213 protein-coding genes, 2 tRNA genes and 1 other RNA gene (2 of these 216 running past the window's edge) are annotated in these 223124 nt (G+C 69.2%); 87 read left to right on the top strand and 129 right to left on the bottom strand.

Going from position 1 to position 223124, the window contains the following annotated elements; all coding sequences use genetic code 11:
- Together RA210_RS01805 and RA210_RS01800 are read left to right on the top strand one after the other, a co-directional pair.
- Window positions 1–1711, top strand: the 3' portion of a protein-coding gene (locus tag RA210_RS01805) for an LTA synthase family protein (RefSeq protein ID WP_201485191.1). The gene continues 272 nt to the left of window position 1, outside the view; 1711 of the gene's 1983 nt are visible here — the last part of the coding sequence; the start codon falls outside the window, past its left edge; it ends in the stop codon at window positions 1709–1711.
- A complete protein-coding gene (locus RA210_RS01800; RefSeq protein ID WP_136488191.1) occupies window positions 1708–2451 on the top strand; it encodes a phosphatase PAP2 family protein in 744 nt (247 codons plus the stop codon). Before RA210_RS01805 ends, RA210_RS01800 begins: the two co-directional genes overlap by 4 nt.
- Before the next feature lie 68 nt (window positions 2452–2519).
- Here the strand turns inward: RA210_RS01800 and groL are convergent, their stop codons facing one another.
- The 3 genes from groL to RA210_RS01785 all read right to left on the bottom strand — a co-directional run bounded on the left by groL (window position 2520) and on the right by RA210_RS01785 (window position 5139).
- On the bottom strand, window positions 2520–4160 hold the full coding sequence (groL, locus tag RA210_RS01795; RefSeq protein ID WP_136488192.1) for a chaperonin GroEL: 1641 nt from the start codon (window positions 4158–4160) through the stop codon (window positions 2520–2522).
- A gap of 53 nt (window positions 4161–4213) precedes the next feature.
- Entirely contained in the window at window positions 4214–4507 is a 294-nt protein-coding gene (locus RA210_RS01790) for a co-chaperone GroES (RefSeq protein ID WP_201485190.1), read from the bottom strand.
- Window positions 4508–4698: 191 nt separating this feature from the next.
- Window positions 4699–5139, bottom strand: a complete 441-nt coding sequence (locus RA210_RS01785) for an FxsA family protein (protein WP_136488193.1) — start codon at window positions 5137–5139, stop codon at window positions 4699–4701.
- Window positions 5140–5420: 281 nt separating this feature from the next.
- On the opposite strand from RA210_RS01785, the gene RA210_RS01780 reads away from it, so the two are divergent.
- Window positions 5421–6179, top strand: coding sequence for an SDR family oxidoreductase (locus RA210_RS01780; RefSeq protein ID WP_136488194.1), 759 nt, complete (start codon window positions 5421–5423; stop codon window positions 6177–6179).
- Window positions 6180–6215: 36 nt separating this feature from the next.
- Here RA210_RS01780 and RA210_RS01775 read toward each other — a convergent pair whose 3' ends face one another.
- Window positions 6216–7220: a DUF481 domain-containing protein gene (locus tag RA210_RS01775; RefSeq protein WP_201485189.1), complete on the bottom strand. Its 1005-nt coding sequence runs from the start codon at window positions 7218–7220 to the stop codon at window positions 6216–6218.
- A gap of 146 nt (window positions 7221–7366) precedes the next feature.
- Here RA210_RS01775 and RA210_RS01770 point away from each other — a divergent pair, with 146 nt between their 5' ends.
- Together RA210_RS01770 and RA210_RS01765 are read left to right on the top strand one after the other, a co-directional pair.
- Window positions 7367–7699: an MGMT family protein gene (locus RA210_RS01770; RefSeq protein WP_201485188.1), complete on the top strand. Its 333-nt coding sequence runs from the start codon at window positions 7367–7369 to the stop codon at window positions 7697–7699.
- A gap of 37 nt (window positions 7700–7736) precedes the next feature.
- Window positions 7737–9281, top strand: a complete 1545-nt coding sequence (locus tag RA210_RS01765) for an AmpG family muropeptide MFS transporter (RefSeq protein ID WP_201485187.1) — start codon at window positions 7737–7739, stop codon at window positions 9279–9281.
- A 69-nt stretch (window positions 9282–9350) separates the two neighbouring features.
- On the opposite strand, the gene RA210_RS01760 is transcribed toward RA210_RS01765, so the two are convergent.
- Window positions 9351–9830 carry a YajQ family cyclic di-GMP-binding protein gene (locus tag RA210_RS01760; RefSeq protein ID WP_136488198.1) on the bottom strand — a complete coding sequence of 160 codons (480 nt, stop codon included), beginning with the start codon at window positions 9828–9830 and terminating at the stop codon, window positions 9351–9353.
- Window positions 9831–9973: 143 nt separating this feature from the next.
- On the opposite strand from RA210_RS01760, the gene RA210_RS21665 reads away from it, so the two are divergent.
- From RA210_RS21665 to RA210_RS01745, 4 genes are read left to right on the top strand one after another with little or no spacing between them, the layout of a single operon-like run.
- Entirely contained in the window at window positions 9974–10942 is a 969-nt protein-coding gene (locus RA210_RS21665; protein ID WP_136488199.1) for a response regulator, read from the top strand.
- Entirely contained in the window at window positions 10939–11856 is a 918-nt protein-coding gene (locus tag RA210_RS01755; RefSeq protein ID WP_236574587.1) for a putative 2-dehydropantoate 2-reductase, read from the top strand. The genes RA210_RS21665 and RA210_RS01755 overlap by 4 nt, the downstream gene beginning before the upstream one ends.
- 49 nt (window positions 11857–11905) lie before the next feature.
- Window positions 11906–12484 carry a cob(I)yrinic acid a,c-diamide adenosyltransferase gene (locus RA210_RS01750; RefSeq protein ID WP_136488201.1) on the top strand — a complete coding sequence of 193 codons (579 nt, stop codon included), beginning with the start codon at window positions 11906–11908 and terminating at the stop codon, window positions 12482–12484.
- Window positions 12481–12705, top strand: a complete 225-nt coding sequence (locus RA210_RS01745) for a DUF3820 family protein (RefSeq protein ID WP_201485185.1) — start codon at window positions 12481–12483, stop codon at window positions 12703–12705. The genes RA210_RS01750 and RA210_RS01745 overlap by 4 nt, the downstream gene beginning before the upstream one ends.
- Window positions 12706–12824: 119 nt before the next feature.
- Here RA210_RS01745 and RA210_RS01740 read toward each other — a convergent pair whose 3' ends face one another.
- From RA210_RS01740 to RA210_RS01725, 4 genes are all read right to left on the bottom strand, one after another.
- Complete coding sequence (locus RA210_RS01740; protein ID WP_201485184.1) at window positions 12825–13766, bottom strand: Nudix family hydrolase; 942 nt, start codon at window positions 13764–13766, stop codon at window positions 12825–12827.
- Between the two features lie 52 nt (window positions 13767–13818).
- On the bottom strand, window positions 13819–15036 hold the full coding sequence (gene argJ, locus RA210_RS01735) for a bifunctional glutamate N-acetyltransferase/amino-acid acetyltransferase ArgJ (protein ID WP_201485183.1): 1218 nt from the start codon (window positions 15034–15036) through the stop codon (window positions 13819–13821).
- Between the two features lie 107 nt (window positions 15037–15143).
- Window positions 15144–17882 (bottom strand): preprotein translocase subunit SecA, encoded by a 2739-nt coding sequence (gene secA / locus RA210_RS01730; RefSeq protein ID WP_201485182.1) that lies wholly within the window; start codon window positions 17880–17882, stop codon window positions 15144–15146.
- Window positions 17883–17997: 115 nt separating this feature from the next.
- Window positions 17998–18924 (bottom strand): M23 family metallopeptidase, encoded by a 927-nt coding sequence (locus RA210_RS01725; protein ID WP_201485181.1) that lies wholly within the window; start codon window positions 18922–18924, stop codon window positions 17998–18000.
- Window positions 18925–18998: 74 nt separating this feature from the next.
- Here RA210_RS01725 and RA210_RS01720 point away from each other — a divergent pair, with 74 nt between their 5' ends.
- Window positions 18999–19454, top strand: a complete 456-nt coding sequence (locus RA210_RS01720; protein ID WP_201485180.1) for a DUF721 domain-containing protein — start codon at window positions 18999–19001, stop codon at window positions 19452–19454.
- A 73-nt stretch (window positions 19455–19527) separates the two neighbouring features.
- On the opposite strand, the gene lpxC is transcribed toward RA210_RS01720, so the two are convergent.
- From lpxC to rsmI, 18 genes are all read right to left on the bottom strand, one after another.
- Entirely contained in the window at window positions 19528–20439 is a 912-nt protein-coding gene (gene lpxC, locus RA210_RS01715) for a UDP-3-O-acyl-N-acetylglucosamine deacetylase (RefSeq protein ID WP_136488208.1), read from the bottom strand.
- A gap of 111 nt (window positions 20440–20550) precedes the next feature.
- Window positions 20551–21720, bottom strand: a complete 1170-nt coding sequence (gene ftsZ, locus RA210_RS01710; RefSeq protein WP_201485179.1) for a cell division protein FtsZ — start codon at window positions 21718–21720, stop codon at window positions 20551–20553.
- Between the two features lie 56 nt (window positions 21721–21776).
- Window positions 21777–23021: a cell division protein FtsA gene (ftsA, locus tag RA210_RS01705; protein ID WP_136488210.1), complete on the bottom strand. Its 1245-nt coding sequence runs from the start codon at window positions 23019–23021 to the stop codon at window positions 21777–21779.
- 20 nt (window positions 23022–23041) lie between these two features.
- Window positions 23042–23902 (bottom strand): cell division protein FtsQ/DivIB, encoded by an 861-nt coding sequence (locus RA210_RS01700; RefSeq protein WP_136488211.1) that lies wholly within the window; start codon window positions 23900–23902, stop codon window positions 23042–23044.
- A 4-nt stretch (window positions 23903–23906) separates the two neighbouring features.
- Window positions 23907–24848, bottom strand: coding sequence for a D-alanine--D-alanine ligase (locus RA210_RS01695; RefSeq protein ID WP_201485178.1), 942 nt, complete (start codon window positions 24846–24848; stop codon window positions 23907–23909).
- Window positions 24845–26296 (bottom strand): UDP-N-acetylmuramate--L-alanine ligase, encoded by a 1452-nt coding sequence (murC, locus tag RA210_RS01690; RefSeq protein WP_136488213.1) that lies wholly within the window; start codon window positions 26294–26296, stop codon window positions 24845–24847. Before murC ends, RA210_RS01695 begins: the two co-directional genes overlap by 4 nt.
- On the bottom strand, window positions 26289–27359 hold the full coding sequence (gene murG, locus RA210_RS01685; RefSeq protein WP_136488214.1) for an undecaprenyldiphospho-muramoylpentapeptide beta-N-acetylglucosaminyltransferase: 1071 nt from the start codon (window positions 27357–27359) through the stop codon (window positions 26289–26291). The genes murC and murG overlap by 8 nt, the downstream gene beginning before the upstream one ends.
- Window positions 27349–28563: a putative lipid II flippase FtsW gene (gene ftsW / locus RA210_RS01680; protein WP_136488215.1), complete on the bottom strand. Its 1215-nt coding sequence runs from the start codon at window positions 28561–28563 to the stop codon at window positions 27349–27351. The genes murG and ftsW overlap by 11 nt, the downstream gene beginning before the upstream one ends.
- Entirely contained in the window at window positions 28563–29924 is a 1362-nt protein-coding gene (murD, locus tag RA210_RS01675) for a UDP-N-acetylmuramoyl-L-alanine--D-glutamate ligase (protein ID WP_201485177.1), read from the bottom strand. The genes ftsW and murD overlap by 1 nt, the downstream gene beginning before the upstream one ends.
- Window positions 29925–29929: 5 nt before the next feature.
- Window positions 29930–31012, bottom strand: a complete 1083-nt coding sequence (gene mraY, locus RA210_RS01670) for a phospho-N-acetylmuramoyl-pentapeptide-transferase (protein ID WP_136488217.1) — start codon at window positions 31010–31012, stop codon at window positions 29930–29932.
- Window positions 31013–32389: a UDP-N-acetylmuramoyl-tripeptide--D-alanyl-D-alanine ligase gene (locus RA210_RS01665; protein WP_201485176.1), complete on the bottom strand. Its 1377-nt coding sequence runs from the start codon at window positions 32387–32389 to the stop codon at window positions 31013–31015. It lies immediately after the preceding gene.
- Window positions 32382–33848 carry a UDP-N-acetylmuramoyl-L-alanyl-D-glutamate--2,6-diaminopimelate ligase gene (locus RA210_RS01660; protein WP_201485175.1) on the bottom strand — a complete coding sequence of 489 codons (1467 nt, stop codon included), beginning with the start codon at window positions 33846–33848 and terminating at the stop codon, window positions 32382–32384. The genes RA210_RS01665 and RA210_RS01660 overlap by 8 nt, the downstream gene beginning before the upstream one ends.
- The gene (locus tag RA210_RS01655) at window positions 33848–35584 is read right to left on the bottom strand and encodes a peptidoglycan D,D-transpeptidase FtsI family protein (RefSeq protein ID WP_201485174.1); all 1737 of its coding nucleotides are present in this window, start codon (window positions 35582–35584) and stop codon (window positions 33848–33850) included. Before RA210_RS01655 ends, RA210_RS01660 begins: the two co-directional genes overlap by 1 nt.
- Window positions 35581–35874, bottom strand: coding sequence for a cell division protein FtsL (gene ftsL / locus RA210_RS01650; RefSeq protein WP_136488221.1), 294 nt, complete (start codon window positions 35872–35874; stop codon window positions 35581–35583). Before ftsL ends, RA210_RS01655 begins: the two co-directional genes overlap by 4 nt.
- On the bottom strand, window positions 35871–36815 hold the full coding sequence (rsmH, locus tag RA210_RS01645) for a 16S rRNA (cytosine(1402)-N(4))-methyltransferase RsmH (RefSeq protein ID WP_201485173.1): 945 nt from the start codon (window positions 36813–36815) through the stop codon (window positions 35871–35873). Before rsmH ends, ftsL begins: the two co-directional genes overlap by 4 nt.
- Window position 36816: 1 nt before the next feature.
- Complete coding sequence (mraZ, locus tag RA210_RS01640; protein WP_201485172.1) at window positions 36817–37272, bottom strand: division/cell wall cluster transcriptional repressor MraZ; 456 nt, start codon at window positions 37270–37272, stop codon at window positions 36817–36819.
- A gap of 319 nt (window positions 37273–37591) precedes the next feature.
- An RNA gene (rnpB, locus tag RA210_RS01635) (RNase P RNA component class A) lies at window positions 37592–37939 on the bottom strand.
- A 40-nt stretch (window positions 37940–37979) separates the two neighbouring features.
- Window positions 37980–38867 (bottom strand): 16S rRNA (cytidine(1402)-2'-O)-methyltransferase, encoded by an 888-nt coding sequence (gene rsmI / locus RA210_RS01630; protein WP_201485171.1) that lies wholly within the window; start codon window positions 38865–38867, stop codon window positions 37980–37982.
- A gap of 89 nt (window positions 38868–38956) precedes the next feature.
- Between rsmI and RA210_RS01625 the strand changes: the two genes are divergently transcribed.
- From RA210_RS01625 to RA210_RS01610, 4 genes are read left to right on the top strand one after another with little or no spacing between them, the layout of a single operon-like run.
- Window positions 38957–40765 (top strand): penicillin-binding protein activator, encoded by a 1809-nt coding sequence (locus tag RA210_RS01625; RefSeq protein WP_201485170.1) that lies wholly within the window; start codon window positions 38957–38959, stop codon window positions 40763–40765.
- Window positions 40762–41133: a YraN family protein gene (locus tag RA210_RS01620; protein WP_136488226.1), complete on the top strand. Its 372-nt coding sequence runs from the start codon at window positions 40762–40764 to the stop codon at window positions 41131–41133. Before RA210_RS01625 ends, RA210_RS01620 begins: the two co-directional genes overlap by 4 nt.
- A gap of 25 nt (window positions 41134–41158) precedes the next feature.
- Complete coding sequence (locus tag RA210_RS01615; RefSeq protein WP_136488227.1) at window positions 41159–41752, top strand: phosphoheptose isomerase; 594 nt, start codon at window positions 41159–41161, stop codon at window positions 41750–41752.
- The gene (locus RA210_RS01610; protein ID WP_136488228.1) at window positions 41749–42282 is read left to right on the top strand and encodes a BON domain-containing protein; all 534 of its coding nucleotides are present in this window, start codon (window positions 41749–41751) and stop codon (window positions 42280–42282) included. The genes RA210_RS01615 and RA210_RS01610 overlap by 4 nt, the downstream gene beginning before the upstream one ends.
- A gap of 60 nt (window positions 42283–42342) precedes the next feature.
- On the opposite strand, the gene RA210_RS01605 is transcribed toward RA210_RS01610, so the two are convergent.
- The 11 genes from RA210_RS01605 to RA210_RS01555 all read right to left on the bottom strand — a co-directional run bounded on the left by RA210_RS01605 (window position 42343) and on the right by RA210_RS01555 (window position 49380).
- Window positions 42343–42744 (bottom strand): ClpXP protease specificity-enhancing factor, encoded by a 402-nt coding sequence (locus tag RA210_RS01605; protein WP_136488229.1) that lies wholly within the window; start codon window positions 42742–42744, stop codon window positions 42343–42345.
- A gap of 11 nt (window positions 42745–42755) precedes the next feature.
- Window positions 42756–43373, bottom strand: a complete 618-nt coding sequence (locus RA210_RS01600; protein WP_136488230.1) for a glutathione S-transferase N-terminal domain-containing protein — start codon at window positions 43371–43373, stop codon at window positions 42756–42758.
- Between the two features lie 86 nt (window positions 43374–43459).
- A complete protein-coding gene (locus RA210_RS01595; RefSeq protein ID WP_136488231.1) occupies window positions 43460–44242 on the bottom strand; it encodes a cytochrome c1 in 783 nt (260 codons plus the stop codon).
- Window positions 44242–45453, bottom strand: coding sequence for a cytochrome b (locus RA210_RS01590; protein ID WP_136488232.1), 1212 nt, complete (start codon window positions 45451–45453; stop codon window positions 44242–44244). The genes RA210_RS01595 and RA210_RS01590 overlap by 1 nt, the downstream gene beginning before the upstream one ends.
- Window positions 45453–46046, bottom strand: a complete 594-nt coding sequence (gene petA / locus RA210_RS01585) for a ubiquinol-cytochrome c reductase iron-sulfur subunit (RefSeq protein ID WP_136488233.1) — start codon at window positions 46044–46046, stop codon at window positions 45453–45455. Before petA ends, RA210_RS01590 begins: the two co-directional genes overlap by 1 nt.
- Before the next feature lie 250 nt (window positions 46047–46296).
- A complete protein-coding gene (rpsI, locus tag RA210_RS01580; RefSeq protein ID WP_136488234.1) occupies window positions 46297–46689 on the bottom strand; it encodes a 30S ribosomal protein S9 in 393 nt (130 codons plus the stop codon).
- A 15-nt stretch (window positions 46690–46704) separates the two neighbouring features.
- On the bottom strand, window positions 46705–47133 hold the full coding sequence (gene rplM / locus RA210_RS01575; protein ID WP_090211330.1) for a 50S ribosomal protein L13: 429 nt from the start codon (window positions 47131–47133) through the stop codon (window positions 46705–46707).
- A gap of 246 nt (window positions 47134–47379) precedes the next feature.
- Window positions 47380–48201 carry a M48 family metallopeptidase gene (locus RA210_RS01570; RefSeq protein ID WP_136488235.1) on the bottom strand — a complete coding sequence of 274 codons (822 nt, stop codon included), beginning with the start codon at window positions 48199–48201 and terminating at the stop codon, window positions 47380–47382.
- 76 nt (window positions 48202–48277) lie between these two features.
- Window positions 48278–48892 carry an SOS response-associated peptidase gene (locus RA210_RS01565; protein WP_201485169.1) on the bottom strand — a complete coding sequence of 205 codons (615 nt, stop codon included), beginning with the start codon at window positions 48890–48892 and terminating at the stop codon, window positions 48278–48280.
- Between the two features lie 30 nt (window positions 48893–48922).
- Window positions 48923–49198, bottom strand: a complete 276-nt coding sequence (locus tag RA210_RS01560; RefSeq protein ID WP_136488237.1) for a putative signal transducing protein — start codon at window positions 49196–49198, stop codon at window positions 48923–48925.
- The gene (locus RA210_RS01555; RefSeq protein ID WP_136488238.1) at window positions 49198–49380 is read right to left on the bottom strand and encodes a CPXCG motif-containing cysteine-rich protein; all 183 of its coding nucleotides are present in this window, start codon (window positions 49378–49380) and stop codon (window positions 49198–49200) included. Before RA210_RS01555 ends, RA210_RS01560 begins: the two co-directional genes overlap by 1 nt.
- A 94-nt stretch (window positions 49381–49474) precedes the next feature.
- Here RA210_RS01555 and RA210_RS01550 point away from each other — a divergent pair, with 94 nt between their 5' ends.
- A complete protein-coding gene (locus RA210_RS01550; RefSeq protein ID WP_201485168.1) occupies window positions 49475–50635 on the top strand; it encodes a 1-acyl-sn-glycerol-3-phosphate acyltransferase in 1161 nt (386 codons plus the stop codon).
- A gap of 36 nt (window positions 50636–50671) precedes the next feature.
- Here RA210_RS01550 and RA210_RS01545 read toward each other — a convergent pair whose 3' ends face one another.
- The 5 genes from RA210_RS01545 to RA210_RS01525 all read right to left on the bottom strand — a co-directional run bounded on the left by RA210_RS01545 (window position 50672) and on the right by RA210_RS01525 (window position 55131).
- Window positions 50672–50971 carry a hypothetical protein gene (locus RA210_RS01545; RefSeq protein ID WP_136488240.1) on the bottom strand — a complete coding sequence of 100 codons (300 nt, stop codon included), beginning with the start codon at window positions 50969–50971 and terminating at the stop codon, window positions 50672–50674.
- 191 nt (window positions 50972–51162) lie between these two features.
- The gene (locus RA210_RS01540) at window positions 51163–51750 is read right to left on the bottom strand and encodes a YajG family lipoprotein (RefSeq protein WP_136488241.1); all 588 of its coding nucleotides are present in this window, start codon (window positions 51748–51750) and stop codon (window positions 51163–51165) included.
- A gap of 101 nt (window positions 51751–51851) precedes the next feature.
- A complete protein-coding gene (gene zapE / locus RA210_RS01535; RefSeq protein WP_136488242.1) occupies window positions 51852–52949 on the bottom strand; it encodes a cell division protein ZapE in 1098 nt (365 codons plus the stop codon).
- Window positions 52950–53125: 176 nt separating this feature from the next.
- A complete protein-coding gene (locus RA210_RS01530) occupies window positions 53126–54472 on the bottom strand; it encodes a tryptophan--tRNA ligase (RefSeq protein ID WP_201485167.1) in 1347 nt (448 codons plus the stop codon).
- Between the two features lie 23 nt (window positions 54473–54495).
- Window positions 54496–55131 (bottom strand): alpha/beta hydrolase, encoded by a 636-nt coding sequence (locus RA210_RS01525; protein ID WP_136488244.1) that lies wholly within the window; start codon window positions 55129–55131, stop codon window positions 54496–54498.
- Between the two features lie 115 nt (window positions 55132–55246).
- Here RA210_RS01525 and RA210_RS01520 point away from each other — a divergent pair, with 115 nt between their 5' ends.
- The gene (locus tag RA210_RS01520; RefSeq protein ID WP_136488245.1) at window positions 55247–55672 is read left to right on the top strand and encodes a YhcB family protein; all 426 of its coding nucleotides are present in this window, start codon (window positions 55247–55249) and stop codon (window positions 55670–55672) included.
- Window positions 55673–55778: 106 nt separating this feature from the next.
- Here the strand turns inward: RA210_RS01520 and cysN are convergent, their stop codons facing one another.
- From cysN to RA210_RS01505, 3 genes are all read right to left on the bottom strand, one after another.
- Window positions 55779–57680 (bottom strand): sulfate adenylyltransferase subunit CysN, encoded by a 1902-nt coding sequence (gene cysN / locus RA210_RS01515; protein ID WP_201485166.1) that lies wholly within the window; start codon window positions 57678–57680, stop codon window positions 55779–55781.
- A gap of 12 nt (window positions 57681–57692) precedes the next feature.
- The gene (gene cysD / locus RA210_RS01510; protein ID WP_201485165.1) at window positions 57693–58610 is read right to left on the bottom strand and encodes a sulfate adenylyltransferase subunit CysD; all 918 of its coding nucleotides are present in this window, start codon (window positions 58608–58610) and stop codon (window positions 57693–57695) included.
- Between the two features lie 128 nt (window positions 58611–58738).
- Window positions 58739–59497 (bottom strand): Nif3-like dinuclear metal center hexameric protein, encoded by a 759-nt coding sequence (locus RA210_RS01505; protein WP_201485164.1) that lies wholly within the window; start codon window positions 59495–59497, stop codon window positions 58739–58741.
- 106 nt (window positions 59498–59603) lie between these two features.
- Between RA210_RS01505 and algW the strand changes: the two genes are divergently transcribed.
- Window positions 59604–60743, top strand: a complete 1140-nt coding sequence (gene algW, locus RA210_RS01500) for a Do family serine endopeptidase AlgW (protein WP_201485163.1) — start codon at window positions 59604–59606, stop codon at window positions 60741–60743.
- A 56-nt stretch (window positions 60744–60799) separates the two neighbouring features.
- On the opposite strand, the gene hisC is transcribed toward algW, so the two are convergent.
- The 10 genes from hisC to RA210_RS01450 all read right to left on the bottom strand — a co-directional run bounded on the left by hisC (window position 60800) and on the right by RA210_RS01450 (window position 68735).
- A complete protein-coding gene (hisC, locus tag RA210_RS01495) occupies window positions 60800–61858 on the bottom strand; it encodes a histidinol-phosphate transaminase (RefSeq protein WP_136488250.1) in 1059 nt (352 codons plus the stop codon).
- A gap of 112 nt (window positions 61859–61970) precedes the next feature.
- Complete coding sequence (gene hisD, locus RA210_RS01490; protein ID WP_201485162.1) at window positions 61971–63278, bottom strand: histidinol dehydrogenase; 1308 nt, start codon at window positions 63276–63278, stop codon at window positions 61971–61973.
- Window positions 63279–63438: 160 nt separating this feature from the next.
- Window positions 63439–64074, bottom strand: coding sequence for an ATP phosphoribosyltransferase (gene hisG, locus RA210_RS01485; RefSeq protein WP_136488252.1), 636 nt, complete (start codon window positions 64072–64074; stop codon window positions 63439–63441).
- A gap of 9 nt (window positions 64075–64083) precedes the next feature.
- Window positions 64084–65349 (bottom strand): UDP-N-acetylglucosamine 1-carboxyvinyltransferase, encoded by a 1266-nt coding sequence (gene murA, locus RA210_RS01480; RefSeq protein WP_136488253.1) that lies wholly within the window; start codon window positions 65347–65349, stop codon window positions 64084–64086.
- A gap of 21 nt (window positions 65350–65370) precedes the next feature.
- Window positions 65371–65610, bottom strand: a complete 240-nt coding sequence (locus tag RA210_RS01475) for a BolA family protein (RefSeq protein ID WP_136488254.1) — start codon at window positions 65608–65610, stop codon at window positions 65371–65373.
- Between the two features lie 83 nt (window positions 65611–65693).
- Window positions 65694–66002: an STAS domain-containing protein gene (locus RA210_RS01470; protein ID WP_256658931.1), complete on the bottom strand. Its 309-nt coding sequence runs from the start codon at window positions 66000–66002 to the stop codon at window positions 65694–65696.
- Window positions 65999–66643, bottom strand: coding sequence for an MlaC/ttg2D family ABC transporter substrate-binding protein (locus tag RA210_RS01465; protein WP_201485161.1), 645 nt, complete (start codon window positions 66641–66643; stop codon window positions 65999–66001). Before RA210_RS01465 ends, RA210_RS01470 begins: the two co-directional genes overlap by 4 nt.
- Before the next feature lie 12 nt (window positions 66644–66655).
- A complete protein-coding gene (gene mlaD / locus RA210_RS01460; protein WP_201485160.1) occupies window positions 66656–67129 on the bottom strand; it encodes an outer membrane lipid asymmetry maintenance protein MlaD in 474 nt (157 codons plus the stop codon).
- Window positions 67129–67926 (bottom strand): lipid asymmetry maintenance ABC transporter permease subunit MlaE, encoded by a 798-nt coding sequence (mlaE, locus tag RA210_RS01455; protein WP_201485159.1) that lies wholly within the window; start codon window positions 67924–67926, stop codon window positions 67129–67131. Before mlaE ends, mlaD begins: the two co-directional genes overlap by 1 nt.
- Window positions 67926–68735 (bottom strand): ATP-binding cassette domain-containing protein, encoded by an 810-nt coding sequence (locus tag RA210_RS01450; protein ID WP_136488258.1) that lies wholly within the window; start codon window positions 68733–68735, stop codon window positions 67926–67928. The genes mlaE and RA210_RS01450 overlap by 1 nt, the downstream gene beginning before the upstream one ends.
- 205 nt (window positions 68736–68940) lie before the next feature.
- Between RA210_RS01450 and RA210_RS01445 the strand changes: the two genes are divergently transcribed.
- The 10 genes from RA210_RS01445 (at window position 68941) to RA210_RS01400 (ending at window position 75964) form a co-directional block, all read left to right on the top strand.
- Window positions 68941–69915: a KpsF/GutQ family sugar-phosphate isomerase gene (locus tag RA210_RS01445; protein WP_201485158.1), complete on the top strand. Its 975-nt coding sequence runs from the start codon at window positions 68941–68943 to the stop codon at window positions 69913–69915.
- A complete protein-coding gene (locus RA210_RS01440) occupies window positions 69915–70439 on the top strand; it encodes a KdsC family phosphatase (RefSeq protein WP_136488260.1) in 525 nt (174 codons plus the stop codon). Before RA210_RS01445 ends, RA210_RS01440 begins: the two co-directional genes overlap by 1 nt.
- 10 nt (window positions 70440–70449) lie before the next feature.
- Window positions 70450–71019 (top strand): LPS export ABC transporter periplasmic protein LptC, encoded by a 570-nt coding sequence (gene lptC, locus RA210_RS01435; RefSeq protein ID WP_136488261.1) that lies wholly within the window; start codon window positions 70450–70452, stop codon window positions 71017–71019.
- The gene (gene lptA, locus RA210_RS01430) at window positions 71006–71551 is read left to right on the top strand and encodes a lipopolysaccharide transport periplasmic protein LptA (protein WP_136488262.1); all 546 of its coding nucleotides are present in this window, start codon (window positions 71006–71008) and stop codon (window positions 71549–71551) included. The genes lptC and lptA overlap by 14 nt, the downstream gene beginning before the upstream one ends.
- Window positions 71548–72273, top strand: a complete 726-nt coding sequence (gene lptB, locus RA210_RS01425) for an LPS export ABC transporter ATP-binding protein (RefSeq protein ID WP_136488263.1) — start codon at window positions 71548–71550, stop codon at window positions 72271–72273. The genes lptA and lptB overlap by 4 nt, the downstream gene beginning before the upstream one ends.
- Window positions 72274–72467: 194 nt before the next feature.
- Entirely contained in the window at window positions 72468–73958 is a 1491-nt protein-coding gene (locus RA210_RS01420) for an RNA polymerase factor sigma-54 (RefSeq protein WP_136488264.1), read from the top strand.
- Window positions 73959–74027: 69 nt separating this feature from the next.
- Complete coding sequence (gene hpf / locus RA210_RS01415; protein WP_136488265.1) at window positions 74028–74336, top strand: ribosome hibernation-promoting factor, HPF/YfiA family; 309 nt, start codon at window positions 74028–74030, stop codon at window positions 74334–74336.
- 10 nt (window positions 74337–74346) lie between these two features.
- On the top strand, window positions 74347–74811 hold the full coding sequence (ptsN, locus tag RA210_RS01410) for a PTS IIA-like nitrogen regulatory protein PtsN (protein ID WP_136488266.1): 465 nt from the start codon (window positions 74347–74349) through the stop codon (window positions 74809–74811).
- Between the two features lie 3 nt (window positions 74812–74814).
- The gene (rapZ, locus tag RA210_RS01405; protein WP_136488267.1) at window positions 74815–75672 is read left to right on the top strand and encodes an RNase adapter RapZ; all 858 of its coding nucleotides are present in this window, start codon (window positions 74815–74817) and stop codon (window positions 75670–75672) included.
- Window positions 75673–75691: 19 nt separating this feature from the next.
- Window positions 75692–75964, top strand: a complete 273-nt coding sequence (locus RA210_RS01400) for an HPr family phosphocarrier protein (protein WP_201485157.1) — start codon at window positions 75692–75694, stop codon at window positions 75962–75964.
- A gap of 54 nt (window positions 75965–76018) precedes the next feature.
- Here the strand turns inward: RA210_RS01400 and pmbA are convergent, their stop codons facing one another.
- Complete coding sequence (pmbA, locus tag RA210_RS01395) at window positions 76019–77368, bottom strand: metalloprotease PmbA (RefSeq protein WP_201485156.1); 1350 nt, start codon at window positions 77366–77368, stop codon at window positions 76019–76021.
- A gap of 95 nt (window positions 77369–77463) precedes the next feature.
- Between pmbA and yjgA the strand changes: the two genes are divergently transcribed.
- Window positions 77464–77985, top strand: a complete 522-nt coding sequence (gene yjgA / locus RA210_RS01390; RefSeq protein WP_136488270.1) for a ribosome biogenesis factor YjgA — start codon at window positions 77464–77466, stop codon at window positions 77983–77985.
- Window positions 77986–78085: 100 nt separating this feature from the next.
- Here yjgA and tldD read toward each other — a convergent pair whose 3' ends face one another.
- The 8 genes from tldD to mreB form a co-directional block, all read right to left on the bottom strand.
- Window positions 78086–79525: a metalloprotease TldD gene (tldD, locus tag RA210_RS01385; protein WP_201485155.1), complete on the bottom strand. Its 1440-nt coding sequence runs from the start codon at window positions 79523–79525 to the stop codon at window positions 78086–78088.
- On the bottom strand, window positions 79522–80376 hold the full coding sequence (locus RA210_RS01380) for a carbon-nitrogen hydrolase family protein (protein ID WP_136488272.1): 855 nt from the start codon (window positions 80374–80376) through the stop codon (window positions 79522–79524). The genes tldD and RA210_RS01380 overlap by 4 nt, the downstream gene beginning before the upstream one ends.
- A 46-nt stretch (window positions 80377–80422) precedes the next feature.
- Window positions 80423–84259 carry a YhdP family protein gene (locus RA210_RS01375; RefSeq protein WP_201485154.1) on the bottom strand — a complete coding sequence of 1279 codons (3837 nt, stop codon included), beginning with the start codon at window positions 84257–84259 and terminating at the stop codon, window positions 80423–80425.
- 14 nt (window positions 84260–84273) lie between these two features.
- Entirely contained in the window at window positions 84274–85731 is a 1458-nt protein-coding gene (rng, locus tag RA210_RS01370; protein WP_136488274.1) for a ribonuclease G, read from the bottom strand.
- A gap of 43 nt (window positions 85732–85774) precedes the next feature.
- Complete coding sequence (locus RA210_RS01365; RefSeq protein WP_136488275.1) at window positions 85775–86365, bottom strand: Maf family protein; 591 nt, start codon at window positions 86363–86365, stop codon at window positions 85775–85777.
- Window positions 86366–86410: 45 nt separating this feature from the next.
- Entirely contained in the window at window positions 86411–86902 is a 492-nt protein-coding gene (gene mreD / locus RA210_RS01360; protein ID WP_136488276.1) for a rod shape-determining protein MreD, read from the bottom strand.
- Window positions 86902–87912, bottom strand: coding sequence for a rod shape-determining protein MreC (gene mreC, locus RA210_RS01355; RefSeq protein WP_201485269.1), 1011 nt, complete (start codon window positions 87910–87912; stop codon window positions 86902–86904). Before mreC ends, mreD begins: the two co-directional genes overlap by 1 nt.
- Before the next feature lie 84 nt (window positions 87913–87996).
- Window positions 87997–89034 (bottom strand): rod shape-determining protein MreB, encoded by a 1038-nt coding sequence (mreB, locus tag RA210_RS01350; protein ID WP_136491813.1) that lies wholly within the window; start codon window positions 89032–89034, stop codon window positions 87997–87999.
- Between the two features lie 209 nt (window positions 89035–89243).
- On the opposite strand from mreB, the gene gatC reads away from it, so the two are divergent.
- The 5 genes from gatC to RA210_RS01325 all read left to right on the top strand — a co-directional run bounded on the left by gatC (window position 89244) and on the right by RA210_RS01325 (window position 94128).
- Window positions 89244–89531, top strand: a complete 288-nt coding sequence (gatC, locus tag RA210_RS01345; RefSeq protein WP_136491812.1) for an Asp-tRNA(Asn)/Glu-tRNA(Gln) amidotransferase subunit GatC — start codon at window positions 89244–89246, stop codon at window positions 89529–89531.
- On the top strand, window positions 89528–90982 hold the full coding sequence (gatA, locus tag RA210_RS01340) for an Asp-tRNA(Asn)/Glu-tRNA(Gln) amidotransferase subunit GatA (RefSeq protein ID WP_201485153.1): 1455 nt from the start codon (window positions 89528–89530) through the stop codon (window positions 90980–90982). Before gatC ends, gatA begins: the two co-directional genes overlap by 4 nt.
- 11 nt (window positions 90983–90993) lie before the next feature.
- Entirely contained in the window at window positions 90994–92442 is a 1449-nt protein-coding gene (gene gatB / locus RA210_RS01335) for an Asp-tRNA(Asn)/Glu-tRNA(Gln) amidotransferase subunit GatB (protein WP_136489878.1), read from the top strand.
- 111 nt (window positions 92443–92553) lie between these two features.
- Complete coding sequence (locus RA210_RS01330) at window positions 92554–92943, top strand: septal ring lytic transglycosylase RlpA family protein (protein WP_136489879.1); 390 nt, start codon at window positions 92554–92556, stop codon at window positions 92941–92943.
- A 99-nt stretch (window positions 92944–93042) separates the two neighbouring features.
- Window positions 93043–94128 (top strand): calcium/sodium antiporter, encoded by a 1086-nt coding sequence (locus tag RA210_RS01325; protein WP_136489880.1) that lies wholly within the window; start codon window positions 93043–93045, stop codon window positions 94126–94128.
- Between the two features lies 1 nt (window position 94129).
- Here the strand turns inward: RA210_RS01325 and RA210_RS01320 are convergent, their stop codons facing one another.
- From RA210_RS01320 to RA210_RS01310, 3 genes are all read right to left on the bottom strand, one after another.
- Window positions 94130–95071: an AEC family transporter gene (locus RA210_RS01320; RefSeq protein WP_136489881.1), complete on the bottom strand. Its 942-nt coding sequence runs from the start codon at window positions 95069–95071 to the stop codon at window positions 94130–94132.
- Between the two features lie 85 nt (window positions 95072–95156).
- Window positions 95157–95717: a response regulator transcription factor gene (locus RA210_RS01315; protein ID WP_201485152.1), complete on the bottom strand. Its 561-nt coding sequence runs from the start codon at window positions 95715–95717 to the stop codon at window positions 95157–95159.
- Window positions 95718–95747: 30 nt separating this feature from the next.
- Window positions 95748–97013: an ATP-binding protein gene (locus RA210_RS01310; protein WP_136489883.1), complete on the bottom strand. Its 1266-nt coding sequence runs from the start codon at window positions 97011–97013 to the stop codon at window positions 95748–95750.
- Between the two features lie 154 nt (window positions 97014–97167).
- On the opposite strand from RA210_RS01310, the gene RA210_RS01305 reads away from it, so the two are divergent.
- Window positions 97168–97878: an SIMPL domain-containing protein gene (locus tag RA210_RS01305; RefSeq protein WP_136489884.1), complete on the top strand. Its 711-nt coding sequence runs from the start codon at window positions 97168–97170 to the stop codon at window positions 97876–97878.
- Between the two features lie 65 nt (window positions 97879–97943).
- Here RA210_RS01305 and RA210_RS01300 read toward each other — a convergent pair whose 3' ends face one another.
- Complete coding sequence (locus RA210_RS01300; RefSeq protein ID WP_201485151.1) at window positions 97944–99335, bottom strand: PhoH family protein; 1392 nt, start codon at window positions 99333–99335, stop codon at window positions 97944–97946.
- A 258-nt stretch (window positions 99336–99593) separates the two neighbouring features.
- Here RA210_RS01300 and yaaA point away from each other — a divergent pair, with 258 nt between their 5' ends.
- Entirely contained in the window at window positions 99594–100373 is a 780-nt protein-coding gene (gene yaaA, locus RA210_RS01295; RefSeq protein WP_201485150.1) for a peroxide stress protein YaaA, read from the top strand.
- 19 nt (window positions 100374–100392) lie between these two features.
- On the top strand, window positions 100393–100854 hold the full coding sequence (locus RA210_RS01290) for a multidrug transporter (RefSeq protein ID WP_201485149.1): 462 nt from the start codon (window positions 100393–100395) through the stop codon (window positions 100852–100854).
- A gap of 22 nt (window positions 100855–100876) precedes the next feature.
- On the opposite strand, the gene RA210_RS01285 is transcribed toward RA210_RS01290, so the two are convergent.
- The 9 genes from RA210_RS01285 to RA210_RS01245 all read right to left on the bottom strand — a co-directional run bounded on the left by RA210_RS01285 (window position 100877) and on the right by RA210_RS01245 (window position 105711).
- Window positions 100877–101209, bottom strand: a complete 333-nt coding sequence (locus RA210_RS01285) for a type II toxin-antitoxin system HicB family antitoxin (RefSeq protein ID WP_136489888.1) — start codon at window positions 101207–101209, stop codon at window positions 100877–100879.
- Window positions 101206–101460 carry a type II toxin-antitoxin system HicA family toxin gene (locus tag RA210_RS01280; protein WP_136489889.1) on the bottom strand — a complete coding sequence of 85 codons (255 nt, stop codon included), beginning with the start codon at window positions 101458–101460 and terminating at the stop codon, window positions 101206–101208. Before RA210_RS01280 ends, RA210_RS01285 begins: the two co-directional genes overlap by 4 nt.
- Window positions 101461–101520: 60 nt before the next feature.
- Window positions 101521–102003, bottom strand: coding sequence for a phosphate-starvation-inducible protein PsiE (locus RA210_RS01275; RefSeq protein ID WP_136489890.1), 483 nt, complete (start codon window positions 102001–102003; stop codon window positions 101521–101523).
- Window positions 102004–102090: 87 nt separating this feature from the next.
- Window positions 102091–102999, bottom strand: a complete 909-nt coding sequence (locus RA210_RS01270; RefSeq protein WP_201485148.1) for an ABC transporter ATP-binding protein — start codon at window positions 102997–102999, stop codon at window positions 102091–102093.
- Entirely contained in the window at window positions 102996–103835 is an 840-nt protein-coding gene (locus tag RA210_RS01265; protein ID WP_136489892.1) for a hypothetical protein, read from the bottom strand. The genes RA210_RS01270 and RA210_RS01265 overlap by 4 nt, the downstream gene beginning before the upstream one ends.
- A gap of 2 nt (window positions 103836–103837) precedes the next feature.
- Window positions 103838–104542 (bottom strand): hypothetical protein, encoded by a 705-nt coding sequence (locus tag RA210_RS01260; RefSeq protein ID WP_236574586.1) that lies wholly within the window; start codon window positions 104540–104542, stop codon window positions 103838–103840.
- 196 nt (window positions 104543–104738) lie between these two features.
- Entirely contained in the window at window positions 104739–104918 is a 180-nt protein-coding gene (locus RA210_RS21960; protein WP_136489893.1) for a prepilin-type N-terminal cleavage/methylation domain-containing protein, read from the bottom strand.
- Between the two features lie 109 nt (window positions 104919–105027).
- A complete protein-coding gene (locus RA210_RS01250; RefSeq protein WP_201485147.1) occupies window positions 105028–105489 on the bottom strand; it encodes a hypothetical protein in 462 nt (153 codons plus the stop codon).
- 30 nt (window positions 105490–105519) lie between these two features.
- Complete coding sequence (locus tag RA210_RS01245; protein ID WP_136489895.1) at window positions 105520–105711, bottom strand: type IV pilin protein; 192 nt, start codon at window positions 105709–105711, stop codon at window positions 105520–105522.
- 230 nt (window positions 105712–105941) lie between these two features.
- Between RA210_RS01245 and pilB the strand changes: the two genes are divergently transcribed.
- From pilB to RA210_RS01190, 11 genes are all read left to right on the top strand, one after another.
- Window positions 105942–107642, top strand: coding sequence for a type IV-A pilus assembly ATPase PilB (gene pilB / locus RA210_RS01240; protein WP_136489896.1), 1701 nt, complete (start codon window positions 105942–105944; stop codon window positions 107640–107642).
- Between the two features lie 2 nt (window positions 107643–107644).
- The gene (locus RA210_RS01235; protein WP_201485146.1) at window positions 107645–108874 is read left to right on the top strand and encodes a type II secretion system F family protein; all 1230 of its coding nucleotides are present in this window, start codon (window positions 107645–107647) and stop codon (window positions 108872–108874) included.
- A 3-nt stretch (window positions 108875–108877) separates the two neighbouring features.
- Complete coding sequence (locus tag RA210_RS01230; RefSeq protein WP_201485145.1) at window positions 108878–109747, top strand: prepilin peptidase; 870 nt, start codon at window positions 108878–108880, stop codon at window positions 109745–109747.
- 197 nt (window positions 109748–109944) lie between these two features.
- Window positions 109945–110553 (top strand): dephospho-CoA kinase, encoded by a 609-nt coding sequence (coaE, locus tag RA210_RS01225; protein ID WP_201485144.1) that lies wholly within the window; start codon window positions 109945–109947, stop codon window positions 110551–110553.
- Window positions 110553–110753, top strand: a complete 201-nt coding sequence (gene yacG, locus RA210_RS01220; RefSeq protein WP_201485143.1) for a DNA gyrase inhibitor YacG — start codon at window positions 110553–110555, stop codon at window positions 110751–110753. Before coaE ends, yacG begins: the two co-directional genes overlap by 1 nt.
- A gap of 5 nt (window positions 110754–110758) precedes the next feature.
- On the top strand, window positions 110759–111064 hold the full coding sequence (locus RA210_RS01215) for a MazG-like family protein (RefSeq protein WP_136489927.1): 306 nt from the start codon (window positions 110759–110761) through the stop codon (window positions 111062–111064).
- On the top strand, window positions 111061–111828 hold the full coding sequence (locus RA210_RS01210; protein WP_201485142.1) for a methyltransferase domain-containing protein: 768 nt from the start codon (window positions 111061–111063) through the stop codon (window positions 111826–111828). The genes RA210_RS01215 and RA210_RS01210 overlap by 4 nt, the downstream gene beginning before the upstream one ends.
- Window positions 111829–111981: 153 nt before the next feature.
- A complete protein-coding gene (locus tag RA210_RS01205; RefSeq protein ID WP_201485141.1) occupies window positions 111982–112569 on the top strand; it encodes a DUF4136 domain-containing protein in 588 nt (195 codons plus the stop codon).
- A gap of 74 nt (window positions 112570–112643) precedes the next feature.
- Window positions 112644–113210 carry a DUF4136 domain-containing protein gene (locus RA210_RS01200; protein WP_201485140.1) on the top strand — a complete coding sequence of 189 codons (567 nt, stop codon included), beginning with the start codon at window positions 112644–112646 and terminating at the stop codon, window positions 113208–113210.
- A gap of 3 nt (window positions 113211–113213) precedes the next feature.
- Entirely contained in the window at window positions 113214–113576 is a 363-nt protein-coding gene (locus tag RA210_RS01195) for a DsrE family protein (protein ID WP_201485139.1), read from the top strand.
- A gap of 25 nt (window positions 113577–113601) precedes the next feature.
- Window positions 113602–114081 carry a glycine cleavage system protein H gene (locus RA210_RS01190; protein ID WP_201485138.1) on the top strand — a complete coding sequence of 160 codons (480 nt, stop codon included), beginning with the start codon at window positions 113602–113604 and terminating at the stop codon, window positions 114079–114081.
- Window positions 114082–114093: 12 nt separating this feature from the next.
- Here the strand turns inward: RA210_RS01190 and RA210_RS01185 are convergent.
- The 7 genes from RA210_RS01185 to fdnG form a co-directional block, all read right to left on the bottom strand.
- Window positions 114094–114189: transfer RNA gene (locus RA210_RS01185), tRNA-Sec, on the bottom strand.
- Window positions 114190–114231: 42 nt separating this feature from the next.
- Window positions 114232–116154, bottom strand: coding sequence for a selenocysteine-specific translation elongation factor (gene selB, locus RA210_RS01180; protein ID WP_201485137.1), 1923 nt, complete (start codon window positions 116152–116154; stop codon window positions 114232–114234).
- On the bottom strand, window positions 116151–117557 hold the full coding sequence (gene selA / locus RA210_RS01175) for an L-seryl-tRNA(Sec) selenium transferase (RefSeq protein ID WP_201485136.1): 1407 nt from the start codon (window positions 117555–117557) through the stop codon (window positions 116151–116153). The genes selB and selA overlap by 4 nt, the downstream gene beginning before the upstream one ends.
- Complete coding sequence (fdhE, locus tag RA210_RS01170) at window positions 117554–118477, bottom strand: formate dehydrogenase accessory protein FdhE (protein ID WP_201485135.1); 924 nt, start codon at window positions 118475–118477, stop codon at window positions 117554–117556. Before fdhE ends, selA begins: the two co-directional genes overlap by 4 nt.
- 237 nt (window positions 118478–118714) lie before the next feature.
- Window positions 118715–119332, bottom strand: a complete 618-nt coding sequence (locus RA210_RS01165; protein ID WP_136489922.1) for a formate dehydrogenase subunit gamma — start codon at window positions 119330–119332, stop codon at window positions 118715–118717.
- Between the two features lie 95 nt (window positions 119333–119427).
- Window positions 119428–120354: a formate dehydrogenase subunit beta gene (gene fdxH / locus RA210_RS01160; RefSeq protein ID WP_136489923.1), complete on the bottom strand. Its 927-nt coding sequence runs from the start codon at window positions 120352–120354 to the stop codon at window positions 119428–119430.
- A 1-nt stretch (window position 120355) separates the two neighbouring features.
- Window positions 120356–123427 carry a formate dehydrogenase-N subunit alpha gene (gene fdnG, locus RA210_RS01155; protein ID WP_201485134.1) on the bottom strand — a complete coding sequence of 1024 codons (3072 nt, stop codon included), beginning with the start codon at window positions 123425–123427 and terminating at the stop codon, window positions 120356–120358.
- Between the two features lie 132 nt (window positions 123428–123559).
- Between fdnG and RA210_RS01150 the strand changes: the two genes are divergently transcribed.
- Window positions 123560–124012, top strand: a complete 453-nt coding sequence (locus RA210_RS01150; protein ID WP_201485133.1) for a DMT family transporter — start codon at window positions 123560–123562, stop codon at window positions 124010–124012.
- Between the two features lie 14 nt (window positions 124013–124026).
- Here RA210_RS01150 and pbpC read toward each other — a convergent pair whose 3' ends face one another.
- Both pbpC and RA210_RS01140 read right to left on the bottom strand, forming a co-directional pair.
- Window positions 124027–126318 (bottom strand): peptidoglycan glycosyltransferase PbpC, encoded by a 2292-nt coding sequence (pbpC, locus tag RA210_RS01145; RefSeq protein WP_201485132.1) that lies wholly within the window; start codon window positions 126316–126318, stop codon window positions 124027–124029.
- Between the two features lie 44 nt (window positions 126319–126362).
- A complete protein-coding gene (locus tag RA210_RS01140) occupies window positions 126363–131258 on the bottom strand; it encodes an alpha-2-macroglobulin family protein (RefSeq protein ID WP_201485131.1) in 4896 nt (1631 codons plus the stop codon).
- A 128-nt stretch (window positions 131259–131386) separates the two neighbouring features.
- Between RA210_RS01140 and RA210_RS01135 the strand changes: the two genes are divergently transcribed.
- Both RA210_RS01135 and RA210_RS01130 read left to right on the top strand, forming a co-directional pair.
- A complete protein-coding gene (locus RA210_RS01135) occupies window positions 131387–132730 on the top strand; it encodes an MATE family efflux transporter (RefSeq protein ID WP_136491487.1) in 1344 nt (447 codons plus the stop codon).
- Between the two features lie 46 nt (window positions 132731–132776).
- Entirely contained in the window at window positions 132777–134021 is a 1245-nt protein-coding gene (locus RA210_RS01130; RefSeq protein ID WP_442963358.1) for a TIGR03862 family flavoprotein, read from the top strand.
- A gap of 203 nt (window positions 134022–134224) precedes the next feature.
- On the opposite strand, the gene der is transcribed toward RA210_RS01130, so the two are convergent.
- From der to trmJ, 19 genes are all read right to left on the bottom strand, one after another.
- Window positions 134225–135709 carry a ribosome biogenesis GTPase Der gene (gene der, locus RA210_RS01125; protein ID WP_136491489.1) on the bottom strand — a complete coding sequence of 495 codons (1485 nt, stop codon included), beginning with the start codon at window positions 135707–135709 and terminating at the stop codon, window positions 134225–134227.
- Between the two features lie 98 nt (window positions 135710–135807).
- Window positions 135808–136950, bottom strand: coding sequence for an outer membrane protein assembly factor BamB (gene bamB / locus RA210_RS01120; RefSeq protein ID WP_136491490.1), 1143 nt, complete (start codon window positions 136948–136950; stop codon window positions 135808–135810).
- The gene (locus tag RA210_RS01115) at window positions 136950–137594 is read right to left on the bottom strand and encodes a YfgM family protein (protein ID WP_136491491.1); all 645 of its coding nucleotides are present in this window, start codon (window positions 137592–137594) and stop codon (window positions 136950–136952) included. The genes bamB and RA210_RS01115 overlap by 1 nt, the downstream gene beginning before the upstream one ends.
- Before the next feature lie 28 nt (window positions 137595–137622).
- Window positions 137623–138912 carry a histidine--tRNA ligase gene (gene hisS, locus RA210_RS01110; protein WP_136491492.1) on the bottom strand — a complete coding sequence of 430 codons (1290 nt, stop codon included), beginning with the start codon at window positions 138910–138912 and terminating at the stop codon, window positions 137623–137625.
- Window positions 138913–138921: 9 nt separating this feature from the next.
- The gene (ispG, locus tag RA210_RS01105) at window positions 138922–140031 is read right to left on the bottom strand and encodes a flavodoxin-dependent (E)-4-hydroxy-3-methylbut-2-enyl-diphosphate synthase (RefSeq protein ID WP_136491493.1); all 1110 of its coding nucleotides are present in this window, start codon (window positions 140029–140031) and stop codon (window positions 138922–138924) included.
- 1 nt (window position 140032) lies between these two features.
- Window positions 140033–141118 carry a helix-turn-helix domain-containing protein gene (locus RA210_RS01100; protein ID WP_201485129.1) on the bottom strand — a complete coding sequence of 362 codons (1086 nt, stop codon included), beginning with the start codon at window positions 141116–141118 and terminating at the stop codon, window positions 140033–140035.
- Complete coding sequence (pilW, locus tag RA210_RS01095; RefSeq protein ID WP_136490941.1) at window positions 141115–141876, bottom strand: type IV pilus biogenesis/stability protein PilW; 762 nt, start codon at window positions 141874–141876, stop codon at window positions 141115–141117. Before pilW ends, RA210_RS01100 begins: the two co-directional genes overlap by 4 nt.
- Window positions 141877–141894: 18 nt before the next feature.
- Complete coding sequence (gene rlmN, locus RA210_RS01090) at window positions 141895–143043, bottom strand: 23S rRNA (adenine(2503)-C(2))-methyltransferase RlmN (protein WP_136490938.1); 1149 nt, start codon at window positions 143041–143043, stop codon at window positions 141895–141897.
- Between the two features lie 24 nt (window positions 143044–143067).
- Window positions 143068–143499 carry a nucleoside-diphosphate kinase gene (ndk, locus tag RA210_RS01085; protein WP_136490937.1) on the bottom strand — a complete coding sequence of 144 codons (432 nt, stop codon included), beginning with the start codon at window positions 143497–143499 and terminating at the stop codon, window positions 143068–143070.
- A gap of 214 nt (window positions 143500–143713) precedes the next feature.
- Entirely contained in the window at window positions 143714–143914 is a 201-nt protein-coding gene (gene iscX / locus RA210_RS01080) for a Fe-S cluster assembly protein IscX (protein ID WP_136490936.1), read from the bottom strand.
- Window positions 143915–143929: 15 nt separating this feature from the next.
- Window positions 143930–144268, bottom strand: coding sequence for an ISC system 2Fe-2S type ferredoxin (gene fdx / locus RA210_RS01075; protein WP_136490935.1), 339 nt, complete (start codon window positions 144266–144268; stop codon window positions 143930–143932).
- 3 nt (window positions 144269–144271) lie between these two features.
- On the bottom strand, window positions 144272–146131 hold the full coding sequence (gene hscA / locus RA210_RS01070; RefSeq protein WP_136490934.1) for a Fe-S protein assembly chaperone HscA: 1860 nt from the start codon (window positions 146129–146131) through the stop codon (window positions 144272–144274).
- Between the two features lie 42 nt (window positions 146132–146173).
- Entirely contained in the window at window positions 146174–146692 is a 519-nt protein-coding gene (hscB, locus tag RA210_RS01065; protein WP_201485128.1) for a co-chaperone HscB, read from the bottom strand.
- A gap of 8 nt (window positions 146693–146700) precedes the next feature.
- Window positions 146701–147024: an iron-sulfur cluster assembly protein IscA gene (gene iscA / locus RA210_RS01060; RefSeq protein ID WP_136490932.1), complete on the bottom strand. Its 324-nt coding sequence runs from the start codon at window positions 147022–147024 to the stop codon at window positions 146701–146703.
- An 11-nt stretch (window positions 147025–147035) separates the two neighbouring features.
- The gene (gene iscU, locus RA210_RS01055; RefSeq protein ID WP_136490931.1) at window positions 147036–147422 is read right to left on the bottom strand and encodes a Fe-S cluster assembly scaffold IscU; all 387 of its coding nucleotides are present in this window, start codon (window positions 147420–147422) and stop codon (window positions 147036–147038) included.
- Window positions 147423–147452: 30 nt separating this feature from the next.
- Window positions 147453–148667, bottom strand: coding sequence for an IscS subfamily cysteine desulfurase (locus tag RA210_RS01050; protein ID WP_136490930.1), 1215 nt, complete (start codon window positions 148665–148667; stop codon window positions 147453–147455).
- Window positions 148668–148700: 33 nt separating this feature from the next.
- Window positions 148701–149201, bottom strand: coding sequence for a Fe-S cluster assembly transcriptional regulator IscR (iscR, locus tag RA210_RS01045; RefSeq protein ID WP_201485127.1), 501 nt, complete (start codon window positions 149199–149201; stop codon window positions 148701–148703).
- A gap of 148 nt (window positions 149202–149349) precedes the next feature.
- The gene (cysE, locus tag RA210_RS01040; RefSeq protein ID WP_201485126.1) at window positions 149350–150159 is read right to left on the bottom strand and encodes a serine O-acetyltransferase; all 810 of its coding nucleotides are present in this window, start codon (window positions 150157–150159) and stop codon (window positions 149350–149352) included.
- Window positions 150159–150932, bottom strand: a complete 774-nt coding sequence (trmJ, locus tag RA210_RS01035; protein WP_201485125.1) for a tRNA (cytosine(32)/uridine(32)-2'-O)-methyltransferase TrmJ — start codon at window positions 150930–150932, stop codon at window positions 150159–150161. Before trmJ ends, cysE begins: the two co-directional genes overlap by 1 nt.
- Before the next feature lie 135 nt (window positions 150933–151067).
- Between trmJ and suhB the strand changes: the two genes are divergently transcribed.
- Window positions 151068–151883: a type III secretion system regulator SuhB gene (suhB, locus tag RA210_RS01030; RefSeq protein WP_136490926.1), complete on the top strand. Its 816-nt coding sequence runs from the start codon at window positions 151068–151070 to the stop codon at window positions 151881–151883.
- Between the two features lie 110 nt (window positions 151884–151993).
- Here the strand turns inward: suhB and secF are convergent, their stop codons facing one another.
- From secF to queA, 5 genes are all read right to left on the bottom strand, one after another.
- Window positions 151994–152905, bottom strand: coding sequence for a protein translocase subunit SecF (gene secF / locus RA210_RS01025; protein ID WP_201485124.1), 912 nt, complete (start codon window positions 152903–152905; stop codon window positions 151994–151996).
- An 11-nt stretch (window positions 152906–152916) separates the two neighbouring features.
- On the bottom strand, window positions 152917–154779 hold the full coding sequence (secD, locus tag RA210_RS01020) for a protein translocase subunit SecD (protein ID WP_201485123.1): 1863 nt from the start codon (window positions 154777–154779) through the stop codon (window positions 152917–152919).
- Window positions 154780–154842: 63 nt separating this feature from the next.
- On the bottom strand, window positions 154843–155181 hold the full coding sequence (gene yajC / locus RA210_RS01015) for a preprotein translocase subunit YajC (protein WP_136490923.1): 339 nt from the start codon (window positions 155179–155181) through the stop codon (window positions 154843–154845).
- Window positions 155182–155219: 38 nt separating this feature from the next.
- The gene (gene tgt, locus RA210_RS01010) at window positions 155220–156335 is read right to left on the bottom strand and encodes a tRNA guanosine(34) transglycosylase Tgt (RefSeq protein WP_136490940.1); all 1116 of its coding nucleotides are present in this window, start codon (window positions 156333–156335) and stop codon (window positions 155220–155222) included.
- Window positions 156336–156340: 5 nt separating this feature from the next.
- A complete protein-coding gene (queA, locus tag RA210_RS01005; RefSeq protein WP_201485122.1) occupies window positions 156341–157396 on the bottom strand; it encodes a tRNA preQ1(34) S-adenosylmethionine ribosyltransferase-isomerase QueA in 1056 nt (351 codons plus the stop codon).
- A gap of 273 nt (window positions 157397–157669) precedes the next feature.
- Between queA and RA210_RS01000 the strand changes: the two genes are divergently transcribed.
- The 5 genes from RA210_RS01000 (at window position 157670) to RA210_RS00980 (ending at window position 163318) form a co-directional block, all read left to right on the top strand.
- A complete protein-coding gene (locus tag RA210_RS01000; RefSeq protein WP_201485121.1) occupies window positions 157670–158857 on the top strand; it encodes an acetate kinase in 1188 nt (395 codons plus the stop codon).
- A gap of 140 nt (window positions 158858–158997) precedes the next feature.
- The gene (gene pta, locus RA210_RS00995; RefSeq protein WP_136490920.1) at window positions 158998–161127 is read left to right on the top strand and encodes a phosphate acetyltransferase; all 2130 of its coding nucleotides are present in this window, start codon (window positions 158998–159000) and stop codon (window positions 161125–161127) included.
- A gap of 82 nt (window positions 161128–161209) precedes the next feature.
- Window positions 161210–161296: transfer RNA gene (locus tag RA210_RS00990), tRNA-Leu, on the top strand.
- 64 nt (window positions 161297–161360) lie between these two features.
- Window positions 161361–161855 (top strand): RDD family protein, encoded by a 495-nt coding sequence (locus RA210_RS00985; RefSeq protein ID WP_136490919.1) that lies wholly within the window; start codon window positions 161361–161363, stop codon window positions 161853–161855.
- Between the two features lie 71 nt (window positions 161856–161926).
- Window positions 161927–163318, top strand: a complete 1392-nt coding sequence (locus tag RA210_RS00980) for a hypothetical protein (protein WP_201485120.1) — start codon at window positions 161927–161929, stop codon at window positions 163316–163318.
- 43 nt (window positions 163319–163361) lie between these two features.
- On the opposite strand, the gene lptG is transcribed toward RA210_RS00980, so the two are convergent.
- Both lptG and lptF read right to left on the bottom strand, forming a co-directional pair.
- The gene (gene lptG / locus RA210_RS00975) at window positions 163362–164423 is read right to left on the bottom strand and encodes an LPS export ABC transporter permease LptG (protein ID WP_136490672.1); all 1062 of its coding nucleotides are present in this window, start codon (window positions 164421–164423) and stop codon (window positions 163362–163364) included.
- Window positions 164420–165538 (bottom strand): LPS export ABC transporter permease LptF, encoded by a 1119-nt coding sequence (lptF, locus tag RA210_RS00970; RefSeq protein WP_136490673.1) that lies wholly within the window; start codon window positions 165536–165538, stop codon window positions 164420–164422. The genes lptG and lptF overlap by 4 nt, the downstream gene beginning before the upstream one ends.
- 149 nt (window positions 165539–165687) lie before the next feature.
- Here lptF and RA210_RS00965 point away from each other — a divergent pair, with 149 nt between their 5' ends.
- The 14 genes from RA210_RS00965 to RA210_RS00900 all read left to right on the top strand — a co-directional run bounded on the left by RA210_RS00965 (window position 165688) and on the right by RA210_RS00900 (window position 180670).
- Window positions 165688–167178, top strand: coding sequence for a leucyl aminopeptidase (locus tag RA210_RS00965; protein ID WP_136490674.1), 1491 nt, complete (start codon window positions 165688–165690; stop codon window positions 167176–167178).
- 44 nt (window positions 167179–167222) lie between these two features.
- Window positions 167223–167642: a DNA polymerase III subunit chi gene (locus tag RA210_RS00960; protein ID WP_201485119.1), complete on the top strand. Its 420-nt coding sequence runs from the start codon at window positions 167223–167225 to the stop codon at window positions 167640–167642.
- 14 nt (window positions 167643–167656) lie between these two features.
- Complete coding sequence (locus RA210_RS00955) at window positions 167657–168085, top strand: DNA polymerase III subunit chi (RefSeq protein WP_201485118.1); 429 nt, start codon at window positions 167657–167659, stop codon at window positions 168083–168085.
- A gap of 219 nt (window positions 168086–168304) precedes the next feature.
- Window positions 168305–171136 carry a valine--tRNA ligase gene (locus RA210_RS00950; RefSeq protein ID WP_201485117.1) on the top strand — a complete coding sequence of 944 codons (2832 nt, stop codon included), beginning with the start codon at window positions 168305–168307 and terminating at the stop codon, window positions 171134–171136.
- Window positions 171137–171304: 168 nt separating this feature from the next.
- Window positions 171305–172663: a sodium:proton antiporter NhaD gene (gene nhaD / locus RA210_RS00945; protein WP_201485116.1), complete on the top strand. Its 1359-nt coding sequence runs from the start codon at window positions 171305–171307 to the stop codon at window positions 172661–172663.
- An 11-nt stretch (window positions 172664–172674) separates the two neighbouring features.
- A complete protein-coding gene (locus RA210_RS00940; RefSeq protein ID WP_201485115.1) occupies window positions 172675–172971 on the top strand; it encodes a winged helix-turn-helix domain-containing protein in 297 nt (98 codons plus the stop codon).
- A gap of 2 nt (window positions 172972–172973) precedes the next feature.
- Window positions 172974–174803, top strand: a complete 1830-nt coding sequence (locus RA210_RS00935) for an SLC13 family permease (RefSeq protein ID WP_201485268.1) — start codon at window positions 172974–172976, stop codon at window positions 174801–174803.
- 72 nt (window positions 174804–174875) lie between these two features.
- The gene (locus RA210_RS00930; RefSeq protein ID WP_201485114.1) at window positions 174876–175319 is read left to right on the top strand and encodes an NfeD family protein; all 444 of its coding nucleotides are present in this window, start codon (window positions 174876–174878) and stop codon (window positions 175317–175319) included.
- 25 nt (window positions 175320–175344) lie between these two features.
- Window positions 175345–176205: an SPFH domain-containing protein gene (locus tag RA210_RS00925; RefSeq protein WP_201485113.1), complete on the top strand. Its 861-nt coding sequence runs from the start codon at window positions 175345–175347 to the stop codon at window positions 176203–176205.
- A gap of 145 nt (window positions 176206–176350) precedes the next feature.
- Complete coding sequence (gene rlmF / locus RA210_RS00920; protein ID WP_442963352.1) at window positions 176351–177388, top strand: 23S rRNA (adenine(1618)-N(6))-methyltransferase; 1038 nt, start codon at window positions 176351–176353, stop codon at window positions 177386–177388.
- Window positions 177389–177391: 3 nt separating this feature from the next.
- Entirely contained in the window at window positions 177392–177979 is a 588-nt protein-coding gene (locus RA210_RS00915) for an IMPACT family protein (protein ID WP_201485112.1), read from the top strand.
- A gap of 30 nt (window positions 177980–178009) precedes the next feature.
- Window positions 178010–179263 (top strand): L-methionine/branched-chain amino acid transporter, encoded by a 1254-nt coding sequence (yjeH, locus tag RA210_RS00910; protein ID WP_201485111.1) that lies wholly within the window; start codon window positions 178010–178012, stop codon window positions 179261–179263.
- 152 nt (window positions 179264–179415) lie between these two features.
- The gene (locus RA210_RS00905) at window positions 179416–179961 is read left to right on the top strand and encodes a PQQ-dependent catabolism-associated CXXCW motif protein (RefSeq protein WP_201485110.1); all 546 of its coding nucleotides are present in this window, start codon (window positions 179416–179418) and stop codon (window positions 179959–179961) included.
- Window positions 179962–180004: 43 nt separating this feature from the next.
- Window positions 180005–180670: a response regulator transcription factor gene (locus RA210_RS00900; RefSeq protein WP_201485109.1), complete on the top strand. Its 666-nt coding sequence runs from the start codon at window positions 180005–180007 to the stop codon at window positions 180668–180670.
- Between the two features lie 92 nt (window positions 180671–180762).
- Here the strand turns inward: RA210_RS00900 and RA210_RS00895 are convergent, their stop codons facing one another.
- The 5 genes from RA210_RS00895 to RA210_RS00875 form a co-directional block, all read right to left on the bottom strand.
- Entirely contained in the window at window positions 180763–181293 is a 531-nt protein-coding gene (locus tag RA210_RS00895) for an REP-associated tyrosine transposase (RefSeq protein ID WP_201485108.1), read from the bottom strand.
- 211 nt (window positions 181294–181504) lie between these two features.
- Window positions 181505–182158 (bottom strand): hypothetical protein, encoded by a 654-nt coding sequence (locus RA210_RS00890; protein ID WP_201485107.1) that lies wholly within the window; start codon window positions 182156–182158, stop codon window positions 181505–181507.
- A 102-nt stretch (window positions 182159–182260) separates the two neighbouring features.
- On the bottom strand, window positions 182261–184900 hold the full coding sequence (gene nahK / locus RA210_RS00885) for a hybrid sensor histidine kinase/response regulator NahK/ErcS' (protein ID WP_136490688.1): 2640 nt from the start codon (window positions 184898–184900) through the stop codon (window positions 182261–182263).
- On the bottom strand, window positions 184830–185993 hold the full coding sequence (gene nosP / locus RA210_RS00880; RefSeq protein ID WP_178084079.1) for a nitric oxide-sensing protein NosP: 1164 nt from the start codon (window positions 185991–185993) through the stop codon (window positions 184830–184832). The genes nahK and nosP overlap by 71 nt, the downstream gene beginning before the upstream one ends.
- Window positions 185994–186224: 231 nt before the next feature.
- Window positions 186225–187397: a porin gene (locus RA210_RS00875; RefSeq protein ID WP_136490689.1), complete on the bottom strand. Its 1173-nt coding sequence runs from the start codon at window positions 187395–187397 to the stop codon at window positions 186225–186227.
- A gap of 324 nt (window positions 187398–187721) precedes the next feature.
- Here RA210_RS00875 and RA210_RS00870 point away from each other — a divergent pair, with 324 nt between their 5' ends.
- The gene (locus tag RA210_RS00870) at window positions 187722–188669 is read left to right on the top strand and encodes an AEC family transporter (RefSeq protein WP_201485106.1); all 948 of its coding nucleotides are present in this window, start codon (window positions 187722–187724) and stop codon (window positions 188667–188669) included.
- On the opposite strand, the gene pqqF is transcribed toward RA210_RS00870, so the two are convergent.
- The 6 genes from pqqF to RA210_RS00840 all read right to left on the bottom strand — a co-directional run bounded on the left by pqqF (window position 188659) and on the right by RA210_RS00840 (window position 197088).
- Window positions 188659–191163, bottom strand: coding sequence for a pyrroloquinoline quinone biosynthesis protein PqqF (gene pqqF, locus RA210_RS00865; RefSeq protein ID WP_201485105.1), 2505 nt, complete (start codon window positions 191161–191163; stop codon window positions 188659–188661). The genes RA210_RS00870 and pqqF overlap by 11 nt on opposite strands.
- 169 nt (window positions 191164–191332) lie before the next feature.
- A complete protein-coding gene (locus tag RA210_RS00860) occupies window positions 191333–192037 on the bottom strand; it encodes an OmpA family protein (protein ID WP_136490519.1) in 705 nt (234 codons plus the stop codon).
- A 95-nt stretch (window positions 192038–192132) separates the two neighbouring features.
- On the bottom strand, window positions 192133–192774 hold the full coding sequence (locus RA210_RS00855; protein ID WP_201485104.1) for an MBL fold metallo-hydrolase: 642 nt from the start codon (window positions 192772–192774) through the stop codon (window positions 192133–192135).
- Between the two features lie 170 nt (window positions 192775–192944).
- A complete protein-coding gene (locus tag RA210_RS00850; RefSeq protein WP_201485103.1) occupies window positions 192945–194804 on the bottom strand; it encodes an Lnb N-terminal periplasmic domain-containing protein in 1860 nt (619 codons plus the stop codon).
- Window positions 194805–194888: 84 nt separating this feature from the next.
- Window positions 194889–195377 carry a DUF3015 domain-containing protein gene (locus tag RA210_RS00845; protein WP_201485102.1) on the bottom strand — a complete coding sequence of 163 codons (489 nt, stop codon included), beginning with the start codon at window positions 195375–195377 and terminating at the stop codon, window positions 194889–194891.
- Window positions 195378–195498: 121 nt separating this feature from the next.
- Window positions 195499–197088: a DUF1302 domain-containing protein gene (locus RA210_RS00840; RefSeq protein ID WP_442963351.1), complete on the bottom strand. Its 1590-nt coding sequence runs from the start codon at window positions 197086–197088 to the stop codon at window positions 195499–195501.
- 167 nt (window positions 197089–197255) lie between these two features.
- Between RA210_RS00840 and RA210_RS00835 the strand changes: the two genes are divergently transcribed.
- The 5 genes from RA210_RS00835 (at window position 197256) to dauA (ending at window position 203319) form a co-directional block, all read left to right on the top strand.
- Window positions 197256–198434, top strand: coding sequence for an acetyl-CoA C-acyltransferase (locus tag RA210_RS00835; RefSeq protein WP_201485100.1), 1179 nt, complete (start codon window positions 197256–197258; stop codon window positions 198432–198434).
- A 112-nt stretch (window positions 198435–198546) separates the two neighbouring features.
- Window positions 198547–199503, top strand: coding sequence for a 2-hydroxyacid dehydrogenase (locus RA210_RS00830; protein ID WP_201485099.1), 957 nt, complete (start codon window positions 198547–198549; stop codon window positions 199501–199503).
- A 63-nt stretch (window positions 199504–199566) separates the two neighbouring features.
- A complete protein-coding gene (locus RA210_RS00825) occupies window positions 199567–200565 on the top strand; it encodes a class I SAM-dependent methyltransferase (RefSeq protein WP_201485098.1) in 999 nt (332 codons plus the stop codon).
- 328 nt (window positions 200566–200893) lie between these two features.
- Window positions 200894–201481 carry a TMEM165/GDT1 family protein gene (locus tag RA210_RS00820; protein ID WP_201485266.1) on the top strand — a complete coding sequence of 196 codons (588 nt, stop codon included), beginning with the start codon at window positions 200894–200896 and terminating at the stop codon, window positions 201479–201481.
- Window positions 201482–201579: 98 nt separating this feature from the next.
- On the top strand, window positions 201580–203319 hold the full coding sequence (dauA, locus tag RA210_RS00815; protein WP_201485097.1) for a C4-dicarboxylic acid transporter DauA: 1740 nt from the start codon (window positions 201580–201582) through the stop codon (window positions 203317–203319).
- 110 nt (window positions 203320–203429) lie between these two features.
- Here dauA and RA210_RS00810 read toward each other — a convergent pair whose 3' ends face one another.
- On the bottom strand, window positions 203430–203987 hold the full coding sequence (locus tag RA210_RS00810; RefSeq protein ID WP_136490510.1) for a hypoxanthine-guanine phosphoribosyltransferase: 558 nt from the start codon (window positions 203985–203987) through the stop codon (window positions 203430–203432).
- Window positions 203988–204153: 166 nt separating this feature from the next.
- Between RA210_RS00810 and upp the strand changes: the two genes are divergently transcribed.
- The 4 genes from upp to RA210_RS00790 all read left to right on the top strand — a co-directional run bounded on the left by upp (window position 204154) and on the right by RA210_RS00790 (window position 209617).
- Window positions 204154–204792, top strand: coding sequence for a uracil phosphoribosyltransferase (upp, locus tag RA210_RS00805; RefSeq protein ID WP_201485096.1), 639 nt, complete (start codon window positions 204154–204156; stop codon window positions 204790–204792).
- A gap of 79 nt (window positions 204793–204871) precedes the next feature.
- On the top strand, window positions 204872–205588 hold the full coding sequence (locus RA210_RS00800) for a VC0807 family protein (RefSeq protein ID WP_178084073.1): 717 nt from the start codon (window positions 204872–204874) through the stop codon (window positions 205586–205588).
- 74 nt (window positions 205589–205662) lie between these two features.
- Window positions 205663–206928, top strand: coding sequence for an Hsp70 family protein (locus RA210_RS00795; RefSeq protein WP_136490507.1), 1266 nt, complete (start codon window positions 205663–205665; stop codon window positions 206926–206928).
- A gap of 190 nt (window positions 206929–207118) precedes the next feature.
- Complete coding sequence (locus tag RA210_RS00790; RefSeq protein WP_201485095.1) at window positions 207119–209617, top strand: cache domain-containing protein; 2499 nt, start codon at window positions 207119–207121, stop codon at window positions 209615–209617.
- On the opposite strand, the gene orn is transcribed toward RA210_RS00790, so the two are convergent.
- Entirely contained in the window at window positions 209604–210146 is a 543-nt protein-coding gene (gene orn, locus RA210_RS00785; RefSeq protein WP_201485094.1) for an oligoribonuclease, read from the bottom strand. The two genes, RA210_RS00790 and orn, sit on opposite strands and share 14 nt — an antisense overlap.
- Window positions 210147–210251: 105 nt before the next feature.
- Between orn and rsgA the strand changes: the two genes are divergently transcribed.
- The 6 genes from rsgA (at window position 210252) to RA210_RS00755 (ending at window position 219236) form a co-directional block, all read left to right on the top strand.
- Window positions 210252–211283, top strand: a complete 1032-nt coding sequence (rsgA, locus tag RA210_RS00780) for a small ribosomal subunit biogenesis GTPase RsgA (protein ID WP_136490504.1) — start codon at window positions 210252–210254, stop codon at window positions 211281–211283.
- 229 nt (window positions 211284–211512) lie between these two features.
- A complete protein-coding gene (locus tag RA210_RS00775; protein WP_236574584.1) occupies window positions 211513–213363 on the top strand; it encodes an AAA family ATPase in 1851 nt (616 codons plus the stop codon).
- Window positions 213364–213479: 116 nt separating this feature from the next.
- On the top strand, window positions 213480–214295 hold the full coding sequence (locus RA210_RS00770; RefSeq protein ID WP_201485093.1) for a rhodanese-like domain-containing protein: 816 nt from the start codon (window positions 213480–213482) through the stop codon (window positions 214293–214295).
- 10 nt (window positions 214296–214305) lie between these two features.
- Window positions 214306–215169 (top strand): archaetidylserine decarboxylase, encoded by an 864-nt coding sequence (gene asd / locus RA210_RS00765; RefSeq protein WP_201485092.1) that lies wholly within the window; start codon window positions 214306–214308, stop codon window positions 215167–215169.
- Window positions 215170–215310: 141 nt separating this feature from the next.
- Window positions 215311–217104, top strand: a complete 1794-nt coding sequence (locus RA210_RS00760) for a molecular chaperone (RefSeq protein ID WP_201485091.1) — start codon at window positions 215311–215313, stop codon at window positions 217102–217104.
- A gap of 62 nt (window positions 217105–217166) precedes the next feature.
- Window positions 217167–219236, top strand: a complete 2070-nt coding sequence (locus tag RA210_RS00755; RefSeq protein WP_136490500.1) for an EAL domain-containing response regulator — start codon at window positions 217167–217169, stop codon at window positions 219234–219236.
- Between the two features lie 61 nt (window positions 219237–219297).
- On the opposite strand, the gene serB is transcribed toward RA210_RS00755, so the two are convergent.
- On the bottom strand, window positions 219298–220512 hold the full coding sequence (gene serB / locus RA210_RS00750) for a phosphoserine phosphatase SerB (protein ID WP_136490499.1): 1215 nt from the start codon (window positions 220510–220512) through the stop codon (window positions 219298–219300).
- A gap of 130 nt (window positions 220513–220642) precedes the next feature.
- Between serB and RA210_RS00745 the strand changes: the two genes are divergently transcribed.
- Window positions 220643–222121 carry a histidine kinase gene (locus RA210_RS00745; RefSeq protein ID WP_201485090.1) on the top strand — a complete coding sequence of 493 codons (1479 nt, stop codon included), beginning with the start codon at window positions 220643–220645 and terminating at the stop codon, window positions 222119–222121.
- 76 nt (window positions 222122–222197) lie between these two features.
- On the opposite strand, the gene RA210_RS00740 is transcribed toward RA210_RS00745, so the two are convergent.
- Entirely contained in the window at window positions 222198–222899 is a 702-nt protein-coding gene (locus tag RA210_RS00740; protein ID WP_201485089.1) for a PqiC family protein, read from the bottom strand.
- 7 nt (window positions 222900–222906) lie between these two features.
- A protein-coding gene (locus tag RA210_RS00735) for an MlaD family protein (RefSeq protein ID WP_201485088.1) crosses the window boundary here: on the bottom strand, window positions 222907–223124 show its 3' end. Its footprint extends 730 nt past the window's final position; the window shows 218 of its 948 coding nt (coding positions 731–948); the start codon falls outside the window, past its right edge; it ends in the stop codon at window positions 222907–222909.

Raw genomic sequence — 223124 nt, 5'->3', positions numbered from 1 at the left:
GCTGTTCGCCGTCAGCCTGTTCGCCATGCTGTTCGGCGCGCTGGCCGAATGGCTGTTCTGGGACGAGTTCGGCGTGCGCTTCAACTTCATCGCCGTCGACTACCTGGTGTACTCGGAGGAAGTGCTGCACAACATCCTCGAGTCCTATCCGGTGTTCCGCCTGCTCGGTGCCATCGCCGTCCTCGCCATCGGCCTGACCATCGCCCTGCGACCGTGCCTGCGCCGCGCGCTGGACGCTGAAATGCCGCCATTGCCCCGCCGCCTGGCCGCCTTCGCCCTGCTCGTCGCCTGCAGCGGCCTGGGTTTCGCGCTGCTCGACCAGCAGTCCCCGCGCGGCCTGGGCGGCAATGCCTACCAGCGCGAACTGGCGAGCAACGGCCCGTACCAGTTCTTCGCCGCCTTCCGCAACAACGAGCTGGACTACCCGCAGTTCTACCCGACCCTGGGCATGGACAAGGTGGCCGGCATCCTGCGCGAGGAGCTGCAGGCGCCCAACGCCCGCTTCCACGCCGGCGAACCGCTGAATATCCGCCGGCAGATCGACAACCCCGGCCCGCCGGCCCGGCTCAACGTGGTGCTGGTCACCATCGAGAGCCTGTCGGCCAGGTACCTCGGCAGCTTCGGCGACAGCCGCGGCCTGACCCCCAATCTCGACGCCCTGCGCCGGGAAAGCCTGACCTTCAGCAACTTCTACGCCACCGGCACCCGCACCGACCGCGGCCTGGAAGCCATCACCCTGTCGGTGCCGCCGACCCCGGGGCGCTCCATCGTCAAGCGCATCGGTCGCGAGAGCGGCTACGCCAGCCTCGGCCAGCAGCTCAAGGCCCACGGCTACGACAGCGTGTTCGTCTACGGCGGACGCGGCTACTTCGACAACATGAACGCCTTTTTCGGCGGCAACGGCTACCGCATCGTCGACCAGAGCAGCGTGCCCGACAGCGAGATCCACTTCGCCAACGCCTGGGGCATGGCCGACGAGGATCTCTACGCCCAGGCGATGAAGATCGCCGACGCCGACCATGCCGCCGGCAAGCCGTTCCTGCTGCAGCTGATGACCACCTCCAACCACCGCCCCTATACCTATCCGGACGGGCGCATCGACATCACTTCCGGCGACGGCCGCGAGGGGGCGGTGAAATACACCGACTGGGCCATCGGCGACTTCCTCGCCAAGGCGCGGCAGAAACCCTGGTTCGACGACACGCTGTTCGTCTTCGTCGCCGACCACTGCGCCGGCAGCGCCGGCAAGGAAGACCTGCCGGTGGCCAACTACCACATCCCGCTGTTCATCCACGCGCCCAAGTGGATCCAGCCGCGCGAGGACGGCCAGTTGGCCAGCCAGGTCGATCTGGCGCCGACCCTGCTCGGCCTGCTCGGCCTGGACTACCAGTCGACCTTCTTCGGCCGCGACCTGCGCGTGCCGGCCAGCAACCCGCCGCGCGTGCTGATCGGCAACTACCAGCACCTCGGCCTGTTCGACGGTACCGACCTGGCGATCCTCAGCCCGCCGAAGCAGATGCGCCGCCACGACGACGCGCTCGGCGCCAGCCGTGAAAACGCAGCCGCGCTCGACGATCCGCTGATCGAGCGCGACATCGCCTACTACCAGGCCGCCAGCTACGCTTTCCGCCACGGCCTGCTGACCTGGAACGGCCAGTTGCCGCCGGCGGAGTTCGGCCTGGGACAGCACACCGAGAGCGCGCGCCGATGAACCACTCGACTCCGGGCGCCTCGCGCCCGCTGCGCATCGGGCTGGCCCTCGTCCTGCCCGCGACGCTGATCGCCCTGCTCCTGCTGGTCGAGCCGACCCGGCTCGACTTCGCCATCTCCGACCTGTTCTACCGGCCGGGCGTCGGCTTCGCCGGCAAGCACAGCTACTGGCTGGAGAACGTCCTCCACGACCGCGCCAAGCAGGGGGTGATCCTCATCGGCGTGCTGGCCATCGCCGGCCTGCTGGCCAGCTGGCTGCACCGGCCGTGGGCCGCCTGGCGGCGGCCGCTCGGCTATGTGGTGCTGGCCATGGCGCTGTCCACCGCCATCGTCAGCCCGGTGAAGACCCTCACCGGCGTGCATTGCCCCTGGGATCTGACCCGCTACGGCGGCGCGGAAACCTACACGCCGCTGCTCGCCGAGCGCGCCCCGGTGGTCGACAGCCCCGGCCGCTGCTGGCCGGGCGGCCACGCCAGCAGCGGCTTCACCCTGTTCGCCCTGTACTTCGTCCTGCGCGACCGCCGGCCACGCCTGGCCCGCGCCGCCCTGCTGTTCGCCCTGGGACTGGGTTCGCTGTTCTCCGTCGGCCGGGTCATGCAGGGCGCGCACTTCCTGTCGCACAACCTGTGGACCGCGCTGTTCGACTGGATGATCTGCCTGGGCTGCTATCGCCTGCTGCTCTACCGTCCGGCAGCGGCGCTGCAGCCGGCTCCCCCGTTCGAGACGGCGCCCCGGCGCTGACTCACGGGCAATAAAAAACCCCGCGCCAGAGGCGCGGGGTTTTCGTTACGGGCGGAAGGCCGGTCGGCTTACATCATGCCGCCCATGCCACCCATGCCGCCCATGTCCGGCATGGCCGGAGCGGCCTTGTCTTCCGGAATGTCGGCGACCATGGCTTCGGTGGTGACCATCAGGCCGGCGATGGAGGCAGCCGACTGCAGGGCAGTACGGGTCACCTTGGCCGGGTCGAGGATGCCCATCTCGATCATGTCGCCGTACACGCCGGTGGCGGCGTTGTAGCCGAAGTTGCCGCTACCCTGCTTGACCTTGTCGACCACCACGCTCGGCTCGTCGCCGGCATTGGCGACGATCTGGCGCAGCGGCGCCTCGACGGCGCGACGCAGCAGGGCGATACCGACGTTCTGGTCTTCGTTGTCGCCCTTCAGGCCTTCGATGGCCTGCAGGGAACGCACCAGGGCGACGCCGCCGCCAGGCACCACGCCTTCTTCCACGGCAGCGCGGGTGGCGTGCAGGGCGTCTTCGACGCGGGCCTTCTTCTCTTTCATCTCGACTTCGGTGGCAGCGCCGACCTTGATCACGGCAACACCGCCGGCCAGCTTGGCCAGGCGCTCTTGCAGCTTCTCGCGGTCGTAGTCGGAGGTGGTTTCCTCGACCTGCTTGCGGATCTGCGCCACGCGGGCTTCGATGTCGGCCTGGGCGCCGGCACCGTCGATGATGGTGGTGTTTTCCTTGTTCAGGACCACGCGCTTGGCGTTGCCCAGGTGCTCCAGACCGGCGCCTTCCAGCGACAGGCCGACTTCCTCGGAGATCACGGTGCCGCCGGTCAGGATGGCGATGTCCTGCAGCATGGCCTTGCGGCGATCGCCGAAGCCCGGAGCCTTGACGGCGGCGACCTTGACGATGCCGCGCATGTTGTTGACCACCAGGGTGGCCAGGGCTTCGCCCTCGACGTCCTCGGCGACGATCAGCAGCGGACGGCCGGCCTTGGCGACGGCTTCCAGCACCGGCAGCATTTCGCGGATGTTGGAGATCTTCTTGTCGACCAGCAGCAGCAGCGGGTTTTCCAGCTCGGCGGACATGGTGTCCGGCTTGTTGACGAAGTACGGCGACAGGTAGCCGCGGTCGAACTGCATGCCCTCGACGACCGACAGCTCGTTCTCCAGGCCCGAGCCTTCCTCGACGGTGATCACGCCTTCCTTGCCGACCTTGTCCATGGCTTCGGCGATGATGTTGCCGATGGACTCGTCGGAGTTGGCGGAGATGGTGCCGACCTGGGCGATGGCCTTGGTGTCGGTGCACGGCTTGGCCAGGTCCTTCAGCTGGGCGACGATGGCGATGGTCGCCTTGTCGATGCCGCGCTTCAGGTCCATCGGGTTCATGCCGGCGGCGACGGCCTTCAGGCCCTCGTTGACGATGGCCTGGGCCAGCACGGTGGCGGTGGTGGTGCCGTCACCGGCCTGGTCGTTGGCCTTGGAGGCCACGTCCTTGACCAACTGGGCGCCCATGTTCTCGAACTTGTCCTTCAGCTCGATTTCCTTGGCCACGGACACGCCGTCCTTGGTGATCAGCGGAGCGCCGAAGCTCTTGTCCAGCACCACGTTGCGGCCTTTCGGGCCGAGGGTGGCCTTGACGGCGTCGGCCAGGATGTTCACGCCGACCAGCATCTTCTTGCGAGCGGAATCGCCGAATTTGACTTCTTTAGCAGCCATGTTCTTCTAAACCTCGGATGGAATTCAGGAAATGCGCGAAAAGCGGCGGGAAATCAGTCTTCCAGGACGGCGAGGATTTCGTTCTCGCCCATCACCAGCAGGTCTTCGCCGTCGACCTTGACGGTGTTGCTGCCCGAGTACGGGCCGAACACCACCTTGTCGCCGACCTTGACGGCCAGCGGGCGCACTTCGCCGTTGTCCAGAACGCGACCGGCGCCGACAGCGACGACTTCACCGCGATTCGGTTTCTCGGCAGCGGAACCCGGCAGGACGATGCCGCCTGCGGTCTTGGTTTCTTCTTCGCTGCGACGAATCACGACGCGGTCATGCAGAGGACGAAGCTTCATTGTCGATCTCTCCTAACAGGTTGTTTCCAGCTGCCGGTGAAGTTCACCGGCGGGTTGGTAGATTCCGGCGTTGCCGGGAGCGACGCGCGGGGCACGTCGCGAAAGTCTGGGCGGTGATTGCTCGGCAATCCTGCGCTGACCGCTAGATGAGGGCCGGCCAGGGCATTTCAAGGGGCAGGACAAAAAAAATTTCAGTCGTCGTGGCGCTGCCACTCGCCCTCGATGACCTGCGGGCGCGACTGGGCTGGCTCGTGCGCCGCCTGGCCGGCCTGCGGGCGACGGCGGGCGGCGCTGCGCAGCAGACGCTGGCGCAGCGCGTGGCGGGTGAACGGCAGCAGGCAGAGGATGCCGAGAACGTCGCTGATCAAGCCGGGCAGCAGCAGCAGGAAGCCGCCGAGGGCCAGCAGCAGGCCGTCGAGCATCTCCTGCTCCGGCGCCTCGCCGGCGAGCAGGCGGGCTCGGGCGCGCCAGGCGGTGGCCGGTCCGGCGATGCGCAGCAGGAAGCCACCGGCCAGGGCGCTGGCGACCACCAGCAGCAGGGTGGCCAGCACGCCGATGTGGCTGCCGACCGCGATCAGCACGGCCAGCTCGAGCAGTGGGAAGAGGATGAAGGCGGACAGCAGTAGGCGCATCGAATCGGTTTTCCGGAACGGGCGGGACAGCCCAATGTGACACGAGATGGCGCCCGCGTCAGGCGAATTCAAGCCCGCCGCCCGCCACCCGTCGACCGAAACGCATCCGGACGCGCACCGCCACCGAGAAAATTCTTGACTATCAAGCCCGCCGATGCTGCACTGCAAAAGACGCTCAGGGAATGAATCCTCGCAGAGAATCCGTCGCAACGGACAGGGGCTCCGGAACCTCCGCAGCCACCGGCGAGGCCAACAAACAATACAAGCAGGGGGATTCCCTCATGCAACTCAAAGACAAGGTCATCATCATCACCGGCGGCGGCCAGGGCCTCGGCCGGGCCATGGCCGAATACCTTTCCTGCCGCGGTGCAAAACTGGCATTGGTCGACCTCAACCCGGAAAAACTGGACCAGGCAGTGAGCGCCTGCCAGGCCAACGGTGTCGAGGCGCGCGCCTATGTGTGCAACGTCGCCGACGAGGCGCAGGTCGAGGGCATGGTGCAGCAGGTGGCCGCCGACTTCGGCGCCATCCACGGACTGATCAACAACGCCGGCATCCTGCGCGACGGCATGCTGCTCAAGGTCAGGGACGGCGTCATCGAGAAGCTGCCGCTGGCACAGTGGCAGGCAGTGCTCGACGTCAACCTGACCGGACCCTTCCTGTGCACCCGCGAGGTGGCGGCGAAGATGATCGAACTCAAGTGCGCAGGTGCCATCGTCAACATCTCCTCGGTGTCGCGCGCCGGCAACATGGGGCAGAGCAACTATTCCGCGGCCAAGGCCGGGGTGGCCTCGCTGACCGTGGTGTGGGCCAAGGAGCTGGCGCGCCACGGCATCCGCGTCGGCGCCATCGCCCCCGGCTTCATCGGCACCGAGATGGTCGCCAGCATGAAGCCCGAGGCCCTGGAGCGCATGACCTCGGCGATCCCGCTCCGGCGTCTGGGCCAGCCCGAGGAGATCGCCCAGGCTGCCGCCTTCATCTTCGAGAGCGACTACTTCACCGGTCGCGTGCTCGAGCTGGACGGCGGCATCCGCCTGTAAGGCCGACAGCGGCAGGCGGACGCTCCGGCGTCCGCCCTACCAGCCGACGCCGAAACCGAGGCTGTAGGTCGCCTCGTCGACGTCGCCCTGCTCGCCGCGCAGCTGGTCCCACTCGCCCTTGAGGTGCAGCGAGGCCCAGCTGTTGAGCTTGTAGCGCAGCCCCAGGTCGCTCTCCAGCTTGTAGTCGATGGCGTCGACGAAGGGCGCGCCCAGCTCGCCATGGCTGAACAGCTCGAAGCGCTTGCCCAGCAGGAAGCGGTTGTAGTCCCACTTGAAGCCCAGCGCGTAGAGGTGTTCCTTGCCGCCGGCGGCGAAGGCCAGGTCGTGGCGGTTGAGCAGCGACACCAGCGAGAAGGCGCCCAGCTCGTTGTCCCAGAACTGGTAGCCGGGACCGCTGCCCAGGGTGCGCTGGATCGCCACCTCCTCGATGCGGTCGCGCTCGTACTCGAACTTGCCCTGCCAGAACCAGTGCTCGTCGAGGAAGCGGTCGAGGGCGTACTCGGCGCCGACGCTGTCCTCGGTCTCCACCTCGTCCTTCGACTCGCGGTCGTAGCTGGCGCTGAGATTGTGCCGCCAGTCGCCGTGACGGGCCTTGGTGCGCAGATCGACGTCGAACTCCTCGACATCCTTCTCGGCCCGCTCGTACTCGACGGCGAAGTCCGCGCTGCCGCTCCACACCCAGTCCTCCACCAGCGGCCGCGGCGGCAGGATCTGCTGCACCGCAGCGAGTTCGACGCTGCGCGCCGCACCGTTGACCAGCTCGACCCGGCCATCGGCGGCGCGACGCAGGCCGCGGGCGTGCTCGCCCTCGCCGTCGTCCAGCTTGACCAGCAGGGCCTGGTCGCTTTCCAGGCTGGCCACCTGCCGCCAGTCCAGAGTCACGCTGCCGGCATAGTCGGTCTTGAGCAGCAGCTTGCCGCCATCGAACAGCTGGATCCGCCCGCTCAGGCGGTCGCCGTTCTTCAGCCAGACGGTATCGGCCAGGGCCGGAGTGACCAGCAGGGACAGGATGACGGACAGCAGCAGGATCGGCAGGCGCATGGGAACGAGGGTCGACGAGCGGAAAGCGCGCCATTATCCGGAGCCGTGGCTGGCGGGCAAGCCACGGCCGTCGTACGGTAGCGGACGCTGCAGGCGGACCGGACCGGGAGTATGCTCCATGCCTTCGCCCCCACCGAGAACCGCCCATGCCTGTCCCTGCCGACCCGCGTCGCGCCGCGCTGTACGCCGTGCTGGCCCAGGTGCCGCCCGGACGGGTGGTCAGCTACGGCCAGCTCGCCGCCCTGGCCGGCCTGGGCCGCGCGGCCCGCTGGGTGGGCCGCTGCCTCGCCCAGCTGCCGCAGGACAGCGCCCTGCCCTGGCACCGGGTGGTGGCTGCCGGCGGACGCCTGAGCCTGCCGGCCGGCTCGCCCGCCGGCGACGAGCAGCGCCGCCGTCTCGCCGCCGAAGGCGTGGTGCTGCTCGGCGAACGCCTCGACATCCGTCGCCACGGCTGGCATCCCGCTGGCCAGAGCGGTTAGAGTGCAGGTTTTGCCCCGGATCTCCATGCAGCGCTCCATGCCCCGTCGAACCTGGCGCGAAGCCTTCGCCACCTATGCCAGCCCCTCCGCCCTGGCGCTCCTGCTGCTCGGCTTCGCCGCCGGCCTGCCGATGGTGCTGGTGTTCTCCACCCTGTCGGTATGGCTGCGCGAGGCCGGCGTGGCGCGCGAGACCATCGGCTACGCCAGCCTGATCGGCCTGGCCTACGCCTTCAAGTGGGTGTGGTCGCCGCTGCTCGACCAGTGGCGCCTGCCGCTGCTCGGCCGCCTCGGCCGGCGCCGCTCCTGGCTGGCGCTGTCGCAGCTGATGGTGGCCGTCGGTCTGGCCGGCATGGCGCTGTTCGACCCACAGACCCACCTGGCCTGGCTGATCGCCGTCGCCGTGCTGGTGGCCTTCGCTTCCGCCACCCTGGACATCGCCCTCGACGCCTACCGCCTGGAGATCGCCGAGGATACCCAGCAGGCCGCGCTGGCGGCCTGCTACACCACCGGCTACCGGGTGGCCATGCTGCTGGCCACCGCCGGCGCGCTGTTCGTCGCCGAGGGCTTCGGCTCGACCGGCGGCAACTACCTGTACCCGGCCTGGGCCAGCACCTACCTACTGTTCGCCCTGCTGATGCTGCCCGGCCTGCTCACCACCCTGTGGATGCGCGAGCCGCCGCTGCCGGCACCGCTGCAGCAGGCGGCCAGCCGCTACGGCCTGAGCCACCAGCTGATCTCGGTGCTGGTGCTGATCGTGCTGCTGATCTCGGTGCCGGCGATGTTCACCCAGCTCTACCACAGCGGCGTGGACGGAGTGTTCAGCAGCCAGGTGACCCTGCTCGACCTGCTGCTCGACGACCGCGCCTTCCTGCGCTTCACCCTGTACACCGTGCTCACCCTGCTGTGCCTGTCGCCGTTCGGCCGCCGCGGCCTGGCGCCGGTGCTCACCCCGATCAGCGACTTCATCCACCGCTACCGCTGGCAGGCGCTGGTCCTCCTCGGCCTGATCGCCACCTACCGCATGTCGGACACCGTCATGGGCGTGATGGCCAACGTGTTCTACGTCGACCTCGGCTTCAGCAAGGACCAGATCGCCAGCGTCAGCAAGCTGTTCGGCTTGGTGATGACCCTGCTCGGTGCCGGTGTCGGCGGCGTGCTGATCGCCCGCTTCGGCATCCTGCCGATCCTGTTCGTCGGCGGCCTGGCCTCGGCGGCGACCAACCTGCTGTTCGCCCTGCTCTCCGGCATGGGCCCCAACCTCGAGATGCTGATGCTGACCATCTCGGTGGACAACTTCAGCGGCGGCCTGGCCACCGCGGCCTTCGTCGCCTACCTGTCGAGCCTGACCAACCTGCAGTTCTCCGCCACCCAGTACGCGCTGCTCAGCTCGATCATGCTGCTGCTGCCGCGCCTGATGGGCGGCTACTCCGGGGTGCTGGTCGAGAAGCTCGGCTACGCCGACTTCTTCCTGGTCACCGCGCTGATCGGCATCCCCACCCTGCTGCTGATCGGCCTGCAGTGGGGCCGCGAGCGCCGCCAGCCGGCCACCGCCTCCGCCGGCGAGCCGCCGCAGGGCTCCTGACCGGCAGAAACGCCAAGGGCCAGCCCTGCGGCTGGCCCTCGGACAACGGACGACCGGAAGCGCGGCCGATCAGTCGCGGAAGTTGTTGAACTGCAGCGGCATGCCCAGCTCCTGGGTGCGCAGCAGGGCGATGGCCTCCTGCAGGTCGTCGCGCTTCTTGCCGGTGACGCGCACCTGCTCGCCCTGGATGGCGGCCTGGACCTTGAGCTTGGCATCCTTGATCAGCGCGACTATCTTCTTGGCCAGCTCCTTGTCGATGCCTTCGCGCATGGTCACTTCCTGCTTGACCACCTTGCCGGACGCATAGGGATCCTTGTACTCCAGGCACTGGATGTCGATCTTGCGCTTGACCAGCGCCAGCTTGAGGATCTCGATCATCTGCTCAAGCATGAACTCGGCCTCGGCGGTCAGGGTGACCGTCTTTTCCTTGAACTCGAAACTGCCCTTGCCGCGCAGGTCGTAGCGGCGATCCAGCTCCTTGATGGCATTGTCGACGGCGTTGGTGACTTCGTGCTTGTCCAGCTCGGACACGATGTCGAACGAGGGCATGGTTACTCTCCGATGAACGGCGCGACCGGGTTCACGGATGCGTCGCGCCTGGCTTGACGTAAAAAATGAAGGGTCATTATAACTGAGCTCCCGTTCGGTGCCGCTCGCAAGCACCGCCCCGACGATCAGCCGAGCCCCAGGCCATGCCCAATCCCAATCTCAGCATCATGGTGGTGGACGATGCCCGGTTTTCCAGCGCCCTGATCTGCCGCGTACTGCAGCAGGCAGGCTATCGCGACATCCGCATCGCCGGCAGCGCCCGCGAGGCCCTCGAAGCGCTCCAGCAACGGCCGGCCAACGTGCTGCTGGTGGACTGGATGATGCCGGAGATGGACGGCCTGCAGATGACCGCACAGGTCCGCCAGCTCGACGAGTCCGGCGAGCACTACACCTACGTCATCCTGCTCACCGGCAGCGACGCCAAGAACATCCTCGGCGCCGCCTTCGGCCGCGGCGTCGACGACTTCGTCAGCAAGTCCACGGTCAGCGAGCAGCTGCTGCCGCGGGTTCTGGCCGCCGAACGCCTGTGCGCCACCCTGCAGCGCCTGCTGCAGGAAAAGCGCCAGCTGGCGCACAACCTCAGCCATCTGGAACAGCGCAACGTGATCGACCCGCTGACCGGCCTAGGCAACCAGCGCTTCCTGCAGCAGCACCTCGGCAGCGCCCTGCGCCAGCTCGAGTCGCGCGGTGGTGCGCTGTGCTACCTGCTGATCGGCCTGGAGAATCCCGGCAACGGCCACGGCGAGGGCCTGCAGCGCGAGCTGCTCTATCACGTCGCCCGCCGTCTGCAGCAGATGCTGCGCCCGCTCGACGCGGTGGCACGCCTCGACGACCGCCACTTCGCCGTGGTCGCCATGGTCGACGACCTGCGCGAATGCGGCCACGGCAGCTTCCGCCGGCTGCACGAGGGACTCAACCGCAAGGCGCTGAAGACCAGCGAGGGCTTCATCACTCCGCAGGCCACCATCGCCATGATCGGCGTCGAAAGCCGCGACTGCCCGGTAGGCGTCGAACAACTGATGCGCCAGGCCGCGGCGCAGCTGGAGGAGGCCCGCGGCAGCGGGCGCATCGCCTGCAGCCGCCTGCAGCGCTCGGCCGCCGCCAGCCCGTGACCAGCACCTGGCATGTGCTCGGCAGCGGCAGCCTCGGCGGCCTGTGGGCGGCCCGCCTCGCCGCGGCCGGCCTGCCGGTCGAGCTGCTGCTGCGCGATCGCCAGCGGCTCGCCGAGTACCGGGCAGCCGGCGGCCTGACCTTCGAGCGTGACGGCCACTGCCGGCAGCTCGCCCTGCCGGCGCAACCCCTCGACGAACCCGCGCCGATCCGCCGCCTGCTGCTGGCCAGCAAGGCCTATGACGCAGCCGCGGCTGCGCGCGCCCTGCGCCCGCGCCTGGCTCCCGGCGCCGAAGTGATCCTGCTGCAGAACGGCCTGGGCAGCCAGGACGCTGTCGCGGCGCTGCTGCCGCAGGCACGCTGCATCTTCGCCTCCAGCACCGAAGGCGCCTTCCGCCGCCGCGACTTCCATGTGGTGTTCGCCGGCAGCGGGCATACCTGGCTCGGCACGGCGCCGCCCACGCCATCCCCCGGCTGGCTGGGAGAACTGGCCCAGGCCGGCATCCCGGCCAGCTGGAGCGACGACATCCTCGCCCGCCTGTGGCGCAAGCTGGCGCTGAACTGCGCGATCAATCCGCTGACCGTGCTGCACGACTGCCGCAACGGCGGTCTGCAGGCGCATGCCGTGGAAGTGGCCGCGCTGTGCCGCGAACTGGTCGAGCTGCTGACCGCTTGCGGCCAGGCCGCCGCGGCCGATGGCCTGCAGACCGAGGTGGAGCGGGTGATTGCCGCCACCGCCGCCAACTACTCGTCGATGTACCAGGACGTCGCTGCCGGGCGGCGCACCGAGATCGCCTACCTGCTCGGCCACGCCTGTCGCGAAGCGCAGCGCCGCGGGCTCGAGCTGCCGCGACTGGAAGATCTCGCCCGCCGCCTGCGCGCCCATCTGGCCGCGCGCGGATTGCCGCAGGACTGACGGCCCGCTACCCTGCCGGCTCGCGCTTGCAGCCAACAGGACCATCAGCATGGGCTACCGTCTGTCGAAGATCTACACCCGCACCGGCGATGCCGGCGAGACCGGCCTGGCCGACGGCCGCCGGGTGACCAAGGACCATCCGCGCATCGAGGCCATGGGCGAGGTCGATACCCTCAACAGCCAGCTCGGCCTGCTGCTCGCCGAACTGGCCGAGCAGGCAGCCCTGCGGCCCGGGCTGGCGGAAGTCATCGAAACTCTGGCGCCCTGCCAGCACCGCCTGTTCGACCTCGGCGGCGAGCTGGCGATGCCCGAGTACCAGGCGCTGAATGTCGCGGAAGTGGCGCGCCTGGAGCAGGCCATCGACGCCTGGAACACCGAGGTCGGGCCGCTGGAGAACTTCATCCTGCCCGGCGGCTCGCGCCTGGTGGCCCAGGCCCATGTCTGCCGCAGTTTCGCGCGCAGCGCCGAGCGTCGCTGCCAGCACCTCAACGCGGTGGAGCCGCTGCGCGGCGAGTGCCTGGCCTATCTCAACCGCCTGTCCGACCTGCTGTTCGTCGGCGCGCGGCTGATCGCCCGCCGCCAGCAGGTCGACGAGGTGCTCTGGCAGGCGGCGGAGCGCGACGCGTGAAGCCCGAGGACCTGTTGCTGCTGGTCAGTCGGCCGATGCCGTTCGGCAAGTACCAGGGACGGCTGATCAGCGAGCTGCCCGGCCACTATCTGGCCTGGTTCGCCCGCGAGGGCTTCCCGCGCGGCGAACTGGGCCGCCTGCTGGCGCTGATGCACGAGATCGACCACAACGGCCTGCGCGCCCTGCTGGAGCCGCTGCGCCGGCCAATACAGCAGCCGTAGGGCAGGAAAACCGCACAGCGGCTTTCTACCGACGCACCTCGTCAGCGGGCCGCACGGTGGGCAATCGCTGCGCGAGTTGCCCTACCGCAACCGCCCGACATGGCTGCCGGCTCCGCCACTCAATCCGGCCAGAACGCGCGGATGCCGGCCACGCCCTGGGCGCCGGCCTGCCAGGCCCGCGCCTGCTCGCCCGGGCCGACCCCGCCGAGCAGGTACACCGGCTGGTTGAAGCCGCGGATCAGCTCGGCGGCCGAATCCCAGCCCAGCGGCGCGGCCTCGGGATGGGTCTGCGTCGCCTGCACGGGCGACAGGGTGACGAAGTCGACACCCATCTGCGCCGCCAGCGCCAGCTCCTCGGCATCGTGGCAGGATGCCGCCAGCCAGCGCTCGCGGGGGAACGGCCGGCCGTTGGCCGCGTACTTGCGCAGCTGCGCGGCGGTCAGGTGCCAGCCGGCGGCGGGGAAGTCGCCCAGCCACTCCAGCGGCCCCTTGAGCATCAGCTGCGCCTTGCCGGCGCACAGACCCTGGATGTCGGTGGCCAGGTCGCGGTACTCGGGGCTGTACATGTTCGGCGCGCGCAGCTGCAGCAGGCGGATGCCGTCGGCCAGCGCCCGGCGCACGCCACGCAGCAGCTCGGCGGGCTCCAGGTCGTCGGGCGTGATCAGGTAGTGTGCCGGCAGACGCGCGGCGGCGACGATCGGCCGGTTGGCTTCGGGAAACTCGTAGTCGGGCAGCTCACGCGGCGCCACCCAGGCCAGCGGCTGGCCCTCGCGGCCATGCGGCTCGCCAGTGAAGGCGCCGACCTCGTGGACGTCGAGCAGCACCGCCAGGTCGGGATAGTCGTGACGCACCTGGATCAGCGGGCGCGAGGCGATCACGTCGATGCCCAGCTCCTCATGCAGCTCGCGCGCCAGCGCGACCTCCACCGCCTCGCCGGCCTCGACCTTGCCGCCGGGGAACTCCCACAGGCCGCCCTGATGCTTGTGTTCGGGACGCCGGGCGATCAGCACCCGGCCGTCGGTGCCGCGGATCACCGCCGCGGCCACGTGCAGTCGTTTCATCTCGGAATGGCTCCGCGCAGCGCGCCGCCGGCCGGCGGCGCGCTCCTGCAGGTCAGGAACGGTACTCGGCGTTGATGCGCACGTACTCGTGGGACAGGTCGGTGGTCCAGATGGTCTCGCTGCAGTCGCCGCGGCCCAGCTCGATGCGGATGCCGATTTCCTCCTGCTTCATCACCGCCGCGCCCTGCTCCTCGGTGTAGGTGGCGGCACGGCCGCCCTTGCTGGCGATGCACACCTCGCCGAGGAACACGTCGATCAGGCTGACGTCGAGGTTGGGCACGCCGGCGTAGCCGACCGCGGCGAGGATGCGCCCCCAGTTGGGGTCGGAGGCGAACAGCGCGGTCTTGATCAGCGGCGAGTGGGCCACGGCGTAGGCCACGTCCAGGCACTCCTGGTGGTTGGCGCCGCCGTTGACCTGCACGGTGACGAACTTGGTGGCACCCTCGCCGTCGCGGACGATCGCCTGGGCGACTTCCATGAACACCTCGAACACCGCCTGCTTGAGCTTGGCGTACAGCTCGCCGCTCTTCTCGGTGATTTCCGGCAGGGCAGCCTGGCCGGTGGCGATCAGCATGCAGCAGTCGTTGGTGGAGGTGTCGCCGTCGATGGTGATGCGGTTGAACGACTTGTTGGCCGCATCGCGTACCAGGTCCTGCAACACGTCGTGGGCGACCCTGGCGTCGGTGGCGATGTAGCCGAGCATGGTGGCCATGTTCGGGCGGATCATGCCGGCGCCCTTGCTGATGCCGGTGACGGTGACGGTGACGCCGTCGTGCTGGAACTGGCGGCTGGCGCCCTTGGGCAGGGTGTCGGTGGTCATGATGCCTTCGGCAGCCTGCGCCCAGTGGTCGACGCTGAGGTCGGCCAGCGCAGCCTCCAGGGCGGCCTCGATCTTCTCCACCGGCAGCGGCTCGCCGATCACCCCGGTGGAGAACGGCAGCACGGCGCTCTCGCTCACCCCGGCCAGTTCGGCCAGCTTGGCGCAGGCGCGGCGGGCGCGCACCAGGCCGTCCGGGCCGGTGCCGGCGTTGGCGTTGCCGGTGTTGGTCAGCAGGTAGCGCACCTCGCCCGCCAGGCGCTCGCGGGTGATCAGCACCGGCGCGGCGCAGAAGGCGTTGGTGGTGGTCACGCCGGCGATGGTCGAGCCCTCGGCGCAGCGCATCACCACCACGTCCTTGCGGCCGGGGCGCTTGATGCCGGCCGAGGCGATGCCGAGTTCGAAACCGGGAACCGGGTGCAGGGTGGGCAGGGGGCCAAGACCGACAGCCATGGGACAGACTCCTTGAGATGCGCGCGGCGCGTAATGAAGAGGGGACACAGTATCAAAAACGCCGCGAGCGGCAAGGCCGGTCGCGGCGCGGGCACGGCGTCAGCCGATCAGCTGATCTGGCCGTGGCAGTGCTTGTACTTCTTGCCGGAGCCGCACGGGCACGGCTCGTTGCGGCCGACCTTGGGCTCCTGACGCACGGCCACCGCCACCTGGGCCGCCTCGCCTTCCTCGTCGGCGGTCTCCAGCGGCTGGTCGAGCGCCGGCGCGGCGGCGTGCTGGAACTGCATGCGCGCGGCCAGGGCCTCGGCCTCGCGGCGCAGGCGCTCCTCTTCCTCGGCCGGGTCCTCGCGGCGCACCTGCACGTGGCAGAGCACACGGATGGCGTCGCGCTTGATGCTTTCCAGCAGCTCCTGGAACAGGGCGAAGGACTCGCGCTTGTACTCCTGCTTGGGGTTCTTCTGTGCGTAGCCGCGCAGGTGGATACCGTGGCGCAGGTGATCCATGGTGGACAGGTGCTCCTTCCACAGGTCGTCCAGCACGCGCAGGAGGATCTGCTTCTCAAAGCTGCGCAGCGCCTCGGCGCCGGCCAGCTCTTCCTTCTCCTCGTAGGCCTTGACCAGCTCGGCGAGGATGCGCTCGCGCAGGGTTTCCTCGTACAGCTTGTCGTCCTCGTCGAGCCACTGCTGCACCGGCAGGTGCAGGCCGAAGTCGGCCTGCAGGGCGGCCTCCAGCCCGGCGATGTCCCACTGCTCGGGCAGCGACTGCGGCGGGATATGGGCATCGATGGTGCGGGCGAGCACTTCCGCGCGGAACTCGGCGATGGTCTCGCCGACGTTCTCGGCGGCCAGCAGGCTGTTGCGCATGTGGTAGATCACCTTGCGCTGCTCGTTGGCCACGTCGTCGAACTCGAGCAGCTGCTTGCGGATGTCGAAGTTGCGTCCCTCGACCTTGCGCTGCGCCTTCTCGATGGCGTTGGTGACCATGCGGTGCTCGATGGCCTCGCCCGACTGCATGCCGAGGGCCTTCATGAAGTTCTTCACCCGGTCGGAGGCAAAGATGCGCATCAGGTTGTCTTCCAGCGACAGGTAGAAGCGGCTGGAGCCCGGGTCGCCCTGGCGGCCGGCGCGGCCGCGCAGCTGGTTGTCGATGCGCCGCGACTCGTGGCGCTCGGAGGCGATCACGTGCAGGCCACCGGCCTCGATGACCTGCTGGTGGCGCTTCTGCCACTCGGCCTTGATCTTCGCCACCTGCTCGTCGCTGGGGTTCTCCAGCGCGGCGATCTCCACCTCCCAGTTGCCGCCGAGCAGGATGTCGGTACCGCGGCCGGCCATGTTGGTGGCGATGGTCACCGCGCCGGGGCGACCGGCCTGGGCGATGATCTCGGCCTCCTTGTCGTGGTACTTGGCATTGAGCACTTTGTGCTCGATGCCGGCCTTGACCAGCAGCTGGGAGACGTACTCGGAACTCTCGATCGAGGCGGTGCCGACCAGCACCGGACGGCCTTCGGCCTGGCACTGCTTGATGTCCTCGATGACCGCCGCGTACTTCTCCTCCTGGGTCAGGTAGACCAGGTCGTTGAAGTCCTTGCGCGCGATCGGCTTGTTGGTCGGGATCACCACCACGTCGAGGCCGTAGATCTGCCGGAACTCGAAGGCCTCGGTGTCGGCGGTGCCGGTCATGCCGGCCAGCTTGCCGTACAGGCGGAAGTAGTTCTGGAAGGTGGTCGAGGCCAGGGTCTGGCTCTCGGCCTGGATCTGCACCCCCTCCTTGGCCTCGATGGCCTGGTGCAGGCCCTCGGACAGGCGCCGGCCCGGCATGGTGCGCCCGGTGTGCTCGTCGATCAGCAGGATCTGGTTGTCCTGCACGATGTATTCGACGTTGCGGTGGAACAGCGTGTGCGCGCGCAACGCCGCATGGACGTGGGTCAGCAGGCTGAGGTTGTGCGCCGAGTACAGGCTCTCGCCCTCGGCCAGCAGGCCGGCCTGGCTGAGCATGTCCTCGATGAACTGGTGGCCCTGCTCGGTGAGTTCGACCTGGCGGGCCTTCTCGTCGATGCTGTAGTGGCCCTCCTCCTGCACCTCGCCGTCTTCCGAGTTCAGCTGACGCTTGAGCCGCGGAATCAGCTGGTTCATCTGCAGGTACAGGCGCGAGCTGTCCTCGGCCGGACCGGAGATGATCAGCGGAGTACGCGCCTCGTCGATGAGGATGGAGTCCACCTCGTCGACCACGGCGAAGTTCAGCTCGCGCTGGAACTTGTCCTCCAGACTGAAGGCCATGTTGTCGCGCAGGTAGTCGAAGCCGAACTCGTTGTTGGTGCCGTAGGTGATGTCGGCGGCATAGGCCGCGCGCTTGTCGGTCGGATCCTGGAACGGGCTGACCACCCCCACCGACAGGCCGAGGAACTCGTACAGCGGGCGCATCCAGTTGGCGTCGCGGCGGGCCAGGTAATCGTTGACCGTGACCACGTGCACGCCCTTGCCGGCCAGGGCGTTGAGGTACACCGCCAGGGTGCCCACCAGGGTCTTGCCCTCGCCGGTACGCATCTCGGCGATCTTGCCCTCGTGCAGGGTCATGCCGCCGATCAGCTGCACGTCGAAATGCCGCATGCCCATCACCCGCTTGCCGGCCTCGCGGGCCACCGCGAAGGCTTCCGGCAACAGCTTGTCGAGACTCTCGCCCTGGGCGAAACGCGCCTTGAACTCTTCGGTCTTGCCCCTGAGCTGCTCGTCGGACAGCGCGACCATCTGCTCTTCCAGGACGTTGATCGCCTGGACAGCCTTGGTCATGCGCTTGACTTCACGCTCGTTCTTGCTTCCAAAGAGTTTTCTCAACAAAGGCGCAAACATAGGGGGAGGGTCTTCCATCTGTGGAAATGGAGGGCACCCCAGCGGAGCGCCCAGTGCCGTCTGCACGGCAGCGAAGGAGGCATTCTACCCGGAAATGCCCGCATGAAAAGTCGCCTCATTCATCACTGGCGGCACGGGCGATGTAGGTCTCGGGATTGACCTGGCGACCGTTCTTCTTGACCTCGAAGTGCAGGTGCGGGCCGGTGGAACGCCCGCTGCTGCCGACCAGGGCGATGGCCTGGCCACGCTGCACCAGGTCACCGACCTGCACCAGATTGCGCTGATTGTGGCCGTACAGGGTGGTATAGCCGTCGGCATGACTGACCTCGACGGTCCAGCCGTAGCCCGACTTGCGACCGGACCAGGTGACCACCCCGGTGGCCACCGCAACTATCTCGGTACCGCGCTTGGCGGCGAAATCCACGCCCTTGTGCTGGCGGGCACGCCCATGGAAGGGGTCGCGGCGCAGCCCGAACGGCGAGGACTGGTAGCCGCTGGCCACCGGCAGCCCGGCGACCTGGCGCGCATCGTCGAGGCGGCGCTCGGCGAGCAACTGCTCGAGCACCTCCAGCTGCTGCTCGCGCCCGTCGATGCGGGCGGCCAGGGCGTCGAGGCTGCCGAGCACGTCGCTGCCGGAGAAGGTCTCGGCGTCCAGCGGCTCGTCCGGCCCGCCCTGCCCTACCGGCTGGGAGAAGTCGAACTCGTCGGCGTCGAGCTTGGCCAGCTCGGCCAGACGTTCGCCCAGCGCATCCAGGCGAGTCAGGCGGGCCTGCAGCTCGGCGAGGTGCACGCCGAGCGCGTCCAGCTGGCGCTGGGCGACGGCGCGCGCCTCGATCAGCTCCTCGGGTTGCACACCGCTCGTCGCGGCGACCGACTCGTCGGGAACCGCGACGGGGACCTCGGGTCTGATCCAGGCGCCGAGTACCATTCCGGTAGCCAGGGTGCAGCCGAGCAGGAGAGTGGCCAGCAGCAAGCCGCGGCGGGGAGTGAGGGTGAGTGCGCGCGCCGCACCGTGGCGACGGCTCATGAAAATGATATGCATGGAACATCCCGCAAGAAGAATCGGCGCGGCCGTTCTGCTACGATGGCCGCTCGGTTGTTTCCAGGCGTCCTGCCATGACTTTTCGCCCCCTGCCGGCTCGAGCGCCCGCGACCCTGCTGCGCGGAACCAAGACGCTCAAGAACCTGTTCGGCGAGGCGCAGCGCCTCGCCCACCTGCAGCAACTGGTGGAAAGCCAGCTGCAGCCGGCGGCCCGCGCGCACTGCAAGGTCGCCTCCTGGCGCGAGGACTGCCTGCTGCTGATCGTCACCGACGGCCAGTGGGCCACCCACCTGCGCTACCAGCAGAAACGCCTGCTGCGTCAGCTGCGGGGCCTCAGGGAGTTCGCGAACTTAGCGAAAATCCATTTCAAGGTGCAACCGGCACCGGCCGAAAGGCGTGTCACCGGTCGAAATCCCACCCTGTCCGCCAATGCCGCGGACACCCTGCGCGCCGCCGCCAGCGGCATCGAGGATCCACGCCTGCGCGCCGCCCTCGAGCGCCTGGCCAGCCACACGACCCCGCACGACTGAGCCCACCGCAAAAGGCGCGGACGAAAAAAAGGCCACCGCAGGGGTGGCCTCAAGAGAAAGGGAGGGTCTTGCCTCAGACGGCAGCTGCCGGGCGCATGTAGGAGATCGGCGCGGTGCTGGCATCCTCGAAGGTCACCACTTCCCAGGCATCCCGCTCGGCGAGCAGGGTGCGCAGGAGACGGTTGTTCAGGGCGTGGCCGGACTTGTGCCCGCGGAACTCGCCGATCAGGCTGGTGCCGAGCAGGTACAGGTCGCCGATGGCGTCCAGGATCTTGTGCTTGACGAACTCGTCCTCGTAGCGCAGGCCGTCTTCGTTGAGCACGCGAAACTCGTCGACCACGATGGCGTTGTCGACGCTGCCGCCGAGCGCCAGGTTCTGCGAACGCAGGAACTCGATGTCGCGCATGAAGCCGAAGGTGCGCGCACGGCTGACTTCCTTGACGAACGAGGTACTGGAGAAGTCGACGCAGGCGGTCTGCGTACGGCCGCGGAACACCGGATGGTCGAAGTCGATCTCGAAGCTCACCTTGAAGCCATCGAACGGCAGGAAGGTGGCGCTCTTGCCGTCTTCCTCCACGGTCACCGGCCGCTTGATGCGGATGAACTTCTTCGCCGCCTCCTGTTCCTGCAGTCCGGCGGACTGGATCAGGAACACGAAGGGACCGGCACTGCCATCCATGATCGGCACTTCCGGCGCCGACAGCTCGATGTAGGCGTTGTCGATACCCAGGCCAGCCATGGCCGAGAGCAGGTGCTCAACCGTATCCACCTTGACGTCACCCTTGACCAGCGTGGTCGACAGGGTGGTATCACCGACGTTCTCGGCCCGGGCCGGAATTTCCACCATCGGGTCGAGATCGGTGCGACAGAACACGATCCCGGTATCCACCGGAGCCGGCTTCAGGGTGAGGTAGACCTTCTCCCCCGAATGCAGGCCGACGCCGGTGGCGCGGATGATGTTCTTCAAAGTGCGTTGTCTGATCATGGCTTTGGCCGTATCTGCACAAGTTGTGAACTGTTCTCAGCAATGGCAGGCATGATAGCAGAGCCCGCCCTTACTGAACACCAATCACGGCTATGCCGCTGATATAGCGCGTCAATCGGCCTGGCGACGCAGGAACGCCGGAATATCCAGGTAATCCAGATCCTCCTGGGTGGCGATCTTCGGCGCGGGCGCGGCACCGCCGGCGGTCGGGCGCGGTTCGCGCATCACGGTCGGGCGCTCGAGATCGCGGTAATTGACCGAGGCGGCCTGGGGCGCAGGAGCGGCGACCGGCGTGTTGTCGACCACCTTGGTCGGCTTCTCCATGCGCGCGCCGAGGCCGGTGGCGACCACGGTGACATGCAGCTCGTCGCGCATCTCCGGATCGATCACCGCACCGATCTTCACGGTGGCGTGCTCGGAGGTGAACTGCTCGATGATGCTGCCCACCTCGGTGTACTCGCCCAGCGACAGGTCGAGGCCGGCGGTGATGTTGACCAGGATGCCGCGGGCGCCCTGCAGGTTGATGTCCTCCAGCAGCGGGTTGCGGATCGCCGCCTCGGCCGCCTCGCGGGCACGGTTCGGGCCGCTGGCGTGGCCGGTGCCCATCATCGCCATGCCCATTTCGCTCATCACGGTGCGCACGTCGGCGAAGTCGACGTTCATCAGGCCCGGGCGCTGCATGATGTCGGAGATGCCGCGCACGGCGCCGGCCAGCACGTCGTCGGCCTTGGCGAAGGCGGACAGCAGGCTGGCATCCTTGCCGAGGATGGTCAGCAGCTTCTCGTTGGGGATGGTGATCAGCGAGTCGACATGCTCGGACAGGGCACGGATGCCCTCGTCGGCGATCTGCATGCGGCGACGGCCCTCGAAGGGGAACGGGCGGGTGACCACGGCCACGGTGAGGATGCCCATCTCCTTCGCCACTTCGGCGATGATCGGCGCTGCACCGGTGCCGGTGCCGCCGCCCATGCCGGTGGTGATGAACACCATGTTGGCGCCTTCCAGCACCTCGGCGATGCGCTCGCGGTCTTCCAGCGCAGCCTGGCGGCCGACGTCCGGATTGGTGCCGGCGCCCAGGCCCTTGGTGACGTTCATGCCCAGCTGCAGGATGGTCTTGGCGTCGACCTTCTTCAGCGCCTGGGCGTCGGTGTTGGCACAGATGAAATCGATGTCGTCGATGTTGCAGCGCAGCATGTGGTTGACCGCATTGCCGCCACCGCCGCCGACGCCGATGACCTTGATTACCGCGTTCGATTGAACGTTATCGACCATTTCAAACATTTTCCCTCTCCTTTCCCTTTTCTGCCCAAACAGTTGCCGTCTCGCGCGGCCGTCTGTCAGAAGTTGCCCTGTACCCAGCGCTTGAAGCGCACGAATACCGGCGGTTTGCTCTCTTCACTGCTGCTGCCCGGGCCGACATAGCTCGGAGTCCCCTGCTTGCGCAGGCCGTACAGCAGCAGCCCGACCCCGGTCGCATAGGCCGGGTTGCGCACGACATCCTCGAGGCCCTTGACGCCTTGCGGCAGGCCCAGGCGTACCGGCATGTGGAATACCTCTTCGGCCAGCTCGACGGCACCTTCCATCTTGGCGGTGCCGCCGGTGAGGACGATCCCGGCCGGGAGCAGGTCGGCGTAGCCGCTGCGGCGCAGCTCGCCCTGCACCAGGCAGAACAGTTCCTCGTAGCGCGGCTCGACCACCTCGGCCAGCGCCTGGCGCGACAGCTCGCGCGGCGGCCGCTCGCCGACGCTGGGAACCTTGATGGTCTGCCCGGCGCCGGCCAGCTTGGCCAGGGCGCAGGCGTAGCGAATCTTGATTTCTTCAGCATACTGAGTCGGCGTACGCAGGGCCATGGCGATATCGTTGGTCACCTGGTCGCCGGCGATCGGGATGACAGCCGTGTGACGGATCGCACCTTCGGTGAAGATGGCGATGTCGGTGGTGCCGCCACCGATGTCCACCAGGCACACGCCCAGCTCCTTCTCGTCGTCGGTCAGCACCGAGTCGGAGGAAGCCAGCTGTTCGAGGATGATGTCATCCACCTCGAGGCCGCAGCGGCGCACGCACTTCTCGATGTTCTGCGCCGCGTTGACCGCGCAGGTGACCACGTGCACCTTGGCCTCCAGACGCACGCCGGACATGCCCAGCGGTTCGCGCACGCCATCCTGATGGTCGATGGCGTAGTCCTGGGCCAGGGTGTGCAGCACCCGCTGGTCGGCGGGAATGGCCACCGCCTGGGCGGCATCCAGCACCCGCTCGATGTCGGCCGGGCTCACCTCGCGGTCGCGGATGGCGACTATGCCGTGGGAGTTCAGGCTGCGGATGTGGCTGCCGGCCACCCCGACGAAGGCCGAGTGGATGCGGCAGCCTGCCATCTGCTGCGCCTCGTCGATGGCGTGCTGGATGGCCTGTACGGTGGACTCGATGTTGACCACCACCCCCTTCTTCAGCCCCCGCGACGGATGGGTACCGACGCCGACGATTTCCAGCTGGCCATCGGCCGCCACCTCGCCGACCAGCGCCACCACCTTGGAGGTGCCGATATCCAGACCGACGATCATCTTGCCGCTCTGCGCGCTTGCCATGATCCAGTTCTCTCCTCAAGTCACTGCAGGGCCCCGGCGCTGTCGCCGGGGACCGGCGCCGCCGGCATCTCGCGCCACGCCACGGCCAGGCCGTTGGGATAGCGCAGATCGACGCGCGCAATGTTCGCGTTGTGTTCTTTCAGGGCCTTTTCGTAGACGCTGACGAAACGGCGCATTTTTTCCACCACATGGTCGCGGCCGAGCAGCAGCTCCAGCCCCTGTCCGGTGGTGAGGTACCAGCTGCCGCGCTCGCGCAGCTCCAGGCGCGTCACGGTGAAGTCCAGCGGCCGCAGCAGCTGGCTGAGCAACTGGTACTGGCGCATGATCTGCTGCTGCGCACGCTGCGGCCCCCACAGCTTGGGCAGGTGCTCGTAGCCGGCCAGCTCGCCCGGGGCGAAGGCCTGCCCCTGGTGGTTGAGCAGCGCCTCGTCGCCCCAGCGGGCTACCGGCAGTTGCTCCTCCAGGCGGATCAGCACCTGATCGGGCCACACCCGGCGCACCTCGGCCTCGGCGATCCACGGCATCTGCTCCAGCGCGCTGCGCATCGCCTCCAGGTCGACGCTGAAGAAGCGGGCGTCGGCGAAGGGCTCCACCTGCTTGGCCACCGCCACCCGGCTGACGTAGTGCAGGTCGCCCTGCACGCTGATCCGGGCGATCGGCTGGTCGGCGTAGGGCAGCAGGCGCTGGCCGAGGTCGTGGGCTCCCACGCCCAGAGCGAGCAGCAGCAGCGGCCATGCCAGCCGCTTGAGGCCGCTCAGCGACGGGCGCGGCAGGCGCTTGCGCAGGGGTTCGCGCACCACCAGACGGCTGGCCCCGCGGGGGACCGGCTTGCGCAGCGGGCCCGCCGGGCCCGGACGCTGGTGACGCAGCAGCGCGATCATGGGATCAGCTCCTTGCCTCGAGGCTGTCGGCGAGGATTTCCAGCACCAGCTGCTGGAAATCCAGGCCAGCCGCCCGTGCGGCCATCGGGACCAGGCTGTGGTCGGTCATCCCCGGAACGGTATTGACCTCCAGCAGCCAGAACTGCCCGTCGGCATCCTGCATCACGTCGGCGCGGGCCCAGCCGCGGGTGCCGACCGCTTCGCAGGCGCGTGCGACGAGCGCCTTGAGTTCCTCTTCCTTGTCCGCCTCCAGGCCGCAGGGGATCTGGTAGCGGGTATCGTCGGCCAGGTACTTGGCCTCGTAGTCGTAGAAGCTGTGGGTGGTGCCCAGGCGGATCGGCGGCAGCACTTCGCCACGCAGCACGGCCACGGTGAACTCGGGACCGCTGATCCACTGCTCGACCAGCACCTGCGAGTCGTAGCGGCGGGCGTCCTGCCAGGCGGCCAGCAGCGCCTCCAGGCTCTCCACCCGCGCCATGCCGATGCTCGAGCCCTCGTGGGCCGGCTTGACGATCAGCGGGAAGCCCAGCTCGACGGCGGCGCGCTCGCAGTCGGCGGCCGAGGCCAGCACCGCGTGGCGCGGCGTCGGCAGGCCGAGGCTCTGCCACACCTGCTTGGTGCGCAGCTTGTCCATCGCCAGCGCCGAGGCCAGCACGCCGCTGCCGGTGTAGGGGATCTCCAGGCACTCGAGCAGGCCCTGCATGCTGCCGTCCTCGCCGCCGCGGCCATGCAGGACGATGAAGGCGCGGTCGATGCGCTCGCCGGCCAGGCGCTGCAGCAGGTCGCTACCGACGTCGATGCCGAAGGCGTCCACCCCGGCGCCCTGCAGGGCCTCCAGCACGGCCGCGCCGGACTTCAGCGATACCGCGCGCTCGGCGCTGCGGCCACCGTAGAGGACGGCGACACGACCGAAGGCCTGGAGATCGAGGTTGGATGGCTGACTCATTTCGACTCACCTTGCACAGCGAACAGCGGATGGTTGATCAGTTGCGGAGCGACGCCGCCGATGTCGCCGGCGCCCTGGCAGAGCAGGATGTCGTTTGGGCGCAGCAGCGGCTTGAGCAGCGGCGCCAGGTCGGTGCCGCGCTCGACGTAGATCGGGTCGAGCACGCCGCGCTGGCGGATGCTGTGGCACAGCTGGCGGCTGTCGGCACCGGGGATCGGCTCCTCGCCGGCCGGGTAGACCTCCATCAGCAGCAGCACGCTGGCCTCGCCGAGCACCTGCACGAAGTCGTCGTAGAGGTCGCGGGTGCGGCTGTAGCGGTGCGGCTGATAGACCATCACCAGGCGCCGCTCCGGCCAGCCATCGCGCACCGCCTTGATCACCGCGGCAACCTCGCGCGGGTGGTGGCCGTAGTCGTCGACCAGCATCACGCTGCCGCCTTCGGCCGGCAGCTCGCCGTAGACCTGGAAGCGCCGACCGACGCCCTGGAAGCCGGACAGGCCGGCGAGGATGGCGTCGTCGCCGATGCCCTCGTCGGTGGCGATGGCGATGGTGGCCAGCGCGTTGAGCACGTTGTGCCGGCCGGGCATGTTGACCACCACGGCGAGCGGCTCGCGGTCCTTGCGCAGCACGGTGAAGTAGGTGCGCATGCCCTGCTGGCGCACGTCGATGGCGCGCAGGTCGGCGCCCTCGTCAAAGCCGTAGGTGACGATCGGCCGGCTGACCTGCGGCAGGATCTCGCGCACCACCGGGTCGTCGACGCAGAGCACCGCCAGGCCGTAGAACGGCAGGTTGTGCAGGAAGTCGACGAAGGTCTTCTTCAGCTTGTTGAAGTCGCCGCCGTAGGTGCTCATGTGGTCGGCGTCGATGTTGGTGACCACCGAGACCATCGGCTGCAGGTGCAGGAAGCTGGCGTCGCTCTCGTCGGCCTCGGCCACCAGATAGCGGCTGGCGCCGAGCTGGGCGTTGGTGCCGGCAGCGGTCAGCTTGCCACCGATGACGAAGGTCGGATCGAGGCCGGCGGCGGCGAACACCGAGGCGATCAGGCTGGTGGTGGTGGTCTTGCCGTGGGTGCCGGCCACCGCGATGCCGTGGCGGTAGCGCATCAGCTCGGCGAGCATCTCGGCACGCGGCACCACCGGGATGCGCCGCTCCAGGGCATGGGCGACTTCCGGGTTGGCCGGGTTGATGGCGCTGGACACCACCAGCACGTCGGCCTGCTCGACGTTCTCGGCGCGGTGGCCGATGAAGATCTGCGCACCGAAGCTCTCCAGGCGCGCGGTCACCGGCGAGGCCTTGAGGTCGGAGCCGGACACCTGGTAGCCGAGGTTGAGCAGCACCTCGGCGATGCCGCACATGCCGACGCCACCGATGCCGACGAAGTGGATGCGACGGATGCGGCGCATGCGCCGTACCTCGGCCGGATTGTTGCCGCGCAGGGCATCAGCCATGGGCCACCTCCAGGCAGATATCGACCACCTCGCGGGTGGCTTCGGGCTTGGCCAGGCGGCGGGCAGTAGCGCCCATGGCTTCGAGTTTTTCGCTGTGCATCAGGACCTCGGTCAGCTGCGCGGCCAGCGCGGCCGCGTCAGTGGCATGTTGCGGCAAGAGCACGGCGGCACCGGCCCTGGCCAGATATTCGGCATTGCGCGTCTGGTGATCGTCGATGGCGTGTGGCAGCGGAATGAGCAGCGACGGCAGGCCGGCGGCGGCCAGCTCGCAGACGGTCAGCGCGCCGGCCCGGCAGATCACCAGGTCGGCCCAGGCATAGGCCGCGGCCATGTCGCGGATGAACGGCAGCACCTCGGCGTCGACGCCGGCCTCGGCGTAGCGCGCACGGGTCACCTCGGCGTGCTGCCGGCCGGCCTGGTGGCGCACCTGCGGGCGCAGCTCGGCCTTCACCTGTGCCAGCGCCGCCGGCAGCAGCTTGTTGAGCGGCTCGGCGCCCAGGCTGCCGCCCAGCACCAGCAGGCGCACCGGGCGCGCGGCCGGGCTCTGCCGGGAGGCGGCGAGGAACAGCTCCGGGCGCACCGGATTGCCGGTGGTGCGGCGCTTGGCGCTGGCGGCGAAGGTATCCGGGAAGGCCTCGCAGACCCGCGCCGCGAAGGGCACCAGGGCCCGATTGGCGGTGCCGGCCACGGCGTTCTGCTCGTGGATCACCAGCGGCACGCCGGCCAGGCGCGCGGCCCAGCCACCGGGGCCGGTGACGAAGCCGCCCATGCCCAGCACGCAGACCGGGCGCAGCTCGCGCAGCACGCGGCGCGCCTGCCACAGCGCCCTGGCCAGCAGCAGCGGCGCCTTGAGCAGCGACAGCAGGCCCTTGCCACGCAGGCCGCTCATCTCGATGCGGTGCAGCGGCAGGCCGGCCTGCGGCACCAGTTCGTTCTCGATGCCACGCGGGGTGCCCAGCCAGTGCACGTTGTAGCCACGCGCCTGGAACTCGCGGGCGCAGGCCAGCGCCGGGAACACGTGCCCGCCGGTGCCGCCGGCCATGATCAGCACGTTAGCGGGCATGGCGCGGCTCCTCCTCGGCAAAATCCTCTTCGGTAAACTCCATCTCTGCATTTCCCAGCAGGTTGCGCCGCTCCCAGTCGATGCGCAGCAGCAGGGCCAGGCTGACGCAGCAGACCACCAGCGAACTGCCCCCGTAGCTGAGGAACGGCAGGGTCAGGCCCTTGGTCGGCAACAGGCCGACGTTCACGCCGATGTTGATCAGGAACTGGCCGATCCACTGGATGGCCACTCCGTAGGCCACGTAGGCCGAGAAATACTGCTGGTCCTTTTCCGCCTGCAGGCCGATGTGCAGCGCGCGCAGGGTGACCAGCACGAACAGCGCCACGGTGGCCAGTGCGCCGATCATGCCCAGTTCCTCGGCGAGCACGGCGAACACGAAGTCGGTGTGCGCCTCGGGCAGGTAGAACTGCTTCTGCACGCTGTTGCCCAGACCGACGCCCAGCCACTCGCCGCGGCCGAAGGCGATCAGCGCCTGGCTGAGCTGGTAGCCGGCGCCGAACTGATCGGCCCAAGGGTCGATGAAGTTGGTCAGGCGCTTGAGACGGTAGGCCTGGCTGGTCATCACCACCACGCCGAGCGCCAGCACACCGATCACCATCGGCAGGAAGCGCAGCAGGCTGACGCCGCCGAGGAACAGCATGGTGATGCCGGAGCCGACCAGCACCACGGTGGCGCCGAAGTCCGGCTCGGAGAGCAGCAGGCCGGCCATCAGGCCGAGCACGATCAAGGGCATGAGCAGCCCCTTCCAGCTGTTGTGCACGTCGGCCTGGCGGCGCACCAGGTAACCGCCCAGGTAGATCACGGTGAACAGCTTGGCCAGCTCCGAAGGCTGGATGTTGATGCCGCCGAAGCCGATCCAGCGCCGCGCGCCGTTGACCTCGCGGCCGATGCCCGGCACCAGCACCAGCACCAGCAGGATGAAGGCGGCGATCAGCAGCTTGCCGCCGTTCTTCTGCCAGGTCGCCACCGGCACCAGCAGGACCACGCCGGCGGCCGCGCAGCCGACGGCGAGGAACAGCAGCTGGCGGACCATGAAGTACAGCGAGTTGCCCGACAAGGCACCGGCCACCTCGGAGGACGCCGAGGAGACCATCACGAAGCCGAGGCCGAGCAGCGCCAGGCAACCCGCCAGCAGCGGGAAGTCCATGTCGACGCCGCGCCGACTGCGCAGCGGCGACGGGCTCAGGCGCAGCAGCGCGCGCATCAGGGCAGCTCCCTCGCGGCCGCGGCGAACAGGCGGCCGCGCTCCTCGAAGTTCCTGAACATGTCCAGGCTGGCGCAGGCCGGCGACAGCAGCACGGCGTCGCCCGCCTCGGCCAGTTCGGCGCAGCGCTGCACCGCCTCGTCGAGACTGGCGACACGCACCAGCGGCACCACCGGCTGCTCGTCGCTGCCGGTCAGCGCGCCAGCGATCAGTTCGGCATCGCGGCCGAGCAGCACCACCGCCCGGCAGTAGCGCGCCACGCTGGCACGCAGCGGGTTGAAGTCGGCGCCCTTGCCGTCGCCGCCGGCGATCAGCAGCAGCTTGCCGTCGATCTCGGCGCCCAGGCCATCGATGGCCGCCAGCGCGGCACCGACGTTGGTCGCCTTGGAATCGTCGTAGAAGGTCACCCCGTCACGCTCGCGCACCCACTGGCAGCGGTGCGCCAGGCCGGTGAAGCGGCGCAGGGTGTCGAGCATCGGCGCCAGCGGCAGGCCGACGGCATGGCCGAGGGCCAGCGCGGCCAGGGCGTTGGCCTGGTTGTGCGCGCCGCGGATCTTCAGCTCGCGCACCGGCATCAGCTTGCTGAACTGGAAGGCGAGGTACTTCTCGCCGTTCTCCTCGAGGATGCCGAACGACTTGAAGTCCGGCTTGTCGAGGCCGAAGCTCCAGCACGGCACCTGGTCGGCGATCAGCGGCCGCGACAGCGGGTCCTGGCGGTTGACCACTACCTGGCGGGCGCCACGGAAGATGCGGTGCTTGGCCAGGTGATAGCTTTCCATGCCGCTGTAGCGGTCCATGTGGTCGTCGCTGACATTCAGGCAGGTGGCCACCTCGGCGCTCAGCCGCTCGGTGCTCTCCAGCTGGAAGCTGGACAGCTCCAGCACGTACAGCTCGATGTCGTCAGCCAGCAGATCCAGCGCCGGGGTGCCGAGGTTGCCGCCCACCGCCACCTTCTTGCCGGCGGCCTGCGCCATCTCGCCGACCAGGGTGGTCACGGTGCTCTTGGCGTTGGAGCCGGTGATGGCGACGATCGGCGCCCGGGCGTGGCGCACGAACAGGTCGATGTCGCCGGACAGCCTGACTCCGCGCGCCCGGGCCTCCTGCAGCGCGACGGTGGCCAGCGGCAGGCCGGGGCTGACGTACAGCTCGCTGGCGCGGCAGAGGAAGTCGACGTCCAGCGCGCCGCAGCGTACCTCGACCTGCGGGTACTCGGCCTCGAGGGTGGCCAGTTCCGGCGGATTGGCACGGGTGTCGACCACAGCGAAGGGCACGCCCTGGCGGGTGAGGAAGCGCACCAGCGACATGCCGCTCTTGCCGAGGCCGACAACGATGCGGAACTGGTCGGAAGCGATCAGCGTCATCTCTCTTACCTCAGCTTCAGGGTGGACAGGCCGACCAGCACCAGCACCACGGTGATGATCCAGAAGCGCACGATGACCCGCGGCTCCGGCCAGCCCTTGAGCTCGAAATGGTGGTGGATCGGTGCCATGCGGAACACGCGGCGTCCGGTGAGCTTGAACGAGGCGACCTGGATCACCACCGACAGGGTCTCCATGACGAACACGCCGCCCATGATGAACAGCACCACTTCCTGGCGGACGATCACTGCGATGGTCCCCAGTGCGGCACCGAGCGCCAGGGCACCGACGTCGCCCATGAACACCTGCGCCGGGTAGGTGTTGAACCACAGGAAGCCGAGGCCGGCGCCGATCAGCGCGCCGCAGAACACGATCAGCTCGCCGGAGCCGGCGACGTAGGGAATCAGCAGGTATTCGGCGAACTTGGCGTTGCCCGACAGGTAGCAGAAGATGCCCAGCGCGCCGCCGACCAGCACGGTGGGCAGGATCGCCAGACCGTCGAGGCCGTCGGTCAGGTTGACCGCATTGCTCGAGCCGACGATGACGAAATAGGTCAGCACGACGAAGAAGATCCCCAGCGGGATCTCGATGTTCTTCAGCAGCGGCAGGAACAGGGTGGTCTCCACCGGGGTGGCGGCGGTCATATAGAGAAACACCGCCGCGGCGAGGCCGAACACCGACTGCCAGAAGTATTTCCAGCGGCTCGGCAGGCCACGCGAGTTCTTCTCGATCACCTTGCGGTAATCGTCGACCCAGCCGATGGCGCCGAACAGCAGGGTGACGCCGAGCACCACCCACACATAGCGATTGGACAGGTCGGCCCACAGCAGGGTGCTGATGGCGATGGCGGAGAGGATCAGCGCACCGCCCATGGTCGGCGTGCCCTTCTTCGACAGGTGCGACTGCGGGCCGTCGTCGCGCACCGCCTGGCCGATCTGGCGGGTGCGCAGGGTCTTGATCATCCACGGCCCCAGCCACAGTGCCAGGGCCAGGGCGGTGAGCACGCCGAGGATTCCGCGCAGGGTCAGGTACTGAAAGACCGCGAAGCCCTTGTGGAACTGTTGCAGAAACTCGGCCAACAGCAGCAGCATTTAGTGTTCTCCAGCACAGGCACAGAACGCAGCCACGACGTTTTCCATCGCCGCGCTGCGCGAGCCTTTGATCAACAGGGTGGTTTCCGGAGACTGTTCGGCAGCGAGGACGGCGATCAGTTCAGCCTGACTGGCAAAATGCCGCGCACCCTCGCCGAAGGCAGCGACGGCATGGCTCATCAGCGGGCCCACGGCGTACAGCGCGTCGACCTTGCCACGGGCATAGGCGCCCACCTCGCGGTGGCCGGCCTCGGCCCAGGCGCCCAACTCGCCCATGTCGCCCAGCACCAGGACGGTGCGTCCGGAAAAGCCCGCCAGTATATCAATCGCCGCCTTGATTGCGGCGGGATTGGCGTTGTAGCTGTCGTCGATGACCCGCATTCCAGACGGAGCGAGCTGCGCGCAGGCACGCCCCTTGACTGGCTGCAGGGCCTCCAGCCCGGCGCGGATCGCCGCGCCCCCGACACCCAGGGCGTGGGCGGCGGCGGCGGCGGCCAGGGCATTGGCCACGTTGTGCTCGCCGAGCAGGTTGAGCTGGATGCGCACCTCGCCGGCCGGGCCGACCAGGGTGAAGGCCGGGCAGCCGCGGGCGTCGCGGGCCAGTTCGCGGGCGCTGAAGTCGGCGGCGGCGTGCATGGCGAAGCTCAGCACCTGGCGCCCGGCGGCGCGCCTGGACCACACCTCGAAGGCCGGATCGTCGCGGTTGAGCACGGCCACGCCGTCGGCGTCCAGGCCCTCGAGGATCTCGCCCTTGGCCTCGACGATCTTCTCCGGGCCGCCGAACTCGCCGACGTGGGCGCTGCCGGCATTGGTGATGATCGCCACCTGCGGCCTGCTCAGGCCGACCGTGTAGGCGATCTCGCCGACATGGTTGGCGCCCAGTTCGATCACCGCGCTGCGGTGCTGCGGCGCCAGCTCGAGCAGGGTCAGCGGCACGCCGAGGTCGTTGTTGAGGTTGCCGCGGGTGGCCAGCACCGCGGCGGCGTCGCCGCCGTGGTCGGCACGCAGGATGCTGGCGAGCATTTCCTTGACCGTGGTCTTGCCGCTGGAGCCGGTGACCGCCGCGACCCGGCCGCGGAAGGCGGCGCGGTTCAGCGCGCCGAGCTGACCGAGAGCCAGGCGGGTGTCGGCCACCACCAGCTGCGGCAGCTCGACTTCCTCCTGCTCGCGCTCGACCAGCGCGGCGGCGGCGCTCTTGGCGGCGACCTGCTCGAGGTAGTCGTGGCCGTCGAAGCGCGCGCCGGACAGGGCGACGAACAGCTGGCCCGGCTCGATCCGGCGGCTGTCGATGCTCACCCCGTTGAAGAAGGCATCCGGCCCGGCCAGGCGGCCCCTGAGGGCACCCAGCACCGTGCTCAGCATCCAGGCTTCAAGCATCCTGCACCTCGCGTTCGGCCAGCGCGGCGGCGGCCTGTTCGATATCGGAGAAGGGATGGCGCACCCCGGCGATTTCCTGGTAGTCCTCGTGGCCCTTGCCGGCCAGCAGGATCACGTCGTCCGGCGCCGCGCCGGCGATCAGCCGGCGGATCGCCTCGCCGCGCCCGGCGACGAAGGTCACCCGCTCCGGCTCGCGGAAGCCGGCGCGGATGTCGGCGACGATCCGCTGCGGATCCTCGCTGCGCGGATTGTCGTCGGTGACCCAGACGCCGTCGGCCAGCCCCTCGACGGCCGCAGCCATCAGCGGGCGCTTGCCGCGGTCGCGGTCGCCGCCGCAGCCGAACAGGCACAGCAGGCGGCCACGGGTGTGCGGGCGCAAGGCCTCGAGGACCTTCTCCAGGGCATCCGGAGTGTGCGCATAGTCGACCACCACCAGCGGCCCGGCGCCGCCGCCGAGGCGCTGCATGCGTCCGACCGGGCCCTTGAGCTGCGGCAGCACGCGCAGGATCTCGTCCAGCGGGTGATTCAGCCCCATCAGCGCACCGACCACCGCCAGCAGGTTGCTCAGGTTGAAGCGGCCGAGCAGCGGGCTGACCAGCAGGCCGTCGCCCTGGGCGGTGATCAGCCGGGCGCGCACGCCCGCCTCGCCGAACTCGGCCTCGGTGCAGTAGAGGGTGGCGGCGGGATCGATCTGGCTGTAACTGATCAGCCGCGACGGTGCCGGGCGAGCGGCCAGCTCGCGACCGAACAGGTCGTCGAGGTTGATCACCCGGGTGCACAGGCCCGGCCAGGCGAACAGCCGCGCCTTGGCCTCGCCGTAGGCAGCCATGTCGCCATGGTAGTCGAGGTGGTCGCGCGACAGGTTGGTGAACACCGCCACGTCGAAGTCCAGCGCCTCGACCCGGCCCTGGTCGAGGCCGTGGGAGGACACCTCCATGGCCACCGCCCGGGCGCCGGCCTGCTTGAGGCGCGCCAGCTCGGCCTGCACGGCAAGCGGATCGGGAGTGGTATGGCGGCCGCACTGCAGGTCGTCGTGGAAGCCGACGCCGAGGGTGCCGATCAGGCCGCAGCGCTGGCCGAGCAGGTCGAGGGCCTGGGCCAGCAGCTGGCTGACGCTGGTCTTGCCGTTGGTGCCGGTGACGCCGATCAGGTCGAGGCTGCGGCTGGGATCGCCGTAGAAACGCCCGGCGATGGCCGACAGCTGGCCGGCCAGGCCCTTAACCGGGATCAGCACGGTCGCCGCGGAGTCGGGTATGTCGAGCGCGCCCTCGGCCTCGTAGGCCACCGCGGCGGCACCGCGGGCGATGGCGTCGGCGACATAGGCCCGGCCATCGCTGTGATGGCCGGGGATGGCGAGAAACAGGTCGCCCGGGCGCAGCGCCCGACTGTCCAGGCTCAGTTCGCGGATCAGCGCGTCGCGACGCGCCTGGGGAAACATCTTCAGCAGACTCATCGGCATCAGCCGCGTCCTCCATTGCCGGGCACCGCCACCGCCTGCTGCGCTTCGGGCAGCGGCGGCAGGTTGTCCGGGGCTATGTTCATCAAGCGCAGGGTGCCGGCCATCACCTTGCTGAAGACCGGCGCGGAAACCAGGCCACCGAAGTAGCCCTCGCCGCCCGGCTCGTCGATCACCACGACGGCGGCGAAGCGCGGGCTGCTGGTCGGCGCGAACCCGGCGAACAGGGAGCGATAGGCGTTCTGCTTGTAGCCCTTGCTGCCCACGCTGCTCTTGCGCGCCGTGCCGCTCTTGCCGGCCACGTGATAGCCGGGCACCTGCGCGCGGTGGGCGCCACCCGGGGCCTCGACCACCTGCTGCAGCATGCCCTGCATGGTCCTGGCCACCTCGTCGGGGATTACCTGGCTGACCGCCGCCGGCTGGTCGACGCGCGCCAGGCTCAGCGGCACCATGCGCCCGTGGTTGGCGATGGTCGCGTAGGCATGGGCCAGCTGGATCGCCGTCACCGACAGGCCATAGCCGTAGGAGAGGGTCGCGGTCTCCGCCTGCGGCCACTTGCGGTGGTTGGGCAGGTTGCCGACCTGCTCGCCGGGGAAGCCCAGACCGGTGTCCTGGCCGAGGCCGAGCTGCTGCATCTTGTGGTAGATCGCCTCGCCGCCGATGTCGAAGGCGATCTTGCTGATGCCGACGTTGCTGGAACGGATCAGGATGCCGGTAAGGTCGAGCACCGGGCCGCCGCCGCGCGACACGTCGCGGATGGTGTAGCGGCCGATGCGCAGGCTGTGCGGCCAGACCTCGACGGTGTCGGTGGGCTTCCAGCGCCCGCTCTCCAGGGCCGCCATCATCGAGATCGGCTTCACCGTCGAGCCCGGCTCGAAGACGTCGATCAGCGCGCGGTTGCGCATCGCCTGCGGTTGCAGGGTGCGCTTGTTGTTGGGGTTGTAGGTGGGGTGGTTGACCATGGCCAGCACCTCGCCGGTCTGCACGTCGAGGATCACCAGACTGCCGGCCTTGGCCTTGTTCTCCACCAGGGCGTTGCGCAGTTCGCGGTGCGCCAGGTACTGCAGGCGCAGGTCGATGGACAGCGCCAGCTCCTTGCCCGGCTTGGCGTTGCGCGCCACGCCGACGTCCTTGATCAGGCGGCCGCGGCGATCCTTGAGCACCTCGCGCTGGCCGGGCATGCCGGCCAGCCACTGCTCGAAGGCCAGCTCGACCCCCTCGCGTCCGCGATCGTCGATGTCGGTGAAGCCGATCAGGTGGGCAGTCACCTCGCCGGCCGGATAGAAGCGGCGGAACTCCTCGATGCTGTAGACCCCGGGAATCTTGTGCGCCAGTACCGCCTCGCCCTGCTCGGGGGTCAGACCGCGGGCCAGGTAGAGGAACTCGCGCCCGGCATTCTGCTGCAGCTTCGCGCTGAGCGCCTGCGGATCCAGGCCCAGCGCCGCGGCCAGGGTCGGCCAGTGCTGGCGCGCGCCCATCAGCTCCTTGGGGTTGCCCCACAGGGTGGTGACCGGGGTACTGACCGCCAGCGGCTCGCCGTTGCGGTCGGTGATCAGGCCGCGGTGCGCCGGGATCGGAATGTGCCGCACGCTGCGTGCATCGCCATGGGCCTTGAGGAAGTCATGGTCGAACACGTGGAGATCGACGATGCGCCAGACGATCACCGCCACCATGGCGAACAGGACGCCGAGCACCAGACGAAAGCGCCAGGGGTAGAGGGCCCCCTCGAGACTGATCATGGCGCCACCATCCGCACTTCGCCGGGCTCGGGGATGCGCATCTGCAGCTGCTCGCTGGCCAGCGCCTCGATGCGGCTGTGCGCGGTCCAGGTGCTCTGCTCGAGGATCAGCCGGCCCCATTCGGCCTGCGCCTTGTCGCGCACGCTGAGTTCGGCATACAGCTGGTTGAGCAGCTTGCGATTCCAGTGCGCGCTCCACGACACGGCCACGGCCGAACACAGCACAAGGCCGAACAGCACCAGCATCAGCAGACTGCCGCTGGGCATGCCGTCGCGGGCGCCGCGGATCATCTCAGCTTCTCCGCCACGCGCATGACCGCGCTGCGCGAGCGCGGGTTGGCCTTGAGTTCCTCGGCCGACGCGTACTGAGGCTTGCCCAGCAGCTTCAGGCGCGGCTCGAAGCGGGCCACCTGCACCGGCAGATCGCGCGGCAGGTTGTCGGCCTCGCCCTTCACCTGGCGGCGCATGAACTGCTTGACGATGCGATCCTCCAGCGAGTGGAAACTGATCACCACCAGGCGGCCGCCGACGGCGAGCGCCTCGAGGGCCGCCCCGAGGCCCCGCTCGAGATCGCCCAGCTCGTTGTTGATGTGGATGCGCAGGCCCTGGAAGGCACGGGTGGCCGGGTTTTTGCCCTTCTCCCAGGCCGGGTTGGCGGCGGCGATCACCTCGGCGAGGTCGGCGGTACGGGTGAACGGGCACTCGCCGCGGCGCTGCACGATGGCGCGCGCCATGCGCCGCGAGAAGCGCTCCTCGCCGTACTCGTAGAACACCCGGGCAATCTCTTCCTCGCTGGCGGAGGCGATCCAGTCCGCGGCGCTGACCCCGGCATCCGGGTTCATGCGCATGTCCAGCGGGCCGTCGTTCATGAAGCTGAAACCGCGCTCGGGGTCGTCCAGCTGCGGCGAGGACACGCCGAGATCGAGGAGGACACCGTCGACTTTGCCGTTCAGGCCGCGCGCGGCGACCTCCTCGCCCAGTTCGGCGAAACTGCGCTGGACGATCTGGAAGCGCTCATCCGCCGCCGCCAGTTCGCGACCGGTGGCGATCGCCAGCGGATCCTTGTCGAAGCCCAGCAGGCGGCCGGCAGGGCCGAGTGCGCGGAGCACTTCGCGGCTGTGACCGCCGCGACCGAAGGTGCCATCCAGATAGCAGCCGTCGGCGCGCACGGCGAGCGCCTCGACGGCTTCGCGGAGCAGGACGGTCACATGGCTGAAGGTGGCTGCATTCATATCAAAGTATCAGGTTGCGTAATTCTTCCGGCAACGCGCCGGGTTCCTTGATGGCCTGGAGGTCCTGCGTACAACGCAGGTCCCAGGCCGCCTCGTCCCACAGCTGGAACTTGTTGAGCTGGCCGACCAGCACCGCACGGCGATCCAGCCCGGCGTAATCGCGCAGACGCGGCGGCACGAGGAAACGTCCGGCGGCATCCAGTTCCAGATCCACCGCATTGCCGATCAGCAGGCGCTGCAGGCGACGGTTTTCCTCGCGCAGCGACGGCAGTTCGCGCAACTTGGCTTCGATCAGTTCCCATTCATCGAGGGGATAGACACACAGGCAGGAGTCGATGGTGTCGATGGTCACCACAAGCAGACCGGCGCAGCGCGCCATGAACTCGTCGCGATACCGGCTCGGCATCGTCAGGCGGCCCTTGGCGTCAAGACTTATGGCATTGGCTCCGCGAAACACGGCTGCGCATCCCCGTTGTGCTCAGCCGCCAAGAGCTGTGTTTCACGGCTGGAATCCCCACTTTCACCCACTTTCCCCCACCCTTACACACTATAGGAACGCCCCAGCGACCCAGTCAAGGCGAGCCCGACAGGAAAAATCCTTACTGGACCGCAACTTAGAGAAGAGACCGACAGGCGGGAATTAGGAGTGGTAAACCGGGAGAAAAAATCGAGGGATATCGGCATGCCAGCTCTCGAACTTAAAGTTCTTTATCAAGAGAAATAGCAATTCGAAATTAAAAACTGCCGCCGATAATGAAAGAGAAGAAAGCGGAGGGAAGGAGAGCCGGCCTGTAAGCCGGGTTTTGTCGAGGACAGTCATTCCTCTAGGATCGCCATCGCTGACGACCTCAAGCAACCTACCCGGATCCAGCGCGGGCCACGCCAATGGATCCCTATTTGGTCTTGCTCCGAGTGGGGTTTACCTAGCCACGAACTGTTGCCAGTCGTGCGGTGCGCTCTTACCGCACCTTTTCACCCTTACCGGCGCTTGCGCGCTTAGGCGGTTGTTTTCTGTGGCACTTTCCGTAGGCTCGCGCCTCCCAGGCGTTACCTGGCACTCTGCCCTGTGGAGCCCGGACTTTCCTCCCCCCTGCAAGCAGGGCAGCGACTGTCCAGCCGACTCTCCGGCGCGCAGGGTACTCACTGCGCGCCCGGATAACAAGCTCAATCCTCGGCTTTCTGTCGCCCCAGCGCCTGCTGGTAGAGCAGGTTCTTGCGCACCCCGGTGATCTCCGCCGCCAGCGCCGCCGCCCGCTTGAGCGGCAACTCGGCCAGCAGCAGGTCGAGCACGCGCAGCGCCTCGGCACTCAGCGCCTCCTCGCCCTCCGGCGCCTGCCAACCTTCCACCAGCAGCACGCATTCGCCACGCTGCTGGTTGCTGTCAGCCGCCACCCAGTCGTGCAGCTCGCCGAGCGGCGCCCCCTTGATGGTCTCGAAGGTCTTGCTCAGCTCGCGCGCCAGCACCGCAGGACGCTCGACGCCGAACAGCTCGCTAAGGTCGGCGAGACACTCCAGCAGGCGGTGCGGCGCCTCGTAGAGGATCAGCGTGCGCGGCTCCTCGAGCAGCGCCTGCAGACGCTGCCGCCGCGCCGTCGCGCGCGCCGGCAGGAAGCCCTCGAAGACGAAGCGGTCGGAGGCCAGCCCGGAAGCCGACAACGCGGCGATCAGTGCACAGGCGCCGGGCACCGGCACCACACGCACCCCGGCGGCACGCGCGTTGCGCACCAGGTGATAGCCGGGATCGGAGATAAGCGGCGTGCCGGCGTCGGAGATCAGCGCCAGGTCGTCGCCGGCCAGCAGGCGCTGCACCAGGCGCGAACCCTGCTCGCGCTCGTTGTGCTCGTGGCAGGCGGCCAGCTGCGTATTGATGCCGAAGTGCTGCAGCAGGCGGGCACTGTGGCGGGTGTCCTCGGCGGCGATCAGCGCGACCTCGCGCAGCACCCGCAGCGCCCGCGCGCTGATGTCCTCGAGGTTGCCGATCGGCGTAGCCACCACATAAAGAGTCCCCGGAGTGTTCACATCGCCATCCCGCTGCCAGCCCAAATGCGGCATTGTAGCGGGTTTCGCCGTGCCAAGATCGCACCGCCGCCGGGGCTTGGGTACAATTGCCCCTTTCCAGCCTGCGAATCGGAATTACTGACATGATCGCCCGACTGCGCCCCCTTTCCGTCCTTTGCCTGGTCGGCCTGCTGACCGCCTGCGCCGGCCAGCAGACGTCCGGCCTCGGTGAGCTGCCGGTCCCGTCCCAGGCCAGCGCCGAGCAGCTGCTGCAGCAGGCGGCGCAGGTCAAGCCGGCACAGGCCACGCTGCTGCGCCTGTCCGCCGCCGATCAGTCCCTGCGCCAGGGCAATCTGGCGCAGACCCAGCAGATCCTCGACCTGCTCAAGCTCGACGAGCTGCTGCCGGCCCAGCAGGTTTTCGCCAGCACCCTGCAGGCCGAGCTGGCCCTGGCCCGCGGCAAGCCCAAGGCCGCCCTGCAGGCGCTGCAGCACCCCAGCTTCGAGCGCCTCGGCGAACTGCCGGTCGGCCAGCAGGTGCGCAGCCAGCTGACCCGCGCCAAGGCCCTGCAGGCCGACGGCCAGCCGCTGGCCGCCGCCCGCGAGCGGGTGTACGTCGCCCCGTTGCTGGAGGGCCAGAGCGCTGCCGCTAACCACGAGGCGATCTGGAGCCTGCTCGGCAACCTGTCCGCCAGCCAGCTGGCCAGCGCCAGCAGCCCCGAGGCCGACCTCGGCGGCTGGCTGGAGCTCGCTCGCCTGGCGCGCAGCAACGCCACCCCAGCGCAGCAGGTGACGCGCATCGCCGAATGGCAGGCCCAGCACCCGCAACACCCCGCAGCCCGCCAGCTGCCGCAGGCACTGGTCCAGCTGCAGGAAATCGCCGCCCGCCCGCTGACCCGCGTCGCCCTGCTGCTGCCCCAGCAGGGGCAGCTGGCCAGTGCCGCCCAGGCCCTGCGCGACGGATTCCTCGCCGCGCACTACCAGAGCGGCAACAGCGAACTGCACATCAGCCTGCACGACAGCAGCCAACTGACCGATCTCGATGCCTTCTATCGCCAGGCCCAGGCCGACGGCGTGCAACTGGTGGTCGGCCCGCTGGAGAAGCCGCTGGTCAACCAGCTCAACCGTCGCGAACAGCTGCCGGTCGCCACCCTGGCGCTCAACTACAGCGAGAACGTCGGCGAGGGCCCGGCCCAGCTGTTCCAGTTCGGCCTGGCCGCCGAGGACGAAGCTCGCGCGGTCGCCGAACGGGCGTGGCAGGACGGCATGCGCCGCGCCGTGGCGCTGGTGCCCAGCGGTGAATGGGGCAACCGCGTCCTGGCCGCCTTCAGCAAGGACTGGCAGGCGCGCGGCGGCAGCCTGATCGCTGCCGAGCACGTCGATCAGCCGGTGCGCCTGGCCCAGCAGATCGCCGACCTGCTCAAGCTGCGCGACAGCGAAGCACGCGCCAAGCGCCTGCGCGACAGCCTCGGCAGCGAGGTAGAGGCGCAGCCGGCACGCCGCCAGGACGTCGACTTCGTGTTCCTCGCCGCCACCCCGGCGCAGGCCCGGCAGATCAAGCCGACCCTGGCCTTCCAGTACGCCGGCGACCTGCCGGTGTACGCCACCTCGCACCTGTTCACCGGCAGCAACGACCCGAGCCAGGATCTCGACCTCGACGGCATCCGCTTCTGCGAAACCCCCTGGCTGCTGGGCGAGGCCGACCCGCTGCGCGAGCAGGTGGTCGGCCAGTGGCCGGCCGCCGCCGGCAGCCTCGGCCGCCTGTACGCCATGGGTGCCGATGCCTATCGCCTGGCGCCGCGCCTCGGCCAGCTGCAGACCCTGCCGGGCACCCGCCTGGAGGGCCTGTCCGGCAGCCTGCAGCTGGCTCCCGGCCAGCGCGTCGCGCGCAGCCTGCCGTGGGCGGAGTACCGCAACGGCCAGGTCTATCGCCTGGAGGCAGCCGCCCAGTGAGCGACACACGCCAGAGCGCCGGGCAGGCCGCCGAAGGCTGGGCGCTGACCCACCTGGAGGAGCACGGCCTGCGCCTGCTGGCGCGCAACTGGCGCTGCCGCCTCGGCGAGCTGGATCTGGTCATGCTCGACGGCGATACCGTAGTATTCGTCGAAGTGCGTTACCGGCGCCACAGCGCCTGGGGCGGCGCCGAAGGCAGCGTCGACGCACGCAAGCGCGCCCGCGTCAGCGCCGCCGCCCAGGTTTTCCTGCAACAGCAGTCGCGCTGGAGCCAGTGCCCCTGCCGCTTCGACGTGATCGCCATCGGCCCCGCCGAGCACAGCGCTCCTGCGCGACTGAACTGGATCCGCAGCGCGTTCGACGCCTGAACAGCGCCCAACCGAAGGTCACCCCATGGACATGCAATCCCGTATCCGCCAGCTTTTCCTGGACAGCATCGAAACCAAGCGCCAGGCCATGGAAGTGCTGATCCCGCACATCGAACAGGCCAGCCAGGTGATGGTCCATGCCCTGCTCAGCGAGGGCAAGATCCTCTCCTGCGGCAACGGCGGCTCCGCCGGCGATGCCCAGCACTTCTCCTCCGAGCTGCTCAACCGCTTCGAGCGCGAACGCCCGAGCCTGCCGGCGGTAGCGCTGACCACCGACAGCTCGACCATCACCTCGATCGCCAACGACTACAGCTACAACGAGGTGTTCTCCAAGCAGATCCGCGCCCTCGGCCAGCCCGGCGACGTGCTGCTGGCGATCTCCACCAGCGGCAACTCCGGCAACGTGATCCAGGCCATCCAGGCCGCCCACGACCGCGAGATGACCGTGGTGGCGCTGACCGGCCGCGACGGCGGCGGCATGGCCTCGCTGCTGCTGCCCGAGGACGTCGAGATCCGCGTGCCGGCGCGCGTCACCGCGCGCATCCAGGAAGTCCACCTGCTGGCCATCCACTGCCTGTGCGACCTGATCGACCGTCAACTATTCGGGAGTGAAGAATGAAGCGTTCCCCCCTGCTCCTCGCCGCCCTCGGCCTGAGCCTGCTGCTGGCCGGCTGCGGCGCACGCAGCATCGGCAACAAGATCGACGACCAGTTCATCCCCGGACGGGTGGCCAGCGAGATCCGCAGCAGCCATGCCGACCTCAACGACACCACCTCCCACGTGGTGGTGACCAGCTACAATGGCGTGGTTCTGCTCGCCGGCCAGACGCCGCGCGCCGACCTGAAAGCCCTGGCCGAGCAGGCTGCCCGCCGCGCCCAGGGGGTGAAGCTGGTGCACAACCATCTGCAGGTCCTTCCGCCCTCCTCGCCGCTGGCACGCAGCACCGACGCCGCACTGACCACCCAGATCAAGACCGCCATGCTCGCCGACAACACCGTGCCGAGCACCAAGATCAAGGTGGTCACCGAGAACGGCATGGTCTACCTGCTCGGCCTGGTCACCCGCGCCGAGGCCAACCGCGCCACGGCCGTGGTCCAGGGCGTCGGCGGCGTGCAGGGCATCGTACGCCTGTTCGAGTACGTCGACTGAGCGGACAGCCAGCGACAAAAAAGGCGATCCGAGGATCGCCTTTTTTGTTTACCACGCAGTCTACTTGACCACCTTGAGGCTGGGCCGCCCGCTGGGACGCGGCGGCTCGTCGTCACCGGACGGCTCCTCGTCGAGCTCCTCGCCCTCCTCGGGTTCGTCCAGCTCGAAGGCCATGCCCTGGCCGTTCTCGCGAGCGTAGATGGCCAGCACAGCGGCGACCGGGACATACAGGCTCTGCGCCACACCGCCGAAGCGACCCTCGAAGGTCAGCGCCTCGCTGCCCATCTCCAGATAGCGCACCGCGCTGGGCGAGATGTTCAGCACGATCTGTCCATCCTTGGCGTAGCCCGCCGGTACGCGGGTATTGGGGTACTCGGCGGCGACCAGGATGTGCGGAGTGCAGTCGTTGTCGACGATCCACTCGTAGAGCGCACGCAGCAGATAGGGGCGACTGGAATTCATCATCGGGCTCCTCAGCGCATCGCGCGCTCGGTGGCAGTCAGGCTGGCCTGGAAGGCGGGGCGGGCGAACAGCCGCTCCATGTAGTCCAGCAGCGGTTTGGCCTGGCGCGGCAGCTCGATGCCGAGCAGCGGCAGACGCCAGAGAATCGGCAACAGGCAGCAGTCGACCATGCTGAACTCCTCGCTGAGGAAGAACGGCTGGCCGCCGAACAGCGCCGCTACGCCGGTCAGGCTCTCGCGCAGCTCCTTGCGCGCCTGCGCCCGGGCAGCTTCCGGCGTGCGCGCATCGAGCACGCGATCGACCAGAGTGCACCAGTCGCGCTGGATGCGGTGCATCAGCAGGCGGCTGTTGCCACGCGCCACCGGATACACCGGCAACAATGGCGGATGCGGATAGCGCTCGTCCAGATACTCCATCACCACGCCCGGCTCGTACAGGGCCAGGTCGCGATCGACCAGGGTCGGCAGACTCGCGTAGGGGTTGACCTCGGCCAGCTGCACCGGCAGTTGGCCGGGCAGCACCTCGATGATCTCGGCCTCCACGCCCTTCTCGGCGAGGACGATGCGCACCCGGTGCGAGTAGTGATCGGCGGGATCGGAATAGCAGGCCAGGCGATTGAGCGCAGCCATGGGCTCCCTCCAGTCAGGACATTTTCATGCGGCAGAAACACATGCGCGCCCCGGAGGGCGCGCATGCTTCAGACAGGAAAGGGTGCTCAGTGCACGTCTTTCCAGTACTCACGCTTGAGCAGGTAGGCGAACACGAAGAAGAACGCCAGGAACAGCAGCACGTAGGTACCGATACGCTGGCTTTCCAGCTTCACCGGGTTGGCCGAGTAGGCCAGGAAGCTGACCAGGTTCTTGACCTTCTCGTCGAACTCGGCCTCGCTCAGCTCGCCGGTCTTCGGCACGATGGTCAGCTGGTCGCAGCCTTCCTCGGTCACCGGGGTACCGGTCAGCGGATCGAACACCTTCTTGCCGTGCTCGACCACCTGGACCTGCTTGCAGCCGATGACCTGACGGCCTTGCAGGCTGCTCAGCACGTTGGGCATGCCGACGTTCGGGAACACCTTGTTGTTCACACCGTACGGACGCGCCGGATCTTCATAGAAGGTGCGCAGGTAGGTGTACAGCCAGTCGTTGCCACGCACGCGGGCCACCAGGGTCAGATCCGGCGGCGCGGCGCCGAACCAGACCTTGGCATCCTGCGGCTGCATGCCGGTCTTCATGTGGTCGCCGATCTTGGCGCCGGTGAAGACCAGGTTCTCCATCATCACCTGCTCGGGGATGCCGAGATCATTGGCTACGCGCTCGTAGCGCTGGAACTGGGCGCCGTGGCAACCCATGCAGTAGTTGGCGAAGGTACGCGCGCCATCCTGCAGAGCAGCCTTGTCAGTCAGGTCGACCTCGACCTTGTCCAGCGGGTATTCCAGAACGCCAGCGGCAAACGAAAAGGTCGGCAGCAGCGCAAGAATCAGTGCAGCAAATTGCTTTTTCATCAGCCAGTCACCCTTTCCGGAACCGGTTTGGTCTTCTCCATCCGGGTGTAGAACGGCATCAGGATGAAGAAAGCGAAGTACAGAATGGTGCAGACCTGGGACAGCAGGGTGCGGCCCGGGGTCGGCGACAGCACGCCCAGCACGCCGAGGATCACGAAGGACACGCAGAACACCAGCAGCCAGATCTTGCTCAGCCAGCCCTTGTAGCGCATCGAGCGCACCGGGCTGCGGTCCAGCCACGGCAGCACGAACAGTACGGCGATGGCCGCGCCCATGGCGATCACGCCGAGCAGCTTGTCCGGAACGGCGCGCAGGATGGCGTAGAACGGGGTGAAGTACCACACCGGGGCGATGTGCGCCGGGGTCTTGAACGGGTTCGCGGTCTCGAAGTTGGGCTTCTCGAGGAAGTAGCCGCCCATCTCCGGGAAGAAGAAGATCACGGTGCAGAACACGAACAGGAACACCACCACACCGACGATATCCTTGACGGTGTAGTACGGGTGGAACGGGATGCCGTCCAGCGGAATGCCGTTGGCGTCCTTCTTCTTCTTGATGTCGATGCCATCCGGGTTGTTCGAGCCCACTTCGTGCAGCGCGATGATGTGCATCACGACCAGGCCCAGAATGACGATCGGCAGGGCGATTACGTGCAGCGCGAAGAAGCGGTTCAGGGTGATGCCGGAGATCAGGTAGTCACCGCGGATCCACTGGGTCAGGTCGGCACCGATCACCGGGATCGCACCGAACAGGGAGATGATCACCTGGGCGCCCCAGTAGGACATCTGACCCCACGGCAGCAGGTAGCCCATGAAGGCTTCGGCCATCAGCGCCAGGTAGATCAGCATGCCGAAGATCCACACCAGCTCGCGCGGCTTCTGGTAGGAGCCGTACAGCAGGCCGCGGAACATGTGCAGGTACACCACCACGAAGAACGCCGAGGCGCCGGTGGAGTGCATGTAGCGCAGGATCCAGCCGTACTCCACATCACGCATGATGTATTCGACGGAGGCGAAGGCGCCTTCGGCGGAGGGCTCGAAGCTCATGGTCAGCCAGATACCGGTGAGGATCTGGTTGACCAGCACCAGCAGCGCCAGGGAGCCGAAGAAGTACCAGAAGTTGAAGTTCTTCGGAGCGTAGTACTTGCTCAGATGATCTTCCCACATCTTGGTGGCGGGGAAGCGGGCGTCCACCCATTCCATGAATTTGCTCATCAGGCTTTCTCCTGATCCACGCCGATGATGATGACGTCATCGGTCTCGAAGGAGTACGGCGGCACCGGCAGGTTCAGCGGCGCCGGCTGCGCCTTGTACACGCGGCCAGCCAGGTCGTAGCGGGAACCATGGCAGGGACAGAAATAGCCACCCACCCAGTCGGCACCCAGATCGGCCGGGGCGACTTCGGGACGGAAGGACGGCGCGCAGCCCAGGTGGGTGCACAGGCCTTCGACGACCAGCAGTTCTGGCTTGATCGAGCGAACCTTGGGGTCCACGTAGGTCGGTTGCACGGAGGCCTTGGACTCCGGATCCGCCATGGAGCCTTCGATCTTGACCAGGTTGGCCAGGATCTCGTCGGTGCGGCGAACGATGAACACCGGCTTGCCGCGCCATTCGGCAACGATCTGTTGCCCCGGCTCGATCTTGCCCACGTTCACCTTCACCGGAGCACCAGCGGCCTTGGCCTTGGCACTGGGGAACCATGACCCCACGAACGGGACCGCAGCACCGACAGCTCCCGCCGCCCCCACCACCGAAGTGGCGGCGACGAGGAACCGACGCCGGCCCACATTCACGCCGTCATTACTCATTCAGTCGTCTCCCATCAGCTTTCTGTGACCTGCCCGGGCAGGCACTCTAGTTAAAACCAGCTGCGCAAAAAATCCGCCAGATGGTAATGAAAAGCCCCTTTTCTGACAAGGCAATAACTGGCAACAAATACCGGCAAACCCTTGCAGCACAAGACTTTCCGGACTGCGACAGACTGTCGCAGACAAATCCGGCACATAAAAAAACGCCCAGATCCCTGGGGAATCTGGGCGTTCGCTGAAGCGTAGTCGATTAACGCTTCGAGTACTGCGGACGCTTGCGCGCCTTGCGCAGACCGATCTTCTTACGCTCGACCTCGCGGGCATCGCGAGTGACGTAGCCGGCCTTGCGCAGCGGGCTGCGCAGGGTCTCGTCGTACTCGATCAGTGCGCGGGTGATGCCATGGCGGATCGCACCGGCCTGACCGCTGACACCACCACCGGCGACGGTGACGTAGATGTCGAACTTTTCGGTGTTCTCGGTCAGCTCGAGCGGCTGACGAACCACCATGCGGGCGGTCTCGCGGCCGAAGAACTGCTCCAGGCTGCGGTTGTTGATCGAGATCTTGCCAGTACCCGGACGCAGGAATACACGCGCGGTAGCGGTCTTGCGACGGCCGGTGCCGTAGTTTTGAGTCGCCGACATATTGAGCCTACTCCGTTAAATCTTCAGTTCTTGGGGCTGCTGAGCGGTGTGCGGGTGGCTGGCACCGGCATAGACCTTCAGCTTGCGATACATGTCGCGACCCAGCGGGTTCTTCGGCAGCATGCCCTTGACGGCGGTCTCGATCACGCGCTCGGGAGCACGGGCGATCAGCTTCTCGAAGTTGATCGACTTGATGCCGCCCGGGAAACCGGAGTGATGGTAGTACATCTTGTCGGAGCTCTTGGCACCGGTGACACGCACCTGCTCGGCGTTGATCACGACGATGTAGTCGCCGGTATCCACGTGCGGGGTGTACTCGGGCTTGTGCTTGCCGCGCAGACGGCTGGCGATTTCAGTGGCAAGACGACCCAGGGTCTTGCCAGCAGCGTCGACAACGTACCAGTCGCGCTTGACGGTTTCCGGTTTCGCAGAGAAAGTTTTCATTGGTTATAGCCTCAGAGGCCGCCTGATAATCAAGCGGCGAATCTTACTGGACAGTACTTGCCTCTTTCAAGGCAACGGCAGCCTCTGCAGACACTAAATCGGGGGGGCTCGGGTCAGTGCGTCTGCTTCGGCAAAATCGGCAGGTTAGGCATTCCCGCCGAGCAGGACGGGCTAGGCATCCCCCGTCACGAAAGCTGGCGAATTTTACCGAGTTCGCCGAAAAACACAAGCCGCATTCTCCACATCTCAGCGCTGCCCGCGCGCCTGCTGGTACAGCGGCATGACCCGCGGAATCGCTGCGCGCAGATTGGCCATGCGGGTCGACGACGAGGGGTGGGTGCTCATGAACTCCGGCGGTGCTCCGTTGCCCGCCCGGGCCATCTTGTCCCACAGGGTCAGCGCCGCATTGGGGTCGTAGCCGGCACGCGCCGCCAGCTCCAGGCCGATCAGGTCGGCCTCGTTCTCGTTGCCGCGACTGTTGGGCAGGGTCATGCCGTACTGCACCGCGGCGTCGGCGAGCTGGCCACCGGCCTGGCCCAGGCCGAGCAGGGCCACCGCGGTCTGCTTGGCCAGCTCGGCGCCATAGGCCTTGGACATGGCCTCGCGGCTGTGCTCGCGCAGGGCATGGGAAATCTCGTGGCCGAGCACCGCCGCCAGCTCGTCATCGGTCAGGGCGAGCTTCTCGACCAGACCGCTGTAGACGATGATCTTGCCGCCCGGGCCGACGTTGGCGTTCAGCTCGTCGCTGCGGATCAGGGCGGTCTGCCAGTTCCAGCTGGCGGCGTCCGGACGGAACACCGGGGTCTGCGCGATCAGCCGGCGGGTGATGTTGTTCACCCGCTGCGCCAGGGCGCTGCTCTTGTCCAGCTTGCCGGCCGTGGCGGCATTGCTCAGGGTCTGCTGGTAGGACTTGGCGTACATCTGGTCCAGCTCCTGGCTGGACAGCATGGTGAACATGTACTGCTGGCGATTCACACCGACCGCTCCGCCGCTGGTGGTATTGACCGCCTGACAGCCGGCCAGCAGCAGCGCACCCGCCAGAGCGGCAAGACGAAAGACACGACTCATGCAAGGACACTCCCGAAAGCACAGGGGATTCATCGTAACACCGGCCCAGCATCAGACCAGCCTGGCGCAGCCGAGTTCACGCCGGAGTCAGACACTGCGGCCCCTCCTCCCGCGGGCTGTTGCCCAGCCCGGCGAGCAGCCGCTCGCGCAGCGGCAGCGGCGGCGCCGCCAGCAGCGCCTGCAGGTCCTCCGGCGCGGCTGCCGGGTCCAGCCACAACGCCTCGCCGGCGGCATCCAGCAGCAGCGGCCGGCGCTGCTGCCCGGCCGCCACGGTGACCACCGCGGCGCTCAGATAAACCCGCTCGCCGACCGGATAGGCTTCCCACAGCGCCGCCAGCGACAGCAGCGGCTGCTCCGCACTCATCCAGAACGGCCGGCGACGCGGCCCTCGCCACTCGTAGAAGCCGTTGGCCGGCAGCAGGCCGCGGCGGCTGGCGAAGGCCTCGCGGAACAGCGGCTGCTCGGCCAGGGTTTCCGCGCGGGCCTGGGCCGGGGCGCGCGACAGATCGCGCAGCCAGGCCGGCGTCAGCCCCCAGTGCACCTGCGCCGCCACACGCCGGCCAGCCTCGGCGCGCAGCAGCAGCACCTGCTGACCCGGGGCGATGTTCCAGCGCGGCTCGAGGCGCTCGGGAAAGCCGGGCAGCGCGGCGAGCGTCGGCGGCCAGCGAAACAGGGCAAAACGTCCGCACATGGGAAAGGAGCTACCTGCAGCAGAAGAGGGTCAGCACAACAGCACATCCGGCAGACTGCCGGACGCATCCTCGAGCGGCGGCTCGCCCGCCAGGGGCTGCGCGGCATTGTACGCGGCAATCAGCGCCCGCGCCCGCGGCGCATCCGCATCCTCCACGCCGATCGCCAGCAGGCCGGCCACCGGCAGCTCGCCCAGCGCCCCCAGCAGGTGCTGACCGAACAGGTGGGCGCGGATGCCCTCGCTGGCCAGCATGGCGACCAGCAGTTCGCCCTCGCCCAGGTTCACCGGCTCGTGAATCCGCTGCATCAGTCGCCCTCCCGGCGCAGCTCCAGGGTCCAGCGGACCCCGTCGGTATGCAACTCGAAGACGATCGGCTGGCAGCACACCGCGCAATCCTCGACGTAGCACTGGTCGCCGCCCGACAGGTCGAGCAGCGCCTCGCCCGGCTCGCCACACCAGGGACATTCGTAGGGCTCGCTCTGCAGCATCCACGTCCCTCCATGCTCTTCGTTTATAATTGTCGCCCCACCCGGCGGAAGTTCCAGTTGCCGCCCTCACCGATTCCCTGGTCAAGAGACACCAATGGGCGAGTTCGAAGCCATCCGACCCTATGCCGACGCGGAAGTGCGTCCCGTCCTCGAGCGCCTGCTCGCCGACGAGGCCTTCCTCTCCACCCTCACCCATTACCGCTTCCCGCGCCTGGCCGGGCCACTCGGCTGGCTGCTGCGGCCAGTCCTCGCCCACTATCTGCGCCGCGAGATCCAGGGTGTGGACAGCGTCGCCGCCCTGCAGACGCGCATCGAGCCCTACGTCGACCGCAGCATCGAGAAGGCCAGCGACGGCATCAGCTACTCGGGCCTGGAGAACCTGCACAAGGGCCGCGCCTACCTGTTCCTCAGCAACCACCGCGACATCGTGATGGACCCGGCGTTCGTCAACTACGCGCTGTACCATGCCGCGCACCCCACCCCGCGCCTGGCCATCGGCGACAACCTGCTGCAGAAGCCCTTCGTCAGCGACCTGATGCGCCTGAACAAGAGCTTCATCGTGCACCGTTCGATCAGCGGCCGACGCGAGAAGCTGGCGGCCTTCCAGACCCTGTCCGCCTACATCAACCACTCGATCCGCGACGAGCAGGCCTCGATCTGGATCGCCCAGGCCGAGGGCCGCGCCAAGGACGGCGACGACCGCACCGATTCGGCGATCCTCAAGATGTTCCACATGAGCCGCAAGGACGAGGAATTCGCCGCGGTGATGGCCGACCTGCACCTGGTGCCGATCTCGATCAGCTACGAGTACGACCCCTGCGACCTGGCCAAGGCCCGCGAGCTGTACATCCGCGCCAGCACCGGCAGCTACAGCAAGGCGCCGGGCGAGGACGACGCCAGCATCGCCCAGGGCATCACCGGCCACAAGGGCCGGGTGCACCTGCACTTCTGCAACGAGATACGGACCCCGGACAACGACGCCAGGCAACTGGCCCAGCGCATCGACGGCGAGATCCTCGGCCACTACCGGCTGTTCCCGGTCAACTACCTGGCCTACGCCATGTGGGAGGAGCGCGATGCGCAGTTGGCGGTGCCGGCGGCCGGCGAGCTGTTCGACGCCGCCGAACTGGCACGCGCCCAGGCCGAATGGCAGCGCCGCCTGGACGCCTGCCCGGCCGAGCAGCGCCCGTACCTGGTCATGCAGTACGCCAACCCGGTGCGCAACCAGTACCGCAGCCGCGCCGGAGCGCTGTAAGGGAGGAAGCGGCGCGCCCCAGGCGCGCCGCAGGCTTCAGAGCGCGGCCTGCAGGCCGGTGCTCAGCCAGGACAGCCCCAGCGCCGCCGCCAGGCAGGCGCTGCCGAAGGCGTAGAAGAAGCGGTTCAGACGGGCGACCTGGACATCCCCCGCCAGCGCATCCGCCGTCATCCCGGACAGCTCGCCCTCGAGCAGCGGGCGCGCCTGCGCGCGCTGCTCGCGCAGCCGGGTGGCCAGCAGCAGCCAGCCACCGGCCAGCGCGAGGAACAGCGCCAGACCGTTGACCACCTGCGCCGGATAGCTCTGGCACAACGACCACAACACCTGCAACGACATCCACGACCTCCCGCACAGAAGAGTTGGCAATCGGGCGCTGCGCGCCCTCTTCGGTGACGGCAGCCGCAGCAAACGCCGCAGTCTACTCCCTCGCCCCCGCCCCGCTCAGCGCCTTTCCGACCGGCGCACCGACCGCCGGGCAGAAAAAAGGCGGTGGCAATGCCACCGCCTTTTTTCGTCTGCCGCTCAGCTCACTGGTTGTTGAGCAACTGGCCGATGGTCGGATCCTTGAACACCCGGGTCAGCGCATCGCTGAGCACGTCGCTGACCAGCTTGGTGTTGGTCTGCTGGTTGGGCGCCATGCCGAAGCGCTGGTTGAGGGTCGCGCCGTAGCGGCCGCTGTAGCGGCGCACGCTGTTCTGCACATCGGCGCGGATGGTGGCGCTGATGTTGGCCTCGGTGACGTAGCTGCCATCCTTCGGCGACTGGTACTTCATGTCGGTCACGGTCAGGGTCAGCTGCGGCGCATTGTAGGCATTGGGCGTCGGGGTGAAGCCGAGCAGGCGCACGGCGGCCTCGGCCTGGCCCTGCAGCTTGGGCAGCAGATCCTGGCTGGCCACGCTGATCGCACTGGTCTCCGGATACAGGCCGCCGCGGGTGCCGAGCACCGGCGAGGGACGACCGTCGACCACGCGCACCACCACCGGCTGGCCCTGGCCGACCGGGTTGAGCTGGGCGGTGACCATCGGTTGCAGGCTCAGGTGTTGCGGGCTGTGGGCACAGCCGGCCAGGGTCAGGCTGGCAGCGGCGAACAGGCCAAGCAGCAGGCGGGGCAGCATGTCGATCTCTCCGGGAGTTGGACGGGAAATGCGCGGCAGTATACCCAGCCGCGGCGGCGGCGGAAACGACGAGGGCGCCGCCGGCGCCCTCCTCTACTCGATCACGGCTTGTGCGGCCGGCTGAGGAACTCGTGGGACTGCATCTCCAGCAGGCGGCTGAGGGTACGCTGGAACTCGAACTCCAGGCGACCGCCGGTGTACAGGTCCTTGAGCTCGACCTCGGCGGAGATGATCAGCTTGACGTTGCGGTCGTAGAACTCGTCCACCAGGTTGATGAAGCGGCGGGCGATGTCGTCCTTGGTGACGTTCATCTGCTCGACGTTGGCCAGCAGCACCGCGCCGTAGATCTTGCCCAGCTCGATGTAGTCGTTCTGGCTGCGCGGGCCGTCGCACAGCTCGCGGAACTCGAACCAGGCGACGTCGTTGGCGGTCTTGCGCGCGCGGATCTCGCGGTTCTCGATCAGCAGCACCTCGTTCTCCACCACGTGGCAGTTCTCGGTGAGCAGGCTCTGGAAGCTGCGGCTCAGGCTCTCTTCGGCCTCGGCGTCCAGCGGGAAGTGGTACAGCTCGGCCTGCTCGAGGGCGCGCAGACGGTAGTCGATGCCGCTGTCGACGTTGACGATCTCGGTGTGCTCCTTGAGCAGGGCGATCGCCGGCAGGAAGCGCGCGCGCTGCAGGCCGTCGCGGTACAGGCCGTCGGGCACGATGTTGGAGGTGGCCACCAGGCTGACGCCGTTCTTGAACAGCTCCTCGAGCAGGGTGGCGAGGATCATGGCGTCGGTGATGTCGGAGACGAAGAACTCGTCGAAGCAGATCACCCGCGCCTCGTCGGCGAAGCGCCTGGCGATGATGGTCAGCGGGTTCTTCTCGCCCTTGAGGGTCTTCATCTCCTCGTGCACGCGCTTCATGAAACGGTGGAAGTGCGTGCGCATCTTCTGCTTGAACGGCAGCGCGTCGAAGAAGGTGTCGACCAGGTAGGTCTTGCCGCGGCCCACGCCGCCCCAGAAGTAGATGCCCTTGATCGGCCCCTGCGGCTTCTTGCGGCCGAACAGCTTGCCCAGCAACCCGGAGTCCTGCTGACCGCCATTGACCAGGTCGTCGTACAGGCGCTGCAGGTGACGCACGGCGTTTTCCTGCGCGGCATCGTGGAAGAAGTCGGGACGTTTCAGATCGGCCTGGTAGCGTTCGAGCGGAGTCATGGCGGCGTCGGGTTAGGCAAACGGGGTCGACACTTTAGCGGCGGCCTCGGCGGTTGGCAATTTACTCGGAGCGTTCAGCACGGACGCCCTCTTGCGGGGACCGAAGGCAGGCAGGCGCCTCCCCCGGGCGTAGCGGTTGCGCCCGGCGGCAGGCTGCCGCCGGGCGGATGCACGGCTCAGGCGTCCTGCGGCGCCAGCGCCTCGGCCAGGCGCGCCATGGCGGCCTCGCGCTCGGCACCCTCGACGAAGGCCGGGCTGTGCGCCACCGGCGCGTCGTCCAGCCACAGGGCAAACCCTTCGCCCTCGGCGCGCAGGTCCAGCTCGCCGGCCTGCAGGCGCTTGCTCGCCGCGCCGGCGCTCTTGCCGTCGGCGAAGCTCACCGAGAGCAGCAGCTGGCTGCCGTCGGCGTCCAGCAGGCGGAAGCGGAAGCTGCCGTCGTCGTCGCGGAAGCTGACGAAGCGGGCGCCCTTGGCGGCCTTCTTCTTCGCCCCGCCGGCCACCTGCACCTCGTTGCGGAACGAGCGCAGCCCCACCGCCTCGCGCAGCTCGCCGAGGAACGGCGTGGCGACCTTGCGCGCCTTGGCGGCGCCGGCCAGCAGGATGTCCTCGAGATCGGCCGGGCGGGCGATCAGCGCGTTGTAGCGCTCGCGGGCCTCGCCCAGCTCGCCCTCCAGCAGCTCGCTCAGGCGCTGCTTGGCCTCGCCCCAGGCCAGGCCGCCTTCCAGCGCGGCGCGAAACTCGGCGCTCTGCGCGGGCGTGGCGAACGCCTGGTAGAGGGTGAACAGATGCGAGCCCTCGGCATCCTTGGGTTCGCCCGGCAGCTTCGAGTCGGTGACGATGCGCGCCACCGCTTCGCGGAGCTGCTTGCTGGTGCCGAACAGCGGGATGGTGTTGTCGTAGCTCTTGCTCATCTTGCGCCCGTCGAGGCCCGGCAGGGTCGCCACGCTCTCCTCGATCAGCGCCTCGGGCAGGGTGAACAGCTCGCGGCCGTTGCCGAACAGGTGGTTGAAGCGCTGGCCGATGTCGCGCGCCATCTCCACGTGCTGGATCTGGTCGCGGCCGACCGGCACCTGGTGGGCGTTGAACATCAGGATGTCGGCGGCCATCAGCACCGGATAGCTGAACAGGCCCATGGTCACCCCGGCGTCCGGGTCCTCGCCCTTGGCCACGTTCTGGTCGACCGCGGCCTTGTAGGCGTGGGCGCGGTTGAGCAGGCCCTTGCCCGCCACGCAGGTGAGCAGCCAGGTCAGCTCGGGAATCTCGGGGATGTCCGACTGGCGGTAGAAGGTCACCCGCTCCGGGTCCAGGCCGCAGGCCAGCCAGGTGGCGGCGATCTCCAGGCGCGAGCGCTGGATGCGCTGCGGGTCGTCGCACTTGATCAGCGCGTGGTAGTCGGCGAGGAAGTAGAAGGAGTCCACGTTGTCCGCGCGGCTGGCGATGATCGCCGGGCGGATGGCACCGGCGTAGTTGCCCAGGTGCGGGGTGCCGGTGGTGGTGATGCCGGTGAGGATACGGGTGGTCATGGTCGATCGCTTGTCGTGCTGCATCAGGATTGGAGGCGCGGCAGGACCAGTGCTTTCAGCTCGGTCAGCCGGCCGTGGAAGAAGTGCCCGCATTCTGCCACTTCGAGCAGCTCGTGGGGACGCGAAAGCTGCGCCGACCAGGCATGCACGGCCGCCGGCTCGACCACCTCGTCGCTCGCAGGCTGGATCACCGTCAGCGCGCCCTGCCGGGGCAGCCGGCCATCCACGGCGAAACGCATCACCGGCGGCGCCAGCATGAACAGCCGTTCGACGGCGACGCCCTGCGCTTCCAGACGCCCGCCCAGACAGGCCGCCACGCAGGCGCCGAAGGAAAAGCCCATCAGGGTCAGCGGCAGGCCGGGGTGCCTGGCCAGCAGCCAGCGTGCGGCGGCCTCGGCGTCGTCGATCTCGCCTTCGCCGTGGGCGTGCTCGCCCACGCTCTGGCCGACGCCGCGAAAGTTGAAGCGCAGGGTGGCGTAGCCGGCGTCGCGCGCCGTGCGCTGCAGGGTGGCCACCACCTTGTTGAGCATGCTGCCGGCGTGCAGCGGGTGCGGATGGCAGATCAGCGCCACACCGCGGGCCTCGGGATGATCGAGATGGAGGGCCTCGAGGGCGCCGCAGGGCCCGTCGAGCAGCAGGGGAATTTCGGTCAAAGACACAGGGACTCCGTGACCCCGCCGCGCGGGGACTCGTCTAGCATTGCACCGCCGGCGCTATACAGCGCAGGCACAAGCCGTTAACGTAATGCAAATCCCGTCTATAGAGGAAGGATTCGTGGAACAGTCATTCGCTGCCTGGCTGCTGCCAGCCCTGGCCCTGGTCGTCGGTGTGGCCATCGGTTTCCTGCTGGCCCGCCTGCTGCCCGGCGCCGCCCCCGGGGGCGTCCAGCACAAGCTGGACGAGATGCAGGAGCGCTTCGAGAGCTACCAGAGCGAAGTGGTCAGCCACTTCAACACCACCGCCAGCCTGATGCAGAAGCTCACCCAGAACTACCAGGACATCCAGTCGCACCTCTCCGAGGGCGCCAACCGCCTGGCCCTCGACGAGCTGACCCGCCAGCGCCTGCTGGCCGCCCTCAGCGAGTCCGCCCAGCCGGCCCGCGAGCGCATCGCCAGCGTCGCCAGCACCGAGCCGCCGAAGGATTACGCCCCCGGCCACTCCGGCGTGCTGAGCGACGAGGAAGTGCTGAAGAAGGCCTGACCCCGGCGTCAACGAGCAGCCCCGCCCAGGCGGGGCTTCTTTTTGCCTGCCGAAAACAGCAAGGCCCCGGCAGTTGCCGGGGCCTTGCTGTTTCAGTCTGCCGGGATCAGATCGCGCCGCGCGAACGCAGCAGCGCCAGCACCTGCCTGACCCCCTCCTCCACCGGAGTGGACTGGGTGTCGATCACCAGGTCGGCATCCAGCGGCACGTCGTAGGCGAACGACTCGCCGGGGATGTTGTCCTCGCCGGCGGCGTACAGCCCCTGCGGATCGCGCTCGCGGCAGGCCTGCGGCGAAGCCTGCACGTAGACGGTGATCAAACGCTCGGCACCGACGATGGCCCGGGCCTGCTCGCGGCCCTCGGCGTCCGGGGCGACGAAGGCCGCCAGGGTCAACAGGCCCGCCTCGTTGAACTGCCGGGCCACCTGGGCGGCGCGGCGCCAGTTCTCGGCGCGGCCGGCACGATCCAGCGGCAGGCCCTTGTTGAGGTCGTGGCGCAGGCTCTGGCCGTCCAGCACGTAGACCGCGCGGCCGCTGTCGAACAGCTTGCGCTCGACGGCGTAGGCCAGGGTGCTCTTGCCGGCGCCGGAGAGGCCGGAGAACAGCACGGTGGCCGGCAGCTGGCCGAAGCGCGCGGCACGCTCCTCGGCGCTGACGTGGGCCAGGCGGCCGTGGTGGCCGACGGTGTTCTGCCCGGCCAGCGGCTCGGCGATGATCATGCCGGCGCCGACGGTGCCGTTGGTCAGGCGGTCGATGACGATGAACGCGCCGGTGGTGCGGTTGTGCGCGTAGCCGTCGAGGGCGATGGGCGCATCCAGGCTGACGCGCACCTTGCCGATCTCGTTGAGCTTCAGCTCGCTGGCCGGCAGCTGCTCGAGGCTGTTGACATCGACGCGGTGCTCGATGGCGGCGATGTTGCCCGGCACGTAGCTGGTGGCGCGCTTGATGTCGTACTTCTTGCCCGGCAGCATCGGCTCCTCGGCCATCCACACCAGCATGGCGTCGAAGCTGTCGGTGACCTGCGGGCGGTTGTCGGCGTGCACCAGCATGTCGCCGCGCGACACGTCGATCTCGTCTTCCAGGGTCAGGGTCACCGCCTGGCCGGGGATCGCCTGCTCCAGCTCACCGTCGAAGGTGACGATGGACTTGACCTTGCTGGTCTTGCCCGACGGCAGCACGGCGACCTCGTCGCCCTTGTGCACGATGCCGCTGGCCAGAGTGCCGGCGAAGCCACGGAAGTTCAGGTTCGGCCGGTTGACGTACTGCACCGGGAAGCGCATGTCGGTCAGGTTGCGGTCGGCGGCGATCTCGACGGTCTCGAGGATCTCCATCAGCGTCGGCCCCTGGTACCAGGGCGCGCGCTCGCTCTTGTTGACCACGTTCTCGCCCTTGAGCGCCGACATCGGCACGAAGTGCAACGAGCTGGGCTTGAGGTTGATGCGCTCGGCGAACTGCAGGTAGTCGGCCTTGATCGCCTCGAACACGCCCTGGTCGAAGTCCATCAGGTCCATCTTGTTGACGGCGACCACGATATGCCTGATGCCCAGCAGGGAGGCGATGAAGCTGTGCCGGCGGGTCTGGGTCTGCACGCCGTAGCGGGCGTCGATCAGGATGATCGCCAGGTCGCAGGTCGAGGCGCCGGTGGCCATGTTGCGGGTGTACTGCTCATGCCCCGGGGTGTCGGCGATGATGAACTTGCGCTTGGCGGTGGAGAAGTAGCGGTAGGCCACGTCGATGGTGATGCCCTGCTCGCGCTCGGCCTGCAGGCCGTCGACCAGCAGCGCCAGGTCGACCTCGTCGCCGGTGGTGCCGACCTTCTTGGAGTCGCGGGTGATCGCCTCGAGATGGTCCTCGTAGATCATCTTGGAGTCGTGCAGCAGGCGGCCGATCAGGGTGCTCTTGCCGTCGTCGACGTTGCCGCAGGTCAGGAAACGCAGCAGTTCCTTGCGCTCGTGCTGGGCCAGGTAGGCGAGGATGTCCTCGCTGATCAGTTCGGATTGGTGCGACATGATGCGGAAACCTTAGAAGTAGCCCTGACGTTTCTTTTCTTCCATGGAGCCGGCGCCATCGTGGTCGATGACGCGGCCCTGGCGTTCGGAAGTGCGGGTCAGGAGCATTTCCTGGATGATCTCGGGCAGGGTGGCGGCGGTGGACTCCACGGCGCCGGTCAGCGGGTAGCAGCCGAGGGTACGGAAGCGCACCATCTTCTTCTGGATGCGCGCCTTCTCCTCATCGCTGAGATGCTCGAGGATGCGCTCGTCGTCGATCATGATCAGGGTGCCGTTCTTCTCGATCACCTCGCGCTCGGCGGCGAAGTACAGCGGCACGATCGGGATGCCTTCCAGGTAGATGTACTGCCAGATGTCCAGCTCGGTCCAGTTGGACAGCGGGAACACGCGGATCGACTCGCCCTTCTTGACCTTGCCGTTGTAGACGTTCCACAGCTCGGGACGCTGGTTCTTCGGGTCCCAACGGTGCTTGCTGTCGCGGAACGAGTAGACGCGCTCCTTGGCGCGCGACTTCTCCTCGTCGCGGCGCGCACCGCCGAAGGCGGCGTCGAAGCCGTACTTGTCGAGCGCCTGCTTGAGACCCTCGGTCTTCATGATGTCGGTGTGCTTGGCGCTGCCGTGGGTGAACGGGTTGATGCCCTGCGCCACGCCTTCCGGGTTGACGTGGGTGATCAGGTCCAGGCCCATCTCCGCAACCATCTTGTCGCGGAAGGCATACATCTCCCGGAACTTCCACTGGGTGTCGACGTGCATCACCGGGAACGGCAGCTTGCCGGGGAAGAACGCCTTGCGCGCCAGATGCAGCATCACGGCGGAATCCTTGCCGATCGAGTACAGCATCACCGGGTTGTCGAACTCGGCGGCCACCTCGCGGATGATGTGGATGCTTTCCGCCTCCAGCTGTTTCAGATGCGTCAGTTTGTCGACCATGGCTACTCACAAAGGACAAGAGCGGCCTACGGGCCGCGGACGTTGGCGCACGATACCATGCTGTCCCGCTTCTAATAAGGCGCCAGCATAGACCCAATCATTCTATAAATATGCCCAACCGTTGCCGGTCAGACCGGGTTGTCGCAGTCGACGAAACGGTGCTCGACGCCGAAACGACTGGCGATCCACTCGCCCAGCGCCTGCACGCCGTAGCGCTCGGTGGCGTGATGACCGGCGGCGAGGAAGCTGATGCCGTTCTCCCGCGCACTGTGCACGGTCGACTCGGACACCTCGCCGGTCAGGTAGGCATCCACGCCGGCGGCGATCGCCTGCTCGATGTAGCCCTGCGCCGCGCCGGTGCACCAGCCGACCCGGCGGATCGGCCGCGTGCCGGCGACCAGCAGCGGCTCGCGGCCCAGCGCCTGCGCGACACGGGCGGCGAACTCGGCGGGCGCCAGCGGCTCGGCCAGGCTGCCGAGCAGCCCCACCGAGCGCGGATTGCCCGGCTCCAGCGGCCCCTCGACGCTCAGGCCGAGACGGCGGGCGAGCTGCACGTTGTTGCCCAGCTCGGGATGCAGGTCCAGCGGCAGGTGGTAGGCGAGCAGGCTGATGTCGTGGCTCAGCAGGGTCTTCAGGCGGCGCTGCTTCATGCCGACCACGCAGGGATTCTCGCTCTTCCAGAAGTAGCCGTGGTGCACCAGCACCAGGTCGGCGCCCCACGCCACCGCCGCATCCAGCAAGGCCTGGCTGGCGGTCACCCCGCTGACGATGCGGCGCACCTCGGCCCGCCCCTCGACCTGCAGGCCGTTGGGGCAGTAGTCGCTGATGCGCGCGGCATCCAGATGGCGGTCGATCTCGGCGACCAGGGTATTGAGGGCAATGGCCATAGTGATGCTCCGTAACAGTTGGCGACTGCGCCTGGCGCGCCGGCCTCGTATAATGCCGGCCACCTTAATGGCCGCCCCCGGCCCCCGCAACCCCAAGGATTCCCCGATGTACAAGGCGCTGCGCTTTCTCGGCTGGCCGGTGATCGCCGGCCTGCTGCTGGCCCTGCTGCTGATCCAGCTGTTCCCGCAGTGGGTCGGCCGCGACCGCCAGGATCTCGAGCTGCGCCAGGCGCCGGCCATCGGCCTGCCGGCACTCGGCCCGGTGTCCTACAGCGATGCCGTGGAGCTGGCCGCACCGGCGGTGGCCAACCTGTACACCACCAAGGTGGTCGACAAGCCCAGCCATCCGCTGTTTGACGACCCGCAGTTCCGCCGCTTCTTCGGCGACAACCTGCCGCGCCAGCGGCGCATGGAGTCGAGCCTGGGCTCGGCGGTGATCATGAGCCCGAAGGGCTACCTGCTGACCAACAACCATGTGGTCGCCGGCGCCGACCAGATCGTGGTGGCGCTCAAGGACGGCCGCGAGACTCTGGCTCGGGTGGTCGGCAGCGATCCGGAGACCGACCTCGCCGTACTCAAGATCGACCTGGCCGAGCTGCCGGCGATCACCCTCGGCCGCTCCGACGAGATCCGCATCGGCGACGTCGCCCTGGCCATCGGCAACCCGTTCGGCGTCGGCCAGACGGTGACCATGGGCATCATCAGCGCCACCGGACGCAACCAGCTAGGTCTCAACACCTACGAGGACTTCATCCAGACCGACGCGGCGATCAACCCGGGCAACTCCGGCGGCGCGCTGGTCGACGCCCACGGCAACCTGATCGGCATCAACACGGCGATCTTCTCCCGCTCCGGCGGCTCGCAGGGCATCGGCTTCGCCATCCCCACCAAGCTGGCCCAGGAAGTGATGGAGGCGATCATCGCCCACGGCCAGGTGATCCGCGGCTGGCTGGGCCTCGAGGTGCAGCCGCTGACCGCCGAACTGGCCGAGTCCATCGGCCTGCAGGGCCAGGGCGGCATCATCGTCGCCGGCATCTACCGCGACAGTCCGGCGCTGCGCGCCGGCCTGCAGCCGGGCGACGTGATCCTCGCCATCGACGGCGAACCGGCCAGCGACGGCCGCCGGGCGATGAACCAGGTGGCACGCAAGCGCCCGGGCGAAACCCTGCGCATCAGCGTGGTGCGCGGCGGCGAGCGTCACGAACTGCAGGCCGAGGTCGGCCTGCGTCCACCGGCGAGCAGCTGAGATCCCCGAAACGACGACGGCGCCCGCGGGCGCCGTCGTCGTTCATCCTGCCGCGCTCACTGCACCAGCGGCGTCAGCGCTTCCTGCAGCGCCATGTTCTGCTCGGCGGTGCCGATGGTGATGCGCAGGAACTGGTCGATGCGCGCCTGCCGGAAGTGGCGGACGATCACCCCCTGCTCGCGCAGGGCCGCGGCCAGGGTGGCGGCATCGTGGCGCGGGTGGCGGGCGAACACGAAGTTGGCGGCCGACGGCAGCACCTCGAAACCGAGGCCCTCCAGCTCGCTGACCAGTTGCTCGCGGCTGGCGATCACCGCCTGGCAGGTCTGCTCGAAGTAGTCCTGGTCCTCGAAGGCCGCCACAGCGCCGGCCAGCGCCAGGCGATCCAGCGGGTAGGAGTTGAAGCTGTTCTTGATCCGCTCCAGCGCCTCGATCAGATCCGGATGACCGACCGCCAGGCCGACGCGCAGGCCGGCCAGCGAGCGCGACTTGGACAGGGTCTGGGTGACCAGCAGGTTGGGATACTGGTCGACCAGGCTGATCGCGCTCTCGCCGCCGAAGTCGACGTAGGCCTCGTCGACCACCACCACCGACTCGGCGTTCGCCTCCAGCAGGCGGCGGATCGCGGCGAGCGGCAGCAGGCAGCCGGTCGGCGCGTTGGGATTGGGGAAGATGATCCCGCCGTTGGGCCGCGCGTAGTCGTCGACATTGATGCGGAAGCGCCCGTCCAGCGGCACGGCCTCGAAGGGAATGCCGTACAGGCCGCAGTACACCGGATAGAAGCTGTAGGTGACGTCGGGGAACAGCAGCGGCCTGCCGTGCTGGAACAGGCCGTGGAACACGTGGGCCAGCACCTCGTCGGAGCCGTTGCCGAGGAACACCTGGCCCGGCTGCACGCCGTAGTAGTCGGCAACGGCCTGCTTGAGGCGCTCGCCGCTGGGATCGGGGTACAGGCGCAGGCTGTCGTCCAGCTCGGCGCGGATCGCCTCGAGCACCTTCGGCGACGGGCCGTAGGGATTCTCGTTGGTGTTGAGCTTGACCAGTCTGGCCAGCTTGGGCTGCTCGCCCGGCACGTAGGGCACCAGGTCCTTGACGAAGGGGCTCCAGAATTTGCTCACGCCCTTCTCTCCTCGAATTCGATCTGCTTGGCGTAGGGTGGAAAACCGCGCAGCGTTTTCCACCGAGTGACGTCGGGTGGAAAAGGCCGACGGCCGTTTTCCACCCTGCGGCTTACTTGATGCGGTACTCGGCGCTGCGCGCGTGGGCGGTCAGCGACTCGCCGCGCGCCAGCACCGAGGCGGTCTTGCCCAGCGCGGAAGCGCCCTCGGCCGAACAGAAGATGATCGACGAGCGCTTCTGGAAGTCGTAGACCCCCAGCGGCGAGGAGAAGCGCGCGGTGCCGGAGGTCGGCAGCACGTGGTTGGGGCCGGCGCAGTAGTCGCCCAGCGCTTCCGCGGTGTAGCGGCCCATGAAGATCGCGCCGGCGTGGCGGATCTGCGGCAGCCACTGCTGCGGGTCGGCCACCGACAGTTCGAGGTGCTCGGGAGCGATGCGGTTGGCCACGGCGATGGCCTGCGCCATGTCGGCGACCTGGATCAGCGCGCCGCGGCCTTCCAGCGAGGTGCGGATGATCTCGGCGCGTTCCATGGTCGGCAGCAGCCTGGCGATGCTCTCGGCCACCCGGTCGAGGAAGGCGGCATCCGGGCTGACCAGGATCGACTGGGCGTCCTCGTCGTGCTCGGCCTGGGAGAACAGGTCCATGGCGATCCAGTCCGGATCGGTCTGGCCGTCGCAGACCACGAGGATCTCCGAGGGACCGGCGATCATGTCGATGCCGCACTGGCCGAACACGTGGCGCTTGGCGGTGGCCACGTAGATGTTGCCCGGGCCAACGATCTTGTCCACCTGCGGCACGCTCTCGGTGCCGTAGGCCAGCGCGGCCACGGCCTGGGCGCCGCCGATGGTGAACACGCGGTCGACGCCGGCCACGCAGGCGGCGGCCAGCACCAGCTCGTTGAGTTCGCCGCGCGGGGTCGGCACCACCATCACCACTTCGGCGACGCCGGCGACCTTGGCCGGAATGGCGTTCATCAGCACCGAGGACGGGTAGGCGGCCTTGCCGCCTGGCACGTACAGGCCGGCGCGGTCCAGCGGAGTGACCTGCTGGCCGAGCACGGTGCCGTCGGCCTCGGTGTAGGTCCAGGAGTCCTGCTTCTGCCGCTCGTGGTACAGGCGCACGCGCTCGGCGGCCTTTTCCAGCGCCTCGCGCTGCTCGGCGCTGATGCGGGTCAGCGCCAGCTCCAGGCGCTCGCGCGGCAGGATCAGTTCGGCCATCGCGGTGGCCTCGACACCGTCGAAGCGCCGGGTGAACTCCACCACCGCCGCATCGCCGCGCTCGCGCACGCCCTTGATGATCTCCAGCACGCGCTGGTTGACCGCATCGTCGGACACGCTTTCCCAGCTCAGCAGATGATCCAGGTGGCGGGCGAACTGGGGATCGGCGGCGTCGAGTCGGCGGATGGCGAACGGTGCGGTCATAACGGGCCTCATGATTGGCAGATTCGGGCGCCGCTAGATTATCAGGCCTTCCGCGCGGGCACCCGGCAATTGTGGCTATGACGCGGATAGACGATCGCGACCGGCGGTCGCAGGACTTGCGCAGGAGACCGACAGTCGCAACCGGCCTCCTGCGCCCGCATCAGGCGCTCTGGCGGGCAGCCACGGCCTGGCGCAGGGTATCGATCAGCGCCTGGATGCGCGCATGCTGCATCTTCATCGACGCCTTGTTGACCACCAGCCGCGAGGTCACGTGGCAGATCAGCTCCTGGGGCTCCAGACCGTTGGCACGCAGGGTGTTGCCGGTGTCGACCACGTCGATGATCTTGTCGGCCAGGCCCACCAGCGGCGCCAGCTCCATGGAGCCGTAGAGCTTGATGATGTCGACCTGACGGCCCTGCTCGGCGTAGTAGCGCTTGGCCACGTTGACGAACTTGGTGGCCACGCGCAGGCGCCCGGAAGGCTCCGGCGCGCCGACCTTGCCGGCGGTCATCAGCTTGCAGCGGGCGATCTGCAGATCCAGCGGCTCGTAGAGGCCCTGGCCGCCGTACTCGAGCAGCACGTCCTTGCCGGCCACGCCGAGATCGGCGGCGCCGTGCTCGACGTAGGTCGGCACGTCGGTGGCGCGCACGATCAGCAGGCGCACGTCTTCCTGGGTGGTCGGGATGATCAGCTTGCGGCTCTTGTCCGGATTCTCGGTCGGCACTATGCCGGCCGCGGCGAGCAGCGGCAGGGTGTCGTCGAGGATGCGGCCCTTGGACAGCGCGATGGTCAGCATGACTTGCCCCTAGCCCGGCACGCGACGGATCTTGGCGCCGAGGAGCTGCAGCTTCTCCTCGATGCACTCGTAGCCGCGGTCGATGTGGTAGATGCGGTCGATCAGGGTATCGCCATCGGCGACCAGGGCGGCGATCACCAGGCTGGCCGAGGCGCGCAGGTCGGTGGCCATCACCGGTGCGGCCTTCAGGCGCGGCACGCCGGTGACGATGGCGGTGTTGCCCTCGATCTGGATCTGCGCCCCCATGCGCTGCATCTCCAGCACGTGCATGAAGCGGTTCTCGAAGATGGTCTCGATCACCGTGCCGGTGCCCTCGGCCACCGCATTCATGGCGATGAACTGCGCCTGCATGTCGGTGGGGAACGCCGGGTAGGGCGCGGTGCGGATGTTGACCGCCTTCGGCCGCTTGCCCTTCATGTCCAGCTCGATCCAGTCGTCGCCGGTGGTGATCTCGGCGCCGGCTTCCTGCAGCTTGAGCAGCACGGCCTCGAGGATGGTCGGATCGGTGTCCTTGAGCTTGACCCGGCCGCGGCTGGCGGCGGCCGCCACCAGGAAGGTGCCGGTCTCGATGCGGTCGGGCATCACCGCGTAGCTGGCGCCGCCCAGGCGCTCGACGCCGTCGACGGTGATGGTCGAGGTGCCGGCACCCTGGATCTTCGCGCCCATGGCGATCAGCATGTTGGCCAGATCGACCACCTCAGGCTCGCGCGCGGCGTTCTCGAGCACGCTGCGGCCGTTGGCCAGGGTGGCGGCCATCAGGATGTTCTCGGTGCCGGTGACGCTGACGGTGTCGAAGCAGAAGTGCGCGCCGCGCAGGCCGCCCTCGGGAGCGCGGGCCTTGATGTAGCCGCCCTCGACGTCGATGACCGCACCCATGGCCTCGAGGCCGCGGATGTGCAGGTCGACCGGACGGGTGCCGATGGCGCAGCCGCCGGGCAGGGCCACCTCGGCCTGGCCGAAGCGGGCGACCATCGGGCCGAGCACCAGGATCGAGGCGCGCATGGTCTTGACCAGCTCGTAGGGCGCCACCAGGGTCTTGATGGTGGTGGCGTCGACCTCGACGTCGAGCTTCTCGTTGATCACCGGCTGCACGCCCATGCGACCGAACAGCTCGATCATGGTGGTGATGTCGTGCAGGTGCGGCAGGTTGCGCACGGTGACCGGCTCGTCGGCCAGCAGGGTGGCGGCGAGGATCGGCAGGGCCGAGTTCTTCGCGCCGGAGATGCGGATCTCCCCGTCGAGCGGGGCACCACCGGTAATGATCAGTTTGTCCATGGGGTATCTCGGGCGGGGCGCTCAGGCGCGCTCGGCCCAGGCGGCCTGGGAGAAGAATTTCATGGTCACGGCGTGGATGCTGCCATTGGCGATCCAGTCGTTGAGGTGGGCGTAGACCTGCTGCTGGCGCTTGACCGGGCTGAGGCCGGCCAGCTCGTCGCTGATCAGGTTCAGCTGGAAGTCGCAGCCCTGGCCTTCGACCACCACGGTGGTGCCGGGCAGGTTTTCTTCAAGATGGCGTTTGACGTCTTCGGCCTGCATAACTCAACCTCGCTTGGGGACCGGCATGGGAGCCGGCCATCATACAAAAAAGCCCTTGGCCTGCGAACCCTGCGCCCGCCCGCTCAGCCGGCGAGCGGCAGCAGCTCGAGCACCCCGTAGACCTCGGCGATCTGCCGCATGTCCTCGGGCAGGTTGCGGATCTGCAGGGTCTTGCCGGTCGCCCGGGCATCGCGCAGCAGGCACAGCAGCAGCGAGAGGCCGACGCTGCTGCTGTGGGTGATGCCGGCACAGTCGATCCAGACGCGGCCGGCCGGGCTGTCGGCCAGCAGGCGGCGGCCGGCGGCGCGCAGCTCGCTGCCCACGTGCATGTCGATCACGCCGTCCAGGGCCAGCCCGTCCGGCGGCACCGCCCGCAGCGCGCCCGGACTCACTGCTGGTCGCCCTTGACGTTGACGGACTCCTGGGCGCGCGCCACGGCGTCGCCCCAGGTGGAGATGACCTTGTCCAGATCGTTGCCGTTGCTGCGCATCGACTCGGCGAACTGGTCGCGGAACAGCTTGCCGATGTTGATGCCGTTGATGATCACGTTGCGCACCTTCCAGGCACCGTCCTTCTGCTCCAGGGTGTAGGTCACCGGGTAGATGGCGCCCGTGCGGCCGACCACCTCCATGTTCACCGAGGCGCGCCCCGGCTCGCGGGACGCCACCGCCGGCAGCATGCGGATCTCCTGGTTGTCGTACTCGAGCAGGGCGCCGCCGTAGAACTTCACCAGGCTGCGCTTGAAGTTGTCGACGAAGGCCTGCATCTGCTGCGGCGAGGCCTGGCGGCTGTAGCGCACGGTCATCACCCCGCGGGCGAAGCCGTCGAAGTCGACCACCGGACCGAGAATGCCGTCGAGGGCCTGGTAGAAGGCCTCCGGGTCCTGCTTGAACTGCTCGCGCTTGCTGTTCAGCTCGCCCAGCACCTTGTCCGTGGTGGCCTGCACCACCTGTTGCGGAGTGGCGGCGGCATGGCCGGCGAAGGGCAGGCAGGCCAGCAGCACCAGCAGGCTGCGTCGCAGGATCTTGAGCATGACGGATGTCCTTTATTGCTTGGCGGGTTCTTTGTTGACGGAGTTGAGCAGGAACTTGCCGATCAGATCCTCCAGCACCAGGGCCGACTGGGTATCGCGGATCACCCCGCCGTCGACCAGCACCTGCTCCTCGCCACCGATGCTGATGCCGATGTACTTCTCGCCGAGCAGCCCGGCGGTGAGGATCGACGCGGTGGAATCGGTAGGTAGATTGTTGACGCGCCCGTCGAGTTCCATGGTCACACGCCCCATGAAGCTGTCGTGGTCGAGATCGACGGCCACCACCTTGCCGATGGTCACCCCGGCCATGGTCACCTTGGCGCGCGGGCTGACCCCGGCGGTGTTGTCGAAGTAGGCGTAGACGCGGTAGGTGTCCTGCGCCGAGCCGATGGTCAGACCGCTGACGCGCAGGGCCAGCAGCAGCAGGGCCAGCAGGCCGGCGAGGAGGAACAGGCCGACGCCGATTTCCAGGGAGCGGGATTGCATCAGAAGTCTCCAAACATCAGAGCGGTAAGGATGAAGTCGAGGCCGAGCACGGCCAGCGAGGCGTAGACCACGGTGCGGGTGGTGGCGCGACTGATGCCCTCGGAGGTCGGCTCGCAGTCGTAGCCCTGGAACACCGCGATCCAGGTCACCACCACGGCGAACACCAGGCTCTTGATCACGCCGTTGAGCACGTCGCCCTGGAACTCCACGCTGCGCTGCATGTTGCCCCAGTAGGAGCCCTCGTAGACGCCGAGCCAGTCCACCGCGACCATCGCCCCACCCCAGATGCCGACCACGGTGAAGATCGCCGAGAGCAGCGGCATGGAGATGAAGCCGGCCCACAGGCGCGGGGCGATGATGTACTTGAGCGGGTCGACGCCGATCATCTCCAGGCTGGACAGCTGCTCGGTGGACTTCATGTTGCCGATCTCGGCGGTCAGCGCCGAGCCGGCACGCCCGGCGAACAGCAGCGCGGTGACCACCGGGCCCAGCTCGCGCAGCAGGGTCAGGGCGACCATCTGGCCGACCGCCTCCTCGGAGGCGAAGTCCACCAGGATGTTGTAGCCCTGCAGGGCCAGCACCATGCCGATGAAGATGCCGGAGACGATGATGATCGCCAGCGACAGCACGCCGACCGCATACAGCTGCTTGACCAGCAGTTGCAGGAAACTGCCGGCGCCGTTGCGGCCGAACAGGGCATGGCCGAGGAACAGGGTCGAACGGCCGAGGGCCTCGAGCACGTCGAGGCCGGAGCGACCGAGCAGGCGCACGCGCTCGATCAACGGAGTCCTGCGCATCAGGGCTCTCCCAGCAGGTCGCGGCGGTAGTCGGCCGCGGGATAGTGGAAGGGTACCGGCCCGTCGGCGATGCCCTGCATGAACTGGCGGATGCGCGGGTTATCGGACTCCATGAGTTCGGCTGGAGTGCCCTGGCCGAGCACCTGACTGTCGCCGACCACGTACAGGTAGTCGGCGATGCTGGCGGTCTCGGCCAGGTCGTGGGACACCACGATGCTGGTCAGACCGAGGGCATCGTTGAGCTGGCGGATCAGGCGCACCAGCACCCCCATGGCGATGGGATCCTGGCCGACGAAGGGCTCGTCGTACATGAGGATCTGCGGGTCCAGGGCGATCGCCCGCGCCAGCGCCACGCGGCGCTTCATGCCGCCGGACAGCTCGTCGGGCATCAGTTCGATGGCGCCGCGCAGGCCGACCGCCTGCAGCTTCATCAGCACGATGTCGCGGATCATCTCCTCGGGGAGGCGGGTGTGCACGCGCAGCGGGAAGGCGACGTTCTCGAACACGTCGAGATCGGTGAACAGCGCGCCGCTCTGGAACAGCACGCCCATCTGCTTGCGCATGTCGAACAGTTCGCGGCGCGACAGCTGCGGCAGATTGTGGCCGTTGACGATCACCTGGCCGCTGGCCGGGCGCAGCTGGGCGCCGATCAGGCGCAGCAGGGTGGTCTTGCCGCAGCCGGAGGGGCCCATGATGCCGGTGACCTTGCCGCGCGGGATGCTCAGGTTCACATTATCGAAGATGGTGCGCGTGCCGCGCCTGAAGGTCACCCCCTTCAGCTCGACGGCATACGCGTTGTCGCTAGTCATCGGAACTCCTTGCGTGCCGGCCTTCCGTGCAGACGCCCGAACCCTAGGCAGGGACATCCGGCAGCCGCTGGCCGAATAGGCGCGCACTATACACCGCCGGCCGGACGCGCCCAAGCACCGCGCCGCCGAGGCAACGGCAGATGATGAGCGGTCGCCGGTTTGTCGGTATAATCGTCCGCTTGATCAGCCAACCGTGCCTGCGCCCATGCCCCAGACGCCGTCCTTCATCCAATCCGCCCAGCGCACCATCCGTATGGAGCTGGACGCCGTGAACGACCTGCTTGCGCGGATCAACGGCGATTTCGTGCGCGCCTGCGAACTGCTGCTGGCCTGCAAGGGCCGCGTAGTGGTGGTCGGCATGGGCAAGTCCGGCCACATCGGCCGCAAGATCGCCGCGACCCTGGCCAGCACCGGCACCACCGCCTTCTTCGTCCACCCCGCCGAGGCCAGCCACGGCGACATGGGCATGATCACCCGCGACGACGTGGTGCTGGCGCTGTCCAACTCGGGCAGCACCGCCGAGATCGTCACCCTGCTGCCGCTGATCAAGCGCCTGGGCATCACCCTGATCAGCATGACCGGCAACCCCGACTCGCCGCTGGCCCAGGCCGCGGCGGTCAACCTGGATGCCGGCGTGGCCCAGGAGGCCTGCCCGCTGAACCTGGCGCCGACCTCCTCGACCACCGTCTCGCTGGTGCTCGGCGACGCCCTGGCCATCGCCCTGCTGGAAGCGCGCGGCTTCACCGCCGAGGACTTCGCCTTCTCCCATCCGGGTGGCGCCCTGGGCCGCCGCCTGCTGCTCAAGGTGGAGAACATCATGCACGACGGCGAGCGCCTGCCCTGCGTGCCGCGCGGCACGCCGCTGCGCGAGGCACTGCTGGAGATGACCCGCAAGGGCCTGGGCATGACGGTGATCACCGAGCCCGACGGCCGCCTGGCCGGGATCTTCACCGACGGCGATCTGCGCCGCGCCCTGGACCGCGGCGTCGACGTGCGCCAGGCGTCGATCGACGAACTGATGACCGCCGGCGGCAAGACCGTGCGCCCGGACATGCTCGCCGCCGAGGCACTGAAGATCATGGAGGACAACCGCATCAGCGCCCTGGTGGCGGTGGACGCGGACCAGCGCGCCGTCGGCGCCCTGAACATGCACGACCTGCTGCGCGCCGGAGTGATGTGATGAACGACGAACTGCTGCAACGCGCCCGCGCCATCCGCCTGGCGATCTTCGACGTCGACGGCGTGCTGACCGACGGCAAGCTGTACTTCCTGCCCGAGGGCGGCGAGTTCAAGACCTTCAACACCCTCGACGGCCACGGCATCAAGATGCTGATCAACTCCGGGGTGCGCACCGCGATCATCAGCGGCCGTACCGCTCCGGTGGTCGAGCGGCGGGCGAAGAACCTCGGCATCCAGCACCTGGTGCAGGGCCGCGAGGACAAGCTGGTGGTACTCGATGAACTGCTGGCCGAACTGGGACTCTCATACGAGCAGGTCGCCTATCTGGGCGACGACCTGCCCGACCTGCCGGTGATACGCCGGGTCGGTCTCGGCATGGCGGTGGCCAGCGCCGACGCCTTCGTCCGCCAGCATGCGGCGGCGGTGACCCAGGCCCGCGGCGGCGAAGGCGCCGCCCGCGAGTTCTGCGAACTGATCATGCGCGCCCAGGGCACGCTGGAGGCGGCCCAAGCCGCCTACCTGTGACGGATCCCCGATGAATCCCACCCTGCGCACCTTCCTGCCGTTCGCCCTGCTGGCCGCCCTGCTGGCGGCCATCGGCTACTGGAACATCCGCCCGGAAAGCTTCATGACCCGCAGCGTCCCCGCGCCAGCCGAGGACGCCATCGACTTCTATGCGGAGAACGCCCGCAGCGTGCAGTTCCAGGCCGACGGCGCCCTGCACTACCGCCTGAGCGCCGAGCACCTGGAACACCTGCAGAGCAGCGACGTCACCCGCCTGACCCGCCCGGAACTGCGCCTGTACCGCGGCAGCGCCTACCCCTGGCACGTGCTGAGCGAGCGCGGCGAGGTGTCGCCCGGCGGCGTGCAGGTCGACCTGCTCGACGGCGTGCGCGTGGAGCGCAGCGACGCCAAGGGCCGCCCCATCCTGCTCACCACATCCCGTCTGAGCGTGTTTCCCGAGCGGGAGTACGCCGAGACGTCCCAGCCGGTGCGTATCGAGGCCGCCAACGGCGTGACCACCGCCTCCGGCCTGCAGGCCTATCTCAACGAAAGCCGGATGCTCCTGAAATCCAATGTGCGAGGACAGCATGAGGTTCGCTAACCCCCTTCCCCTCCTCTTCGGTCTGGGCATCCTGCTGGCCGGCGCGCCGGCCTGGTCCCTGCCGAGCGACCGCAACCAGCCGATCCGCGTGCAGGCCGACAGCGCCGAGCTGGACGACGCCCAGGGCGTCGCCGTGTACCGCGGCGGCGTGGTGATCACCCAGGGCAGCCTGAAGATCACCGGCGACACCGTGACCATCACCCAGGACAAGAGCGGCGACATCGAGGTGTTCACCGCGACCGGCAAGCCGGCCTACTACGAGCAGCAGCCGGCCGCCGACAAGCCGCTGGTCAAGGCCTACGGCCTGACCATCCAGTACTTCGCCGCCAACGAGCGCATCGTGCTGATCGACCAGGCGAAGGTGGTCCAGGAAGGCAACACCTTCGAAGGCGAGAAGATCGTCTACGACACCCAGCGCCAGATCGTCAACGCCGGGCGCGCCACCGGCAGCAAGGTGACCACGCCGCGCGCGCGCATCGACATGGTCATCCAGCCGCGCAAGAAGGCCGAGCCGGAGCAGAACACCCCATGAGCACCCTGATCGCCCAGCACCTGGCCAAGAGCTACAAGGGACGCGCCGTGGTGCGCGACGTCAGCCTGTCGATCGACAGCGGGCAGATCGTCGGCCTGCTCGGACCCAACGGCGCCGGCAAGACCACCTGCTTCTACATGATCGTCGGCCTGGTGCATGCCGACCAGGGCCGCGTGCTGATCGACGAGCAGGACGTCACCCACCTGCCGATGCACGGCCGCGCCCGCGCCGGCATCGGCTACCTGCCGCAGGAGGCGTCGATCTTCCGCAAGCTGACGGTGGCCGACAACATCATGGCCATCCTCGAGACGCGCAAGGACCTCGACCGCGCCGCACGGCGCGAGGCGCTGGAAAGCCTGCTGCAGGAGTTCCACATCAGCCACATCCGCGACAGCCTGGGCATGAGCCTGTCCGGCGGCGAACGCCGCCGGGTGGAGATCGCCCGCGCCCTGGCCAGCGATCCCAAGTTCATCCTCCTCGACGAACCCTTCGCCGGGGTCGACCCGATCTCGGTGGGCGACATCAAGCAGATCATCCACCACCTCAAGGAACGCGGCATCGGCGTGCTGATCACCGACCACAACGTGCGCGAGACCCTGGACATCTGCGAGACCGCCTACATCGTCAATGCCGGCCAACTGATCGCCGAAGGCGACGCCGAGAGCATCCTCGCCAACCAACTGGTCAAGGACGTCTACCTGGGCCACGAGTTCCGCCTGTAGGCCGCCGGCAACGCACCCCGCCCGCGCCCGCCCTCTGCCGGGCGCCACCCACCCGACTGCGCCTTTTCGGGCGACTGTCAAGCCTAGGCAAAGCCGCAAATATCGGGCATATAATTTGCTAACCGCGGCGCCCCGGCGCCCAGCAGTGGACAGCGCGCAGGCGCTGGCAGACCCAAGGTGCCAACTCCCAAGCCATGAAACACTCGCTAGTCCTCAAGATGGGCCAGCAGCTGACGATGACACCGCAGCTGCAACAAGCCATTCGTCTGCTCCAGCTGTCGACCCTCGACCTGCAGCAGGAAATCCAGGAAGCCCTCGACTCCAACCCGATGCTCGAGCGACAGGAAGACGGCGACGACTTCGACAGCAGCGACCCGCTGGCGGAGAGCGAAGGCCCATCCTCCGGCGCCAGCCACGACAGCACGGTCGCCACCACCGAGCGCGACCCCGACAGTCTCGACGAGGGCCAGTGGGAGGAGCGCATCCCCAGCGAGCTGCCGGTGGATACCGCCTGGGAGGACATCTACCAGACCAGCGCCAGCAGCCTGCCGAGCAGCGAGGACGACGAGTGGGACTTCACCGCCCGCACCTCCTCCGGCGAGAGCCTGCACAGCCACCTGCTCTGGCAGCTCAACCTGGCGCCGATGAGCGACAGCGACCGGCTGATCGCCATGTCGATCATCGACGCCATCAACAACGACGGCTACCTCGAGGAAAGCCTCGAGGAGATCCTCGACTCCCTCGACCCTGAACTGGGCATCGAGCTGGACGAGGTGGAAATGGTCCTGCACCGCGTGCAGCAGTTCGAGCCACTGGGCATCGGCGCACGCGACCTCAGCGAGTGCCTGCTGCTGCAGCTGAAGCAGCTGCCAGCCGACACCCCCTGGCTGGACGAGGCGCGCCGCGTCGCCCGCGACCACCTCGACCTGCTCGGCAGCCGCGACTACGCCCAGCTGATGCGGCGCCTGCGCCTGAAGGAGGACGAGCTGCGCCAGGTGGTCGAGCTGATCCAGCGCCTCAACCCGCGTCCCGGCGCACAGATCGAGGCCGGCGAGGCCGAGTACGTGGTCCCCGACGTGATCGTGCGCAAGGACAACGAGCGCTGGCTGGTCGAGCTCAACCCCGACGCCATGCCGCGCCTGCGGGTCAACCCGCACTATGCCGGCCTGGTACGCCGCGCCGACTCCAGCGCCGACAACACCTACATGCGCAACCAGCTGCAGGAAGCGCGCTGGTTCATCAAGAGCCTGCTCAGCCGCAACGAGACGCTGATGAAGGTCGCCACCCAGATCGTCGAGCAGCAGCGCGGCTTTCTCGAGTACGGCGAGGAGGCGATGAAGCCGCTGGTGCTGCACGACATCGCCGAGGCGGTGGGCATGCACGAGTCGACCATCTCGCGGGTCACCACGCAGAAGTACATGCACACCCCGCGCGGCATCTACGAACTCAAGTACTTTTTCTCCAGCCACGTCAGCACCGCCGAGGGCGGCGAATGCTCGTCGACGGCGATCCGCGCCATCATCAAGAAACTGGTGGCGGCGGAAAACCCGAAAAAGCCATTGAGTGACAGCAAGATCGCTGGTTTACTGGAAGAGCAGGGGATTCAAGTGGCCCGCCGGACCATCGCCAAATACCGGGAGTCCCTCGGCATTGCACCCTCCAGCGAGCGCAAGCGACTGGTGTAGCGTTCGAGCAGCAGAATTCAGGTGGCGGGGAATATCCCGCCAGCAACGTAGGTAATAAGGAGAAGCGGTATGCAAGTCAATATCAGTGGCCAACACCTGGAAGTGACCGACACTCTGCGTGACTACGTCAACGAGAAATTCGAGCGCCTGGCGCGCCATTTCGACAAGATCACCAACGTCCAGGTGATCATGCAGGTGGAGAAACTGAAGCAGAAGATCGAAGCGACCCTGCATATTGCCGGCGGCGAAGTGGTCGCCAACGCCGAGCACGAGGACATGTACGCCGCCATCGACCTGCTGGCCGACAAGCTGGACCGCCAGCTGATCAAGCACAAGGAAAAACAGATCGAACGCGAACAGGGCGCCGCTGCCCGCTGATCATTCCCCGATGATTCGACTAGAGCACATCCTGACCCCCGGCCGTTCCCAGGTGAACGTGCCGGGAGGCAGCAAGAAGCGCGTTCTCGAGCAGATCGCCAACCTCGTAGCCCGGGACATTCCCGGGCTCGACGCACATGACATCTTCGAAAGCCTGGTGGCCCGCGAGAAGCTCGGCTCCACCGGCTTCGGCAATGGCATCGCCATCCCCCACTGCCGCCTGGCCGGCTGCTCGGTGCCGGTCAGCGCCCTGCTGCGCCTGGATGCCCCGGTAGACTTCGACGCCCTCGACGGCGCGCCGGTGGACCTGCTGTTCGTCCTCTTGGTGCCGGAAACCGCCACCGAGGAACACCTCGAGCTGCTGCGCCAGATCGCCGGCCTGCTCGACCGTGCCGACGTGCGAGAGCGCCTGCGCCAGGCCAGGGATGGATTCGACCTCTACCAGGTGGTGCTCGATACCGTGGACGGACGCTGAGCCATGCGCCTGGTGATCGTCAGCGGCCGCTCCGGCTCGGGCAAGAGCACCGCCCTGGCCGTACTTGAGGACAACGGCTTCTACTGCATCGACAACCTGCCCGCCAGCCTGCTGCCCGACCTCGGCGAGCGCGCCCTGCTGCAGACCGAACTGCTGCAGCCCAAGGTCGCGGTGTCCATCGACGCACGCAACCTGCCCAGCCAGCTCCGCCGTTTCCCCGAGCTGCTCGACCAGCTGCGCCAGCGCAACATCCAGTGCGACGTGCTGTACCTGGACGCCGACAACGCCACCCTGCTCAAGCGCTTCTCGGAAACCCGCCGGCGCCACCCGCTGACCAGCGATGAGCGCTCGCTGAGCGAGGCGATCGATGACGAACGCCAGCTGCTGGCGCCGATCGCCGACCTGGCCGACCTGAAGATCGACACCGCCAACCTCAACCTCTACCAGCTCAGCGATACCCTCAAGCTGCGCCTGCTGGACAAGCCGCAGCCGGGCACCGCCTTCCTGATCGAGTCGTTCGGCTTCAAGCGCGGCATGCCGGTGGACGCCGACCTGGTGTTCGACGTGCGCTGCCTGCCCAATCCCTACTGGAAGCCGGACCTGCGCGAGTACAGCGGCCTCGAGGCGGTGGTGCGCGACTACCTGGACGCCCAGCCGGACGTCGAGGAGATGTACCAGGACCTGCTCGCCTACCTCAGCAAGTGGCTGCCGCGCTTCGCCGCCAGCAACCGCGCCTACGTCACCGTGGCCATCGGCTGCACCGGCGGCCACCACCGCTCGGTGTACCTCGCCGAGCGCCTGGGCGCCGCGCTGCGCGACAGCCTGGGCAACCTGCAGATCCGTCACCGCGACCTCAAGTAACCAGGACACTTCCCGCCCGATGCCAGCCTGCGACGTCACCATCATCAACAAGCTCGGCCTGCATGCCCGCGCCGCCGCCAAGTTCGTCGGCGTGGCCGGGCGCTTCCCCTGCCAGGTGCGGGTCGGTCGCTCGGCGGACAGCCTGGTGGACGGCAAGAGCATCATGTCGGTGATGATGCTGGCCGCCGGCAAGGGCACCCCGATCCACCTGCGTACCGAGGGAGAGCAGGAGCAGGAAGCCCTGCAGGCCCTGCTCGAACTGATCAACAACTACTTCGACGAAGGCGAATAGCTCCGCCCCCCCGAGGAACGGGCAGGAAACCTCCTGCCCTCCCCCGCAGCGACCTCAGCTGCCACCCACCGTCATCTTCTCGATCAGCACCGAGCCGCTGCGCACGTTGCCGCGCGTCTCCAGGTCGCTGCCCACCGCCACGATGCCCCTGAACATGTCGCGCAGGTTGCCGGCGACGGTCACCTCCTGCACCGGGAACTGGATCACCCCGTTCTCCACCCAGAAGCCCGCCGCACCGCGCGAGTAGTCGCCGGTGACCAGGTTGAGGCCCTGCCCCATCAGCTCGGTGACCAGCAGGCCGCGATCCATGCGGCGGATCAGCGCCGCCTGATCCTCGCTGCCGTGGCTGACGAACAGGTTGTGTACGCCGCCGGCGTTGGCGGTGCTCGGCATGCCCAGCTTGCGTCCGGAATAGGTGCCGAGGGCATAGGAGACCAGCTTGCCGCCTTCGACGAAGGGCTTGGCATAGGTGGCCAGGCCGTCGCCGTCGAAGCTGGCGCTGCCCATGCCGCGCGACAGGTGCGGACGCTCGTCGAGGCTCAGCCAGTCGGGGAACAGCGCCTGGCCCAGCGCGCCCTCGAGGAAGGAGGCCTTGCGGTACAGGCTGCCGCCGGAGATCGCCGCGAGGAAGTGGCCGAACAGCCCGGTGGCCAGTTCGGCGGCGAACAGCACCGGCACCTCGCAGGTCGGCACCGGCCGCGCGCCAAGGCGCGCCACCGCGCGCTCGGCGGCGCGCCGGCCGATCGACTCGGCACTGGCCAGCTCGCTGCCGATGCGGCTGACGTCGTACCAGTAGTCGCGCTGCATCTGCCCTTCGCCCTCGGCGATCATCACGCAGCTCAGGCTGTGCCGGCTGGAGGCGTAGCCGCCGACGAAGCCGTGGCTGTTGCCGTACACCCGGCAGCCCAGGTGGGTGTTGAGGGTGGTACCGTCGGCGCGGGTGACCCTGGGATCGGCGGCGAAGGCCGCCGCCTCGCAGGCCAGCGCCTGCTCGATGGCCTGCTCCGGGTCGATCGCCCAGGGATGGTACAGATCGAGATCGGGCAGTTCGCGGGCCATCAGTGCGGCGTCGGCGAGGCCTGCGCAGTCGTCCTCGGAAGCGTGGCGGGCGATGGCCAGCGCCGCCGTCACGGTCTCGCGGATCGCGCTCTCGCCCTGCGCCGAGGTGCTCGCCGAACCCTTGCGCTGGCCGAGGTAGAGGGTGATGCCGAAGCCACGGTCGCGGTTGAACTCGACCGTCTCCACCTCGCCCTGGCGCACGCTGGTGGACAGCCCCTGCTCCAGCGACACCGCTACCTCGCAGGCGCTGGCGCCCTGGCGGCGCGCCTCGGCGAGGATCGCCTCGACCTGCTCCTGCAATCCCGGCAGGGCCTGCGGCCCCACGCTTTCCACGGCTGAATTCATGTCCTGCTCCTGTTTTCCCGCCGGCGTGCCGGCCGGGCCGGACAAGCGGCCCCTTGAGTGGTTATCATGGCGGCGTTTCCCAGCGGACCCGCCCCATGTCTGAACAATTCGACGACGACTTCTCCGGAGAGAAGAGCAAAACCCAGGTCAAGCGCGAACTGCATGCGCTGCAGGACCTCGGCGTGCGCCTGACCACCCTCAAGCCCGAGCAGCTCGAGCGCCTGCCGCTCTCCGACATGCTGCTCAAGGCGCTGCTCGAGGCGCCCAAGCACAAGGCCCACGCCGCGCGCAAACGCCACATCCAGTACATCGGCAAGCTGATGCGCAGCCAGGACCTCGAAGCCATCACCGGTCTGCTTGACCAGATGGACGCCTCCACCCGCCAGTACAACGAGCGCTTCCACGCCCTCGAGCGCTGGCGCGACCGTCTGGTCGGCGGTGGCGACAGCGACCTCGAGGCGCTGCTCGGCGAATATCCCGAGGCCGACGTCCAGCACCTGCGCCAGCTGATCCGCCACGCCCAGCACGAGGCGGCGCACAACAAGCCGCCGGCGGCGGCGCGCAAGGTGTTCAAGTACCTGCGCGACCTCGACGAGGTCAAGCGCGGCCTGCGCTGAGCACCGCCCCCAGTCACATCGCAGGGTGGAAGACTCGCGCAGCGATCTTCCACCGCCCCATCCGCTGGGCAATCGCTGCGCGAGTTGCCCACCCCACGTGTCAGCCGCCGGTGCCGCCGACGGTGATCGCCTCGATCTTCAGGGTCGGCTGGCCGACGCCCACCGGCACCGACTGGCCGTCCTTGCCGCAGGTGCCGACGCCGCTGTCCAGCGCCAGGTCGTTGCCGACCATCGACACCCGGCTCATCGCCTCCGGACCGTTGCCGATCAGGGTCGCGCCCTTGACCGGTGCGGTGATGCGGCCGTCCTCGATCAGGTAGGCCTCGCTGGTGGAGAACACGAACTTGCCGCTGGTGATGTCCACCTGGCCGCCGCCGAGGCTGGCGCAGTACAGGCCGCGCTTCACCGAACGGATGATCTCTTCCGGCTCGCTCTGTCCGGCCAGCATGTAGGTGTTGGTCATGCGCGGCATCGGCAGGTGCGCGTAGGATTCGCGCCGGCCGTTGCCGGTGGGCTTCACGCCCATCAGGCGGGCATTGAGCTTGTCCTGCATGTAGCCCTTGAGCACGCCGTTCTCGATCAGCGTGGTGCACTGGGTCGGCGTGCCCTCGTCGTCGAGGCTCAGCGAGCCGCGACGGCCCGCCAGGGTGCCGTCGTCGACGATGGTGCACAGGCTCGAGGCCACCTGCTGGCCGACCCGGCCGCTGTAGGCCGAACTGCCCTTGCGGTTGAAGTCGCCCTCCAGGCCATGGCCAACCGCCTCGTGCAGCAGCACGCCGCTCCAGCCGTTGCCGAGCACCACCGGCAGGCTGCCGGCCGGCGCCGGGATCGCCTCGAGGTTGAGCAGCGCCTGGCGCACCGCCTCGCGGGCGTAGTCCATGGCGCGGTCGTGCTCGAGGAAGTAGCGGTAGTCGGTACGCCCGCCGCCGCCGTGGGCACCGCGCTCGCGGCGGCCACCCTGCTCGACGATCACGCTGACGTTGAAGCGCACCAGCGGGCGCACGTCGGCGCCCAGGCTGCCGTCGGTCGCCGCCACCAGCACCTGCTCCCAGGTGCCGGCCAGGCTGACGGTGACCCGCGAGATGCGCGGATCGAGGGCGCGGGTGGCCTGGTCGACGCGCTTGAGCAGCTCGACCTTCTCGGCGCGGCTGAGCACTTCCAGCGGGTTGTCGGCGCCGTACAGGCGCGGCGGCACCTGCACTGCCGGCGTGTGCACGCGGCCCTGCTGACCGGCACGGGCGATCGAGCGGGCGGCACCGATGGCCTGGCGCAGGGCATGCTCCTCGATGCTGTTGCTGTAGGCGAAACCGGTCTTCTCGCCGGACTGGGCACGCACGCCGACGCCCTGGTCGAGGTGGAAGCTGCCTTCCTTGACGATGCCGTCCTCGAGCAGCCATGACTCGGACACCTGGCTCTGGAAGTACAGGTCGGCGGCATCGATGCCGGGGCCGGCCAGCTCGCCGAGCAGCACCGGCAGGCGCTCGAGATCGAGGCCACCGGGAGTCAGCAGCTGGGCGCTGACGGAGGACAGGGTGTTCATGGGGACTCCTTGGTCTTGGTTTGCAGCGCCCCGGGATGCAGGCGGCGATGGGCATGCACCGGCATGCGCCGGCGGATGGCCGCCTGCGCCGGGCGGTCGAGATCGGCCAGCAGCACCGCCTCGCCGCGCGGCTGGCGGGCCAGGGGCTCGCCCCAGGGATCGACGATCAGCGAATGGCCGAAGGTTTCCCGCGGCCCCGGGTGCAGGCCACCCTGGTTGGCAGCCAGCAGGTAGCACTGGGTTTCGATGGCCCGCGCGCGCACGAGGATCTCCCAGTGCGCCGCGCCGGTCACCGCGGTGAACGCCGAGGGCGCGCTGATCAGCTCGGCGCCGGCCGCGCGCAGGGCGCCGTACAGTTCGGGAAAGCGCAGGTCGTAGCACACGGTCAGGCCCAGGCGCCCCACCGGGGTGTCGGCCAGCACCAGGCGCTCGCCGTGGGCGAAGTCGTCGGACTCGCGGTAGCTGCCGCGGCTGTCGGCCACCTCGACGTCGAACAGGTGCAGCTTGTCGTAGCGCGCGGCGACCTGGCCGTCGCTGTCGATCAGCAGCGAGCAGGCGTGCGGCTTGCCGTCGCGCTGCCCCTCCGGCAGCAGCGGCAGGGTGCCGGCCACCAGCCACAGGCCCAGCTCGCGGGCGCAGGCCGCGAGCCAGGGCAGCAGCGGCCCCTCGCCGGCGGCCTCGGCGCGGCCGAGTTCGGCCAGATCGCGCCGGCCCATGGCGGCGAAGTTCTCCGGCAGCACGGCCAGCCGCGCCCCCTCCTGCGCCGCCTGCTCGAGCAGCACCCGGGCGCGCGCCAGATTGCTCGCCACGTCGGCCTGACTGACCATCTGGATGACTGCCACCCGGCCCATGCTCGTCTCCTGCTGCCTCATGATTTCATCCTAACCCGGATTGGCCTCAACGTGCGTCCCTCGCCGGCCTGCCGAACAGGCTGATCTGCGGGTCCTGCCAGGGGCCGTCGACCCGGTAGTCGACACTGGCCACCCGGGATAGGCGGTCGCCGACCAGTTGGTCGACGATGAACAGCGCGCCGGCCACCGGCGCCGCGCCGGCCAGCAGCGCGGCCAGCGGCAGGTTGTTGGACAGCGGCAGGGTCACCCGCAACTTGGCGGCGATGCGGTCCTGGGCCATGTCCAGCTGGCCGTCCAGCTCCAGGCGGGTCGACGGCCCGTCGAGCACCAGCGGCTCGCGGGTCAGCAGCACGCCGTCGGTGCCCGCCAGACTCCCCCCGATGCGATCGTAGGCCAGCCCGCGGCCGAGCAGGTCGGAGAAGTCCAGGCGCAGGCGCCGACCGAGGGCGTTGAAGTTGAGCAGGCCGAACACCCGCAGCGCCGCGGCGCCGCCCTCCACCTCGAGCAACTGGCCCTGGCGCGCCTGCGCCGCCAGGCTGCCGCTGAAGTGCCTGAGCCCGGCCATGGCCGGCGAGCCCGGCCAGCTGCCGTCGATGTCGACCTGGAAGTCGCGACTGGTGATGCTCGGTGCATACCCCCAGGCCAGCAGCACGTCGCTCAGGTCGCCGCCGCTCAGACGACCGCGATACGCGGTGCGGCTGGCCATGCCCGTGCCCTGCCAGTCGAGGCTGCCGTCCAGGCGCAGGCCCTTGAGATCGAGGTCGAGCTGGTCGAAGCGCGCGCCGCTGCCGCTCGGGCGGCTGCGGAAATGCCAGCGGCCGAGGCGTTCCTCACCGAGGTAGAGGGCCTGGATACTCACGTCCATCGCCGGCAGGCTGCGCGGGTCGAGCGCGGCCAGCGGGTCGCTGGCGGCGATACCGGCCGCCTCGCGCCGGGCCTTCTCCACCGCCGACTCGCGCGCCGGCAGGCGCAGGCGCTGCAGCTCGATGCGCAGCGGCGCGCTGGCGGCCGGCGGAATCACCACCTCGCCGAGCAGCTGCGGATTCTCCAGACGCAGACGCCAGTTGCGTCCGCCGCGCCGCAGGCCGACCCTGAGCTGCTCGAGGCTCAGGCTGCCGGCCGTGAAGCGCGCCAGCTCCAGCTCGGCCGACTGCAGCAGCTCGCCCGCCGGCCCGCCGCCCCGGCGCGCCTGCAGCGCCTGCCAGGCCGGCCAGTCGAATTCGCTCAGCCGGCCGCGGACGTGCAGGCCCAGCTCGCGGGGGATCTGCGCGGCCTCGCCGCCCAGACGCAGCTCGCCCCGCCCGCCGGCCAGCCGGCCGGGCGGCGCGACCAGGGCGAGGCTGGCCAGTCCCGCGTAGCTCAGCTCGTAGCGGCGCTCGGCACCGCCCAGGGTCATGCTCCAGCTGGCGCTGCGCGTCTCCTCGGCCGGCTTGCCCAGCGGCGCCGGCAGATCGATGCGGGTGCCGCGCAGGTCGGAGCTGACCCGCAACTGGCTGGCTTCGCCGAAATCGAGATCCAGCCACAGCCGATAGGGCAGCTCGCCACTGGCGGGAACCTCCGCCGGCGCAGCGCCCAGCCAACTGGCCAGACGCTCGACGGCGATGCTGCTGCGCACGTCCAGCCGTGACAGCGGCTTGCCGGGCTGGCCGCGCGCCTCGATCGCCGCCCGCAGCGGGCGGTCGAAGGCGCGGCCGCGGATCTCCGGCGCGCTCAGGCCGCGGGCCGTATCGTAGCGGAAGCTGCCGCGAAGCTGCTGCAGCTCCAGCGCCGGCTGCGGCAGCTGCAGGCGCGCATCCTCGGTGGCGAAGTCGACCACCGCACGCAGGGCGCCGGCCTGGCGCGCCAGCGGGATGTCCAGCTGCAGGCGGCCGTCCAGCGGGCCCTCGCCCTGCCAGCCGGCGAAGGTCTGCCGCTCGCCCAGCGGGGTGTCCTGGAGGATCTTCAGGCCATCGCCGAGGCTGGCGTGCACCTGGCCGTCGACCGTCAGGCGCGGCCCGCGCCGGCTGCCCAGCTTCACCTGCGCCTGCACGTCGCGCAGCCGACTGTCGAGCACCCGCGCGGTCGGTGCACGCACGCGCACGCCGCTGTCCTCGACGAACACCTCGCCGTCGAGCTGGCGCAGCGGCGGCCAGGCGGGCTGGTAGGCCAGCTCGGCATCGCGCACCTGGAAGTACAGACCCAGCGCGCGCGCCTGCGGCGAGGCGCCCTTGTTCAGCGAGCCCTGGTAGACGAACAGCCCCTGCTCGATCGCCCCGCCCTTGATCGCCGTCTGCAGCCACTCGGCCAGCGGCGCACTCAGGCCCGGCGAGCGGGTCGGCAGGTAGCGCCCGGTGTAGCGCGCATCGCCCTGGCGCAGACCGACCTGCAGGTCCATGTAGTCCTCGGCGGCCGGGTCGCGGCGCAGACGGATCAGCATGTTGCCGGCCAGCTCGCCCTCCTCGCCCGACAGGCGCATCAGCGCGCTGGACAGGGTGAAGGCCTCGGCATCCAGGCGCCACTCCAGCCGCGCCCGGGCTCGCCGGTAGCGCCAGGGCTCGGGGAACAGGGTGTCGAGGTGCAGCATGAAGTCGTTGGCGTCCAGGCGCAGCTCGCCGCCGGCGAGACTGCCACTGAGGCTGCCGCTGACGTTTTCCAGCGCCGGCACGCCATGCCAGGCGCTGACACCGACCCGGTCCAGGCGCAGGTCGTACTCGACCTCCGGCAGACCCTCGCCCCGCGGGCGAACTTCGGCGCGCAGGTCGCGCAGCCGGCCGTGCGGCGCCAGACTGGCGAGGATCTCCACCGCCTTGTCCGGCAGCGGCGCCAGGCCGCGGACCAGGCTGGCCAGCGGCGCGAGGTTGAGCCGCTCGGCCTGCAGCAGCCAGGTATCGTCCGCCGCGAGACGACGCAGCTGCAGCTGGCCGGGATTGAGCCGCTCGCCGGCGAAACTGCCGGCCAGCTCCTCGACCAGCAGGCGCCAGCCCTGCGCCTCGCGCGCGAAGTGGGCGGTCAGCGCCAGGTCGCGGAATTCGGCCAGGCTGCGCTGCGCAGGCCGCACGTCGAGCTGCGGGGCATGCAAGCGCAGCGCGGCGCGCTGGGCCTGGCCGGCGGCCCAGTCCAGCCACAGCTCGCCGCCGAGCTGCAGGCGCGGCAGCTGCCAGCCGGCGGGCAGGCGCTCGGCCAGCCAGGGCGCCCAGTCGCTCTGCGGCAGGCTGAGGTAGAGCTGCGCGGAGGCCGCGCGCCAGTCCTCGGCGCGCAGGCGGCTGTGCAGTCGCCAGCTCAGCGGCTGGCCGTCGGGCAGCAGCAGGCGGCCGTCGAGCCGCTGGGCGCTGCCCCGGTTCTCGAGAGTGAAGCCGAGGTAGTTGAGGGCGAGCACCCCGCCGCGGCGGGTCTCGATGCTCAGCCGGCTGTCGAGCAGGCGCACCTCGCCCGGCGCCAGCAGCAGGGCGAGGATCTTCGCCGGATCGAGCGGCGGCGCCGCCGGATCGAGCGGGCGCAGCCCCTTGAGCCGCCAGCGGCCGTCGGCCTGCTCCTGCAGGCCGAGCTGCAGCCCCTCCAGCTCCAGGCGGGCGATGCGCAGGCTGCGCGTGCGCAGGCTGGCCAGCACGTCCGGCACCACGCGCAACTGGTCGAGGTGCAGCGCCTCGCCGTCCAGTTGCAGCTGCAGGTCGCGCAGCACCAGCAGCGGCGCCAGTCCCTGCCAGCGGCCCTCGAGGGCGCCGACGTGCAGCGGCTGGCCGAGCGCGGCGCCGGCCCGGCGCTCCAGCTCGCCGCGGTATTCGGCCACCAGCGGCACCAGCGCGCGGCCGAGGCTGACGTAGAGCGCGGTCAGCAGCAGCGCCAGCGCCACGCCGACGAACAGGGCGTCGAGCAGCCGGGCCAGCCAGCGGCCGCCGACGGACATGTCAGGTGTTCCCCTCAGAGCAGCACCACATCGAACTGCTCCTGGGAATACTCGCTTTCCACCTGGAAGCGGATCGGCCGGCCGATGAAGGCCTCCAGATCGGCGACGTTACCCGACTCCTCGTCGAGCAGGCGGCCCACCACCTTGTCGTTGGCCAGCACCAGGTAGCCTTCGGCCTGGTAGGCGCGCGCCTCGCGCAGGATCTCGCGGAAGATCTCGTAGCACACGGTCTCCGCGGTCTTCAGCTGGCCGCGTCCCTGGCAGCTCGGGCAGGGCTCGCAGAGCACCTGCTGCAGGCTCTCGCGGGTGCGCTTGCGGGTCATCTGCACCAGGCCCAACTCGGTGATGCCGATGATGTTGGTCTTGGCATGGTCGCGCTCGAGCATCTTCTCCAGGGTGCGCAGCACCTGGCGGCGGTGCTCCTCGTCTTCCATGTCGATGAAGTCGATGATGATGATCCCGCCGAGGTTGCGCAGGCGCAGCTGGCGGGCGATGGCGGTGGCCGCCTCGAGGTTGGTCTTGAAGATGGTTTCCTCGAGGTTGCGATGGCCGACGAAGGCGCCGGTGTTGACGTCGATGGTGGTCATCGCCTCGGCCGGGTCGATGATCAGGTAGCCGCCGGACTTGAGCAGCACCTTGCGCTCCAGCGCCTTCTGGATCTCGTCCTCGACGCCGTACAGGTCGAAGATCGGCCGCTCGCCGGGATAGTGCTCGAGGCGGTCGGCCACCTCCGGCATCAGCTCGCCGACGAACAGGCCGACCTTCTGGAAGGTCTCCCGCGAGTCGATGCGGATCTTCTCGGTGCGCGGGCTGACCAGGTCGCGCAGGGTGCGCAGGGCCAGCGACAGGTCCTCGTAGATCACCGAGGGCGCGCCGGCGCTCTGCATCTGGCTGGAAATCTGCTCCCACAGGCGGCGCAGGTAGCGGATGTCGGCGAGGATCTCGTCGTAGCCGGCGCCCTCGGCGGCGGTGCGCAGGATGAAACCACCCTGCTCCTCGATGCCCTCGGCGGCCACGCAGCTGGCCACCACCTGCTTGAGCCGCTCGCGCTCGGCCTCGCCCTCGATCTTCAGCGAGATGCCGACGTGGCTGGTGCGCGGCATGTACACCAGGTAGCGCGAGGGGATCGACAGCTGGGTGGTCAGCCGCGCGCCCTTGGTGCCGATCGGGTCCTTGGTCACCTGCACCACCAGGCTCTGCCCCTCGTGGACCAGGGCGCTGATGCTCTCCACCGCATGGCCCTCGCGGCTGGAGATTTCCGAGGCGTGGATGAAGGCGGCGCGCTCCAGGCCGATGTCGACGAAGGCCGCCTGCATGCCCGGCAGCACGCGCACCACCTTGCCCTTGTAGATGTTGCCGACGATGCCGCGGCGCTGGGTGCGCTCGACGTGCACTTCCTGCAGCACACCGTTTTCCACCACCGCCACGCGGGACTCCATCGGGGTGATGTTGATCAGGATCTCTTCGCTCATGTAGTTGTCGTTCTCGTGGCGGGAAAGGGGAGCGCTCGGCGGCTCACGCGTCGGCGGCGGACTGCCAGCAGGCGATGCCGAACTCGGCGAGCAGCGCCGCGCTCTCGGCCAGCGGCAGGCCGACCACGGCCGAATAGCTGCCCTCCAGGCGCTCGACGAAGATCGCCGCCAGGCCCTGGATCGCGTAGCCGCCGGCCTTGTCCTGCGGCTCGCCGGTATTCCAGTATGCATCGCCTTCGCCGGCGGTGATTGGGCGAAAGTGCACACGGCTGCTCACCACCCGGGCCAGGCAGCGGGTCGCGTCGGCCACCGCCACGGCGGTGAGCACCTCGTGGCTGCGCCCGGACAGCGCGGCGAGCATGGCCAGGGCGTCGGCGCGGTCCGCCGGCTTGCCGAGGATGCGTCCGTCGAGCACCACCGCGGTATCGGCGCCCAGCACGCAGCCCTGGCCGTCCAGCGCGGCCAGGCCGGCGGCGGCCTTGGCCCGCGCCAGGCGCTCGACATAGGCGGTCGGCGCTTCGCCGGGCAGCACGCTTTCGTCGACGGGCGCGTCGACGCGGCGGTGGGGAACGCCGATCTGCAGCAGCAGTTCGCGGCGGCGCGGCGAGGCGGAAGCGAGATGGAGCTGGCTCACGTGCGAAATCCTCCGGGAGCGTGGCGGATGGGCGCCCGGCCGGCCTCAGTGGATGTGCAGACGCACGCTGAACCAGCGCATGACGGTGAACACCCAGGGCCAGAGCAGCGCGCTGACCAGCGCGGGAAACAGGAACAGCAGGGTCGGCGGCCGGTTGCCGGTCAGGGTGTTGAGCCACAACTGGACCAGCTGGACCAGGCCGAACACCACCAGCAGCACCAGGCTCTGCTGCCAGACCGGGAACATGCGCAGGCGCTGGTGCAGCGACATCAGCATGAACACGATCAGCGCCAGCACCAGGGCATTCTGCCCCAAGGGCGTGCCATAGAGCACGTCGGCGGCCAGGCCGAGCAGCCACAGGCGGGTCATGCCGATGCGCTGCGGCGCCGCCAGCGACCAGTAGGCCACCAGCAGGCCGATCCACAGCGGCCGGCCGACCTGCATGAACTCGGGCATCGGCGCCACGCTGAGCAGCAGGCCGAGCAGCAGGGTGAACCAGACGAACCAGCCGTTGCGCGAACGGGCGACCACCACCATCAGCGGGCTCCTCCAGCGGGGGCCGCCGGGGCGGCCGGGGGCACCGAAGCGGCGCGGGGCGGGCTGGCCGGCGCCGGCGGCGCGGCGGGCTCGCTCGCGGGCGGCTGCGGGGCGGCGCCCGACTGGGCCGCCTCGCGATCAGCCGCCTCCTGGGCCAGCGCGGCGTCCACCGCACGCTGCTCGGGGGTGCGCTGGTCGCTGAACACCAGCAGCAGGTAGCGGCTGCGGTTGAGGCGCGCGGTCGGCACCGCGCGGACCACGGCGAACGGCTGGCCGGAGTCGTGGATCACTTCCTTGACCGTGGCCACCGGGTAGCCGGCCGGGAAGCGCTGACCGAGGCCGGAGCTGACCAGCAAGTCGCCTTCCTTGATGTCGGCGGTGTCGGCGACGTGGCGCAGCTCGAGCTGTTCGGGATTGCCGGTGCCGACGGCGATGGCGCGCAGGCCGTTGCGGTTGACCTGCACCGGAATGCTGTGGGTGGTGTCGGTGAGCAGCAGCACGCGGGCGGTATAGGGCATCACCTCGACCACCTGGCCCATCAGGCCGAGGGCATCGAGCACCGGCTGGCCAAGGGTGACGCCGTCCTTCTCGCCCTTGTCGATGAGGATGCGGTGGGTGAAGGGATTGGGGTCGATGCCGATCAGCTCGCCGACCAGCACCTGCTCGTCAACCAGCGCGGCCGAGTTGAGCAGCTCGCGCAGGCGCACGTTCTGCTCGGTGAGGGTGGCCAGCTTCTGCAGGCGGCGTTGCAGCAGCAGGGCCTCGGCCTTGAGCTTCTCGTTCTCGGCGATCAGCTCGTCGCGGCTGCTGAACCGCTGGCCGACGCTTTCCCACAGGCGCACCGGACGCTCGGCCAGCCAGTACAGCGGCGTGAGCACCTGGCCCAGCTGGCTGCGCAGCGGCTTGAGCGCGTCGAAACGGGCGTCCACCACCATCAGCGCCACCGACAGCACGGTGAGCACCAGCAGGCGCACGCCCAGCGAGGGCCCCTTGGCAAAAAGCGGTTTGATGGCGAGCCCCCTCGCAACGTCAGACAGGACGCGCCAGGCGACGGGCGCGCAGCAACGCCGCGCCGGCCGCCTGGCGCTGGCCGGTTACTCGGTCGACAGCAGGTCCATGGCGTGGCGGTCGATCATCTCCAGGGCGCGACCGCCGCCGCGGGCGACGCAGGTCAGCGGATCCTCGGCGACGATCACCGGCAGGCCGGTTTCCTGGGCCAGCAGCTTGTCCAGGTCGCGCAGCAGCGCGCCGCCGCCGGTCAGCACCAGGCCGCGCTCGGCGATGTCCGAGGCCAGCTCCGGCGGCGACTGCTCGAGGGCGCTCTTCACCGCCTGGACGATGGCCGCCAGCGATTCCTGCAGCGCCTCGTGCACCTCGGCGGAGTTGAGGGTGAAGCTGCGCGGCACGCCCTCGGCCAGGTTGCGGCCACGCACGTCGATCTCGCGCAGTTCGCTGCCCGGGAAGGCGGTGCCGATTTCCTGCTTGATGCGCTCGGCGGTCGCCTCGCCGATCAGGCTGCCGTAGTTGCGGCGCACGTAGGTGACGATGGCCTCGTCGAAGCGGTCGCCGCCGACGCGCACGGATTCGGCGTAGACCACGCCGTTCAGCGAGATCAGGGCGATCTCGGTGGTGCCGCCGCCGATGTCGACCACCATCGAGCCGCGCGCCTCGTCCACCGGCAGGCCGGCGCCGATGGCCGCAGCCATCGGCTCCTCGATCAGGAACACCTCGCGGGCGCCAGCGCCGAGGGCCGATTCGCGGATCGCGCGGCGCTCGACCTGGGTCGACTTGCACGGCACGCAGATCAGCACGCGCGGCGACGGCTGCAGGAAGCTGTTCTCGTGCACCTTGTTGATGAAGTACTGCAGCATCTTCTCGCAGACGCTGAAGTCGGCGATCACGCCGTCCTTCATCGGCCGGATGGCGGAGATGTTGCCCGGGGTACGCCCCAGCATGCGCTTGGCGTCGGTCCCGACAGCCACCACGCTCTTCTGATTGCCCTGGTTGCGGATGGCGACCACGGAGGGTTCGTTGAGCACAATCCCGCGCTCACGCACATAAATAAGGGTGTTGGCAGTACCCAGGTCGATCGACAGATCGCTGGAAAACATGCCGCGCAGTTTTTTCAACATGGGACAGAAAACCCTGGGGGGAACGCGTGGCTAAAAGTGCGGCGAACTCTAACAACGGCAGGGATTTTGGGCAAGGCGCACATATGTTAGATTGCTCGCTTTTCCGGGCCTGCATGGCCCTCAATCGCGGCCTTTGACCGCCGTTTGGCGGCCTTCGTTCCATGCCATCGCCTGCCGGTCATTCGTCGCTTTTCCGCTGGAGACACCCGATGGCGCTCGAACGCTCCGACGTGGAAAAGATCGCCCACCTGGCCCGCCTGGGGCTGGACGAGGCGGAGATTCCGCGCACCACCGAGACCCTCAACAACATCCTCGGTCTGATCGACCAGATGCAGGCGGTGAACACCGACGGCATCGAACCGCTGGCCCACCCGCTGGAAGCCACCCAGCGTCTGCGCGCCGACGTGGTGAGCGAGGAAAACCACCGCGAAGACTACCAGGCCATCGCCCCGGCGGTGGAAAACGGCCTGTATCTGGTTCCCAAGGTGATCGAGTGATGCATCGACTGACTCTGGCGCAAATCGCCCGCGGCCTGGCCGCCAAGGACTTCTCCGCCGTCGAGCTGAGCGACGCCCTGCTCGCGCGCATCCAGCAGCTCGACCCGCAGCTCAACAGCTTCATCAGCGTCACCGCCGACCAGGCGCGCGCCCAAGCGGCCGCCGCCGACGCGCGCCGCGCGGCCGGCGAGACCGGCGCCCTGCTCGGCGCGCCGATCGCCCACAAGGACCTGTTCTGCACGAAAGACGTGCTGACCACCTGCGCCTCGAAGATCCTCGCCAACTTCAAGGCGCCCTACGACGCCACCGCGGTCGAGAAGCTGGCCGCCGCCGGCGCGGTCAGCCTCGGCAAGCTGAACATGGACGAGTTCGCCATGGGCTCGGCCAACGAATCCAGCCACTTCGGCGCGGTGAAGAACCCCTGGGACCTGTCCCGCGTGCCCGGCGGCTCCAGCGGCGGCTCGGCGGCGGCGGTCGCCGCCGGCCTGATCCCGGCCGCCACCGGCACCGACACCGGCGGCTCGATCCGCCAGCCGGCGGCGCTGACCAACCTCACCGGCCTCAAGCCCACCTATGGACGGGTATCCCGCTGGGGCATGATCGCCTACGCCTCAAGCCTCGACCAGGGCGGCCCCATCGCCCGCACCGCCGAGGACTGCGCCCTCCTGCTCGGCGCCATGGCCGGCTTCGACGCCAAGGATTCCACCAGCGTCGACGCCCCGGTGGACGACTACCTGGCCGCGCTGAACCAGCCGCTGGCCGGCCTGCGCATCGGCCTGCCGAAGGAGTACTTCGGCGCCGGCCTCGACGCGCGCATCGCCGCGCAGGTGCTGGCGGTGGTCGAGGAGCTATCGAGGCTCGGCGCCACGGTCAAGGACATCTCGCTGCCGAACATGCAGCACGCGATTCCCGCCTACTACGTGATCGCCCCGGCCGAGGCCAGCTCCAACCTGTCGCGCTTCGACGGCGTGCGCTTCGGCTACCGCTGCGAGAACCCGGTCAACCTCGAAGACCTCTACAAGCGTTCGCGCGGCGAGGGCTTCGGCGCCGAGGTCAAGCGCCGCATCATGGTCGGCACCTACGCGCTGTCGGCCGGCTACTACGACGCCTACTACCTGAAGGCGCAGAAGATCCGCCGGCTGATCAAGAACGACTTCGTGCAGGCGTTCGGCGAGGTCGACGTGATCCTCGGCCCGACCACCCCGAACCCGGCGTGGAAGCTCGGTGCGAAGAGCGCCGATCCGGTGTCGGCCTACCTGGAAGACATCTACACCATCACCGCCAACCTCGCCGGCATCCCCGGCCTGTCCATGCCGGCCGGCTTCGTCGACGGCCTGCCGGTGGGCGTGCAGCTCTTGGCGCCGTACTTCCAGGAGGCGCGCCTGCTCAACGTGGCGCACCAGTACCAGCAGGTCAGCGACTGGCACACCCGCACCCCGGCCGGATTCTGAGGACGACACACATGCAATGGGAAACCGTGATCGGGCTGGAAATCCACGCCCAGCTCAGCACCCGCTCGAAGATCTTCTCCGGCAGCGCCACCACCTTCGGCGCCGAGCCCAATACCCAGGCCAGCCTGGTCGACCTGGGCATGCCCGGCACCCTGCCGGTACTCAATGAAGAAGCCGTGCGCATGGCGGTGAAGTTCGGCCTGGCGATCGACGCCGAACTGGGCCGCACCAACGTGTTCGCGCGCAAGAACTACTTCTACCCGGACCTGCCCAAGGGCTACCAGACCAGCCAGATGGACCACCCGGTGGTCGGCAAGGGCCACCTGGACATCACCCTCGAGGACGGCACCGTCAAGCGCATCGGCATCACCCGCGCGCACCTGGAAGAAGACGCCGGCAAGAGCCTGCACGAGGACTTCCACGGCATGTCCGGGATCGACCTCAACCGCGCCGGCACCCCGCTGCTGGAGATCGTCTCCGAGCCGGACATCCGCTCGGCCAAGGAGGCGGTGGCCTACGTCAAGGCGATCCATGCGCTGGTGCGCTATCTGGGCATCTGCGACGGCAACATGGCCGAAGGCTCGCTGCGCTGCGACTGCAACGTCTCGGTGCGCCCCAAGGGCCAGGAAGCGTTCGGCACCCGCGCCGAGATCAAGAACGTCAACTCGTTCCGCTTCATCGAGAAAGCGATCAACCACGAGATCCAGCGGCAGATCGAACTGATCGAGGACGGCGGCAAGGTGGTGCAGGAAACCCGCCTGTACGACCCGAACAAGGACGAGACCCGCTCGATGCGCGGCAAGGAAGAAGCCAACGACTACCGCTACTTCCCCTGCCCCGACCTGCTGCCGGTGGTGCTGGAAGACAGCTTCATCGAGCAAATTCGTGGCGAATTGCCGGAACTGCCGGGCGAGAAGCGCGCGCGCTTCGAGAGCCAGTACGGCCTGTCCGCCTACGACGCCAGCGTGCTCTCCGCCAGCCGCGAGATGGCCGAGTACTTCGAACAGGTACAGGCTGCCTGCGGCGACGCCAAGCTGGCCGCCAACTGGGTGATGGGCGAACTGTCCAGCCTGCTCAACAAGGAAGGCCTGGAGATCGAGCAGTCGCCGGTATCGGCCGCCCAGCTCGGCGGGATGATCCTGCGCATCAAGGACAACACCATCTCCGGCAAGATCGCCAAGATGGTGTTCGAGGCCCTCGCCGCCGGCGAAGGCGACTCGGCCGATGCCGTCATCGAGGCCAAGGGACTCAAGCAGGTCACCGACTCGGGCGCCATCGAGGCGATGCTGGATGAAGTGCTGGCCGCCAACGCCGCCCAGGTCGAGCAGTACCGCGCCAGCGACGAGGCCAAGCGCGCCAAGATGTTCGGCTTCTTCGTCGGCCAGGCCATGAAGGCGTCCAAGGGCAAGGCCAACCCCGGCCAGGTCAACGAGCTGCTGAAGAAGAAGCTCGAGGGCTGAGGCGCAGCGGCGGCGAACCAAACGCCGCCGCAACGCTCAAAGGCAGACCAGACAACGCCGGAGCGACCTGCCCGGGCATGCCCGGCGTTGTGCCATTCACGGGTACCCTCGATGAAACACCTGCTCCTCGCCACCCTCCTCGTACTGCTGGCCGGCTGCGCCGGCCATGCGCCGCAGCCGGCTCCCGCCCCGGCCGAGGCCGGCGGCTATCGTGCCGAGGGCAAGGCCTCCTGGTACGGCAGCCGCCATCACGGCCGGCGCACCGCCAGCGGCGAACGCTTCGACCAGCACGCGCTGACCGCCGCCCATCGCCAGCTGCCGTTCGGCAGCAAGGTGCGGGTCACCAACCTGCGCAACCAGCGCAGCGTGGTGGTGCGCATCAACGACCGCGGCCCGCACGCCCGCGGCCGGATCATCGACCTGTCGCGCGCCGCCGCCGAGCGCCTGGGGATGCTCAGCAGCGGTACGGCACCGGTGCGCCTGGAGCGGGTGACGGACTGAGAGCGCGGCGCAGCATGCGGTAACAATCGGCCCTGGACCGGGGCTGGCAGCCGGCCGACAAACGGCTAAGCTGGCGCAGATTTTTACCGGAGCCTTCCCATGACCCTGATGACCTTCGTCTACCTGATCGCCGGCCTGGTGCTGCTGGTCGCCGGCGCCGAGGTGCTGGTGCGCGGCGCCGCCCGCCTGGCCGCGCAGTTCGGCATCCCGCCGTTGATCATCGGCCTGACCGTGGTCGCCTTCGGCACCAGCGCGCCGGAAACCGCGGTCAGCGTGCAGGCGGCCCTCGATGGCAGCGGCGACATCGCCGTGGGCAACGTGGTCGGCAGCAACATCGCCAACGTCCTCTTGATCCTCGGCCTGTCGGCGCTGGTCGCGCCGCTGATCGTCTCGCGCCAGCTGATCCGCCTCGACGTGCCGCTGATGATCGGCGCCAGCCTGGTGACCTGGGCGCTGGCCATGGACGGCAAGCTGGGTCGCCTCGACGGCGCCCTGCTGTTCGGCGGCGTGGTCGCCTACACCCTGTTCCTGATCATCAGCAGCCGCAAGGATAAGGGAGCGGCCGAGGGCGACGAGTTCGCCGAGGAGTTCGGCCTGCACGAAGCGCCCAAGCCCTACGCCTGGGCAGTCAACCTCGGTCTGCTGGTCGCCGGCCTGGTGCTGCTGGTCGGCGGCTCCAATCTGCTGGTGGAGGGCGCGGTGGCCCTGGCCAAGGCCCTGGGCCTGTCCGAACTAGTGATCGGCCTGACGGTGATCGCTATCGGCACCTCGCTGCCGGAGCTGGCCACCTCGATGATCGCCGCCTTCAAGGGCGAACGCGACATCGCGGTGGGCAACGTGGTCGGCAGCAACATCTTCAACCTGCTCTGCGTGCTCGGCCTCGCCTCGCTGGTGGCGCCGCTGCCGATCAGCGTCTCGGCCAACGCGCTGTCTTTCGACTTCCCGGTGATGATCGCCGTGGCCCTGGCCTGCATGCCGATCTTCTTCGCCGGCTACCGCATCAACCGCTGGGAGGGTGCGCTGTTCGCGGCCTACTACGCCATCTACACCACCTGGCTGATCATGCACAGCACCGACGCACCGGGGCTGGCCATGTTCAGCCAGGCGATGACCTGGTTCGTCCTGCCGCTGACCCTGGTCACCCTGGTGGTGATCGGTTTCCGCGCCTGGCAGCAGCAGCGCTGACTCAGATCCAGCCGCCCCACTGCAGCACGAACAGGCCGAGGTTGGTGGTCAGCACCGCCAGCAGGGTGGTGATCACGATGATCGCCGCCGCCAGCTGGTGGTTGGCGCCGGCGGCGCGGGCCATGACGAAACTGGCCGCAGCCGTCGGGCTGGCGAAGAACAGGAACAGGATGCCCAGCTCGGCCTGGCGGAAGCCGCACGCCCAGGCGCCGGCGGTGGCCAGCGCCGGCAGCCAGAGCATCTTCATCAGGCTGGCGCTCAGCGCCAGGCCGCTGCTGGCACGCAGCGAGGCCAGCGACAGGGTGCCACCGATGCAGATCAGCGCCAGCGGCAGGGCCAGCCGGGCGAGGTATTCGCCCGAGGTGGTCAGCCAGACCGGCAGGCGCAGCTGCCACCAGGCAAAGGGCATCGCCGCCAGCACGCCGAGGATCAGCGGATTGCGCAGGATGCCCCTGAGGATCTTCCAGGGGCTGGTCCGGCTGTCGGGGTTGTAGACCTCCAGCACCAGCACGGCGAGGCTGTTGTAGAGCAGGATCACCAGCCCGCCGAGCACCCCGCCCAGCGACAGGCCGTAGTCGCCGTACAGGCTGGTGGCCAGCGCCAGACCGACGATGCCGTTGTTGCCGCGGAACGCCCCCTGCACGTAGACGCCGCGCTCGGCGCGCGGGCAGCGCCACAGCGCCCAGCCCCAGGCGAGCGCGAAACCGACCAGGGTGGCCAGGGCGAAGTAGCCGAGCAGCGCCGGCTGTAGCGCCGCCTCGAGGTCGGCGTGGAGAATGGCGAGGAACAGCATGACCGGCATGCTGACGTTGAACACCAGGCCGCTGGCGCTGTGGATGAAGCGGTCGTCGATCTGGCCGAAACGCTTGAGCAGCACGCCGAGGAACAGCATGGCGAATACCGGCAGCGTGACGGACAGGGTCTGCAGGAACAGCGAGAGCATGGGGCGCCCAGGTCAGCGAGGGGCGCCCATGTTAACCGGCCCGTAGCGGAAAGGCTTTCCCGCTTCGGATCGGGCCGCAGCGCCCTCAGCGCCGCACGGGGCGTTTCTGCAGCTTGCGCTGCAGGGTACGGCGGTGCATGCCGAGGGCGCGGGCGGTGGCGGAGATGTTGCCGTCGTGCTCGGCCAGCACGCGCTGGATGTGCTCCCACTGCAGGCGGTCCACCGACATCGGGTTGTCCGGCACCAGACTGTCGAGGTCGGCATGCTCGGAGAGCAGCGCGGCCAGCACGTCGTCGGCGTCGGCCGGCTTGCACAGGTAATTGCAGGCGCCGCGCTTGATCGCCTCCACCGCGGTGGCGATGCTCGAGTAGCCGGTGAGGATCACCACGCGCATCTCGCTGTCCAGCGCCAGCAGCTTGGGCAGCAGCACCAGGCCGGAGTCGCCGTCCATCTTCAGGTCGAGCACCGCATAGTCGGGCGTGTCGCGCTCGGCCAGGGCCAGGCCCGCGTCGGCCGAGTTGGCCACCGACACGCGCAGGCCGCGGCGACTCATGGCCCGCGCCAGCACGCGGGTGAAGGTCTCGTCGTCGTCCACCAGCAGCAGGTGCGGCTGTTCCTCCGCATCGAACAGGACTTCTTCGCTCATTTCATTCCTCGCACAAGGCAGAACCGGCGCTCAGGCGACGCCGTAATTGCGCGGCAGTCGCAACTCGGTCAGCGTGCCGCCCTCTTCGTGGTTGTAGAGCTTCACTGTACCACCGAGTCGGGTGACGCTGGCCTGACTGAGGAACAGACCGAGGCCGAAGCCCTTGCCGCCCTTGCCCTTGGTGGTGAAGAACGGCTTGCCGAGCTGCTCGGCGATGGCCAGCGGCACGCCGACGCCATGATCGCGGATGCTCAGGCAGATCTCCCGCGCGTCCCAGTCCAGGCGGATGTCGAGATTCTCCGGACAGGCGTCGGCGGCGTTGTTGAGCAGGTTGAGCAGCGCCTGGCTGAGGTCGGTCGGCGGCATCAGCCGCGGCGGCGCACCGACGCCCAGGCACTGGTAGCGGTAGGTGGCTTCCGGGCGCATCAGGTGCCAGCGGCGCAGCACCGCCTCCAGCCACTCGCTGACGGTCTGCTCGACGATCGACTGGCGGCGCTCGGCCTCGGCGGCGCGCACCAGTTGCTGCAGGGTGTCCTTGCACAGCCTGACCTGCTCCTGCAGCAGGGCCAGGTCCTCCTGCAGCGCCGGCTGGTCGCGGTGCTCCTGGCGCAGCTCCTTGAGCAGCACGCTCATGGTCGCCAGCGGCGTGCCCAGCTCGTGGGCGGCGCCGGCGGCCTGGGTGGCCACGGCGAGCAGCTGCTGGTCGCGCATGCCTTCCTCGCGGCGCTGGGCGCGCAGCTGCTCCTGGCCGCGCAGCTCCTCGGCCATCTTGGCGACGAAGAAAGTGATCAGCCCGGCGGCCAGGGCGAAGCTCAGCCACATGCCGTAGACCAGCAGGGTCTCCCGCGGCTCGGCGGGGATGTCCAGCGGATGCGACCAGAACAGCAGCAGGGTGTAGCTGGCCAGCGCCAGGCCGGCCAGCGACAGGGTGTGCAGCCAGGGCAGGGTCGCCGCAGCGATGGTCAGCGGCACCAGGTAGTAGGAGACGAAGGGGTTACTCGAACCGCCGGTGTAGTACAGCAGCACGCTGTGGATCACCAGGTCGCAGCCCAGCTGCACCGCGTACTCCAGCTCGGTGACCGGCCAGGAGGCACGCAGGCGCAGGGCAGTGAAGATGCTCAGCAGGCCGGAGACGGCGAGGGTGATGCCCAGCTCCGTCCACGGCAGCGGCAGGCGGTCGGACCACCAGGCGAACCCCACCGAACCGGCCTGGGCGGCCAGCACGAGCAGGCGGATGAGGACCAGCCGACCGAGGTTCTGCAGGCTGGCGGAGAGTAACTGGACGGGCGCTTGCATGGAATATTCCGGAAACTTCGCGGAGTATAACCAGATTGCCCCTCGCCCGGCTGCGGCAAATGGGCACGCGAGCGCGCCGGGAACCCGCCCGGCCGCGCTCAGTCACAGCTGGACGACCGGCGTCCCCGCCGGCCGAACCGACAGGAGTCCCCCGATGCCCGCACTTTCCCGCTGCACTCCCCTGCTCGCCCTCGCCGCCGGCCTGTGGCTGCTGCCACCGGCCCAGGCCGAGGAACCGCGCTACAACCAGATCGGCCTGCGTGCCGAGGTCAACCGCGAGGTGGCCCACGACCGCATGCACGTGCTGCTCTACAGCGAAGCCCAGCACAGCGACCCGGCCAGACTGTCGGCGCAGACCACCGAGACCCTCAACCGCGCCGTGCAGCGCGCCCGCGCCGCCAAGGGCGTGGAGGTCAGCCTGGGCAGCCGGCACAGCAGCCCGGTCTACGACGACAAGGGCCGCAAGATCGTCGCCTGGCGCGAACGCGCCGAGCTGCGCCTGGACAGCGCCGACTTCGCCACCCTCGCCCAGCTCAGCGCCGGGCTGCTCGACGAGCTGCAGATGGCCGACATGCACTTCAGCCTGTCGACGGACAGCCGCAAGCGCAGCGAGGACCAGTTGCTCCGGGAAGCCGTGGCCGCCTTCAAGGCTCGCGCCCAGCTGGTCAGCGAAGCCATGGGCGCACGCAGCTACCGCGTGGTGCGCCTCGACCTCAATGCCGGCGGCGGCCCGCGCCCGCCGCTGCTGCGCAGCATGGCGGCCAAGACGATGAGCATGGACAGCGCGCCGGCGCCGGAGATCGAAGCCGGCTCCAGCGAGCTGACGGTCAATGCCGACGGCGTGATCGAGGTGCAGCTGCCCTGATGCTCGCGTAGGGGCGAATTCATTCGCCGACGGCGCCCGGACAGGCGCCGCCGTGCCCCTGTACGCTACAGATGCGCCTCCGCATACTCCGCCAGCAGCGAGCGCGGCACCCCCTGCAGGGTGATGTGCACGCCGTGGGGGAAGTCCTTGAAGCGCTCGGTCAGGTAGGTCAGCCCGGAACTGGTCGCCGACAGGTAGGGCGTGTCGATCTGCGCCAGGTTGCCCAGGCAGATCACCTTGGAGCCGTTGCCGGCGCGGGTGATGATGGTCTTCATCTGGTGCGGCGTGAGGTTCTGGCACTCGTCGATGAGGATCAGGCTCTGCTGGAAGCTGCGCCCGCGGATGTAGTTGAGCGACTTGAACTGCAGCGGCACGCGCTGGAGGATGTAGTCGACGCTGCCGTGGGTGCTCTCGTCGTCCATGTGCAGCGCCTCGAGGTTGTCGGTGATGGCGCCCAGCCAGGGCTCCATCTTCTCCGCCTCGGTGCCCGGCAGGAAGCCGATGTCCTCGTCGAGCCCCTGCACGCTGCGGGTGGCGATGATGCGCCGGTAGCGCTTGCTGACCATGGTCTGCTCGATGGCCGCAGCCAGGGCGAGGATGGTCTTGCCCGAGCCGGCGGCGCCGGTCAGGTTGACCAGGTGGATGTCCGGATCGAGCAGCGCATAGAGCGCCAGCGCCTGGTAGATGTCGCGCGGACGCAGGCCCCAGGCCTCCTGGTGCATCAGCGGCTCCTGGTGCAGGTCGAGCAGCAGCAGGTGACGCTTGTCCACCTCCTTGACCCAGCCGACGAAGCCCTGCTCGTCGACCACGAACTCGTTGACGTGCATGTTCGGCAGGCTGTTGCCGTTGAGCGGCACGCGGTGCAGGGTGCGGCCGATCTCCTGGTGGGTATCGACCTTGCTGACCTTCTGCCAGAACGAGCCGGGGAAGCTGTGGTAGCCGCGCGGCAGCAGCGCCACGTCGTCGACCAACTGGTCGGTGTGGTAGTCCTCGGCGGCCACCCCGCAGGCGCGCGCCTTGAGGCGCATGTTGATGTCCTTGCTGACCAGCACCACCTCGACGTCCGGGCGACGGCCCTGCAGCTCCACCAGCTGGTTGATGATCTTGTTGTCGTTGAGGTGTTCGGGCAGGCCGCTGAGGCTGGTGTCCAGGCGGCTCATGAGGATCGACAGGCTGCCCCGCGGCGCGCCCTTGCCGCGCTGGATCGGCACGCCCTGCTCGACCTGCGGCGGCGTCGCCTCGCCGAGCAACTGGTCGATCAGGCGGATCGCCTGGCGGCACTCGGCGGCCACGCCGTGCTTGCCGCTCTTGAGATGATCGAGCTCCTCGAGCACGGTCATCGGGATGGCCACCTGATGCTCCTCGAAATTCAGCAGGGCATTGGGGTCGTGAATCAGGACGTTGGTATCGAGCACATACAGTCGGGGATGCGTGGTCTTGCTGGCGCTTTTGTCCATGGTCGGTCACCTCGATCCTGTCGGTCATGCGACGGAATGCCCGCAGGCGCTCCGCCCTCAGGGGCCGCCCTCGCGCTCGTGCGTCGCGCGGCGGCCTGTCTCCCAGATAGCGTCCCAACGATTACCGCAAAGTTACTGCACCGAACCGACCTCCTCTGCGTTGAGTCTAGCCACCGGCCCGGCCCCCGTGCCAACCCGCGAGGACCCCGCACCCTGAGCCTACTGCTAGAATCGCCCGACAGCCAGAGGAGAGCTGCAATGCTGATGGTGATTTCCCCCGCCAAGACGCTCGACTACACCACCGCGCCGGTGACCGCGCGCCATACCCTGCCCGAGCATCTCGACCACGCCGCCGAGCTGATCGACCAGCTGCGCGAGCTGACCCCGGCGCAGATCGCCGAACTGATGGGCCTGTCCGACAAGCTCGCCGGCCTCAACGCCGCACGCTTCGCCCAGTGGACTCCCGCGTTCAGCCCCGAGAACGCCAAGCAGGCCCTGCTCGCCTTCAAGGGCGACGTCTACACCGGACTGGATGCGGACAGCTTCGACGAGGGCGACTTCGACTTCGCCCAGCGCCACCTGCGCATGCTCTCCGGCCTCTACGGCGTGCTGCGCCCGCTCGACCTGATGCAGCCCTACCGCCTGGAGATGGGCACCCGCCTCGCCAACGCCCGCGGCAAGGACCTCTACGCCTTCTGGGGCGAACGCATCAGCCAGTGGCTTAACCAGGCGCTGGCCGAACAGGGCGACGACGTCCTGCTCAACCTCGCCTCCAACGAATACTTCGGCGCGGTCAGGCGCCAGGCGCTCGCAGCCCGGGTCATCGACACCGAATTCCGCGACCTGAAGAACGGCCAGTACAAGATCATCAGCTTCTATGCCAAGAAAGCCCGCGGCCTGATGGCCCGCTACGTGATCAGGAACCGCCTGCGGGATGCCGAGGCGCTCAAGGATTTCGACCTGGCCGGCTACCGCTACGCCGCGGCGCAGTCGAGCGCGGACCGGCTGGTGTTCCTGCGCGACCATCCCGAGGACTGAACACCGCGAGGAATCCCGCATGCTGATCGGCGCCCTGATCGTCCTCACCTGGCTGGTCCTGCTGGTCCGCTACCCGACCCGCGCCGTGCCGATCAACCTGCTGGCGCTGCTGGCCCTCGGCCTGGTGGCGCTGGGCGTGATCTGGCAGGAGCAGCGCGAACAGGGGCGCCTCGGCCGCCTCGAGCTGGACCTGCAGTGGGACGCCGGCTGCCCCGCCGACCGCCCGCTGCGCGCCCGCCTGCGCAACGGCAGCGAGCGACCGCTGGCCGAACTGACCTGGCGGGTCGGCGCCTACCAGAGCGGCGATACCATCGATCTCGCCGATGACCGCTACGATAGCCCGCACTACCGCATCCTGCACCGCCTGCTGCCCGGCAGCGAGTGGCGCGACTGCCTGCCGCTGCCGCCGCTGCGGCCGGGCTACCGCGCCAGCAGCCTGGAATACCGCGCCGAGCGGCTGCGCGGGCGGTTCGCGGATTGAAACCACCGACCATCGCGAGGCGCTATGCGCGCGCCGCGCGCTCGAACACCTCATCGGCCCACTGGTTCAGGCTCTTGCCGGCGACCTGTGCCGCAATGGCCGCAGCGGCATGCACCTCCGGGCGGATACGCAGCATGACCTTGCCCGAAGCCGGCCTGTCCGGACTGATGCCCTGCTCGGCACAATCGGCTAGATAATCGTCAACGGCATGCGCGAACTCGGCACGCAGCTCTGCTACGGAGTCCGCGTGAAAACTGATGATGTCTCGCACCCCGAGTACGCGACCAACGAAAATGTCGTCCCGCTCGTCGAACTCGATACGGGCGGTATAGCCCTTGTAAGTCATGCTGTTCATGGCTCGACTCCTGCCCGCCGCAAGAACTCGCGGGCTTCTTCAACCTGATACTTCTTGGCCTCCTTGCCAGGATGGGGACGGTGACAACGCCACTGCACATCTCCCAGCACGAGCTTGACCCGAGATCCCTCGCGCTCCAGCACTCGACCTCCCAAGTGGAGAACCAGCGCCTCTATGTCGGAAAAAACCAACGCCGCACTGGTCGGAGTGCGGAAGATGGCTTCGAGGGTTTTACGGTGTCGGCTCTGCATGGAGCAATGCTATCAAATCATGATAGCTACAGAAAACCACGCCCCCTTTCATTCACCCGCTCAGGGCCGGTCGCCATGGCTCTCGAGCGCTTCGCCGCCCTTGCGCCCCGAGGTCTCCACCGCCGGGAACCTGGCCGAACTGAAGCGCACCACCAGGTTGGCCAGCGCCAGCAGCAGGATGGCCCCGCAGACCATGACGATACCCATGTTCGGCTTGTGGGTGTGCTGGATGTCGCCGATCAGCAGGCGGGTCAGCGCGGTGATCGACACGTAGATCAGGAAGCGCACCGGCATGTGGTTGGTCTTGAAGTAGATGCCGACCATCGCGCCCAGCTCGAGGTAGATGAACAGCAGCAGGATGTCGTCGATGGTCGCCTGGCCGCGTTCGAACATGCCGAGGAAGGTATGCCCCGCCGCCCAGGCCACCGCCCCGCCGATGGCGAACAGCGCCAGATAGTGGAAACCCTCGACCAGGAGGTTGCCGAGGGAATCGGCGTGGCGGTGCATGGCGTGGCGCAGGCGTTCGGCGCGGTGGGGGGTCATGACAGAGGCTCCCTGCAGAGGTTCAGGGCGCCATGATGCCACACTGCCAACGCCACCGAGACGCCTCGAATGGCCAGCCGACGCAACTCAGGAGCGCACGCTGGCAGCTTTTTCCAGGGTGCGGAAGAACACGGTCTCCAGAGACACCGCCGGCCTGACCTCCAGAAGATGACCTCCTGCTGCGCTCAAGCGGGTAATCAGCCCGGGCAGTTCGCTCTGGGCACACTCGCACTCGAACTCCCCGACACGACACTCGACACAGCCGGAAGTGACCGCTGCCGGTGCCTGGTAGCGTACTCGATGGAAATCGGCCCGCTCGGCGGCCAGATCTCGCGGCGAACGCACCGTCAGCAGTTCACCCTGATTGATGAAGCCGAAGCGATCGGCAATGCGCTCGACGTCATGCAGCACATGCGAGGTGAAGAAAATCGCTCCACCGCCATTCTTGTACTCATTGAGAATGTCGACCACATCCTTGCGCCCCACTGGATCGAGCCCTGAAAGTGGCTCATCGAGAACCAGCAGACGCGGCTGAACCACCATGGCATGCGCGAGGGCTACACGCTGCACATTGCCCTTGGAGAGTTCGCGAATCCTCCGCCTGGCATTCACCGCGACGGAAAAGCGCTCCAGCCACGCCATGCACCAGGCATCGGTATCCTTGCGACGGATGCCGTACATCGACAGCCCCATGCGCAGGATTTCCAGCGGCGTGAACTGCTCGTAGAGGGCCGGCGCCTCGGGCACATAGGCAACCCCGCGGCGCGCCTCGGCGTCGCGGGCCGAACGGCCGTACAGGTGCACCTCGCCCTGGTAGTCGTTGATCACATCAAGCATGATCTTGATGGTGGTGGACTTGCCGGCGCCGTTGGGGCCGACGAAGCCGAACACCTCACCCTCACCCAGGCTGAAGCTGACCTCGCGCAGCGCCTGCACGGTCTTGCCCTTCGCCCTGAAGGTCTTGCTGACGCTGCGAAACTCCAGCGCTGCACTCACGACTGCTCCTCCATTCCGGGAATCCTCAGTTTCTTCAGGACGATTCGCCCATTCTGCAGCTCGTAGCCCAGACGCAACGGGTCGATCGGCAAGCTGTCGAGCAGGCCCTGCTCAATCAGCTGCTGCAGGGCCTGCAGGGGACCATGAGCGGCCTCGTAGCGGCGCTGCGCTTCGCGCAGCGTCACCAGCCCCTGCAGGCGCACCACGCGCTGGGCGAGCATCTGCCGCAACTTGGGATCGCTGGCCGTATCGCGCTGCTGGACTAGGTAGTTCAGCGCCAGTCGCTCGTCGGCAAAACTTTCCGCCTGCAGCATCACCACCAGCTTGTGCAAACTGGCCGCATTCTCCGGGGCCCGTTGCGCCGCCAGCTCCAGCGCCCATTTCGCCGCCACGATATCGCGTCGGAAGAAGGCCTGGTTGACTCCGTAGAAGAACGCGGGGATGTCATCCCAGAATCGGCAGTCGATAGCAGCCCGCAGCACGTCGTTCCCCTCGTCCACGGCACCTCCCCAGGTCAGCAGGCCATTGGCCAGGTAATAGTTATCCTCGTGACAGGCATTGAGGCGAGCGACCTCGCGCTGAGCCCGGACCAGATAGCCGGTATCGGTCAGGCCCTGGTCGGTACCAGTGGCAGACAGGCGCATGGCCTCCAGGTTGGCTGCCAGGAAACGGTCACCGCCGTACAGTGCCAACAGCACCGGCGCGGCGATCACCACCCGATCGCCGACCTCGGCATCGGGGCGCAGGACAGGATGCTCGCTGCGCCACAGGGTGACGCCGGCGAACAGGACGAACCCCAGCAGGGCCAGCGACAGGGCAGGACGAGGGCGGCGCATGGTCAGGCAAAACGCTTGCGTTGCAGAGCCCATACCGCCAGCCCCAGCAGGGCGAAGGCATAGGCCAGGCAGCCCAGCACCAGCCAGGGCCAGTCGGCGGGAAGGAAGTCCAGGCGACCATAGAGCGCGACCATGCGCACATCCAGCGCCCCCAGATCGGGCAGCAGGTAGCCCAGGGTACCGATTCCGGCGCGATAGCCCTCGGCGTCAGCGACCACTGCCGCATTGCGATTGAGCAACTCGACTATCGCGGCGAAGGAGCGCGCCACCAGCAGGAAACCGAAAGTGCCGACCAGCACGAAGCTCGGCGTGGAGGCGACCATGGCGAGGAAGGCGGCCAGTGCGGTGAGCACCAGCAGGTCGAGGGCGAGGAAAGCGATGGCGACCAGGTAAGGCTGCCCCAGCGACACCGGGGTAACCTGCTCGTAACCCTTGCCGATCAGGGTCACCGCCAGGCCCAGCACCACGCTCATGACCAGCAACAGGCCGAGGCAGAGCATCGCCAACGCGGCGAAGCGTCCCAGCAGCAGACGATGGCGTGCGCGCGGATAGGTCAGCGAGGACAGGAAATAGCGGCGATCGAACTCGCGCGACAGCAGCTCCTGGGTCATCAGCACCATGACCAGAGGCAGCAGCAGGCGCATTGCGGAAAAGCCGACATCCAGCGCCACCGTCGTCGGCTGGCGGGCGCTGAACTGGGCTGCCATCCAGGCCGCCAGGACCAGCACGACCAGAGCGCCCCCCGCCAGCGCCGGGAAATGCGCGCGCTGAGCCAGACGGAGGCCGGAGAAGAAATCGGAAGAAGGAAACATCGATGAACCACGTCTCACGCAGGGTGGAGGACGGAAACAGACGAGCGGGCCGGAGCCTGCCGCTCCCTGGCAGATCCGGGCCTGTGCGGGCTCACTTCGCCGCTGCGGCCATCACCTGGATCAGGCTCTTGGCATCAGCCTCGGCGGTGGCATCGTTGGCCCTGTGCCGGTAATCGTTGAACACCGGTACGGCCACGGCGGCCAGAATAGCGATAATCGCGACCACTATCATCAATTCGATCAAGGTAAAACCGGATTCTGCGCTATCCACCCTGATACTCCTTGCACGAAACAGCCGGGGTGCTTGACCACCCCGGCTGGCATCTGCCGCACACGGCCCGCCGAGCGACGCCCGGGCGGACCTCATCCCGCAGGCGGGATCAGTAGCTGAATACGGTCTGCTTCTTCAGCTCGGTGGTGTCGCACTTGCCGGTCAGCGGCACTTCGCCGATGGAGCCGCCAGTGCTGCTGGCCGCGAAGCCGCTGAAGGATACCGGAACGGTGAACTTGGCCGCCGGATCGGTTTCACATGCAGTGCCGCCGTTATAAATTGCCTTATTAGTTGTTGCGTCTTTACCAATCTGGGCGCAGGCCAGCTCCTTCGGACCGCTGCGGCTGCCGGAGGAGTGGCAGGTGGCGATGCGGATCGAGTTGTCGGTGTCGTTGCACTGGTACACACCGCTCACGTTGGCCGACAGGTTGACCTTGACCGGCGCATCGAGCAGCACGCACTTGGTAGTGTCGATCTGATTAGCATCAACGGCAGTGACGGCGCCGGCAGCGAAGGCAGTGGAGGCGAGCAGGCTGGAGGCCACGATCAGGCCGGAAAGAATCTTTTTCATCTATGCAATCTCCTGTCCGAATCGGTCAGCTTAGCGCTGGGCAGCGGTCATGACGCTGATCATGTTCTTGGCGTCGGCCTTGGCCACGGTGTCGTTGGACTTGGCGCGGTACTCGTTGAACTGCGGAATGGCGATGGCGGCGAGGATGCCGATGATGGCAACCACGATCATCAGTTCGATCAGGGTGAAGCCCTTCTGGGCCTTTTTCTGCAGAGCTTTCATAGAGGTATCTCCTTGAAGTGAGCCGGTCGTCGGACCTGAATTGATCAATGCAGGAGGCGTGCCAACTTCAGAAACCGCACCACGGGCGGGGTCTGCGCCCCGGCAGCGGACACCGTACGCCACTCCAGCGGCAGGATCTGACGTTTTTTGTCACACGAACTGCAGGGATTTGGCAGCCTGCTGCCAATACGCTATAAGGCAGCCACCGGATCCGCAGGTTATCCCCCGCCATGAACGACTCCATCGCCCTCACCGGCCTGGCCCGCCAGCTGGTGCTCGCCGAACTGCTGGACGCCAGGACCGCGCAACAGGCGCAGGCCGAGGCCCTGCGCAACAAGATCCCGCTGGTCAGCCACCTGGTACAGAACAAGCTGGTCAAGCCGCGGGCGCTCGCCGAGATGGCCGCCGAGCAGTTCGGCCTGCCGCTGCTCGAGCTCAAGGTGCTCGACAAGGAAGTACAACCCAAGGAACTGGTCAGCGAGAAACTGGTCCGCCAGCACCGGGTACTGCCACTGCTCAAGCGCGGCAACATCCTGTTCGTCGGGGTTTCCGACCCGACCAACCAGCAGGCGATCCGCGACATCCAGTTCAGCACCGGGCTCAGCGTGGAGCCGCTGCTGGTCGAAGACGACAAGCTCGGCGAGGCCATCGACAAGTTCTTCGACAGCCCCAACAGCGGCATGGCGGAGCTGGGCGACGTCGATCTCGACGGCGTCGACATCGAGCAGGGCGGCGAGAAGAAGGAAGAGAACGTCGCCAACGAGGCCGACGACTCCCCGGTGGTCAAGTTCGTCAACAAGATGCTGCTGGACGCCATCCGCGGCGGCGCCTCGGACCTGCACTTCGAGCCCTACGAGAAGAGCTACCGGGTGCGCTTCCGCACCGATGGCATCCTCCATGAGGTGGCCAAGCCGCCGATCCAGCTGGCCACCCGCATCGCCGCACGCCTCAAGGTCATGGCGGCCATGGACATCTCCGAGCGGCGCAAGCCGCAGGACGGGCGGATCAAGCTGAAGATCACCGCCAACAAGGCCATCGACTTCCGGGTCAACACCCTGCCGACCCTGTGGGGCGAGAAGATCGTGATGCGGATCCTCGATCCCTCCAGCGCCCAGATGGGCATCGATGCCCTCGGCTACGAGGAAAACCAGAAGGAGCTGTACCTGAAGGCGCTCAGCCAGCCGCAGGGCATGATCCTGGTGACCGGCCCCACCGGTTCGGGCAAGACGGTTTCCCTGTACACCGGCCTGAACATCCTCAACACGCCGGACATCAACATTTCCACTGCCGAGGACCCGGTCGAGATCAACCTGGAGGGCATCAACCAGGTCAACGTCAACCCCAAGCAGGGCATGGACTTCACCCAGGCCCTGCGCGCCTTCCTGCGCCAGGATCCGGACGTGATCATGGTCGGCGAGATCCGCGACCTGGAAACCGCCGAGATCGCCGTCAAGGCCGCGCAGACCGGCCACATGGTGATGTCCACCCTGCACACCAACAGCGCCGCGGAAACCCTCACCCGCCTGCGCAACATGGGCGTGCCGGCCTTCAACATCGCCACCTCGGTCAACCTGATCATCGCCCAGCGCCTGGCTCGCCGCCTGTGCCCCGCCTGCAGGAAAGTCCATGACCTGCCGAAGGAGGTGCTGATCAAGGAAGGCTTCCCCGAAGAGCAGATCGGCAAGTTCAAGCTGTACCAGCCGGTCGGCTGCGATGCCTGCAAGGGCGGCTACAAGGGGCGTGTGGGTATTTATGAAGTGGTTAAAATCACGCCACCGTTGCAGCGGCTTATCATGGAAGAAGGCAACTCCATCCAGATCGCGGCCAAGGCTCGCGAGGAAGGCTTCAACGATCTACGCACTTCCGGCCTGTTCAAGGCCATGCAGGGCCTGACCAGCCTTGAGGAAGTCAACCGCGTGACCAAGGATTAAGCATGGTGGCAAAAGCGGCAAAAGCGATACAGAACAGCCCTTTCCTCTGGGAGGGTATCGATCGCAAGGGCACGAAGATCAAGGGGGAGATCAACGGTCCCAATACGGCCGCGATCAAGGCGCAACTGCGCAAGCAGGGCATCAACCCGATCAAGGTTCGCAAGAAGCCCAGGTCGCTGCTGGGCAGGGGCAAGCCGATCAAGCCCATGGATGTCGCCCTATTCACCCGGCAGCTGGCGACCATGATGAAGTCCGGCGTTCCCCTGCTGCAGTCCTTCGACATCATCGCCGACGGGCTGGAAAACCAGAACATGCGGGCCCTGGTGCTGGAGGTCAAGCAGGAGGTCGCGGCAGGCAACAGCCTGGCCGCCTCCCTGCGCAAGAAGCCGAAGTACTTCGACGACCTGTACTGCAATCTGGTGGAGTCCGGGGAACAGTCCGGCGCCCTGGAAACCCTGCTGGACCGCATCGCCACCTACAAGGAAAAGACCGAGGCACTCAAGGCCAAGGTCAAGAAGGCGATGACCTACCCCATCGCGGTGATCGTGGTCGCCTGCATCGTCTCGGCAATCCTGCTGATCAAGGTGGTGCCTCAGTTCGAGGAGGTATTCAAGGGCTTCGGCGCCGAACTGCCGGCATTCACCCAGATGGTCGTCAATCTATCCCGCGGCATGCAGGAGTGGTGGTACGTCATCCTGCCGGTCCTGACCGCCTTCGCCCTCGTCTTCAAGCTGGTCTACCAGCGCTCGGCGGAGTTCCGCGATCAGGTCGACCGTGTTCTGCTCAAGCTGCCGCTGGTGGGGGTCATCACCTACAAGAGTGCCGTGGCCCGTTACGCACGCACCCTTTCCACCACCTTCTCGGCCGGCGTGCCATTGGTCGAGGCGCTGGACTCGGTGGCAGGCGCTGCCGGCAATGTGGTATTCCGCGAGGCGGTCGGCCGCGTCAAGCAGGACGTATCCAGCGGCGTGCAGCTGAACTTCTCGATGCGCACCACCGGAGTGTTCCCGGCCATGGCCATCCAGATGACGGCCATCGGCGAGGAGTCCGGCTCGCTGGACACCATGCTGGACAAGGTCGCCGAGTACTACGAAGCCGAAGTGGACAACATGGTCGACAACCTGACCACCCTGATGGAGCCGATGATCATGGCCGTGCTCGGCGTGCTGGTCGGCGGCCTGATCATCGCCATGTACCTGCCGATCTTCACTCTGGGTTCCGTGGTCGGATAGTGGATGAACATCTTCGACTTCCTGGCCAGCAACCCGCTGGCCTTCGTTTTCTGCGCTACCGTCATCGGCCTGTTGATCGGCAGTTTCCTCAACGTGGTGGTCTACCGCCTGCCGATCATGATGCAGCGCGACTGGCAGGCGCAGGCGCGCGAGGTGCTGGAGCTGCCGGGCGTCGAGCACGAGCGCTTCGATCTGCTGCTGCCGGACTCCAGTTGCCCGCACTGCGGGCACCGGATCAGGCCTTGGGAGAACATCCCGCTGCTCAGCTGGCTGGCCCTGCGCGGGCGCTGCTCGGGCTGCCAGGCGCCGATCAGCAAGCGCTATCCGCTGGTGGAGCTGGCCTGCGGCATGCTGTCGGGCTATGTCGCCTGGCACTTCGGCTTCGGCTGGCAGGCAGGTGCCGCGCTGCTGCTGAGCTGGGGCCTGCTGGCGATGAGTCTGATCGATGCCGATCATCAGCTGCTGCCCGACGTGCTGGTGCTGCCGCTGCTGTGGCTGGGGCTGATCGTCAACCAGTCCGGGCTGTTCGCTAGCCCGGCCGATGCCTTCTGGGGGGCGGTGGCCGGCTATCTCAGCCTGTGGTCGGTGTACTGGCTGTTCAAGCTGGTGACCGGCAAGGAGGGCATGGGCTACGGTGACTTCAAGCTGCTGGCCATGCTCGGCGCCTGGGGTGGCTGGCAGATCCTGCCGCTGACCATCCTGCTGTCCTCGCTGGTCGGCGCCGTGCTCGGCATCGTCATCCTGCGCCTGCGCCGCGCCGGGAGCGGTACGCCACTGCCCTTCGGCCCCTACCTGGCCATCGCCGGCTGGATCGCCCTGCTGTGGGGCGACGAGATCACCGGCAGCTACCTGCGCTTTGCAGGGATGGGTTGATCGCAACGGGCCTGCGGTTGAAGATCCGCGCAGCGAGTTTCCAGCACAGGCCCGCTGCGTAGCGGCGCGCCATGGTGGCCATTCGCTGGCGCAAGTTCCCATCACACGGCGCCCTCCCTGCAATCCGCACTCGCCGAGTGGAGCCCTTCGCCCAACCGGGCGATAATGCGCCATCGCGGCTACGGACCTCCTTTCCCATGAAACCTTGGATTCTCGGCCTGACCGGCGGCATCGGCAGCGGCAAGAGCGCGGCGGCCGACCATTTCGCCAGCCTCGGCGTGCACCTGGTCGATGCCGACCAGGCGGCGCGCTGGGTGGTCGAGCCCGGCCGGCCGGCGCTGACCCACATCGTCGACCGCTTCGGCGCACAGATCCTCCGTGAGGATGGCGCGCTGGACCGCGCGGCGCTGCGCGCGCGGATCTTCGACGCCCCCGAGGAGCGCCAGTGGCTGGAGCAGCTGCTGCATCCGCTGATCCGCGCGGAGATGCGCGACGCCCTGGAGGAAGCCCGCTCGCCCTACGCCATCCTGGTCTCGCCGCTGCTGGTGGAATCCGCCGCGCAGCGGCAGATGAGCCAGCGCGTGCTGGTGGTGGACGTGCCGGAGCAGGTGCAGATCGAGCGCACCGTGCAGCGCGACCGTGTCCCCAAGGCGCAGGTGCGCGCCATCCTGCAGGCCCAGGCCAGCCGCGAGGAGCGCCTGCGCCATGCCCACGACGTGCTGGTCAACGACCGCGACCTGGCCTGGCTGCACGGCGAGGTGGAGCGCCTGCACGACTTCTATCTGACCCTGCGAGGAGGCCAGTGATGAACAAGCCCCTGACCGTCGCCTGCCCGACCTGCGCTGCGCAGGTGGAGTGGACGGCCGACAACCCGTTCCGCCCCTTCTGCTGCGAGCGCTGCAAGCTGATCGACCTCGGCGCCTGGGCAGCCGAGGAGCACGCCATCCCCGGCGACGATCTGGAAGACGAGCTGTTCAGCGGCGATCTGGAAGGGCGCCGGCACTGATGCCCATGGACATCGAGGAACTGACCCGTCGCCTGCACGCCATCCGCGACCACAACGACTGGCGGCGCTTCCACAGCCCGAAGAACCTGGCCATGGCCGCCAGCGTGGAGATGGCCGAGCTGGTGGAGATCTTCCAGTGGCTGAGCGAGGACGAGGCCCGGCGGCTGCCGGGCGACAAGCTGGAGCACGCCGGCCAGGAGATCGGCGACGTGGTGCTCTACCTGTTGCTGCTGTGCGGCGAACTGGGCCTGGACCTGGACGCCGTGGTGCGCGCCAAGCTGGCCGACACCGAACGGCGCTACAAGCGATGAGCGAATCCGGACAGCAGGACCGTCATTTCGACGAACTGGCCACCCGCTTCGCCGAGAAGATCTACGGCGGCGCCAAGGGTGCCATCCGCCTCGCCGTACTGCAGGCCGACCTCAAGGAGGCGCTGCCCGAGCGGCCGCTGCGGGTGCTCGACGTCGGCGCCGGCCTCGGCCACATGAGCCTGTGGCTGGCCGGCCAGGGCCATGCGGTGACCCTGGCCGAGCCCGCCGCACCGATGCTGGAGGGCGCCCGCGCACGCTTTGCCGAAGCGGGCCAGCAAGCCACCTTCATCCAGGCGCCCTGGCAGGAGCTGCTCGGCCAGCTGGATACCCGCTTCGATCTGGTGCTCTGCCATGCGGTGCTGGAGTGGCTGGCCGAGCCGCCGGCGATCCTGCCGGTGCTGCATCAGCTCACGGCCCCCGACGGCTGGCTGTCGCTGGCCTTCTACAACCGTGACGCGCTGATCTACCGCAATCTGCTCAAGGGTCACTTCCGCAAGCTGCGCAGGGAGCGCTTCGCCGGCGAGGGGCAGAGCCTGACGCCGCAGCGCCCGCTCGACCCGCGCGAGCTGGCCGTGCAGCTGGACGACTGGTTCCGCGTCGAGCAGCGCAGCGGCGTGCGGGTGTTCCACGACTACATGCCGGCCGAGTTCCAGGTCCGCGCCGAGCTGACCGACCTGCTGGAGATGGAACTGGCCTACCGCCGCCACCCGGCCTTCGCCGGGCTCGGCCGCTACCTGCACTGGATCTGCCGACCGCAGCCCTGATGCCAGCGGCGGGGCTCGCCCAGCCGGCCGCCAAGCGGCACATGGCGGCGGATCGAGACGCCCCAGCAGGACAATGCCGCGCACGGGCATTGATAAATGGCAACCTTCCGTCGCAAGCTGTGAATGATCGCCCCGTTACTCGCAGGTGCCGCCATGTCCGCCCGCGTCCCGCTCCTGCTGCTGCTCGCCGCCCTCGCCGGCTGTCAGACCAGCAACCCCTACACGGCCAGCCACCAGCCATATCCGCCGGCGCCCCTCGACCCGGCGACGGCGCGCCATGCCGACCCGGGCAGCTATCCGCCGGCGACGCGCGACTTCGGCCAGTATCGCCACTGGCAGTGGGCCGAAGAGGTGGACGAACTGCTGGCCGGCATCGTCAGCGCCGAACTCGACCAGCGCGGCCTGCGCCCGGGGAGCGCGCAGAGCCCGGCCACCCTCAGCCTGCGCGCCTACCAGCGCAGTGCGATCCGCCAGCGTCAGACCTACGACGATCCCTATCTCGGGGCCGGCCTGGGTTACTACCATCACCACTACGGCTACTGGGGGGGCATGCCCATCCCGCTGGTGCGTACCGTCACCTATCGGGTCGAGGAGGTGCAGCTGGACTTCTTCGATGCCCGCAGCGGCGAGCGGGTCTGGCAGGCCGTCGGCGAAGCCGAGCAGAGCGGCCGTGGCGCCGCCAGCGCCGATGCCCTGCGCCGCGCCGTGCGCCAGGCGCTGGACGGCTTCCCGCCGCCTTGACCGCGGCCCCGGACGCGACCACTCTCATCGGTACGACGCCAATCCCGGCGCCTTTCTGCCTCCGGGAGATCACCATGTTCCGCCGTACCCTCCTCCTCGCCGTCCTGCTCGGCCTGGCCGCCTGCCAGAGCATCCAGGTCGACAGCGACTACGACCCCAACCGCGACTTCGCCGCCCTGCAGACCTGGAACTGGCAGGAACCGGCCGTGCAGTACCGCCCGAACGACCCGCGCCTGACCAGCGACCTCACCGAGCAACGAGTGCGTGCCGCGGTCGCCCAGCAGCTCGAGCAGCGCGGGCTGCGCCAGTCAGCCCCCGGCGCTGCGGCCGACTTTCGCGTGCAGGCGTTCCTGATCGTCGACACCCGCCAGCAGCAGGTCGCCACCTACTACGGCAGCGACCTGATGACCGACCACCATGGCCGGCTGTGGGCCTCGCCCGGCTTCACCGAGGTACGCACCCTCGACTACCAGGTCGGCACCCTGCAGCTGGACTTCCTCGACCAGGACGGCAAGCTGATCTGGCGCGGCAGCGGCGCGCAGACGGTGCGCCGCAACCCCGGCTCGCCCCAGGAGCGCAGCGCCGCCATCCACGAAACGGTGGCGAAGATCCTCGAACAGTACCCGCCGCGGCGGCGCTGAAGCATGGCGCAGCGCATCCTGATCCTGGTCGCCAGCGGCCCGAGCACGCCGATGCGCTGCGCCGCGCCCTTCCACATCGCCACCCTGCTGGCCTGCATGGACGCCGAGGTGACCCTGTTCCTCACCGGCGAGGGCGTGCAGCTGGCGCGCGCGGAGATCGCCGACACGCTGCACGCCATCGACGGCGGCGAGCCGCTGCGCCACTTCATCCGCCAGGCCAGGAGCGCCGGGGCGCGCCTGCTGATGTGCCGTGCCCCCGGTGTGCCGCTGCACGAGTACCGGCTGATCGAGGAAGTCGAGACGGCCACCAGCGGCGGCGAGCTGGTGCAGATGATCCTCGAATACGACCGCGTGCTGACCCTCTGAGCGACTCGACCGGCAAGGAGCGCCCATGAACGACATACTCACCCTGCACTGCCTGCCCTTCCCCGCCGGACTGCTCTACGCCCCGGCCTACAACCTGTGGTTGCGCGAGGAGCCCGATGGCAGCGTCACCCTCGGCCTGAGCGCCTACGGCTGCGCGCTGTACGGGCAGATCTTCGCCTTCACCCCCAGGCGCGCCGGCCTGCACATCGACGCCGGCCGCAGCTTCGGCGTGGTCGAGTTCGCCAAGGCCGCCAGCTCGGCACGCAGCCCGCTGGCCGGCGAACTGGTCGAGGGCAATGTCCGCGTGCAGGAACAGCCGGCGCTGATCAACCGCGACTGCTATGGCGAGGGCTGGCTGGTGCGTATCAGGCCCGACGACTGGCCTGCTGCCCGCTCCAGCTTCGTCAGCGGCGCGGCGGCGCTGGCCGCCTTCGCCGAGCAGATGCGTCTGGACAACTTCGACCCGCAGGCACCCGGAGTGCAGGCGCTGCAGTGGAAAACCTGAAGGAACGGAAAGTGGCGGAAGGCAGTGAGAGTCGAACTCACCCGGGAACGGCTGCCGTCCCCAACCGGGTTTGAAGCCCGGCCGCGCCACCGGGCGCGATTGCCTTCCCTGTCTCGCGGGCGGCGTGCCGGATTGGCATGCCAGTCGAACTCATGCGGCGACCGCGGTGGCCGGCTGCGCCAGCGCGTTGTCGTGACGCACCCGGCGCTCGTTGCCGCAGCGCCGGGTCAGGCCGATGCGGTCGAAGTGCTCGAGGATCTGCACGCAGCGCTTGCGGCCGATGCCGAGGCGGTCGCGGAAGTCGATCACCCGGATCATCCCCAGCTGCGCCTCCAGTTGCAAGACCACCTGCGCCAGCTGTTGCAGGGTCTGCAGCGGATAGAACAGGTCCCTGACCACCTGCTGCAGCAGGCCGAGGCGCGCCAGCTTGCGCAGCAGCAGGCGCATGGCGCCCTCCTCCACCGCCAGTTCGGCGGCCAGCTCGCGCACCCAGGGCGGGTCGTAGCCGCCCTCCAGCAGCAGCGGCCAGACCTGGGCGCGCAGCTTCTCGTCGGCGGCGGCGAGCTGCACGCGATGCTCCGGCAGGTGCAGCCAGGGGCCGCTGGCCTGCACTGCGCCGTGCGCCAGCGCCTGCTCCAGCAGGGCGACGAACAGCGGCCGCTCCAGCTCGGCGAAGGCGTAGCGGCGCAGGCGGTCACGGTCGGGACCGAGCTCGTCGGGCTGCTCTTCGTGGAAGCGCGTCAGCGCCGCCTGCAGCCGCTGGCCCAGCGCCTGCCAGCGCGCCGCCGGCAGCAGGCGCACGCCGCCACGGGTGGCGATCTCCGCCACCTGCTCCGGCACCTGCCACAGCGTGCGCGGGCGGTTGAACTGGCGCTCCAGCGCCTGCGGGTCGATGCCGTTGAGCGCCGTCGCCAGCAGGCTCGGCAGCGCCTGCTCCAGGCCGCCCGCAGCCAGCGCGTGCAGCTGGGCGAGCCGCTGCGGCGTGCGCCGCGCCCGCGCCGGAGCGAGCGGATCGAGCACCTGCCCGCCGCCCAGGGTGCGCTGCGCCGACTGGTCGCGCAGCACCAGGGCGTCGCCGTGCACGGCGTGCAACGGTGCGTTGAGCACCAGCTGGGCGAATGCCCGGCCACCCGGCGCCAGGCTGTCGCCCTCGAGCAGGGCGACCCGGCCGGTGACATCGCTGGCGCCCAGATGCACGTGCACCGGCGTCCAGTGCTGCAGCGCGCGCGTCTCGCCGAGCAGCAGGCGCAGGTCGATGTCGAGGCGGGTGGTCGGTGCATGCAGCGCGGCGCCGAGCAGCCAGTCGCCGCGATGCAGCAGCTCCACCGCCAGACGCTCGCCGGCGAGGTTCAGCGCCACCCGCTGGCCGGCGTGGGCCTGCTGCGCCTCGCAGTTCTGCGCGTGCAGGCCGCGCACCCGCACGCGGCGCCCGCTCGGGCTGAGCAGCAGCTCGTCGCCGACCGTGACCCGCCCGGCCAGAGCCGTGCCGGTGACCACCACGCCGGCGCCGGCGACGCTGAAGGCGCGGTCGATGGCCAGGCGGAAATGGCCGTCGGCGGCACGCGCCGCCACCGCCCGCGCCTCGCCGAGCAGCGCGGCGCGCAGGGCGTCGAGGCCTGCGCCGCTGACACTGGACACCGGCAGCAGCGGCGCTCCGGCGAAAGGTCCCGCGGCCAGCAGTTCGCCGACCTGCTGCGCAACCTCGACCAGGCGCGCGTCGTCGACCCGATCGATCTTGGTCAGCACCACCAGCGCGCGGGGAATGCCGAGCAGCGTGACGATGGCCAGGTGCTCGCGGGTCTGCGGCATCACCCCGTCGTCGGCGGCCACCGCCAGCAGCACGCAGTCGATGCCGCCGGCGCCGGCCAGCATGTTGTGCACGAAACGCTCGTGGCCGGGCACGTCGATGAAGCCGGTCAGCTCGCCGTTGCCCAGATCGGCATAGCTGTAGCCGAGGTCGATGGTGATGCCGCGTTCGCGTTCCTCGCGGCGGCGGTCGCCGGCCGTCCCGGTCAGCGCGCGCAGCAGCGCGGTCTTGCCGTGGTCGATGTGCCCGGCGGTGCCGACGATCACGATACGGCTCCGGCCAGCTGCGCCAGTTGCTCGCCGAAGGCCGGCTCGTCGTCGAGCTGGCGCAGGTCGAGCCACAGGGCGTCGTCGTCGAGGCGGCCGATCACCGGCAGCGGCAGCAGGCGCAGCGCCTCCTCCAGCTGGCGCAGGGCGCGGCCGCGCAGGCGCTTGGGCTGCTGCGGGCGCAGGCACAGCGCGGCGCTGGGCAGGCGCGCCACCGGCTGGGCGCCGCTGCCGATCATGCCCAGCGCATCCGCGACGCTCACCTGCCAGCTCGGCCCCAGGGCCTCCTGCAGCTGCGGAGCCAGGCGCTCGGCCTGGGCGCGGATCTCGTCCTGCGGGCGGCTGAGCAGGCGCAGGGTCGGCAGGCGCTCGGCGAGCCGCTCGGGATCGCGGTACAGGCCGAGCACCGCCTCCAGCGCGGCGAGGGTCAGCTTGTCGACGCGCAGGGCGCGCTTGAGCGGGTGTTTCTTGATCTTCGCGATCAGCTCGCGGCGGCCGACGATGATCCCCGCCTGCGGGCCGCCGAGCAGCTTGTCGCCGCTGAAGGTGACGATATCGGCGCCGGCGGCCAGCGCCTCTTGCACGGTCGGCTCGGCCGGCAGGCCCCAGTGGGTCAGGTCGACCAGGGTGCCGCTGCCCAGATCCTCGAGCAGCGGCAGACCGTGGCCACGGGCGATGGCTGCCAGTTGCCCGGTGGCCACGCTGGCGGTGAAGCCCTGCACGCTGTAGTTGCTGGTGTGCACGCGCATCAAGAGGCCCGAGCGCGGGCCGATGGCCGCCTCGTAGTCCTTGGCGTGGGTGCGGTTGGTGGTGCCGACCTCGACCAGCTTGACCCCGGCGCGGGCCATGATGTCGGGGATGCGGAAGGCGCCGCCGATCTCGATCAGCTCGCCGCGCGAGATGATGCCTTCCTTACGCGCGCCGAGGGCGGCCAGCGCCAGCAGCACGGCGGCGGCGTTGTTGTTGACCACGGTGACCGCCTCGGCGCCGGTCAGCTCGCGCAGCAGGTCTTCGACCAGCTCGTCGCGGTCGCCACGCCGGCCGCTGGCCAGGTCGTATTCGAGGTTGAGCGGGTAGCGTGCCGCCTCGACCAGCGCGTCGATGGCCGCCTGCGGCAACAGGGCGCGGCCGAGGTTGGTGTGCAGCACGGTGCCGGTGAGGTTGAACACCCGGCGCACGCGGCTGCGGTGCTGGGCGGCCAGCCGCTCGCCGGCGCGCCCGGCGAGCACCGCCTCGCTCAGCTCGATTTCCGCCAGTTGGCCGTGGCGGGCCGGCTCGCGCAGCTCGTCGAGCAGGTCGCGCAAGGTGGCGAGCAGCGCCTCGCGACCGTAGCGGCGCTGCAGCGGTTCCACCGCCGGGCTGCGCAGCAGCCTGTCCACCGAGGGCAGGCGCAGGGCGGTCATCCCTCGCCTCCCGGAATCAGCAGCAGGTTGGGCGCCTGGCGCAGGTAGCCGGCGCCGTCCAGCAGCAGATCGAGGTCGAGGCTGGCCAGGTCGGCGGACAGCGCCTCGCCGGCCGGCTCCAGCTCCAGGTAGAGCTGCTTGAGGTAGTGGCGGCACTCCGGACAGGCCTCGGCACGCACGCCGTGCGGCGAGTGCTCGAGATGCAGATGGTCGAGCCGCTTGGTGCTCTTGCAGTGGCTGCACTTGAGGCGCACGTAGTGCCATTCGCAGGCGCACAGCGAGCAGACCAGATAGCGCAGGCCGTTGCGCGCGCCGTGGCCGTGGATCACCCCGGCCACCGGCAGCGAACCGCAGGCCGGACAGATCTGCTGATCCTCGGCCTCGACGATGGCGGACAGGTCGAGGCCGAGCAGCCCGTGGCTCCAGGCCAGTTGCAGGGCGGCACCGACGAAGGGCGCCACGCCGGCCGGCACGCCGGCGAACTGGCCGCTGACCAGCGCCACGCCCCAGGCCTTGCGCTGGCCGCCGTCGGCGCCGCGCAGCTGCTCCAGCGCAGCGGCGAGGGATGGATTGACCGGTTCAGGAGGCACGAAGGCGGCCAGCCAGGCGTCGAGCAGCGCCAGCCAGGCGTCCTCGCGCACCAGACTCTCGGCAGCCAGCGGCGGCATGCCGTGGGCAATGGCCTGGGCGCAGCGCTGCGGATCGGGGGCGGCAACGCACGGCGGCGCATCCAGCACCTGCTGCTGGGCGCGGCACGCGGCGGCGAGCAGGCGCAGGTAGTCGCCCAGCGCATGGCCTTCGGCGAGCTGGGCGAGACGCTCGGCGCGCAGGGCGAACAACTGGCGCGGCGGCAACTGGAGGAACGCGGGCTTGCTGGCGGCAGCGGCGATCTGGCCGGGCTCGAGAATGGTGCCTGACACGCAGGACTCCTTCTGGGCTTGTTGTGGTTTTTCGGGGCCTGAAGGGAAGCGTAGTCGCTGCACTCGGGAATGCACGTCTGCGGCATTGGCCATGGTGACAGGGTTGGCCTGGGAATGGTGCGCACGGCGCACCCTACCCCCACCGCAGGGTGCTTCGTGCTCAGCGCTGGGCGCGCGGCGCCCCCTGCGCAGCGGATTGCCCCGCCGTAGGGTGCGCCGTGCGCACCGCTGGCCGATCTACTTGCGGCCGATCTCCTTGAGCCAGCCCGGATGGTGCTTGCGCGCCCAGGCGCGGCTGACCTTGCCGGTGAGCATGGCGCCCACCGAGCCCTTGACCCAGATGGCGGCGTAGATGTGCACGATGATGCTGGTCACCAGCACGAAGGCGGCGGCGGCGTGGGCCAGCGCGGCCAGGCGGATCAGTTCGATGCCGAACAGGTGGCCGAAGTACTGGCGCCAGATGACGATGCCGCTGGCCAGCAGCACCAGCATGCACAGCACCAGCACCCAGAACAGCAGCTTCTGTCCGGCGTTGTAGCGGCCGACTTCAGGCAGCCGGTCCTCGCGGTTGCACAGCACGTCGCCGATCTGCCCGAGCCACTGGCGGTCGTTGGCGGTCAGGCGGTTATGCCCGGCGAAGCGCAGCGCCATGACCAAGAACAGCACGAACATGGCCACGCCGAGGAAGGGATGCAGGATGCGCGTCCACGGGCCGCCGCCGAACAGCACGGACAGCCCGAACAGCGCCGGATGGAACAGCGCCAGCCCGGACAGCCCGGCGAGGACGAAGAGGATGGCCACGGCCCAGTGGTTGGACCGCTCCGAAGGGGTGTAGCGCTGGATCTCGTGTTTCATGCTGGGCTCCCGGAGGCGGCGGCCTGGTTGCCGCCCCCTCATCCCGCGAGGGGAGAATGCGTGGTTCGTGGCTGAATCGACCCGCGGCGAGCGCCTCAGGGCCGCTTGTTCGGATCGACCACATGCACCGACGGATCCACCTCATGCACCGTCGGCTCGCCGGGGTCCTCCTCCTCGTCCACCTTGTTCGGGCCGACCCGCACGTAGTGGAAGAAGCCGGCCAGCACGGTGGCGCCCATCGCCAGCAGCGCCAGCGGCTTGGTGATGCCCTTCCACAGGCTGACCAGCGGGCTGATCACCGGCGCATCGGGCAGGCCGGCGTACAGCGACGGCTGGTCGGCGTGGTGCAGCACGTACATCACGTGGGTGCCGCCGACGCCGTCCGGGTCGTACAGCCCGGCCTGGTCGAAGCCGCGTTCCTTGAGGTCCTTCACCCGCTCGGCGGCATGCGCCTGCATGTCCTCCTTGCTGCCGAACACGATGGCGCCGGTCGGGCAGGTCTTCACGCAGGCCGGCTCCAGGCCCACCGCCACGCGGTCGCTGCACAGGGTGCACTTGTAGGCCTTGTGGTCCTTCTGCGAGATGCGCGGGATGTCGAACGGGCAGCCGGTGATGCAGTAGCCGCAGCCGATGCACTTGTCCTGGTTGAAGTCGACGATGCCGTTGGCGTACTTGACGATGGCGCCGGGGCTCGGACAGGCCTTGAGGCAGCCGGGGTCGGCGCAGTGCATGCAACCGTCCTTGCGGATCAGCCATTCGAGGTTGCCGCTGGCGGGGTTCTCGTACTCGGTGAAGCGCATCAGCGTCCAGGAGTCGGCGCTGAGGTCGTTGGGATTGTCGTAGGTGCCGGCGTTGCCGCCGACCTGGTCGCGCAGCTCGTTCCACTCCGAGCAGGCGACCTGGCAGGCCTTGCAGCCGATGCACTTGGAAGTGTCGATCAGCTTGGCCACCTCGCCGGACTGGCGTACCTGCGGCATCGGCGTGGTGGTGGCGGAACGGGCGATGATGTCCTGGCTGGCCATGTCACACCTTCTCCACGTTGACGAGGAACGACTTGAACTCCGGCGTCTGCGTGTTGCCGTCGCCGACGAAGGGGGTCAGGGTGTTGGTGATGAAGCCGTTCTTCGCCACCCCGGTGAAGCCCCAGTGGATCGGGATGCCGACGTGGTGCACGGTCCTGCCGTCCACCGTCAGCGGCCGCAGGCGCTTGGTCACCACCGCCACCGCCTTGATGTAGCCGCGGTTGGAGCTGACCCTGACGCGGTCGCCGGCCTTGATGCCCAGCTCCTTGGCCAGAGTCTCGCCGATCTCGACGAACTGCTCGGGCTGGGTGATGGCGGCGAGCCGGCAGTGCTTGGTCCAGTAGTGGAAGTGCTCGGTCAGCCGGTAGGTGGTGGCCGCGTAGGGGAATTCCTCCGCCTTGCCGAACAGCTCCAGGTCGTTCTTGAACACCCGTGCCGCCGGGTTGCTGACCGCCTGGGCGTTGTCGTGCAGCGGGTTGCGCCCGATCGGCGTCTCGAACGGCTCGTAGTGCTCGGGGAACGGCCCCTCGGCCATCTTGTCGACGGCGAACAGGCGCGCCACCCCTTCGGGGTTCATGATGAACGGGTTCATGCCCTCCTCCGGCGCCGAGTCGGCCTTGAAGTCGGGCACGTCGGTGCCGCCCCAGCTCTTGCCGTTCCACCACACCAGGCGCTTCTTCACCGGGTCCCACGGCTGGCCCGAGGGGGCGGCCGAGGCGCGGTTGTAGAGGATGCGCCGGTTGGCCGGCCACGCCCAGGCCCAGCCGAGGGTCTGGCCCATGCCGTAGGGGTCGGCGTTGTCGCGCCGCGCCATCTGGTTGCCGGCCTGGGTCCAGCTGCCGCTGAAGATCCAGCAGCCGCTGGCGGTCGAGCCGTCGGCGCGCAGTTGGGCAAAACCCGCCAGCTGTTCGCCGGCCCTGGCCAGCACGGCGCCGGAGGCGGGATCGACGACGTCGGCCAGCGCCTTGCCGCTGAACTCGCGGGCCAGCTCGTCCGGCCCCGGCTCGTCCGGGCGCAGGTAGGGCCAGTCGAGGCCGAGGATCGGCTCGGGGAAGGCGCCGCCCTCCGTCGTGTACAGCGCGCGCAGGCGATGGAACAGCCCGGCCATGATGGCGATGTCGGTGCGCGCCTCACCCGGCGGCTCGGCGGCCTTCCAGTGCCACTGCAGCCAGCGCCCGCTGTTGACCAAGGATCCGTCCTCCTCGGCGAAGCAGGTGGTCGGCAGGCGGAACACCGTGGTCTGGATGCTCGCCGTGTCGACGTCGTTGAACTCGCCGGCGTTGCGCCAGAACTCCGAGGTGTCGGTGACCAGCGGGTCCATGATCACCAGGTACTTGAGCCTGGCCAGCGCAGCGCCGACCTTGGCCTTGTTGGGGAAGGCGGCGATCGGGTTGAAGCCCTGGCAGAAGTAGCCGTTGACCTGCCCCTGGAACATCATGTCGAACACCTTGAGCACGTCGTAGCCGGGCACGTCCAGCTTGGGCAGCCAGTCGTAGGCCCAGTCGTTCTCAGCGGTGGCGCTCTTGCCGAACCAGGCCTTCATCAGGCTGACGTGGAACTTCTCGTAGTTCTGCCAGTAGGACAGCTGCCCCGGACGCAGTGGCTTCTGCGTGCGTTTGGCGATGTAGGCGGGATAGTCCTGCTCGGCGTCGCCGGCCAGGGTCAGGTAGCCGGGCAGCAGGTTGGACAGCAGGCCCAGGTCGGTCAGGCCCTGGATGTTGGAGTGACCGCGCAGGGCGTTCATCCCGCCGCCGGGCATGCCGATGTTGCCGAGCAGCAGCTGCACCATGGCGCCGGTGCGGATCATCTGCGAGCCCACCGTGTGCTGGGTCCAGCCCAGCGCATACATGATGGTCATCGCCTTGCCGGGCGCCGAGGTCTCGGCGATGGCCTCCCAGACCTTGAGCATGGTGTCCTGCGGCGTGCCGCAGATGCGGCTGACCAGTTCCGGGGTGTAGCGGCTGTAGTGCTGCCTGAGCAGGTTGTAGACGCAGCGCGGATGGCTCAGCGTCGGGTCGACCACCGCGTAGCCGTCCTCGCCGATCTCGTAGCCCCAGGCGGACTTGTCCGGATAGCTGCGCCTGTCCGCGTCGTAGCCGTTGAACAGGCCGTCCGCGAAGCCGAAGCCTTCCTTCACCACGAAGGACACGTCGGTGTAGTTGCGCACGTACTCGTGCTGGATCTTGTCGTTGCTGATCAGGTAGTTGATCAGCCCGCCGAGGAAGGCGATGTCCGTGCCGGTGCGGATCGGCGCGTACAGGTCGGCCACCGAGGCGGAGCGGTTGAAGCGCGGGTCGACCACGATCAGGCGCGCCTTGTTGTGCGCCTTCGCCTCGGTCACCCACTTGAAGCCGCAGGGGTGGGCTTCGGCGGCGTTGCCGCCCATGATCAGCACCAGGTCCGCATTCTTGATGTCGGACCAGTGGTTGGTCATGGCGCCACGGCCAAACGTCGGGGCAAGACCTGCCACCGTCGGGCCGTGTCAGACACGCGCCTGGTTGTCGAACGCCAGCATGCCCAGCGAACGCACCACCTTGTGGGTGATGTAGCCCGCCTCGTTGGAGGACGCCGAGGCGGCCAGGAAGCCGGTGCTCAGCCAGCGGTTGACCGTCTGCCCGGCGGCGTTCTTCGCGACGAAGTTGGCGTCGCGGTCATCCTTCATCAGCCGGGCGATGCGCTCCAGCGCCTCGTCCCAGCCGATGCGCTTCCACTCGTTGCTGCCGGCCTCGCGCACCTCGGGGTACCTGAGGCGGTTGGGGCTGTGCACGAAGTCGAGCAGCCCCGCGCCCTTCGGGCACAGGGTGCCGCGGTTGACCGGGTGGTCGGCGTCGCCCTCGATGTGGATGATCTCCTGGACGACGTTCTTGCCGCCGTCACCGCGGCTGTACATGATCAGGCCGCAGCCGACCGAGCAGTACGGGCAGGTGTTGCGCGTCTCGCGGGTGCTGGCCAGCTTGAAGTGGCGGATCGTCTCGGCGTAGGCCGCTGGTGGCGCCATGCCCAGAGCCGCCAGGCTCGAGGCTCCCAGGCCGACACCGCAGACCTTGAAGAATTGCCGACGGTTCATGTCCATCGTGCGCTCCTCGTCAGGCAGGGAAAGGTCGGCCGGCGGACCGGGCGACCGCTTCGCCTTAACCATAGTCCAGCCGGCGGGCACCGCCAGTTGCGGCATACTATGCCCCGTTCCCGCTCACCGGAGTCCCCCATGTCGTTGCCCAGCTGGTTCCTGCTCGCCCTGCCCCTGCTCTCCGGCGCCATGATGCCCGTGCAGGCCGGCGTCAACGGCCAGTTGGCGCAGCGCATCGACAGCGTGCTGACCGCCTCGCTGATCTCCTTCGTGGTCGGCAGCCTGGCGCTGCTGTTCATCACCGCCGCCCAGCGCGAGCTGCCCAGCGGCATCGCGCCGTTCCGCGGGCTGAGCTGGTGGCACTGGACCGGCGGCCTGCTCGGCGTGCTGTTCGTGGTCAGCGCCGCCTTCGCCGCGCCGCGCATCGGCGCCCTGCTGTTCATGTCGCTGATCCTCGCCGGCCAGCTCAGCGCCGCGCTGCTGCTCGACCACTTCGGCTGGGCCGGCTTCCCGCAGTCCTCGCTGACCCTCGGCAAGGTCGCCGGACTGCTGCTGATCGTCGCCGGGGTGTGGCTGATCCGCCGCGGCTGAGCCGGTCTGCCGCCTCAGGGCTCCACGACGAACTCCAGCCGCGCGGTCCGCCCGCTCTCGTCCAGCACGCCGAGCTGGTGCCGACCGGACGCGAAGGCGTGGCTGAAGGAGGCGTCGGCGCCGGCCTCGCCCACCGGGCGGCCATCGACGAACCACCAGCGCTGCCCGCTGCCGCCCAGCGTCGACAGGCTCAGGCGCAGCGGCTCGCCGCTGCCCGGCGGGCGGCGCAGCCGCTCCCCTTCGCGCACGCCGACGATGCTCAGCGGCGCCGCCGGCAGATCGGCCGGCGGCGGGCAGTCGGCATCCGCCGCCGGCAGGCGCGCGGCGCGCCGCTCGCGGCGCGGCAGCCAGGGCTCCAGCGGCGCCGGCCAGAGCGCCAGCTGGCGGGCCTCGGCGCCCGGGCAGCCGGGCGCCACGCGGCGGCCGCGGGCATTCACCCAGAAGGTTTCCAGCAGCCCGCTGCCCAGCGGCTGGTCCGCCGCCGGCAGGGTCGGCGGCACGGTGCCGTCGAGGGTCCAGGCGAAACGCTGCCGCCGACAGTTGGCATCGTCGCGGGCCATGGGCTGGCCGAGCGGCCAGCAGACCGCGGCCACGCCGACTTCCGGCGGGCGCACCTGCGCCGGTGCCGCGATGCCGCGCTGGCGGTCGCGTTCGACCAGCAGCGCGTGCACCTGGTGCAGCAGTGGCGCTGCCGAGGCCAGGCCGAACTGGCCGGGCACCGGAGTGCCATCGGGCCGGCCGATCCACACGCCGATCAGGTGGCGCGGGCCGACGCCCAGCGCCCAGGCATCGCGGAAGCCGTAGCTGGTACCGGTCTTCCAGGCCAGGCTGCTCCGCGGATCCGTGCCTCCCTGCGACTCGCCCTCCGGGCGCGCCTGGCCGGCGAGGATGCGCCGCACGACCCAGGCCGCACCGGGCGACAGCAGGCGCCGCTCGCGCAGCGCCTCCTCCGGGCGCAGGCGCGGGCGCGCCGCCAGACCGCCGCGGGCGAAGGCGCTGTAACCGGCGACCAGCGACTCCAGGCGGGTGCCGCCGCCACCGAGGATCAGCGCCAGACTGGGCTCGGCCAGCGCCGGCAGGTGGATCGGCAGGCCGGCCGCGCGCAGCTCGCCGGCGAAGCGCCGGGGACCGTAGGCCTCCAGCAACTGCACCGCCGGCAGGTTGAGCGAGGTGGCCAGCGCCTCGCTGGCGGCGACCGCACCGCTGAAACCGGCGGCGAAGTTGCCCGGCCGATAGTCGCCGTAGTGGCGCGGCACGTCCTGCAGCAGCGACTCGGAGTGGATCAGCCCGGCATCCAGGGCCAGGCCGTAGAGGAACGGCTTGAGGGTCGAGCCGGGCGAGCGCAGCGCCCGCACCATGTCGACATGGCCGAAGCGCGCATCGTCGCCGACATCCACTGAACCGAGATAGGCGCGCACCGCCATGCCCGGATGCTCGACCACCAGGATGGCCGCCGAGGTGCGCTCCGGCAGACGCGCCCGCCAGCCCAGCAGCAGGTCCTCCAGGCGCAGCTGCAGGCCGGCGTCGAGGGTGGTGCGGATCAGCGGCGGGCTGCCCGCACGGTTCAGGCGCCGCGCCAGCAGCGGCGCCAGGCTCGGCTCGCGGCGCGGGGCGAGGAAGATCGGCTCCTCGAGGGCCTCGCCAACCTGTTGCGCCGGCCATACCGCGAACGCGCCCAGCCGGCGCAGCACCTTGTCGCGCGCGGCCCGGGCGCGCTCGGGATGGCGGTCCGGGCGCAGCCGGCTGGGCGCCTGCGGCAGCACCGCGAGCAGCGCCGCCTCGGCGCGGGTCAGCTGGCTCGGCGGCTTGCCCAGGTAGCTCCAGCTGGCCGCCGCCACCCCCTGCAGGGTACCGCCGAAGGGCGCGCGATCGAGATAGAGGGCGAGGATCTCGTCCTTCGACAGATGCCACTCCAGCTGCAGGGTTCGCCACAGCTGGCGGGCCTTGCCCGGCAGGTCGCGGCCGTGCGGCTCGAGCAGGCGCGCCACCTGCATCGACAGGGTGCTGCCGCCGGACACCACCCGTCCGCCGGCGAGGTTCTGCCAGGCGGCGCGGGCCAGGGCCACCGGATTGATGCCCGGATGCTGGCGGAACCAGCGGTCCTCGTAGGTCAGCAGCGCCTCCAGGTAGTAGGGCGAAACCTGCTCGGGACGCACCGGATAGCGCCAGACGCCATCGCGGTCGGCGAAGCGCCACAGCGGCGAGCCATCCTCGGCCAGCACCACCCGGGCCCGGTCGTCCGCGGGCAGCGGCAGCGGGAACAGCCGGTCGGCCAGCCAGAGGCCGCCCAGCAGCAGCGCAAGCATCGCGAGCCACGGGCGCAGCCGGCTCGCCGGGCGGGTTCCGCCGTTCAAGGAGCCCTCACCACCATGCGCTCCGGCGCGCGGCCCAGCGCCTGCCAGCTCGGCCGGTACATGGACTCCACCTGCGGCAGCGGCACCCGGTAGTGGCCCGGGGTGACCGCGCGCGCCAGGTAGAGCAGGTGGGTGGTGTCGTAGGCATCGACATCCACCGCCGCCACGTAGCGGTCGCCGCGGTACTCCTGGTGACGGACCCGCCCGGCCTGCATGGCGCGCAGCCAGTCGCCGACCTGGCTGCCGGCGTCCGCCAGGCTGGCGGCGCTCTGCGCCAGATTCTGGTTCTCCAGCTCGAGACCGGCGGGCAGCAGGTCGACCACCAGCGCATCCGGCACCCGCTGGCGGGCGCGTACCGCCAGGTGCACCAGCACCAGCTCGCCGCTGCGCAGCCGGGTGACGTCCAGCGGCTGGCCATCCGGCTGCAGGTACTCGCGCTCGATGCTCAGGTTCTCGCCACCGGCCGCCGGCGCCCGCGCCGGGTAGCCGGACAGGGTGAGCTGCTGGTACAGCGGCATGCCGGCCACACCGTGCAGGGTCAGCGGCTCGGCCAGCTCGCCGTCCGCCAGATGCAGGTTCGGCCGGACGTCGCTCAGTTCGATGCGCCGCTCGCCGCTGGCCAGTTGCGCCGTCCAGGCCCCCTCGGGCCGGCCGAGCAGGCCGCGGCCGGCGAGGAACAGGGCGTTGCGCTCCTGGGTCGACAGCCACGACCGGCCGGCCAGCTCCTCGGCCAGGCCGAACAGGCGCTGCTCGCGCTGGCCGGCCGCCAGGTCGTGCTCCTCGAGCAGGGCGAAGATCAGCGCCTGGTCGCGCAGCGGGCTGCCGTAGTCGGCCAGCCACTGCTCGCCGTCGCGCGCCAGGACCAGCCCCTGGGCCAGCGCCTGCGCGGCGCGCGGGGCATCGCCCATCAGCTTGAGCGCCGCCGCCAGCTGCACCAGCGGCAGGCCGGAGCGTGCCTCGCCGCGACGCTCGAACAGGCTGCGCAGGGCACCCAGCGGCGCCTGGCGGCTGCGCGCCAGCACGTAGCCGGCATAGGCCTGCACGGCGAAGCGGGTATGGGCGAAATCCTCCGTGTAGTGGGCGTCGATCAGGCCGGGCTGCTGCAGGTAGGCCAGCAGCCGGTCGGTGGCGCGCTCGAGCGCCGCCTCCGGCACGGCGAAGCCCTGCTCGCGGGCGCGCAGCAGGAAGTCGCCGACGTAGGCGGTGAGCCAGTGCTCCTCCTCGCTCTCAGCGCTCCACAGGCCGAAGCTGCCGTTGTGCCGCTGCATGCCGAGCAGACGCTCGATGCCCCGCTCGATGCTGCGCCGACGCTGCTCGTCGGGCTCGCCCTCCAGGCCGAGGCGGCGCAGGCTGGCGGCATCGGCGTAGAGCGAGGGGAACAGCCCGCTGGTGGTCTGCTCCAGACAGCCGTACGGATAGGCCTTGAGTGCGCGGATCTGCTCGCCGAGATTCAGCGGCGGCCGGCTGGACAGCGCCAGCACGGCCTCCCGGCCGGCCGGCGCGAAGTCCGCCAGGGTGCCGGCCGGCAGGCTCCAGGGCTCGGCTCCGAGCACCGTGCGGAACTGCCGCTGCTGCGCCGGCCAGGCCGGGCGCACGCCCAGCGTCCACTCGCGGCGCAGGGGCGGCGCCTCCTCGCCGGGCAGCGCCAGTCCCGCCACCTCGACGCGGATGCGCCCCTGGCCGAGGCCGCCCTCGGCGCGCACCGGGATGCGCAGGGTGGCGCGCTGGCCGGCGGCCAGCTGCAGCTCCGCCGCGGCGTCCCCCAGCAGGCGCAGCTGCCCCTCGGCGTCCAGGCGCACGACGAGGGTCTGCGCGCTGCCGGAGCGGTTGTCCAGGTCCAGGGCCAGCGTGGTCTCGTCGCCGCCGGCGAGGAAGCGCGGCATGGCCAGCTCGGCGACCAGCGGTGCGGCCACCACCGTCTTCGCCTCGGCCATGCCGTAGCGCTCGTCGCTCCAGGCCTGCGCCATCAGGCGCAGCTCGCCGTTGAAGTCGGGAATGTCCAGGCTGACCTCGCCCTCGCCCTGATCGTCCAGCGCCAGCGCCTCGCTCTGCCGGGCGACGATCAGCACGCCGGTTTCCGGGCGCTTGCCGCCGGCCTCCAGCCCGGCGTCGCCGCCGTAGGCCAGGCTGGCGAGCCGGCCGCGGCCGGCCTCGATCAACTGGCCGTAGACGTCGAACTGGTCGGCGCCGTAGGCCTTGCGGCCGAAGAAGGCGGCGAAGGGATCGGGCGTGGCGTACTCGGTGATGTTGAGGATGCCCACGTCCACTGCGGCGACCAGCACGTGCGCCCGGGCGGGAATGCTGCCGTCGGCGTTGCGCGCGCGCACCCTGACCGTGAGCGGCTGGCCGGGGCGCATCCGCTCGGGCGCCTGCAGGCTGAGCGCCAGCTTGCGCGGGGCGCGCTCGAGCGGCAGGTGCAGCAGGCCGACCGCCCGCTTGGGGGTGACCTGCGCCTTGCGCTCGCCGGGACGCACCACCTGGGCGCTCAGGTACAGGTCGTGGCGCAGCCAGTCGCTGGCGATGGGCACCTCGAAGGTCTTGCCCTCGGCGGGCACCTCGATCTCCTGCCACCACAGCGGACCGTCGGCGGACTCCACCAGCAGGTAGCCGTTGCCGGCGGCCGGCGGGGTGACCGTGACCCGGGCGGTGTCGCCCGCGCCGTAGGCCGGCCTGTCCAGCGCCAGCTTGACCTGGTCCGGGCGCACCGCACCGCCCTCGGCGTTGTCCTGCCAGCGGTAGCCGGCCCAGAAGCGCAGGCTGCTGCGCAGGCCGCTGGCGTTGTCCACCAGTTCGACGCGGTAGGGCCCCCACTCCACCGGGAAGCTCACCTTGGCGGTGCCGCCGGCCGGGATGCTGAGCGGCTCCTCGCTGAGGGTGAGGAATTTCTCGGTGAAGTCGTGGCTCCAGCCGTCGCTCTCGGAAAAGCTCCAGAAGTAGTCGCGCCGCTCGCGCACCAGGCGCACGCTGAGGTTGTCGGCGGCCAGCTTGTTGCCGGCCGCGTCGGCCACCAGCAGCTCGAACTCGGCCTGGCCGTCGGCATCCACCTCCTCGCCGTCGAACAGCGCGCGCAGGCCCGGCAGGCGTTCGCCCGGCCAGACCGGCTGCTCCAGCCGGCGGGTGACCGGGCGGCCGCCGGACTCCTGCAGGCTGGCCTGGAGGATCAGGCGCAGCGGCGAGCGCGCCTCGCTCCAGCGGTTCTCCACGCGGATCGACGCCCGCCCCTCGCCATCCAGGGTCAGCTCCTCCAGCTCCTGCTGCTGGCTGAGGTCGGCCTCGGTAATGTCGCCGAACTGGTAGCCCGGCAGATTCGCCACCGCCTCGCGCAGCGGGCGCACGTAGAGCTGGCCGGACAGGCGATTGCCGGCAGCCGGCGCGCCGTACAGGTAGCGGCCGCTGACGGCGAACTCGACCTCCGCGTCCGGCGCCAGGGGCCGCTCGCTGCCGGCCAGCTCCAGGGCCAGACGCTCGGGGAGGAAATCCTCGACCAGGAATTCGTGGAGCTGCGGCTCGCCGGCGCCGAGGTCGAGGCGCAGCTGCCAGCGTCCGGTGGGCGCCTGCTCGGCCAGCTCGAGGCGGTACTGGTAGAGGCCGGCGGCGTCGGCGTTCCAGACGAAGCGGCGGCTGGTCTGCCCGTCCGGGCGGCGCACCTCGACGCTCACCGGCTGGGCCGCGACCGCGCGGCCGTCGGCGTCGCGCAGCAGGGCGTTGAGCAGCACGGTCTCGCCCGGCCGGTAGAGATCGCGCGGGCCGAACACGAAGAACTGCAGCGGCTGCGCGCGGGGCCCGGCGATGGTGAATTCGGCCAGGTCCAGCGCCGCGCCGTCCAGGCGCAGCAGGCTGGTCTGCGCGCCCTGGCGGGCCAGCAGCAGGCGGGCCTTGGCCGGCAGCGGCAGCTGGGCGTGGCCGCGCGCGTCGGTCTCGCCGCCGGCGAGCAGCGCGCCATTGCCGTCGAGCAGCTCCAGCGTCACCCCGGCCCGGGCCTTGCCGCCCTCCAGTGCCTGGGTGAATACGTCCAGGCGGTCGCGGTAGCGGTGCGCGGACAGGCCGATGTCGCTGAGGGTGAACAGCGTCGCCGGCAGCGTATGGGCGTAGCGGCCGGCCTCGCGCATCACCGCCAGGTACACCCCCGGCTGCTTGAACGGCTCGAGGCCGGCGATCGGCAGCAGCAGCGTCTCGCGGGTGTTGCGCGCCGGCTTGAGGTCGAAGCGGCCGCCGTAGACCAGCTCGGCCATCGGCAGCAGCTCCTCCGCCTCCCAGACGTCGAGGCTGCTGCTGCGTCCCCAGCGCGCCAGGAAGGCCGGCAGCGCCTGCGGACGGATGCGGAAGAACTCGACGTTGACCCGCTCGACGTTCAGCGCGAGCACCGGCAGGCCCTCGGCCAGGCGGGTCGGCAGCAGCGAGCCGCGGCTGGCGAAGCCGACGCTGGGCTGCAGGTCGCGGGTCTCCAGGCGGCTGACGTGCTCGCGGGCCAGTTGCGCGCCGTTCACCGCGCGCAGGCCGGCATCCACGGTCAGCACCAGCTTGCGCTGCGGCTCCAGGTGGCGCAGGCGCAGCTCGCTGAGGTTGTCGGTGAGCTCCCAGGCGCCATCCACCTTGCCGTCCTTGCTGTCGACCAGGTGCAGGCGCTCGGCGAACGGCTGGTCGGGATCGAGGGGCACGGAGAAGGTCACCGACAGCGCGCTGGCGCCGTCCAGCTGCACCTCGGAGACATCCACCACGCTCAGCTCGCGACCGGCATGCCGTGCGGCCAGCGCGGCGCGATCCGGCGGCGCGGCCGCCTGGCGCTCGGCCGCCGGCGTGGCGGCGCGGCCCGGCTCCGGGGCGGAATCGCGGGAATCGCAGGCACTGAGCAGGCTCAGCGCGAGAGCCAGAAGCAATCCTTTGTTCAACATGGCGGGCTCGCAGATCGGGGACGCGGGAGCTGCGACTATAGCCGAAGGGCCTGGCGCTCAGGGGCGGCCTGCGCGCAAGCGTCGAGTCGTGCACACCTTTATACTGGCGCGCCTGCCATGGAGCCGCGATGAACGCCCTTGCCGACGCCTGGCGTCACGCCCCCACCCGGCAGCGGGTGGGGGCGCTGGCCGCCCCGATGATCCTCTCCAACCTGTCGGTGCCGCTGGTGGCGCTGGTCGACAGCGCGGTGGTCGGCCACCTGCCGCACGCCCACCAGCTCGGCGCCGCCGCGGTCGGCGGCAGCCTGTACAGCCTGCTGGTGTGGACCTTCGGCTTCCTGCGCATGGGTACCACCGGCTTCGCCGCCCAGGCCAGCGGGCGCGGCGACGGCGGCGCCCTGCGCGCCCTGCTCGCCCAGGGCCTGCTGCTCGCCGGCCTGTTCGCCCTGCTGGCCGGCCTGCTGGTGGTGCCGCTGCTGCCGCTGCTGCTCGGCCTGATGCAGGCGGGCGCGGAGCTGGACGCCCTGGCCCGCGACTACCTGCACATCCGCCTGTTCGGCCTGCCGGCGGCACTGGCCAGCTACGCGCTGATCGGCTGGCTGCTCGGCAGCCAGAACGCCCGCGCGCCGCTGGCCATGCTGCTGACCACCAACCTGCTCAACGTGGCCCTGGTGGTGTGGTTCGTCCATGGCCTCGACTGGGGTGTGGCCGGCGCGGCGCGCGCCTCGGTGCTGGCCGAATGGAGCGGCGCGCTGCTCGGCCTGTATCTCGCCCGCCGGCGCCTGGGCGAATACGCCGGGCGCGCCGACTGGCCGGCGCTGCGCCGCTGGGCCGGCTGGCGGGCGTTGCTGGCGGTCAACCGCGACATCTTCCTGCGCACCCTGGCGCTGCAGGGGGTGTTCCTGCTGGTCACCGTGCAGGGCACCCGCCTGGGCGACGCCACGGTGGCGGCCAACGCCCTGCTGCTCAACGGCCTGCTGCTCACCGCCCACGCCCTCGACGGCCTGGCCCATGCGCTGGAGGCGCTGTGCGGCCACGCCCTGGGGGCGCGCGACCGCCTGGCGCTGCGCCGCAGCCTGTGGCTGGCCGGCAGCTGGTCGCTGCTCGCCAGCCTCGGCTTCGCCGCCTTCTTCCTGTTCGCCGGCACCTGGTTCGTCGACCTGCAGACCGACATCGCCGCGGTGCGCGCCATCGCCCACGCCCACCTGCCGTTCCTCGCCGTCCTGCCGCTGCTGGCGGTGTGGAGCTACCTGCTCGACGGCCTGTTCATCGGCGCCACCCGCGCCCGGGAAATGCGCGACGCCATGCTGCTGGCACTGGCCCTCGCCCTGCCGCTGGCCTGGTGGCTGCAGGGCCTCGGCAACGCCGGACTGTGGCTGGCCTTCCTCGCCTTCATGGCGCTGCGCGGCCTGATCCTCGGCGCCAGCGCCTGGCGCATCGAGCGGCGCGACGGCTGGATCGCGGCGACCTGAGCCCGGCGCGGCGAGCTGCTAGAATGCCGCCCCGTTTCCCTGTCCGCTGCCCGCCATGTCCAGCTCCCCGCTTCCCGCCTCCCCCCGCGTCGCCGTGATCGGCGGCGGCCCCGCCGGCCTGATGGCCGCCGAAGTGCTCGCCGCCGGCGGCGCGCAGGTGGAGCTGTTCGACGCCATGCCCTCGCTGGGCCGCAAGTTCCTGCTCGCCGGCGTCGGCGGCATGAACATAACCCACGCCGAGCCGAAGGCGGCCTTCGTGCAGCGCTACGGCGCGCGCGCCGCCGAGATCGGCCGCCTGCTGGAGGAGTTCGACGCCGACGCCCTGCGCGCCTGGATCCACGCTCTCGGCATCGACACCTTCGTCGGCAGCTCCGGGCGGGTGTTTCCCAGCGACATGAAGGCCGCGCCGCTGCTGCGCGCCTGGCTGCGTCGCCTGCGCGAGCAGGACGTCGCACTGCACCCCCGTGCGCGCTGGCTGGGCTGGGACGCATCCGGCGCGCTGCGCATCGCCACGCCCGAGGGCGCGCGCAGCATCGAAGCCGGTGCCGTGGTGCTGGCCCTCGGCGGCGGCAGCTGGGCGCGCCTGGGCTCGGACGGCGCCTGGGTGCCGCTGCTGGAGCAGCGCGGCGTCGCGGTGGCGGCGCTCAAGCCGAGCAACTGCGGCTTCGAGGTGGCGGGCTGGACGGCATTCTTCCGCGACAAGTTCGCCGGCGCGCCGGTCAAGCCGGTGGCGATCAGTCTCGATGGCAGCGCCCCGCGTCAGGGCGAGTTCGTGGTCACCGCCAGCGGCGTGGAAGGCAGCCTGATCTATGCGCTGTCGGCGCCGATCCGCGAACAGATCGACAACGCTGGCCGCGCCGTGATCCATCTGGACCTGCTGCCCAACCGCTCCCGCGAGCAGGTCGCCGCAGCGCTGAACAAACCGCGCGGCTCGCGCTCGCTGGCCCGCCATCTGGCCGGCCTGGGCATCGACGGCGTGCGCGCCGGCCTGCTGCGCGAGCTGACCGACGCCGCCACCTTCCAGGACATGACTCGCCTGGCCGCAGCGATCAAGGCGCTGCCGCTGGAACTGGTCCGCGCGCGCCCGCTGGACGAGGCGATCAGCAGCGCCGGCGGCGTGCCGTTCGCGGCGCTGGACGCCAACCTGATGCTGAGTGAACTGCCGGGGGTGTTCTGCGCCGGCGAGATGCTCGACTGGGAGGCGCCGACCGGCGGCTACCTGCTGACCGCCTGCTTCGCCAGCGGCCGGGCGGCCGGACTGGGCGCGCTACGCTGGCTGGCGCGGCGCTGAGCACTGCGTCGTGATCGTGCCCACGCTCCGCGTGAGCACGACTCCCGGGACGCTCCGCGTCCCCTAGCGGCGGCCCCCGGGACGCGGGAGCGCCCCGTGCAGCATTCCCACGCGGGAGCGTGGGAACGATCAATCGCGCCAGCGCCATGAAAAACGCCGCCGCCCTCTCGGGCCGGCGGCGTTTTTCGCAACAGGAAAGGACCTCAGCGGCGCTTGTCCTTCTTCTTCTTCTCGGCCTTCTTGTGGTGGCTCATCAGGCGGCGCTTCTTGTTCACCTGGCGCACCGTGAGGGTGTTCTTCTTGCCCTCGTAGGGGTTCTCGCCGCCCTTGAACTCGATGCGGATCGGCGTGCCGACCAGCTTGAGCACCCGGCGGTAGGTGTTCTCCAGGTAGCGCGAGTAGGCGCGCGGCACCGCGTCGACCTGGTTGCCATGGATCACGATCAGCGGCGGGTTGGCACCACCCAGGTGGGCATAGCGCAGCTTGATGCGCCGACCGTTGACCAGCGGCGGCTGGTGGGTGCTGACCGCATCCTCGAGGATCTGGGTCAGGTAGCTGGTCGGCCAGCGGGTCACCGCCGAGCGGAACGACTCCTGCACCGACTTGTACAGGTGGCCGACGCCGGTGCCGTGCAGCGCGGAGATGAAGTGGATGTCGGCGAAGTCGACGAACTGCAGACGGCGCTCCAGCTCGGTCTTCACCCGGTCGCGCTCGTGGCTGTCCATGCCGTCCCACTTGTTCAGCGCGATGACCAGCGCACGGCCGGTCTCCAGCACGAAGCCGAGCAGGTTGAGGTCGTGGTCGACCACCCCCTCGCGGGCGTCCATGACGAAGATCACCACGTTGGCGTCCTGGATCGCCTGCAGGGTCTTCACCACCGAGAACTTTTCCACCGCCTCGAAGATCTTGCCACGGCGACGCACGCCGGCAGTGTCGATCAGGGTGTACTTGGCCTCGTCACGCTCGAAGGGGATGTAGATGCTGTCGCGGGTGGTGCCGGCCTGATCGTAGACGATCACCCGCTCCTCGCCGAGCATGCGGTTGACCAGGGTCGACTTGCCGACGTTGGGCCGGCCGATGATGGCGATCTTGATCCCGGAGTGCTCGTCCGGGCCGGGAATGCGCTGCTTCGGCTCGGCCGGAGCGCCCTCCTCGCCAGCTTCGCCTTCGGCGAACTCGTCCTCCTCGCCCTCGTCCCTGGGGAACTCGCCCAGCGCGGCCTGCAGCAGGGCGTTGACGCCACGGCCGTGGGCGGCGGCGACCGGGAAGGCGTCGCCGATCGCCAGCGGGCTGAACTCGGCACGGGCGATGTCCGGGTCGACGGTGTCGACCTTGTTGGCGACCAGGAAGGTGCGCTTGTTGTTCTTGCGCAGGTGCTCGGCGATCATCTGGTCGGCGGCGGTCATGCCGGCGCGCGAGTCGACCATGAACAGCACGGCGTCGGCTTCCTCGATGGCCTGCAGCGACTGCTCGGCCATCTTGGCGTCGATGCCTTCCTCGTCGCCGGAGATGCCCCCGGTGTCGATGACGATGTAGGTGCGACCCTGCCACTTCGCCTCGCCGTACTTGCGGTCACGGGTCAGGCCGGCGTAGTCGGCGACGATGGCGTCGCGGCTCTTGGTCAGGCGGTTGAACAGGGTGGACTTGCCGACGTTGGGGCGTCCCACCAGAGCGATAACGGGAACCATGCGGCTCTCCATGGGTGATTCGTGAAAAACACAACGGCCGCTGCAGTCTAGTCAGTTGCAGCGGCCGCTCACAGGTGTACCGCCTCCCGGCGGTACCTTCAGCGCAGGGTGTAGGCCACCAGCTTGCCGCTGTTGCCGTAGGCGTACAGCCAGTCGCCGACCACCAGCGGGCGGGCGCGCAGGCCGTCGCTGTCGACCCGCACGCGACCGACGAAGCGGCCGTCCACCTGGCTCAGCAGGTGCAGGTAGCCTTCCAGGTCGCCCACCGCGACGTTGCTGGAGAACACCGCCGGGCTGGTCAGCTGGCGACGCGCCAGGGCGTCGTTGCTCCACAGCGCCGAGGTCGAGCGCTCGTCGATGCCCTCGACGGTGCCGCCGGCCTGGCTGACGTAGATGTTGCCGAAGCCGGTGGCCACGCCGACGTAGCTGGACGCCTGGCGCTGCCACAGCGGACGGCCGCTCATCAGGTCGAGCGCGGCCAGCTGGCCCTGGTAGGTCACCACGTAGAGGGTGCCGCCGGACAGCAGCAGGCCGCCGTCGATGTCGACCATGCGCTCCAGTTCGGAGCGACCCTGCGGCACGGCCACGCGCTGCTCCCACACCGGGATGCCGCGCTGCACGTCGAGGGCGATCACCTTGCCGCTGGACAGGCCGGCCACCGCCAGCTGGTTGGTCACCACCGGCGCACCGGTGCCGCGCAGGGTCAGCACCGCCGGGGTGCTCTCGTAGCTCCACAGGCGCTCGCCGCTGGTGGCGTCGAGGGCGACCAGGCGGTCGTCCTGGGTCTGCACCACCACCACGTTGCCGTTGCTGGCCGGCGCGGCCAGCACCTCGCTGCCCACCGGGGCGCGCCACTTCACTTCGCCGCTGGCGCTGTCGAGGGCGATCACCTGGCCCTTGAGGGTGCCGACCAGCACCAGGCCGTAGCCGGCGCCGACGCCACCGGAAACCGGCTTGTCCAGCTCGGTCTCCCACAGCACCTTGCCGGTCTCGCGGTTCATCGCCACCACCAGGCCTTCGATGTCCGCGGCGAACAGGCTGTCGCCCTCGGCGGCCAGCTCCAGCTGGTTCCAGGTCTCACCCTGGCCTTCGCCGATGGAACGGCTCCACTGCTTGTCCAGGCGCACTTCCTCGGCGAACTTCTCCAGCTCGGCCGGCGGCAGCTCCTTGGTCGAGTTGCTGCTGCAGCCGGCGGCGAGCACCGCCGTGGCCAGCATTACCGCATGAGTCCAGCGCATCATCAGGCGTCTCCGTCGGCCAGGTCGTCCAGCTTGATCTGCAGCGTGCCGAGGCCCGCCTCCTGCGGCAGCGCGGCACGCGCCTTCTCGTAGGCGCTGCGCGCCTCGGCGCCGCGGCCCAGACGGACCAGCAGGTCGCCGCGCAGTTCCTCGCGGCCGGCGACGAAGGCCGGCGCGGCCTCGCCGGCCAGCAGGCCGAGGGCTTCCTCGGCCTTGTCCTGGGCGGCCAGCACGCGGGCCAGACGCTGGCGCGCGACTTCGCCGAGGGTGGCGTCGACAGGCTTGTCGAGCACCTTGCGCAGCTCGCCGGCGGCCTCGTCGAGGCGGCCGTTGTCCACCGCCACCTTGGCCACCAGCAGGCTGGCGTACTGGGCGTAGTGGCTGCCGGCGAAGTCCTTGTTCAGCTTGCCGGCCAGGTCGCTGACCTTGCCGGCATCCGGCTCGCCCGGAGCGCTCAGGGTGACGTCCACCAGCTGCTGGTAGAGCGCGGAGGCGGCGTAGCTCTGGTTGGCCTGGTGGTTCTGCCAGGCCTGCCAGCCGAACACGCCGACCAGCGCCAGGGCGCCGCCGACCAGCAGCGGCTTGCCGTTGCGCTGCCACCAGTCCCTGATTACCGCCAGTTCTTCTTCTTCGGTACGCGAGGTCACCGCGGTCACTCCCTAGATCGATTCAGGTTCAGGCTTGCGCCAGGCAAGCCGCGAGATGCGCGCTCAGCGCATCCCAGGCAATGGTTTGCTGGGCGGCATCGCCGCGCAGCGGCTTGAGGCCGACCACCTGCTGGTTCAGCTCGTCCTCGCCGAGGATCAGGGCGAACAGCGCACCGCTCTTGTCGGCCTTCTTCAGCTGGCTCTTGAAGCTGCCGGCGCCGGCGTTGACCACCAGGCGCAGGCCCGGCACGGCGTCGCGCAGCTGCTCGGAGAGCTTCAGCGCGGCCAGTTCGGCGGCCTCGCCGAAGGCGGCCAGGTAGACGTCGACCTGGCGGGCCAGTTCGGCCGGCACCTTGTCGAGGGTCTCGATCAGCAGCACCAGGCGCTCGACGCCCATGGCGAAGCCCACCGCCGGGGTCGGCTTGCCGCCGAGCTGCTCGACCAGGCCGTCGTAGCGGCCGCCGGCGCACACGGTGCCCTGGGCGCCGAGCTTGTCGGTGGTCCACTCGAACACGGTCTTGCCGTAGTAGTCGAGGCCGCGCACCAGCTTGGGATTGAGCACGTAGGGGATGCCGGCGGCGTCCAGACGCGCCTTCAGGCCCGCGAAGTGCACGCGCGACTCCTCGGACAGGTAGTCGGCCAGCTTGGGGGCGTCGACCAGCAGCGCCTGGGTATCCGGATTCTTGCTGTCGAGGATGCGCAGCGGGTTGCTGGCCAGGCGACGCTGACTGTCCTCGTCGAGCTGCTCGAAGCGCGCCGACAGGTATTCGACCAGCGCCTCGCGGTAGCGCGCGCGGTCGTCGCTGCTGCCCAGGCTGTTGAGCTCCAGCTGCACCGCGTCGCGGATGCCCAGCACGCCCCACAGGCGCCAGGTCAGCACGATCAGCTCGGCGTCGACGTCCGGGCCGTCGAAGTTGAACAGCTCCACGCCGATCTGGTGGAACTGGCGGTAGCGGCCTTTCTGCGGGCGCTCGTGGCGGAACATCGGGCCGATGTACCACAGCTTCTGCGGCTGGCCGCCGCCGATCAGGCCGTGCTCCTGCACCGCGCGCACGCAGGAGGCGGTGCCTTCCGGGCGCAGGGTCAGCGAGTCGCCGTTGCGGTCCTCGAAGGTGTACATCTCCTTCTCGACGATGTCGGTGACCTCGCCGATGGAGCGCTTGAACAGGTCGGTGAACTCGACGATCGGCATGCGGATCTGCCGGTAGCCGTAGCCGTCGAGCAGGCCGGCGACGCTGTTCTCGAGATGGCGCCAGAGCGGGGTCTGCTCCGGCAGGATGTCGTTCATGCCACGGATGGCCTGGATGTTCTTGCTCACGGAAATTCCTTAGCTGCGGGCGATCAGGCTGGCGTCGGCCGCAGCCTTCTCCGCCGCCTTCTGGCGGATCAGCTTCTCCAGCTCGTCGACCAGGTTGTCGTTGTCCAGCTTGTGCGCCGGCTTGCCGTCGATGTAGACCAGGTTCGGGGTGCCGCCGGTGAGGCCGACGTGGGCCTCCTTGGCCTCGCCCGGGCCGTTGACCACGCAGCCGATCACCGCCACGTCGAGCGGCACCAGCAGGTCCTCGACGCGCTGCTCCAGCTCGTTCATGGTCTTGACCACGTCGAAGTTCTGCCGCGAGCAGCTCGGGCAGGCGATGAAGTTGATGCCGCGCGAACGCAGGTGCAGCGACTTGAGGATGTCGAAGCCGACCTTGATCTCCTCGACCGGATCGGCGGCCAGCGACACGCGGATGGTGTCGCCGATGCCCTCGGCGAGCAGCATGCCCAGGCCCACCGCCGACTTGACGGTGCCCGAGCGCAGGCCGCCGGCCTCGGTGATGCCCAGGTGCAGCGGCTGCTCGATCTGCCCGGCGAGCAGGCGGTAGGCACCGACCGCCATGAACACGTCGGAGGCCTTGACGCTGACCTTGAAGTCCTGGAAGTCCAGACGGTCGAGATGGTCGACATGGCGCAGCGCCGACTCGACCAGCGCCTCGGGAGTCGGCTCGCCGTACTTCTTCTGCAGGTCCTTCTCCAGCGAACCGGCGTTGACGCCGATGCGGATCGGGATGCCCTTGTCGCGGGCGGCATCGACCACCGCGCGCACGCGGTCCTCGCGGCCGATGTTGCCCGGGTTGATGCGCAGGCAGTCGACGCCCAGCTCGGCGACGCGCAGGGCGATCCGGTAGTCGAAGTGGATGTCGGCGACCAGCGGCACGCGGACCTGCTGCTTGATGCGGCCGAAGGCCTCGGCGGCGTCCATGTCCGGCACCGAGACGCGCACGATGTCGGCGCCGGCGTCTTCCAGGCGACGGATCTGCGCCACGGTGGCGGCGACGTCGCAGGTGTCGGTGTTGGTCATGCTCTGCACCGAGATCGGCGCATCGCCGCCGACCAGTACCGAGCCGACGCGGATCTGCCGCGACTTGCGGCGCACAATCGGGGAATGGCAGTGCATGTTACTGTCCCAGCTTGATGCGGGCGGTGCCGCTGGCGGTCATGTTCTTGCGGTGCTCGACCGGCTCGCCGTTGTAGCGCACCTGGGCGACCCGGGCATTGCCCAGGCGCAGTTCGAGCGGCGCCTTGCCGGCCAGCTGCAGGCTGTCGCCGGCGCGCTTGACGGTGCTGACCAGCACCCGGCCGTTGGCGTCGGTGACCTGGGTCCAGCAGTCGGCGCTGAAGCTGAGCTGCACCAGGCCCTCGCCGGCAGCGACCTGCGGCGCAGGCGCCGCGGGCTCGGCCGCGGTCGGGGCCTCGGCAGCCGGCGCGACGGCCGGCTGGGCCGCGGGCAGCGCAGGGGCAGCCGGCGCGCTCGCCGCAGCGGCAATCGGGGTCTGAGCCACGACCGGGGCGGCGTCCTGGGCGGCTGAAGCGCTTGCCGCGGCCGGGACCGGCGCAGTAGTCGTCAGGGCCGCAGGCGCCTCGCCGGCCGGAGCCGGGACAGCCGGATCGGCGGGCGCCGGGTCGCCGCCGGCCTCGGCCGGGATCGGCGCCAGCGTCGGCTCGCCCTGCAGGGCCTCGGCCACCGCCTGGTCTTCGGGTTCGTCGAGCGGGTGCAGCTCGGTGGTGCCGTCGGCGCTCTCCACCTCGATGTGCTTGAGGCCGAGCGCGCCGAGGTCGGCCAGACGCTCCGGACGCTCCTGCCACCAGAAGTAGCCGAGCACCAGCAGCAGCAGCAGCAGCACGGCGCTGGCCAGGCGCAGCACGGTGCGCGACAGGCGCAGCGGCTCGGGCACATGGCCGAGGCTGTGCACGGTGCTGCCGGTGGCGTCGGTGCCGGTGTAGTGGTCGAAGATGCCGACCAGTTCGGCCTGGTCGAGGCCGAGCAGTTTGGCATAGGCCCGCACGTAGCCACGGGCGAAGGTGTGCCCGGGCAGGCGGTCGAACTCGCCGGCTTCCAGCTGGGCCAGGGAATGAGCGGTCAGGTTGAGCTGGGCGGCCACCTCGGCCAGCTGCCAGCCCTTCTCCTCCCGCGCCTGGCGGAGGATTTCGCCAGGATTGCTGCGCGAGGACGCGCCCACCGCTTCGATGTGCGACATGGTCATTGTTGCTCCGCGAGATATTGCCGGTATTCAGCGGTGCCCGGGTACAGGCGACGCAGCTGCATGGCGTAGTTGGAAGCGCGGTCGCGATCCTCGAAGACCTTGGCCAGGCGGATGCCGAGCAGCAGGCTGCGGGCGTCCTGCGGCCCCTTGAGGGCCAGGTAGCGCTCGTAGTAGCCGCGCGCCGGCACGTACTGGCGGTCCTCGAACGACAGCTGGGCCATCTCCAGCAGCACGCGCGGCTGGTTGCGGTTCAGGCGCAGCGACTTCTCGAAGTGCTGCAACGCCTGCGGGCGCTGGCCGAGCCGCAGCGAGGTCAGGCCGAGGTTCTCGTAGACCCGCGAGCGCTCCGGATAGAGGTTGTCCTCCGCGGCCTCCTGGAAGCGCGCGTAGGCGTCCTGGTAGCGCTGCTGCTCGAACAGGAAGCTGCCGTAATTGTTGAGGATGCGCGCATCGCGGCGCGCCGACAGCGCCTTGCGGTAATGCTCGTCGGCCAGCGTGGGCTCCATCTCGGTCTGGAACACCAGGGCCAGCGCGGCGTGGGCGTCGGCATTGGAGGCGTCCAGCTCCAGCGCCTGCTTGAGCGGCACCTTGGCCTGCTCGGTATTGCCCTTCTGCAGGTAGCCGATGCCCAGCTTGACATAGGCATCGCGCGCCGCCTCACGACCCTCGGCGGTCTTCAGCGGGTCCTGATGCCCCGTCGACACGCAGGCGGTCAGCAGGCCGCCGAGCAGCAGGACCATCGTGGTACGCAACAGCATCATGCACGAACTCCCTCGTCAGTTTCCCGGTGCGACGGAACGGGGCTGGTCGCCTTCGCTCTCCAGCTGGCGCACCGCGATGTAGCGCTCGCTGCGCCGGGTGCGATCCTGCACCTGGCCGACCAGCTGACCGCAGGCAGCATCGATGTCGTCGCCGCGGGTGGTGCGCACGGTGACGTTGTGCCCGGCGTGGTGCAGCAGGTCCTGGAAGCGGCGGATGGCATTGTTGCTCGGCCGCTCGTAACCGGAATGGGGGAACGGATTAAACGGAATCAGGTTGATCTTGCAAGGAAAATCCTTGAGCAGCGCGATCATCTGCGCCGCATGCTCGGGCTGGTCGTTGACGTCCTTGAGCAGGGTGTACTCGACGGTGAGCACGCGCTTCTCGCCGAGGCCGGAGATGTAGCGCTTGCAGGCGTCCAGCACCACGGCCAGCGGGTACTTCTTGTTGATCGGCACCAGCTGGTTGCGCAGCTCGTCGTTGGGCGCGTGCAGCGACAGCGCCAGGGACACGTCGATCACCTTGGCCAGCTCGTCGATCATCGGCGCGACGCCCGAGGTGGACAGGGTCACCTTGCGCTTGGAGATGCCGTAGCCGAGGTCGTCCATCATGATCTGCATGGCGGCGACCGCGTTGTCGAAGTTCAGCAGCGGCTCGCCCATACCCATCATCACCACGTTGGTGATGGCGCGGTCGATCTTGGCCGGCACGGTGCCGAACGACTTGTTGGCGATCCACACCTGGCCGATGATCTCGGCGCTGGTCAGGTCGCTGTTGAAACCCTGCTTGCCGGTCGAGCAGAAGCTGCAGTCCAGCGCGCAGCCGGCCTGCGAGGACACGCACAGGGTGCCGCGGCCGCCCTGCGGGATGTACACGGTCTCGACGCAACTGCCGGACGCCACGCGCACCACCCACTTGCGGGTGCCGTCGCTGGAGATGTCCTCGCTGACGATCTCGGGACCGCGGATCTCGGCACAGGCCTTGAGCTTTTCGCGCAGGGCCTTGCCGAGATTGGTCATGGCGTCGAAGTCTTCGGCGCCAAAGTGGTGAATCCATTTCATCACCTGGCCGGCCCGGAAGCGCTTCTCGCCGATGGACTCGAAGAACCGTTCCAGCTGCGGCTGGGTCAGCCCCAGCAGGTTAACCTTGCCAGTCGTTGCAGTCATGGATTCACCCTCACCGTTCCGCGCTTAGCGGATGCGGTTGCACAGCTCGGTAGCGGAGAAGAAGTAGGCGATCTCGCGGGCAGCGGAGGCCTCGGAGTCGGAACCGTGCACGGCGTTCTCGTCGATGGAGACGGCGAAGTCGGCGCGGATGGTGCCGGCAGCGGCTTCCTTCGGGTTGGTGGCGCCCATCAGCTCGCGGTTCTTGGCGACGGCGTTCTCGCCTTCCAGCACCTGGACGATGACCGGACCGGAGGTCATGAAGGCGACCAGATCCTTGAAGAAGCCGCGCTCGCTGTGCTCGGCGTAGAAGCCGGCGGCTTCGCGCTCGGACAGCTGGACCATCTTGGAAGCGACGACGCGCAGGCCGGCCTTCTCGAAACGGGTGGTGATTTCGCCGATCACGTTCTTGGCGACGGCATCGGGCTTGATGATGGAGAAGGTGCGTTGCAGGGCCATGGAATAACTCCGGAAGGCAGGGTTGACGGTTAAACCGGAGCGCGCCGCCATCGGCAGGCGAGGCAGCGCGCAGGAAGTCCGATAAACGAAACCCGCGGATTATACGCGGGTTGCTGTGAAATGCGTACCGGCGCGCCGGGTGGTGCCCCTGCGCGGGGGCAGCGGTGGAAAATCGCGGTGCGCGTTTTCCACCCTGCCGCCTGGAGCCCGGCGCTTACTCGGCCTCTTCGATCCAGGCCGCCTGGATGGCCTCCAGCACCTTCTCGCCGCCGCGCAGGGGATCGTCGGCGAACTCCGGCAGGGCCATCACCCAGCTGTGCAGGTCGACGAAGTTGACGTAGCGCGGATCGACCTCCGGCTTGCTGTCGGCCAGCTGGATGGCGATCTCCAGCACATCGGTCCATTTCAGGCTCATGGGGCGGCTCCGCAGTCAGTGGCTCTCGTTGACCTGGTTGATGGTGTACTTGGGAATCTCCACCACCAGATCCTCCTTGCCGACCCGCGCCTGGCAGGACAGCCGCGACTCAGGCTCCAACCCCCAGGCCTTGTCGAGCATGTCGTCCTCCAGTTCGTCGGACGGCTCCAGCGAATTGAAGCCCTCGCGCACGATCACGTGGCAGGTGGTGCAGGCGCAGGACATCTCGCAGGCGTGCACGATGTCGATGTCGTTGCGCAGCGCGGCCTCGATGATGGTCTCGCCGGTCTTGGCCTCGACCACCGCGCCCTCCGGGCAATGCTCGGCGTTGGGCAGAAAGACGATCTGCGGCATGGCTTATTCCTCGATTTCGTTGAGCTGGCGACCGGCCAGGGCGGCCTTGACGCTGGCGTCCATGCGCCGGGCGGCGAAGGCGTCGGTGACCTGGGACAGGCGGCGCACCTGGCGCTCGATGGCAGCGGTATCGCTGCTGGCTGCCAGTTCGCGCAGGACCTGCATTTCGTGGTCAATCATGGTGCGCTCGTCGGCCTCCAGCAGGCGCTCGCCGTCGGCGGCCAGCGCCGCCTGCACGGCCTCGAGCAGGCGCTCGGCCTCGACCTGCTGCTCGCGCAGGGCGCGGGCGGCCTTGTCTTCGCCGGCGTGGGCGAAGGAGTCCTGCAGCATGCGGGCGATCTCGGTGTCGCTGAGACCGTAGGACGGCTTGACCTGGATGCTCGCCTCGACGCCGGAGCTCAGCTCGCGGGCGGATACGCTGAGCAGGCCGTCGGCGTCGACCTGGAAGGTCACGCGGATCTTCGCCGCGCCGGCGACCATCGGCGGGATGCCGCGCAGCTCGAAGCGCGCCAGCGAACGGCAGTCGCTGACCAGCTCGCGCTCGCCCTGCAACACATGGATCATCATGGCCGTCTGGCCATCCTTGTAGGTGGTGAACTCCTGGCCGCGCGCCACCGGGATGGTGGTGTTGCGCGCGATCACCTTCTCCATCAGCCCGCCCATGGTCTCCAGACCCAGCGACAGCGGGATGACGTCGAGCAGCAGCAGTTCCTCGCCCTGCTTGTTGCCAGCCAGGGTGTCGGCCTGGATGGCGGCGCCGATGGCCACCACCTCGTCGGGGTCGATGTCGGTCAGCGGGGTGCGGCCGAACAGCTCGCCCACCGCCTCGCGCACGCGCGGCACGCGGGTCGAGCCGCCGACCATGACCACCGCCTCGACCTCGTCCAGCTCGATGCCGGCGTCGCGCACCGCGCGGCGGCAGGCCTTGAGGCTGCGCGCCAGCAGCGGCTCGATCAGCGCGTCGAACTGCGCGCGGCTCAGCGTGCCGGACCAGTCGCCGTGACTGACGGTCACTTCCCCGGCATCGGTCAGCGCTTCCTTGGCGGCGCAGGCGACCTGCAGCAGGTGGCGCTGGGCGCCCGGATCGAGGTCGGCGGACAGCCCGGCCTGCTCGATGATCCAGCCGGCGATGGCGTGGTCGAAGTCGTCGCCGCCGAGGGCGCTGTCGCCGCCGGTGGCCAGCACCTCGAACACGCCGCGGGTCAGGCGCAGGATGGAGATGTCGAAGGTGCCGCCACCCAGGTCGTAGATGGCGATCACGCCCTCGGCGCCCTTGTCCAGGCCGTAGGCCACCGCCGCGGCGGTCGGCTCGTTGAGCAGGCGCAGCACGTTGAGGCCGGCCAGGCGCGCGGCGTCTTTGGTGGCCTGGCGCTGGGCGTCGTCGAAGTAGGCCGGCACGGTGATCACCGCGCCGACCAGCTCGCCGCCGAGGGTGGCCTCGGCGCGCTCGCGCAGGGCGCGCAGGATGTCGGCGGAGACCTCCACCGGGCTCTTTGGCCCCTGCACGGTGTCGATGAACGGCATCTGCGAGTCGCCGGCGACGAAGCGGTAGGGCAACTGCTGGCCGAGCTGCTTGACGTCGGCCAGGCCGCGCCCCATCAGGCGCTTGACCGAGATGACGCTGTTCAGCGGATCGCCGGCGGCGGCAGCGACGGCGGCATGGCCGACCTCGATGCCTTCGGCCAGGTAGCGCACCGCGGAAGGCAGGATGACCCGCCCCTGCGCATCCGGCAGCGGTGCGGTACGGCCGCTGCGCACGGCAGCGACCAGGGAATTGGTGGTGCCGAGGTCGATGCCCACCGCCAGGCGACGCTGGTGCGGCTGGGGGCTCTGTCCCGGTTCGGCAATCTGCAGTAGGGCCATGGTCTTCGCGTTATCAGGCACCTCCCTCGCAGGAGGCGCGGGTTAATCGTCGAGGCGCTCTTCCAGCTCGCGGACCTCGAGGGCCAGCTTGTCGAGGAACTGCATGCGGCGCATCAGGCGCTCGGCCTGCTCGCGTTCGGCGGGATCGTCCCAGCAGGCGGTGAAGCCCTGTTCCAGCTCGGCCTGGGCAGCCTTGAGACGGCGCTTGAAGGCGGCCACCCCGGCCAGGTCGGCGCTGTCCTGCAGCTCCTCCAGCTCCTCGCGCAGCTGCATCTGCTGCAGGAGGAACGCCGGATCCTGCACGGTGGCCTCCAGCGGCACCTGTTCGCCGCGCAGGCCGAGCAGGTAGCGGGCGCGCCGGCTCGGGCTCTTCAGCGTCTGGTAGGCGTCGTTGAGCTGCGCGGCACGCTCCAGCGCCTGGCGCTGTTCGCGCGCCGGAGCATCGGCGAAGCGGTCCGGATGGGTCTCGCGGGCCAGCTCGCGGTAGCGCACCGCGAGCTGGTCGAGATCGAGGACGAAGGCCGGCTGCAGGTCGAACAGGGCGAAGTGGCAGGTGCTCACGGCAGGCCTCAGACGTTGAAGCTTTCGCCGCAGCCGCACTCGCTGCGCACGTTGGGGTTGTTGAACTTGAAGCCTTCGTTCAGCCCCTCGCGGGTGAAGTCGAGTTCGGTGCCGTCCAGGTAGGACAGGCTCTTCGGGTCGATGAACACCTTGACCCCGAAGCTCTCGAACACCAGGTCCTCGGATGCCTGCTCATCGACGAACTCCAGCACGTAGGCCAGACCGGAGCAGCCGGTGGTGCGCACCCCGAGACGGATGCCCTCACCCTTGCCCCGCCCTTCCAGCGAGCGGCGAACGTGTTGTGCGGCGGCTTCGGTCATGCTGATGGCCATGGACGTGCTCCTCAGATCAGGCCTTTCTTCTGCTTGTAGTCACGCACGGCCGCCTTGATGGCGTCCTCGGCGAGCACCGAGCAGTGGATCTTCACCGGCGGCAGGGCCAGTTCCTCGGCCAGCTGGGTGTTCTTGATGCTTTCGGCCTCGTCCAGGGTCTTGCCCTTCATCCACTCGGTGGCCAGGGAGCTGGAGGCGATCGCCGAGCCGCAGCCGTAGGTCTTGAACTTGGCGTCCTCGATGACGCCCTCGTCGTTGACCTTGATCTGCAGGCGCATCACGTCGCCGCAGGCCGGGGCGCCGACCATGCCGGTGCCGACGTCCGGGTCTTCCGCGTCCATCTTGCCGACGTTGCGCGGGTTTTCGTAGTGGTCGATGACCTTGTCGCTGTATGCCATGGCGGTATTCCTCGCTGAATCGGTACGGCGTCAGTGCGCCTGCCACTCGACCTTGGACAGGTCGACGCCTTCTTTGAACATGTCCCACAGCGGCGACAGCTCGCGCAGCTTGGTCACCGCCTCGCGCACCTTGGCGGCGGCGTAGTCGACTTCCGCCTCGGTGGTGAAGCGGCCGAAGGTGAAGCGGATCGAGCTGTGCGCCAGTTCGTCGTTGCGGCCCAGGGCGCGCAGCACGTAGGACGGCTCCAGGGAGGCCGAGGTGCAGGCCGAGCCGGAGGACACGGCGAGGTCCTTGAGCGCCATGATCAGCGACTCGCCCTCGACGTAGTTGAAGCTCAGGTTGAGGTTGTGCGGCACGCGCTGCTCGCGGCAGCCGTTCAGATAGACCTCTTCCATGCCTTCCAGGTGGGCCAGGAAACGCTCGGCCAGCGCCTTGATGCGCCCGTTCTCGGCGGCCATCTCTTCCTTGGCGATGCGGAAGGCCTCGCCCATGCCGACGATCTGGTGGGTGGCCAGGGTGCCCGAGCGCATGCCGCGCTCGTGACCGCCGCCGTGCATCTGCGCCTCGAGGCGCACGCGCGGCTTGCGGCGCACGTAGAGCGCGCCGATGCCCTTGGGACCGTAGGTCTTGTGCGCGGAGAAGGACATCAGGTCGACCTTCATCGCTTCCAGGTCGATCGCCACCTTGCCGGTGGACTGCGCCGCGTCGACGTGGAACAGAATGCCGCGGGCGCGGGTCAGCTCGCCGATGGCGGCGATGTCGTTGATCGTGCCGATCTCGTTGTTGACGTGCATCACCGAGACCAGGATGGTGTCGTCGCGCAGCGCCGCCTCGACCATCGCCGGGGTGATGATGCCGTCCTCGCCCGGCTCCAGGTAGGTGACCTCGAAGCCTTCGCGCTCCAGCTGGCGGGTGGTGTCCAGCACCGCCTTGTGCTCGATCTTCGAGGTGACGATGTGCTTGCCCTTGCTGGCGTAGAAGTGCGCGACGCCCTTGATCGCCAGGTTGTCGGACTCGGTGGCGCCGGAGGTCCAGACGATCTCGCGCGGGTCGGCGTTGACCAGTTCGGCCACCTGGCGGCGGGCGTTCTCCACCGCCTCCTCGGCCTTCCAGCCGAACAGGTGCGAGCGCGAGGCCGGGTTGCCGAAGTTGCCGTCCATGGTCAGGCACTCGCACAGCTTCTGCGCCACGCGCGGATCGGCCGGCGTGGTCGCGGAATAATCCAGGTAGATCGGCAATTTCATCAGGTCTCTCCTGTCAGGCTGGCAACCGCGGCATCAGTCGATGGCGGACGCTTCGATCTTTTCAAGCGGGCTGGACGGCATCCCCTTGCCTTGCTGGCAACGCTGATCCTGGCGCTGCGCGACGCTCTGCACTTCCTGGTTGCGCACCAGGTCGGCCAGGCTGATGCCGCTGAGGAATTCGTGGATCCGGTCGCTCAGGCCGCACCACAGGTGGTGGGTCAGGCAGGTATCGCCTTCGTGGCAGCCGCCGAGCCCCTGGCAGCGGGTGGCGTCGACCGACTCGTTGACGGCGTCGATGACCTGGGCCACGTCGATGCTGGCCATGTCGCGCGACAGCTGATAGCCGCCGCCCGGGCCGCGCACGCTGGTGACCAGACTGCCGCGCCGCAGCTTGGCGAACAGCTGTTCGAGATAGGACAGGGAAATCCCCTGGCGCTCGGAAATGTCGGCGAGGGACACCGGCCCGTTCTGCGCATGCAGCGCGAGATCGAGCATGGCTGTCACGGCGTAACGGCCCTTGGTGGTCAGTCGCATGGGCTTGCACCACGATGATTCGGAAAGTGCGCAGAGTATGCAGTTTTCCGAGCAAAGCAGTCAACTAAAAGACCGAGCGTTTCAGTCGGAATAGCCTGACCGCATAGCGGAGCCGGGGATCTTATAGCAGTTCCCCGGCCCGCGCACCTCAATCGTGCGCCCGCGGCGGCGCCGGCTCGGCCTGGCCGGCGGCATCGACGGCCGCCGGCTTGACCCCGGCGAAGTCCTCGTCGCGCAGCGCCGGCAGCTCCTTGGCGCAGTAGTCGCTGCCCAGCGCGGTGAGCGCCTTGCACATGCCTTCCAGGCGCCCATCGACCGCCTGCAGGTGATCGAGCAGCTGGCCGATGGCGCGCGCCACCGGATCGGGCATGTCCTCGCTGACGCCGTAGGCGTCGAAGCCGATCTTCTCGGCCATCGCCTTGCGCCGCGCTTCCTGCTCGTCGTCGGTCTTGACGATGATCCGTCCGGGAATGCCCACCGCGGTGGCGCCCGCCGGCACGGCGCGAGTGACCACCGCATTGGAGCCGATCTTGGCGCCGGCGCCGACGGTGAACGGACCGAGGATCTTCGCCCCGGCGCCGACGATCACGCCGTCCTCCAGGGTCGGATGGCGCTTGCCCTTGTTCCAGCTGGTGCCGCCCAGGGTCACGCCATGGTAGAGGGTGACGTCGTCGCCGATCTCGGCGGTCTCGCCGATGACGATGCCCATGCCGTGATCGATGAAGAAGCGCCGGCCGATCCGCGCCCCCGGATGGATCTCGATGCCGGTCAGCCAGCGGCTGAGGTGCGAGACGAAGCGCGCCAGCAGCTTCCAGTCGGCGCTCCACAGCCAGTGCGCCACGCGATGCAGCCAGATGGCGTGCAGGCCGGGGTAGCAGACCAGCACCTCGAGGGTGTTTCGTGCCGCCGGGTCGCGATGGAACACGCTCTGGATGTCTTCTCGCATGCGCTCGAACATCAGTCATTTCTCCGCTTGAGCAGCTCGCCGCGGGCCGCCTTCTGGGTTTCGGTGAGGATACCGCGCAGGATGTTCATTTCCAGCTTGCTGATGCCGGCCCGGCCGTACAGGCGCCGCAGGCGCGCCATCAGGTGACGCGGCTTCTCGGGATCGAGGAAGTCGATCGCCACCAGGGTCTCCTCGAGGTGCCTATAGTACAGCTCCAGCTCGTCGGCGGTGACCGGCACCGCATCGAGCATGGCGGTGGTCTCCAGCTTCTCCACCTTGGTCGGCCGCCCCTGGCGGGCCAGCCAGTCCATGCGCACCTCGTAGGCCAGCACCTGCACCGCGGTGGCCAGGTTCAGCGAACTGAACTCGGGATTGGAGGGGATGTGCACGTGGTACTGGCAGCGCTGCAGCTCCTCGTTGGTCAGCCCGGCGTACTCGCGGCCGAACACCAGCGCCACCTCGCCGCCCAGCTCGACGTGCTCGAGGCTCTTCTGCGCGCACTCGCGCGGATCGAGCAGCGGCCAGGGAATGCGCCGGTCGCGCGCGCTGGTGCCGAGCACCAGGCTGCAGCCGGCCAGCGCCTGCTCCAGCGTGTCGACCACCACCGCCGCCTCGAGGATGTCGGTGGCGCCGGAGGCCCGTGCGTTGGCCTCGCCGCTGGGAAATTCCTCGGGCTGCACCAGCACCAGTTTCGACAGCCCCATGTTCTTCATGGCCCGCGCCGTCCCGCCGATGTTGCCCGGATGGCTGGTATTGACCAGCACCACGCGAATCCTGTCGAGCACGCTCGCTCTCCCACCATGAACCTGAAAAGGAGCCGAATCTTACCCAAGCGTCGCCGCCGGCGCCACGCGCCCTTCATGGCGAGGGCTTTTCTGCTAGAATGGCCGGCTTTCTTTAACAGCCCAGGTGACCCCTCCATGCAGCCCATGCTGAATATCGCGCTGCGCGCGGCCCGCAGTGCCGGCGAACTCATCTTCCGCTCGATCGAACGCCTGGATGCACTCTCGGTCAACGAGAAGGACGCCAAGGACTACGTGACCGAGGTCGACCGCGCGGCCGAGCAGACCATCATCAGCGTGCTGCGCAAGGCCTACCCCAACCACGGCATCCTCGCCGAGGAAAGCGGGCTGCAGCCGGGCCAGGGCGACGGCGCCGACTACCTGTGGGTCATCGACCCGCTGGACGGCACCACCAACTTCATCCACGGCCTGCCGCACTTCGCGGTGAGCATCGCCTGCAAGTACCGCGGCCGCGTCGAGCACGCCGTGGTCCTCGACCCGGTGCGCCAGGAGGAGTTCACCGCCAGCCGCGGCCGCGGCGCGGCGCTCAACGGCCGGCGCATCCGCGTCAGCAACCGCAAGGGCCTGGAAGGCGCCCTGCTCGGCACCGGCTTCCCGTTCCGCGACAGCCAGCTCGACCACCTGGACAGCTATCTGGGCATGTTCCGCAGCCTGGTCGGCCAGACCGCCGGCATCCGCCGCGCCGGCGCCGCCAGCCTGGACCTGGCCTACGTCGCCGCCGGGCGCTTCGACGCCTTCTGGGAGTTCGGCCTGTCCGAGTGGGACATGGCGGCCGGCGCCCTGCTGGTGCAGGAAGCCGGCGGCCTGACCAGCGACTTCACCGGCGGCCACGAGTTCCTCGACAAGGGCCACATCGTCGCCGGCAACACCAAATGCTTCAAGGCCGTGCTGACCGCCATCCAGCCGCACCTGCCGCCGGCGCTCAAGCGCTGAGAGCGCTGCGCCAGAAGAACCCGGCCCTGGTGCCGGGTTTTTTATCGCCGACAGAAAGCCGGACATGAAAAAAGCGCCCAAGGGCGCTTTTTTCATGGGCGAGGCGCAGCTTACGGCCGCTCGTCGACCGCGTCCTCGACCACCGGCGGGATCAGGTCCTCGCGGGTCAGCTTCAGCCAGATCAGGCAGATGCTGGCGATGTACACGGAGGAGTAGGTACCCGCGCCCACGCCGATCAGCAGCGCCAGGGAGAAACCCCACAGGTTCTCGCCGCCGAACACCATCAGCGCCACCACTGCCAGCAGGGTCGAGATCGAGGTGGCCAGGGTGCGCAGCAGGGTCTGCGTGGTGGAGATGTTGATGTTGTCGATCAGTTCGGTCTTGCGCAGCAGGCGGAAGTTCTCGCGGATGCGGTCGAACACCACGATGGTGTCGTTCAGCGAGTAGCCGATGATCGCCAGCACCGCCGCCAGTACGGTCAGGTCGAAGGGGATCTCGAAGAAGCTGAACACCCCAAGGGTGACGATCACGTCGTGGATCAGCGAGACGATGGCGCCGAAGCCGAACTTCCACTGGAAGCGGAAGGCCACGTAGACCAGGATGCCGCCGAGGGCCAGCAGCATGCCCAGGCCACCCTGGTCGCGCAGCTCCTCGCCCACCTGCGGGCCGACGAACTCGACGCGCTTGAGGGTGAAAGGCGTATCGGCACTGACCTTGCGCAGGCCTTCCGCCAGCTGGTTGCCCAGCAGCGGATCATCGCCCTGCAGGCGCACCAGCACGTCGGTGGTGGCGCCGAAGCTCTGCACCACCGCATCCGGATAGCCGGCCTCGCGCAGCTGGCCACGTACCTTGTCGAGCTGCGCCGGCTGCTCGTAGGCCAGCTCGACCAGGGTGCCGCCGGTAAAGTCGAGGCCGAAGTTCAGCCCCTTGATCGCCAGACTGGCCAGCGAGCCCAGGGTCAGCAGCACGGTCAGCGCGAAGGCGACCTGCCGGATGCCCATGAAGTTGATCACACGTTGCATTCAGGCAGTCCTCAGATCCACAGCTTCTTGATATTGCGGCCACCGTAGAGCACGTTGACCATCGCGCGAGTCACGTAGATCGCGGTGAACATGGAGGTCAGGATGCCCAGCGACATGGTCACGGCGAAGCCCTTGATCGGACCGGTGCCCATGGCGAACAGGATGGCGCCGACCAGCAGGGTGGTCAGGTTGCCGTCGAGGATCGCGCTGAACGCCCGATCGAAGCCCTCGTGGATGGCACGCTGGATGGCCATGCCGTTGGCGATCTCCTCGCGGATGCGCGAGAAGATCAGCACGTTGGCGTCCACCGCCATGCCCATGGTCAGCACGATGCCGGCGATGCCGGGCAGGGTCAGGGTAGCGCCGAGCAGCGACATCAGCGCCAGCAGCACCACCATGTTGAAGCCCAGCGCCACGGTGGCGAGGATGCCGAAGAACTTGTAGATGGCGAGGATGAACAGGGCAACGAACAGGAAGCCCCACAGCGAGGCCTGGATGCCCAGCTCGATGTTCTCGGCACCCAGGCTCGGGCCGATAGTGCGCTCCTCGGCGAAGTACATCGGCGCGGCCAGGCCGCCGGCGCGCAGCAGCAGGGCCAGCTCGGAGGACTCGCCCGGACCGTCGAGGCCGGTGATGCGGAAGCTGTTGCCGAGCGCCGACTGGATGGTCGCCAGGCTGATCACCTGCTTCTCCTCCTTGAAGGCGGAAACCGGCACTTCCTTCTCCACACCGTCGACCATCTGCTTGACGTAGCGGGTCACCGGCTTCTGCTCGATGAACACCACCGCCATGCTGCGGCCGACGTTGTTGCGGGTGGCGCGGTTCATCAGCTCGCCGCCGTGGCCGTCGAGGCGGATGTTAACCTGCGGCCGGCCGTTCTCGTCGAAGCTGGCCTGGGCGTCGGTGACCTGGTCGCCGGTGATGATCACGCTGCGTTCGAGCTGGACCGGCGGACGACCCTCCTGGCGGAAGTCGAAGGATTCGGTGCTGGCGCGCGGGGCGTCGGCCTCGGCAGCCAGGCGGAACTCGAGGTTGGCGGTCTTGCCGAGGATGCGCTTGGCTTCGGCGGTATCCTGCACGCCCGGCAGCTCGACGACGATGCGGTTGGCGCCCTGGCGCTGTACCAGCGGCTCGGCGACGCCCAGCTCGTTGACCCGGTTGCGCACGGTGGTGAGGTTCTGCTTGATCGAGTACTCGCGGATTTCCGCCAGCTTGGCCTGGGTCAGCGCCAGACGCAGCACCTGCAGGCCGTTGCGCTCGCTGCGCTGCACGTCGAAGTCCGGGAAGTCCTTGCGGATCACCCGCTCGGCCTGCTCCACGGCGGCGGCGTCGCTGAAGCCGAGCTGAATGGCGCCGTCCTGCTGCGGCAGCGAACGGTAGCGCTGGCGCTCCTTGCGCAACAGGCTCTTCACCTCGCCCTCGTAGACCTTCATACGCGCGCTGACGGCCTTGTCCATGTCCACTTCGAGGAGGAAGTGCACGCCACCGGAGAGGTCCAGGCCCAGCTTCATCGGGCTGGCGCCCAGGCTGCGCAGCCAGTCGGGGGTGGTCTGCGCCAGGTTCAGCGCCACCACGTAGTCGTCGCCGAGAGCGCGGCGCACCACGTCCTTGGCCGGCAGCTGGTCTTCCTGGCGAGTCAGGCGCAGCAGCGCCCCCTTGTCGCCGAGACTGCTGGCCTTGACCGCAATGCCGGCGTCCTTGAGCGCCTGCTCGGCGCGGGCGACATCGGCCTGCTCGATCTTCAGCGCGGTGCTGGCGCCGGTGAGCTGGATGGCCGGATCGTCGGGATACAGGTTGGGCGCGGAATAGATGAAGCCGATCCCGAGCACCACGAGGATCAGCAGATATTTCCACAGGGGATACTTGTTGAGCATGACACAGCCCGTTTGCAACACGGGGCACCTTGCGTGCCCCGTGAATTTAGGAAGGAGGAAAACTCAGATCGCCTTCAGAGTGCCCTTGGGCAGGGTGGCGGCAATGGCCATCTTCTGGAACTTCAGCTCGACGCTGTCGGAAACCTCGAGCACCACGAAGTCGTCGGCGACCTTGACCACCTTGCCGGCGATGCCGCCGGAGGTTACCACCTCGTCACCCTTCTGCAGGCCGGCGAGCAGGTTCTTGTGCTCCTTGGCGCGCTTGGCCTGGGGACGCCAGATCAGCAGGTAGAAGATGACCACGAAGCCGGCCAGCATCAGGAACTGCATGTACTCGCCACCCGGCGGGGCTCCGGCCGGAGCGGCATCGGCGGCGTGGGCGGCGGCGATCAGAAAGCTCATGTACTACTCCTGTAGCAAGATCTGCAAAAGGGTGGAAATCAGTCCAGCGGCGGAACCGGCAGGCCGCGTCGCGCATAGAAGTCGGCGACAAAGGCGGCCAATGTACCTTGGGCGATGGCATCGCGTAAACCGGCCATCAGGCGCTGATAATGTCGCAAGTTGTGAATGGTATTCAGCATGCTACCCAGCATTTCGCCGCATTTATCCAGATGATGCAGGTAGGCGCGGGAGAAATTGCGACAGGTGTAGCAGTCGCAGGCCGGATCCAGCGGCGCGTCGTCCTGCTTGTGCACGGCGTTGCGGATCTTGATCACCCCGGTCTCGGTGAACAGGTGGCCGTTGCGCGCGTTGCGCGTCGGCATCACGCAGTCGAACATGTCGACGCCGCGGCGCACGCCCTCGACCAGATCCTCGGGCTTGCCGACGCCCATCAGGTAGCGCGGCTTGTCGGCCGGCAGCTGCGGGGGCAGGAAGTCGAGGATGCGGATCATGTCCTCCTTGGGCTCGCCCACCGACAGGCCGCCGATGGCCAGACCGTCGAAGCCGATCTCCAAGAGGCCTTCCAGCGAGCGCAGGCGCAGCTCCTCGTGCATGCCGCCCTGGACGATGCCGAACAGCGCCGAGGGGTTGCCCTCGTGGGCGTTCTTCGAGCGCTTGGCCCAGCGCAGCGACAGCTCCATGGACTTGCGGGCGGTGTCGAAGTCGGCGGGGTACGGCGTGCATTCGTCGAAGATCATCACGATGTCCGAGCCCAGCTCGCGCTGCACCTGCATCGACTCCTCGGGCCCCATGAACACCTTGGCGCCGTCCACCGGCGAGGCGAAGTACACGCCCTCCTCCTTGATCTTGCGCATCGCGCCCAGGCTGAACACCTGGAAGCCGCCGGAGTCGGTGAGGATCGGCCCGTGCCACTGCATGAAGTCGTGCAGATCGCCGTGCTTCTTGATCACCTCGGTGCCCGGGCGCAGCCACAGGTGGAAGGTGTTGCCGAGGATGATCTGCGCGCCGATCGCCTCGACGTCGCGCGGCAGCATGCCCTTGACCGTACCGTAGGTGCCGACCGGCATGAACGCCGGGGTTTCGACCACCCCGCGAGGGAAGGTCAGGCGGCCGCGACGGGCCTTGCCGTCGGTGGCCAGCAGCTCGAAGGACATGTGGCTCATGGGGTTTCCTCGGGGCCGCGCGGGGCGGGATTGCGGGTGATGAACATGGCGTCGCCGTAGCTGAAGAAGCGGTAGCCCTCTTCCACCGCCGCGCGGTAGGCGGCCATGGTCTCGGGGTAGCCGGCGAAGGCCGACACCAGCATCAGCAGGGTCGACTCGGGCAGGTGGAAATTGGTGACCAGGGCGTCGACCACGTGGAACGGCCGCCCGGGGTAGAGAAAGATGTCGGTGTCGCCGGAAAACGCCTTCAGCTCGCCATCACGCGCCGCGGATTCCAGCGAGCGCACGCTGGTGGTGCCCACCGCGATCACCCGGCCGCCGCGCGCCCGGCAGGCGTTCACCGCATCCACCACGTCCTGGCCGACCTGCAGCCACTCGCTGTGCATGTGGTGGTCCTCGATGCGCTCGACGCGTACCGGCTGGAAGGTGCCAGCGCCGACGTGCAGGGTGACGAAGGCGGTGTCCACGCCCTTTTCGCGGATCGCGGCGAGCAGACCATCGTCGAAGTGCAGGCCGGCGGTGGGCGCGGCCACCGCACCGGCCTTGCCCTTGTCGGAGTAGACGGTCTGGTAGCGCTCGCGGTCGGCGTCCTCGTCGGGGCGGTCGATGTACGGCGGCAACGGCATGTGGCCCACGCGCTCGAGCAGCACCAGCACCGGCTCGGCGAAGCGCAGCTCGAACAGCGCGTCGTGGCGGGCGAGCATCTCGGCCTCGCCGCCGCCGTCGATGTGGATCAGGCTGCCCGGCTTGGGCGACTTGCTGGCACGCACATGGGCCAGCACGCGCCGCTCGTCGAGCAGGCGCTCGACGAGGATCTCCAGGCGACCGCCGGAGGCCTTCTGGCCGAACAGCCGCGCCGGGATCACCCGGGTGTCGTTGAACACCATCAGGTCGCCGGGACGCAGGTAGTCCAGCAGGTCGGGGAACTGGCGGTGGCGGATCTCGCCGCTCGGGCCGTCCAGCACCAGCAGGCGGCTGGCGCGGCGCTCGGCCAGCGGGTGGCGCGCGATCAGCCGGTCGGGAAGCTCGAAATGGAAGTCTGCAACACGCATCGGGGGACTCTCGAAAGGCCGCACAGCTTACCGGAAATGCCCCCGGCCCGCCACGCACCGGGGCCGTGCCAGAGCGCGCAAAGCCCCCTACTTAGCGAGGGTTTTGATTCGACTAAAGAAGAACGGCAGCTGCAAACCCCGCATGTCAGGATAACGACATCCCTGATCAGTCCATGTTCCACAAGAACGCCGGGCACCCCAACCATAAAAAGTTAACTTGAGGTGACCCACGCGTGCGCGTGGCTCCCTCGCGACACGATTTCAGGAGCCCCAATGTCCGCCCGCAACATTCTGGTGATCAACTGCGGCAGCTCGTCCATCAAGTTCGCCCTGGTGAACGAAGCGCAGAGCAGCTTCCCGCTGCAGGGCCTGGCCGAACGCCTCGGCAGCCCGGAAGCCGTCATCCACTTCGAGAGCGCCGCCGACAAGGAGAGCGTGAACGTTCCGGATGCCGACCACCAGGCCGCCCTCGCGCAGATCCTGCCGCGCGTCGAGGAGGCCGCCGGCGGCCATCTGGACGGCATCGGCCATCGCGTGGTGCACGGCGGCGAGAAGTTCTTCGCCTCCACCCTGCTCAACGACAGCACCCTGGCCGGCATCGAGGCCAACATCCAGCTGGCGCCGCTGCACAACCCGGCCAACCTGAGCGGCATCCACGCGGCGATCAACCTGTTCCCCGAACTGCCGCAGGTCGGCGTGTTCGACACCGCCTTCCACCAGAGCATGCCGGCGCACGCCTATCGCTACGCGGTGCCGGAGTTCCTCTACACAGAGCACGGCGTGCGCCGCTACGGCTTCCACGGCACCAGCCACCGCTACGTCAGCAAGCGCGCCGCCGAGCTGGCCGGCCTGCCGGTGGAGAACAGCAGCTGGCTGGTCGCCCACCTGGGCAACGGCTGCTCGACCTGCGCGGTGGTCAACGGCGAAAGCCGCGACACCAGCATGGGCCTGACCCCGCTGGAAGGCCTGGTGATGGGCACCCGCAGCGGCGACGTCGACCCCAGCCTGCACAACTTCCTGCACAACACCCTGGGCTGGGACCTGGCCAAGATCGACGCCATGCTCAACAAGGAAAGCGGCCTGAAGGGCCTGTCCGGCCTGTCCAACGACATGCGCACCCTGGCCGAAGCCCGCCAGGCCGGCCACCCGGGCGCCGTGCTGGCCTTCGAGGTGTTCTGCTACCGCCTGGCCAAGTCGCTGGCCGCCATGTCCTGCGCCCTGCCGCAGCTGGACGGTCTGGTGTTCACCGGCGGCATCGGCGAGAACTCCGCCGCCGTGCGCGAGCGCACCCTGGACCACCTCAAGGTGTTCCGCTTCAAGGTCGACGCCGAGGCCAATGCCCGCTGCACCCGCGGCGTGGCCGGCGAGATCCAGGCCGAGGGCAGCCCGCGCATCATGGTCGTGCCGACCAACGAGGAGCGCCAGATCGCCCTCGACACCCTCGCCCTGCTCGACGCCTGAGCCCGAGCGACTCCGTATGCCGAGCGGAGACTGAGCAAGCGCCGAAACCCGACTGCCTCCCGGCGTCGGGTTTCGTCTTGCTGGCCCCGCCCGAACCCGCCTTCTAGAGTCTGAGCACCCAGCTCCCCCAAGGAGAAACCATGCACACTCTGTTCCTCGCTCCCACCGGCTTCGGCGGTGGTCTCAACTCCGTCAGCCTCGGCCTGATCCGCGCCCTCGAGCAGGCCGGCCTGAAGGTCGGCTTCTTCAAGCCGATCGCCCAGCCCTTCCCGATCGACCAGGGCCAGGAGCGCTCCTGCCTGCTGGTCGAGCGCACCCTGAACCTCGCCAGCCCCGAACCGCTGCCGCTGGCCCAGGTCGAGCGCCAGCTGGCCGACGGCGAGCTGGACCTGCTGCTCGAGGAAGTGGTCAAGCGCTTCCAGCAGGCCGCCGCCGGCAAGGACGTGGTGATCGTCGAGGGCATGGTGCCGACCCGCGACTCCGACTACACCGCACGCATCAACGCCCAGTTGGCCAAGAGCCTCGACGCCGAAGTGATCCTGGTCGCCGCCCAGGGCAGCGAGAGCCTCAAGCAGCTGGCCGAGCGCATCGAGATCCAGGCCCAGCTGTTCGGTGGCGCCCGTGATCCCAAGGTGCTCGGCACCATCCTCAACAAGGTCAACAGCGACGAGGGCGTGCCGGTCTTCGTCGAGGCGCTCAAGCAGCAGCTGCCGCTGCTCGGCAGCGAGACCTTCCAGCTGCTCGGCGCCGTGCCGTTCAACGCCGAACTCAACGCCCTGCGCACCAGCGACATCGCCGGAGCCCTCGGCGCCCGCGTGCTGAGCGCCGGCGAAGCCGCCCAGCGCCGCGTGCAGAAGATCATCCTGGCCGCCCGCACCGTGCCGAACATGACCCACCTGCTGCAGCCGGGCGTGCTGGTGGTCACCCCGGGCGATCGCGACGACATCATCCTCGCCGCCTGCCTGGCCGCGCTGAACGGCGTCAAGCTGGCCGGCCTGCTGCTGACCGGCGACTTCGGCCCGGACCAGCGCATCCTCGACCTGTGCAAGGCGGCGCTGGACAGTGGCCTGCCGGTGCTCAGTGTCGGTACCGGCTCGTTCGAGACCGCCAGCAACCTGTCCGGCCTCAACAAGGAAACCCCGGCCGACGACATCGAGCGCGCCAGCCGCGTCACCGAGTTCGTCGCCCAGCACCTGCACCCGGAGTTCCTGCACACCCGCTGCAGCCTGCCGCGCGAGCTGCGCATGTCGCCGGCGGCGTTCCGCTACCAGCTGGTCAAGCGCGCCCAGGACGCCGACAAGCGCATCGTCCTGCCCGAGGGCGACGAGCCGCGCACCGTGCGCGCCGCGGCGATCTGCCAGGAGCGCGGCATCGCCCGCTGCGTGCTGCTGGCCAAGCCCGAGGCCGTCGAGGCGGTGGCCCGCGAGCAGGGCATCGTCCTGCCGGCCGGCCTCGAGATCCTCGATCCGGAGGTGATCGCCGAGCAGTACGTCGCGCCGATGTGCGAACTGCGCAAGTCCAAAGGCCTCACTCCCGAGCAGGCCCGCGAGCAGCTCAAGGACACCGTGGTGATCGGCACCATGATGCTGGCCCTCGACGAGGTCGACGGCCTGGTCTCCGGCGCGGTGCACACCACCGCCAACACCATCCGCCCGGCCCTGCAGCTGATCAAGACCGCGCCGGGCTACAACCTGGTGTCCTCGGTGTTCTTCATGCTGCTGCCCGACCAGGTGCTGGTCTACGGCGACTGCGCGGTGAACCCCAACCCGAGCGCCACCGAGCTGGCCGAGATCGCCCTGCAGAGCGCCGAGTCCGCCGTGGCCCTGGGCGTCAACCCTCGCGTGGCGATGATCAGCTACTCCACCGGCAGCTCCGGCGCCGGCGCCGAGGTGGAGAAGGTCGCCGAAGCCACCCGCATCGCCCAGGAGCGCGCCCCGCAGCTGCCGATCGACGGCCCGCTGCAGTACGACGCCGCCTCGGTGCTCAGCGTCGGCAAGCAGAAGGCGCCGAACAGCAAGGTCGCAGGGCAGGCCACCGTGTTCGTGTTCCCCGACCTGAACACCGGTAACACCACCTACAAGGCGGTGCAGCGCAACGCCAACTGCCTGAGCGTCGGCCCGATGCTGCAGGGCCTGGCCAAGCCGGTGAACGACCTGTCGCGCGGCGCGCTGGTGGACGACATCGTCTTCACCATCGCCCTGACCGCCCTGCAGGCCGCCAGCCAGGCCGCGCAGAAGGCCGCCGCCCAGGGCGAGCTGATCGAGGCCTGATCCGCCCCGACCGGCGGAGCCCGGGGTTGGCGCAACGGTCGATTGACCGCCCGTCGCGCCAACCCTATACTCCGCGGCCATTGCCTCGATGGCGGAATCGGTAGACGCAGCGGATTCAAAATCCGCCGCTGGCGACAGCGTAAGAGTTCGAGTCTCTTTCGAGGCACCACATAGTGAAGAAACCCGCTCAGGCGGGTTTTTTTACGCCTGAAATCCTTGCAAGCGAGCCTGCCATGCCCAAACACCAGCTGCGCCCGCAGGGCGATTTCCCCCGCGCCGGCCTGATCCGCCGCCTGGCCGCGATGTTCTACGACTTCCTGCTCTGCGTGGCGCTGATCATGGTGGTCGGCCTGATCTACCAGCAGGGCATCCTGCGCCTGGTCTATGGCAGCGAGCAGTTGCTGGCCCTGTCGCAGGCCGGTGCGCTGGACAACGACCCGATCCTCGGCAGCCTGCTGCTGATCACCCTGTTCGCCTTCTTCGCCAAGTTCTGGACCCACAACGGTCAGACCCTCGGCATGCAGGTGTGGGGCGTGCGCATCCAGAACCGCGACGGCAGCGCCATCGACCTGTGGCAGGCGCTGCTGCGCTTCTTCATCGCCATCGGCTCCTGGCTGCCCTGCGGCCTCGGCTACCTGTGGATGCTGTGGGACAAGGACCAGCTGACCTGGCACGACCGCTACTCGGAAAGCGTGGTGGTGCAGTTGCCCAAGCGCAAGAAGACCTGAGCACGGGACGCTAGACTGCCAGCACGCCCCGGCCGCTCCACGGCGCTGCGGGCGCGCCGGGAGGCTCCGTCATGCACCGTTCGCCGTCCTGGCTGCTCGCGCCGGGGCTGATCCTGCTCAGTGCCTGCGCGCAGCAGCCGCCCGTCCCCGCCGACAGCTGCGCGGCACTGTTCGCCGCCTTCCACGCCGCCACCGCCGCCAACCGCGACACCCAACAGCACCGCCTCGCCGCCTTCCCCGGCCTGCGCAGCGACCGCCTGCTGGCGGCCCTCGGCCCCGCGGCCGCCACGCCCGCCGCGCGCCGGCTGTGGCTGCAGCGCCTGGCCGCCAACGACCGCGAGGCCAGCGCCATCGAGCGCGGCAACCTGCCCGCCGCGCAACGCGGCGCGCTGCCGGACGAAGCCGGACTGGAGGCCTGCCGCCGCCGGCAGGTCGAGCGCCTGGCCGCCGACCGCCCGGCCTTCGCCCACGCCGTCGAGGCCGCCCGGGTGCCGGCGAACTACCGCGGCTGGGCCCGGGTCCTCGGCCTCTACCCGCTGGCCCGCCCCTTCTACCGCCGGGCGATCGCCGCCTGGCAGGGCGAGGCGCTGGCGCAGCAGGCACCGACCGACAGCCCGCGCTGGCGGGCCTACCGGCCCCCGGCAGACGTGACGCCGGCCGGGCCGCCAGCGCTCGACGACGATGCCCTCGGCCTGCCGCAGGCCAGCCCCACGCAACTGGCCGCGCTGTTCGCCCGCCATGCGCCGCAACTGCGCATTGAGCAGCGCAGCGCCGCCGACCGCCCCGGCACGCCGCGCTTCGCCGCCGACGGACGGCGCACCTTCGCCACGCAGCCCACTGCCTACCGCCAGCACACCTGGAGCCGGCTCGACGGCCGCTGGCACCTGCAGCTGGTCTACCAGTGGTGGTTCCGCGAGCGTCCCGCCCGTGGCGCGCTGGACATCTACGCCGGCGAACTGGACGGCCTGCTGTGGCGGGTGACCCTGGACGCGCGGGGCAACGCGCTGCTCTACGACGCCATCCACCCCTGCGGCTGCTGGCACGCCCTGTTCCTGCCCGCCGACTCGCCGCTGCGCTTCCGCCAGCCGGCGAATGCCGAGCAGCGCCTGGCCCGTCGCCTCGCCGTGGACGGGCGGCAGGCGCCGACCCTGTGGCTGCGCGGCGGCGACCATGCCCTGCTGTGGGTGGACGGCCGCGACTCGCCGTGGCCGGCCGACGGCTACCGCTTCGCCGCCCTCGACGAGCTGCGCCGCCTGCCGCATCCCGACGGCCGGCGCAGCCTCTACGGCCCCGACGGCCTGGTGCCCGGCAGCCAGCGCCTGGAGCGCTGGCTGCTGTGGCCCTCGGGAGTGATCTCGCCGGGTGCCATGCGCCAGTGGGGGCGGCATGCCACGGCCTTCGTCGGCCAGGCGCACTTCGACGACCCCGACCTGCTCGGGCGCTATTTCACGCTGCCGAAATGAACGGGGCCGGCAAGTGCCGGCCCCGGGGGTAACGCCTGCGCGATCAGCCCGCCCGCCTGAGCAGCCAGACGCCGGCCAGCGCGCAGATCCCCGCCGGCACCAGCACCGCAACCAGCGGCGAGAAGCCGAACACCAGGCTGGACGGGCCGAGCAGATCCTGGGCGATGCGGAACACGAAGCCGACCAGCACGCCGGTGAAGATGCGCTGGCCGAGGGTCACCGAGCGCAGCGGGCCGAAGATGAAGGAGATCGCCAGCAGCACCAGGCTGATCGTCACCAGCGGCTGCAGCACCTTGGTCCAGAAGGCCAGCCAGTAGCGGGCATTGTTCAGGCCCTGCTCGCCGAGGTAGCTGGTATAGCGCCACAGCCCGGTCAGCGGCAGGGCCTCCGGCGCGACCGACACTGTGCCGAGCAGCTGCGGCGTGAGCTCGACGTCCCAGCGTTCGCTGGGGCTCTTCACCACCTCGCTGCGATCCTCGTGCAACAGGGTGGTGGACACGTTCTCCAGCTGCCAGTGGTCGCCCTGGTAATGCGCCCGGCGCGCGAAGCTGGCGCTGAGCAGGCGCCGCTCGCCGTCGAAGCGGTAGCGGGTGACGCCGAACAGCACGCCGCTCGGCTGCACAGCGTTGATGTGCACGTACTCGTCGCCCTGGCGGTGCCACAGGCCGCGCTTGGTGGTCTGCGCCGCGCCGCCACCCTGGGCCAAAGAGCGGCCGCTCTCGGCCTGCTCCTGGGTCCAGGGCACCACGTACTCACCGATCAGCAGGCCGGCCAGCATCAGCACCAGCAGCGGCTTCATCACCGCCCAGACGATGCGTCCCAGCGACACCCCGGCGGCGCGCATGACCGTTAGCTCGCTGCTGCTGGCCAGGGTACCGAGGCCGATCAGGCAACCGACCAGGGCCGCCATCGGCAGCAGTTCGTAGAGCCGCGCCGGCGAGCTGTAGAGCACGAAGCGCGCCGCCTCGGCGACGCCATAGTCAGCATGCAGGTCGCCCAGTTCGTCGATGAAGGCAAACAACAGGGCCAGACCGACGAGCACCCCCAGCACGGCGAGAGTGCTGACGAACACACTGCGGCCAATGTAGCGATCCAGGCGGGTCACGGGCGACTCTCCTTCAGGGCGCGGCGCGCCTTCCACTTGAGCCGCAGCGGCTCCCAATACAGCAGCAGCAGGCCGATGGCGAGAAACATGCCGTGCACCCACCACAGGCCGAGCCACATCGGCAGGCGGCCCTTGTCGAGCTGGCCGCGCATGGAGATCAGCAGGGCCAGATAGGCCATGTACAGGAGGATCGCCGGCAGCAACTTGAGGAAGCGCCCCTGCCGGGGGTTGGCCCGAGCCAGCGACACCGCCAGCACGGCGACCACGAACGCCAGCAACGGCAGCGACAGGCGCCACTGCAGCTCGGCCTGCAGACGCGGGTTATCGCTGCCGAACAGGGTCGCGGTGGGGATCCCGTCGCGCTCGGTCAGTTCGCCGGCCACCTCGGGCTTGGGCAGCAGCACGCCATAGCGGTCGTACTGGATCGCCCGGTAGTCGGCCTGCCCCGGCTGGCCGTCGTAACGGTAGCCGTTCTCGAGGATCAGGTAGCGACTGCCGTCGGGACGAATCTCCTGGTAGCCCTTCTCGGCCACCAGCATGCTGATGCCGCGCTGCTTGTCGCCGTCGCGCGACAGGCGCAGTTCGGTGATGAACACCCCACCCAGTTCGCGGCCGTCCTCGGACAGGCGCTCGGTGTAGGTCACCCGCGAGCCGCTTCTCAGGGCCTGGAAGCGCCCCGGCACTAGGGTATCGAACTCGGTGAGGGCATCCTGGCTGTTGATGACCTGCTCGGAACGGGCGACACCCAGCGGCGCCAGCGACAGGCTGAGCCAGGCCACCACCGCGGCGACCAGCGCGGCCGGCGCCAGGGTATAGACCATCAGGCGCTGGCGGCTCATCCCGGAGGCGGCCAGCACGGTCATTTCCGACTCGAGATACAGACGGCCGTAGGCAAGCAGGATGCCGAGGAACAGGCCCAGCGGCAGGATCAGTTGCAGGAAGCCCGGCAGGCGGTAGCCCATGATCAGGAACAGCACACCCGGATCGAGCGCGCCCTGGGCGGCCTGAGCGAGGTACTTGATGAAGCGGCCGCTCATGGTGATCACCAGCAGCACGGCGCTCACCGCGCTGAGGGTCACCAGCACTTCGCGGAACAGATATCGGAAGATGATCAAACCGGGACTACTCCAGGGTTGTCAGGCTCGGGCGGCAACGCTCAAACTAGCCGCCAGCCGCGCCGGCCGCGGAGGCATTGCGCCCGATGAAGTAAAGTAGGCCGGCATTATCCTGCAATACCGCCTGTTTGTCTTGGGGACCCCCGTCCATGCAATTCCTGGTCAAGAGCGCTCGTCCGGAAACCCTGAAAACCGCCACCCTGGTGCTCGCCGTGGGCGAGGGCCGCAAGCTCGGCGCCGCAGCCCGCGCCGTCGACGCCGCCAGCGATGGCGCCCTGAGCGCCCTGCTCAAGCGCGGCGACCTCGCCGGCAAGCCCGGCCAGACCCTGCTGCTGCACAACCTGCCGGGGGTCAAGGCCGAACGTGTGCTGCTGGTCGGCTGCGGCAAGGAGCGCGAACTCTCCGACCGCAACTACCGCAAGGTAGTTTCCGCCACCCTCGCCGTGCTCAAGACCCTGGGCGGCAGCGACGCCGTGCTGACCCTCGGCGAACTGATGGTCAAGGGCCGCGACCTGTACGCCCGCACCCGCCTGCTGGTGGAAGTGCTGGCCGACGGCCGCTACCTGTTCGACCGCTTCAAGAGCGAGAAGGCCGATGCCCCGGCGCTGAAGAAGATCACCCTGCTGGTCGAGGACACCGAGATCGCCGAGACCGAGCGCGGCGCCGCCCACGCCCAGGCCATCGCCAACGGCATGGCACTGACCCGCGATCTGGGCAACCTGCCGCCCAACCTGTGCCATCCGAGCTTCCTCGCCGAGGAAGCCAAGGCGCTGGCCAAGCAGCACAAGAACCTCAAGGTCGAAGTGCTCGACGAGAAGAAGCTCAGGGAACTGGGCATGGGCGCCTTCCTCGCCGTCGCCCAGGGCAGCGACCAGCCGCCGCGGCTGATCGTCCTCGAATACAGGGGCGGCAAGAAGGACGAGGCGCCCTATGCGCTGGTCGGCAAGGGCATCACCTTCGACACCGGCGGCATCAGCCTCAAGCCGGGCCTGGGCATGGACGAGATGAAGTACGACATGTGCGGCGCCGCCAGCGTGCTCGGCACCTTCCGCGCCCTGGTCGAGATGCAGCTGCCGATCAACGTGGTGGGCCTGCTGGCCTGCGCCGAGAACATGCCCAGCGGCGGCGCCACCCGCCCCGGCGACATCGTCACCACCATGAGCGGGCAGACCGTGGAGATCCTCAACACCGACGCCGAAGGCCGCCTGGTGCTGTGCGACACCCTGACCTACGCCGAACGCTTCAAGCCGCAGGCGGTGATCGACATCGCCACTCTCACCGGCGCCTGCATCGTCGCCCTCGGCAGCCAGACCTCCGGCCTGCTGGGCAACCACGACGGTCTGATCAAGCAGATCCTCAAGGCCGGCGAGACGGCCGCCGACCGCGCCTGGCAGCTGCCGCTGTTCGACGAATACCAGGAGCAGCTGGACAGCCCGTTCGCCGACATCGCCAACATCGGCGGGCCCAAGGCCGGCACCATCACCGCCGCCTGCTTCCTGTCGCGCTTCGCCAAGCAGTTCCACTGGGCGCACCTGGACATCGCCGGCACCGCCTGGATCAGCGGCGGCAAGGAGAAGGGCGCCACCGGCCGCCCGGTGCCGCTGCTCAGCCAGTTCCTCCTCGACCGCTGCAAGGCCTGAGCGAATCCGGCCGGCACGCCTGACGTGCCGGCCGGCGCCGAGCGATGAAACGCATCGACTTCTACATCCTGCCGGGCAACGACGCCGGAGCACGGCTGACCTACGCCTGCCGCCTGGCCGCCAAGGCCTGGCGCGAGGGGCACCGCATCTACCTCAACTGCCAGGACCAGGCCCAGGCCGAGGCGCTCGACCAACGCCTGTGGCGCTTCAGCGCCGCCAGCTTCGTGCCGCACCAGCTGGCCGATGCCGGCAGCGATGCGCCGCTGCTGCTGGCCTGGGGCGCCGACGCCGGCGGCCAGCAGAGCCTGCTGATCAACCTGGCCAGCACTGTGCCGGCGTTCTTCGAGCGCTTCGCACGCATCGCCGAGGTGGTCGACCAGGACCCGCAGACCCGCGACGCCCTGCGCGCCAGTTACCGCTTCTACCGCGAACGCGGCTATGCTCCCCAGCACCTGCACCTGTAATGCGCGAGCCGCCGATGGACACTCCGCCCAAGCCCACCCATCTGCCCGACTGGGCCAGTGACGAACTGCCGCTGCTGACCGAAACGGTCGACGAACCGGCCATCCCGCTGCTGTCCGACCCGCTGCCCGAGACGCCGCTGCTCCGCGAGCCGGCGCTCCGGGAGCCGGCGCTCCGCGAGCCGCTGCTCCGCGAGCCGCAGCTCGCCGAACCGCCGGAGTCGCTGCCGCCAGCTGCCGGGCGCGAGCAGCCCCTGCCGACACTACGCCCCGCCGGCGATGCCCTCAGGCACGAGCCGCTGGCGCAGATCGAGCGCGAACTGCACGCCGCGGCGCAACTGATCATGCAGGAAGTGATCGACGACTACATGCTGCAGATCGAGGCCGAGCTGCACCGCCGACTGGAAGAGCACCTGGCCAGCATCCTGCGCGCAGGAAGGCGCTGAGCGGGGCCAATCCCCCCCAGCCCCCCTTTTGCAAAGGGGGGAGTGGGTCCGGTGGGTTGCTGATGCTCTGCTGGACACCGGCCCGCCAAACATCACCAGACCATCCCCCCCTTTGCAAAAGGGGGGTCAGGGGGGATTCCGCTCCGCCCTACGCCCCCGCAACGATCCCCGTTATACTTCGCGGTTTTCCGATCAGCCGCCGCAGGGGTCCCGCCGCGCATGGACAAGACTTACCAACCCCACGAAATCGAATCCCGCTGGTACGCCGAGTGGGAGGCGAAGAACTACTTCGCGCCGCAAGGCTCCGGCGAGTCCTACACCATCGCCCTGCCGCCGCCCAACGTCACCGGCAGCCTGCACATGGGCCACGGCTTCAACAACGCGATCATGGACGCGCTGATCCGCTTCCGCCGCATGCAGGGCCGCAACACCCTGTGGCAGCCGGGCACCGACCACGCCGGCATCGCCACCCAGATGGTGGTGGAGCGCCAGCTGGCCGCGCAGAACCTGTCGCGCCACGACCTCGGCCGCGACAAGTTCCTCGAAAAGGTCTGGGAGTGGAAGGAAGAGTCCGGCGGCACCATCACCCGGCAGATCCGTCGCCTCGGCTCCTCGGTGGACTGGTCGCGCGAGCGCTTCACCATGGACGAGGGCCTTTCCGAAGCGGTCAAGGAAGCCTTCGTGCGCCTGCACGAGGACGGCCTGATCTACCGCGGCAAGCGCCTGGTCAACTGGGACACCAAGCTGCACACGGCGATCTCCGATCTGGAAGTGGAGAACCACGACGAGAAGGGCTCGCTGTGGAACCTGCGCTACCCGCTGGCCGACGGCGAGAAGACCGCCGAGGGCCTCGACTACCTGATCGTCGCCACCACCCGTCCGGAAACCATGCTCGGCGACTCTGCCGTGGCGGTGAACCCCAATGACGAGCGCTACCAGGCGCTGATCGGCAAGTTCGTCGAGCTGCCGTTGGTCGGCCGGCGCATCCCGATCATCGGCGACGACTACTGCGATCCCGAGTTCGGCACCGGCTGCGTGAAGATCACCCCGGCCCACGACTTCAACGACTACGAAGTCGGCAAGCGCCACCACCTGCCGCTGATCAACATCCTCGACAAGGACGCGGCGATCCTCGCCAAAGCCCAGGTGTTCAACCTCGACGGCAGCGTCAATAGCGATTTCGACGCCAGCCTGCCGGCGCAGTTCGCCGGGCTGGACCGTTTCGAGGCGCGCAAGCAGATCGTCGCCGCCTTCGACGCCCTCGGCCTGCTCGAGAAGATCGACGACCACGCGCTGAAAGTGCCCAAGGGCGACCGCTCCGGCACCGTCATCGAGCCGTGGCTGACCGACCAGTGGTACGTCTCCACCAAGCCGCTGGCCGAGAAGGCCATCGCCGCGGTGGAAGACGGCTCCATCCAGTTCGTGCCCAAGCAGTACGAGAACATGTACTTCTCCTGGATGCGCGACATCCAGGACTGGTGCATCAGCCGCCAGCTGTGGTGGGGCCACCGCATTCCGGCCTGGTACGACGAAGCTGGCAACGTCTACGTCGGCCGCGACGAGGCGGAGGTGCGCGCCAGGCACAACCTGGGCGACATCGCCCTGCGCCAGGACGACGACGTGCTGGACACCTGGTTCAGCTCGGGCCTGTGGACCTTCTCCACCCTCGGCTGGCCGGAGCAGACCGACTTCCTGAAGACCTTCCACCCCACCGACGTGCTGGTCACCGGCTTCGACATCATCTTCTTCTGGGTCGCCCGGATGATCATGATGAGCCTGCACCTGACCGGGCAGATCCCGTTCAAGACCGTCTACGTCCACGGCCTGGTACGCGACAGCCAGGGCCACAAGATGTCCAAGTCCAAGGGCAACGTGCTCGACCCGCTGGACATCGTCGACGGCATCGACCTGGAAACCCTGGTGGCCAAGCGCACCAGCGGCATGATGCAGCCCAAGCTGGCCGAGAAGATCGCCAAGCAGACCCGCGCCGAGTTCCCCGAGGGCATCGCCAGCTACGGCACCGACGCGCTGCGCTTCACCTTCTGCTCGCTGGCCTCCACCGGCCGCGACATCAAGTTCGACATGGGCCGCGTCGAGGGCTACCGCAACTTCTGCAACAAGCTGTGGAACGCCACCAACTTCGTGCTGGAGAACACCGACGGCAAGGACTGCGGCGCCAATGACGAACCCGTCGAGCTGTCGCCGGTGGACCGCTGGATCATCTCCGCCCTGCAGCGCTGCGAGCAGGACGTCACCCGCCACCTCGACCAGTTCCGCTTCGACCTGGCCGCCCAGTCCCTCTACGAGTTCGTCTGGGACGAGTACTGCGCCTGGTACCTGGAGCTGGTCAAGCCGGTGCTGTGGGACGAAACCGCCAGCGTCGAACGCCAGCGCGGCACCCGCCGCACCCTGGTGCGCGTGCTGGAGGTCATCCTGCGCCTGGCCCACCCGTTCATGCCGTTCATCACCGAGGAGATCTGGCAGCGCATCAAGGCCCTGGCCGGCAAGGAAGGCCCGACCCTGATGCTGCAGCCCTGGCCGGTGGCCGCAGAGGAGCGCATCGACGCGGCGGCCGAGGCCGACATCGCCTGGGTCAAGGACTTCATGCTCGGCGTGCGGCAGATCCGCGGCGAGATGAAGATCTCCATGGCCAAGCGCATCGACGTGGTGCTGGCCAACGCCAGCGACGAGGACCAGCGCCGCCTGGCCGCCTTCGAGCCCCTGATCGCCAAGCTGGCCAAACTCGAGTCGGTGCGCGTGCTGCAGGCTTCCGAGGAAGCGCCGCTGGCCGCCACCGCGCTGGTCGGCGACATGCAGGTGCTGGTGCCGATGGCCGGGCTGATCGACAAGGACGCCGAGCTGGCGCGCCTGGACAAGGAGCTGGCGCGCCTGGAAGGCGAGGTCAAGCGCGTCGGCGGCAAGCTGGCCAACGAGGGCTTCGTCGCCAAGGCGCCGGCCGAGGTGCTCGACAAGGAGCGCGCCAAGCTGGCCGAGGCCGAGCAGGCGCTGGCCAAGCTGGCCGAGCAGCGCGCGCGCATCGCCGCCCTCTAAACCGCGCCTCCCGAAAAAGGCCCGCCACCGTCAGGTGCCGGGCCTTTTTTCCGCCTGCTGCGACAGAGCGGCGCTTTTCAGCGCCGCCCGGGATCAGGCATGCTCCGCCGCCAGTTGCGAAAAAGCTCCAAACAACAATCCGTCCACTGACCCACCGGAAGCCCGCCCATGTACGCCTGGATGGCCCTGATCTTCATCGTCGGCTACCTCTGCATCGCCCTCGAACACCCGCTGAAAATCGACAAGGCCGCCTCGGCCATCCTCACCGCCGTGCTGTGCTGGACCGCCCTGGTGATGGGCGCCGACAGCATCCTGCCCGCCGCCGAGGCGGCCGGCCACGGCGTGGTCGGCGAACTGCGCCACCACCTCGGCGAGATCGCCGAGATCCTGTTCTTCCTGCTCGGCGCCATGACCATCGTCGAGCTGATCGACTCCCACGAGGGCTTCAAGGTCATCACCGACCGCATCCAGACCCGCAAGCGCGTGCACCTGCTGTGGATCGTCAGCCTGATCACCTTCTTCCTGTCCTCGGTGCTCGACAACCTGACCACCACCATCGTCATGGTCTCGCTGCTGCGCAAGCTGGTGCGCGGCCGCCCCGAGCGCTGGCTGTACGTCGGCATGGTGGTGATCGCCGCCAACGCCGGCGGCGCCTGGTCGCCGATCGGCGACGTGACCACCACCATGCTGTGGATCGGCAACCAGATCAGCGCCTCCGGGGTGATCACCGGCCTGTTCCTGCCCAGCCTGGTGTGCCTGCTGGTGCCGCTGCTGGTGCTCAGCTTCCGCCTCAAGGGCGAGGCGCCGCGGCCGCGGCCGCGCGAGACCGTCGAGGGCCGGCGCAACCCGACCACCGACTTCGAGCGCAACCTGGTGCTGGCCCTCGGCCTCGGCTCGCTGCTGTTCGTGCCGGTGTTCAAGACCGTCACCCACCTGCCGCCGTACATGGGCATCCTGTTCGGCCTCGGCGTGCTCTGGGTGGTCACCGAGGTGCTGCACCGCGGCAAGAACGCCGAGGACAAGCACCCGCTGTCGGTGGTCGGCGTGTTGCGCAAGGTCGACACGCCCAGCGTGCTGTTCTTCCTCGGCATCCTGCTTGCCGTGTCCAGCCTGGCCACCGCCGGCCACCTGACCCAGGTCGCCACCCTGCTGCGCGATGCGCTGGGCAACGTCTACGCCATCAACTATGCCATCGGCCTGCTCTCGGCGGTGGTCGACAACGTGCCGCTGGTGGCCGGTGCGATGAAGATGTACCCGCTGGCCAGCCCCGAGGCGGTAGCTGCCGCCAGTGCCGCGGACCGCGCCTGGCTCGGCCTGTTCGTGGTCGACGGCACCTTCTGGGAGATGCTTGCCTACTGCGCCGGCACCGGCGGCAGCAGCCTGATCATCGGCTCGGCGGCCGGCGTCGCGGCCATGGGCATGGAGAAGATCAGCTTCGTCTGGTACCTCAAGCGCGTCAGCCTGCTGGCCTTCCTCGGCTACAGCGCCGGCGCCGCCACCTACCTCGCCATGCTGGCGCTCGGCTGAGGAGCACGCCCATGGAACTCAGCAAGACCCGCAGCAGCTTCTACCGCCGCCTGTACGTGGCCTGGCTGATCGACAGCGGCACCGCCACCAGCGTGCCGGCGCTGATGGCCGCCACCGGCATGCCGCGGCGCACCGCCCAGGACACCCTGGCGGCGCTGGCCGAACTGGACATCGACTGCACCTTCGAGCAGGAGGCCGGCGAACGCCACAACGCCGGCCGCTACGCGATCCGCGACTGGGGGCCGATCGACCGCGACTGGGTCGCCGCCCAGTTGCCGCGCCTGAAGAGCGTGCTGGGCTACCCGTGAGCATGAATCTGCAGCTGTGGCTGGTCCTCGACCTGCTGCTGCTCGCCGTGCTGCTGTTCGTGCGCAACCGCCCACGCATGGACGCCGTGGGCCTGCTGATGCTGGTCGCCCTGCCGCTGAGCGGCGTGCTGGAGATCGGCGAGGCGCTGCGCGGCTTCGCCGATCCGGCGGTGGTGCTGATCGCCGCCATGTTCGTGGTCGGCGAAGCGCTGGTGCGCACCGGCATCGCCTACCGCCTCGGCGAATGGCTGAGCCGCCGCGCCGGCGCCAGCGAGGCGCGCCTGCTGGTGCTGCTGATGCTCTGCGTGGCCGGCCTCGGCTCGCTGATGAGCTCCACGGGGGTGGTCGCTCTGTTCATTCCGGTGGTGCTGAGCATCGCCGCCCGCCAGCGGATCGCCCCGGGCCGGCTGCTGATGCCGCTGGCCTTCGCCGGACTGATCAGCGGCATGCTCACCCTGGTCGCCACCCCGCCCAACCTGGTGGTGCACGGCGAACTGCTGCGCGCCGGCCACGCCGGCTTCTCCTTCCTCAGCTTCACCCCCATCGGCCTGGCCGTCCTCGCCCTCGGCATCGGCTACCTGCTGCTGGTGCGCCGCTGGCTGGGCGGCGCCGGCAGCGAGACGGACAGCGGCGAGCCGCGCAGCAGCATCGCCGAGCTGGTGCACGACTACCACCTGCGCGGCCGCGAACGGCGCCTGCGCCTGCGCCACGACTCGCCGCTGGCCGGCCAGGCGCTGGACGGCCTGCATCTGCGCAAGCGGCACGGCATCAACGTGATCGGCATCGAACGCCAGCGCCCGTTCGGCCGCGAGCTGCTGCCCGCCAGCGCCGACAGCGAGCTGCGCGGCGGCGACCTGCTGCTGGTCGATCTGGTCAGCCCGGCCATCGCCGCGGCCGGCGAGTACCGCGACCTCGGCCTCGAGCCGGTCGCCCTGTCGACCTCCTACTACGCCGAGCACGCCCGCGAGCTGGGCCTGGCCGAGGTGGTGCTGCCGCCGGAGTCGCGGCTGCCCGGCCGGACCATCCAGGAGCTGGGCTTTCGCAGCCGCCACCGGCTCAACGTGATCGGCCTGCGCCGCAACCGCCAGGCGCTGGAAGGCCTGCTGGTCGACGAGACGCTCAAGCCCGCCGACACCCTGCTGGTGGCTGGCAAGTGGAAGGACATCCGCCGCCTGCAGGGCCTCAGCCGCGACTTCCTGGTGCTCGGCCTGCCGGCCGAGGTGGACGAGGTGGCGCCGGCGCAGAGCCGCGCGCCGCACGCCCTGTTCAGCCTCGCCGTGATGGTGGCGCTGATGGTCAGCGGCCTGCTGCCCAACGTGCTGGCCGCGCTGCTCGGCTGCCTGCTGCTCGGCGCCTTCCGCTGCATCGACCTCGACGGCGCCTACCGCGCCATCCACTGGCCGAGCCTGCTGCTGATCGTCGGCATGCTGCCGTTCGCCCTCGCCCTGCAGAAGACCGGCGGCATCGACCTGGCGGTGCAGGGCCTGCTCGCCGTGCTCGGCGACGCCGGGCCGCGGGCGATCCTCGCCATCCTCTTCGCGGTCACCGCGCTGGTCGGCCTGTTCATCTCCAACACGGCCACCGCGGTGCTGATGGCGCCGGTGGCCATCGCCTGCGCCGAGGCGCTCGGCGCCGCCCCGGCGCCCTTCGCCATGACCGTGGCGCTGGCCGCCTCGGCGGCGTTCATGACGCCGATCTCCTCGCCGGTCAACACCCTGGTGCTCGGCCCCGGCGAGTACCGCTTCGCCGACTTCGTGCGCATCGGCGTGCCCTTCACCCTGCTGGTGATGGCGGTCAGCGTGCTGCTGGTGCCCTGGCTGTTCCCGTTCTGAGCAGCCAGCGCGGGCGCTGTCGGCCTGCTCTCTGCTACCCTCGCGTCGACAAGCGCAGCCAAGGGAGGTGCAATGGCTATCGAATGGTGGCACTGGGTGATCGGCGGCATCCTGCTGATCCTGCTGGAACTGGCGATTCCCGCCTTCTTCGTGATCTGGTTCGGCCTCGGCGCCCTGCTGGTGGCCGGTGTCGTCCTGCTCGCCGGCGAGCTGCCGCTGAGCGGCCAGCTGCTGCTGTGGATCCTCGCCTCGCTGGCCATGGTGGTGCTCTGGTTCCGGGTGTTCAGCCCGCGCCGGCACCGGACCCTGGTCGGCACCGCCGACGGCGAGGTGATCGGCGAGGTGGGCCTGCTGGTCGGCGCCGTGGCGCCCTTCCAGCGCGGCAGGGTGCGCTTCCAGCGGCCGATCCTCGGCGCCGAGGAGTGGGCCTGCATGGCCGAGTCGGACATCCCGGCCGGCGAGCGGGTGAAAGTGGTATCCATCGAAGGCAGCTACCTCAAGGTAGCCAGGGCCTGATCACGAGAGCAGCAAGGAGAACTACATGAGTGCAGGATTGGCCATCAGCATCGCCCTGCTGGTATTCGTCGTCATCACCATCGCCAAGGGCGTGCGCCTGGTCGCCCAGGGCGAGGAATGGATCGTCGAGCGCCTCGGCAAGTACCACAGCACCCTGCGCCCGGGGCTGAACATCCTCATCCCCTACCTGGACAGGGTCGCCTACAAGCTGGTGACCAAGGACATCATCCTCGACGTGCAGGAGCAGGAGGTGATCACCCGCGACAACGCGGTGATCCTCACCAACGCCATCGCCTTCGTGAAGGTCACCGACCCGGTCAAGGCGGTCTACGGGGTCACCGACTTCTCCGAGGCGATCCGCAACCTGATCATGACCACCCTGCGCTCGATCGTCGGCGAGATGGAACTGGACGAGGCGCTGTCCTCGCGCGACAAGATCAAGGCGCGCCTGCGCGAGAGCATCGCCGACGAGGCGGTGGACTGGGGCCTGACCGTCAAGTCGGTGGAGATCCAGGACATCAAGCCCTCGGAGTCGATGCAGCGCGCCATGGAGATGCAGGCCGCCGCCGAGCGCGAGCGCAAGGCCGCGGTGACCAAGGCCGAGGGCGAGAAGCAGGCGGCGATCCTCGAGGCCGAGGCGCGCCTGGAGTCGGCCAAGCGCGACGCCAGCGCCCAGGTGATGCTCGCCGAGGCCTCCGCCGAGGCGATCCGCCGGGTCACCAGCGCAGTCGGCAACGAGCCCGGGCCGATGATGTACCTGCTCGGCGAGAAGTACGTCGCCTCGCTGGAGAAGCTCGGCGCAAGCAACAACGCCAAGGTGGTGCTGATGCCCGCCGACCTGCAGGAAACCCTGCGCGGCCTGCTCGGCAAGCTGGGCGGACGCTGAGGGCCGCACGCCTCCGGCGATCAACCCACTGTAGGGGCGAATTCATTCGCCAGCATGCCACGCTAGGGCGAATGAATTCGCCCCTACAGGCCGGAAACCGCCCCATCCACTGCACCGCTGTGGGAAAATGCCAGGCTTCCGCCCGATGCACCGCCCCGCCATGACCCAGCCGCCGAAACGCCCCGCCCGCCCCCGGCCCAGCGCCAGCAAGCCCGCCGCCCAGCCGCGCCCGCCGGCCGCCAAGGGCGAGCTGCACCCGCGCAACCGCCATCAGGGCCGCTACGACTTCCCGGCGCTGATCCGCGGCTGCCCGGAGCTGGCGCGCTTCGTGATCCGCAATCCCTACGGCAAGGACAGCATCGACTTCGCCGACCCGGCCGCGGTGCGGGTGTTCAACCGCGCCCTGCTGCGCCAGTTCTACGGCATCGCCCACTGGGACATCCCGCCCGGCTACCTGTGCCCGCCGGTGCCGGGGCGCGCCGACTACGTGCACGCGCTGGCCGACCTGCTGGCCGAAGATGCCGGCGGCGCCATCCCGCGCGGCGCACGGGTGCGCGTGCTGGACGTCGGCAGCGGCGCCAACTGCATCTACCCGCTGATCGGCCACCACGAATACGGCTGGCGCTTCCTCGGCTCGGACATCGACGCCACCGCGCTGGCCTCGGCGCGCACCATCGTCCGCACCAACGGCCTCGACAAGGCCATCGAGCTGCGCCAGCAGGCGGATGCCCAGTGCATCTTCCACGGCCTGCTGCAGGCCGGCGAGCGCTTCGCCCTGAGCCTGTGCAACCCGCCGTTCCACGCCTCGGCCGCCGAGGCCAGCGCCGGCAGCCGGCGCAAGTGGCAGAACCTCGGCAAGCTCGACCCCGGCCGCAAGCTGCCGGCGCTCAACTTCGGCGGCCAGTCCAACGAGCTGTGGTGCGCGGGCGGCGAGATCGCCTTCGTCCGCCGGATGATCGGCGAGAGCCGCACGGTGGCCGACCAGGTGCTGTGGTTCACCTGCCTGGTGTCCAAGGGCGGCAACCTGCCGCTGGTCGAGCAGGCGCTCAGGCAATGCGGCGCCGTGGCCACCCGCACGGTGGCGATGAGCCAGGGGCAGAAGCAGAGCCGCTTCGTCGCCTGGAGCTTCCACGACGCCGCCGCGCGCGCCGCCTGGCTGGCCGCCGAGCGCCCGGCGGACTGAGCCATGGCCTTCACCCTGGCCGCGCCCTGCGAGTACCGCGAGGAGATCCGCAAGAGCCGCTTCATCGCCCTCGCCGCCCCGGCGGACAGCCCGCAGGCGGCGCAGGCGTTCATCGCCGCGCACGGCGACCGCGCCGCCTCGCACAACTGCTGGGCGTGGAAGTGCGGCGCGCAGTACCGCTTCAGCGACGACGGCGAACCGGGCGGCAGCGCCGGCCGGCCGATCCTCGCCGCCATCGAGGGCCAGGACTGCGACCAGGTGGCGGTGCTGGTGATCCGCTGGTACGGCGGCATCCAGCTCGGCACCGGTGGTCTGGCGCGCGCCTACGGCGGCAGCGCGGCGAAATGCCTGCAGGGCGGCGAGTGCATCGCGCTGGTCGAGCGGCTGCCGGCGCAGTGTCACGTGCCGTTCGCCGAACTGGCGCGGATCAGGGCACGGCTGGCTGAGTGGCAGGTGAGCATCGAGAGCGAGACCTTCGACGCCGATGGCGCCCTGCTGCAGCTGGCGCTGCCGGCCGAGCGCTTCGCCGAACTGGGCCAGCGCCTCAGCGACCTCGGCCGCGGGCAGATCCAGCTGGTGCGCCGCGACTGACGCCCCCTTCCACCTCTACACGGAAGTCCCATGAGTCGTCTCAACAAGGAACTGGGCCTGCTGCAGGGCATCGCCCTGCTCAGCACCTCGCTGCTCGGCACCGGCATCTTCGCCGTGCCGGCGCTGGCCGCCACCGCGGCCGGGCCGGCCTCGCTGTGGGCCTGGCTGCTGCTCATCGTGCTGGTGCTGCCGGTGGCCTTCACCTTCGCCCAGCTGGGCCGGCGCTTCCCCCACGCCGGCGGCGCGCCGCACCTGATCGGCCGCGCCTTCGGCGCCCGCCTGGAGCGGCTGGTGGCCTTCATGTTCCTCGCCGTGCTGCCGGTCGGCCTGCCGGCGGCGCTGCAGATCGCCACCGGCTTCTGGCAGGCGCTGTTCGACCTCGACCGCGGCGCGATCCTCGCCATCCAGTTGGCCACCCTCGCCGCCATGCTGGCCCTCGGCCAGCGCCCGGCGCGCGCCTCCGGCATCGTGCAGGGACTGATCGCCCTGGCCATCCTCGCCACCGTGGCGCTGATCTGGTGGGCCGGCGAGCTGCCGCGCGCCGACCATCCGCTGCCGCCGCCGCTCGGCGAGCACTGGTCGCGCATTCCGGCGGCGCTGGCGCTGATGTTCTGGTGCTTCGTCGGCATCGAGGCCTTCACCCACCTGGGCGAGGAGTTCCGCAACCCGCGCCGCGATTTCCCGCTGGCGCTGCTGCTCGGCGTGCTGCTCGCCGGCCTGGTGTACTGGGCCTGCTCGGTGGCGGTGCTGAGCTTCGACGCCTACGGCGACGCCCAGCGCAACGCCACCTCGCTGCCCTGGCTGCTGGAGCGGCTGCTCGGCCCGCAGGCCAAGCTGCTGGTGACGGTGGTCGGCTACCTGGCCTGCTTCGCCTCGATGAACGTCTACGTGCAGGGCTTCGCCCGGCTGATCTGGAGCCTGGCCGACGAGGGCAAGCTGCCCGCCGCCCTCGCCCGGCGCAACCGCCACGGCGTGCCCGGCACCGCGCTGCTGCTGGTGGTGCTGGCCTGCGCGCTGTGCGCGGTCGGCGCCGCCGTGCTGCAGCTGTCCACCGACGAGCTGATCCGCTACGCCAACGGCAACTTCGTGCTGGTCTACCTGCTCAGCATGGCTGCCGGCGTGGTGCTGCTGCGCGGCGTCTGGCGGATCGTCGCCGCGCTCGCCGGCCTGCTCTGCGCGGCGGTGCTGGCCATGCTCGGCACGGATGCGCTGTACGCGCTCGGCCTGCTCGCCGGGCTGGCGCTGCTCGACGCCGGACGCCGACAGGCCACGCCGTCGACCTGAATCCACTGCGGCAAGGCCGTCGCCGGGCGCTTGCTGGGAACGGGCCTGCCCTGGTTACTACTTTGGTAGCGCCTCTTGCCCCCTATCGCAGGATTCCCAAAGCACTGCGCCTGACCGATAAATAGTCGCAAACAACAAGGGATAACCCAGCCATGTCGCGACTGCTCGCTGCCGTGCTCTGTCTGCCGCTGCTTCTGGGCCTGCTGCCCGCCCAGGCCGGCGAGGAAGCGCTGTTCTCCGCCGATGGCTACCGCCTGGACCGCTACCGCAGCCCCACGCCGGCCAGCGTGGAAGGTGCGCAGACCATCGATACCGCCACCCTGCAGCAGCTGCTCGCCAGCGACCAGCCGCCGGTGCTGATCGACGTGTTCCGCCGTCCCTGGCTGCATGGCCGCTTCGCCAGCGACGAACCCCACCACAACATCCCCGGCAGCCTGTGGCTGGCCAACGTCGGCGAGGGCCGCCCCGAGGCGCAGTGGCTGGACTACTTCGCCCACTACCTGGAGCGGGCCAGCGGCGGCGACCGCGCCCGGCCACTGGTGCTCTACTGCAAGTCCGACTGCTGGCTGTCGTGGAACGCCAGCAGGCGTGCCGCCGCGCTGGGCTATACCCGGCTGTACTGGTACCGTGACGGCATCGACGCCTGGCAACAGGCCGGACTGCCGGTGCAGGCCGCCACCCCCGAGCCGCTGCCCTGAGCCGGCACCCCATTCGACAACGACAAGAATCCAGGTGAAGGCCATGTACAAGATCCTCATCGCCGATGACCACCCGCTGTTCCGCGAGGCGATCCACAACGTCATCGCCGACGGCTTCCCGGACAGCGAGGTGATGGAAACCTCCGACCTCGACAGCGCCCTGAGCCTGACCCAGGAGCACGACGACCTCGACCTGATCCTGCTCGACCTGAACATGCCCGGCATGCACGGCCTCAACGGCCTGATCACCCTGCGCAACGAGGCGCCGACCATCCCGGTGGTGATCGTCTCCGCCGAGGAGGACAAGCAGATCGTCCTGCAGGCGATCACCTACGGCGCGGTCGGCTTCATCACCAAGTCCTCGCCGCGCGCGCAGATGACCGAGGCCATCGAGCAGATCCTCAACGGCAACGTCTACCTGCCCTCGGACATCATCCGCTCCAGCAAGCAGAGCCCGCGGCGCACCAGCCACGAGGAACCGAGCATCCCGCCGGAGCTGCTGCAGGCGCTGACCCGCAAGCAGCTCTTGGTGCTCGAACGCATGACCAAGGGCGAGTCCAACAAGCAGATCGCCTACAACCTCGACATCGCCGAGACCACGGTCAAGGCCCACGTCTCCGCCATCCTGCGCAAGCTCGGCGTGCACAACCGCGTGCAGGCCATCCTCAGCGCCGGCGACATCGACTTCAGCGCCTACCTGCGCCGCTGAGCCATGGTGCGCATGGCGCACCCTACCCAGCCCGCAACGCGCAAGGATGCGCAAAACCGTAGGGTGCGCCGTGCGCACCAGACGCCATCCCCTCACTCACCAAACGCCCCCTCAACCTCGCCTCCACCACCCCAGTCGGCCGAATAGTGCCCCTCACGTACCAGACGATGAAAACTGGACCACGGCCAGTCAGCGACCCGCCTCACCAGGCCATGGCGCACTGGATTCCAGTGCAGGTAATCCATGTGCCGCCGATAGTCCTCCTCGTCGCGGATCAAATGCTCCCAGAAACGCCGCTGCCAGATCCCACGCTCGCCGCGCAGTTGACGGCTCAGGCTGGGCGCACCGCCATCGGGCCACGCCTGGCTGACCTTGCGCTTGATCATCGACCAGCGGCGGCCGAAATCAGCATCATCCGCCGGCAGTTGCCAGAGGCAATGCAGGTGGTCGGGCAGCAACACCCAGCCATGGATGGCGAACGGATGGCGCTCACGCACCTCCTGGGTGGCCCGGCGCAGGCAGAGACGCAAGTCGGGCCGGGTCAGCAACGGCCGGCGCCCGTGACTGACCACGGTGAAGAAATACAAGGCTCCCGCCTCTCGGGAGCGGCGATATTCGGACATTCCATGTCCCTCGCGTGGCATATGTCGTCAGCCAGCATAGAAACAGCGCACCGACCAATGCCGTGACGGTGCGCACGGCGCACCCTACGACGTCGTCATCCTCGTAGGGTGCGCCGGGCCGGGACGCTCCCGCCGACGAGGCATATGGTCCCCTAAGTAGCCACAACCACCGCCACACAGATGGGTGAATCCGCGCGTGCCGCCGCGCCGCTCAATCCGCCGCGAAGCAGTACAGCAGTCCCGCCCCGCCCGACGACGCCAGCGCCTCGTTGCTGCAGCCGCCCCGCGAGGGGTGCGAGGAGTTCCACGAGCGCGCTGGCGCACTGTCGTCCAGGCCCTTGCGATCGTGGTGACCGACCATGGCCGCGCCGGTGGTGCTGCTGGTCCAGTTGCCGCAGGTGCGGTCCTCCGCGCCGGCGAAGGCGGTGCCGTCGGCCTGCGAGCCGGTGAGGATGTCGTGCATGTTCGGCGCATCGCCGCGGCCCTTGACCGGCATGCCGCGCTCGTCGAGGCCGGTTTCCTTGTTGAGGTGGTTGTCGCCGTGCAACTGGGCGACGTCCTGGGCGATCAACTCGCCCTTGGCGTTGTGCCAGGGGCCCGTGCCGATGCGGTCGCGGGCGTTCACCGCCGGCTGGCCGTCACGGGCGCTGGCGCTGAGGTAGGCGCGCCAGGTGTGGCCGCCGGCACCGACGGCCTCGGCGAGCTTCTGGCAGTGCGCATCGGCGCCAGCCAGGCCGCCGAGATCGGCGCCCTTGCCCATGCCGGTGCTGGTGATGAAGAAGGTCATCTCGGCCTGGGCGAAGGCGCTGCAGCCGAGGGTCAGGGCGGCCAGCGCCAGGCCGCGCTTGAGGGAGGTCGGGAGCATGGGGCTGCTTCTCCTGTGGACGGTGGAGGAACGACCACCTCATCCTAGTCGAGGTCCTGCACTGCAGGCGTCTTCCCGTCGCGCTCCGCGTCGACGGCGCCCCTATCCCCTCCCCCGCTCGAGCAGATGGCTCATCGCCGTCTTCAGCTTCATCGGCCGCACCGGCTTGTGCATCAGCACCTGGCCGAGGTCGCGCATCTGCTGCTTGAGGTCGTTGCTGTAGTTGGCGGTGATCATCAGCACCGGCAGCGGAACGCTGCGCCGGGCGTTGAGTTCCTGGACCAGCTCGGCGCCGGTGTGGCCGTTGTCGAGGTGGTAGTCGACGATCAGGATGTCGGCCACGCCCTGCACGGTGTCGACCTGGCGGGCGAGGTCGTCGCCGGACAGCGCGGTGACCACGTTGCAGCCCCAGCCCTCGAGCAGGGTGCGCATGCCGGCGCAGATCGCCGCGTCGTTGTCGACCACCCAGACCCGCGCGCCCTGCAGGTGCTCGCCGGGCGGCGGCAGCAGTTCGCTCTGCTCGCGCGGGCGCGCCACGCTGCGCGCGTAGGGCACCTCGACGGCGAAGCAGGAACCGATGCCCTCGCGCGAGGACACGCGGATGCGGTGGCCGAGCATGCGCACGATCTTCTCGACGATGGCCAGGCCCAGGCCCAGGCCGCGGTCCTGGGTGGCGCGCACCGGGGCGCCGCGCTTGAACTCCTGGAAGATCTCGCCGAGCTTGTCCGGGGCGATGCCGGCGCCGGTGTCCCACACCTCGATGGACAGCCCGCCCGGGCGGCGCCGGCAGCCGAGCAGCACGCGGCCGCTGGCGGTGTAGCGGATGGCGTTGCTGAGGAAGTTGCGCAGCACCCGCGCTAGCAGCTGGGTGTCGCTCTTGACCAGCGCCGAGCTGGGCACGAAGTCGAGGGTCAGCCCCTCGCTGGCGGCGATCTGCCGGTATTCGGCGGCGAGGTTGTCGAGCAGGTCGGCGACGGCGAAGGCGCCGACGTCGGGCTTGATCACCCCGGCGTCGAGCTTGGACACGTCGACCAGGGTGCCGAGCAGGCTCTCCACGTCCTCCAGCGAGTTGCTGACGTTGCGGATCAGCCCGGCGCTGGGCGCCGGCACCGGCTGTTCGAGCAGGGCGCTGGTGAACAGCCGTGCGGCGTTGAGCGGCTGCAGCAGGTCATGGCTGACCGCGGCGAGGAACTTGGTCTTCGACAGGTTGGCCTGCTCGGCCTCGCGCTTGGCCTCGCGCAGGCGCGCCTCGGCGCGGGCGCGCTCGTCGATCTCCTCGCGCAGCTGGCTGTTCACTGCGGTCAGTTCGGCGGTGCGCTCGCGCACGCGCCGCTCGAGGTTCTGGTAGGCCTGGTGCAGCGCCTCGGCGGTGCGCCGGCGCTCGGTGATGTCGCGGATCAGCACGAAGATGCCGAGCACCTCACCGCCCGGCTGGCGGTTGGGCACGTAGGAACGCAGCATGTAGCGCTCCTGGCCGGACTGGTTGCGCTCGGCCACCTCGAAGGTGACGCTCTCGCCGGCGAAGGCGCGCTCGATGTACGGCTCGAGCAGGCGGCAGTGCTCGTCGCTGTGCACCGCCTGGATGGCCTGGCCGAGCATGGCGCCGCGCGGCCAGCCGTACCATTCGTCGTAGACGCGGTTGGTGAACTCGTAGGTGAGCTCGCCGCTGATGTAGGCGATCAGCGCCGGTACCTGGTCGGTGATCAGGCGCACCCAGCGCTCGCTCTCGCGCAGGGTCTCGGCGTAGCGGTAGCGCTCGGTGATGTCGGTGTAGGTGTTGACGAAGCCGCCGGTGGGCATCGGGTGGGTGCGCACCTCCAGCACGCGGCCGTCGCCGAGGCGCTGCTCGCGCTCGCGCAGCGGGCGGCCGCGCTCGTCGCGGCTGTCGGGGGTGAGCAGGCTCAGCTCGCTGTCGGCCATCACCTCGGCGAACGGCCGGTGCGCCTCGATCGGCGCCAGGCCGGAGAGTTCGAGGAAGCGGCCGTTCCACAGCTCCAGCTCGCCCTCGGCATTGATCACCGCGACGCCCTGGGACAGGTTGTCCATGGTGCGCTGCAGCAGGCGCGACTTCTGCGCCACCGCCTGCTCGCGGCGCGCGGTCTCGTGGATCTTCACCTCGGTGATGTCGGTGTAGAGGATCACCAGGCCGCCCTCGCGGGTCGGCCGCTCGCTGACCTGTACCCAGCGGCCGTCGTGCAGGCGGTAGAGGGTGCGTTCCTGGTCGGCGCCGCTGTGCTCCTCGACCACCAGCCCGGAGCTGATCGCCAGGCGGCGCACCTCGGTCAGGCGCATGCCGCGGCGGATGCGCTTCTGCAGGTCGCCCCACAGTGCCTGGAAGCGGCGGTTGAACAGCAGGATGCGCTGCTCGCGGTCGAACAGCACGAAGGCGTCGGAGATGCTCTCGATGGCGTCGATCAGGTGCTGGTGGGCGGTCTCGGCGCGGCCACGCGCCTCGCTGAGCAGCGCGTTGCTGGTCTGCAGCTCGGTCATCGCCCGGTTCAGCGCCTCGGTGCGCTCGCGCACCTGCTCGGCGAGCACCACCGAGTGCTGGAAGGCGGCGTAGGCGTCGGCGCCCTGCGGGCCGGAGGACTCGACGCGCTCGATCAGCGCGGCGTTGATCCGCTCCAGCTTGCGGTTGCGCGCCTCGAGCTCGGCCAGCCGCTCGCGCAGCTCAGCGACACAGGCCCCGTCCGGGGCGGCCGATGGCGACTCCGGTGAAGGTCTGGTTGATGTGCATGCCATTGAACTGCTCCCCGTAGGTGTTGAAGCCGATCACCCGCTGGTTCACCAGCAGGGCGGCGGTGTCGGCGGCCAGCCCGCGCGCCTCGACCTCCAGGCGGCGCAGGAAGCAGTCGCAGCCGATGGTCAGCAGCAGCGGGCCGAGGCGCTGCTCGAGGCCGTCGAACAGCGCCTGCAGGTTGGGCAGCAGCGGCCCCGGCTGCATGGCGGTGAGGACGATGCCGTTCTCCACCGCGCAGTAGAAGGTCAGGCTGAGATCGGCGTTGACCCGCTGGATCGAACGCACGTAGTACTGCTCGCCGAGGCGCACCGCCAGCGGGTGCAGGGCGAAGGTCTCGAGGTCGAGCTGGCGCGGATCGACGCCGAGCAGGCGCGCGTACTCCAGCGCGGCCGGCTCGGCGTTGAGCTCGAAAACGGTGCGGCTGGCCGGGTCGGCGGCGGTGACCACCAGTTTCTCCTCGCGCGGCTGGATGTGGTGGGTGGTGAACACCTCGAAGTCCAGCGCGGTGTGCACCAGCACCACCACCGCGGCGCCGGTGTGGAAGCGCCCGTCGTGGTAGACGTGGGTGCGGGTCAGGTGGTTGTCGTCGCCGGCCGAGCCGCCGAAGTGGGGAATGCGTCCGAAGGCGGCGTTCAGCGCCGAGAGCACCAGCTCCTCGCGGCTGGACAGGCCGTCGAGCAGGGTCAGTGCGAAGCTGTGCCCGGCCACCGGCTCCAGGCGGCTGCCGCGGCACTCCTCGACCAGCTGGGCGACCACCTGCTGGGCGTCGAGCAGGCTGAAGCTGTCCAGCGCGTCGATGCGCGCGGCGGCGATGGAGAAGCTGCGGTGGTCGAAGCCGATGGCGCTGACGCAGCCGCGGCCGTAGCCCTGGGGGGTGATCTCGCCGGCGGTGGTGCAGCCGACCAGGCGCACGCCGCCGAAGTACTGCTCCAGCGCCGCGGCCAGCGCCGGCAGGTCGTATTCGGCGCTGCAGAAGAACAGCACGCAGCCCAGGTGCGGATGCATCAGCTGGCGGGCCAGGTCCTGGGCCACGGTTTCCGCATCGCTGGATTCGGACAGGGCCGTGCGGACGACGTCGTTCAGATCTTCTTCCACGTCGCCTCCGGAACGGTAGAACAGACAGACGGGGTCATTCTAGAAAGGCGCGCGCGGGCGGCTAATGCTACTTGGGTACTGGCCGCGCCCCCTCTTTGGTCGGGTCCGCCGCCGTGCGTGACAGGGCTGCCCACAAGCACGAAGAGGAAAGCCTCGCGGCTTTCCTCTTCGGCAGTCGATATGGAGTCCGGGGTGGCGCGGGCGGAGTCTCGCTCCCGCCCGCGCACGGGCTCAGAAGGCCAGTACCGCGCCCACCGCGAAGGTGCGGGTATCCTCGTCGAGGACCGGGTTGCTCTTGCCGTCGATCTCGAACTGGTTGACCTCGGCGACCAGCTTGAGGTTGTCGTTGATGTCGCGGAAGAAGGCGACGCCGCGGGTCTCGTAGTCGGCCGCGGTGCCCAGGCCGTTGCCGTCGTCCTTGGTCTTGCCGTAGGACAGCGCCACGCGGTTCTTGCCGAAGCGGTAGGAACCCTGCAGCAGGTAGCCGTCGCTGTCGACTTCGCGCAGGGTCGGCTCGGTCAGGTTGTTGGTGAAGAACGGGTTGATGCCCTCGGCCTGGAAGCCCGAGGCGCTCAGGGTCAGGCCGCCCATCTTGGCCTGCACGCCGTAGCCGACGCCGGTGGAGTCGACGTCCGCGACGGTGTTGTCGGTGTTTTCCGAGGTCTGCTGCATGCCGTTGATCCAGGAGTAGATCTGCGCGCCACCGACCTCGAACTGGTAGGTGATCTCGGTCTCGAAGCGCGGCGCTTCCTGGTAGGCCTTGCCGGTCGGGCTGCTGTCGTTGGTGTCGACCGGGTCCATGATGCCGGCGGCGATGCGCAGGCCGCTCATCAGCGGCGAGCGGTAGGTGATCTGCGAGGTCGGGAACGGATACGGGTAGCCGCTGCCGATGTTGCCGAAGGACACGCCGCCGCCGTCGACCAGGCCCAGGGTGTCGCTGACCTGGCCGTAGCCGGCGAGCAGCTCGTCGAGCAGGATGTTGGAGCGGGCGAACAGGCCGAAGTCCTTGCCGAACAGCACCTCGCCCCACTCCGGGCTGGAGGCGGTGGCGTAGAACTGGCGCACGTCGATGGCGGTGCCGGTGCCGTTCTGCTCGCTGTCGTTGATGGTCACCCAGAACGAGGAGCGGCCGCCGAGCTTGAGGCCGTCGACCTGCTTGCCGAAGTTGAAGCCGATGTAGTTCGGCAGGAAGCCCATCTTCACGCGCGACTGCTTGCGGTCGAGGTTCAGGCTGTCGTCACGGTCCACGTCGCTGTTGACGTAGAAGGCGTTGAAGTAGCCGTCGGTGGAGAAGGTGGTGTCGTTCTTGTCGTACAGCACGATCTCGGCCGAGGCCGGCAGGCTGATTGCGAGGGCGGTGGCAGCCGCCAGAAGGGAGTAGCAGGCTTTGTTCTTGTTCATCATTGTCTCCGCTTGCGTCAGGACGACTGCCTGATCCAACAGTCGAGCGGATTATCCGGAGCGACCCGCAACGCCCCGTATTCTGCGCAGGCAGCGAAGACCTCATGCTTTGGCAGGCCGCTACGGCGCGCGCCGAAAGCCGCTCATCCCTGTCGGGCGAAGGTCGTGCTACTCCCGCACGCCACATGATGCTTTCGGAGTAAGCGGGCGCTCTCTAGAAACATTTCGTGCGCTGATCGCCCGTCGGGCTTCCCTGCGCCGCGGCGCCCTGCGGATAATGTCCCGGCCGCTCTGCTGCGGCCCTTCCAGCCGCCAGAGACGCCCGCCGTGTTCGACATCCTCACCATCACCGCCCCCATCTTCCTGCTCATCGGCCTCGGCTACCTGTCCGTGCGCGGCGGCCTGCTGGGCAGCGAGCAGATCCGCGGCATCGGCAGCTTCGTCATCCACTTCGCCCTGCCCGCCCTGCTGATCCATTCGCTGGCCACCCGGCCGGTGGAGGAAATCCTCAACGCCGGCTACCTGCTGGCCTACGGCCTGGCCTCGCTGGCGGCCTTCGCCGCGGGCTTCGCGCTGGCGCGCTGGGGCCGCCGGGAGGGCCTGGCCGGCGCAGCGATGAGCGGCCTCGGCATGTCGGCCTCGAACAGCGGTTTCATCGGCTATCCGGTGGTGGTGATGGTGGTCGGCCCGCTGGCGGCGCTGCCGATGGCGCTGTGCATGCTGGTGGAGAGCCTGCTGATGGTGCCGCTGGCGCTGACCTTGGCCGAGGCCGGCCGGCCGAACGGCGGCGGGGCGCGCCGGGTGGCGCTGGAGATCGCCCGCCGCCTGGCGAGGAACCCGGTGCTGATCGGCATCCTCGTCGGCCTCGGCCTGTCGCTGCTGGAGCTGCGCCTGCCGCCGATGCTGCTGCGCCCCGTCGAGATGCTCGCCCAGGCCTCGGCGCCGGCGGCGCTGTTCGTCATCGGCGGCACGCTGTGCGGACTCAGGCCCGCCGGCATGCTGGCGGACGCCGGCCAGATGGCGCTGGGCAAGCTGGTGCTGCACCCGCTGGCGGTCTACGTCGCCTTCGCCCTGGTGCCCGGCGTGGCGCCGGAACTGAAGATCGCCGCCCTGCTGTTCGCCAGCGCGCCGATGTTCACCGTCTACCCGCTGCTGGCCCAGCAGTACGGCCTGGGCGAGCGCTGCGCCGCGGCGCTGGTGGTCACCACGCTGCTGTCGTTCTTCAGCATGAGCCTGCTGCTCGGCGTGCTGCCGCAGCTGTTCGTCAGCGGCTGAGCAGCCAGCGCCACTCCGCCGCCGCCAGCTCGGCGGCGGCGCGCTGCAGGTCGGCCGGCGCGAGTCGCTGCAACGCCGCGTCGACCGCCTGCACGTGCGCGGCGTCGCGCCCGCCCAGCCAGTCGCCGCAGGCCTGCAGCAGGCGCGCGCGGCGGCTGCCGCCGTGCAGGGCGTCGAGGGCCGCGCCGCGGGCCGGCTCCAGGCGCGCCGCGTCCAGCCCGGCCAGGGCGGCGGCGCTGCCGGCGAGGAAATCACGGATCGCCTGCTGCAGGCGCGCGCCATCGGCATGCGGCGACTGCACGCCGAACTGCAGCTCGGCGCCCTCCTCCCCGGCCAAGAAACGGCTGAACAGCGCGTAGCCCAGCCCCTGCTCGACGCGCAGCGCCTGGTGGAAGGCGCTCTGGCGCAGCACCGCCAGCAGCCGCCAGGCCGCCTCCCGCTCGGCGTCGCCGGGCGGCGCCAGCAGGCGCAGCAGCACGGCGTGCTCGCCCTCGTCCAGCGCCAGGCGCTGCAGGTGTTCGCCACCCAGCCAGCGCGGCGCGGCGACGGGCTGCGCGGCGGCCGGCGCGAAGTCCGCCGGCAGCGGCACTCCGCCGAACGCGCGGGCATGGCGCACGCCGGCGGCGAGGAAGGCGGTCAGCCGGCGGCGCAGTTCGCCATCGTCCCGCCCGTCGAGCGCCGGCGGCGCCAGCTCGTGCTCCGCCAGGCGCCCCTGTGCCGCCGGATGGGCCAGCAGGCGGCGCAGCAGCAGTTGCCGTTGCGCCTCGGCGCGGCGGCGCTGCAGGACGGCCCGCCACTGCGCCGGATCGCCCGCCGCCAGTTCCGCCAGCAGGCGCTTGAGCAGCGCCGGCAGGCCGCTGGCCGGCCCGCTCAGGCACAGCCGCAGCCAGCCCGGGCGCGGCAGCGCCTGCCAGTCGTGAGCGAGCCGGGCGGCGCCGTGCAGCGCCTGCTCCCAGCAGGCGGTCAGCGCCGCCTCGGCCAGTTCGGCAGTCAGCCGGTGGTCGCCGCCGTCGCCCGGCTGCCAGGCCAGCAGCAGCGCGGCATGGCCGGGGCGCAGCAGCGCCGGGTCGGCATCGGCCGCTGCCGCCGCGGCGCCACGGGCGAGGAAGGGATTGGCCGGCGGCGCCTGCCAGCGCGGCGCGGCCACGGCCGGCAGGCCGTCCAGCCGGCGCACGCGGCGACGCACCGGAAACCAGGGCGTCGGCTCACCGCCGTCCAGGCGCGCGCGGGCGACCTGCAGGATCAGCCGCTGCGGGTCCGCCGCCAGCCCGGCCAGCAGCCCGGCCAGCAGCCCGGCGGGCGTGCCCGGCGCGGACCACGGCCGCCAGTCGCCGCTCCCCTGGCGCGGCCAGCGCTCCAGCCACAGCGCGGCGCGCTCCATGGGCGCCAGCTCGAACTCCTGCCAGGCCAGCTCGCGGCACAGCGCCGCCCACTCGTGCGCGTCCGGCGCCAGCGCCGGCGCAACGGCGAGGCGCTGCAGCCAGTCGCTGCACAGCGCGGCGATCTGCGCCTCGCGGCCCTCGCCGCCGTCCGCCAGCGCGAGGCGCAGGCCCAGCAGGCCCGTGCCGGCGCCGCCGTCCCGCCAGTCGATGCCCACCTGCTGCGCCCAGCCGCGCGCGCGCAGCTCGGCCAGCAGGCCGCCGGCCGCCGGCTGCCCGGCGGCCTCGCGCAGCAGGGCGAGCAGGCCATCCTGCCGCTGCGCGTCCAGCGCCAGCGGCAGCCACAGACTCAGCCGCCGCAGCGCCTGCGGCTGTTCCAACAGCAGTTCGAGCGCCCCCTGCCCGGCCGGCCACAGCGACGGCCAGGGCTCCTCCCGCACCGGCTCCCCGTCCGGCAGCACGGCGAGCAGCTCGCGGGCCAGGCGCTCCAGCTCGTCGAGCGGCTGCGGCCCGCCGAGCAGCAGGCGCAGTCCGCGACCGCGGTAGTGGCGGGCATGCCAGGTGCGCAGCGCGGCGAGGAAGCGGGGATCGTCGGTGTCCAGGCTGTCGCGGTTGCCGGCCTGGAAGCGCGCCAGCGGATGCGCGGGTTCCAGCAGCGCGGCCAGGGCGCCGTGCAGCTGGCTGTCGGGGTCGGCGCAGCGCGCCCGGTATTCGGCCTCCAGCACCTCGCGCTCGGCGCGCAGGCGCTCGGCGTCCAGCAGCGGCCTGGCCAGCAGGTCGGCCAGCCGGCCCAGCCCCGGCGCCAGCTGGTGCACCGGCAGCTCCAGGTAGTAGAGGGTCTGCAGCCCCAGGGTGCGTGCGTTGTAGCGGCCGCCGTGGCCGTGCACGTAGTCGGCGAAGGCGCCGACCGCGGGGTGGCCGGCGCTGCCGAGGAACAGCGCATGTTCGAGGAAGTGCGCCAGCCCCGGCCAGTCCGGCGGTTCGTGGCAGCTGCCGGCCGCCACGCTGGCCGCCAGCGCCACGCGGCGGGCCTGCGGCTCGTGGTAGAGGGCGACCGTCACGCCGTTGTCCAGCCGCAGGGTGCGCCGCGGCAGTCGGGGGTATTCGCAGTCCATGGGCCTTGGCCTGTCGGCGGGGATGGCTTGCAGCATCGCCCCGCGCCAGCCGGCCGACAACCCTGCGCAAGTCGCAGGCCCTTGCGACCAAAGTAGCGGACACGAAAAAGGCGCTGCATCGCTGCAGCGCCTTTCCGCCCGCGCGCCGGCGCGGGGCCGGTGCGCAGACTTACTGCTGGTAGCCGCCCTGGGTGCCCTGGGCGCCCGGCAGCGGACGCAGGTTCACCTCGACGCGGCGGTTCTGCTGGCGGCCGGACTCGCTGGCGTTGCTGGCCACCGGCTGGTCCGGGCCGGCGCCGCGGGTGGTCACCCGGCTCGGATCGACGCCCTGGGAGATCAGGTAGTTGGCCACGCTCTGCGCGCGACGCTGCGACAGGCCCATGTTGTACTGGTAGCCGCCGGTGTTGTCGGTGTGGCCGACGATCTCGATGCTGTTCTGGTTGAACTGCTTGAACGAGCTGGCCAGGTTGTTCAGCGGGGAGTAGAAGCCGCTGGAGATGTCCGCCGAATCGGTGGCGAAGGTGATGTTGCCCGGCATGATCAGCTGGATGTTGTCGCCCTGGCGCTGCACTTCGACGCCGGTGCCCTGCATCTGCTGGCGCAGCTGCTCTTCCTGCTTGTCGGCGTAGTAGCCGTAGCCCGCGCCGCTGGCGCCACCGATGGCGGCGCCGATCAGAGCGCCCTTGCCGCGGTCGTCGTGGCTGATCAGCGCGCCGGCAGCGGCGCCGGCCAGGGCGCCCAGGCCGCCGTACTTGGCGGTCTTGCTCATGCCGGTGTCCGCGCCAGCCGGCTGCTGCTGGTAGGGGTTCTGCGCACAACCGCTCAGCACGGCCAGGGCGGCAGCGGACAGGATCAGACGACTCGACAGTTTCATGGATGGCTCTCCTTACGATGACTCGGGCCCGCCAGCGGCGGGCAGATGACCCTTAGAGGCCGGCGCCGGCGATAAATTCCCGACGACCGGCATCCTCAGGCGCGGATGAACGGATTCTCGCGCATTTCCTCACCCAGCGTAGTCTGCGGGCCATGGCCCGTGATCACGGTCGCCTCCTCGTCGAGGGTGTACAGGCGCTGGCGGATCGAGCGCTCGATGGTGGCGTAGTCGCCGCCCCACAGGTCGGTGCGGCCGATACCGCGGCGGAACAGGGTGTCGCCGGCGATCAGCAGCTTGGCGTCGGCGAACCAGAAGCTCATCGAGCCCGGCGTGTGCCCCGGGGTGTGCAGCGCCACGCCGCAGCCGCAGGCCAGCTCCTCGTCGTCCTGCAGGTAGCGGTCCGGCGCCGGCACCGGGGTGTAGGGCACGCCGAACATGCGGCACTGCAGCTCCAGGCTGTCCCACAGGAAACGGTCGTCCTCGTGCAGGTGCAGGGTGGCGCCGGTGCGCTCCTTCATCTGCCCGGCAGCGAGGAAGTGATCGAGGTGGGCGTGGGTGTGCACGATGCTGACCAGCTTGAGACCGTGCTTTTCCAGGCGCGCCATGATCAGCTCGGGATCGCCGCCCGGATCGACGACGATGGCCTTCTTCGTCACGGGATCGCCGATGATGGTGCAGTTGCACTGCAGGGGGCCGACGGGGAAGGTTTCGCGGATCAGGGCGGGCTGGGCGGTCATGGGGCGGGAGCTCCGAAAGGGGGTCTGCGCGATCCGCCTATGGTAGCGCACAACGGCCCGGCCCCGTCGCGGGGGCGGGCCGCCGCTGCCGGAGCCTCGCATGAGTGCCTTGCGGGCCCGGTCAGTCCGCTGTTGGCGCGGGCAATGGGCTGCATGCGCCTGCCTGGCCGTCAGTAGTAGTACCAGCGCAGCTGTACCTGCACCTCGCTCTGCGGCGCGGCGCGCTGGCCGAACTGGCGCTCGGCGGACAGGCGCAGGCCGAGGTTGTGGCCGAGTTCGATCTGCTGCTCGAGCGCCAGGCTGCGGCGCACCTCGCCGTTGTGGAAATAGTCGCCGCGCGCCTCGAGCAGCAGGTTGCCGCCGCGATTGCGCCACAGCAGGCCGCCGTCGAAGCCGGCAGCCGGGCTGAGCCAGGCGGCGAAGTCGCGATTGTGCTCGACGCGCGCCGTGGCCAGGGCGAAGGCCAGCAGCCCGTCGCCCAGTTGCCAGGTGAAGCCGCCGCCGCCATTGAGGTGGCCGACCAGGCGCTGGTCGTCGTCCACGCCGGGTACCCGCTCCAGGCCGCCGGCGATCTGCCAGGACCACGGCTGGAGCAACTGGGTGCGCGGGGTCAGGGAGCGGATGCCGGCAAGGTCGAGCTGCTGCAGCTGCCAGTGGTTGCCCTCGTACTGGCGCAGCTTGAGCTGGGCGATCTCGATCTGCGCACCGAGCGGGAAGCCGTACAGGTTGTCGGTGAGGTCGTGGTAGGCCATGCGCAGGCCGTATTCGGCGTAGGCGCGCTCGTCGCGGCTGCCGACGGCGAACTGCAGGGTGCGCGAGTCGTGGCCGTCCTCGGGCAGGCCGGGCCGCGCGATGTCCAGGCGCGGCGGCGGATTGTGGTTGATCGCCTGCAGCAGGCGGTAGCTGCGCGCGGCGCTGTCCGGATCGCGTTCGACTCCGGCCACCTGGTAGCGCACCAGGCGGTAGGCGCTATCCTGGATCAGCGCGCGGCGCTCGACCGGCAGAGCCTGGTAGTCGGCCGCCTGCAGTTGCCCGCTGTCCGCAGCCAGCTGCTGCACCCACAGCTGCTCGGCCGGCGCCAGCGGCGTGGCGCGGGCCAGCAGCTCGCGCTCGCGGGACGGGCGGTAGTCGATGCGTTCGACCAGTTCGGCGCGCTTGACCGCGCGCACGGTATCGGCGGGGATCGCGGTGAGCGGGAACTGGGCAGTCAGGCGCAGCCCCGGGCGGGCGATCTCCAGCAGCTCGAGCAGGCGGTAGGAGCAGTTCTCGTCGAAGAAGAAGTAGTCGAACTGGATCTGCCTGAGTTCCCAGACGTGCTCGAGCATGCGCCCGGTCTCCTCGGGCGTCAGGTTGAGGCGGTACTCCCACAGGTCGCGGTTTTCCAGGCGACTGTATTCGCCGATCTTCTCGCGATAGGGCAGCAGGGCGAACAGTCCCGGGTAACCGCCCATCAGGCCCTTCCAGGCGTACAGGATGCTGTTGTCCATGCCCTCGATGGTGGCGCCGAAGTTCAGCGCGTAGCTGAGCAGCGCCGTGCCGTTGGCCTCGCTGCCGGGCGGATCGATGCGCAACAGGGTATGGCCGAACATCGACGACGGGCTGTTCAGATAGGCGGCCGGAAACACCAGCACGCTGGAATGCGGGTCGATGTCGGCGTACCAGGCGCGATACTCCGGGCAATCCACCACCGGCAGGTCGGTGAGCGCCAGCCGCTCGCGCAGCCAGCGGGTGCGCGCCGGGTAGACGCACTGCGGATGGCGGTCGCCCAGCGCCGGATCGCGATACAGCGCCTCCAGCGTGGCGCCCAGCTCGGCGGCCGGCTCGGTGGCCCCCGAGCCGGCGAGGAAGAATTCGTCGTCGTCGACGTAGCTGCGCCAGCCGCCGAGCTTGCCGCTCTCGTAGTGGCCGAGGGCGAGCCAGTAGGGATCGCCGGCCAGGGCCGCGAGGCGGACGGAATCGATCTGCGGGGCGGCCTGCGCGGCGGCGGCGCAGGCGACGGACAGCAACAGCGGGAACAGGCGTCGCGGCATGGACAGTCAACGGCGGGAGAATGCGGAGGTGCCCGCCAGCGCGGGCACCCGGGGGAAAGGGGCAGCCAGAGGCCGCCCGCGGGCTCAGGCCTTCTCGGCGTACTGGGCCAGACGCTCGTCGCGCTTGAGCACGGCCAGGGTGGCGGCATGCACCTGCTCGGCGGTCACGTCGGCGGAGGTGAAGATTTCCGCGAAGTGCTCGTGGGTCACCGCGGCGAAGTGGGCACGGTCCTCGGGCTTGACCCCGAGCACCACGGCATAGGTGGTCAGGGCTTCGCCCTCGCCCTTGGCCATGTCCTCGGACAGCTCGGTCATGATGCCGCTCAGCACCAGCATCGACTTGCCGTCGTAGGTCAGGGTGCCCTTGGTGGAGCAGCCGTTGGTACCGGAGGTCATGCCGAAGGTGGCGTTGCCCGAGGTGCCGTTGGTGGTCGAGGCGACCAGATGCGACGGCAGGCCCTTTTGGCCCTCGAACAGCATGTTGCCCCAGCCGCAACCCGGACCGCCCGGAGCTTCGGCAAAGGCGTTGAGGGAGGCGACGGCGAACAGTGAGCCCAGCAGAATCCGTTTCATGATTTGTCTCTTCTTCACGTGAATGAGCGGGCCGGCATATCCGCGCCGGCCTTCCGTGAGCTTTTTGCAATAAGCCGGTCATGTCAAGGCGGATGCCCGGCACAACGTGCGGCATTTCGCTTCAGAAGCGCAGCCCCAGTTCGAGATCGAGCCGGTCGCGGTCGGCCAGTGTGCTGTAGCGGCCGCCGAAGTAGTCGGTCCAGCTCAGGCCGGCGCGCCAGCTGTCGCGGTAGTCGGCCTCGACGCCCAGGGTCAGCGCCTGGCGCCCCTCGACGAACACCGCCTCGGGCGCCGGCGAATGGCCATCGACGTCGTGGGCCCAGGACAGATGCGGCGCCAGGTCGATACCGGCGATGGCGCGCGGGTACTCCCAGCGCGCCTGCAGGCGGTAGCCCCAGGCGTCGCGGCTGGTGAAGCCGGCGTTCTCGCAGTAGCGCGTGGTCGCGCCGGCCGGCAGCGCGCAGCCGTTGGCCTGCGGGCCGGGGCCGAACAGCGGGTCGCGGCCGTGGCGCCCGTCCAGGCTGCCAGTGTGGATCCACGCCAGCTCGCCGAGCAGGGTCAGCCGGCTGGCGCCCAGCACGCCGTCGAAGGTGTGCTCCAGGCTGCTCTGCAGCTGGCTGACCGCCGCGCGGCGCCAGGCGGGCTGTGTGCCGCCGGCAGCCAGGCCGTCGCCGATGGACGGCTGCAGCGGGGCGTCGGGGCGGTGACTGAATTCGCCGCGCCAGACGCTGCCGGCGGCCAGGGTGGTGGCGAAGCTGAGGCCGTACAGACGGATGTCCTCCGGCCAGGCGAGGAAGTAGCCGTCCCCCGTCAGCCCGGCCAGCGGCAGGCGGCTGTGGTACTCGAGCAGGTAGGCGGCGAACTCGGTGGCCAGCGGTGCGTGGTGGTAGCGCAGGGCCAGGCCGTACTGGCCGCCGGCGCCGGGTTCGCGGTCGGCGCCGCGCGGCAGCGGCGCGCCCAGCGGGCGGGCCAGGGCGGTGCAGCCGTCGGCCAGGTAGTCGGCCCGGGCGAGAAAGCTGGCGCAGTCGTCCGGGGTGCTCGGCCGCCATTCCAGCGGGTAGAAGGCCTCGACGCTCAGCGCCTCGCCCAGCGCCTGCACGCCGTGCAGCAGGTTGACCGGCAGGCGGCCCTCGGCGAGCGGCGCGTCCGCACGGCGCCAGATCGCCGCGTCGAAGGGGTTGATGACGTCGATGCCGCCGGGGATCAGCACGCCCTCGCCCCAGCGCAGCACCTGGCGGCCGAGACGCAGGCGGCCGGGCTGGCCGGCGATCGCGTGGCGGTGCCAGACGAAGGCCTCCAGCCATTCGGCGCCGGCGGCCTGCGCACCGCGCGCGCCCCCGGCAGCCTCGGCCTCGGCGAACGGCCGCGCCTCGTCCATCAGTTCGAAGTCGTACCAGTAGCGCGCGCTGACGAACGCCCCGGCATTGCCGGACTTCAGCTCCAGGCCGTGCCAGCCGGCGAGGCGCTTGCTGAAGGTCTCGCCGCGCTTGAAGTTGAGCCGGCCGTCGTCGCCGCTGGCCGCCGGCGCGCGGCCGCCGTTGGCGGCGCCGATCAGCTCGCGCTCGGCATCCGCGCTGGCCCAGCGCGTGCTCAGCGTCAGTTCGGAGTCGAGCTGTCCCTCCAGCCCCCCGAGATTGAAGGGCAGCGCCTGCGCCGGCCCGGCCAGCGCGGCGGCCAGCGCGGCGGCCAGCCGCTTCCCGTTCGTCGACAACCACGCCACACCCTCTCTCCTCTGCCATTGCGCTGCGCGGGCATTATCCGACAAGCGCGGCCTGCACCGGTTGCTCGCGCCCGTCGGAAGGTTTGCAGTTCGCCGCGCAGGGTGTAGATTCATCTTTTGTGCACCGCAACAACAAAACCAACAGCGAGGAATACCCGATGTCCGAGATCGTGATCGTCAGCGCCGTCCGCACCCCGATGGGCGGCTTCCAGGGCAGCCTGGCCGCCCTTTCTGCACCGCAACTGGGCGCCGCCGCCATCCGCGCCGCAGTGCAACGCGCCGGGGTCGAGCCGGCCGAGGTCGACGAAGTGATCATGGGCTGCGTGCTGGCCGCCGGCCTCAAGCAGGGCCCGGCGCGCCAGGCGGCGCTTGCCGCCGGCCTGCCCACCGCCACCGGCTGCACCACCATCAACAAGCTGTGCGGCTCGGGCATGAAGGCGGTGATGCTGGCCCACGACCTGCTCAAGGCCGGGACCAACCGGGTGATGGTCGCCGGCGGCATGGAGAGCATGTCCAACGCACCCTACGTGCTGGACAAGGCGCGCGCCGGCCTGCGCATGGGCCATGCCGAGCTCAAGGACCACATGTTCCTCGACGGCCTGGAGGATGCGCGCAGCGGCCGGCTGATGGGCTCGTTCGCCCAGGAGACCGCCGACCAGTACGGCCTGACCCGCGAGGCGATGGACGCCTATGCCATCGAGTCGCTGCGCCGCGCCCAGGCGGCCATCGAGAGCGGCGCGCTGGACGCCGAGATCGTCCCGGTGACGGTGACCACCCGCAAGGGCGAGGTGACGGTCAAGGACGACGAGCAGCCGCTGACCGCCAGCCCGGAAAAGATCCCCGGCCTCAAGCCGGCGTTCCGCAAGGACGGCACCATCACCGCCGCCAACTCCAGCTCGATCTCCGACGGCGCCTCGGCGCTGCTGCTGATGAGCGCCGAGGAAGCCGCACGGCGCGGGCTCAAGCCGCTGGCGCGGATCGTCGGCCACGCCACCCAGAGCCAGGAGCCGGGCGAGTTCACCCTTGCGCCGGTCGGCGCCCTCGCCAAGCTGTTCGCCAGCACCGGCTGGAGCAAGGACGAGGTCGACCTGTTCGAGCTCAACGAGGCCTTCGCCATGGTCACCATGCTGGCGATCCGCGAGCACGACCTGGACCCGGCGAAGGTCAACGTCTACGGCGGCGCCTGCGCCCAGGGCCACCCGATCGGCTCCACCGGTTCGCGGATCATCGTCACCCTGCTCAATGCCCTGCGCCAGACCGGCGGCCGGCGCGGCGTCGCCGCCCTGTGCATCGGCGGCGGCGAGGCCACCGCGGTGGCGGTCGAGCTGCTGGACTGAGGGTTGCGGACGGACGCCGCGGGCTGCACGCCTGCGGCGCTTTCCGCTAGGCTGCGGCGATGACAGCGCGCCGGCTCAGGACGGCGCCCGCCCAGCCTGCAAGGACAGTCCCATGACCCGAGCCGTATTCCTCGACCATCCCTCCCTCGACCTCGGCGATCTCGACCTGGCGCCGCTGCGCGCGGTGTTCGCCGAGCTGGTGCTGCACGAACAAACCGCCCCCGGGCAGGTCGCCGAGCGCCTCGAGGGCGCGCAGGTGGCGATCAGCAACAAGGTCCGCCTGGACGCCGCCACCTTCGCCGCCTGCCCCGAGCTGAAGCTGGTGCTGATCGCTGCCACCGGCACCAACAACGTCGACCTGGCCGCCGCCCGCGCCCACGGCGTCGTCGTGTGCAACTGCCAGGGCTACGGCACGCCGTCGGTGGCCCAGCACACCCTGATGCTGCTGCTCGCCCTGGCCACCCGCCTCCCCGACTACCAGGCCGCGGTGCGCGCCGGGCGCTGGCAGCAGGCCAGCCAGTTCTGCCTGCTGGACTTCCCCATCGTCGAGCTGGAGGGCAAGACCCTCGGCCTGCTCGGCCACGGCGAGCTGGGCAGCGCGGTGGCGCAGCTGGCGCGCGCCTTCGGCATGCACGTGCTGCTCGGCCTGCTGCCCGGCCGTCCCGCCCACGACGGCCGCCTGCCGCTGGACCAGCTGCTGCCGCAGGTCGACGCGCTGACCCTGCACTGCCCGCTGACCCAGCAGACCCGCAACCTGATCGGCGCCCGCGAACTCGCTCTGATGAAGCCCGGCGCCTTCCTGGTCAACACCGCCCGCGGCGGCCTGGTCGACGAGCAGGCGCTGGCCGACGCCCTGCGCGCCGGCCACCTGGGCGGCGCGGCCACCGACGTGCTCAGCGTCGAGCCGCCGAAGGACGGCAACCCGCTGCTCGCCCCGGACGTGCCGCGCCTGATCGTCACCCCGCACAGCGCCTGGGGCAGCCGCGAGGCGCGCCAGCGCATCGTCGGCCAGCTGGCGGAGAACGCCGCGGCCTTCCTCAGGGGTGAGCCGATGCGGGTGGTGTCCTGAGCCGGGTTTGCCAGCGCCACGCGCTTTGCCTAATCTGCCCGCCCTTTTGTTCCGGAGGTGTCCATGGATCCGCGTAGCGAAGTGCTGTTGCGTCAGGCCGAACTGTTCAGCGGTCCCGTGCTGCTCGCCGGCCTGCCGGCCGACGGCCTGCTCGGCGAACTGCCCGAGGCCCATGGCTGGAGCTGGCACTGGGACGAGCACAGCGCCGTTGCCGCGCGTTACCCGGGACGCTGCCAGTTCGGCACCCAGGTGCCGGCGCAGGCGTTCGCCGGCGCCGTGCTGTTCCTGCCCAAGTCGCGCGAGCTGACCGACTACCTGCTCGCCGCGCTGGCCGCACGCTTCCCCGGCGCGCCGCTGTGGCTGGTCGGCGAGAAGCGCGCCGGCATCGAGCGCGCGGCGAAGCAGCTGGAGCCGTTCGGCCGCCCGCGCAAACTGGACAGCGCGCGCCACTGCCAGCTGTGGCAGGTGACGGTGGACCAGGCACCGGCGGCGCCGAAGCTGGAGACGCTCGCCCGCCGCTACCCGGTGGCCACGATGGATGGCGAGCTGCAGGTGGTCAGCCTGCCCGGGGTGTTCAGCCACGGCCGCCTGGACGTCGGCTCGCGCCTGCTGCTCGAGCACCTGGGCAACCTGCCGCAGGGCGAAGTGCTCGACTTCGGCTGCGGCGCCGGGGTACTCGGCGCCGCGCTGCAGCGCCACTATCCGGACAGCCGGCTGCACCTGCTGGACGTCGACGCCTTCGCGGTGGCCAGCAGCCGCCTGACCCTGGCCGCCAACGGCCTGCAGGCCGAGGTGCAGGCCGGCCGCGGCATCATGGATGCCCCGGCCGGCCTGGCCGCCATCGTCAGCAACCCGCCGTTCCACCAGGGCGTGCACACCGACTACCAGGCCACCGAGCAGCTGCTGCGCGACGCCGCCCGCCACCTGCGCCCCGGCGGCGAGCTGCGCCTGGTGGCCAACAGCTTCCTCAGGTACGCGCCGCTGATCGAGCAGCACCTCGGCCCCTGCACGGTGCTGGCCGAACGCGACGGCTTCCGCGTGTATTCGGCGCGCCGCGCGTGACGGGATGGTGCGCATGGCGCACCCTACGGGAAGCACCAGCGCCTGCGTAGGGTGCGCCATGCGCACCGACACTCCGCCGATCCCTTGTCTCTCCCGCCGCCCTTGGGCACAATGCGCGCCGTCCTGAGGGAGTAGTCTGCCGCCGAGCGATTCGGTGGCGTGCGCGTCAACACACTTGGTCCGCAGACCATGGCGCGCACGACCCGCACCGGCCAGCCCGGCGCCGCGGTTCGACAAGACTCATGACACTCACAGCCGACCCGGGGCGGGCAGGCCGTGCGTGTCATGCCGTCGTTGTCCCGCCCCTCTGGAATGTCCGATGGAAGCCCTGCAATCCCTGTTCGTCCCCACCGGCCTGGTGGCCCTCGCCGAGATCGGCGACAAGACCCAGCTGCTCGCCCTGCTCCTCGCCGCCCGCTTCCGCCGGCCCTGGCCGATCATCTGGGGCATCCTGGTCGCCACCGTGGCCAACCACTTCGCCGCCGGCGCCATCGGCAAGTGGGTCGCCTCCTTCTTCAGCGAAGCCACCCTGAGCTGGATCCTCGCCGCCAGCTTCCTCGCCGTGGCCGCCTGGATGCTGGTGCCGGACCACATCGACGAGGAGGAGGAAGCCTCGCACTTCAAGCGCTTTGGTCCGTTCCTCACCACCCTGGTCGCCTTCTTCATCGCCGAGATGGGCGACAAGACGCAGATCGCCACGGTGATGCTGGCCGCCCAGTACGAGTACTTCTGGCTGGTGGTCGCCGGCACCACCCTCGGCATGCTGATCGCCAACGTGCCGGTGGTGCTGGCCGCGCACTTCTCCGCCGACAAGCTGCCGATGACGCTGATCCACCGCATCTCCGCGCTGTGCTTCGTCGCCCTGGCCCTGTACGCCGCCTGGAACGCCGCCAAACTGAGCGGCTGGCTGGGCTGACCGGCCCGCGGGCCGGGACTTCCACCTCCGTCCGATAGCCGTTCACCGGCAAACGGCTTACCCTCTTATGAAGTGGGGAAATATAACGGAGTAGAAGAATGTCCCGGCTCGCGCGCGTTCCGCTGTTCACCGCCTGGCGCCAGGCCCTGCGCGCCGGCTACGACCGCCGCGCCCTGCGCGGCGACATCCTCGCCGGCCTCACCGTCGGCATCATCGCCATCCCGCTGGCCATGGCGCTGGCCATCGCCGTGGGCGCGCCGCCGCAGCATGGCCTGTACACCGTGCTGATCGCCGCGCCGCTGATCGCACTGACCGGCGGCTCGCGCTTCAACATCTCCGGCCCCACCGCCGCCTTCGTGGTGATCCTGCTGCCCATCGTCCAGCAGCACGGCCTCTCCGGCCTGCTGCTGTGCAGCATGCTCGCCGGCCTGATCCTGATCAGTCTCGGCCTGCTCAAGGCCGGCCGGCTGATCCAGTTCGTGCCCTACCCGGTGACCCTCGGCTTCACCGCCGGCATCGGCGTGGTCATCGCCGGCCTGCAGCTCAAGGACGCCCTCGGCCTGACGGTGACCGGCAGCGCCGCGCACTTCCCCGAGCAGATGTACGACCTGGCGCTGGCCCTGCCCACCGCGCACCTCGGTGACGCGCTGGTCGCCGCCGTCACCCTCGGCGTGCTGATCGCCTGGCCGCGCCTGGTGCCGAAGGTCCCCGGCCACCTCGCCGCGCTGGCGGTCGGCACCCTGCTCGGCCTCTTGCTGGAGCTGGCCGGCCTCGGCGTCGCCACCCTCGGCGAGCGCTTCAGCTACAGCCTCGATGGCGTGACCCACCCGGGCATCCCGCCCTACCTGCCGGGCTTCGCCCTGCCCTGGCAGTTGCCGGACGCCGCGCCGCTGAGTCTCGCGCTGGTCCGCGAGCTGCTGGCCCCGGCGATGGCCATCGCCATGCTCGGCGCCATCGAGTCGCTGCTCTGCGCAGTGGTCGCCGACGGCATGACCGGCAGCAAGCACGATCCCAACGGCGAGCTGATCGGCCAGGGCCTGGGCAACCTGATCGCCCCGCTGTTCGGCGGCATCACCGCCACCGCGGCGATCGCCCGCAGCGCCGCCAGCGTGCGCGCCGGCGCCTTCTCGCCGCTGGCGGCGATCATCCATGCCGGCGTGGTGCTCGCCGCCATGCTGCTGCTGGCGCCGCTGTTCAGCTACCTGCCGATGGCCGCGCTGGCCGCGCTGCTCTTGATGGTGGCGTGGAACATGGCCGAGGCGCCGCACGTGGTGCACACCCTGCGCATCGCCCCGCGCAGCGACGTGCTGGTGCTGCTCACCTGCCTGGTGCTGACCGTGGCCTTCGACATGGTGCTGGCGGTGGGCGCCGGCCTGCTGCTGGCCGCCGGCCTGTTCATCCGCCAGATGAGCGCGCTGACCGACGCGGCGCCGCTGCCGCGGCACTTCCACCAGGCGCTCGGCGACCTGCCCGAGCACGTGGCGGCCTACGCGATCCGCGGCCCGCTGTTCTTCGGCGCGGCGGAGAAGGCGCTGAACACCCTGCGCCGCTTCACCCCGGGGGTGAAGGTGGTGATCGTCGACCTCAGCGCGGTGCCGCTGCTGGACATGACCGCGCTGGCGGCGCTGGACACCGTGCTGCGCGACTTCCGCCACCACGGCGTCGGCCTGATCTTCAGCGGCACCAGCTCGCGGGTGCGCCTGCAGCTGCGCCGCGCCGGCATCCACCTGCACAGCCACCAGTTGGCCTACGTGCACGACCTCGACCAGGCGCGCGGCAAGGCGCTGAGGTGGCTGGCGGAGAAGGAGCAAGCGGCGGGCACCACCGCGCCAGCGTAAGGAGCAGTAGGCGGTGAGGGAGCGTAGGGTGCGCCATGCGCACCTGCGCCGTTGCGGTGCGCGCGGCGCACCCTACGCGGCCGCCAGGGGCCAGCCCCCACGAAAGGCAATCACATGCCCTTGACCGCGTAGATCCCCGGCGCGTTGCGCCAGTAGCCCTTGTAGTCCATGCCGTAGCCGAAGATGTAGCGATCGACGCAGGGCAGGCCGACGTAGCTGGCGTCCATGTCCGGGCTCGCCTTGCGGTCGTGCTCCTTGTCGATCAGCACCGCGGTGTGCACCGCGCGAGCGCCGGCGTGCTTGCAGTAGTCGACGATGGCGGCCAGGGTGTGGCCCTCGTCGAAGATGTCGTCGACGATCAGCACGTCGCGGTCGATCAGCGACATTTCCGGCTTGGCCTTCCAGAACAGCTCGCCGCCGCTGGTCTCGCCGCGGTAGCGGGTGGCGTGCAGGTAGGAGACCTCCAGCGGGAAGTCGAGCAGCGGCAGCAGCTTGCCGGCGAAGATCAGCCCGCCGTTCATCACGCAGAACACCAGCGGATTGCGCTCGGCGAGGTCGGTGCCGATCTGTCCGGCCATCCGCGCGATGGCGGCGTCCAGTTGCTCGGCGGTGTACAGGCAGTCGGCTTCCGCCATCACCTGGCGGATATGGGCGAGATCGACGGACATGGCAGGTCTCCGAAGGTGGGCCCGGACGGGCAAAGGGGCGAAAGGTACCGGCCAGCCGGCCGGCCGGCAAGCCTCGGACGGCCGCCAGTGCGCCGGCACTCGGCCGCCGGCGGCGGATGCTTTACTCTATGCCATCCCTGCCCGCCTGCCGCCGGAGAGCCTGCCCATGCCCGTGCACGAGATTCGTCACCCGCTGATCCGCCACAAGCTCGGCCTGATGCGCCGCGCCGACATCAGCACGAAGAATTTCCGCGAGCTGGCCCAGGAACTCGGCGCCCTGCTGACCTACGAGGCCACCCAGGACCTGCCGCTGGAGGACCAGACCATCGAGGGCTGGTGCGGCGCGGTCCAGGTCGAGCGCATCGCCGGCAAGAAGATCACCGTGGTGCCGATCCTGCGCGCCGGCATCGGCATGCTCGACGGCGTGCTCAGCCTGATCCCCAGCGCCAAGGTCAGCGTCATCGGCCTGGCGCGCAACGAGGAGACCCTCGAGGCGCAGACCTACCTGGAGAAGCTGGTGCCGGAGATCGACCGCCGCCTGGCGATGATCGTCGATCCGATGCTGGCCACCGGCGGCTCGCTGATCGCCACCATCGACATGCTGAAGAAGGCCGGCTGCCGGGAGATCCGCGCCCTGGTGCTGGTCGCCGCGCCGGAAGGCATCGCCGCGGTGGCCGCGGCGCACCCGGAGGTGCGCATCTACACCGCCTCGATCGACGAGCGCCTCAACGAGCACGGCTACATCATTCCCGGCCTGGGCGATGCCGGCGACAAGATCTTCGGCACCCGGCAGAAGGACGCCTGAGCCGCTCTGCGGTATCGTGGCGCTCCTCACCAAGCCGCTGGCCGGCACCCCAAGGCTCCCGATGGACAAGACGCAAAGCATGACCGACGCCTCCCGCCCCACCCACAAGCCGCGCCCGCTGGTCGACCTGGCGGTGAGCATCCTGCTGCCCTCGCTGGTGCTGATGAAACTGAGCAGCCCCGAGCGCCTCGGCGCCGACGGCGCGCTGGCGCTGGCCCTGGCCTTCCCGCTGGGCTGGGGCGCCTTCGAGCTGCTGCGCTACCGCAAGTTCAACTTCATCGCCCTGCTGGGCCTGGCCAGCGTGCTGCTCACCGGCGGCATCGGCCTGCTGCAGCTGGACAGCCGCTGGCTGGCGGTCAAGGAGGCGACCATCCCCGGCATCATCGGCCTGGCCGTGCTGTTCTCCACCCGCACCAGCAAGCCGCTGATCTACAGCCTGCTGTACAACAGGAACGTGCTCGACGTGGAACGCATCCAGCAGCAGCTGGATGCGCGCGGGCAGACCGCCGCCTTCGAGCGGCGCCTGCTCAAGGCCACCTGGTGGCTGAGCGGCACCTTCTTCTTCTCCGCGGCGATGAACTACATCCTCGCCCGCTGGCTGGTCACCAGCCCGGCCGGCAGCGAGGCGTTCAACGCCGAGCTGGCGCACATGAACCTGCTCAGCTACCCGATGATCGCCATCCCCTCGATGCTGATGATGATGGCGATCCTCTACTACCTGTGGCGCACCATCCACGACCTCACCGGGCTGAGCCTGGAGGAGATCATGGCGGCGCATCACCGCGACAAGCACTGAAATCGACGGAGCGGCGCCCATTCGGCGCCGCTCTCGCATAGAATGCGCGGCCGTTTTTTCCGGAGCCGCTTCCCATGACCCTCGCCTCGCCTGCCCGCGCCTGCGGCATCGACTTCGGCACCTCCAACTCCACCGTCGGCTGGCTGCGGCCCGGTCAGGGCAACCTGATCGCCCTGGAAGACGGCAAGGACACCCTGCCCTCGGTGCTGTTCTTCAACTTCGAGGAGCAGCGCCCGGCGTTCGGCCGCCAGGCGCTGGGCGAATACCTGGACGGCTACGAGGGGCGCCTGATGCGCTCGCTGAAGAGCCTGCTCGGCTCGCCGCTGCTGGGCAGCGCCACCACCGTGCTGGGCAGCGCCCTGCCGTTCACCCAGATCCTCGGCCTGTTCCTCGGCGAGCTGAAGCAGCGTGCCGAGGCCGAGGCCGGCCGGCCGTTCGAGCAGGTGGTGCTGGGCCGCCCGGTGTTCTTCGTCGACGACGACCCCGCCGCCGACCGCGAGGCCGCCGACACCCTGATGCAGGTGGCCCGCGACCTGGGCTTCAGGGACATCTCCTTCCAGTACGAGCCGATCGCCGCGGCCTTCGACTACGAGGCCGGCATCGACCGCGAGGAACTGGTGCTGATCGTCGACATCGGCGGCGGCACCTCGGACTTCTCGCTGGTGCGTCTCTCGCCCGCGCGCCGCGCCCTGGCCGAGCGCCAGGACGACATCCTCGCCACCGGCGGCGTGCACATCGGCGGCACCGACTTCGACCGCCAGCTCAGCCTGGCCGGGGTGATGCCGCTGTTCGGCTACGGCAGCCGGATGAAGAGCGACGCGCTGATGCCGACCAGCCACCACATCAACCTGGCCACCTGGCACACCATCAACGCGGTCTACGCGCAGAAGTCCCGGATCGCCCTGGAAAGCATGCGCTACGACATCCAGGACCCGACCGGCATCGACCGCCTGCTGCGCCTGATCGAACAGCGCGCCGGCCACTGGCTGGCCATCGAGGTGGAGGACAGCAAGATCGCCCTCACCGAGCAGGCCAGCCGCACCATCGATTTCACCCGGGTCGAGGCGGGACTGGCCGCCACCCTGACCCGGCCGCTGTTCGAGGAGTCCATCGCCACCTCGCTGGCGCGCATCGACGCCGGCATCGACCGCCTGCTGGCGGACGCCGGGGTGAGTGCCGAACAGGTCGACACCCTGTTCTTCACCGGCGGCTCCAGCGGCATCCCGGCCCTGCGCGCGAGCGTCGCCGCCCTGCTGCCCAATGCCCGACCGGTCGAAGGCAACCGCTTCGGCGGCATCGGCAGCGGTCTGGCCATCGAGGCGCACAAGCGCTACGGTTGAGCCTGGAAACCTCGACCATTGGCCGCTGGGCGAAATCCGGTGCTCCCACTAGAATGCGAACCCAGCCACAAAACCGCCAGCCGCCGGTCCGAATCGGACTGCGCGGCAGGACAGTTCGACGAACACCGGCTACCGCGCTGAGCTGCGGCTGACCAGGGACTGGAATCCTTCCGAGCAAGGTGCGCGCCCCATGGCGATGACCGACAACAATCTCCTGCGCCTGCAGCTGTTCGGCATGCTGGCGCTGGTGTTCGTCCTGACCCTCGCCCTGGGCAGCTACTTCACCCTGCAGCAGACGCGCAACTTCCGCGCCGACAGCCTGGCCCTCGAGGCCGCCGAACTGCGCCAGCAGGAGGCCATCCTCGAGTCCTCGCTGACCACCCTGCACGACCAGCTCGACCAGTTGCGCCAGAGCAGCGAGGCCGTGCTCAAGCGCGACCTGCGCCAGCAGGTCGACCATGCCGTGCAGATCGCCGAGGCCATCTACCGCCGCGAACGGGGCCGCCGCACGAAAGACGAGATCCGCCGGCTGATCGTCGACACCCTCCGCCCGCTGCGCTTCTTCGACGGCAGCGGCTACTTCTTCATCGACGACCTGGCCGGCAACTGCGTGCTGCTGCCGATCAACCCCGAGCGCGAGGGGCGTTCGCTGCTCGACAACCACGATGTCGACGGCCGCCCCATCATGCGCGACCTGCTGGCGGCGGTGGACAACCCGCAGCAGCGCGGCTTCACCCGCTACCGCTGGTACGCTCCGGGCAAGCCCGACGAAATGGCCGAGAAGATCGCCTACGCGCGGGTGTTCGAGCCGTTCGACTGGCTGATCGGCACCGGCGAATACCTCTACAAGGTCGAGCAGCAGCTGCAGCAGCAGGCCCTGCGCCAGCTGCGCGCCACCCGCATCGGCGCCAACGGCTACATCGCGGTGATCCACCGCGACGGCCGGGTGCTGCTGTCGCCGAGCAACCCGGCAGCCGAGGGGCGCTACGTCGACGAGCTGCCGACCGAGGAGCAGGCGGTGATCCAGCGCATCCTCGAGGCCAGCCGCAACGGCGGCGGCCTCACCCGCTACCAGTGGCGCGGCCTCAGCAACCCGCAGCTGAGCAGCAAGCTGGCGCTGGTCAGCAACCTGGAGGCCTGGGACTGGATCCTGGTCAGCGGCGTCTACCTCGACGACCTGGAGACGGGACTGGCCGAGCGCCAGCGCAAGCTCGAACAGAGCCTGCACCAGGACTTCCGCACCACCGCCCAGGCCCTGCTGCTGGTGATGCTGCTGGCCCTCGGCCTGGCCGTCGGCCTGTCGCGCTGGCTGACGCACCGCTTCGCGCGCTACCAGGCGGACATCGCCGCCGGCCAGGTCCGTCTGCGCCAGCAGGCGGAGACCGACCCGCTGACCCAGCTGCCCAACCGCGCCCGCCTGCTCGCCCGCCTCACCGAGGCCGTGGCCCGCGCCCGCCGCGACGACCTGCAGCTGGCCGTGCTGTTCATCGACCTCGACCGCTTCAAGAACATCAACGACTCGCTCGGCCACGCCGTCGGCGACGGCCTGCTGATCCAGGTGGCGCAGCGCCTGTCGGGCGCGGTACGCGCCGGCGACACGGTCAGTCGCCTGGGCGGCGACGAGTTCGTCATCCTGCTGGAGGGGCTGACCCAGGCCGGCCAGGCGGCCCAGGTGGCGCAGGCGCTGCTGCAGGCCTGCAGCGGCCACTACAGCGTCGGCGAGCACGAGCTGGCGGTCACCCCGAGCATCGGCATCGCCCTCTGCCCGGCCGATGGCGAGGACGTGGAGACCCTGCTGAAGAACGCCGACACGGCGATGTATCACGCCAAGGCGGCGGGGCGGAACAACTTCCAGTTCTTCGCCGCGGCGATGAACACCCGGGTGCGCGAGCACCTCGAGCTGGAGAACCGCCTGCGCCAGGCGCTGGTGCGCGACGAGCTGAGCCTGCACTACCAGCCGCAGTACGATCTGGCCAGCGGCCGCCTGAGCGGCTGCGAGGCACTGCTGCGCTGGCACAACCCGGTGCTCGGCCAGGTGCCGCCGGACAAGTTCATCCCCATCGCCGAGGACAGCGGGCTGATCCTGCCGCTGGGCGCCTGGGCGCTCAACGAGGCGTGCCGCCAGGCGATGGCCTGGCAGGCCGCCGGGCTGCCGCCGCTGCGCGTGGCGGTGAACGTCTCGGCGCTGCAGTTCCGCCACGGCGATCTGGCCGAGGTGGTGCAGCGCACCCTGGCGCGCAGCGGCCTGTCGGCGTGGCTGCTGGAGCTGGAACTGACCGAGAGCGTGCTGGCGGAAAACCTCGAACAGGTACAGGCCACCCTGCAGCGCCTCAAGGCGCAGGGCGTGCGCCTGGCGATGGACGACTTCGGCACCGGCTACTCGTCGCTGAGCTACCTCAAGCACTTCAAGCTGGACACCCTGAAGATCGACCGCTCGTTCATCAGCGACCTGCCGGACTGCGACGACTATGCCGCGCTCACCGTCGCCATCATCGGCATGGCCCACGCGCTGGGCATGACCTGCATCGCCGAGGGCATCGAGACCGCCGCCCAGCACGACTTCCTGCGCTGGCACGGCTGCCGCCACGGCCAGGGTTATCGCCTGTCGCGACCGCTGAACGCGCAGGCGATGGGCGAGCTGCTGGCGCGCACGGCGGCCGCGGCCGAAACGCCGGTCAGCAGCGAATGAAGTGCTCGCGGTAGTGGCGCAGCTCGGCGATCGACTCGCGGATGTCGTCCAGCGCCAGGTGGCTGCCCTGCTTGACGAAGGATTCCTTGACCGCCGGCGCCCAGCGCGCGGCCAGCTCCTTGAGGGTGGAGACGTCGATGTTGCGATAGTGGAAGAAGGCCTCCAGCTGCGGCATGTAGCGGGCGAGGAAGCGACGGTCCTGACCGATGCTGTTGCCGCACATCGGCGACACCCCGGCCGGCACCCACTGCTGGAGGAAGGCGATGGTCTGCGCCTCGGCCTCGGCCTCGCTCAGCCGGCTGTCGCGCACCCGCTGGGTCAGCCCGCTCTTGCCGTGCTGCTCGACGCACCAGGGATTCATGCCGGCCAGCACCGCGTCGCTCTGGTGGATCACCAGGGCCGGGCCCTCGGCCAGCACGTTGAGCTGGGCGTCGGTGACTATGGTGGCCATCTCGATGATGACGTCGGTCTCGGGATCGAGGCCGGTCATTTCCAGGTCGATCCAGATCAGGTTCTGCGGGTTCTGCATGGCGGGAGTCCTCGGTTGATCCGCGCATTCTAGCAGGCCGCACCCGGCATCCCGCTGCCCACGGGCGTGCTAGACTCGCCGCCGGAATTCACCCACGGACGCATCATGGCCAAACGCCAACTGACCCGCCGGCAGAGCTGGCGCATCGAGAAGATCCAGGAAGAACGCGCCGCCCGCGCCGCCAAGCGCGAGTCGCGCGCGGTCGAGGAGCTGGAGGGCGGCGACCTCGGCCCCGAGCAGAACGGCCTGGTGATCGCCCACTTCGGCGTGCAGGTCGAGGTCGAGGCGCTGGACGGCGAGCTGGCCGGCCAGGTGTTCCGCTGCCACCTGCGCGCCAACCTGCCGGCGCTGGTTACCGGCGACCGCGTGGTGTGGCGCGCCGGCAACCAGGGCATCGGCGTGATCGTCGCCCAGCTGCCGCGCGCCTCCGAGCTGTGCCGCCCGGACATGCGCGGCGTGCTCAAGCCGGTGGCGGCCAACGTCGACCAGATCGTCATCGTCTTCGCCCCGCTGCCCGAGCCGCACGCCAACCTGATCGACCGCTACCTGATCGCCGCCGACCACGCCGGCATCCGCCCGCTGCTGCTGATGAACAAGGCCGACCTGATCGACGAGGCCAACGCGGCCAAGCTGGACGCCCTGCTCGACGTGTACCGCGCCCTCGACTATCCGCTGCTGGAAGTCTCGGCGCACAACGGCAACGCCATGGACGAGCTGCGCGCGGCGCTGGACGGCCGGGTCAGCGTGTTCGTCGGCCAGTCCGGGGTGGGCAAGTCGTCGCTGGTCAACGCCCTGCTGCCGGGCGTCGACCTGCGCGTCGGCGCCCTGTCCGAACTGACCGGCAAGGGCACCCACACCACCACCACCGCGCGGCTGTTCCACTTCCCCGGCGGCGGCGAGCTGATCGACTCGCCCGGCATCCGCGAGTTCAGCCTCGGCCACGTCACCCGCGCCGACGTCGAGGACGGCTTCGTCGAATTCCGCGAGCTCATCGGCCGCTGCCGCTTCCGCGACTGCCAGCACGACCGCGAGCCCGGCTGCGCGCTGCTGCAGGCGCTGGAGGACGGCCGCATCCATCCGCAGCGCCTGGCCAGCTACCGGCACATCCTCGCCAGCCTGCCCAAGGACGAGTATTGAGGCCTGCGGCCTCGCCATCTGCATGACTGAAGGCCGGGGCCAAGGATCGCCCCGGCCCAATCGCTAGAAAATCCGCAAGAATGACCTTTCTACAGACTTGCTTGCCGCGCTGCAGAGCTTCTCCGGGGAACCGTTTTTTCGAACATTCCGTGTCAGCGGACTGCCGTGGACAACGTTTGTCCCCTCTGGGTAGATTGCCGAGCATCCGCAATCGCAGGGAAGCATCCTGATGTTCAAGAAGATCTGGTCCACCGAACTGGACCGACTGGGCTACCGCGCCCCCGAGATAGACACCGCCGAAGAGCAACGGCATATCAATCTGCGCAAGCTGAATCTGTTCATTGGTCCGAACAACAGCGGAAAGAGCCGAGCCATAAGGGCAGTTTTTTCCAGTACAGAAGACTCGATTATCACCCAGCAACCAAGGGGCGAGATAGCCGACATATTTCTCCCACTCATCAAGCTCCACTACAAAGACAGGATCTTTGAGAAAAATACAATAGCTGCACTACAAACCTCAGAAGCCAGCATCAATAAAATAAATGAAAACACCGGCATTATTCACGCATATGCAGTAGAGCTATATAATCAAAGAGCCTCAGGCGGCACACTCTCTCAAATGAGACAAACCTTACGAAATGAGGGCCTCACCAAAAAACTTGAAATCGCTCTAGAAACAGATCGCACGCATGAAACCATCAAGGCAAAAATCCACTACACGCCAATTCTAAGAGGCATGCGCCCCATAGGCGAAGGACAAGGCGACCAAGACCACTACAGAAAAAGAACTGAAGCAGATTACTTCAGCGGGAAGTTACCACCGAAAAGAACCATAACAACCGGACTACATCTATACGAACTTCTTGTAAAAAACCTGCTGGGCCAGCCCGAGGAGCGCGCTAAGATCCGGGAATATGAAAGCCTGCTGGGCCAGGAATTCTTCGGCGGAACCGAAGTCACCCTGATCCCCGAATACGGCAAGGACACCGTGGCGGTAAAGATCGGCGACGAGCCCCAGTTCCCGATCTATCACCTCGGCGATGGCCTGCAGCAGGTCATCATCATCACCTCTGCCGCCTACCTGGAACCGGAGGAGTCCCTTTTCTGCATCGAGGAGCCGGAAACCTCGCTGCATCCGGGCCTGCTGCGGCAGCTGGCGCTGTTCCTGCTGCAACACACCCCCCACCAGTACCTGATGACCACCCACTCCAACCACCTGCTGGATCTGGCCGAACAGCGTGATGACGTACTGATTCACCGGGTCAGCAAGAGCGTGGAAAAGGACGGCAAGGCCAGTTTCCTGATCCGCGAATGCACCCGTGACCGCGATATCCTGCTGGATTTGGGCGTGCGCGCCTCCTCGGTGTACCTGGCCAACTGCACCATTTGGGTTGAAGGTATCAGCGACCGCCTGTATCTGCGCACCTGGATGAGCCGCTATCTGCATGATCTGCCGGAAGGTCCGGAAAAATCCAGGCTGGCCGGCTATCTGGAAAACTACCACTACACCTTCATCGAGTACCAGGGCGGCACGCTGGGCCACTGGGACTTCGCCGATGACGACGTGGACGGGGATATGGACAAGGGACTCAGTGCTATCAGGGCCTGCTCGGCTCCCCTGCTGATTGCCGATGGCGATATCCGCGACAAGGGACAACGCGCCGAACTGCTGCAAAAGGAGCTGGGAGACCAGCTACTGATACTTGATGGCAAGGAAATCGAAAACCTGCTGCCCGAGCAGGTATTACACGATGCAGCTAGAACATTTTATGATCAGCGCCGAACCAACAAGGAAGGTTTGGACATTACCAAAATCCAAGACCTGAAACACGAACACTACAGCAGGTCTACGGAGGGTATTGGCCGCCTGCTGGATAAGCGCCTCGGTCTGTCGAAAACTGGCCAGGACCAACGACAGATCTTCGCCACCGACAGCGGCACCATCCGCGACAAGGTGAAATTCTGCCGCTTGGCCATTCAGCACATGCAGCACGAAGACTGCGCATGGCAGCTAACGGACGAGTTGCGCAGGCTGTGCCAACGGATATTCGCGCATATCGACAGACACAACCAACCCTGAGCCTGTTCTGGGCTGCTCGCCACGGAGCAGCCCGGACTCCCTCCTCCGCAAACTGCCCCCCTCCCCCCGCTTTCCGTTACACTCGCCGCTTTTCCCGTCTTGCGAGGATGCTCGTCATGTCCGTGTTCGCCGACCTGCCGCTGCTGATCGAGCCGGCCGAACTGGCCAGCCGCCTGAACGCGCCGGAGCTGATCCTGGTCGACCTGACCCCCGCCGCCCGCTATGCCGAGGGGCACATCCCCGGCGCGCGGCACGTCGACACCCGGCGCACCCAGCTCGGCCAGCCGCCGGCGCCCGGGCTGCTGCCGGTGTGGAGCGACTTCCAGGCGCTGCTCGGCGAGCTGGGCCATCGCGCCGACGCCGTCTACGTGCTCTACGACGACGAGGGCGGCCCCTGGGCCGGGCGCTTCGGCTGGCTGCTCGACCTGATCGGCCACCGCCGCTGGCACCACCTGAACGGCGGCCTGCAGGCCTGGCTGGCCGAGGGCCGCGAACTGTCCGGCGCGGTGCCGGCGCCGGTCGGCGCCCCGGTCGGCGTGCAGCCGGTGGCCGACGTGCTGGCCAGCCGCGAGTACCTCCTCGCGCACCTGCACGACGACGACCTGCTGATCTGGGACGCCCGCTCGCCCGAGGAGTACCGCGGCGAGAAGGTGCTGGCGGCCAGGGGCGGACACATCCCCGGCGCCATCAACCTGAACTGGACCGACTGCCAGGACCCGGCCCGCGCCCTGCGCCTGCGCGCGGACCTGAGCGAGCTGCTCGCCGCCCGCGGCATCACCCCGGACAAGACCATCGTCACCCACTGCCAGACCCACCGCCGCTCCGGCTTCACCTACCTGGCGATGCGCGCGCTCGGCTACCCGAACATCAAGGCCTACGCCGGCTCCTGGTCGGAATGGGGCAACCATCCCGACACGCCGGTGGAATGCTAAGGACCCGCCCATGACTCCCAAAGAACGCCTGTTTCTCCTCGGCCAGTACCTGCTGCCGCACCACGCCCTGTCGCGGCTGATCGGCATGGCCGCCGAGTGCCGCGCCGACTGGTTCAAGAACCCGCTGATCAGCTGGTTCGTGCGTCGCTACCAGGTCGACATGAGCGAGGCCGAGGTCGGCAACCCGCACGCCTACGAGCACTTCAACGCCTTCTTCACCCGCGCCCTGCGCGAGGGCACCCGGCCGCTGGACGCCACCCCCGGCGCCATCCTCAGTCCGGCCGACGGCGCCATCAGCCAGCTCGGTCCGATCGAGCACGGTCGCATCTTCCAGGCCAAGGGCCACAGCTTCAGCGTGCTCGAACTGCTCGGCGGTGACGCCGAGATGGCCGCGCCCTTCATGGGCGGCCAGTTCGCCACCGTCTACCTGTCGCCCAGGGACTACCACCGCGTGCACATGCCGCTGGCGGGGACGCTGAGGGAAATGGTCTACGTGCCGGGCCGGCTGTTCTCGGTCAACGGCTTCACTGCCGAAAACGTGCCCGAGCTGTTCGCCCGCAACGAGCGGGTGGTCTGCCTGTTCGACACCGAGCGCGGGCCGATGGCCGTGGTGCTGGTCGGCGCGATGATCGTCGCCAGCGTCGAGACGGTGTGGGCCGGCCTGGTCACTCCGCCGAAACGCGCGCTCAGGCACTTCCGCTACGGTCCTGCGGTGCAGCAGCCCATCCACCTGGACAAGGGCGCCGAGCTCGGCCGCTTCAAGCTCGGTTCCACCGCCATCGTGCTGTTCGGTCCCGAGCAGGTACGCTGGGCCGAGGGCCTGAGCGCCGGCAGCCCGCTGCGCATGGGCCAGCAACTGGGCCTGCCGGACTGAGGCCCGCCCCGGTGCGGCAGGGCGCAGCGACAACCTGCCGCAGATCAACGGCCAGGCAGGCTTTTCGGCTAGACTGAACGCTAGCGCGCCGGCGGCCGCGCCCAGGGTTGAGCCCGCATTCCCTGTTCCGAGCGAGACACCATGGACCTGCACTCCTCCTACGACCTGTTGCGCGTCACACCGCCGGACCTGGCCAGCCTGTCCTTCGCCACGGCGCAGCCGGCGGCGCTGCGCGGCTGGATCGCCGAGCTGCCCAAGGCCAACCTCGGCGAAACCGCCCGCCGCCTGTATACCGCCCTGCAGGAACTCAACCGCCTGCGCACGCCGCCGGCCAACCGCCAGCAGTTGCTCGAGCTGCTCGAGCCGGAGGTGCTGTTCATCTGCGGCCAGCTGCAGAAGCACCTGCGCAGCCCGGTGGTGATCCTCGACGAGCGCCGCCAGCAGATCGCCGCCCTGTGCCAGACCCTGCAGCAGCAGCTGGCGCGTGCCGCCAAGCTGACCGCCAGCGAGGCGCTGGCCCTGCCGCCCAGCGATGCCAGCCGCCAGCTGTGCGCCCGCGCCCTGTTGCTGGGCCAGCACGCGCTGTACCAGATGCTCTGCCAGTTCAGCCTGCTCTACATGCCGCCCAGCCAGGGTTTCTGGCTGGAGCTGCACCAGCTCTACCGCGCCGCCGCCGCCCGCCAGCTCCAACGCCTGCCGCTGCCGGGCATCGACGGCCGCGAACAGACCATCGAGCAGTGCTACCTGGCCAGCCTGCTGCTGGGCAGCGCACGCTGCAACCAGCTGCGCCAGCAGGCCATCCTCCAGCTCGGCGAAGCGCTGCCGGCGTGGAGCCCCCGCGCCGTCCTGCAGGACGCGCGCCTGCCCGGCAGCCTGTTCGCCTTCGCCCCGGGCACCGACAGCCCGCCGCGCTACGCCAGCCTGCTGCACAACGAGGACCCCGCGCAACTGCTCGGCCTCGACCCGCAGGCCCTGGTCGGCGAGCTGCGCACCTACCTGCGGCTCGGCACCGTGCAGCGCCAGGGCAGCCGCCTGTCCATGCCCCATGGCGTCGGCGACGACCTGCTGCAGCACCTGTGCACCGCCTGGAGCGCCCCTGCCGAGCGCGCCTTCAGCCGCATGCCCGGCAGCGGCACGCTCAGCGCCTGCCTGGGCATCCGTGCGCTGCACTACCACATCGCCGGCCAGCGCAGCTTCGCCGACACCCTGCAGCTGCCAGCCACCGCCGTCAGCGTCGACTTCCAGCGCCACGAACGCGAGCGCGACCCGTGGAACCGCGCCTTCGACGCCTCGCGCAACGAGGCGCTGCTGCGCCGCCAGCAGCCCAGCATCGACTACACCCCCGGCCGCGACGCCCCCGACGAGAGCGGCCAGTATCCGCGCCACCAGCTGCAGGTGATCAACCACAGCCCCGGCGGCTTCTGCCTGGCCTGGGACGACACGCCGCCCGACCAGTTGCAGACCGGCGACCTGATCGGCCTGCAGCACCCCGGCGAGCGTGGCTGGAACATCGCCCTGATCCGCTGGATCCGCCAGCCCCGCGGCAGCGGCCTGCAGCTCGGCATCGAACTGCTCGCCCCGCGCGCCAAGCCCTGCGGCCTGCGCCCCCAGAACGACGGCAAGCCCCAGGGGCAGTACCTGCGCGGTCTGCTGCTCAGCGCCATCCCGGCACTGGGTCGCCCGGACCTGCTGATCGCGCCGACCCTGCCGTTCCAGCAGGGGCAGAAGATCTTCCTCAACCTCGACGGCAAGGAGCAGGCAGTGCAGCTCACCCGCCGCCACACCCTCAGCGGCAGCTTCAACCAGTTCGAGTACCGCCCGCTCGAGGCACCGGCGCCACGCACCGAACCTGCCGACGGGAAACCGGTCACAACCTTGCGACTGGCCGGCGACAGCGAGCCGGTTGGCTTTGACTCGCTCTGGGAGTCCTTGTAGATTTCCGAGCATTTCCCTCTGCCGCGTTTGTGCGCCCCTGCGGCGCTGGTTCCTGGCCAACCATGCCCACCGAAAAGAAAACCGTCCGCCTGCTGCTCCTCGAGGACTCGCAGAACGAGGCCGAGCGCCTGATCAGCCTGTTCCGCAATGCCGGCCACGCCACCCGCGCCCATCGCCTGACCTCCAGCGACGACCTTGCCGAAGCCCTGCAGCAGACCTGGGACCTGCTGATCGCTGCCCCCCACAGCGAGAACCTCGAGCCCGACGAAGCCCTCGGCGCCATCCGCCGCCTGGGCAAGGACCTGCCCTTCCTGCAGCTGGTCGCCGACAACGACGGCGAGGCGATCACCGAGGCCATGCTGCTCGGCGCCCAGGACGGCGTGCCGGCGAGCGACGAGGAGCGCCTGCTGCTGGTCGCCGAGCGCGAGCTGCGCAACCTCGAGGAGCGCCGCGCCCGGCGCAATGCCGAGGTGGCCCTGCGCGAGGCCGAACGGCGCTGCCAGCTGCTGCTGGACAGCTCGGTGGATGCCATCACCTACGTCCACGACGGCATGCACATCTACGTCAACCGCGCCTACGTCGAGCTGTTCGGCTACAGCGACGCCGACGACATCGCCGGCATGCCGATGATCGACCTGATCCAGGGCAGCGACCAGGCAGCGTTCAAGGACTTCCTCAAGACCTACCAGCAGAACGGCGACGAGCATGCCGAGCTGCTGTGCGGCGGCGTGCGCGACGACGGCAGCCAGTTCCGTGCACGCATGACCTTCTCCCCGGCCAGCTACGACGGCGAACCCTGCACCCAGGTGGTGATCCGCGCGGAAAGCGACAACAGCGAACTCGCCGAGAAGCTGCGCGAGATCAGCAGCCAGGACCTGGTCACCGGCCTGTACAACCGCGTGCACTTCCTCGAGCTGCTCGACCACGCCGTCCAGCAGGCGGTCAAGACCGGCAGCCCGGCCAGCCTGGCCCTGCTGCGCATCGACCGCTATGCCAACCTCCTCGGCGACATCGGCCTGGCCGACAGCGACCTGCTGCTGGCCGACTGCGCCACCCTGCTGCGCCAGCACTTCGGCGAGCAGGCCCAGCTGGCGCGCTTCGCTGACGACAGCTTCGCCGCCCTGCTGCCGCAGCCCCCGGCGCAGGCCGAGGCCTCGCTGCAGGCCCTGCTGAAGAAGGTCGAAGGCCACCTGTTCGACATCGGCGGGCGCAGCGTGCAGGTCACCTTCAGCATCGGCGTGGCCGGCATCAGCGAGCAGAGCGCCCAGGCCCAGCTGGTGGTCGAGCGCGCCCTGCGCTGCACCGACCAGCTGACCGGCGGCAACGCCCTCAACATCTACGACCCGGCCGAGGAACTGGCCGCCGCCGCCAGCCGCGGCAACCTGGTCGCCATGGTCCAGCAGGCCATCGAGGGCAACGGCTTCCAGCTGCTGTTCCAGCCGATCATCAGCCTGCACGGCGACGAACGCGAGCACTACGAAGTGTCCCTGCTGCTGCGCAACCCGCAGGGCGAGGCGGTGCCGCCGGCCGAGTTCCTCGCCGCCGCCGAGCAGACCGGCCTGGCCGCCCGGGTCGACCGCTGGGTGCTGCTCAACGCCATCCGCCAGCTCGGCGAGCATCGCGCCAGGGGCCACAACACCCGCCTGTTCATCGGCCTGGGCGCCGCCAGCCTGCAGGACCCGGCGCTGCTGCCCTGGCTCAGCGCCGCCCTCAAGGCCGCCCGCCTGCCGGCCGACAGCCTGATCCTGCAACTCGGCGAGCCGGATGCGATCGCCTACCTCAAGCAGGCCAAGCTGCTGACCAAGGGCCTCGCCGAGCTGCACTGCAAGGTATCGCTCAGCCGCTTCGGCGGGGCGCTCAACCCGTTCAACACCCTGCGCCACCTGAACGTCGACTTCGTCAAGCTCGATAGCGAACTGCTCCGCGACCTCTCCGACGCCGAACAGCAGGACAAGCTCAAGACCCTGATCGCCGGACTGCACAACGAGGCCAAGCTGACCGTGGTGCCCAACGTGGACAACGCCAGCGTGCTGACCACCCTGTGGCAGACCGGGGTCAACTACGTGCAGGGCCTGTACCTGCAGGCGCCCAGCCCGAAGATGGACTACGAGTTCTCCTCCGGCGAAGACTGAAGGCCCCGGCCCCGGAACGAAAAAACCGCCTCACGGCGGTTTTTTCATGGCTGGCCTCCGCTCACTCGAAGCTTTCGCGGTCGCGATAGCCCAGCAGGTAGAGGATGCCGTCGAGGCCGAGGGTGGAGATCGCCTGCTTGGCCGACTGCTTGACCAGCGGCTTGGCGCGGAAGGCCACGCCCAGGCCGGCGATGGCCAGCATCGGCAGGTCGTTGGCGCCGTCGCCGACGGCGATGGTCTGCTCCAGGCGCAGGCCCTCCTGCTCGGTGAGCTGGCGCAGCAGGTCGGCCTTGCGCTGGGCGTCGACGATCGGCTCCACCGCCACGCCGGTGACCTTGCCGTCGACGATCTCCAGCTCGTTGGCGAACACGTAGTCGATGCCGAGCTTCTGCTGCAGCTGGCGGGCGAAGTAGGTGAAGCCGCCGGAGAGGATGGCGGTCTTGTAGCCCAGGCGCTTGAGCTCGGCGAACAGGGTCTCGGCGCCTTCGGTCAGGCGCAGCGAGGCGCCGATGCCTTCCAGCACCTCCTCGGACAGCCCCTTGAGCAGCGCCAGGCGCTCCTTGAAGCTGGCGCGGAAATCCAGCTCGCCGCGCATCGCCCGCTCGGTGATCTCGGCCACCTGCGCACCGACCCCGGCGGCCTTGGCCAGTTCGTCGATCACCTCGGCCTCGATCAGCGTCGAGTCCATGTCGAACACCGCCAGGCGGCGGTTGCGACGGAAGATGGTGTCCTGCTGGAAGGCGATGTCGACGTTGAGTTCCTGGGCGACGCTGAGGAATTCGGCGCGCAGCGCCGCCGGATCGGCCGCCTCGCCGCGCACCGAGAACTCGATGCAGCCCTTGCCGTGCTCGGCCGGCGTATCCAGCGGCATGCGTCCGGACAGGCGATCGATGTGGTCGATGTTCAACCCGTACTTGGCGGTGATCGAACTGACCCGATGCAGTTGCTCGGCGGTCACCTTGCGGGTCAGCAGGGTGACGATGTGGCGCGCCTTGCCCTGACCGCCGACCCACTGCTGGTAGTCGGCCTCGGACACCGGGGTGAAGCGCACCTGCTGGTCCAGCTCGTAGCCGGTGAACAGCACGTCCTTGAGCACCGAGGACGCCTGGCTGCCGTGCGGGATCTCGACCAGGATGCCGAACGACAGGGTGTCGTGGATCACCGCCTGGCCGATGTCGAGGATGTTCACCCCGCCACGGGCGAGCACGCCGGTGATGGCCGCGGTCAGCCCCGGACGATCCTCCCCGGTGATGTTGATCAGGACGATTTCACGCACGGCGCACCTCCGCGGAACTGAAAGTGCGGCATTCTACCCGGAATGCGCACCATCTGGCAGCGCGCTTTGCCCGTGCGCACGGGGCCCCGCTATACTTCCACTCCCTTTTCCAGAGCCGAGCCCCCCTCTCGTGAACCGGCCCGCGCCCGTCAAGTCCGACAACTTCTTCATCCTCCTGTTCCAGGCGCTGCGCCGCCGGCGGGTACCCATCGCCCTGCGCATCGCCAGCCAGAGCCTGCTCCTGGTGAGCGTGGTGATGCTGGCCTTCGCCTGGCTGTTCAACCTGCAGGTGCGCGAGGTCATGCAGCAGCAGAGCGAGGCAGTCGGCGAAAGCCTCAAGCGCCAGGCGGTGGCTTCGGCCACCGAGCTGCTGGTGTCCAACGACCTGCTCAGCCTCAAGGTGATGCTCGACAAGCTCGCCGAAAACCCGCTGGTCGCCCACGTGGTGATCCACGGCGTCGACAACCGCATCATCGCCGAGGCCGGCCGCCGACCGCAGCCGGGCCTGTTCGGCACCGACGAGGGCGTGTTCACCGCCTCCATCGCCTTCCAGGAGGTGGCCGCCGGCCAGCTGCACCTGACCCTCGACATGCAGCAGTTCCGCCAGCCGCTGACCGTCGGCCTGCAGAACTTCGGCCTGCTCGGCCTGATCGTGCTGGTGGCGACCCTGACCCTCAGCCTGCGCCTGGGCGGCAAGCTCAGCGTGCCGCTGCTGCAGCTGCGCCTGTGGCTGCGCGATCCCGACGACCCGGCACCGGCCAGCGAGCGCCAGGACGAACTCGGCGACCTGGCGCGCCAGCTGCAGCAGCGCCTGGTGCCGCCGCGCCCCGCCGTCGAGGAGGATCCGATGCTGGACGACGCGGAGGATGGCGAACTGTTCGAGGGGCTGGAAAACCTGCTCGACGAAGGTCGGCCGGCCGCCGCGACGCCCCGCCGCCCCGCGGCGCGGGCTGACGGCGACGAGCTCGAGCTGGACGCCGACGCCCTCGGCCTCGACCCCGACGATCTGCAGCCGGGCACGCCCCCCGGCCTGCCGCCGGTGCACAGCGCCGTGCTGGCGACCCAGCTGGGCGGCCAGGACGAGCTGCAACGGCGCCTGTCGCCGCCGCGTCTGCGCGAACTGCTGCAGCGCTACCGCGACTGCCTGGAGCAGGCAGCGCGCCTGCACCACGGCCACCTGCTGCGCCTGGCCGACGGCAGCAGCCTGATCCTGTTCCACAGCAACCAGTCCGGCGAGGACTACCTGACCCGCGCCCTGTGCTGCGGCGAACTGCTGCGCGCCCTCGGCCATGCCCTGCAGGTCGAGGTGGCCGACAGCGGCCTGACCCTGCAGCTGCAACTCGCCCTCAGCCGCGGCGACGGCCTGTACGGCCTGCCGGCGGAAACCATCCAGCAGCAGCCGGCCAGCCAGAGCGCACTGACCCTCTGCCGGCACAGCCGCAACCTGCTGCTGCTCGACCAGGCCCTCGGCGCCGACCCGGCGCTGCACAGCCGCGCGCGCCTGCGCACCCTCGCCTCCCCGGCCGGCGCCAGCTGCATCGAGCGCCTGCAGGAGCCGTTGCCGGCGCGTCTCGAACAGCAGCTCGGCCAGATGCTGCAGCACGCCTGACCCTCGCCTGCCCCGAAACGACAAGGCCGCGCCGGAACCCCGGCGCGGCCTTGTCGTTTCGGGCTCGCCCGACCGCTCAGAAGCGGTACACCTCGGCGGCCGGCGCCGGCCGCGGCGCCGCCTGGGGAATGCGCGGCGCCGCCGGGCGGGAGGTCGCCGCCTTGCGCGACGCCGGCTGCGCGGGCGTCGCCGCGACACGCGGCATTCCCCGCACCGCCGTGGCCATCTGCGCTGCCAGGCTCTGCAGCAGCAGGCTCTGCGCGCGCACCTGGTCGGTCAGCTCGCCATTGTGCTTCTCCTCCAGCCGCACCAGGCGACTGTCGAGCATCTTGCCGGTGCCATCGAGCAGGCGCCACTGCGCCTCCAGCACGGCCGGCTGGTAGGGGCCGGAGTCCAGGCGGCTGATGCTCAGCAGCAGCTGCGCCTCGGGTTTGAAGCCGACCCGGTCCGGATACAGCGCCAGGCGGCTGCTGTCCAGACGGCCGGCCAGCTGGCGCAGCAGCAGCTGCGCCACGTCGTCCTGCAGGCTGCCGACCCAGCGCGCCTGCTGGGCGATCACCAGGGTGTCGTCGCCCTGGCGCTGCACCAGGGTCTCGCGCTGCAGATAGTCGGCCAGCTTGAGCGGGCCGAGCAGCACGGCCACGCCGGCGTCGGCCTGCGGCAGGCCGGGATTGCCCTGCTGCAGCTGGTAGAACTGCGCCGGCGGCGTCGCCGCGCAGCCTGCCATGGCGAGCAGCCCGGTCAGGCCCAGCATTCGGATCAGGCGTGGAACACCCATGAAAAGATCACCGTTTCTTGCCAAAAATAAGCGATTCGGGCTGCTGCTCCAGGCCTTCCGCCGTGCGCTGCAGGGCCTTGCTGGCCCGCCCCAGTTCCTCCAGCGCCTGCAGCAGCTGGAACTGCGCCTCGGACTCGGGGCCGAGGCTGCGCCGGGTATCGCCCGCCAGCTGCTGCATCTGCTGCAGGGCGAGCGTGGCGGCCTGCGCCGCCTGGCGCAGATCGC

Source organism: Pseudomonas sp. OF001 (assembly GCF_904426495.1).
Classification (GTDB): domain Bacteria; phylum Pseudomonadota; class Gammaproteobacteria; order Pseudomonadales; family Pseudomonadaceae; genus Geopseudomonas.
The sequence above is the reverse complement of the archived record's forward strand: the minus strand, read 5'-3'. Positions and strand labels throughout refer to the sequence as shown.

Excerpts from the sequence above, each read along its gene's own strand:
- secD (WP_201485123.1), bottom strand. The coding sequence starts at position 154,779 with ATGCTCAACAAGTATCCCCTGTGGAAATATCTGCTGATCCTCGTGGTG.
- RA210_RS01565 (WP_201485169.1), bottom strand. The coding sequence starts at position 48,892 with ATGTGCGGACGTTTTGCCCTGTTTCGCTGGCCGCCGACGCTCGCCGCG.
- RA210_RS01785 (WP_136488193.1), bottom strand. The coding sequence starts at position 5,139 with ATGCGCCTACTGCTGTCCGCCTTCATCCTCTTCCCACTGCTCGAGCTG.
- RA210_RS00845 (WP_201485102.1), bottom strand. The coding sequence starts at position 195,377 with ATGAAACGGATTCTGCTGGGCTCACTGTTCGCCGTCGCCTCCCTCAAC.
- RA210_RS01200 (WP_201485140.1), top strand. The coding sequence starts at position 112,644 with ATGTTCCGCCGTACCCTCCTCCTCGCCGTCCTGCTCGGCCTGGCCGCC.
- rsmH (WP_201485173.1), bottom strand. The coding sequence starts at position 36,815 with ATGAATGCAGCCACCTTCAGCCATGTGACCGTCCTGCTCCGCGAAGCC.
- orn (WP_201485094.1), bottom strand. The coding sequence starts at position 210,146 with ATGCAGAACCCGCAGAACCTGATCTGGATCGACCTGGAAATGACCGGC.
- mlaD (WP_201485160.1), bottom strand. The coding sequence starts at position 67,129 with ATGCAATCCCGCTCCCTGGAAATCGGCGTCGGCCTGTTCCTCCTCGCC.
- RA210_RS01800 (WP_136488191.1), top strand. The coding sequence starts at position 1,708 with ATGAACCACTCGACTCCGGGCGCCTCGCGCCCGCTGCGCATCGGGCTG.
- ispG (WP_136491493.1), bottom strand. The coding sequence starts at position 140,031 with ATGCACTGCCATTCCCCGATTGTGCGCCGCAAGTCGCGGCAGATCCGC.
- iscR (WP_201485127.1), bottom strand. The coding sequence starts at position 149,201 with ATGCGACTGACCACCAAGGGCCGTTACGCCGTGACAGCCATGCTCGAT.
- yaaA (WP_201485150.1), top strand. The coding sequence starts at position 99,594 with ATGCTGATGGTGATTTCCCCCGCCAAGACGCTCGACTACACCACCGCG.
- RA210_RS01305 (WP_136489884.1), top strand. The coding sequence starts at position 97,168 with ATGCCCGCACTTTCCCGCTGCACTCCCCTGCTCGCCCTCGCCGCCGGC.
- gatC (WP_136491812.1), top strand. The coding sequence starts at position 89,244 with ATGGCGCTCGAACGCTCCGACGTGGAAAAGATCGCCCACCTGGCCCGC.
- RA210_RS00915 (WP_201485112.1), top strand. The coding sequence starts at position 177,392 with ATGGCCTTCACCCTGGCCGCGCCCTGCGAGTACCGCGAGGAGATCCGC.
- RA210_RS00965 (WP_136490674.1), top strand. The coding sequence starts at position 165,688 with ATGCAATTCCTGGTCAAGAGCGCTCGTCCGGAAACCCTGAAAACCGCC.
- tldD (WP_201485155.1), bottom strand. The coding sequence starts at position 79,525 with ATGAACACCCTGTCCTCCGTCAGCGCCCAGCTGCTGACTCCCGGTGGC.
- RA210_RS00790 (WP_201485095.1), top strand. The coding sequence starts at position 207,119 with ATGGCGATGACCGACAACAATCTCCTGCGCCTGCAGCTGTTCGGCATG.
- yajC (WP_136490923.1), bottom strand. The coding sequence starts at position 155,181 with ATGAGCTTTCTGATCGCCGCCGCCCACGCCGCCGATGCCGCTCCGGCC.
- RA210_RS00985 (WP_136490919.1), top strand. The coding sequence starts at position 161,361 with ATGCCCAAACACCAGCTGCGCCCGCAGGGCGATTTCCCCCGCGCCGGC.
- RA210_RS00740 (WP_201485089.1), bottom strand. The coding sequence starts at position 222,899 with ATGGGTGTTCCACGCCTGATCCGAATGCTGGGCCTGACCGGGCTGCTC.
- RA210_RS01315 (WP_201485152.1), bottom strand. The coding sequence starts at position 95,717 with ATGAGCGAAGAAGTCCTGTTCGATGCGGAGGAACAGCCGCACCTGCTG.
- RA210_RS01740 (WP_201485184.1), bottom strand. The coding sequence starts at position 13,766 with ATGAAACGACTGCACGTGGCCGCGGCGGTGATCCGCGGCACCGACGGC.
- pbpC (WP_201485132.1), bottom strand. The coding sequence starts at position 126,318 with ATGCTTGCGCTGCTGCTGGGCGGCCTCTGGCTGGCCGACCGGCTGTTC.
- ptsN (WP_136488266.1), top strand. The coding sequence starts at position 74,347 with ATGATTCGACTAGAGCACATCCTGACCCCCGGCCGTTCCCAGGTGAAC.
- RA210_RS01300 (WP_201485151.1), bottom strand. The coding sequence starts at position 99,335 with ATGGACAAAAGCGCCAGCAAGACCACGCATCCCCGACTGTATGTGCTC.
- ftsZ (WP_201485179.1), bottom strand. The coding sequence starts at position 21,720 with ATGTTTGAAATGGTCGATAACGTTCAATCGAACGCGGTAATCAAGGTC.
- RA210_RS01450 (WP_136488258.1), bottom strand. The coding sequence starts at position 68,735 with ATGACTAGCGACAACGCGTATGCCGTCGAGCTGAAGGGGGTGACCTTC.
- RA210_RS01330 (WP_136489879.1), top strand. The coding sequence starts at position 92,554 with ATGAAACACCTGCTCCTCGCCACCCTCCTCGTACTGCTGGCCGGCTGC.
- hscA (WP_136490934.1), bottom strand. The coding sequence starts at position 146,131 with ATGGCCCTACTGCAGATTGCCGAACCGGGACAGAGCCCCCAGCCGCAC.
- RA210_RS01265 (WP_136489892.1), bottom strand. The coding sequence starts at position 103,835 with ATGCGCCGCCCTCGTCCTGCCCTGTCGCTGGCCCTGCTGGGGTTCGTC.
- RA210_RS01100 (WP_201485129.1), bottom strand. The coding sequence starts at position 141,118 with ATGACCATGTCGCACATCGAAGCGGTGGGCGCGTCCTCGCGCAGCAAT.
- RA210_RS01230 (WP_201485145.1), top strand. The coding sequence starts at position 108,878 with ATGAACATCTTCGACTTCCTGGCCAGCAACCCGCTGGCCTTCGTTTTC.
- RA210_RS01445 (WP_201485158.1), top strand. The coding sequence starts at position 68,941 with ATGCCCCAGACGCCGTCCTTCATCCAATCCGCCCAGCGCACCATCCGT.
- RA210_RS01540 (WP_136488241.1), bottom strand. The coding sequence starts at position 51,750 with ATGCTGCCCCGCCTGCTGCTTGGCCTGTTCGCCGCTGCCAGCCTGACC.
- secF (WP_201485124.1), bottom strand. The coding sequence starts at position 152,905 with ATGCAACGTGTGATCAACTTCATGGGCATCCGGCAGGTCGCCTTCGCG.
- petA (WP_136488233.1), bottom strand. The coding sequence starts at position 46,046 with ATGAGTAATGACGGCGTGAATGTGGGCCGGCGTCGGTTCCTCGTCGCC.
- RA210_RS01140 (WP_201485131.1), bottom strand. The coding sequence starts at position 131,258 with ATGTTGAACAAAGGATTGCTTCTGGCTCTCGCGCTGAGCCTGCTCAGT.
- RA210_RS01660 (WP_201485175.1), bottom strand. The coding sequence starts at position 33,848 with ATGCCGATGAGTCTGCTGAAGATGTTTCCCCAGGCGCGTCGCGACGCG.
- RA210_RS01610 (WP_136488228.1), top strand. The coding sequence starts at position 41,749 with ATGAAGCGTTCCCCCCTGCTCCTCGCCGCCCTCGGCCTGAGCCTGCTG.
- RA210_RS00960 (WP_201485119.1), top strand. The coding sequence starts at position 167,223 with ATGAAACGCATCGACTTCTACATCCTGCCGGGCAACGACGCCGGAGCA.
- cysD (WP_201485165.1), bottom strand. The coding sequence starts at position 58,610 with ATGGTCGACAAACTGACGCATCTGAAACAGCTGGAGGCGGAAAGCATC.
- rsmI (WP_201485171.1), bottom strand. The coding sequence starts at position 38,867 with ATGCCGCATTTGGGCTGGCAGCGGGATGGCGATGTGAACACTCCGGGG.
- rng (WP_136488274.1), bottom strand. The coding sequence starts at position 85,731 with ATGAGCGAAGAGATCCTGATCAACATCACCCCGATGGAGTCCCGCGTG.
- RA210_RS01215 (WP_136489927.1), top strand. The coding sequence starts at position 110,759 with ATGGACATCGAGGAACTGACCCGTCGCCTGCACGCCATCCGCGACCAC.
- RA210_RS01000 (WP_201485121.1), top strand. The coding sequence starts at position 157,670 with ATGTCCGCCCGCAACATTCTGGTGATCAACTGCGGCAGCTCGTCCATC.
- rsgA (WP_136490504.1), top strand. The coding sequence starts at position 210,252 with ATGGCCAAACGCCAACTGACCCGCCGGCAGAGCTGGCGCATCGAGAAG.
- RA210_RS01750 (WP_136488201.1), top strand. The coding sequence starts at position 11,906 with ATGGGCTACCGTCTGTCGAAGATCTACACCCGCACCGGCGATGCCGGC.
- hpf (WP_136488265.1), top strand. The coding sequence starts at position 74,028 with ATGCAAGTCAATATCAGTGGCCAACACCTGGAAGTGACCGACACTCTG.
- RA210_RS01770 (WP_201485188.1), top strand. The coding sequence starts at position 7,367 with ATGCCTGTCCCTGCCGACCCGCGTCGCGCCGCGCTGTACGCCGTGCTG.
- RA210_RS01595 (WP_136488231.1), bottom strand. The coding sequence starts at position 44,242 with ATGAAAAAGCAATTTGCTGCACTGATTCTTGCGCTGCTGCCGACCTTT.
- RA210_RS01505 (WP_201485164.1), bottom strand. The coding sequence starts at position 59,497 with ATGGCCATTGCCCTCAATACCCTGGTCGCCGAGATCGACCGCCATCTG.
- lptB (WP_136488263.1), top strand. The coding sequence starts at position 71,548 with ATGAGCACCCTGATCGCCCAGCACCTGGCCAAGAGCTACAAGGGACGC.
- RA210_RS01195 (WP_201485139.1), top strand. The coding sequence starts at position 113,214 with ATGGCGCAGCGCATCCTGATCCTGGTCGCCAGCGGCCCGAGCACGCCG.
- RA210_RS01135 (WP_136491487.1), top strand. The coding sequence starts at position 131,387 with ATGAACGCCCTTGCCGACGCCTGGCGTCACGCCCCCACCCGGCAGCGG.
- nahK (WP_136490688.1), bottom strand. The coding sequence starts at position 184,900 with ATGGCATGCACATCAACCAGACCTTCACCGGAGTCGCCATCGGCCGCC.
- ftsW (WP_136488215.1), bottom strand. The coding sequence starts at position 28,563 with ATGCGCGCGCTGCTGCGCCTGAGCCCGTCGCCGCTGCGCAGTCGGCGC.
- RA210_RS00950 (WP_201485117.1), top strand. The coding sequence starts at position 168,305 with ATGGACAAGACTTACCAACCCCACGAAATCGAATCCCGCTGGTACGCC.
- pilW (WP_136490941.1), bottom strand. The coding sequence starts at position 141,876 with ATGCTGTTGCGTACCACGATGGTCCTGCTGCTCGGCGGCCTGCTGACC.
- RA210_RS00825 (WP_201485098.1), top strand. The coding sequence starts at position 199,567 with ATGGATCCGCGTAGCGAAGTGCTGTTGCGTCAGGCCGAACTGTTCAGC.
- RA210_RS00795 (WP_136490507.1), top strand. The coding sequence starts at position 205,663 with ATGACCCTCGCCTCGCCTGCCCGCGCCTGCGGCATCGACTTCGGCACC.
- murD (WP_201485177.1), bottom strand. The coding sequence starts at position 29,924 with ATGACGCTGATCGCTTCCGACCAGTTCCGCATCGTTGTCGGCCTCGGC.
- iscX (WP_136490936.1), bottom strand. The coding sequence starts at position 143,914 with ATGAGCCTGAAATGGACCGATGTGCTGGAGATCGCCATCCAGCTGGCC.
- RA210_RS00925 (WP_201485113.1), top strand. The coding sequence starts at position 175,345 with ATGAGTGCAGGATTGGCCATCAGCATCGCCCTGCTGGTATTCGTCGTC.
- RA210_RS01700 (WP_136488211.1), bottom strand. The coding sequence starts at position 23,902 with ATGATCGCGCTGCTGCGTCACCAGCGTCCGGGCCCGGCGGGCCCGCTG.
- RA210_RS00980 (WP_201485120.1), top strand. The coding sequence starts at position 161,927 with ATGCACCGTTCGCCGTCCTGGCTGCTCGCGCCGGGGCTGATCCTGCTC.
- RA210_RS01530 (WP_201485167.1), bottom strand. The coding sequence starts at position 54,472 with ATGACCACCCGTATCCTCACCGGCATCACCACCACCGGCACCCCGCAC.
- RA210_RS01605 (WP_136488229.1), bottom strand. The coding sequence starts at position 42,744 with ATGAATTCCAGTCGCCCCTATCTGCTGCGTGCGCTCTACGAGTGGATC.
- tgt (WP_136490940.1), bottom strand. The coding sequence starts at position 156,335 with ATGTCCTTCGAGCTGCTGGCCACCGACGGCAAGGCCCGTCGCGGCCGC.
- RA210_RS01560 (WP_136488237.1), bottom strand. The coding sequence starts at position 49,198 with ATGCAGCGGATTCACGAGCCGGTGAACCTGGGCGAGGGCGAACTGCTG.
- iscA (WP_136490932.1), bottom strand. The coding sequence starts at position 147,024 with ATGGCCATCAGCATGACCGAAGCCGCCGCACAACACGTTCGCCGCTCG.
- RA210_RS00955 (WP_201485118.1), top strand. The coding sequence starts at position 167,657 with ATGGACACTCCGCCCAAGCCCACCCATCTGCCCGACTGGGCCAGTGAC.
- dauA (WP_201485097.1), top strand. The coding sequence starts at position 201,580 with ATGTCCCGGCTCGCGCGCGTTCCGCTGTTCACCGCCTGGCGCCAGGCC.
- RA210_RS01440 (WP_136488260.1), top strand. The coding sequence starts at position 69,915 with ATGAACGACGAACTGCTGCAACGCGCCCGCGCCATCCGCCTGGCGATC.
- murA (WP_136488253.1), bottom strand. The coding sequence starts at position 65,349 with ATGGACAAACTGATCATTACCGGTGGTGCCCCGCTCGACGGGGAGATC.
- mlaE (WP_201485159.1), bottom strand. The coding sequence starts at position 67,926 with ATGCGCAGGACTCCGTTGATCGAGCGCGTGCGCCTGCTCGGTCGCTCC.
- RA210_RS01310 (WP_136489883.1), bottom strand. The coding sequence starts at position 97,013 with ATGCAAGCGCCCGTCCAGTTACTCTCCGCCAGCCTGCAGAACCTCGGT.
- RA210_RS00850 (WP_201485103.1), bottom strand. The coding sequence starts at position 194,804 with ATGCCGCGACGCCTGTTCCCGCTGTTGCTGTCCGTCGCCTGCGCCGCC.
- coaE (WP_201485144.1), top strand. The coding sequence starts at position 109,945 with ATGAAACCTTGGATTCTCGGCCTGACCGGCGGCATCGGCAGCGGCAAG.
- RA210_RS00755 (WP_136490500.1), top strand. The coding sequence starts at position 217,167 with ATGCCCACCGAAAAGAAAACCGTCCGCCTGCTGCTCCTCGAGGACTCG.
- RA210_RS01555 (WP_136488238.1), bottom strand. The coding sequence starts at position 49,380 with ATGCTGCAGAGCGAGCCCTACGAATGTCCCTGGTGTGGCGAGCCGGGC.
- hisG (WP_136488252.1), bottom strand. The coding sequence starts at position 64,074 with ATGCTGACCATCGCGCTGTCCAAGGGCCGCATCCTCGACGACACCCTG.
- RA210_RS00935 (WP_201485268.1), top strand. The coding sequence starts at position 172,974 with ATGAATCTGCAGCTGTGGCTGGTCCTCGACCTGCTGCTGCTCGCCGTG.
- fdxH (WP_136489923.1), bottom strand. The coding sequence starts at position 120,354 with ATGGCCAGCCAGGACATCATCGCCCGTTCCGCCACCACCACGCCGATG.
- asd (WP_201485092.1), top strand. The coding sequence starts at position 214,306 with ATGACTCCCAAAGAACGCCTGTTTCTCCTCGGCCAGTACCTGCTGCCG.
- RA210_RS01190 (WP_201485138.1), top strand. The coding sequence starts at position 113,602 with ATGAACGACATACTCACCCTGCACTGCCTGCCCTTCCCCGCCGGACTG.
- nhaD (WP_201485116.1), top strand. The coding sequence starts at position 171,305 with ATGTACGCCTGGATGGCCCTGATCTTCATCGTCGGCTACCTCTGCATC.
- queA (WP_201485122.1), bottom strand. The coding sequence starts at position 157,396 with ATGCGTGTTGCAGACTTCCATTTCGAGCTTCCCGACCGGCTGATCGCG.
- pqqF (WP_201485105.1), bottom strand. The coding sequence starts at position 191,163 with ATGGACTGCGAATACCCCCGACTGCCGCGGCGCACCCTGCGGCTGGAC.
- upp (WP_201485096.1), top strand. The coding sequence starts at position 204,154 with ATGCCCGTGCACGAGATTCGTCACCCGCTGATCCGCCACAAGCTCGGC.
- mreB (WP_136491813.1), bottom strand. The coding sequence starts at position 89,034 with ATGTTGAAAAAACTGCGCGGCATGTTTTCCAGCGATCTGTCGATCGAC.
- RA210_RS01325 (WP_136489880.1), top strand. The coding sequence starts at position 93,043 with ATGACCCTGATGACCTTCGTCTACCTGATCGCCGGCCTGGTGCTGCTG.
- hisD (WP_201485162.1), bottom strand. The coding sequence starts at position 63,278 with ATGACCGCACCGTTCGCCATCCGCCGACTCGACGCCGCCGATCCCCAG.
- algW (WP_201485163.1), top strand. The coding sequence starts at position 59,604 with ATGTACAAGGCGCTGCGCTTTCTCGGCTGGCCGGTGATCGCCGGCCTG.
- RA210_RS01235 (WP_201485146.1), top strand. The coding sequence starts at position 107,645 with ATGGTGGCAAAAGCGGCAAAAGCGATACAGAACAGCCCTTTCCTCTGG.
- RA210_RS01765 (WP_201485187.1), top strand. The coding sequence starts at position 7,737 with ATGCCCCGTCGAACCTGGCGCGAAGCCTTCGCCACCTATGCCAGCCCC.
- RA210_RS01260 (WP_236574586.1), bottom strand. The coding sequence starts at position 104,542 with ATGGCAGCCCAGTTCAGCGCCCGCCAGCCGACGACGGTGGCGCTGGAT.
- RA210_RS01250 (WP_201485147.1), bottom strand. The coding sequence starts at position 105,489 with ATGAAAAAGATTCTTTCCGGCCTGATCGTGGCCTCCAGCCTGCTCGCC.
- RA210_RS01290 (WP_201485149.1), top strand. The coding sequence starts at position 100,393 with ATGCTGATCGGCGCCCTGATCGTCCTCACCTGGCTGGTCCTGCTGGTC.
- RA210_RS00855 (WP_201485104.1), bottom strand. The coding sequence starts at position 192,774 with ATGACCGCCCAGCCCGCCCTGATCCGCGAAACCTTCCCCGTCGGCCCC.
- iscU (WP_136490931.1), bottom strand. The coding sequence starts at position 147,422 with ATGGCATACAGCGACAAGGTCATCGACCACTACGAAAACCCGCGCAAC.
- RA210_RS01375 (WP_201485154.1), bottom strand. The coding sequence starts at position 84,259 with ATGTCCGTCGGCGGCCGCTGGCTGGCCCGGCTGCTCGACGCCCTGTTC.
- RA210_RS01570 (WP_136488235.1), bottom strand. The coding sequence starts at position 48,201 with ATGAGTCGTGTCTTTCGTCTTGCCGCTCTGGCGGGTGCGCTGCTGCTG.
- RA210_RS00810 (WP_136490510.1), bottom strand. The coding sequence starts at position 203,987 with ATGTCCGTCGATCTCGCCCATATCCGCCAGGTGATGGCGGAAGCCGAC.
- cysN (WP_201485166.1), bottom strand. The coding sequence starts at position 57,680 with ATGTCGCACCAATCCGAACTGATCAGCGAGGACATCCTCGCCTACCTG.
- RA210_RS00905 (WP_201485110.1), top strand. The coding sequence starts at position 179,416 with ATGTCGCGACTGCTCGCTGCCGTGCTCTGTCTGCCGCTGCTTCTGGGC.
- RA210_RS01150 (WP_201485133.1), top strand. The coding sequence starts at position 123,560 with ATGTCGTTGCCCAGCTGGTTCCTGCTCGCCCTGCCCCTGCTCTCCGGC.
- argJ (WP_201485183.1), bottom strand. The coding sequence starts at position 15,036 with ATGGCTGTCGGTCTTGGCCCCCTGCCCACCCTGCACCCGGTTCCCGGT.
- yjeH (WP_201485111.1), top strand. The coding sequence starts at position 178,010 with ATGAGTCGTCTCAACAAGGAACTGGGCCTGCTGCAGGGCATCGCCCTG.
- RA210_RS00900 (WP_201485109.1), top strand. The coding sequence starts at position 180,005 with ATGTACAAGATCCTCATCGCCGATGACCACCCGCTGTTCCGCGAGGCG.
- RA210_RS00890 (WP_201485107.1), bottom strand. The coding sequence starts at position 182,158 with ATGCTCCCGACCTCCCTCAAGCGCGGCCTGGCGCTGGCCGCCCTGACC.
- RA210_RS01625 (WP_201485170.1), top strand. The coding sequence starts at position 38,957 with ATGATCGCCCGACTGCGCCCCCTTTCCGTCCTTTGCCTGGTCGGCCTG.
- gatB (WP_136489878.1), top strand. The coding sequence starts at position 90,994 with ATGCAATGGGAAACCGTGATCGGGCTGGAAATCCACGCCCAGCTCAGC.
- RA210_RS01165 (WP_136489922.1), bottom strand. The coding sequence starts at position 119,332 with ATGAAACACGAGATCCAGCGCTACACCCCTTCGGAGCGGTCCAACCAC.
- RA210_RS21665 (WP_136488199.1), top strand. The coding sequence starts at position 9,974 with ATGCCCAATCCCAATCTCAGCATCATGGTGGTGGACGATGCCCGGTTT.
- rpsI (WP_136488234.1), bottom strand. The coding sequence starts at position 46,689 with ATGTCGGCGACTCAAAACTACGGCACCGGCCGTCGCAAGACCGCTACC.
- RA210_RS00830 (WP_201485099.1), top strand. The coding sequence starts at position 198,547 with ATGACCCGAGCCGTATTCCTCGACCATCCCTCCCTCGACCTCGGCGAT.
- fdx (WP_136490935.1), bottom strand. The coding sequence starts at position 144,268 with ATGCCGCAGATCGTCTTTCTGCCCAACGCCGAGCATTGCCCGGAGGGC.
- rlmF (WP_442963352.1), top strand. The coding sequence starts at position 176,351 with ATGCACCGCCCCGCCATGACCCAGCCGCCGAAACGCCCCGCCCGCCCC.
- RA210_RS01760 (WP_136488198.1), bottom strand. The coding sequence starts at position 9,830 with ATGCCCTCGTTCGACATCGTGTCCGAGCTGGACAAGCACGAAGTCACC.
- RA210_RS01050 (WP_136490930.1), bottom strand. The coding sequence starts at position 148,667 with ATGAAATTGCCGATCTACCTGGATTATTCCGCGACCACGCCGGCCGAT.
- RA210_RS01600 (WP_136488230.1), bottom strand. The coding sequence starts at position 43,373 with ATGGCTGCGCTCAATCGCCTGGCCTGCTATTCCGATCCCGCCGATCAC.
- yjgA (WP_136488270.1), top strand. The coding sequence starts at position 77,464 with ATGTCTGAACAATTCGACGACGACTTCTCCGGAGAGAAGAGCAAAACC.
- RA210_RS00800 (WP_178084073.1), top strand. The coding sequence starts at position 204,872 with ATGACCGACGCCTCCCGCCCCACCCACAAGCCGCGCCCGCTGGTCGAC.
- RA210_RS00760 (WP_201485091.1), top strand. The coding sequence starts at position 215,311 with ATGGACCTGCACTCCTCCTACGACCTGTTGCGCGTCACACCGCCGGAC.
- lptC (WP_136488261.1), top strand. The coding sequence starts at position 70,450 with ATGAATCCCACCCTGCGCACCTTCCTGCCGTTCGCCCTGCTGGCCGCC.
- murC (WP_136488213.1), bottom strand. The coding sequence starts at position 26,296 with ATGGCTGATGCCCTGCGCGGCAACAATCCGGCCGAGGTACGGCGCATG.
- RA210_RS01475 (WP_136488254.1), bottom strand. The coding sequence starts at position 65,610 with ATGCAGGCCGAAGACGTCAAACGCCATCTTGAAGAAAACCTGCCCGGC.
- RA210_RS01725 (WP_201485181.1), bottom strand. The coding sequence starts at position 18,924 with ATGCATATCATTTTCATGAGCCGTCGCCACGGTGCGGCGCGCGCACTC.
- ftsA (WP_136488210.1), bottom strand. The coding sequence starts at position 23,021 with ATGGCAAGCGCGCAGAGCGGCAAGATGATCGTCGGTCTGGATATCGGC.
- RA210_RS00770 (WP_201485093.1), top strand. The coding sequence starts at position 213,480 with ATGTCCGTGTTCGCCGACCTGCCGCTGCTGATCGAGCCGGCCGAACTG.
- rplM (WP_090211330.1), bottom strand. The coding sequence starts at position 47,133 with ATGAAAACTTTCTCTGCGAAACCGGAAACCGTCAAGCGCGACTGGTAC.
- RA210_RS01775 (WP_201485189.1), bottom strand. The coding sequence starts at position 7,220 with ATGCGCCTGCCGATCCTGCTGCTGTCCGTCATCCTGTCCCTGCTGGTC.
- RA210_RS01695 (WP_201485178.1), bottom strand. The coding sequence starts at position 24,848 with ATGAGTCAGCCATCCAACCTCGATCTCCAGGCCTTCGGTCGTGTCGCC.
- RA210_RS01245 (WP_136489895.1), bottom strand. The coding sequence starts at position 105,711 with ATGAAAGCTCTGCAGAAAAAGGCCCAGAAGGGCTTCACCCTGATCGAA.
- mreD (WP_136488276.1), bottom strand. The coding sequence starts at position 86,902 with ATGGTGGTGGTCGCCCGTTCGCGCAACGGCTGGTTCGTCTGGTTCACC.
- RA210_RS01400 (WP_201485157.1), top strand. The coding sequence starts at position 75,692 with ATGCCAGCCTGCGACGTCACCATCATCAACAAGCTCGGCCTGCATGCC.
- RA210_RS01420 (WP_136488264.1), top strand. The coding sequence starts at position 72,468 with ATGAAACACTCGCTAGTCCTCAAGATGGGCCAGCAGCTGACGATGACA.
- selA (WP_201485136.1), bottom strand. The coding sequence starts at position 117,557 with ATGACCGCCCTGCGCCTGCCCTCGGTGGACAGGCTGCTGCGCAGCCCG.
- rlmN (WP_136490938.1), bottom strand. The coding sequence starts at position 143,043 with ATGACTGCAACGACTGGCAAGGTTAACCTGCTGGGGCTGACCCAGCCG.
- ndk (WP_136490937.1), bottom strand. The coding sequence starts at position 143,499 with ATGGCCCTGCAACGCACCTTCTCCATCATCAAGCCCGATGCCGTCGCC.
- RA210_RS01790 (WP_201485190.1), bottom strand. The coding sequence starts at position 4,507 with ATGAAGCTTCGTCCTCTGCATGACCGCGTCGTGATTCGTCGCAGCGAA.
- pmbA (WP_201485156.1), bottom strand. The coding sequence starts at position 77,368 with ATGAATTCAGCCGTGGAAAGCGTGGGGCCGCAGGCCCTGCCGGGATTG.
- groL (WP_136488192.1), bottom strand. The coding sequence starts at position 4,160 with ATGGCTGCTAAAGAAGTCAAATTCGGCGATTCCGCTCGCAAGAAGATG.
- RA210_RS00835 (WP_201485100.1), top strand. The coding sequence starts at position 197,256 with ATGTCCGAGATCGTGATCGTCAGCGCCGTCCGCACCCCGATGGGCGGC.
- RA210_RS01780 (WP_136488194.1), top strand. The coding sequence starts at position 5,421 with ATGCAACTCAAAGACAAGGTCATCATCATCACCGGCGGCGGCCAGGGC.
- RA210_RS00775 (WP_236574584.1), top strand. The coding sequence starts at position 211,513 with ATGTTCAAGAAGATCTGGTCCACCGAACTGGACCGACTGGGCTACCGC.
- RA210_RS01665 (WP_201485176.1), bottom strand. The coding sequence starts at position 32,389 with ATGCTTGAAGCCTGGATGCTGAGCACGGTGCTGGGTGCCCTCAGGGGC.
- pilB (WP_136489896.1), top strand. The coding sequence starts at position 105,942 with ATGAACGACTCCATCGCCCTCACCGGCCTGGCCCGCCAGCTGGTGCTC.
- RA210_RS01545 (WP_136488240.1), bottom strand. The coding sequence starts at position 50,971 with ATGTCGTTGCAGGTGTTGTGGTCGTTGTGCCAGAGCTATCCGGCGCAG.
- RA210_RS00860 (WP_136490519.1), bottom strand. The coding sequence starts at position 192,037 with ATGAAACTGTCGAGTCGTCTGATCCTGTCCGCTGCCGCCCTGGCCGTG.
- RA210_RS00930 (WP_201485114.1), top strand. The coding sequence starts at position 174,876 with ATGGCTATCGAATGGTGGCACTGGGTGATCGGCGGCATCCTGCTGATC.
- RA210_RS01275 (WP_136489890.1), bottom strand. The coding sequence starts at position 102,003 with ATGACCCCCCACCGCGCCGAACGCCTGCGCCACGCCATGCACCGCCAC.
- lpxC (WP_136488208.1), bottom strand. The coding sequence starts at position 20,439 with ATGATCAGACAACGCACTTTGAAGAACATCATCCGCGCCACCGGCGTC.
- murG (WP_136488214.1), bottom strand. The coding sequence starts at position 27,359 with ATGCCCGCTAACGTGCTGATCATGGCCGGCGGCACCGGCGGGCACGTG.
- RA210_RS00875 (WP_136490689.1), bottom strand. The coding sequence starts at position 187,397 with ATGATGAACAAGAACAAAGCCTGCTACTCCCTTCTGGCGGCTGCCACC.
- RA210_RS00895 (WP_201485108.1), bottom strand. The coding sequence starts at position 181,293 with ATGTCCGAATATCGCCGCTCCCGAGAGGCGGGAGCCTTGTATTTCTTC.
- mraY (WP_136488217.1), bottom strand. The coding sequence starts at position 31,012 with ATGCTGCTGCTGTTGGCCGAGTTTCTGCAACAGTTCCACAAGGGCTTC.
- pta (WP_136490920.1), top strand. The coding sequence starts at position 158,998 with ATGCACACTCTGTTCCTCGCTCCCACCGGCTTCGGCGGTGGTCTCAAC.
- RA210_RS01590 (WP_136488232.1), bottom strand. The coding sequence starts at position 45,453 with ATGAGCAAATTCATGGAATGGGTGGACGCCCGCTTCCCCGCCACCAAG.
- bamB (WP_136491490.1), bottom strand. The coding sequence starts at position 136,950 with ATGATGCGCTGGACTCATGCGGTAATGCTGGCCACGGCGGTGCTCGCC.
- RA210_RS01210 (WP_201485142.1), top strand. The coding sequence starts at position 111,061 with ATGAGCGAATCCGGACAGCAGGACCGTCATTTCGACGAACTGGCCACC.
- suhB (WP_136490926.1), top strand. The coding sequence starts at position 151,068 with ATGCAGCCCATGCTGAATATCGCGCTGCGCGCGGCCCGCAGTGCCGGC.
- RA210_RS01615 (WP_136488227.1), top strand. The coding sequence starts at position 41,159 with ATGGACATGCAATCCCGTATCCGCCAGCTTTTCCTGGACAGCATCGAA.
- yacG (WP_201485143.1), top strand. The coding sequence starts at position 110,553 with ATGAACAAGCCCCTGACCGTCGCCTGCCCGACCTGCGCTGCGCAGGTG.
- ftsL (WP_136488221.1), bottom strand. The coding sequence starts at position 35,874 with ATGATCCGCGGCGCCCGCGACGGCATGCCCAGCGGCAGTCTGCTGATG.
- RA210_RS01550 (WP_201485168.1), top strand. The coding sequence starts at position 49,475 with ATGGGCGAGTTCGAAGCCATCCGACCCTATGCCGACGCGGAAGTGCGT.
- zapE (WP_136488242.1), bottom strand. The coding sequence starts at position 52,949 with ATGACTCCGCTCGAACGCTACCAGGCCGATCTGAAACGTCCCGACTTC.
- rapZ (WP_136488267.1), top strand. The coding sequence starts at position 74,815 with ATGCGCCTGGTGATCGTCAGCGGCCGCTCCGGCTCGGGCAAGAGCACC.
- RA210_RS00940 (WP_201485115.1), top strand. The coding sequence starts at position 172,675 with ATGGAACTCAGCAAGACCCGCAGCAGCTTCTACCGCCGCCTGTACGTG.
- der (WP_136491489.1), bottom strand. The coding sequence starts at position 135,709 with ATGGTTCCCGTTATCGCTCTGGTGGGACGCCCCAACGTCGGCAAGTCC.
- RA210_RS01280 (WP_136489889.1), bottom strand. The coding sequence starts at position 101,460 with ATGCAGAGCCGACACCGTAAAACCCTCGAAGCCATCTTCCGCACTCCG.
- RA210_RS01320 (WP_136489881.1), bottom strand. The coding sequence starts at position 95,071 with ATGCTCTCGCTGTTCCTGCAGACCCTGTCCGTCACGCTGCCGGTATTC.
- RA210_RS01285 (WP_136489888.1), bottom strand. The coding sequence starts at position 101,209 with ATGAACAGCATGACTTACAAGGGCTATACCGCCCGTATCGAGTTCGAC.
- secA (WP_201485182.1), bottom strand. The coding sequence starts at position 17,882 with ATGTTTGCGCCTTTGTTGAGAAAACTCTTTGGAAGCAAGAACGAGCGT.
- RA210_RS01655 (WP_201485174.1), bottom strand. The coding sequence starts at position 35,584 with ATGATCAGTCTCGAGGGGGCCCTCTACCCCTGGCGCTTTCGTCTGGTG.
- RA210_RS01205 (WP_201485141.1), top strand. The coding sequence starts at position 111,982 with ATGTCCGCCCGCGTCCCGCTCCTGCTGCTGCTCGCCGCCCTCGCCGGC.
- RA210_RS01720 (WP_201485180.1), top strand. The coding sequence starts at position 18,999 with ATGACTTTTCGCCCCCTGCCGGCTCGAGCGCCCGCGACCCTGCTGCGC.
- cysE (WP_201485126.1), bottom strand. The coding sequence starts at position 150,159 with ATGTTCGAGCGCATGCGAGAAGACATCCAGAGCGTGTTCCATCGCGAC.
- lptA (WP_136488262.1), top strand. The coding sequence starts at position 71,006 with ATGAGGTTCGCTAACCCCCTTCCCCTCCTCTTCGGTCTGGGCATCCTG.
- RA210_RS01465 (WP_201485161.1), bottom strand. The coding sequence starts at position 66,643 with ATGCTCAAGATCCTGCGACGCAGCCTGCTGGTGCTGCTGGCCTGCCTG.
- RA210_RS01380 (WP_136488272.1), bottom strand. The coding sequence starts at position 80,376 with ATGGGCCGGGTGGCAGTCATCCAGATGGTCAGTCAGGCCGACGTGGCG.